This window comes from Sphingopyxis sp. P1IMeth2 (assembly GCF_900185685.1).
In the GTDB taxonomy this organism is placed as follows: Bacteria; Pseudomonadota; Alphaproteobacteria; order Sphingomonadales; family Sphingomonadaceae; genus Sphingopyxis; species Sphingopyxis terrae_A.
Window position 1 is genome coordinate 337,740 of sequence record NZ_FYAT01000001.1, and the last position, 229,507, is coordinate 567,246.

The window sequence follows — 229,507 nt, forward strand, 5'->3', positions numbered from 1 at the left end:
TGCCGCTGACGAGGCGGGGCATGATGCTCGCATCGGCAACCCAAAGACCCTCGACGCCATTCAGCTTCAGCGTCGGGTCGACAACCGCGTCGGCGTCGCTGCCCATGCGGCAGGTGCCCACCGGGTGATAGACGGTGTCGGCGCGGCTGCGGATCAGCGCGTCGAGCGCGGCGTCATCGTCGATATTCACCGGATGGCGATCGACCCCGGCATAGTCGGACAGCGGCGGCGCAGCGACGATGCGGTGCATCATCCGTACCCCGGCGCGCAGCGTTGCCATGTCGCGGTCGTCGGTCAGGAAGCCGGGATCAATCAAGGGCGCCGCCGCTGCATCGGGCGAGGCGAGCGTCACGCTGCCCCGGCTTTCGGGGCGCAGGACGCAGGCGTGGCACGAAAAGCCATGCCCCTTCACCTTGGTACGACCATGATCCTCCAGCATCGCGGGAACGAAGTGGAACTGGATATCGGGCGCGGCGACGTCGGGCCGCGACTTCCAGAAGCCGCCCGCCTCGGCGAAGGGCGTGGTCATGATGCCGGTACGCCCGGTGCGATGTTCAAAGATCGCCTTCAGCATTCGCCAGCTGCCCGCCAGACTATCGCCGAAGGGGTCGCCCGAGCGCGTTTCCCAGCTCGACACATAGTCGATATGATCCTGCAGATCGGCCCCCACCGCCGCACGGTCGGCGACCGGATCGATCCCCATCGCCTTCAGATGGGCGGCGGGTCCGATGCCCGACAGCATCAGCAGCTGCGGCGACCCGAAAGCACCGGCGGACAGGATCACCCCGCCCGCGGCGCGCAGCGTCTCGCGCGCTTTGCCGCGGCGGATCGCCACACCCGTCGCGCGGCCGTTTTCGACGATGATTTTTTCGACCAGCGCGCCGGTGCGAATGGCGAAATTGGCGCGCCCGCGCAGCGGTTCGACATAGGCGCGCGCCGCCGACCAGCGCTCGCCGCCCTTCTGCGTCACCTGATACAGGCCAAAGCCTTCCTGCTGCGCGCCGTTGAAATCGGGGGTGCGCGGCAATTGCAGCGCCGCCGCGCTCTCGACGAAGCGGCGGCTCGTCACATTGGGCCAGCGCTGGTCCATCACGTTGAGCGGGCCGTCGCCGCCGTGCCATTGGTCGGCGCCGCGTTCATTGCCCTCGCTGCGCTTGAAATAGGGCAGCACGTCGGCATAGCTCCACCCGCTCGCGCCAAGCGCCGCCCATTGGTCGTAATCGAAAGCGTGCCCGCGAATATAGATCATCGCGTTGATCGCGCTCGATCCGCCCAGCCCGCGCCCGCGCGGCTGATATCCTGTGCGGCCGTTCAGCCCCTTTTGCGGGAGCGTATCATATTGATAATTCGACTTCTTGGGGATGAAGGGCATGAAACCGGGCGTCTTCACCCACATATTGTCGTTCGATCCGCCGGCCTCGATCAGGCAGATACGCCGCGTGCCGTCCTCGGCAAGCCGCCCCGCCGCCGCGCTTCCGGCGCTGCCGCCGCCGATGACGATGATGTCGAACTGATCCATAAAGCCGCTCCCCTCGCCACCCGATCGGTGGTCAATTGCGACTTACATGAATGTCATTAGCCCGCGAGGCAAGCGCGTTGTCGCGGCGGGCGAGGACTATTCCGCAGCCGGCTCCTCGGCGGGGCGCCCCCCTGCCCATCGCTCCTTGATCATGGCGCTGGTCATCCGGCTGCCGTCGTGGCTCCAGCCGGGTTCGCGCCAGATATAGGACAGCTTGTGCCGCCACGGCGCGCTCCACACGTCTTTGGCGATCCCGACCCATTCGTGGACCGCGGCCCACAAAAGGTTGAAGCTGCCGAGCTGTTTGACGATGCCATAGCGAACCGGATCGTCGTCGCGTTCGGGAACGAAGCTGCCGAACATCCTGTCCCACACGATGAAGACCCCGGCATAGTTGGCGTCGAGGTAGCGCGGGTTGACGCCGTGGTGGACGCGGTGGTGCGATGGCGTGTTCATCACCGCCTCGAACCAGCGCGGCATCCGCCCGATCGCCTCGGTGTGAATCCAGAACTGGTAGATCAGGTTAAGCCCGCCGCAGAAGAAGACCATCGCGGGTGGAAAACCGATCAGGAACAGCGGCAGACGGAACAGGAAAGCCAGGCTGAAAAAGCCGGTCCAGGTCTGCCGCAGCGCGGTCGACAGATTATAATGCTGGCTCGAATGATGGATGACATGGCTCGCCCAGAACCAGCGGACGCGGTGCGCGCTGCGATGAAAGGCATAATAGGCCAGATCGTCGAGGACGAAGCAGAGGATCCACGCCCACCACCATTGTTTGAGCGCGATGCCGATGTCGAACAGGTGGAATTGATAGACCCACACCGCCATGCCGACGACCGCCGCGCCGACCGCCGCACCGGCCACTTGACTACCGGTACCAAGCAGAAGCGAGGTCAGCGTGTCGCGCGTTTCGTACCGGCTCTTGTCGCGGCGCAGCGACACGATCATCTCGGCGATCAGCAGCAGGATGAAGGCGGGCACCGCATAGGTCACCGGGTTGGGAAGATCATCCATGCGCCACATCCCGCATCCGCGCCGCCCAGACGCCCGCCTCTTTCCCGAGTTGCAGCGTCACCGACCCGAAGCTTCGCTCGGGCATCGTCAATGTCAGGAAATCCTTGTCGAGCCGCCCGACCACGGCGGCATCGACCGGCCGCGCCGCGAAATGATTGCCGTGCGCACGCACCAGCATCATCTGACCGGCGGCGTTGCGGACGATCGCCGCAAAGCCCGCGCGGTCGCGCGCGACCTCTACCCCTCCGAACCCCGTCTCGGCCTCGTCGGCAAGGCGGATCGCATGGGCGGCGTCGGCAATCCGCGGATCAGCGCCCAGACCCATGCGCTTGACCAGCCAGGCGACGAACAAGACCGCCACCAGCGATCCCGCGAGCTGGATGAGGTCGCTCACCGTCATGGCTAACCTGCGAGCGCGTCCATCATCGGCCGCAGCGCCGACAGATCATAGCCGCCGTTTGCGGCCGCATCGCACAGCATGTCGATATCGTCGCCGGCCCGCGCGCGCGTCAGCGCCCACAAATGCGTCGAGCGCGTGCCGGACCGGCAATAGGCGAGCACGGGCCCGGTTGCATCGCCCAGCAGCGTATCGAGCGCGTCGAGCTGCGGATGGCTGAACCCCGAATGGCCGATCGGGATGGCGGCATAGGCCATTCCCTCGGCGGCGCAGGCATGCGCGATGGCATCGCCCTGCGGCGCACCCGGGTCCTCGCCGTCGGGGCGGTTGTTGACGATCATCGCAAAGCCAGCCGCCTTCGCCGCGGCGACGTCCTCGATGCTGATTTGCGGCGCGACCGAATAGGTCGGGGTCAAGGCTCGAAAGTCGCTCATGCCGCGATCTATAAACCTGCGCCGATTGCTGACAAGCGTGAAGGTGGCAACAAGGTCGGGCGATAACGATCTTTCCTAGAACCGCCGGATCACCTCCAGAAAGGCATCGCCCCACGCTTCGAGCTTCTTGGCGCCGACGCCGGGAATTGACGCAAGGTCGCTGCGCGAGGCGGGACGCTCGCTCGCCATCGCGCGCAGCACCGCGTCGTGGAAGATCACATAGGGCGGCACGCCCGCCTCGCTCGCGAGATCGCGCCGCGTCGCACGCAGCGCATCGAACAGCGGGTCTCCGACCGGGTTCGCCGCCGCGCCGTCGCCGCGCCCGGCGCGCGACAGGCGGCGCGCGGGCGGCTCGGCCATCAGTACGGGCACCTCGCCCTTCATCACCGCGCGCCCGGCGGGGCCGAACATCAGCCCGCCATGTTCGGTCGCGGCCAGCGCCTCGCGCGCCATCAGGCTGCGCACCAGCGGTTTGATCAGCCGCGCATCCTCCCCCTCGACGATGCCGAACACCGACAATTTGTCATGGCCGCGCGCGGCGATGCGCTCGTCACGCCGCCCGGTGAGCACCGCCTCGACATGCCCCGCGCCATAGCTTTGCCCGGTTCGATAGACCGCCGACAAAAGCTTCTGCGCCAGCACCGTCGCATCGACCTGCTTCGGCGGGTCGATGCAATTGTCGCAATTGCCGCAGCGCAGCGGCGGGGTTTTGCCGAAGTGGCGCAGCAGCAGCGCGCGGCGGCACTCGACCGTCTCGACCAGCGCCGCGAGCGCATTGAGCCGGGCGCGCTCGCCCGCCAGCCGCTCTTCGGGCAGATCGCCCAGCCGCATCCGCGCCCGCGCGAAATCTTCGGCGCCCCACAGCATCAACGCCTCGGCGGGATCGCCGTCGCGCCCCGCGCGCCCGGTCTCCTGATAATAGCTCTCGATCGATTTCGGCAGCCCGGCATGCGCAACGAAGCGCACGTCGGGCTTGTCGATCCCCATGCCGAAGGCGACCGTCGCGGTGACGATGCCATCTTCCGAAGCGACGAAATCATGCTGCACCCGCGCGCGCCGTTCGGGATCGAGTCCGGCATGATAGGCCGCGACGCTGCGCCCGGTGGCGGCGGCGAGCTTCGCGGCCATCCGTTCGGTCCCGTCGCGCGTCGGACAATAGACGATCCCGGGTCCCGGATTGGCGGCGATGAATTCGGTAAGCTGTTTTGCCGGCGCGCCGCGCGGCGCGATGCGATAGCGAATGTTCGGTCGGTCGAACCCCGCGAGAATCAGCCCTTCGGCGGGGATGCCGAGCTGGACCAATATATCCTCGCGCGTGTGCTTGTCGGCCGTCGCGGTCAGCGCGAGCCGCGGCACCGCTGGAAAGGCGTCGAGCAGCGGGCGGAGCAGGCGATAGTCGGGGCGGAAATCATGCCCCCATTCCGAAACACAATGCGCTTCGTCGATCGCGAACAGCGCGGGCGCACGCGCCGCCACCAGCGACCGAAACCCCTCCCCCGTTGCCCGTTCGGGCGCGATGTAGAGGAGGTCGAGCTGTCCGTCGCGATAGGCCTGACGCGTGTCGGCGAAATCGGCATCGACGCTGGTGAGACTGGCGGCGCGAATCCCCGCCGCACGCGCACCGCGCAGCTGATCGTGCATCAGCGCGATCAGCGGCGATACGACGACGACACAGCCGTCGAGGGCCACAGCTGGAAGCTGGTAGGTCAGCGACTTGCCCGCGCCCGTCGGCATCACCGCCAGCGTATGCGCGCCCGCCATCACCCGCGCAACGACATCGGCCTGTCGCCCGCGAAAGGCGTCGAAACCGAATGTGGATTTGAGCAGGGGGAGAAGAGCGTCGGGAGACATCGCTCGGGGCGATAGGGAAGATCGGGATCGAGGGAAACCCCAACCGCGCCTTTGCCGGCGCTCAGGCTCTGGCCAGCATCGCGCGTTCGGCCATCCGCGTCGCGGTTTCGCGTTCCGCCATCACCACATGGTCGGCGCCGCGGCGGACGAGATCGCCCACCTCCTCGTCCGAATGGGCTCGCGCTACGATGACCAGCTGGGGGTTGATCGCCCGCGCGCGCCGCACGATCGCGCCCGCCTCGACGCCTTCAGGGATGGCGATCAGCAGCGTCGCGGCGGTGTCGATCTTCGCTTGGCGCAGAACGCTTTCCTTGGTCGCGTCGCCGACGATCACCGTCGCCCCCGCGGCGCGGGCGGCGGCGGCCATATCCTTCTGATCTTCTATCACCACCAGCGCCTCGCCGCGCGAACAGAGCAGGGAACCGATATGGCTGCCGACGCGGCCGAAGCCGATCAGCACGGTGCGTGACGGCTCAGCCGCGGGCAACGCGGCCGCTTCTTCGGCAATATCGGGAAAATGCTCGGCGCGCACACGGCGAACGACGAGCGTGAAGAAGATCGGGTTGAACAGGATCGACAGAATCGACCCCGCCAGGATTAGGTCGCGCGCCATGTCGGGCATGACCTTGAGCCCCACCCCCAGCCCGGCGAGGATGAAGGAGAATTCGCCGATCTGCGCCAGGCTGACCGAGATCGTCAGCGCGGTCTGCGTCGAATGACCGAAGGCGCGCACGATGGCAAAGGCCGCGAGCGATTTGCCCACGATGATGATCGCAACGGTCGCGAGCACCGGTACCGGATGCTCGATCAGCACCCAAGGGTCGAACAACATGCCGACTGAGACGAAGAAGAGGACCGCAAAGGCGTCGCGCAGCGGCAGCGTTTCCTCGGCAGCGCGCCGCGAAAGCTGCGTCTCGCCCAGAATCATTCCGGCAAAAAAGGCGCCCAGCGCAAAGCTGACATCGAAGATCACCGCAGCACCGAAGGCGACCCCGAGCGCGGTCGCCAGTACCGCGAGCCGGAACAGCTCGCGCGAGCCAGAATGGGCGACCCAGTGCAGTACCCACGGCAGGATACGGCGCCCGAGGACGAGCATCATCGCGACAAAACCCGCAACCTTCAGAAAGACGATCCCTGCCGACTGAAGCAAGGCGGCGCTGTCCCCCGCGCCGCCCTCGTCGCCGCGCGCGCCGAACATCGCGGGAAGCAGGACGAGCGCCAGCACCATTGCCAGATCCTCGACGATCAGCCAGCCGACCGCGATCCGCCCCTTTTCGGTCTCGACCATGTCGCGCGCCTGGAGGGCGCGCAGCAGAACAACGGTACTCGCCACCGACAGCGCCAGACCGAAGATCAGGCTGCCGGCGAACGACCAGCCGAGCCACAGACCCAGCGCGGTCCCGAGCGCGGTCGCAGCAGCAATCTGCACGATCGCTCCGGGCACCGCGATCCGGCGCACCGACAAGAGATCCTTGAGCGAGAAATGAAGGCCCACCCCGAACATGAGCAGGATCACGCCAATCTCCGCAAGCTGGAGCGCCAGCCCAGTGTCGGCGACGAAACCCGGCGTGAACGGCCCGACAAGAACGCCCGCCAGCAGATAGCCCGCAATTGGCGAAATGCGCAGCCGATGCGCCAGCGCACCCATCAGAAATGCGACCACAAGGCCCGCGACGACGGTTCCGATCAAGCTTGTGTCATGCGGCATAGGGCAGCGTAAAAGCCGCGAATGCGCATGGTCAAGCAACTCAAGCGATTCTGTTGCATTTTAGGGCTTGGTCGCGTGCAGGGAAGGCCGCTTTGGGATGGGGAGCGGACGTTTCGATTGCGAAGCCAATGCCCTCCGCATAGGGTTTCCCAATGTGGCGGAATCTTATTGGGATAGTGGTCCTGCCTTGGCTGGCTGGTTGCGGCCCCGCACTTGTTTGGGGTGGAAATGACGCCACAAGGGAAAGATTGCTCAAGATTGTCCCAATCGGTTCGTCTGCCAAGAAGCTAGACGAGGCCGCGAAAACCAATGGCTGGAGGCTTAAGGTGCACGATAACCGCACCTTTGCGAAAGGTAAGCCTCATTATTCTGGTAACGGATGCCAGACCGCAGGCGGCATAACGCGAGATTCTGTTGTGGCGGAATACGGGGTCCTCACGACATCGGTCCAAGCGGCATGGCTTTTCGATGAAAAGGAACATTTGCGTCGGGTGTGTGTGCGCAGAACGACAGACGCGCTGTAGGACGCGATGTCCACAATCGGTCGCTAGCCGTTGAACCTATTATCGCGTTCGTGGCGAGCGAAGCCGAGACACCCATCGGCGCGACGCCTGGCCCGAGGAGCATCTCGACCTCGGCCAAAGGCCGTAGTTGGTCCTGAGCCCTGCCAAGGCCCTCGAAGAGCTCGATGCGAACCGATCAGGATAGACCAGAAATTCCCCTTCCGTTCGAAAGCATGCGCCCGACTTCCATCCTCCCAGCCTAAACCGTGCCCTCTTCCTTTTCGGCCTGCTGACGCGCCCACATGTCGGCGTAGAGGCCGCGCATCGCGAGCAGTTGGTCGTGAGTCCCCGTTTCGGCGACGCGGCCGCGATCGAGAACGATGATGCGGTCGGCGCTCGTGACGGTCGACAGGCGATGCGCGATCACCAGCGTCGTGCGCCGTTCGGCGATCCGTTCGAGCGTGTCCTGAATCGCCGCCTCGGTCCGGCTGTCGAGAGCGCTCGTCGCTTCGTCGAGGATCAGGACCGGGGGATTCTTGAGCAGGGTGCGCGCGATCGCGACGCGCTGCTTCTCGCCGCCCGACAATTTGAGCCCGCGCTCGCCGACTTCGGTCTCATAGCCCTGCGGCAGCATAGCGATAAAGCCGTCGATTGCCGCGCCCTTCGCGGCCTCGGCGATCTCTTCGACGCGCGCATCGGCGCGACCATAGGCGATATTATATCCGATGCTGTCGTTGAACAGCACCGTATCCTGCGGGACGATCCCGATTGCGGCGCGCAGGCTCTGCTGCGTTACCGCGCGGATGTCCTGCCCGTCGATCAGGATGCGGCCGCCCTGCGGATCGTAGAAGCGGAAGAGCAGCCGCGCGATGGTCGATTTGCCCGCGCCCGAAGGGCCGACAATAGCCAGCGTCTCGCCTGCGCCCACCGCAAAGCTGACGCCGTTCAAAATGGTGCGGTCGGCCTCATAGCCGAAGACGACATTCTCGAACGCCACGGCACCGCCCGCGACGAGCAGCGCGGGGGCGCCCGGCGCGTCGGTGATCTCGCTCGGCGTGTCGATCAGGCGGAACATCGCCTCCATGTCGATCAGCCCCTGGCGGATCGTGCGATAGACCATGCCGAGCATGTCGAGCGGGCGGAAAAGTTGCGCGAGCAGCGTGTTGACGAGCACCACGTCGCCGACCGCGAAGATGCCGCGCGACCAGCCCCACACCGTGTAGCCCATCGCCCCCGCCATGGCGGCATTGGTGATGAAGCTCTGCCCGATATTGAGCCAGGCGAGACTGTTCTCGCTTTTGACCGCGGCGCTCGCATATTGGCCTGCAACCTCGCGGTAGCGCGCCGTCTCGCGCCCCTCGGCGCCGAAATATTTGACCGTCTCGTAATTGAGCAGGCTGTCGACGCTGCGCCCGACGGTCAGCGTGTCGAGGTCGTTCATTCGCATCCTGAGCGCGGTGCGCCAGTCGGTCACCTTGCGCGTGAAGGCGATGTAGACAACGACCATCAGCGCAGTCGCCGCGGCAAGGCCGAGACTGAATTTGGTCCAGAAGATGACGATGACCGCTGTCAGTTCGATGATCGTCGGCGCGATATTGAACAGCAGGAAATAGAGCATGGTGTCGATGCTTTTGGTTCCGCGCTCGATCACCTTGGTCACCTCGCCCGTCCGCCGCGCGAGGTGGAAACGCAGCGACAGTGCATGCAGGTGAGTGAAGGTGGCGATCGCGAGTTCGCGCGTCGCATCCTGCCCGACGCGTTCGAAAACAACATTGCGCAGATTGTCGAACAGCACCCCGGCAAAGCGCGCGCCGGCATAGGCGACGACCAGCCCGATGGTCAGCGCGATGCCTTCCTGCATCCCCGGCGCCATACGGTTGATCGCTGCGCCATAGACGAAGCCCATCGACAGTTGCACCGCCTTTGACGCCAGCACCAGCAGCCCGGCCCCGATAATGCGCAACTTGTGCTCGCGATGCCCCGCCGGCCAAAGATAGGGCAGGAAGCGCCGCAGCGTCGCCAGGATCGGCGGCTCGCTGCGCGGGCTGGCGGAAGAAGCGGTGTCAGGCGGCATGAGCGCTCCATGTAGGGCGCCGGTCCCGCTTCGCCAAGCATGGGCGAAGACAATGCTCCCTTTTGCGTGAAAGGCGCGTGATTCCGGTCCGCCGCCGCCCGATCACGGGAATCGGGCGAGCGGGCATCCTGTCAGCCGCCGTTGGCGCGAATCCATTTTTCGACGACCGGTGCAATCTCTTCCCGCCACTTGCGGCCGTTGAAGATGCCGTAGTGGCCGACGCCTTTTGCCATCAGATATTTCTTCTTGGCGGTCGGCAGTTCGGTGGCGAGGGTCAGCGCCGCCTTGGTCTGGCCGATCCCCGAAATATCGTCACGCTCGCCTTCGATCGCGAGCAGCGCAATATCGTCGATCTTGCCAAGGTCGACGATCTTGCCGCGATGCTCGAATTCGCGCTTGGGCAACAGATGGCGCTGGAAAACCGCATCGACCGTCTGGAGATAGAATTCGGCGGTCATGTCGCAGACGGCGCGATATTCGTCATAGAATTCCTTGGTCTTGTCCGCACTCTCGCCATCACCGTCGACCAGATGCTTGAACATTTCCCAATGGCTCATCATGTGATTGCCAAGGTTCATCGACATGAAGCCGGCAAGCTGCAGGAAGCCAGGATAGACGCGGCGCCCGGCGCCCGGATACCAGGCCGGAACCGTTGCGATCACATTTTCCTGGAACCATGCATAAGGCCGCGTCGTCGCATGCTGGTTCACCGCGGTCGGCGCCTTGCGCGTGTCGATCGGCCCGCCCATCATCGTCAGCGTGCGCGGGCGGCACTTGTGCTTGTCGGCCGCCATGACAGCTGCGGCGGCGAGGCTCGGAACCGAAGGCTGGCACACCGCGAGCATATGCGCACCCGGCCCGATATGCTCGAGCCAGCCGATCAGATAGTCGATATAGTCATCGAGATCGAATTTGCCCGCTTCGAGCGGGACATTGCGGGCATCGCGCCAGTCGGTGATCCACACATCATGGTCGGGGATCATCCGCTCGACCGTGCCGCGAAGCAGCGTCGCATAATGGCCCGACATCGGCGCGACGATCAGCAGCTTGGGCTTGCCGGCGCTTGCCGCGTGCCGGAAATGCTTGAGCTGGCCGAAGGGCTTGCGCGCCTCGATCGCTTCATCGACGCGCAGCGTCTCGCCATCGACGAGCGTCTCGTACAGTTCGAACCCCGGTTTGCCGCGCGGCGCCGAGGCGTGTGCAAAGACCTCGAGCGCCGAGGCGAACATCGGGCTCGCGCTGAAATAGCCGAGCGGATTGGCGGGATGCTGGATGACCTGCGCGCCCGCGGTCGCCAATGCGCTCGCGCCCGCGAGCCAGCTGCGCTGCATGTCAAAAGCGTGGTACAGCATAATCTGAATTCCTTGCGTCCGGTCGGGCGCTCTTCCGGCATCCCTGTTGGAGCACAGTCTAGGGCAACATCGCCATTGTGCAATGCATCAAAATCATTGCGCGGCGCCTGATGGATAATATTCCGGGACAGCGGCGGCCTCGGCCTGTTCGAGCACCTTCCGCCGCCGCGGCTTCATCGCTTCGCGCAGCGGCATGCCCTATCGCATCACGCAGGCGGGCCTGCGTGCGGTGCCGGCGCGCAACTCGACAATCACTGAGCCGCAGGGCACGCGGGCAATCCGGCCCCGCGCTCCCTTTACGCAGCCTGGCTTCATGGTCCTTGAAGCAGATCGCCATTCTGCATCGTTGAGCGGCATCGGCGCGGCTGCTAGGGCGATGATCAATGGCGACCAAATCCGATAAACCGAACCCACCCCGCAAGCTATCGAGCCTGCGCATGGTCTGGCATCATGCCAGCCGCTATCCGCTCCAGCTGCTGATCGCGGCGATCGCGCTCGGCATCGCGGCGATCGCAACGCTCGCGATCCCCTATCAATTCAAGGAGATGATCGATTCGGGCTTCGTCGCCGGCGGCGGCGATGTCAGCCCGCATTTCCGGTTCTTCTACGTGATCGTTCTCATCCTCGCGATTGCGACGGCGCTCCGCTTCTATTTCGTGAGCTGGCTCGGCGAACGCACCGTCGCCGATATCCGCGAGGCGGTGCAGCGTAACCTTCTGCGCCTGGCCCCCGGCTTCTTCGAAGAAAACCGCCCGTCAGAAATCGCCTCGCGCATGACGGCGGACACTGCGATCATCGAACAGACCGTCGGAACCACGGTTTCGGTCGCACTGCGCAATACCGTTATGGGGATCGGCGGGATTGCCTATCTCTTCTCGCTCTCGCCGAAACTTACGGGCGGGATTCTGCTCGGCATCCCGATCATCATCATGCCGATCGTGCTGCTCGGGCGCCGCCTGCAAAACGTCTCGCGCTCAAGTCAGGATCGCGTCGCCGACATCGGTGCGACCACGGCCGAACAGCTCGGCGCGATGAAGATCGTCCAGGCCTTCGGGCAGGAAACGCGCGAGGCCGAACGCTTCACCAGCGCCGTCGAAGCCAATTTCGCCACCGCCAAGCGCCGCATCCGGCTCCGCGCCACGATGACCGCGATTGTTATCGGGCTGCTGTTCGGAGCCATCACCACTTTGCTCTGGTACGGGGCCGAAGGCGTGGCCGCGGGCACGATCACGGGCGGCACCATTGCCGCCTTCGTCCTGACCGGCGGCCTTGTCGCGGGTGCGTTCGGCGCGCTGACCGAAGTCTATGGCGATCTGCTTCGCGCGGCCGGTGCCGCCGAACGCCTCAATGAACTGCTGATCGCCGAGCCGAGCATTGCCCCGCCGCCGGCCCCTCGCGCTCTGCCGGAGACCGCGACCGGTACGCTCGAATTTGATCATGTCGAATTCCGCTACCCGACGCGCCCCGACGCGCCCGCGCTGCACGATTTCAGCCTATCCATTCGCGCGCGCGAAACGGTCGCGATCGTGGGCCCCTCGGGTGCCGGCAAATCGACGCTCTTCCAGCTCGCCGAGCGCTTCTACGATCCGCAAGGCGGCGAAATCCGCCTCGACGGCGTCGCGCTGCCCGAGCTCGACCCCGCCGACCTGCGCGCCCGGATCGCGATGGTGCCGCAGGAAACGGTGATATTCGCGGCGTCGGCGCGCGACAATCTGCGCTATGGCAACTGGCTGGCCACCGACGACGAGCTATGGGCCGCCGCGCGCGCGGCCAATGCGGAAGAATTTCTGCGCAAGCTTCCCGATGGCCTTGATACTTTCATGGGCGAAGGGGGCGCCCGCCTGTCGGGCGGCCAGCGTCAGCGTGTTGCAATCGCCCGCGCGCTGCTCCGCCGCGCGCCGCTACTGCTACTCGACGAGGCCACCTCGGCGCTTGACGCCGAGTCCGAAAAACTCGTTCAGGATGCGCTCGAGGCGCTGATGCACGATCGCACCACCGTCGTCATCGCGCACCGCCTCGCGACCGTCCGCGCCGCCGATCGCATCATCGTGATGGACGAAGGCCGTATCGTCGAGGAAGGTCGCCACGACGATCTCGTCGCCGCCGACGGGCTCTATGCACGGCTCGCGCGCCTGCAGTTCCAGGATAATCTTGCCGCCGATCAGGCAGCCGTGATGGAGAAATAGCGATGTCGCTCTATGATCTGACCGTTCCCGCCTACGTCAATGCGCTCGGCGCGCTCTCGGCGCAGCTTGCAAAGGCGCAAACATGGGGTGCCGACAATGCCGTGGGTGAGCTGCAATTCGCCGCCGGCCGGCTGGCCCCCGACATGTTTCCCTTGCCGACGCAGATCCGTTTCGCCTGCGGCCAGGCCGTCAGCGGGCTTGCCCGGCTCGGCGCATCGGGCGGCCCCGATTTCCCCGATGACGCCGCGGACTTTGCGGAAATGCAGGATCAGATCGCGCGCACGCTGACTTTTCTCGATACGATCGACCCCGCGTCGCTCGGCGAGGACGATGATCGACCGGTCAGCTTCGATCTGCCCAACGGCATGGTCTTCGACCTTACCGCCGCGACCTATGTTCGCGACTGGGCGCTGCCGCAATTCTACTTCCACGTCGTCGCGGCCTATGCCGTCATGCGTCATCTTGGGGTACCGCTCGGCAAGGCCGATTATGCCGGCTATATGATGCAACATCTGCGCCCCGGCACAGCGCCGGCCGCCTGACCGGCGCGCCCGACATCGGATACCCGCGCAGGGGGCTGTAAGTCAGACCAGACCGCCGTACCGCTGAATGCCGGGAAACGCGATCTTGCTGCCCCCGTTGCGACGGATCGCGCCGATGGCCTGATCGACCCGCAGATAGCGCGCCTGCGCGTCGGGTTCGAACAGCAGCGTTGCCGGAACCGCCCGCTCGGACGCTGCCTTCACCAGTTGGCCCAGTTCGGCGAGGTCGACGGCGTTGCCGTTCCAGCGAATGATGTCGCTGGTGTCGATGCTGACGCGATTTTGGTCGCGAACTTCGAAAGGCGCCGGGCCGGAGGGCAGCGTGACATCGACCTTGTGCGTCGGCGGCGGAATGGTGATGACGAACATCACCAGCATCACGAGCATGACGTCGATCAGCGGCGTGGTGTTGATGTCGGGGCTGCCGTTCGGATCGGCGCGAAAGATGCTGCGGCGTCGACGCATTCTGTCTCTCCCTGTCCATCGGGAGCGCCAACATTTCATCCTCGCGTGCCAGCGCGCCCGCCTTGTCCGAGGCAAACCCGCTCATCGAGGCGCCTCACAGATATGATATATCATTTATCCTGAGGAGCAAGGCTCAAATTCTGCGTCGTCGCCCCGGCAAGCCCCGCCATCAGCCGCAGGTGTCATCGAAGAGCCCAAATAAAGAAAGGGCGGCACCTTGCGGTACCGCCCTTCTTTTTCGTCCAATCCCCGTCGGGGATGGAAACCGGTCTTACATGCCCGAGTTCGGACCGTAAGTGATTTCCACGCGACGGTTCTGGTCGTTGCGGACGCCATCGGCGGTTGCAACGGCCGGGCGGGTTTCGCCGAACGCCTGCGTCGTGATCGAGCCATCGGCGACACCACGAGCCGTCATGTACGACTTCACGGCATCGGCGCGACGCTGCGACAGACCGACGTTGTACTTGGCCGAACCCGAACGGTCGGCGTGACCGGCGAGCATGACCTGCTGGCCACTGCAGCCACGGTTGTAAGCGCTGATCGCGTTGTCCAGCGTTGCAGCCGCTTCCGGCGTGATCGCCGACTGATCCCAGTCGAAGTACACGATATACGGTCCGGGTTCGCAAACCGGCGGCGGCGGCGGCGGCGGCGGGGGAGCCGGCGGCGGCGGCGGCGGCGGCGGCGGCGGCGGAGCTTCTGCGCCACCGAAGTTGTAGGTCAGCGTTCCGAGCAGCGAGTGCGAACGGAAACGACCCGAAACGTCGCGGCCAAGCTGGTCGACCATCTTCAGATCGCTGACATTGAAGAAGCGATACTTCAGACCGGCATCCCAATGCTTGGTCAGCGGCGCGCGAACACCGGCGATTGCCTGCCACGCGAAGCGCGTGTCGGAATCGTCGAGGAAGTTGGTTGCGAAGACCGGCTGAACCGAAACGCGCGCAACACCGGCACCACCGCCGACGAAGCCCTGCAGACCATCGTCGTCACCGAAGTCGAACATACCGTTAGCCATGAAGCTCAACGCGTTCGAGTCGCCATTCAGCGGCGTATTGCCGGTGAAGAGCCCGCCCGTCGAGCTCGCCGGAATCCCGGGAGTCGAAAAACGACCACCGGTGATGTCGGCTTCACGATAGCCGACTTCGACTTCAGCGCGGAAACCGCCGAAGTCATAACCGACAGTGCCTTCGAAATCATAACCGGTACGATGATCGAGCGTTCCCGCATTAGCGACGGTGCCGATATCGAGGTCGATGTCCTCGACGATCATAACACCACCACCGACACCAACATACCACGAGTTGTCGCGCGCCACAGCAGGCGACGCAAGGGCAGTGGAGGCCAACGCCACAGCGACGGCAAGCTTCCTCATAATGGATTCCCCTTTCAATTGAGATTACGTCTCGACAGACGTCCTACTCGTGCCTTTGGTTCCACGCAAGTAAACAAATCGACAATCTGTTGCCAAAAAGTCGCACTTTCTGCGCGAACAGAAGCAAAATCAGTCAGCGATCATAATACCATGCGCCACCATAAGCGCAAGCAGCGCGTCTATTGCCGCACGCGCTTCCAGGTCGATCGTCGTGCCCCCATCGGGATTCGCAATAGCGATGGGTAGAGTCCATTTGGAGCCGCCGAAACGTAACGCGGCACCGTCGCTGATCCGTCTGACACGCATCCCGGACAAGGGCGCGACAATTCGCCATCCGCCCGCGGTCCAGAGCGCCAGCCGACCCGCCTCGCTGGCCCATGCACCGGTCGCGGCTCCATCCACGATCCAGCAATTGCCCGCGGCAGGGGCTTCGGGCGGGGTTGCCAGCGGCCCATCAACGGCGGCGGGGAAAGGCGGAAATCGCCGACCTGTTGAACGGAAAGCGCGCTTCCCGCCGGTATTGCTGCCAGCAGCGCGGCATCCAGGACCAGCTGGGATCCAGTGCAATCCCACGGGCCGAGCCCCGGCATCAAGGGCACCAGCATCGTCTGCCACAGCTCGCGGCCCTCGCCGGGCAGATCGACCTGGCCGCGCCAGCCGTTACTGGCGCGGCTACGCCGCACCCTATGCGCCTCGATCGCGCCATCGGCAGCCGCGCACACATCTCCATGCAGCGGCGACAGCGGCCGCAGCGCTCGCGCCGCCGATGGCACCGGCACATCGACCAGTTCGATGCCACCTTGCGCCGTTGCCGATCTGCAGCAGAAAGGCGCTCCCATTTTTAATAGCCATCGTCTACATCTCTTCGCACATAATCATCCGCAAACTGGGGAGTCGCAGGATGCTTGTTTTTTCCATTCTTCTCGCTGCCATGGCGCCGTCGCCCGCCGCCGCCGTCGACAATTCGCGTGCGGTCTTCACCAAATGCCTGCGCGATCACATGAAGAAGTCGCTCGAGGCAAAGATGGGCGAAGCCGAATATGAACTCGCGCTCAAGGAAACCTGCGGCACCGAACGCGATGCGTTCCGCAGCGCAATAGTCGCGCTCGATCGCGCCGATGGCGACACTGCCGCCGAAGCGGCCGAAGACGCCGATTCGCAGGTCGAGGATTACCACGCGACCTTCATCGACAAGTTCAAGGATTATACCGAAACCAAGACAATGCCCGCCGACTAGACGCGGGACGAGGCGGGCGGACCAATTCGGACCGTCCGGCCATCACCCGCCATGCGGTGGCGAACGACCCGACGGGTCTCGGCCGGTTGCGGAATTTCTGCCACCCTCCCGCAGGGGGGAGCGGTTGGCGGTGGGCTTGCGACTTTGAATATACCCACTGCGCTGCGGCTAGCGAGCAAGCTCGCAACGCTCACTGCCGCTCCCCTTTGCGGGAGGGGAGGACAGCGGACGCTTCAAGGCTCCGCTTCCCATCCCATCCCCGCCGCACTTGATTATTCCCTACCCTAACCATCCCCAAACAGGCAGCGGCATCGCAGCGCCATCTCGTGCCACCAGCCGCCGTCGCGCCCGAAGCGCGTTCGCGTCCGTTCGACCCGCGCCCCCGCCATCGCCCGGCCGTCGGCACCGCCGCGCAGCGCCCCCGCGATCGCCCCGCCGCGCCGGCAATCGTATAAGGGAAACATCTAGCGACAGGCTCGGCGCCCGCGAACCGGCGTTGGCCGGGCACCGCGCCGCTCGGCGTCAGCGAGCCGGTCCCGCCCTCGTTGCACAGCGCGCGCACCATATCGGCGAAAAAGGGGGTCGGCATGGCAGGACCATCCTGTCGAATATTGACCTAATTTTGGAGTGGAATGCCGGCCGGTAGGCGCCCGGCCCGTCCCGAAAGGGAAGGGAGCCGGGACCGGGCGCCCTCGCGCACCAGCCGCTTTAGCTGGCGGCGAACTTAAACAGCTTGATGGCGTTCGAATCGATGATCGCACCGCCCACCCTTTTGGTTGCATAGAAATGCACGAAAGGCTTGTTGCTTAACGGATCGCGCAAGATTCCCGTCACCCGCGCCGACGCCGCGACATTCGACGATTCTGCCAGCGATGCCAGAAAAATGTCCATCTGACTGCGAGCCGGACGTGGCCTGCCACCCGTCTCCCAAAACAAAGGGCCGGAACGCCCCTCCCGCATCGAAGGGTGCCAGCCCCAAACGCAGTTCTTCATGATGTGGCCTCGTGCCATAAGAGCGTGGTAATATCAATAGAAAATAACCTATATGGCTATTAGCTTGTCCGACCAGAAGATGGCGCCAAGGTCGCGCGCTGATTTCCCCTCCTGCAGGCGGGAGGGGAGGAGAAAATCACAACCCACCATCCCTTTCCCACCCGCTCGATTGACGCGCCGCGCCAGATGGTTACACCCTCAACCATCCACCGGAAAAAGGGGCACCCATATTATGCGCAAACTCGCCTTGCTCGGCGCGAGCCTTCTCACCCTCGCAGCGCAGCCGCTTCACGCGCAGCAAGGCGCCGTTTCCGAGCACGCGAGCGCTCCCGCCGCAACCGCCTCCGCGCCGGATGACGCAACCGGCAGCGCACAGACCGGGCCGCAGCGCCGGTTCACCGGTGAGGATCTTTTCGGCCTCGCCGCCGCATCGGACCCGCAGATCAGCCCGGACGGGCGCCACATCGCCTATGTCCGCCGCGCGAACGACATCATGTCCGACCGCGCGGTCAGCACGATCTGGCTGGTCGACACCCAGACCGGCGCCGAAGTCCCCGCTGCGGGACGCGGCGGTGATGCCTTTTCGCCGCGCTGGTCGCCCGACGGCAAGCGGCTTGCCTATGCATCGACCGAGGGCGGCAGCGTCCAGCTCTGGGTGCGCTGGATGGACGGAGGCGAGGCGGTAAAGCTCACCGGCCTGCCGACCAGCCCGTCGAGCATCACCTGGTCGCCCGATGGCCGGTCGATCGCCTATACGATGCTCGTCAAGGACGATGCGCCGCGGTTCGGCAAGGCCCCCGCGAACAAGCCCGAAGGCGCCAAATGGGCCGCGCCGCTGGAGGTCCACGACCTGCTCACCTACCGCGCCGACGGCCAGGGCTATATCGAACCGGGGTTCGAAAAGATCTTCCTTGTCTCGGCGACCGGCGGCGCGCCGCGCCAGCTGACCTTCGGCCCCTATCATGACGGCGGTCCGCTCAGCTGGTCGCGCGACGGCGCGATGCTCTATTTCAGCGCCGACCGCCGCCCCGACTGGGAAAGCGATCCGCTCGAAAGCAACATCTATGCGCTCGACGTCGCAAGCGGCTCGATCACCCAGCTCACGACGCGCAAGGGCCCCGATGCCAATCCGCTGGTATCGCCCGACGGTCGGATGATCGCCTATCTCGGTTTCGACGACCGGCTGCGCGCCTATGAAAACACCGGCCTCTACGTGATGAACCGCGACGGATCGAACAGCCGCCGCATCGCCCCCGACTGGGATTTCAGCGTCGACGGCCTCGCGTGGGACGCCGACGGGCGGGGCCTCTATGCCCAATATGATGAGCATGGCGAAACCAAAGTGGCACGCATCGGCCTCGACGGATCGGTCCGCACCGTCGCCAGCGGATTGACGAGCAGCGGACTCGACCGGCCCTATTCGGGAGGCAGCTTTTCGGTCGCCGACAATGACGCGATCGCCTTCACCGGCGGCGGCCCGGCGCGGCCGGCCGAAGTCGAACTGGCGGCCGGCGGCAAAACGCGCGTCCTCACCGACCTCAACCGCACGCTGCGCGAGGTGAAGGCGCTGGGCGAGGTGCGCAAGATCACCGCCACGTCGAGCGTCGAGGGGCTGTCGATCGACGGCTGGCTCACCCTGCCGCCGGGCTATCGCGAGGGGCAGCGCGTACCGCTGATCCTCGAAATCCATGGCGGGCCGTTCGCCGCTTATGGGCCGCATTTTTCGACCGATAACCAGCTTTATGCCGCGGCGGGCTATGCCGTCCTCTCGGCAAACCCGCGCGGCTCGACCAGCTATGGCGCGGCCTTCGCCAATGCGATCGACAAAAATTATCCCGGCAATGATTATTTCGACCTGATGAGCATCGTCGATCGCGCGATCGACCTCGGCATCGCCGACCCCGACGCGCTCTTCGTCACCGGCGGGTCTGGGGGCGGCGTGCTGACGAGCTGGATCGTCGGCAAGACCGACCGCTTCAAGGCCGCGGTAGCCCAAAAGCCTGTGATCAACTGGACGACGCAGGCGCTCACTGCCGACGGTCCCGCCTTCTTCGGCCGTTACTGGATCGGCGCGATGCCGTGGGAGGATCAGACGCCGTTCTGGAGCCATTCGCCGCTGTCGCTGGTCGGCAACGTCAAGACCCCGACCATGGTCGTCGTCGGCAGCGAGGATTATCGCACCCCGGTCAGCGAGTCGGAGCAATATTATACCGCGCTGCGTCTGCGCGGCATCCCGACGGTGCTGGTCAAGGTGCCGGGCGCCAGCCACGGCGGCATCGCAGCCCGCCCGTCGCAGGCTGCCGCAAAGGCATCGGCGATCCTCGCCTGGTTCGAAAAATACAAGAAGGGGTGGACGCCGGCCGCCAAGGATTGAGCGCGGGCTGGCGCCCGCGCGAGACTTGCTTGGTCGGACAGGTGGGCGCCTCTCGCCCCCGCCGCTCTACGGCGGTTCCAATTGCCGCGCATCCTGCTAGGGTCGGCGCTTCCCCAACCAACGGAGCCCGCTCCCCTGATGTTTCTGCGCCCTCTCGCCGCCCTGCTCGCTGCCGCCTTTGCCGTCCCCGCGCTTGCGCAGGATATCAGCACCGCCAATCTGACCGAGACTGTCCGCACCCTCGCGTCGGACCAGTTTCAGGGCCGCGCCCCCGGAACGGTCGGCGAAGAGCGTACCGTCGGCTATCTGATCGGCCGGCTTCAGGCGCTCGGACTCGAACCCGCCGGCCCGAACGGCGAATGGACGCAGCCGGTGCCGCTGCTCCATACGCGCCTCGGCACCCCGACCGCGCTCGCCTTCGACCGGCAGGGCAGCGCCACCCCGCTCACCCTCGGCACCGACATCTATGTGTCGAGCCAGCAGGACAAGGATGTGGCGGCGATCGCCGATGCGCCGATGGTTTTCGTCGGCTATGGCGTCCACGCGCCCGAACGCGGCTGGGACGACTTCAAGGGCGTCGACCTCAAGGGCAAGGTCGCGGTCTTTCTGGTCAACGACCCCGATTTCGTCGCGACGAAGGGCGAAGACAGCTTCGGCAAATTCGGCGGCCGCACGATGACCTACTATGGCCGCTGGACCTACAAGTTCGAAGAAGCGGCCCGCCGCGGCGCCATCGCGGCGCTGATCGTCCACGACACCGACGGCGCAGGCTATGGCTGGAACGTCGTGAAAAGCCCCGGCGGCGAAAACTACAGCCTCGTCGTACCACCCGAAAAGGCGACCAGCCTTGCGCTTCAGGGCTGGATTTCGGGCGAGGCCTCGACCCGGCTGTTTGCATCAGCCGGTCAGGATCTCGCAAAGCTGCGCATTGCGGCCCGGCGCAAGGATTTTCGTCCCGTCGACCTCGGCACCGGCTTTCGGGCGTCGATTCCGGTCACGCATGAGGTCGTGCGCAGTCAGAATGTTCTCGCCAAAATCTCGGGCACCGACCGTGCTGACGAGGTCGTGATGTATGGCGCGCATTGGGATGCCTATGGCGAGGGCAAGCCCGACGAAAAGGGCCGCATCTACCGCGCCGGTGCGAACGACGACGCGCTCGGCGTTGCGGCGCTGATCGAAATCGCACGCGGTTTCAAGGCCGCACCGCCCACCGATCGCACGCTGCTTTTCGCCTTCTGGACCGCCGAAGAGCGCGGCCTTCTCGGGTCTGAGGCCTATGCACAGGCGCCCGTCTATCCGGTTGAAAAGACGGTCGCGAACCTTGGCATCGACATTCTTCAGACGGCAGGCAAGTCAAAGGACGTCATTCTCGTCGGCAAGGGCCAGGGCACGCTCGAGGATGATCTCGCCCGCGTCGCCGCGATGCAGGGCCGCACCGTATCGCCCGAAAGCCTTCCCGAACGCGGCCTCTTCTTCCGCGCCGATCATTTCAGCATGGCCAAGCGCGGCGTCCCCGTGTTGCTGCTCATGGGCATCGCCGGCGTGTCCGACCTTGTCGAAGGCGGCAAGGAAGCAGGGCAGAAATGGGTCGATGACTATACCGGCCGCTGTTACCATCAAGCTTGCGACGCATGGGATGAAAGCTGGAACTTGGCAGGCGCCGCGCAGGATATCGCGCTCTTCTACACGATCGGCGACGAGCTCGCGCGCTCGGGCAAATGGCCCGGCTGGAAGAGCGGCAGCGAGTTCAAGGCGCTGCGCGACCAGACCGCCGCTACCCGCAAATAGCATCTTGGCTGCGAGGCGGCCGGGCGGTCGGTAGAGAGAGAAGACGCCCCGTCGCCGCGCCTTGCCCGGCGCTTCGCCTGCGTATAACTCCGGCCCATGACCACCGACAAGATCTACATCAGCGCCAACGACCTTCTTGCCGATTCGTTGCGGCTCGGGATGCAGGTGATCGACAGCGGTTTTGCGCCGACACATCTCGTCGGCATCTGGCGCGGCGGGGCGCCCGTCGGCATCGCGGTCCAGGAATTGCTGGAATATCACGGCGTTCACAGCGACCATATCGCGATCCGCACCTCATCCTATCACGGCATCGACCGCCAGGACACGCAGGTGAAGGTCTTCGCGCTCGGCTATCTGATCGATACACTCGATCCCGAGGACCGGCTGCTCATCATCGACGATGTTTTCGATAGCGGTCGCAGCATTCGAGCCTTTCTCGCCGAACTCAGGGCGCGATGCCGCCACAATATGCCGCGCGATATCCGGATCGCGACCGTCTATTACAAACCGCGCCGCAACGTCACCGATCTCAAACCCGATTTCTTCGTCCATGAAACCGACCAATGGCTGATCTTCCCGCACGAAATCGACGGGCTGACGATCGACGAAATACGCCGCCACAAACCCGAGGCGGCGATCATCCTGCGCGAAGAAACGGAGACGCCGCATGGCTGACGATTTTGCCACCCCCGCAGACCGGGCGGCCTTCATCGCCGCGCTCCCGAAGGCGGAGTTGCACCTGCATATCGAAGGATCGCTCGAACCCGAACTGATGTTCGAACTCGCGCGGCGCAACGGCATCGCCATCCCGTTTGCGACGATCGATGATGTCCGCGCGGCCTATGCCTTTTCGAACCTGCAGGATTTTCTCGACATCTATTATCAGGGGATGGGCGTCCTGCAGACCGAACAGGATTTCTATGACCTGACGGCCGCCTATCTCGCGCGCGCGCATGCCGATGGCGTTCGCCACAGCGAGATCTTCTTCGATCCCCAGGGCCACACTGCGCGCGGCATCCCCTTCGCGACCGTCATCGGCGGTATCACCCGCGCGCTCGACGATGCGCAGGCCCGTTATGACATGAGCTCGCGGCTCATCATGTGCTTTCTGCGCCATCTCAGCGAGGAGGAGGCCGAGGCGACGCTCGACGAAGCGCGCCCATGGCTCGACCGGATCGACGGAGTCGGTCTCGATTCGTCCGAAGTCGGCCACCCGCCCGCCAAGTTCCAGCGCGTCTTCGCCCGCGCCCGCAACCTCGGCCTGCGCCTCGTCGCCCATGCGGGCGAGGAGGGGCCGCCTGAATATGTGCACGAAGCGCTCGATCTGCTGGGCGTCGATCGCATCGACCACGGCAATCGCAGCCTCGAGGACGAAGCCCTTGTCGCGCGGCTCGCCGATGACGCGATGTGCCTGACCGTGTGCCCGCTTTCCAATCTCAAGCTTTGCGTCGTCGACGACATGACCGCGCATCCCCTCAAGACGATGCTGGATGCCGGGCTTCTTGCTACCGTGAACAGCGACGACCCAAGCTATTTCGGCGGCTATGTGAACGCCAACTACACCGTCGTCGCCGATGCGCTCGATCTGTCGCGGGACGAGCTTGTCACGCTCGCCCGCAACAGTTTTCTCGGCGCCTTCCTCGATGACGACGCCAAGGCGCGTCATCTCGCCGCGATCGACGCCTACGCGGCCTAGAATTTCCCGCGAACCGAGAAAGCGAAGATCGGCCCGATCAACCGGTCGCGCTTTTCGACGAAGGCAATCGGGCTTTCGCCGCGCAATCCCGTCCATACCGTGCGGTCGCGCTTCGACCTTGCATTGAGGATGTTCGCCACCGTCGCACGGACCGTCAGACCGAACACATCCTTGTTCTCGACAAAGATGTTGGCGAACACAGGCCCTTCCCACGCGGTGTCGATCTGGTTGCGGCGATAGACCGGCTGGTAATGCGAATGGTTGGCGCTTGCGCCCCAGGCCCAGTCGCTACCGGGAATATCGTGGCGCAGACTCAGCTCGACGACCCGGTCGGTGAAGCCGTTCCACTGGCGCGTCTCGCCGGTGAAGGGGTCGCGCAGCGAGCTTTTCTGAAGTAGCAGCCGGGTTTCGATCTTCATGCCCTTGATGCCGGCCGGATCGAGATTGATCGTCGAGGTCCAGTCGATCGCGCCGGCGCGCGCCTTGGCAATATTGCCGACGCCTTCGCCATCGCCGATCGGGATCACGTCGACCCGGTCTTCGACATCGCGGTACACGAAGAACAGCTTTGTCGATCCCCACGCCCCGAACCGCTTGTTGACTTCCAGTTCATAGCTCCAGTCCTGCTGCGGCCGCAGATCGGTGTTGCTGCCATTCTGGTTGTCGTCGTTCAGGAAGGCGCGCGCGAGGAAATCGTAGAAGCTCAACTGCAGCACGCGGCGCCGGATCTTGAGCGACATGTCGAAATCGGGCGCCGGTGCCCAGGCGATCGACAGCGATCCCTTCGGTCGGAAGAAGCTGCGGGTCAGGCCGTTCGCGCCGCTTTGCGTGATCGTTGATCGCTCGGCGCCCGCAACGATCTGCACGTTCAGCTTGTCGGTGATCTTGCGGCCAAAGCTCAACAGGCTTTCGTAGCGATCCTCCTTCACGCCGCCGGTACCGCCCGGGAACGGAAGCTCGACGAAAGCCCCCGTCGGATCGAGCGTATAAAGCGCCGCAACATTGTCGAGCGTGTTGAACGCCGCCTCCCCCGACAACTCCCAATCGCCCCCCAGCATCTTCCACTGATATTCGCCGCGCGCGATCGTCTCGCCGATATCGCCCGTCTGGGTGAAGCGATCGCCGACCGCGGGCGATCCGTCCGAAAAGCTGGTAATTACTTCCTGCGAATAGGGTTCGTGGCTGAAGCGGCGCAGCCCGATCAGCTTCAGCTTTCCGGGGCCAACCCCGAACTGATAATCGCCGTTGACTTCGTAATTCCAGCTGTTCGGATTTTCGCGAACGGTGCGATATTCGTCGGGGGCGCCATCGCGCGTCCGGCGTCCGAATTCGACATAGGGATTGTAGATGCGCTGATAATGGGCGCCCAGATGGCCTACCGTATCGGCGGGGCCGTCCCAGGTCAGCCGCCCTGAAAGCTTGGGCGTGTCATAGGGACTGCGCCAGACATCGTGGCGGCGCTCGATGATGTTGCCGTCGCCGTCGGTGATGATCGTCGGCCCACCCGCGGAACTGCGCGCCGAATCATTGTTATAGAGACCCAGTTCATATTCGATCGCTCCCTTGCGGCCGCGGACCGAAATGTCGCCGCGCGTGTAGAGCGGATGCGCATAATGAGCGCGAAACTCGGGCTTCCACGCAAATTGACCCGAAAAATCGTCGGCGCGATAAACGATATTGGCCACCTGACCCGATAGACCGGGGATATCGAGCGAGGCGCCGTCGACGATTTCGATGCGTTCGACATTCCCGGCGGGAATGCGCGACAGCAATGTCACCATATCGTCCGACTTCGTCGAGGGACGCTCGCCGTTGAACAGGACATTGCCTGTCGCCTGCCCGAGCCCGCGGAGCTGTTCATTGTCGCGGATCGAAAAGCCCGGAACCTGATTGAGCATGTCATAGGCGTTCTTGGGCGCGTAGCGGACGAAGTCGGCGGGGGTGAAGACCTGCCGCGCGCTGCCGCCACTCGCCGGAGCGGCGGCCGGAGCCGGGACCGGCGGCGGGGCTGCGCTGTCGACCGCCGCATCCTGCGCGCACGCAGTCGTCGCCGACATCGATGCGGCAAGGGCGGCCGCCAGCGCCATTGCGCTCGTCATCCGCATCACTGCGTGCCTCCGGCTGCCGCATTCATCGAGCGCGCATAGTCGGGGGTAATTCCCAACGCCTTCATGCTGATCACCTGGTCGGAGGTCAGCTTTGCATATCCGGCCGCTGCCAGCCCGCGCACATAGTCGCGGTCGACGCCCAGCGCCTTGCACGCGATCGCATCGTTGATCGAGGTGAGCCGAAGCGCGCCCGATTGGAGGTCGCGGACATAGGCGGGCGTCACCTTCAACGCTGCCGCCGCGACAAGTTCGCCGGTGTGCGGACGAAGCCCCGCGTCGATCAGGCCGTCGGCCAGTTCCACCGTCGCATCGACCATCAACATGGCGAGTTGTTCCTTGCGCGTCGGCGTGCCGACACCGCGGCTCTCCAGCGCGGTCGCGAAGCCGGCATCGGGCGCAAAGCGGCATTGTCCCTCGCCCTCATAGGCTGCGTGCAGACTGCCCGTGCAATCGAGGCGGCCCGCCGCGTGCACCACGCTGAAGCTGACCGGGCCGCGCCCGCCGCCCAGCGTGTCCCGCGCCGCGGAAAATTCCGCGCGGGCACCGTCGAGAGCGACACTGCTGGTTGATTGCTTGGCGCGAAGCTGCAGGCGCGGATCGCCGTCGCCGTCGTCGGGCTGCGAGACATCCCAGCGGATCGCGCTGCTCTCCTGGGCCGAGGCCGCGGTCGGCTGCGCAGGGGCGGCGCAGGCGATCAAGGTCAACAGCACGCTGCCGGCGGCGACGAACAATGTCTTCGATTGCGGTTTCATTGGGGGCACTCCTCCTCCGTGCGCCGGGCGAGCATCATCGCTCGCCGCCGCAGCGGCGTTTCAAAATCAGGCTTCGATGAGCGGCGGCTTGGCTTCGGCCAGTGGCCGAAGGGTCAGTCCTGCGGCGCCGCGGGATTTTCGGGCGGCGCTGGCGGGCGCGGCGGACTTATCCGCGTGACCTTGCCGTCGGCGCTGCGCGCCTCGAGCGTTCCGTCCGAGCCGATGCGCGCGGTCGCGCCCGAACTGGACCGGACTTCGCTATAGGCCCCGCCCCAATTGCCCAGCGCGCGCGCCTCGATCGCGTCGTCGGGGTCGCGCATCGCGCGGCCCGCGGCACGCATCTGGCGGACATAGTCGCCGGTGACGCCCATGGCCCGCATCGCCGTCAGATCGTCGAGATTCACATCGGGGAAATAGCGGCGCATGTCGCGGGCATAGGCCGGGTCGATGCCCACCGCTTTCGCGCCAACCAGATCGCCGACGTCGGCGTTCGGAAAGACACGGCGCATCGCATTGATATAGGCCGGGTCGACGCCGGTCGCCTTGGCCGCGATAATGTCGTCGGCATCAGCATGGCCGCTTTCGCGCATCTTGCGGACATCGTCGGGTGTCACGCCGACCGCGCGCATGCCGACAAGATCGTCGGGCGACAGCGGCTTGCGGGCAGTAGCAGGGGCCGGCTTGTCGGTCCGCTCGCCCGCCGAACCCACGGCCGCGGCGGACTGCAATGCCGCGGCCGGGGCGGTTGCGACGGGGGTGTGGACAGGCCCCGACGCGGACGGTGTGGCAGTCGCGGAAAAGGCGGCGAGCGGCGCCGATACGCCGGCGAGCAGCACCAGGCTCATCAGAACCCAGCTCGCGCTGGCGGGTCCGCGCTTCAGGCTGCCGTCGAGGACGCGGGTGATCCGGCGCTTCAGGCTGTTCTGCGCCGGCGCGACCCCATGGGCGGCAAGCAGCGCGCCCTGATTGTCGTGACGCGCCGCGCCGACGAGCAGCGAGGCATAGTCGGGACCGTCGATGTCGGCGAGCAGCACGGCATCATCGGCCGCTTCCTCGCGCAATTGATGGCTCTCGCGCGCCAGCATCCAGACGAGCGGATTGAACCAGAACAGCGCGCAGGCAAGGCGCGCCGCGAGCAGCTTCGCCCAGTCGAGCCGCGCGACATGCGCCAGTTCGTGCGCGATGATCGCCTCGGCCTCGGCCACGGCATCGACGGCGGCCGGGTTAAGCACGATCGTCGGGCGGACCACGCCCCAACTGATCGGCGAGCGCAGTTCGTTGCTGACCAGCAGCGCTGTCCCATGCTTGAAGCCCATCCGCCGCTGCGCTTCGGCGAGCGCCGACAGCCACGAAGGCTGAACCAGCACATCGGCTCGGCCGCGCATCGCGAACAGCCGCACCACGGCAACCGTCATCAAAAGGGCAAGCAGGAACAGGGGAAAGCTGTACACCCAGATGGCGAGGTCGGCCATCGCGGGCAGCGTCCAACCGGCATCGGCTTTGCTATCCGCAGCCATGGCCGGCGCCGCAGCGCCGGGCTGAGCCGCCGCCGCGGGAGGCGCCTCGACAACCGCCGGTGGCGCCGACATTGCAGGCGCAGATGCTTCGACCCAGTCGGCGGGCAGCGGGGCCCATTCGGGAAGCGCCAGCGTCGCCACCGGCAGCAGCAGCAGCGCCGCCAGCCCGGCATGCGCGATAAGCGAACGCTCGCCTGCCGAACGCGACCGCGCGAGGCGCAGCAACAGCAGCGTCAGCCCGGCGATGATCGCCGATTTCCAGGCAAGACCCAGCAGGGTCGCGGCGGTGATCATCATTTTGTCCTCCCTTCGCGCGCTTCGGCGATCAGCTTTTCCAGCTCATCGAGATCGCCCGCACTCATCTTGTCCTGCATGCCGAGCAGCGCCGCGGCGGCGCTGGTCGCCGATCCGTTGAAAAAGACGCGCACCACCTGGGTCAGCGCCGATTTGCTCGCCGTCTTCTCCTCGACGCTCGGCGCATAGAGAAAGCCGCGATCCGATGCCTCGCGCACAACGAAGCCCTTGGCCTCGAGCCGCTTGAGCATCGCGCGGATCGCCGATCCGGACAGTTCGGCGGGCAAAGCCTCGCCGATTTCAGTCACGGTCGACGCGCCACGTTCGTAAAGAATATCGATAATTTCGCGTTCCCGCGGGGGCAAGCTCGACAACATGCGAATCACCTTTCGCGCTACATTTGTAGCGTGCTACATTTGTAGCGCATGCTTGGCAAGGGGTTTTATTCGACCAACACACATGCTTGCGGCAAAGCCCCCGAAACCATAGGGTCGCGGCATGATAGGAGAACAACCATGATCGATTTCGCACTGGATCGCCGGACGCTGCTGGCGGGCATGGGCATGGCATCGGCGGGGCTTGCGATGCCGGCATGGGGTGCGGACAGCGCCGACGCGCGCCTCGATGCACTGCTCACCCGCCAGTTCGATCAGGCGCTGATCGACGACCCGACCCGCGCCGCGAGCCTGGGCCTCGATATCGGTGCGCGCGCCGGGCTGCGAGCGCGATTTCCCGACTGGTCGGCCGCCGCGCGGACCGCACGCGACCGCCGGATCGACACCGACCTTGCCGCACTACGCGCGATCGATCGCGGTGCGCTCGGCGATAATGCGCGGGTGGCCTATGACAGCGCCGAATTCGATCTTGTGGCCCGCCAGCGACTGGCCCGCTTCCCCTATCACACCGGCGGCTTTGCGCACCGCGCCGGTCCCTATGCAGTCACGCAGCTCGGCGGCTTCTATACCGGCGTCAGCACCTTTCTCGACAGCCAGCATCCGGTGAAGACCAAGGCCGACGCCGATGCCTATATCGCGCGAATGGAGGCAACGCCGGCGCTCCTCGACGATGATAGCGCGATCGTGCGCGCCAATGCCGCGATGGGCGTCGTCGCGCCGCGCTTCATCATCGAACAGGCCCTGCAGCAGCTCGGCCGTTTGCGTGACGGCGATGCGGCGTCGAAGACGATCGTCGCCTCGCTCGCCCGCCGCGCCAACGCCATCGGCCTCACCGGCTATGATGCGCGCGCGCAGGTGATATTCGAAGGTCCGATCCGCGCTGCTCTGACGCGTCAGATCGAGGTGCTGACGGCGCTGCTGCCTAAGGCCGGTGACGAGGCGGGCGTATCGCGCCTTCCGGACGGTCCCGCCTATTATGCGGCGACGCTGGCGCAGCACACGACCACCGACATGACCGCCGAGCAGATCCATCAATTGGGGCTCGACCAGCTTGCCGATCTGCACGCGCGCATGGACAAGCTGCTCACCGCGCAGGGCTTCAAAGAGGGCAGCCTACGCCAGCGGCTCGACGCGCTGACCGCAACCGACGGCCAGTTGTTCGCCAATGACGATACGGGGCGCGCGGCGCTGCTCGCCTATCTCAACGATCGGCTCACCACCATTCGCGCCCGCCTGCCGCAAGTGTTCAGCCGGATGCCGCGCGCGCCCTATGAAATCCGCCGCGTCCCGCCCGAGATCGAGATCGGCGCTCCTGGCGGTTCGGCGCAGGCCGGCACCCCCGACGGGTCGCGCCCGGGCATTTTCTTCATCAACCTGCGCGATACGCACGAGTGGCCGCGCTACACGCTGCCGACGCTCGCCTTTCACGAGGGAGCGCCGGGGCATCTGTTCGAAAATGCCCTGAAGTTCGAGGACGCGGCATTGCCGCTTTACCGCCAATCCTCTTACGTCACGGCCTATGGCGAAGGCTGGGGGCTGTATGCCGAGCAGGTTGCCGCCGAGCTCGGGATGTACGGCGACGATCCGCTCGGCGAGATCGGCTATCTGGCGTCCTATGCGTTTCGCGCCTCACGCCTCGTCGTCGATACCGGGCTGCACGCCAAGGGCTGGAATCGCCAGCAGGCGATCGAATTCATGGTCGAAAACTCGTCCGAAACGCCAAGTTCGGCGCGAACCGAGATCGACCGCTACATCGTCTATCCGGGGCAAGCCTGTTCATACAAGGTCGGTCAGACCGCGATCAGCCGGCTGCGTGATGAGGTTTCGTCGCACCGGGATTATGACATCAAGCGCTTCCACGACGTCGTGCTCGGGGCCGGACGCATCCCGCTTGCGGTGCTCGAACGCCGCGTACGCGACGCCTTTCCGGCCTGAGTTATTTCCCTCGGCCGCCCGTGCCGCTATCTGCAGCGGGCAGTCGAGGGAGTTTGACGATGCCGATCAAGGCCGCCCGTCTCTATAATGATGGCAAGCTCGTGCGTGAGCTGGGCCCGAACGAGGCCATTCCCGATCATTGCGATCCGGGCGACTTTTTCTGGCTCGGCCTGTTCGAGCCGACCCCCGGCGAGCTGGAGGGGATCGCCAGGCGCTTCGGCCTGCATCCGCTGGCGGTCGAGGACGCGCTGAAGGCCAACCAGCTGCCAAAGGTCGAAGCCTATGGCGAGCAATTGTTCGTCGTCGCCAGCACCGGCAATCGCGATGGCGACACGATCCAGTCGGGCGAAACCGCCTTCTTCCTTGGTCGCCATTTCATCGTAAGTGTCCGTCACGGGTCGGCGCGGACGCACAGCGAGGTGCGCGCGCGGCTCGAATCCTTGCCGGCGAAACTGGCGCACGGCCCCGATTATGTACTTTATGCGATTCTCGATTTCATCGTCGACGGCTATTTCCCGGTGATCGACGCGATCGAGGACCGGCTGCTTACGGTCGAGGAAAGCGTCATGGACACGCCGCTCGACGCCGACGACATCCGGCATCTTTACGGCCAGCGGCACGAGATCATCCGCTTTCAACGCCTGGTCGGATTGATGAAGGATGTCGCATCACGCCTGACCAGCGATGCCGACCTGCCGTGCATCGACGATGCCGTGCGCCCCTTTTTCCGCGACATCTGGGACCATGTGCAGCGCGCCGAATTCCGCCTCGTCGGATTGCGTGATGTCGCGGCGTCGGTCGTCGACACCAACAATCTGCTCGAACAGCAGCGGCAGGGCGCGATCACGCGCCAGCTTGCGGCCTGGGCCGCCATTCTGGCCGTACCCACCGCGATCGCCGGCATTTACGGCATGAATTTCGAGCATATGCCCGAACTCGGCTGGACCTTCGGCTACCCCTTCGCGCTTGCCTTGATGGGCAGCGTGTGCGCGCTCCTCTATTGGCGCTTCAAGCGGATCGGCTGGCTCTAACGTCGGCCCGCTCTTGCCCGGTCGCCACCGGGACGTTATCTGTCATCCGTCATCTTTTTAAGGAGTCGGAGGATCATGGACCGCAACTGAACGCATCGCCCCTAGCCTTGCCTTCAGGAAAGCCTTTTCCATGTCTACGATCACCCTCTCCCGCCTCGGCTGGTCGACCCCCGACGGTCGCCGCATATTTTCCGATCTCGACCTTCAGTTTCGCCCGGAACGCACGGGTATCGTCGGTCGCAATGGCGTCGGCAAGTCGACCCTGTTGCGCCTGATCGCGGGTGAGGCAACGCCGACAAACGGCGCGATCAGCCGCGGCGCGCGCATCGCCATGCTGCACCAGACGGTGCAGGTTGCCGCCGATGCGACAATTGCCGACCTGTTCGGCGCGCGCCCGGCGCTGGCCCTGCTCGCGCGCGCCGAAGCGGGGACGGCGTCGCTCGACGACATCGCAGAGGCCGACTGGACGCTGGCTTCGCGGATCGACGAGGCGCTGGCCGGTGTCGACCTGCCGCTCGATGTCGCGACGCCGCTTGTGCATCTTTCGGGTGGACAACGCACGCGCGCCGCGCTCGCCGGCGCGATATTCGAGCAGCCCGATTTTCTGCTGCTTGACGAACCGACCAACAATCTCGACCGGCAGGGCCGGGAGGCGGTGCGCGCGATCCTGCGCGACTGGCAGGGCGGCGCGATCGTCGTCAGTCACGACCGCCAACTGCTCGAGGAGATGGATGCGATCGTCGAACTGACCGCGACGGGCGCCGCGCGCTATGGCGGCGGCTGGAGCGCCTATTCCGCGCGCAAGGCGGTCGAACAGGCGGCCCTTGAGGCCGAGCTTGCCACCGCAGAGAAGCGCGTCGATCAGGCCCAGCGCCAAGCGCAGGCCGCCGCCGAGCGGCAGGATCGCCGCGATTCGCGGGGCCGGAAAAATGCGGCGCGCGGCGACATGCCGCGCATTGTGATGGGGGCAATGCAGCGCCGCGCCGAAGAATCACGCGCTGCCGCCGGGCGGCTGGCCGAACGCCAGCAGGGACAGGCCGAGCAGGCGCTCGCCGCGGCGCGCAGCCGGATCGAGATCGTCGATCCGCTGGCGATCGCGCTGCCGTCGACGGGTCTCCCGGCTTCGCGGACGGTCGTTGCGTTGGAGCATGTCCGCGCGGGCTATGACGGCGGCGCACCCGTCATCGATGATTTGTCGTTCACGATCACGGGACCCGAGCGATTGGCAATCACCGGCCCGAACGGATCGGGCAAATCGACGCTGCTCGCGCTGATCGCCGGAACACTGACGCCCTGGTCGGGGAGCGTGCGCGTCGGTGTGCCGTTCGCGCTGTTCGATCAGCGCGTCGCGCTGCTCGATCCGCTACTTTCGATCGCCGACAATTTCCTGCGGCGCAACCCCGGGGTCGGCAACAATGCCTGCCGCGCCGCGCTCGCACGCTTCCGCTTTCGCGCCGACGCCGCCGATCGCATCGTCGGCACGCTCAGCGGCGGGCAGGTGCTTCGCGCCGGGCTCGCCTGCGTCCTCGGCGCGCCGCAGCCACCGCAGATGCTGATCCTCGATGAACCCGGCAATCATCTCGATCTCGATTCGCTCGCCGCGATCGAAACCGGGCTCGCGGCCTATGACGGCGCGCTCATCGTCGTCAGCCACGATCCGGCCTTTCTGGATGCGATCGGGGTGAACCGCGAGCTGGCGCTGGGCGACGACTGCGGCCTGCCCTCACCCGGCTGACACGCCAGCGACTTGCCAGCGACGTCTGGCTGTGGCAGGGGCGCCGCTCCCACGGCGTGGGGCGCTTAGCTCAGTTGGTAGAGCATCTCGTTTACACCGAGAGGGTCGGCGGTTCGAGCCCGTCAGCGCCCACCATCCCCGGCCGGACCCGAATGGGGCGGGCCGCGTCTCTTGATCCAGCGCAATGACCGCGCGCCGCGCGCGCGTCAGAACTTCGGTGTCGCACATGCAATCGGGAGTCTGGAGATGTTTGCACGCAATGTTGGCACAATCGACCGCCTGCTGCGGATCGTCATTGGCGTAATGCTGATCGTTCTCGCCGCGTACGAGCGTATCGGCCCGTGGGGCTATATCGGGGTGGTGCCGCTGCTCACCGGCCTGTCGAGCCGCTGTCCCGCCTATTCGCTGCTCGGGGTCAGCACCTGTCCGCGCGGCTGAGGCGGCGCACGTTCCACAGCGTGAAAAGGCCGATCGCGGCCCAGATGATGTTGAGGCCGGCGGACGGCAGGGCACCGTTATAGCCCGAATTGATGACGAAGCCGGTGGCGCCGACGACGTTCATCCATTGATAGGCCGCGCCGCGCGGTTCGAGCTTGCCGAGCGAGAGCAGCACATAGCTTGCCAGAATGATCGCGGCCGCGGTCCAGCCGATCACCTCGATCATGATCTGAAGCAGGTTCATCGCCCTATTCCCAAAGAAAACGCCCGCCCCGGTAAGGGGGCGGGCGCGTGTTGCCGATTATCCTGCGGCAATCAGGCCGCGAGCTTGCGCAGCACATAGTGCAGGATGCCGCCGTTCATATAATATTCGACCTCGTTCGCGGTGTCGATGCGGCACAGCGTATCGAAGCTGAAGGTCGAGCCGTCGGGGCGCGTGACCTCGACCGTCACCGTCTGGCGCGGCTTGATGTCGGCGATACCCGTGATGGTGAAGCTGTCGTCGCCGGTCAGGCCCAGCGTCTCGCGGGTCTGCCCCTCGAGGAACTGGAGCGGCAGCACGCCCATGCCGACAAGGTTCGAGCGGTGGATGCGCTCGAAGCTTTCGACGATGACGGCGCGGACGCCGAGCAGGTTAGTGCCCTTCGCCGCCCAGTCGCGCGACGAGCCGGTGCCATATTCCTTGCCGGCGATCACCACGAGCGGGGTGCCATCGGCCTTGTGGCGCATCGCGGCGTCGTAGATCGGCATGACTTCCTGGCCATAACGCGACATGCCGCCTTCGATGCCCGGGACCATTTCATTCTTGATGCGGATGTTGGCGAAGGTGCCGCGCATCATCACTTCGTGGTGGCCGCGGCGTGCGCCATAGCTGTTGAAGTCGGCCTTGCTGACCTGATGTTCCATCAGCCATTTTCCGGCCGGCGAGTCCGCCTTGATGCTGCCCGCCGGAGAAATATGGTCGGTGGTGATGCTGTCGCCGAGGATCGCAAGCGGCTTTGCGCCGACGATGTCGCTGACCGGTGCCGGCGTCATCGACATGCCCTCGAAATAGGGCGGGTTGGCGACATAGGTCGAGCCAGCGCGCCACTGATAGGTGTCGCTGCCCTCGACCTCGATCTTCTGCCAGTGCGCGTCGCCCTTGTAGACGTGCGCGTAGCGCGCCTCGAACATGTCGCGGTCGACCGCGCCGGCGACCATGTCGGCGACTTCCTGGTTGGTCGGCCAGATGTCCTTGAGGAAAACGTCCTGCCCGTCCTTGCCGGTGCCGATCGGGGTGGTGGTGAAATCCTCGATCACCGTGCCCTTGAGCGCATAGGCGACAACGAGCGGCGGAGAGGCGAGGAAGTTGGCGCGCACGTCAGGCGACACGCGGCCTTCGAAGTTGCGGTTGCCCGAAATGACCGCCGCGGCGACGAGGCCATTCTCGTTGATCGCCTTCGAAATCGGCTCGGCAAGCGGACCCGAGTTGCCGATGCACGTCGTGCAGCCATAGCCCACGAGGTTGAAGCCGATATTGTCGAGATGCTTCTGCAGCCCGGCCTTTTCGAGATAGTCGGTTACGACCTGCGATCCCGGCGCGAGGCTGGTCTTGACCCACGGCTTGGGCTTCAGGCCCAGCTCGTCGGCCTTTTTGGCGACGAGCCCCGCGGCAACGAGAACGCCGGGGTTCGAGGTGTTGGTGCAGCTGGTGATCGCGGCGATGGTGACGTCGCCGTCGCCGATGTCGAAATCCTTGCCCTCGACCGGCACGCGCGTCTGCGCCTTGTTATAGACCTTTGCCATGTCGGCATTGAACACATCGTCGACATCGGGAAGCGAGACCCGGTCCTGCGGCCGCTTCGGCCCGGCGAGCGACGGGACGACGGTCGACAGGTCGAGTTCGAGCGTGTCGGTGAAAACCGGGTCCGCCGCGCCGTCGACGATCCACAGCCCCTGCGCCTTCGCATAGGCTTCGACCAGCGCGATATTTTCTTCGCTGCGGCCGGTCAGGCGCATGTAATCGATCGTCTTGTCGTCGATGCCGAAGAAGCCGCACGTCGCGCCATATTCGGGCGCCATATTGGCGAGCGTCGCGCGGTCGGCGAGGCTCAGCGAGGCGAGGCCGGGGCCGAAATATTCCACGAAGCGGCCGACGACGCCCTTGGCGCGCAGCATCTGCGTCGCGGTGAGCACGAGGTCGGTCGCGGTGACGCCTTCCTTCAGCTTGCCGGTGAATTTGAAGCCAACGACTTCGGGGATCAGCATCGACACGGGCTGGCCGAGCATCGCGGCTTCCGCTTCAATCCCGCCGACACCCCAGCCGAGGACGCCGAGGCCGTTGATCATCGTCGTGTGACTGTCGGTGCCGACGCAGGTGTCGGGATAGGCGACGGTGGTGCCGTCGGCATCCTCGCTCGACCACACCGCCTGCGCGATATGCTCGAGGTTGACCTGGTGGCAGATGCCGGTGCCGGGAGGCACCGCCTTGAAGTTCGACAGCGACTTCGACCCCCATTTCAGGAAGTCATAGCGTTCGCCGTTGCGATAATATTCAATCTCGACATTCTGCTCGAACGCCTTGGGCGTGCCGAATTCGTCGACCATGACCGAGTGGTCGATGACGAGGTGGACGGGGACGAGCGGGTTGATCTTGGTCGTGTCGCCGCCGAGCTTGGCAATCGCATCACGCATCGCGGCAAGGTCAACGACGCAGGGAACGCCGGTGAAATCCTGCAGCAGCACGCGCGCCGGGCGATACTGGATTTCGCGGTTCGAATGGGGATCCTTCTGCCAGTCGACCAGCGCCTGGACGTCATCGGTCGAAACGGTGAAGCCGCCGTCCTCGAAGCGCAGCAGATTTTCGAGCAGCACCTTCATGCTGAACGGCAGGCGCGAAACGTCGCCCAGCTTTGCTGCCGCCTTTTCGAGCGAATAATAGGCGTAACTCTTGCCGCCGACATTCAGCGTCGAGCGGGTTCCGAGCGTGTCGTGGCCGGTGGTGGTCATAGGTCAGCAGTCCCCATGTTGGCGCGGCGGGGAATGACGGCCGGCCGCCCAAGCCAGGAGAGCGGGGCAAGCGGAGTCGCACGCGCGGGTTTATGTCCGCGCCGCCTTACGCCGGAAGGCAGGAATTGCAAGGGGGTGGCGGTGGACGATGCACGCGAACCCGGCCTTTCGTCCACGGGCGGCGCCCGAAATTTCCCCGGACCAGGACACAAAGCGCCGCGGTCCCGAAGCTTTGTTATTCGGGATGACGATCCCGCCCGAACAATCGCGTCAGGCAGTACCGCGCACCGCGAGGCGGACGGGTATGCGGGTGCCGTCGCGGGCGTGGGCATCATCCTCCAGCGCCATGGCGACGAGCGCCTCACCCGCGGCGTCGAGATCGGGCTCGATCGTGGTGAGCGCTGGGTCGGCGAGCGTGCCGGCGCGAATGCCGTCGAAGCCGATCAGCGCGACGTCGCCGGGCACGCTGCGCCCCATATCCTTGATCCCCTGTAGCACCCCCAGCGCGAGCATGTCGCTGGCAGCGAAAATACCGTCGATGTCGGGATGCGCGGCGAGCAGAGCACGCGCGGCGGCGATGCCCTCTGCATGGCGATCTTCCGCCGGCGGCGGCTCGGCGAGGATGGGGGCGAGGCCTTGCGCGGCGAGCGCTGCGGTGAAGCCGTCGCGGCGCTCGTCGAACTGGCGCTGCGGCGAGCGCTGCGGGCCGACGAAGGCGAGGCGGCGACGGCCTGAGGCGACGAGATGATCGGCGGCGAGGCGCCCGCCCACCTCATTATCGCTGCGCATCCAGTGGAAGTCCCCGCCGGGGCTGCCCCAGCAGGTGAAATCATGCCCCGATGCCTGCGCCGCGGCGAAATAATCCCACGCGGCGCGGTTGCTGGTCGTGCCGATGACGATCATCGCGTCGGCGAGCCCCGAGCGAACGAAATCGGCGCGGAAATTGGCTTCGCTCTCCTGAAAGGAAACGAGCAGGTTGAAGCCGCGTGCCGAGGTGGCGGCGGCGATGCTGCCGAGCAGCGCAAAGTAGAAAGGGTTGATCGCGCTGCGGTCTTCGCCTGGGCGGCAGATAGTAACGAGCGCGATCGTCTCGCTGCTTTTGAGGCGGAGCGACGAGGCGTGGCGATCGACAACATAGCCAAGCTCGGCCGCCGCCTGCGCGACGCGGGCGCGCGTTTCGGCGTTGACGCCGGGGCTGCTGCGCAGCGCGCGCGAGACGGTCGACTGCGACACGCCCGCGCGCTCGGCGACGTCGAACGATGTCGGGCGCAGGGTTTTCATGTGCAGTCCGTCTCCCCTCTTACGCCGTCTCTTGCGTCCACGCCGGGGCTTGTCAATCGGCGAGGCCGTCCAATGCCAGGAGCGCGAAGCTCGCGAGCCAATGTTCGCCCATATAGTCGCCGGTGACGTGCGGGAGCGCGGCGGCGAGGTGCTGCTCGGCGGCAGCTTCGGCGACGGGGGCAACGGGGTGCGCCGCGCCGAGCTTGGCGGCGATCGCACGCCAGCACCAGGCGCGGCTGAGATTGAGGCCGTCGAGATGCGCGATCTTGCCGTCGCTGCGGTCCGACACGGTGGCGGGGGTGAAAAGCGTTGCGGGTTGATGCGCAGCGGCGCGGGGCAGGAAGACCTCGAACCACACCGGGAAGGCGTCGCCGAGCACGACCGCCATCAGATGCGCCTCGGTCAACGCCGAGGAGAGAAATTCGTCGCCGCCGGGTTCCCATGCCTGACAATCGCGGTCGCCGGCGAACCAGTCGCGCGCGCGGGCATCGATAAGCGCGACGAGCGCGGGGTCGCGGAGCGCGGCCCAGTGGCGCGCGAGGAGCAGCGCGAAAGCGATGTTGAAATGGGTGCCGACGCGCAAGGGATAGGTGAGCTTGGGCAGGAAGGCGTGGAAACGCGCCGCAAAGGCGAGCGCGAGCGGTTCGAGCGCGACGGCCCAGGGGGCGTTGTGCTGTTCGGCCTCTGCATGGAGCGCGAGGAGCCACGCCCAGCCATAGGGACGTTCGAAACCCGCCGACATCGGCCGGTCCAGAAAGGCAAGCTCGCCCGCGACCTTGCCCGGCACGAGCATCGCATCGGCGCGCGCGCGGATCTCGGCCGCAACGGGAAGATCGGGATAGAGGCGCGCAAGGCGAAGGATCTGCCACCAGCCATGGACGCAGCTATGCCAGTCGAAACTGCCGTGAAAGATCGGGTGATGCTCGCGCGGGGGCCGTGCGTCCTCCGGCCCGTTCAGCACCAGGTCCATCTTGTAGGGATATTCGCGGCCGAGATGCGACAGGGTCGCGGTGGCAAAGCGGACGGCGTGGTCGGGGGTGAGGTCGGTCATTACCGGAATTTCTCTATCCGTTTGTGCTGAGCTTGTCGAAGCACCGTTCTTCTCTTTCGACGCTGCAGAATGAAGAATGGCCCTTCGACGAGCTCAGGGCGAACGGAAATTTGAAAGCGGCGCTAAAACGCAAACAGCCAGATGAAGAGGATATTGACCGCGAGCAGCGGGATCGCGGTGCCGATCTGCACCTTGATGACGCCATAGGGGTTTTTCAGCTCGAGCAGCGCGGCGGGGACCAGGTTGAAGTTCGCCGCCATCGGGGTCATCAGCGTGCCGCAGAAGCCCGCAAGCATGCCGATCGCGGCGACGACCGCGGGGTTGCCGTCATATTGCTTGATGAGCAGCGGCATGCCGACCGCCGCGATCATCACCGGAAAGGCGGCGAAGGCGTTGCCCATCACCATGGTGAAGAGCGCCATGCCGAGCCCGAAGGCGACGACGGCGCCGAACAGGCTGCCTTGCGGGATCGCGGCGCCGATCAGGTCGCCGACGACTTCGCCGACCCCGGCGAGCGCGAACACCGCGCCGAGGCTGGCGAGCATCTGCGGCAGGATCGCCGCCCAGCCGACCGCGTCGAGCAGCCGCCGCCCCTGCTGCGCCGGGAGCAAGAGCGCGGGCCGCAGCTGCGCCATGCCTACGGCGAGCGCGATCACCACGCCGATGCCGAGCGAGATCAGCGTCGCCTGCTTCGGATCGGCGAGCCCCGGCACCCATTTGAAGAGGAAGGTGCCGGCGAGTGCGACCGCCGGGATGATGAGCGCGACGACAAGCAGGAAATTGCCGTATTTCGCTGCGCGTTCGGCCTGCACGCCCGCCGCCACGTCGCCGCCCGGCGCGCGGCCGATCTGGCCCGCCCCGGCGATCGCGACGAGTGCAAGCACGAGCAGCCCGTTGCCGAAATCGCCGAGCCGGTCGCCCGCGAGCATCGACAGTGCGAGCAGCCCCCAGAAGGCGGCGTTGCCAAAGCGTTTGGGATTGCTGCGATCACCGAGGCCGAGCGCGGCGAAGATCGCGAAGGTCAGTCCGGCGAGGACATAGACGAAACCGAGCGTGATCATGCGCCGATCCCTTGCCCCGGCGCGCGCAGCATCCGCTTTTCGAGCAGCCGCAGCCGGAAGCCGTGGATCAGGAAGGCCGCGATCGCGGTCGGGATCGCCCAGACCGAGAAATGCAGCGGTTCGATGACATAGCCATAGCCTTCGAGCAGCCCCTTCATCAGCAGGATCGACCCGATGGCGAGGAAGATATCTTCGCCGAAAAACAGTCCGACATTGTCGGTCGCGGCCGCATAGGCCCGGATCTCGTCGCGCTGGGCATCGCTCAGCGCGACGCCCTGCGCCTCCGCGGCGGCTTCGGCCATCGGCGCGACGAGCGGACGCACCGTCTGCGGATGCCCGGCCACCGACGTCAGCCCGACCGCCGACATCGCCTGGCGCAGCAGCAGATAGGAGGCGAGCAGCCGGGCGAGCGTCGCGCCCTTGATCCGCCCGATCAGCGAGCGCGCATGCTGCTGAAGCCCATAGGCTTCGAGCAGGCCGATGACGGGGAGCACGATCCAGACGATGCTGACATAGCGTGTGTCGTTAAACGCCTTGCCGAAGGCGGCGATGATCGCGGTGACGTCAAGCCCGGCGGCCAGACCCGTCGCGAGCGCCGACGCCATGATGACGAGCAGCGGATTGAAGCGGAGCAGGAAGCCCGCGATGATGATGGCAATCCCGATCAGGACAAGCATCTAATCCCCCTCCGCTTCGCCATAACCGCCGCCGCCGGGGGTTTCGATGACGAAGGCGTCGCCCGCGCTCAGGTCCGCGCTGGCAGTCGCGCCCAGTTCTTCGGTCGTCCCGTCCGCGCGCTCGATCCAGTTGCGGCCCGGTGCGCCGTCGGCCCCGCCCGCAAGGCCGCACGGCGCGATCCGACGACGATTAGCGAGAATATTCGCAGCCATCGGTTCGCGAAACCGGATGCGGCGCGTAGCGCCGTCGCCGCCGTGCCAGCGGCCCGCACCGCCCGAACCTTTGCGGATCGAGAATTCCTCGACGATCACCGGGAAGCGCGCCTCCATCACTTCGGGATCGGTCATCCGGCTGTTGGTCATGTGCGTCTGGATCACCGCGGTGCCGTCGAAGCCGAGGCCAGCGCCCGATCCGCCGGCGATCGTTTCATAATATTGGTAGGCCTCGTTGCCGAAGGTGAAATTGTTCATCGTCCCCTGCGCTCCCGCCATCGCGCCGAAGGCGGCGAACAGCGCGTCGGTGATGACCTGGCTGGTCTCGACATTGCCCGCGACAACCGCGGCTGGAAAGCGCGGCGAGAGCATTGAATCGTCGGGAACAATCAATGTCACCGGCGCCAGGCAGCCCTCGTTCATCGGTATCGGGTCGTCGAGCATCGTGCGCAGCACATAGAGCACCGCCGCGCGCACGACCGGCAGCGGCGCGTTGAAATTATCGGGGAGCGTCGCCGACGAGCCGGTAAAGTCGATGGTGACGTGGCGCGCCGCGCGATCGACTGACACGGTGACGACGACTTCGGCGCCATTGTCCATCGCATAGCGGAAATGACCATCGCCCAGCCGCGCGACGAGCTGACGCACCGCCGCCTCCGCCTGACGCTGACCATGTGCCATATAGGCGGCGACGGTCGCGCTTCCGTGCGCGGCGGCGAGGTCGGCAAGGCCGCTGGCGCCGCGCTGGCAGGCGGCGACCTGCGCCTTCAGATCGGCGATGTTGAGCGCCGGGTTGCGCGCCGGCAGGTCGCCTGCGGTCAGATGCTCCTGCACGGCGGCGTCGCGGAAATGGCCGTCATCGACGATCAGCATATTGTCGAAGATGATGCCTTCTTCTGCGATATTGCGGCTGCCCGGCGGCATCGATCCGGGCGCTATCCCGCCGAGATCGGCGTGGTGGCCGCGCGCCGCGACGAAAAAGGCGGGGGTATCGGCACCCGTATCGACGAACACCGGCATGATGACGGTGATGTCGGGCAAATGGGTGCCGCCGTCATAGGGGGCGTTGAGCGCATAGGCATCGCCGCGCCGGATGCCGCGTCCGTCGCGCGGGCGACCGTCGGCGCCCGGACCGCGCTGGCGCAATATGGTCCGCACGCTTTCGCCCATCGACCCCAGATGCACCGGCATGTGCGGCGCATTGGCGACGAGCCGCCCTTCGCCGTCGAACAGCGCGCAGGAGAAATCGAGCCGTTCGCGAATATTGATCGACGAAGCGCTGTGCTGAAGCGCGCCGCCCATTTCCTCGGCAATCGCCATGAACAGGCTGTTGAAGATTTCGAGGCGCACGGGATCGGGTGCTGCAGGATCGTCACTGCCTCCTTGCGATGGCAAGGCGACGGGACGAATGGCCGATGGCTTTGCGAGCCGCAGCGTCCCATCGGGCTCGACCGTTGCCGTCCAGCCGGGTTCGACGACGGTCGTCGACAGCGGATCGACGATGATCGCCGGGCCAGTGATGCTGCGGCCGGGAGCAAGCGCGCTGCGCTGATGAAGTGGGACGGCGCAGGGTCCGCCCGCGAGCCAGGCGGTGACGGTTTCCGCCTCGACCTCGGCCGCTGGCGCGGGCGCGGGAAGAGCCGCGGGCGCGCCGCCCGCTTCGGTCAGTTCGACACGGATGCGATCGACGACCAGATCGTCATGCGGCGCATAGCCGAAACGCCCGCGGAAGGCGTCGATGAAGGCAGCGCGCACCGTGGCGGGATCTCCGGTCGGCAGCTCGATCGCATTGTCGCTGTCGGCAAGACGCACGAACAGCAGGGTTTCGTGCGTCACCGTTACGTCGGGTGCAAGATCGCCGCGCGCCTGAGCGACGAGTTCGGCCTCCGCGCGGTACAGCGGTTCGACGCAGCTCGCGCCGAGCGGCAGCGCAAGCGTGCGCTCGCGGATCGTCGAGGGCCGTGCGAGGCCCATACCATAGGCTGACAACACCCCGGCGAGCGGGTGGAGCAGGATCCGGTCGATCCCCAATGCGTCGGCCACGAGGCACACATGCTGCCCCGCGGCGCCCCCGAAGCCGACGAGATGGTAGCCCTGTGTCACATCATGTCCGCGCGCGATGGTGATACGTTTGATCGCGTTCGCCATCTGCTGAACCGCAATCGCTAGCAGCCCCTCCGCAAGCGCCTCGGGCGTGATGTCGCCGACTTCGGCCGCCAGCGCAGCGAATTTTTCGGCGACGATGGCGCGATCGAGCGGCTGGTCGCCGGCCGGTCCGAAGAGCCTGGGGAAATGTTCGGGCTGAATCTTGCCGAGCAGCACGTTGCAGTCGGTGACGGTCAGCGGCCCGCCGCGGCCATAGGCGGCGGGGCCGGGATTGGCGCCCGCGCTTTCGGGTCCGACGAGCAGGCGCGCACCGTCCCAGCGGCAAATCGAACCGCCCCCGGCGGCGACGGTGTGGATACGCAGCATCGGCGCCCGGATGCGCGTGCCCGCGACGATGCTTTCGTTATCGCGTTCGAGCCGCCCGGCATAATGGCTGACGTCGGTCGAGGTGCCGCCCATGTCGAAGCCGATGAGGCGATCCTCGCCCAGCGGCGCGGCGCTGCCGACCATGCCGACGATGCCGCCCGCCGGACCCGAGAGAATCGCATCGCGGCCATGGAACGCCGCGGCCGATGCGAGCCCTCCCGAGCTTTTCATGAACTGCGGACGGCTATCGTCGCCAAGCTGGGCGCAGAACTGGCCGACATAGTGCCGCAGCACCGGCGACAGATAGGCGTCGGCAAGCGTCGTGTCGCCGCGCCCGACCAACTTGATCAGGGCGCTCACCTCATGGCTGACCGAAATCTGCGCGAAGCCGAGTTCGGCGGCAATCTCTGCCAGGCGCCGTTCGTGCGCGGGATAGCGATAGCCGTGCATCAATATGATCGCGATGCTGTCGATTCCCGCCGCACGCGCCTTTTGCAGCGCGGTGCGCGCGGCGTCTTCGTCGAGCGGGATCAGCAATTCGCCGTCGGGACCGACGCGCTCGGCGATTTCGGCAACTTGGGCGTGCGGCGGAGGTGTGCGGTCGAGCCGGCGCGCGAACAGGTCGGGGCGATCCTGATAGCCGATGGTCAGCGCATCGCCGAAGCCGCGCGTGATCGCGAGGAGGGTCGGCGCGCCCTTGCGTTCGAGCAGCGCGTTGGTCGCGACGGTCGACCCCATGCGCACCGCGAGCGGCGGCAGCGCGCCTGTCCCGGCGCCGGTCAGGTCGCGGATCGCACCCACCGCCGCGTCGCCAGGGCGCGCCGGGTCTTCGGAGAGATATTTGGCAGTGACGACCGCGCCCGCCGGCGAGCGCGCGACGACATCGGTGAAGGTGCCGCCGCGATCGATCCAGATATGCCAGCGCGGATCAGGCGGTGGCGACACGATCGGGCCAGCGAATGACGATGGACAGGCCGTGATCGGCGGCGGCGCGGGTCCATTGCCCCTTGAGCTGGCGTTCGATCAGCGAGCGGATGAACTGGGTGCCAAAGCTTTCGCTTTCGATGTGCGGGGTTTCGGGCAGGCCGCTTTCGATCCACGACAGCTCGACATCGCCGCCGTCGCGGCGCCAGCCGACCGCAAGATCGCCCTTCCCGCCGAGCGCGCCATATTTGACGCTGTTGGTCACCAGTTCGTGCACGGCAAGCGCAATAGCCTGCGCGCCCTCTTCGTCAAGCCGCACGTCCGGGCCTTCGACCGCGGCAAGCCGCTGTGCGTCCCAGCCCGCAATGTCGAGCTCGCGGCGGACGATACGGCCTAGGTCGACCGTATCGACCGCGCCGGTAACCAGCATCTGCTTCGAATCGGACAATGCGCGCAGTCGCCCGTCGAATTTCGTCTCGAACGCCTCGAGGCTGTCGACCTCGCGCAGCGTGATCCGCGCGAGCGCGCCGATGCGGGCGAAGGCGTTTTTCATGCGGTGCGCCATTTCGCCGATCATCAACTCACGATCTTCGGCATGACGCTCCTTCTCCTCCGCCAGCGCCTGCGCCGCGCCGAGGCGGCGATGCTGCAAGCGGTGCAACTGCACCGCGAGCCAGGCGAGCGCAGCGCCGAACAGCAGGATCGCGAGCGGACGGCCCAGCCGGTCGATGAAGCGGCCGTAGGACAGCCGCATCGTCCAGCGGCGATCGGCGACGCGCAGCGTCTCCTCATGCGCGTCCCAGCCAACCTTGCCATGACGGAAGACGAGCGGCGCCGACGGGCCTTCGCCGGCATAAACTTCGATCCCGTCGACCGTATCGAGCTGGTTTCCCAGCACCGCGCGCATCAGATTCTCGATGCGGAACGGCGCGTAGACAAAGGCCTCGATCGGTTGCCCGGCCGAGGGCGGCGGCACCGCCGAAGGCGCGGCGTCTGCAGCCACGGGCGGGTTGGCGTAGACGGGCACATAGATCAGGAAGCCCGGCTGCTTATGCTGCGCACTACGTTCCTGGATCAGTTCGACGATCCCGCTCGCTGCCGGCTGACCGGTCTGCCAGGCGCGGCGCATCGCCTCGCGCCGGATCGATTCGCTGTACATGTCGTAGCCGAGCGCCCCGCGGTTGCGAGCATTGTCGGGTTCGACAAGGACGATGGGAAAGCCGATCGGCTCACTTGTCCGCGGCCAGACCTTGATCTCCCTGCCGTAATTTTCGAGCAGCTGCGCTTCGGCCGCGGCGGGAGTATCCTGCTGGATCGCGACGGCGATGCCGACCCCCTGCATCCCCGGCGCGCGCACCTGCGGCCGCAGCGCCGCGAGGAAGGCGCGAACTCCCGGCCCGCTCGCCGCCGTGTCGGACTGATAGAGCGCGCGCACCCCTTCGAGCACCGCGAGCTGATCGCGCAGCCGGACGTTGACCTGCATCGCGACGCGGGTCGCCTGCTCATCCTCCTGCGCCTTGTTGTAGAAGAAGCTGGCGACCGCCGCGGCTAGGGCCGCTGCCAGGATGCCGAGCCCGACGAAGCGGACCGAAAGGGCCATCAGCCGATCTGCCCAGAGCGAAGGGCGCATTACACATATCCTGATGATTGCTGCCGTAGCAGCGCCCCCCTCTGTCACAAATAGGAGCATGCCAAGCGACCGATAGCAAGCAGCATTTCTTGCGCATCGCTGCAATCATCGAACAGGTTGCAGTGAGCAACCGACCGCCTATGCTCGGGCTGGAATCAGGAGGATGTCATGATGATAGTCTATGGGTCGATCGTATCGCCGTTCGTACGAAAATTGCTGGGGTTTCTGGGCGAAAAGGGCCTCGATTTCGAGCTCAAGGGCGTCGGCATCGGCGATCCTGATCCCGGCTTTCGTGCCGCTTCGCCGCTCGGCAAGATGCCGGCGATCGACGACGACGGCTTCCTGCTCGCCGATTCGAGCGCGATCATCCACTATCTCGAAGCGAAATATCCCGAACCGGCGCTGATCCCCGCCGACCCCGAAGCGCGCGGCCGCACCGTGTGGTGGGACGAGTTCGGCGACACCGTGTTCGCGGCCTGCGGCGGCAAGATGTTCTTCAATCGCATCGTCGCCCCCAAATTCCTGGGCCGCGAAGGCGACCTCGCCGCCGCCGCCGAAGCCGAAGCCGACGAACTGCCAAAATTGCTCGCCTATCTGGAAAGCGCGATCCCGGCGTCAGGTTATCTGGTCGGCGACCGGCTGACCCTCGCCGATCTGGCGGCGGTGTCACCGCTGGTCAACGTCCGTCACTGCGGCGTAACGATCGATGCCGCAACCTATCCCAAAATCGCCGCGTGGAGCGAGGCGATCCTGTCGCGCCCGAGCATGGCGCCCTGGATCGCCAAGGAAGAGCGGATGATGGCGAAGGTGCTGGCGGGTTGATCCGGACCGGCGCGGCGATCGCGGGCGCGCTGGCGCTCGCATCCCCGGCGGCCGCGCAACCGTCGATGCCGGTGGCTCGTGCCACCGACGCCGACCGGTTGCTCGTCGGCCTCGCGGACGAAGCGGCGGGCGAAGCGATCGTAACGCTGCGCCATGACGAAGCGAGCAACGCGCCGACGTGCAAGGCTGGCAGCGTGCGAGGCGGGCCGGCGATCGCCGATGCGTCCTGCGCGCTCGCGCTCAAAAAGCTCGGCTGGGCAGCGGCGGGGGTCGATCGCAACGGTAAACGGCAAGCATTGCCGCGCCTACGCATCGCCTGGACCAAGCCCGACAAGGCAGGCGCCGAGCCCGACGCCACCGACGACGATGGCCTGACGCCAATAAGCCCCGAGCGCTGGGTCCTGCCTGCCGATTATCCCGGTACACGGGCGCAAGGTGCCAGCGAGTTCATACTGGATGTTGCACCTTCGGGCCGCCCGACCGCTTGCCACATCACAAAATCGGCCGGCAGCGACATCCTTGATCGCAAGACCTGCGAGGTCCTGATGCGAAGCGGGCTGTTCCTGCCCGCCCTCGACGCGCAGGGAAAGCCGCGCCCCGCGCAGTTCCGCTCGCGGCTGAGTTGGGCCATCGAATAGCGGGGGGGGGGGCGGCCAGCGAGACGCAGCGTGTGCCGCTCTCGTCATCCCATGCGCTATCCAGGAAAGCGAAGCGGCAAAGGAATTGCGTTCGGCCAAACTTCGCCTTGAAATCCCTTGCATTTGCGAATCAGTCGCACTAGCGGCCTCCTCAACAGGAGTTGAGAATGATTCGCAAAATTGTCACTGCGGCGCTTGCCTGCACCGCACTTTCCTCCCCCGCGCTCGCGCAGTCCGCGGCGCCTGACACGAACGCCGAGGAACATATCGTCGTCACCGCGGCGCGCACGATCCTACCGCCCAACGCCCTGCCGCTGACGGTCGATGTCATCGGCAAGGACGCGCTCGATCAGCAGGTGCTGATTTCGGGATCGGTCACCGACGCGGTCGCAACGCTGACCCCCAGCTTTTCGCCGACGCGGCAGAAATTGTCGGGCGCGGGCGAGACGCTGCGCGGGCGCTCGCCGCTCTATGCCATCAACGGCATTCCCCAATCGACCCCGCTGCGCGACGGCAGCCGCGACGGCTTCACCATCGACGGCTTCTTCATCGACCGCGTCGAGGTCATTTATGGTTCGAACGCGCTGCAGGGGATCGGCGGCACCGGCGGCATCGTCAATCAGGTGACGGTCGGCGCGCCGAAGACCGAAGGCGTCAGCGGCCGGCTGCTGCTGCAGGGCACCGCCGACGACGAATTTTCCGAAGCCGGCATGGGCGGCAAGGCGGCGGGGCTGATCCAGTATCGGGCCGGTCGCTTCGACGCGTCGGTCGGCGCCGCCTATGAGGTGCGCGGGATCTTTCGTGACGGCGAGGGCCGCCCGGTCGGGATCAATCTGACGCAGGGCGAGACGCAGGATTCCAAGACGCTCTCGCTGTTCGGACGCTTTGGCTACGAGGTCACGGACACGATGCGGCTCGACCTGATCGCCAGCCGTTACGAGTTGAAGGGCGACGGCGATTATGTCGCGGTGGCAGGCAATCGTGCGACCGGCCTGCCGACCAGCGCAGCGCGCGGCACCCCGCCCGGCGATCCCGCCGCGAGCCGCACCGAAAGCCTGGCGCTGTCGTTGACCGACAGCAACCTTGGCGGCGGGAATTTCGTCGGCCAGATTTTCTGGAACCGTACCCGCGACACCTTCGGCGGCGAACCCAATCCGATCGCGACCTTCCAGGACGTCCAGATCGCGCCGGTCGGAACGCTGTTCGATCAATCGCAGAACCGCAGCCGCAAATATGGCGCCAAGCTGAGCTATGAGCGTGCGGTGCCCGGTTTCGAGGCACTGACGCTGATCGCCGGTTTCGACGCGCTGTGGGATTCGACCGAGCAGCGGCTGATCGCCACCGACCGCGTCTGGGTGCCGCCGACCGATTTCCGCAGCTTCGCGCCGTTCGGACAGGCCAATCTCAAATTGTTCGACGGGCTCGTCCGCGTCGCCGGCGGCGCGCGCTACGAGAATGTGAAGATCAGCATCGACGATTATACCACGCTCGCGAGCGCCGGCCGCACCTTCGTCAAGGGTGGCAGCCCGAGTTTCGACGACGTGCTGCTGAACGGCGGGGTTATCGTCGAGCCGATCCCCGGCATCCGCGCCTATGCGAGCTATGCCGAGGGCTATACCGCCCCCGACGTCGGCCGCATCACCCGCGCGGTGAGCACGCCGGGGGTCGAGATCGACAATTTCCTCAACATCCGTCCGATCGTTTCGAACAACCGCGAGATCGGTGTCGAGGTGAAGCGCGGCCCGCTCGATGCGAGCGCGACCTATTTCTGGTCGTCGAGCAAGGAGGGGCAATTGCTCGTCGCCCGGCCCGACGGCATTTTCGACGTGCTGCGCCAGCGCGTCGCGATCGAGGGACTGGAAATCAATCTGGCGGTCAAATTGCCGATCGACGGTCTGACCGTCTCGGCCGGCTATGCCCATCTCGACGGCAAATATGATGCCGACGGCGACGATGTGGTCGAAACCGACCTTGACGGTGCGAATATCTCGCCCGACCGGCTGAACCTCGCCGCCAGCTACGGCAAGGGGCCGCTGTCGGCGCGCGTCCAGACGCAATTCTATCTGGCGCGCAGTTTCACTGGCCCGACGCGCGACCCGCGCAACGATTTCGAGGGCTATAATCTGACCGACGCCTTCCTGCGCTACCAGACGCGGATCGGCGGCATCAGCCTGGCGGTGCAGAATCTGTTCGACCGGCAATATATCGCCTATGCGAGCGACACCCAGCGCCCGACCGACAATTTCTTCAACTTCGCCGGGCGCGGACGCACCTTCACGCTGGGCTGGGATTATCGCTTCTGATGCAGTTGCTCGACACGCTGCACCGCTGGACCGGCGGGCTGATCGGACTGGTGCTTGGCCTGCTCGGCCTCACCGGCGCGATCCTCGTCCACAAGGATGCGTGGATCGGGCTGCCGCATAGCGGCGATCCGCTGCGCAGCGACCTTGGCAGCGTGACGCGGGCGACCGAGGCGATCATGGCGCAGCCGGGCGCGCAGGGCATCATCTATGCCCGCGACGGCTTCGGTCTCCACCAGACCCGCTTCGACGAAGGCGCCGGCGCCTATGCCGACCAGTCCGGACAGATCGTCACCCGCTGGGCGAGCCAGTGGGAGCGGCCCGAGCTGTGGATCTTCGATTTCCATCATCATCTCTTCGCCGGCGACAGCGGCGAGTGGGTGATCGGCATCGCCGGCCTGTGCGGGCTGTTCTTCATCGTGTCGGGCATCATCCTGTGGTGGCGGACGCGCCGGACCTTCCGCCTGCGCCTGTGGCCCAAGCGGATGAGCCGGCCGGCGATCGTCACGCATCACCGCGACCTGGGGATCGTGATGGCACCGCTGTTGCTGCTTTCGGTCGTCACCGGGACGATGATGATCTTTCGCCCCTTCGCGATGGCTGTCGTCGCGCCCTTCGGTTCGATTGCCGCGGCAGAGAAGTCGATGGCGCCTCCCCAATATAAGGGCGGCCCGCTGGCTGCGAAGCCCGACTATGCGGCGATGCTCGCCGAGGCGCGCCGCCGCTTTCCGGGCGGCGAGTTCCGCATCCTCAGCCTGCCGCGCAAGGCGGGCGACCCGATCATGCTGCGGATGCGCCAGCAGGCCGAATGGCTTCCCAACGGCCGGTCGACGCTTTGGTTCGATGCGCAGACGGGCGAGTTGCTCGGCGCGCGCGACGCGCTCGCCATGGCGCCCGCCGCACAGGCGTTCAACAAGGCCTATCCGCTGCACGCCGCCAAGGTCGGGGGGCTCGGCTACCGTATCGTCATGACCCTGTCGGGGCTGACGATGGCGATGCTCGGCAGCTTTGCAGTGTGGACCTTCTGGTTCCGGCGACCGAAGCCCGTCCGCTCCCTTCCGCGCCGCACCGTCACCGCCTGATCTCCCGATCCGCCAGCGAAATCGCACCGCGCGGTGCCTGTCTCAATAGTTAGGCATTGACCTAAGTATTGGACCGAGCTAGGAGGGCGGGCGAAAGGAATGCGCCATGTCGACCATCCGGCCCGACGCCCCGATTGCGCCCGAACCGGCGATGATCGACGGCATCTTCCGCGCCCTCGCCGACCCGACACGGCGGCAGGTCCTCGAACGGCTGGGCGAACGACCGGCCTCGGTCAGTGAACTTGCGGCGCACCACCCCATGGCGCTCCCCTCCTTTCTCGCGCACCTCAAGGTGCTCGAAGGCTGCGGCCTCGTCCATTCGCGCAAGCTTGGCCGGGTCCGCACCTACAGCCTTGCCCCCGACCGGCTGCGGCTGGCCGAGGACTGGCTCGCGACCCAGCGCCGCCTGTGGGAAGGCCGGCTCGACCGCATGGATGCCTATCTGCTCTCGCTCAAGAACAAGAAGGAGACCTTCGAATGACCTTTCCGCTCAGCCCGGTCGACCCCGACCTCGACCTTGTCCTCGAACGCGTGATCGACGTGCCCGCCGACCTTGTATGGAAGGTCTGGACCACGCCCGAGCATCTGGTGCACTGGTTCGTGCCCAAGCCCTGGACGGTCACCGCTTGCGAGATGGACCCGCGCCCCGGCGGCGTCTTCAGCACGACGATGCGCTCGCCCGAGGGTGAGGAGTTTCCCAACAGCGGCTGTTATCTGGAAGTCGTGCCGGGCGAACGGCTGATCTTCACCGACACGCTGCTCCCCGGCTTCCGGCCGGCGCCGGCGCCCTTCTTCACCGCCGGCCTGTTCCTGACCCCGCAGGGCGACAGCACCCTCTATCGCGCCGTCGCGGTCCACGGCGACAGCGCCGCGCGCCAGAAGCATGAGGAAATGGGCTTCCACGACGGCTGGGGAACCGTGGTCGGCCAGATGGTCGACTATATCAAGGCGATGTGATCCGCCGGCGCACGTCGGCAGCGGACATCGGGTATCGGCTCGGCGAGGCATAGCGCGCTTTCCTATTTTCGCCGCGCTCCTATATCGTCATCGCTTCCATGACCCGCGCCCGCGTCCTCCTTCTGACCGCCGCCCTCGGCCCGCTCGACTATCGCGTCCCGCACGGCAGCGACGCGCCGCTCGGCAGCGTCGTCGTCGCGCCGCTCGGCCCGCGGCGGCTGGGCGGCGTGGTGTGGGAGGATGAAAGCTTCGGCGCCCCCGAACCCGTCGGCGACAACCGCCTGCGCAATCTGTTCGAGGTCGTGCCGGTGCCGCCGATCCGCGCCCCGCTGCGCCGCCTCGTCGAATGGACGAGCGACTATTATCTCGCACCCCCGGGATCGGTGCTGCGCATGGTTCTGCCCGGCGCCGCCTTTGCCGACGCGCGGCGCCCCATCGTCGAATATCGCGCCACGGGAGAGCTGCCGGCACGGATGACGCCGCAGCGCACCGTGGCGCTCGAAAAGATCGGCGCGCGCCAAGGCATTGTGCGCGAACTCGCGGCGCTGGGCGAAGTCAGCGAGGCGGTGATCCGCGGCCTCGTCCAGACGGGCGCGCTCGAGGCGGTGAGCGTGTCGGCCGATCAGCCCTACCCGGAGCCCAACCCCGGTTTCGCGCCGCCCGACCTCTCGGACGAGCAAGCGGCCGCCGCCGGGCAATTGCGCGACGCCGTCGCCGCCCGCGGGTTCGAGACGCTGCTGCTCGACGGCGTCACGGGATCGGGCAAGACCGAAGTGTATATGGAGGCGATTGCCGCCGCCATCGAAGCGGGCAGGCAGGCGCTGGTCCTGCTCCCAGAAATCGCGCTTACCGAACCGATGCTGACGCGCTTCGCGGCGCGCTTCGGCTGCGAGCCGGTGGCATGGCACAGCGGGCTGCGGTCGGTCGAGCGGCGGCGCGCCTGGCACGCGATCGCAAGCGGCGAGGCGAAGATCGTCGTCGGCGCGCGCTCGGCGCTGTTCCTGCCCTATGCCGATCTGGGCGTGATCGTCGTCGACGAGGCGCATGAAACCAGCTTCAAGCAGGAGGATGGCGTCCATTATCACGCGCGCGACGTCGCGGTGATGCGCGGCCATTTCGAGGGGCTGCCGGTGATCCTTGCGAGCGCGACTCCGGCGCTCGAAAGCCTCGCGCAGGTCGAGGCAGGGCGTTACCGCCATATCGTGCTGCCCGCCCGATATGGCGGCGCGACACTACCCGACCTGGCAGCAATCGACATGCGGCAGGATCCGCCAGATCGCGGCCGCTGGCTCGCCCCGCCGCTCGTTGAGGCACTCGCCGACCGGTTGCAAAAGGGCGAGCAGAGCCTGCTTTTCCTCAACCGCCGCGGCTTCGCGCCGCTGACGCTGTGCCGTACCTGCGGCCACCGCATCCAATGCCCTAACTGCACCGCGTGGATGGTCGAGCACCGGCTAGTCCATCGCCTCGCCTGCCACCATTGCGGCCATGTGATGCCGCCGCCGCGCCTATGCCCCGAATGCGAGGACGAGGACAGCCTCGTCGCCTGCGGCCCCGGCGTCGAGCGCGTCGCCGACGAGGTGAGCTTACGTTTTCCCGAGGCGCGCACCGCGATTGTCACCAGCGACACCTTATGGTCGCCCGCGAAGGCGGCCGAGTTTGTCGAGGCGGTCGAGGGCGGACTCGTCGACATCATCATCGGCACCCAGCTCGTGACCAAGGGCTATCATTTCCCCAATCTTACGCTCGTCGGGGTGGTCGACGCCGACCTCGGCCTCGACGGCGGCGATCTGCGCGCCGCGGAGCGGACCTTCCAGCAGATCGCACAGGTTGCGGGACGCGCGGGGCGCGGGGTGAAGCCCGGCGAGGTGCTGATCCAGACACGCGTGCCCGACGCGCCGGTGATGGCGGCGCTGGTCGCCAACGACCGCGAAGGCTTTTATGCCGCCGAAACGGCGGCGAGAAAGTTCGCCGGGGCGCCGCCCTATGGCCGCTTCGCCGCGCTCGTCATTTCGTCCGAGGATATCGAAGTCGCGCGCGGCGTCGCGCAGCGGCTGGGCGAAAAGGCGCCTGTCGCCGATGGTCTCGCTATCTATGGCCCCGCGCCCGCGCCGCTTGCGATGCTGCGCGGCCGCCACCGCTTCCGCCTCCTCCTCCACGCGCCGCGCAGTTTCGACCTGCAGGGCGCGATCCGCGACTGGATCGGTCGGATAGATTGGCCGGCAAAGGTGCGCCTCGCGATCGACGTCGATCCCTATAGTTTCGTTTAAGGCGAATCGGCATTTACAGGGCCGACATTGGGGCTAGACCTTTGTCATGTCCCGCTTGACCCTGCGCCTTGCGCTCGCCCTCGCCACCGGCCTCGTTGCCGTCAGCGCCACGCCGCTTCTTGCCGAGCCAATCGCGGTTCCGGTCGTCACGCCAAAGGATCTCGGCGATGAGGGCAGCGGGCGCCTGATCGTCTTCGCTCAAAAGGTCGAACCCGGCGCAAAGCCCCAGGACGCGGTCGACACGTCGCCGTTCGAGCCGACCGGCACCGCGATCGCGGCGATCGAAGTGAGCAGCCTCAAGCCGGGCCGGACCGCAATCGTCGGCACCGACGTCGATGCCTTTCCGGCCGCCTGGTCGACACTGGCGCCGGGCACCTATCGCATCCAGGCGGTGTTCGACCGCAACCATGATTATAATTATGGCGGGCGCGGCGCCGGCGATCTGGTGTCGCCCGTCGTCGAAGCCCGTCTGCCAGGGCCGGTGCCGACCTTGTCCCTCGATCGCGAGATCGCGGGCCAGGATTTTGCAGCCTGGCTTGCCGCGCTATCGCCCGAGGCGCGGGCGGGTATCGAACCCGGGCTGACGTCGGTCGAGCCGCTGTCCGTCCACAGCGCCGCCCTGTCGCGCTTCTGGGGTCGCGACACAGCGATCGAGGGATGGGTCGCCTTGCCGCCGGGCTATGCCAAGGGCGGCGACACCTACCCCACCGTCTATTCGGACGGCGGCTTCGGCAGCACGAGCGACAGCGCGCACGCAAGCGCTGCGCGCACAGCGGCGATGATGGCGAAGGGCGACCTTCCTCCGATGATCTGGGTCTTCCTCGACCATCATATCGCGACCGGAACGCACGAATTTGCCGATTCGGCCAACAACGGCCCGTGGGGAACGGCACTGACGACCGAGGCGATCCCCGCGCTGGAAATGAAATATCGCATGGACGCCCGTCCGTCGGGCCGCTTCCTGACCGGGCACAGTTCGGGCGGCTGGTCGACGTTGTGGTTGCAGGTCGCCTATCCGAAGCTGTTCGGCGGAAGCTGGCCGACCGCGCCCGACCCGAGCGATTTTCACGATTTCACGAATATCGACCTCTATGCGCCTGCCGCCAACGCCTATGCAGGCAGCGACGGAAACGACCGGCCGCTCGTTCGCGAGGACGGCAAGGTCGTCGCGACCTTTCGCCAGTTCGCCCAACTCGAGGCGGTACTCGGTCCCTATGGCGGCCAGCTTGCAAGCTTCGACTGGGTCTTTTCGCCCAAATGCCCCGATGGACGTCCCTGCCCGATGTTCAATCGCGTGACCGGCAAGATCGATCCCGCCGTCGTCACCTATTGGCGCGATCATTATGACATAGCGCATATCATCGCGCGTGACTGGGCACGGCTCAAACCCGATCTCGACGGCAAGATCCATCTTACCGTCGGCACCGCGGACACTTTTTATCTCAACCAGTCAGCCGAGCGGCTGAAGGCCGTCCTCGACGGCCTCGGCGCAAAGGCGAGCTTCCGCTTCGTTCCCGGCCGCACCCACTTCGATCTCTACAAGGAAGGCGACGATCGCTGGGCGCTCACCAAGACGATGGCAAAGGAAATGTACGCCGTGGCGCGGCCCGCAACGGCCACTCAATAATCGGGTTCGCCGCCGCCCAGCACCTGCTGCGCCTGACCGGTCAGCCACGCCATCGCCGCCGCCCACGGCTGATGCCCATGACTGATCCGCGCGACGCCGAGCGCCGCCAGTTCGGCATGGGTCGGCCCCGCCTTGGCGCGCAGGATATTGACCGGTAGCGGCGACGCCGCGCAAATCGCGCCAATGCAGCGCGCATCGCCGAGGAAGGGGACGAACAGCGAGCCTGCGCCGGCATCGGCATAGGCGCGGGCGCGCTCAAGCACGGCGGCGACGAGCCGGTCGCCCTCCTTCGCCGCATCGGCGCCGCGAAAGACATCGCAGCGGGCGTTGACGAAAATTCCGGTATCGGCCGCGGCACGGTAGCGCGCCTGCGCCTCCGCGATCGGCAACAGATCGTTCCGGCCGGGCATCCGGTCCTCCATATTGATCCCCGCCGCTCCCGCCGCCCTTGCCCGCGCGACCGAGGCGCCAACGCTGGCGGGATCGGCGCCATAGCCCGATTCCATGTCGATCGTGACCGGCAAGTCGGTGACCGACAGGATGCGCGCGAGATTCTCGAACACATCGGCGAGCGGAAAATCCTCGCCATCGGCGCGGCCCTGCGCGCCGGCGACGCCATAGCTTCCGGTCGCGATCGCCTTGACCCCCGCGGCGGCGACCGCCTTCGCGCTGCCGGCATCCCAGATATTGACCAGAATCAGCGGGTCACCGGGAATGTGAAGCGCACGGAAGGTCGCGATTTTGTCGGTCATTTAATTTCCCTTTTCAGAAGTTCGCGCTTGATCGGCAGGCCATAGGCATAGCCGCCGAGCGAGCCGTCGCTGCGCACGACGCGGTGGCACGGGATGAGGACCGCGACGTTGTTCGCACCATTGGCGCTGCCCGCGGCGCGCACCGCCTTGGGCTTGCCGACCGCGGCCGCGATGTCGGCGTAGCTGCGCGTCTCGCCCGCCGGTATCTTGCGCAGTTCGCGCCAGACCGCTTCCTGAAAGGCGGTGCCCTTCACATCGAGCGGAATATGGTCAAAACCGGCCGCCGGCGCCTCTACCGCATCGACCACCTGCTGCAGCAGCGCGGTGAAATCGGCGCCGCCCTCGACCAGTTCGGCGGCCGGGAAGCGCGCCTCAAGCGCATCGCGCCCTTCCGCAAAGCTGAGGCGGCACACGCCCTTTGCGGTCGCCGCGACGAGCATGTCGCCAAGGCTCGTCGATACCACCGCCCAGTGAATCGTCGCGCCCTTGCCGCCATTCACCCATGCCGAAGCGGTCATTCCCATGCGTCCCTCCATCGTGTCGTAAAAGCGCGACGGCCCCGAAAAGCCCGCGTCATAGATGGCGTCGGTCACGCGCCCCGCCTCGCTCAACGCCGCCCGGGCGCGCTCCTCGCGCAGCGCCCTTGCATAGGCAGCTGGCGAAAGGCCGGTGTGACGGGTGAAGACGCGCTGAAAATGGGTCGCCGAATAGCCGGTACGCGCCGCAAGATCGGCGAGCGCGAGCGGCTCCTCGCTGTCCTTGATCGCGGCGATGGCGGCGATCACGGCGCCTTCGTCGCGCGCGACATCGTCTGGCAGGCAACGCTTGCACGGGCGCAGTCCGGCGGCGCGTGCTGCGGCTCCGTCGGCGAAGAAGCGGACATTCGCGCGCGCCGGATGCCGCGCCGCGCAGCTCGGCCTGCAATAGATGCCCGTCGTCAGCACACCGGTGACGAAGCGTCCGTCGAGCGCACGGTCGCGGCGCTGCACCGCCGCCCAGCGATCGGAATCGGTCATGCTGTCGGCGCTCATGGCTCGGCTCCCTCGCTCGCATCCCGCTCGATCCGCGCGGCAAAGCATCCGTACGCGGCATTATGGGCGTCGATATAGGCGATGCCGGCGTCCGCGAACAGGTCGCGGATTGCGGCATCGGCTTCGCCCGGCCCTGCGACCCGCGCGGTTCGCAGCATGCCGTCGGCACCAAAGGCACGCATCGCGAGCGGGCGCCCCTCGAACACCGGCGGCGTCCGGTCGCGCCACATCGTGCGCGCCGCGCCGCGCCGGACATAAATGGCATAGGCGCTGCGATAGGGCGTGGCGACGTCGTGGCTGAGGTGATGCAGCAGTACTAGTTCCTCGCCCGCCCTTGCGTCCTCCAGGCTGACCCGGCAGGGAAAGCCGCGGTCGGCGGTGGCAATGACGCGGCGGGCGTTCCGCGCGCTCAGCGCCTCATCGTCGAGCGCGAAAAGCGGGGCGAAGGGCGCGGGGTCCAGCCCCTGAATTCGATAGCGCATTCGATCAGTCATATGCGGCTCCTTTGTCTGCTCGCCGATTTGTCATGCCAGGCGCGGCGATGCGTCCCGATGCTTGCGCTCAAAGCCGGACGATGCGCTCGCCTCTGATTTTTTCCACCAAACCAACAGTTTCGATGCCCGGCATCGACGGATGACATCGGAGACTATCGAATGACGACCATCGACGTATCGCAGACCGGCGGAAAGCGGGCGGCGCCGCGCGACTGGCTCCGGCTTTCCGCTACCCTCTGCTTCCTGTCGATCGCGGCGGGCCAGTTGCTCTTCACCGCCTTCATCCTGCTTTTCTACTACCCGTCCTCCTTGTCGGGTGACTTCGCCGCGTGGAATGCCAAACCGCTGATCAAGGGCTTCGTGCCCGGCGATGTGGGCGGCAATCTCTTCTTTGCGGCACATGTGCTGATGGCGGCGGTCATCACCTTCGGCGGACTGGTGCAGTTGGTGCCCGCGATCCGGGGACGCTGGCCCGCCATCCACCGCTGGAACGGCCGGCTCTATCTGCTCAGCGCGCTGGTGCTCGCGCTCGGCGGGCTCTGGCTGACCTGGGTGCGCGGCACTTGGCTGCACTGGGCGGGCGCGGTGGGAATCAGCCTCGATGCGCTGCTCATTCTTCTCTTCGGCGCGCTTGCATGGCGGGATGCCCGGGCGCGCCGGTTTGCGGCGCACCGGCGCTGGACGCTACGCCTGTTCGCGGTGGCGAGCGCAGTCTGGTTCATGCGCGTCGGCTATATGACCTGGGGCATCGCGGCCGGCGGCGCGGGGATCGGCACGGCGATGGACGGCCCGTTCGACATCTTCCTGGCTTTCGCCAACTCGCTGCTGCCGCTCGGCGTGACCGAACTCTATTTGCGCACCGGCGCGCGGGGCAGGCCCGCGGTGCGATCCGCCGTGACCGTAGTGCTGGCGACGAGCGCGATCGCCATTCTGGTCGGCAGCGCCGGGGCATGGCTGATCATGTGGCGCCCCTACCTCTAACTTGCCTTCGCGCGCGCAGCGACTAGGTTCGCGGCCATGACCCGTCTTCTCGCATTCTTCTTCGCCCCCCTGCTTGCCCTCGTCGCCTTCGCGGTTCCGGCCCGCGCTGCCGACGATATCAGCGCGGTTTCGCGCAGCGTCGTCCGCGTCGTCACCGTAGCGATGGTCGATGGCGAAGTCGTCGGCTTCGGGCATGGCAGCGGCATCGCCATTTCGCCGACCCGCATCCTCACCAACGCCCATGTCGTCGAATCGGCGGCCAAATATCCGAACAATGTCGCGCTCGGCGTCGTCCCCTCCGAAGGGAAGAAAAGCTATGCCGGCAAGCTGATCGCGATCGATACCAAGCGCGACCTGGCGCTCATCGAAATGACCGAGGGGCACGTGCCCGCCGCGGTCATCTATTCGGGGCCGTTCGAGGCGGGGGCAGAGGTCGTCGCGCTCGGCTATCCGGGCAATGTCGACCTTGCGACCGCGCAGAGCGCGACCGATTATATCACCCCGCGCAGCCCGGTGCGAAGCGAGGGCAATCTGTCGAACACCCAAGCGATCGAGGGCATCGCCACCTATGTCCACACGGCGAAGATCGCGCGCGGCAATTCGGGCGGACCGCTCGTCGACAGTTGCGGGCGCATCGTCGGCATCAACACCTTCATCACCCGCGCCGACGACGGCGATTCGCCCTTCGCCTTCGCGATCGCGGGCCGCGAGGTGACGCGCTTCCTTGGCGACGCCGGACAGAGTTTCGCGAGCGTCGGAACGCCGTGCCTGACGATGGCCGAGGCCGACGCCCGCGACCGCGCCGCGCTGGAAGCCGATGCCCGCGCGCTGGCGCAGGCCAATGCCGCGCGCGACGAAGCGGCGAAGCTCGACCATGACCTCAAGGCCGCGCGCGCCGAGGAAGCGGCGATGACCGCGCGTGAGAACCGCATGGCGCTCGCCGGGGTGCTGTTCGTGATCGGCGCGCTCGGCGCCGGGGCGGCGCTGATCTTCTACAATCAGAAGAATATGCGCCGCGCCAAGATCGCGGGGAGCGCCGGGGCCGCGCTGATGCTGTTCGCGGCGCTGCTCTTTGCGACGCGGCCCGATGCGCATGCGGCGCTCGACGCGGTCGAAGGCGATACGGCCGATACGGCGAAGCCCGAAGGGGCCAAGCTTGCCGAAGGCAATTATCTCTGCACGATCCGCCCTGACCGCAGCCGCATTACCGTGTCGTCGACCACCGACGTGCCGGTCGCGATCGCCGCGAACGGCTGCGTCAACGACCGCACCCAATATGCGATGGGCGCCGATGGCCGTTGGCAGCGTATCCTGGTGCCCAATGAGGAGGCGACCGTGACCGTCGCGTCGATCGATCCGGGGGCGAAGGATTATCGCGTCGACCGCTATCTGCTCGATGCCGACACCATGAAGCTCGCGCGCGAGGCGCGGGCGGGGATCACGCTCAAGGCCTGCACCACCGACCCCGACGCGCTTGCCGGGCTCGCGACGCAGCAGGATGCAATTCGCGCCGTACTGCCCGCCAGCCCGAACGAGCGGCTCGTCTACCAGTGCCAGAAGGCGGCGGCAGGGGCGGGAGCAAAGCCAGCGCCCTGATGCTGCGCGGGGTCGCGGCAGCGTCTGCTATCCCCCGCACGCCTTGAACAGCATGAGTGTGCGGTCCCTCGCGAGGTCGGCGCTCGGTTCGTGATAATCCTTGCGGCGGTCGCTGTTGAAGCCGTGGCCCGCCTCATAGACGAAGATTTGCGCGGTCGGATGATCGCGCGCGATCAGCGTCTCGACGCCGTCCATCGGAATGCCGCCGTCGAAGCGGCCGAAATGGGCGATGGCGGCGCACCCCGGCGCCTCATCCTTGAACATTGTCGGGACGAGGCTGCCGTAATAGGAGGAAGCGGCGGCCAGATCGGGGCTGATCTGCGCCATTCGCCACGCGACCGACCCGCCGTAGCAATAGCCGGTGATGAAGACCGGCCCCTTCGCCTTCAGGGCATCGATACAGGTCTGCGCGTCCTTCAGACTCTGTTCGAACGGATGGAGTTCGCGCGCCAGCTGCACCGCGCGCTCGAACTGCGGCCCCGAATAGTCGCTTTCGAACCCCGGATGCTCGCGGTCGAACAGCGCGGGCGACAGCACCTCATAGCCGTCGGCCGCATATTCGTCGCACAGCTCGCGAATATGATCGGTGACCCCGAAGATTTCCTGGATCAGGACGAGCCCGCCGCGGCGTTCGCCGACTGGCTGGGCGTGATAGACCGCGATTTCCGCGCCGTCGTCCATTGTCATACGGATCATTTCGCCCATCGGCCTTGCCCTCTTCCGTGCTTGCCGCGCCAGTCGTGGCGCGATCCGACTTTCGCGCCTGTTTGGAGAAAGTCGGCCGCTTCGACAAGCGCGACGCAAAGGGGGGCGGAAGGTGAAGCGGATTCCTCCCACCCCCACCTTGCATTGCAACAGAATCGTTGCTAGGCGCGCCGCGACTTCGCGCGGGGGTGGTTCGTCGAATTTCCCCGAAAACCGCGCGACCAAATCCCCCACGGGATCGTAGAGAAGGACTTTCGCGCGTGGAGAATTCCGGCGGCATTCAGGGCAACATCACGGCGGGCCTCGCGGGCCGCTATGCCAGCGCGCTGTTCGATCTGGCGAGCGAATCGAAGGCAATCGACGGCGTTCAGGCGAGCCTTGCAACGCTGCAGACCGCGCTGACCGATTCGGCCGATCTGGCGACCCTGATCTCTAGCCCCGTCGTTACCCGCGGCGATGCCGAAAAGGCAATCGAGGCGGTGGCCAAGGCGTTGAAGCTCGATTCGCTGACCGCCAAATTCCTGGGCGTGCTCGCCGAAAATCGCCGCCTTGCCGATCTGCCCGCGATGATCGACGCCTATCATGCGATCGTCGCGGCGCACCGCGGCGAAGTGACCGCCAAGGTCACCAGCGCCCACCCGCTGAGCGCCGAGCAATTGAAGGCGCTCGCCGCCAACCTCAAGACCCGTGTCGGCCGCGACGTGAAGATCGCGACCACCGTCGACCCCGCCATTCTCGGCGGCCTCGTCGTCCAGCTGGGCAGCCAGCTGATCGACGGCAGCATCCGTACCCGTCTCAACAGTTTCGCCCAGGCGATGAAGGGCTGAAAAGCCCGACGCCAAATTGCCCGATGAAAGGCTGAATAATGGAAATCCGCGCCGCTGAAATCAGCAAGGTCATCAAGGACCAGATCGCCAATTTCGGGACCGACGCCACGGTCAGCGAAATTGGTTCGGTGCTCTCCGTCGGTGACGGCATCGCCCGCGTCTATGGCCTCGACAATGTCCAGGCCGGCGAAATGGTCGAATTCGCCAATGGCGTGAAGGGCATGGCGCTCAACCTCGAAGCCGACAACGTCGGCATCGTGATCTTCGGCTCGGACAGCGAGATCAAGGAAGGCGACACCGTCAAGCGCACCGGCACGATCGTCGACGTCCCCGTCGGCAAGGGTCTGCTCGGCCGCGTCGTCGATGGCCTCGGCAACCCGATCGATGGCAAGGGCCCGATCAAGGCCGACAAGCGCATGCGCGTCGAAGTCAAGGCGCCGGGCATCATCCCGCGCACCTCGGTTCACGAACCGGTCCAGACCGGCCTCAAGGCGCTCGACGCGCTCGTTCCCGTCGGCCGCGGCCAGCGCGAACTGATCATCGGTGACCGTCAGACCGGCAAGACCGCCGTCGCGATCGACACATTCATCAACCAGAAGGACGTCAACAAGGGCGACGACGAATCGAAGAAGCTCTACTGCATCTACGTCGCCGTCGGTCAGAAGCGTTCGACCGTCGCGCAGATCGTTCGCCAGCTCGAAGAAAATGGCGCGATGGAATATTCGATCGTCGTCGCCGCGACTGCGTCGGAACCCGCGCCGCTCCAGTATCTCGCCCCCTATGCCGGCGTGACGATGGGCGAGTTCTTCCGCGACAACGGCATGCACGCCGTGATCGTCTATGACGATCTGTCGAAGCAGGCCGTCGCCTACCGCCAGATGTCGCTGCTGCTCCGCCGCCCGCCGGGCCGCGAAGCCTATCCGGGCGACGTTTTCTATCTGCACAGCCGCCTGCTCGAGCGCGCTGCGAAGATGAACAGCGACAATGGTTCGGGCTCGCTCACCGCGCTGCCGATCATCGAAACGCAGGCGGGTGACGTTTCGGCGTACATCCCGACCAACGTGATTTCGATCACCGACGGCCAGATCTTCCTTGAAACCAACCTGTTCAACGCGGGTATCCGTCCGGCGATCAACGTCGGCCTGTCGGTGAGCCGCGTCGGCTCGGCCGCGCAGACCAAGGCGATGAAGAAGGTGTCGGGCTCGATCAAGCTCGAGCTTGCACAGTATCGCGAAATGGAAGCCTTCGCGCAGTTCGGTTCGGACCTCGACGCCTCGACGCAAAAGCTGCTCAACCGCGGCGCGCGCCTGACGCAGCTCTTGAAGCAGCCGCAGTTCCAGCCGATGCCGTTCGAAGAGCAGACCGCATCGATCTTTGCCGGCACCAACGGTTATCTCGACGCTGTCGCGACGACCGACGTGTCGCGCTACGAAGCGGCGATGCTCGCCTATCTGCGCAGCGACCATGCCGATGTGCTGAAGGCGATCCGCGACACCAAGGATCTTGGCGACGACACCAAGAAGAGCCTGGTCGCGGCGCTCGACGCCTTCGCCAAGATTTTCGCGTAAGCCAAGTTACCGTGAGCCCGGCCTCCTGCGCCGGGCTGACGAACAAGAGGGGCCGTAATGGCATCGCTTAAGGAACTCAAAGGGCGGATCGTCTCGGTCAAATCGACCCAGAAGATCACCAAGGCCAAGAAGATGGTTGCCGCCGCCAAGCTGCGCAAGGCGCAGGCCGCGGCCGAAGCTGCGCGGCCCTATGCCGAGCGGCTCGAAGGCGTCGTCGCCAGCCTCGCCTCCAAGGTCGGCGCGTCGGATTCGGCGCCCAAGCTGCTGTCGGGTACCGGCAAGAGCGACACCCACCTGCTGGTCGTGCTCAACAGCGACCGCGGCCTTGCCGGCGCGTTCAACTCGAACATCGTCAAGGCGGCACGCGACAAGGCTCTGGCGCTGCAGGCCGAAGGCAAGACGGTTCGCTTCTTCCTCGTCGGCCGCAAGGGCCGGCCGGTGATCGCCCGCCTCTTCCCCGGCCAGATCATCGAGAATTACGAAACGACCGGCATCCGCGATATCGGCTTCGATCAGGCGAACGAGATTTCGGCGAAGGTGATGGAGCTTTACGAAGCCGGCGCCTTCGACGTCGCGCACCTCTTCTATTCGAAGTTCCGCTCGGCACTGCTTCAGATCGCAACCGGCCAGCAGATGATCCCGGTTCCGCCGCCCGCTGACGTTCCGGCGTCGAGCGGCGCTGCGGTCGAATATGAACCGGGCGAGGAAGAAATCCTTGCTGACCTCTTGCCGCGCAACGTCACCATCCAGATCTTCAAGGGCCTCCTTGAAAACGCCGCGTCCGAACAGGGCGCGTCGATGACTGCGATGGACAATGCGACGCGCAACGCGGGCGAGCTGATCAACAAGCTGACCATCGTTTACAACCGCACGCGTCAGGCGGCGATCACCACCGAACTTATCGAGATTATCGCGGGCGCCGAAGCGCTCTAACCGATCAACCCAAGGAAGAAGACCATGGCTACCGCTCCCGCTGAAAAGAAGGCTCCCGCCAAGAAGGCCGCCGCGCCCAAGGCTGCTGCGCCGAAGAAGGCCGCAGCGCCGAAGGCTGCTGCGACCGGCACCGCGACCGGCCGCGTTGCACAGGTCATCGGCGCCGTCGTCGACGTCCAGTTCACCGGCCCGCTGCCCGCCATTCTGAACGCGCTCGAAACCGACAACAATGGCAACCGCCTCGTCCTCGAAGTTGCGCAGCACCTTGGCGAGAACACCGTCCGCACGATCGCGATGGATGCGACCGACGGCCTGACCCGCGGCCAGCCCGTCACCGACACCGGTGCGCAGATTTCGGTTCCCGTCGGCCCGCAGACGCTCGGCCGCATCCTCAACGTCATCGGTGACCCGATCGACGAGCGCGGCCCGGTGAACAGCGACATGACCGCACCGATCCATGCCAAGGCTCCCGAATTCGTCGACCAGTCGACCGAAGCGGCGATCCTGGTCACCGGCATCAAGGTCATCGACCTGATCGCGCCCTACGCCAAGGGCGGCAAGATCGGCCTGTTCGGCGGCGCCGGCGTCGGCAAGACCGTTCTCATTCAGGAACTGATCAACAACATCGCCAAGGGCCACGGCGGCGTGTCGGTGTTCGCGGGCGTCGGTGAACGCACCCGCGAAGGCAACGACCTCTATCACGAATTCCTCGACGCCGGCGTTATCGCCAAGGACGCCGACGGCAACCCGACCCCCGAGGGGTCGAAGGTGGCGCTGGTGTTCGGCCAGATGAACGAACCCCCGGGTGCGCGTGCTCGCGTCGCGCTCTCGGGCCTGACCATGGCCGAATATTTCCGCGACCAGGAAGGCCAGGACGTTCTGTTCTTCGTCGACAACATCTTCCGCTTCACGCAGGCGGGTTCGGAAGTGTCGGCGCTGCTCGGCCGTATTCCTTCCGCCGTGGGTTACCAGCCGACCCTGTCGACCGACATGGGCGCGCTTCAGGAACGCATCACCTCGACCACCAAGGGCTCGATCACGTCGGTGCAGGCCATTTACGTCCCCGCGGACGACTTGACCGACCCGGCTCCCGCCACCTCCTTCGCTCACTTGGACGCGACCACGACGCTGAGCCGCGCGATTTCGGAACTCGGCATCTATCCCGCGGTCGACCCGCTCGATTCGACCAGCCGCGTGCTGACCGCCGCGACGGTCGGCCAGGAGCATTACGAAACCGCCCGCCGCGTTCAGGAAACGCTGCAGAAGTACAAGTCGCTGCAGGACATCATCGCGATCCTGGGCATGGACGAGCTTTCGGAAGAAGATAAGCTGGTCGTCGCCCGCGCGCGCAAGATCCAGCGCTTCCTGTCGCAGCCGTTCCACGTCGCCGAAGTCTTCACCGGCATCCCCGGCAAGTTCGTGCCGATCGAGGAAACGGTGAAGTCGTTCAAGGCCGTCGTCGACGGCGAATATGACCATCTGCCCGAAGCAGCCTTCTATATGGTCGGCGGCATCGACGAAGCGGTCGCCAAGGCCGCGAAGCTCGCCGAAGACGCGGCCTGAGGATAACGGCCCCTCCCTTTCGGGGGAGGGGTTGTAGGAATAGAGATATGGCTCTGAAGTTCGAACTCGTTACCCCCGCCCGCCTCGAGCGGTCGAGCGACGTCTATATGGTCACCGTGCCGGGCAGCGAAGGCGATTTCTCGGTGCTCGAAGGCCATGCGCCCTTCATGGCGACGCTGCGCAACGGCCCGCTGACCATCTATGCGACGAACGGCGCCCAGCCCGAAACGATCGAGGTCGAAGGCGGCTTTGCCGAAGTGAACGAAGCCGGCCTCACCGTCCTCGCCGAACATATCGCCGGCTGACGCCGCGCGTCGCTTGCCGGATCGAAAAGGGGCCTTGCGGCCCCTTTTTTTGTCGGCGGTGCCGGGGCGGGTCGCCTAATCGCGCTGCGCCGCGAGGCGATCGAGCGCCGCAGGGTCGCGGATGGTAATGCGGTTGTAATCGATGGCGATCAGCCCCGCCTCCTCGAACCCGCGCAACAGCTTGTTCACGCTCTGGCGCGTGACGCCAAGCATCGCGCCCAATTGCTCCTGAGGCAATCGCAAACCCAAGTCGGTCCCCTGTTCGCCCGCGATGCCGTGGATGCGCGCGAGGTCAGCGAGCGTCCACGCCATGCGCTGGTCGAGCGATCCGAGCTGCTGGTCGTTGAGCAGCCGCAGGCTGTCACCCTGCCGCGCGCACATGAGCAGCGCGATGTCACGCCACAGGATCGGATCGGTGTCGAGGATCGCGCGCAGCCCGGCCACCGGCAGATGCACCAGTGTCGTATCCTTATGCGCGCGGTAAGCGAAACGGATCGGCGGATTGTCGAGCAGACGAACGAGCGCGAGCACTTCGAACGGTCCCGACAGGCTGAGCACGAACTTGCGTCCGGCGGCGCTGCCCCGGCTGACCTCGACCCCGCCTGCCGCGATCACGAAAATGTCGCGTTGTTCGGGATCGCGCGCGAAGATTTCGGCGCCGCGCGGATAGTCGGCGCTGCGCGCGATGCGGGCGAGGTCGGCAAGCCGCGCCTCCGGCCAGGCAGCGAAGAGCGGACAGCGGCGCAGCACGGCCAGCCGGTCGCCGTGCGTCGGCGCTGTGTCTTCCCCCACGCTTTCCCGCGACCGCGACGCCATCACCCGTCCTCCCGGCGCCCATAGTAGGATGCGGCGGCAATTTTCCCAACGAGATTGTCGGCCCGATGACAGACTGCGCCCGCCTGCCCCGCTACGGCGCCAATGCAAAGGTGGATAGAGGAGTGAGGTCCTATGAAATATCTGTTGGCGCTGCTGGCGATGCTCGCGGGCACGCTGTCGGGCCCGGCCGTGCAGGCGGCCCCCGCGAGCGAGGAGGAGGCCTATGAGATCGGCCTCGACGCCTATACCTATGGCTATCCGATGGTGCTGATGGACACGACCCGGCTCGTATCGACCAATGCCGGTGCGCCCGGACGGCTGCGCGCGCCGATGAACGATTTCTCGCATATGCGAACCTATCCCGACGCGACCTTCAAGGATGTCGTGCGCCCCAACGCCGACACGCTTTATTCCTCGCTATGGTATGACGTCGGCAAGGACCCGCTCGTCCTGACGCTGCCGAAGACCGCCGGCCGCTATCATGTGGTGCCGATCATGGACATGTGGACCGAGGTGTTCGCGACGCTGGGCACGCGCACCACGGGCAACGACGGTGGTACCGTCGCGCTGGTCGGTCCGCATTGGCAGGGCAGGCTGCCCCAGGGGATGCGGATGGTGCGCAGCCCGACCGACATGGGGTGGATCATCGGGCGCATCCAGACCAACGGCCCCGCCGATTACGACCATGTCCACAGCCTGCAGGCAGGCTATGATGCTGCGCCGCTGTCGCAATGGGGCAAACCGCGCGCCGTCACAATGCCGAAGGTCGACAGCAGCGTCGACATGAAGACCCCGCCGGTGATCCAGGTCGCACAGATGACGCCCGGCGCCTTTTTCGCGCGCTTCGCTGAGGTGATGAAGCGCAATCCGCCGCACGCGACCGATTACGCGATCCTGCTGCGCATGGAGCGCGTGGGTCTGGTTCCGGGACAGGATTTCGACCTCGCAAAGGCCGATCCGGCGGTCCAGCGCGGCCTGACGCGCGCCGCGGCCGACGCCTATCAGCGGATGCTCGATCGCCGTAAACGGCTGGCGCTGACGCGCAACAATTGGGTTGCGCTGGGCAATGCGCTGGGCGTCTATGGCAATGACTATCTGCAACGCGCCTTCGTTGCCTATGCCGGGCTGGGTGCGCTGCCGCCCGAGGAAGCCATCTACCCGATGGCGCCGCTCGACAGCGAGGGCAAGCCGCTGACCGGTGCCGCACGCTATGTGCTGCATTTCGACAAGGACCAGCTTCCGCCCGCCGACGCCTTCTGGTCGCTGACCATGTATGGCGAAGATCAGTTCTTCGTCGACAATCCGATCGGCCGCTATGCGATCGGCGATCGCGACAAGCTGGCGTTCAATGCCGACGGATCGCTCGACCTCTATATCCAGAAGGACGACCCCGGCGCCGACAAACAGGCCAACTGGCTGCCCGCCCCCGCCGGGTCCTTTTCGATGAACCTGCGCCTCTACCTGCCCGAGCGCGCGGCCCGCGAAGGCCGCTGGACGCCGCCCGCAATCAAGCGGCTGCCCTGAAGCGGATTGAGGTAAGGCGAAGCGGGCCTGCCGCGCCGACGGCTATTTGTCGACGACGAGGCAGGCCTGTCCGCTCTTCTGGAGCGTAGCGCAAAAGCCCTGGGCATCGGCGCGGGTGGCAAAGCCAGTGGCGTGAAGCCGCGTGACCGACCCCGCCTTGACATAGGCGGGGGTCTGGGCCGCGACGGCGGGATATTTGCGCGCCAGCGTCGCCCACAATTTCTTCGCATTGCCATCGACCGCAAAGGCGCCGAGCTGTGCGCGCCACGGGCCGGAGGTTGCGGCGCGCACCGGCGCGGGCTTGGCCGCGGCATCGGGCGTCGCCGCCGGTTCGACGCGGATACGTTTGGGCGCCGGAGCCGCGGCCGGGGTTGCCGGCAGCGGGCCCGCCAGCGGCGGCGCAGCATAGCTGGTCCCTGGCTTGGCGGCGGCCGTCGCGGCGACGCCATCGGCTCTCGCTTCGCTCGCGGCGGTGGCGGCGTCGCGCGACTTGGCGGGCTTCGCGGCGGAGGGCTGCGGTTCGATCAGCGGCGGCGGCGTATAGCTCGCGCCCGGTTGGGAGGCCGGCAGGCTGGCCGTGCGGATCGTCGGCGCGGGCGCTGCGTCGGGCGCCGGGGCGCCCGCACTGACCGCCGCGAGACGCGCACGCGCTTCGTCCTTTTCCATCTGCGGCAGCATGGCGAGCCCGCGCTGACGCTGGTCGAGCGGCACGAGCTGGTCGAGCTGGACCAGCCGCGCCGAGGCGACAGTCAGCCCGGCATCGCTGGCGCGTTTCGTCAGCGCATAGCTGCGCGGCCAGTCCTTGGCGATGAGGTCGCCGTTGAACAGCGCGGTGCCGAGTACATATTGCGCGCGCGGCTCGCCGCGTTCGGCCGAGCGGATGATATAGGGCATCGCCTCCTTCTGCCGCCCGGCGGTGAAGATGACGAGGCCAAGATTATCCTCAGCCTGGAGATGGCCCTGTTTTGCGGCGCGGCGATACCAGCTTTCGGCCTGCACCAGATCGACCGCCACACCGCGCCCTAGCTTGTACGCCTGGCCCAGATTGAACTGCGCATCGGCATCGCCGGCGAGCGCCAGCGGCCGCCATTCGGCCACCGCCTTCGCAAAATCGCCGGCCTGCCATGCGTCGACGCCATCCTTGACGTCCGCGTGAGCGGGCAGCGCGAAAGCGAGGGCCGAAGCGATCGGGAGCGCGAGGCGCAGCGCGGTGCGAAATGAACGCATCTTATTCTCCAATGACTTGCGCCGCACCGGGCGGGCGGCCGTCGCGGCAGCCGGTCCTAACCCCAAATGGCTAACAGCCCCTTAGCATAGAGGCCGGGCGCAGCGAAGTTGCCCCGCTTCGGCACATGTCGTTACTGACGCCTTGTTAACCAGATTCCTGCGCAATTCGTTCACCTTCTTTTTATCATCGTTAACCCAATTTTAGCTCCCTGCATGGCATTCCCCCGCCAATTCGTTGATTTTTTCAGGGGGACAGCAGTGCGCGTTCTGGCATTGGCTTCACAAAAGGGCGGGTCGGGCAAGACGACCCTGTCGGGGCATCTGGCGGTGCAGGCCCAGCTTGCAGGCGCCGGTCCGGTCGTCCTGATCGACATCGATCCGCAGGGTTCGCTTGCCGACTGGTGGAATGAACGCGAGACCGATCTGCCGGCCTTTGCGCAGACGACCGTCGCGCGGCTGGCGTCCGACCTCGAGATATTGCGCCAGCAGGGCTTCAAGCTCGCGGTCATCGACACACCGCCCGCGATCACCATGGCGATCCAGAGCGTGATTTCGGTCGCCGAGCTGATCGTCGTCCCGACGCGTCCGAGCCCGCACGACCTGCGCGCCGTCGGCGCCACCGTCGACCTGTGCGAACGAGCGGGCAAGCCGCTGGTGTTCGTCGTCAACGCGGCAACCCCGAAAGCCAAGATCACAAGCGAAGCGGCGGTTGCGCTGTCGCAGCACGGCACCGTCGCGCCGGTAACGCTGCACCATCGCACCGATTATGCGGCTTCGATGATCGATGGCCGCACGGTGATGGAGGTCGATCCGAACAGCCGTTCGGCCGACGAGATCCGCCAGCTTTGGACCTATATAAACGACCGGCTGGAAAAGAATTTCCGCCGCACCGTCTTCTCCGCCCCGATGCCGGCACAGCCCGGCTACGGCACCGTCCGCCCGATGGGCGGCGGTTTCGGCCGCCGCATGGCCGGCCAGTGAACGGGGGAGTAGAAAAAATGGGCGAACCCAAACCCCTCGCATCGCTGAGCGCCGGACTGCTGGCCCGCAAGGGCGCTGCACGGCCTGCCATGCGCCGCCAGCCACTCGGCAGCGGCCCCGCCGCGACCTTCGGCCAGCAGGGCTATGACGATCTGGGCTGGAACGACATGGGCTATGATGTCGATCCGCAGCAGTCGACGGAACCGGCACGCATGGTCGATCTGAAGCCGCTGCTCGCCGGATCGGTGCTCGATCACAATGCCGCTGCCGAACATGCGGTCGACGCCAGCACCGGCCACGAGCTGATCGCCGAAGAAACGGCCGACCTGACGCCCGCCGACATGGCGCCGCTCGATCCGACGCCGGTCGATCTGACTGGCGCGCCGGCGGCCGACTTTGCTCCCGAAGCAGTCGAAGTTCCCGAAATCGTTCGCCAGCAGGAATCGCTGATCGAGCGCGTCGCGGCCGTCGCCCGCAAGGTCGAGGCGCGGCCCGAGCCCAAGGCGAAGAAGGACAAGGCGCCGCGAACGCAGCGCGCTCGCGAAAAAGCGGCGTTCACGCTCCGCCTCGATGCCGAACGCCATTTGCGCCTGCGCCTTGCGAGTGCGGTGACCAACCGGTCGGCGCAGACGATCCTGACCGAACTGCTCGACGATTATCTGTCGGCCTTGCCCGAAATCGACGCGATGGCGAGCCGCCTGCCCGCCGCGCGCCCGCTGCGCAAGTCGGCCTGATCCGGACCAGATAAAGGGGGACCTGACATGAACCGCAACATGCTGATGAAGCTCGCCGTTTCGGGCTTTGTCCTGGGCGTTACCACGACCGGGTGCGCCGCACCCGGCAAGGTCGCCGCGGGGCCGAACGATGCCGCGGGCAAGCCCGAGGTTGCCGCCGCGTCGGCCGAAAAGGCGCGCGCCGCCCTTGAGGATGGCAAGGTCAGCAAGGCGGTCGGTCTTGCCGAAGCCGCGGTCGCGGCGAGCCCACGCGACGGCCATTACCGCGCGCTGCTCGGTCAGGCCTATCTGAACGACGGACGCTTCGCCTCGGCGACCGACGCCCTGTCGGAAGCGATGGAGCTGGGCGTCAAGGACAGCAACACGGTGCTCGCAATGACGCTGGCGCATATCGCACAGGGCAAGACATCGCAGGCGGTGTCGCTGCTCAAGGAAAATTTCGATACCGTTCCGGCCCCCGACCTCGGCCTCGCGCTCGCGCTGGCCGGAGACACCGAATCGGCAATCTATATCCTGACCGAAGCCGCGCGCGCCGAAGGCGCGACCGCGCGCACGCGGCAGAATCTGGCGCTGGCGCTTGCCCTGTCGGGCCGCTGGGCGCAGGCGCGCATCGTCGCGTCGCAGGATCTGTCGCTCGCGAAGGTGGAAACGCGCATGGCCGAATGGTCGAAACTGGCCGAACAACCCAATTCGCAGCTTCGCGTCGCGAGCCTGATCGGCACGACGCCGCAACAGGATGCCGGTATGCCGGTGCGCCTTGCGCTCAGCAACTTCGCCGGTACGCAGATGGCCGCCGCCGATACCGCGCCGGCCGCCGACGCCCCGGTTCTGGCGAGCGCCGATCCCGCGCCGGTCGGTCAGTTTGCGCCGCCGCCGCCGCTGCTCGCCAGTGCCGACAGCGCGATCCGCACGGTCGAACTGCCGATGCCGCAGCGCGACGCCAATGGCGTCGTGCCGGTCACCGATCTGCCGCAGCCCAAGGCCGCGCCCGTCATCATGGCCGACGCCAAGCCCTATCGCGCCGCGCCGCGCGTCGCGGGCGATTATGTTCGCAAGCCGTCGCCCGAAGCGAAGGAACTGGCCGCGAAGGTCATGCCGCGCGTCGCCGCCTTCGATGCCGCCAGGCCGCAGGGCTGGGCCGTCCAGCTCGGCGCCTATGACAGCCTGGGCATCGCCAAGGAAAAGTGGGGCGTGTTGAAAAAGCGCAACGGCGTGCTGGCCGCTTATCCGGCTTCGAGCCATTCAGCGGTCGTCGATGGCCGCACCTTCTTCCGCTTGACCGTCAACGGTCTCGGCTCGCGCGCCGACGCCGTGAAGCTGTGCCGCAGCCTCAAGGCCCAGGGCCAGAGCTGCTTCGTCCGCGAAATGGGCGGCAGCGAGGCGATCCAGTGGGCATCGGCGGGCAAGCCGGTGCGCATGGCCGCGCGCTGAACAAAGTTATCCCCTTCCACCAGAGGAAGGGGTTTAGGGGGGAAAGGGGCGTAGCCGGGGGGCCGCGCCCCTTTCGCGTCTGCAGGCGCTCTCCCTGGCGCGCCAGCACCTATTCGCCGAGCGCCGACAGGCGGTAAGAAGGTCCGATCGGAACTTGTTTTGTTCTCATCGCCGTGCCCCCTTGGCGACGATCCCTGTCGCCGACAGGCAGCGATGCGATCAACAACGGGCGATCGCCGGCTTTGCGCCACGCGCTTTTACGGCTAGGGCGAGCGGATGAACGGACTTTTCCCTGTCATGGTCGGCGGTGCGATCGGCGCGGGTGCGCGGCACCTGGTCGGCCAGATCCTGCTCGCGCGGCTTGGCCCCGGCTTTCCCTGGTGGACCTTGTCGGTCAATATCGCCGGCAGCCTGATGATGGGGCTGCTGATCGGCTGGCTCGCGCGTAGCGGCGGCAGCGATCAGGCCCGACTGTTCTTGGGCGTCGGGGTGCTGGGCGGCTTCACCACCTTCTCGTCGTTCAGCATGGAGTTTTGGACGCTGTTCGAACGGGGCCAGATGGCGCAGGCGGCGGCCTATGTCGGCGCGTCGGTCATCATCGGTATTGCGGCGTGCGGCGTCGGAATGGCCATGATGCGGCAGCTTCCCGCATGAGCGGCGACAGCGCCATTGTCGCCGAGGAGGATGACGGCATCCGCCTCGACCGCTGGTTCAAAAGGCACCGGCCGGGCACGCCCCACGCGCTGATCGCGCGCTGGGCCCGGTCGGGTGAACTGACCGTCGACGGGCGCAAGGCCGATGTCTCGGACCGGATCGAGGCGGGGCAGACAATCGCGATGCCGGTACCGCCCACGGCGCCAACCGGCCCCCGGCCGCGCAAGGAAAAGGCGCTGTCGCCCGCCGATATCGCGCTCGCCGAAGCGATGGTCATCCACCGCGACAAGAGCGCGCTGGTGCTCGACAAGCCGCCGGGCCTCGCGACGCAAGGCGGAACCAAGACCGACAGCCATGTCGACGGCCTGCTCGGCGCCCTGCAGGGCGATGCCGCCGTGCGTCCCAAGCTGGTCCACCGGCTCGACAAGGATACGTCGGGCGCGCTGCTCGTCGCGCGCACTCCGCGCGCCGCCGCATGGTTCGCCAAGGCCTTTTCGAACCGCAGCGCTCGCAAGACCTATTGGGCGATCGTTGTCGGCGTCCCCGACATCGCGCAGGGCGAGATCGACCTGCCGCTCGCCAAGCAACCCGGATCGGGCGGCGAGAAGATGCACGTCGACGAGAAAGGCCTGCCGTCGAAATCGCGCTATCGCGTCATCGAACGCGCGGGGAACAGTGCGGCGTGGGTCGAACTGCAGCCGCTGACCGGCCGCACGCATCAATTGCGCGTCCATATGGCGGCGATCGGCCATCCGATCGTCGGCGACGGCAAATATGGCGGCAAGGGCGCGTTCCTGACCGGAACCATCAGCCGCAAACTGCACCTGCACAGCCGCCGGCTGCGCATCGACCATCCCGACGGCGGCGCGATCGACATCAGCGCGCCGCTGCCGCCGCATTTCGCCGAAAGTCTGGAGGCGCTGGGCTTCGACCCGCTGCTCGGCGACCTGCTGACCGAAGAGGCGCCGCGCGTATCGACCAAGACGGTGCAGAAGGCGAAGGCCAAGGCGCATGCGAAGCAGGTGCGCAAGGCACGACGCGGTGAACGGCGCGGCCGTGCCGAGGCGAAGGTCCAATCGAAACAGGGGACGGCGAAAGCAGCGAAGTCGAAACCGGGGACGGCGAAATCCGGCGCACCGAAGCCGGGCGGCAAACCGTCCGCAAAGCGCGGCCCGGCGAAGCCCGGCGCCGCCAAGACGGGCGCCCGCGGTCCGGCGCCGCGGAAGCCGCGCTGATGCACCCCAATCCGGCGTTCCGGCCCCGACAGGACGATCTCGCCGCGCTGCTGGTGCGCGAGATCGGCTTTGCCGCCATTTTCGCGGCGACGCCCGACGGTCCGCGCGTCGCCCACGCGCCCGTCGTGCTCAGCGCCGACGCGACGACGCTGCAATTCCACCTCGCGCGCGGTAACGGGCTGACGAAGCATCTTGCCGGCGCGCCGGCGCTCGCGGTGGTGCAGGGCCCCGATGCCTATGTCAGCGCCAACTGGTACGCCGACGCCGCAACCGCGGTACCGACATGGAATTATGTCGCGGTCGAGATGGAAGGCGTGCCGCGCAAGCTGGGCGTTGCCGAACTGGTCGCGCAGCTCGACACGCTGTCGACGCTGCACGAGGCACGCGTTGGCGAAAATCCGCCGTGGACGCGCGCCAAGTTGGACGCCAGCCATTTCGCGCGGTTGACCAGCGCAATCACCGGCTTCGAGATGCGGATCAGCGCATGGCGGCCGACGGTGAAACTGTCGCAGAACAAGGATGCCGCCGAGCGCGAGCGCGTGGCAGCGGGAATCGAGCGGACGGGCCACGGCGCCCTGGCGCATTTGATGCGCCAGCTCGCAGGCGATAAGGCGGGGGCATGAGCAACGAACAGGACCGGCTGGCCAAGAAGCGCTTTTTCGCGCTGTCGGCGATGCGAATCGTCGGCGCGCTTTTCATCATGGCGGGCTTCGTGCTCATACGGGGCGGCTGGGCAATCGCCGGTCAGCCCACCGATCGCTGGATCGGTGTGATCGTTGTCCTGACCGGCGTGTTCGATTTCGCAATCATGCCGCGCATCCTGGCGCGCCGCTGGCGGACACCGCCCGCGCCATGAAACGCTTCTGGAAGAATGCCGCGACCGTCCCCCAGGACGGCGGCCGAGGCATCGCGCTCGACGGGCGCCCGGTGCGCACCCCCGCGCGCGCGCCGCTGGTGGTGCCGAGCGAGAGGCTCGCCGAAGCGATCGCCGCCGAATGGAATGCGCAGGGCAGCGACATCGACCCGGCGGCGATGCCGATGACCGGTATCGCCAACGCCGCGATCGATCTGGCGACGGGCGACCGCGCGGCCTTTGCCGAGACTATCGCCGCCTATGCCCAGACCGATCTACTCTGCTACCGCGACGACCGCGATGCCGCGCTGCAAGGCGAACAGGCTTCGGCGTGGAATCCGCTGCTCGCCTGGGCGGAGGCGCGGCACGGCATCGAATTCGCGCTGGCACAAGGCGTGCTGCCGATCGACCAGCCCGCCGCGACGGTCGCGGCGCTGCGCGAGGCGGTGCACGCGCTCGATCCCTTTCGCCTCGCGCCGCTGTCGCCTCTCGTCACCATCGGCGGGTCGCTCGTCGCCGGGCTCGCGCTCGTCGAGGACGCCTTCGCCGCCGACATGCTCTGGGAGGCGGTCAGCCTCGACGAACTGTATCAGGAACGCCGCTGGGGCGCCGACAGCGAAGCGCAAAAGGCGCGCGACCGCCGCGCCGCCGACTGGGGCAATGCGGCGCGGTTCTTGCGCTTACTCTGACGAATCCGATGCTCTGACGCCTCCGCTCAATCGGCGAAGTCGGGCTTGCGCTTCTGCATATGCGCCATCACCGCCTCCATCTGATTGGGGGTGCGGATGACCTTTATCTGTTCGTCGCTTTCGGCCTGCAGGATTTCGGCATCGCTCGCGTCGGCGAGCATGTTGCACAGCCGCTTGGCGCCGCGGATCGCATGTGGATTCTTGCCCGCGATCACCCCCGCAAGTTCCATCGCCTTGGCGAGCGGTTCTTCGGCGACATGCGTCGCAAAGCCCAGCGCCTTTGCCTCGACGCCGTTGAATTCGCGGTTGGTGTAGATCATCTCGCGCAGCACGTCGTCGGCGACCTGGGTGCGCCACAGCGCCATGCCGGCGACATCGGGGACAAGGCCCCAGCGCATTTCCATGATCGCGATCCGCGTATCGGGATGAACGATGCGAATATCGGCTGCGGCCATGATCTGGCTGCCCGCGCCAAAGGCGACGCCGTGCACCGCCGCGATCACCGGCACCGGCAGTTCGCGCCAGCCCCAGGCGGCATATTGCGCGTTGTTGGCAAGGCCGCGCGTCCGTTCGGCGAGCCCGCCGCCGGCGCTGCTCGCGCCCGGATCGCGCTCGCCGCCGAGGCTGGAGAGATCGAGCCCGGCGCAAAAGGCGCGCCCCTCGCCCGACAGGACGACGACGCGCAGCCCCGCGGTCGCCTTGAGCTGGTCGACCGCCGCTGCAAGCGCCTCCCACATCGCGCCGTCGAGCGCGTTCATCTTGTCGGTGCGGATCAGGCGGACGTCGGCGATGCCGTCGTCGAGCATGGTGATCGAAATACGGTCCTGCATGGAGAGTCCTCTCAGGCTTTCAAAAGCGCCGCTTCGACGAGCGGCAGTTGGTCGTTGCCGAAATACATATCATCGCCGTCGACGAACATCGACGGCGAACCATAGCCGCCGCGCGCGATCACCTCGTCGGTATTGGCGCGCAGCCGCGCCTTGACCGCATCGCTCGCCGCCGCGTCGCGGATCGCCGCGCCGTCGAGGCCCGCGCGCGTTGCTGCCGCTTCGAGCACCGCGGGGTCGTCGAGATTGTCCTGCGCGCCGAAATAGGATTCGAACGCCGCCCGGGCGAAGGCGATCAGCGCCGGCTGATCGGGCTCGAGCGCGGTGGCGAAGCGCATCGCCGCGACGCTCTTTGCCGGATGCCAGCGGGAGGGGAAATTCATCTCCACCCCCGCAAGCCGCGCCCAGTCCCCCAGCACCTTCCAGCTATGTTTCAGCTTGCGATTGCCGCTCTGTTCGCGCGCCGCGTAGACCGATTGGTTCACAGCGTTGAACACCCCGCCGACCAGGATCGGCCGAAAGGTCGCGCTGGCGCCGGTGCGCGCGATCAGCGGCTGGACGTTGGTGAACGCCAGATAAGTCCAGGGCGACGATAGGTCGAAAAAGAATTCCAGCTGGCGCGGCATGATCGGTCCTTCGGAAATGGAGGGGCGCGTCAGGCCTGCAGGTCGGCCTGTTCGATCGCGCGGTGGAAGCGGCGCGCCGCAGCGGGATCGAGCCGGTCCTCGAACAAGGTCAGATGCCGTTCGACCGTCCAGCGCGCGCTATCGAGGTCGCCGACCGCCGCCGGGTCCATCTCGCGCTGATATTCGAGGCCGAAGCGCAGGATCACCAGCGCATTGGTGCAAAGATCGCCGAGCCGCGCGCGCGACCAGTCGAGGTAGCCGCGATCGATCATCGCGCCGAGATAGAGCATCAGCTGGCCGTGCACGCGTTCGTACCAGCCGTCGATGTGGTCGAGAATGATCGGGCTAGATTCGCCATAATCGGCGCGGTCGCGATAGAGAAACCGGAAGGTATGGAGTTCGCGCTGCATGCAGGCGAGCAGTGCGACATATTCTTCGATCAGATCGCCGTCGTCGGACGGCTGCAGTTGTAGCCGCTCTTCGATCGCCTCGGCGAAATCGGCGCTGATCGCGTCGAGGAGTGCGCGCTTGCTGCGGAAATGATACCAGAGATTGCCCTCGGCGATGCCGACATCGGCGGCGATAGCCGCGGTGGATACGCTGCCGAAGCGCTGTTCGTTGAACAGGCGCAGCGCGGCAGCGAGAATGCGGTCGCGCGTCTTGACGCGGGGTGCGCTCACGCCTTCTTTTCCCAATATTGGTCGCGCAGCAGCCGCTTGTAGAGTTTGCCCGTATCGTGGCGCGGCAGCGCCTCCATGAAATCGATCCGGCGCGGCACCTTCACGCCCGACAGTTTCTGGCGCGCATAGGCGCCGAGCTCGTCGCGGAATTCATCGGTCGCGTCGGCCATGTCGGCGGGCTGAATCACCGCGATCACCTCCTCGCCCATTTCCTCGTGCGGGCCGCCGACGACCGCGACATCGGCAACCCTGGGATGGGTGACGAGATGGTTTTCGATCTCCTGCGGATAGATGTTTACCCCGCCCGAAATGATCATGAAGCTCTTGCGGTCGGTGAGATAAAGGAAGCCGTCGGCATCGAGCTTGCCGACGTCGCCGAGTGTCGACCAGCCCTTCGAATTGCGGCTCGACGCGGTCTTTTCGGGGTCGTCGTGATATTCGAAGACATTGTCGCTTTCGAAAAAGACCGCGCCCTCCTCGCCGACCGGCACTTCGGTTTCATTATCCTCGCCGACGATGTGGACGGTCCCCAGGATCGCGCGGCCGACGGTGCCCTTGTGCGCCAGCCAGTCCTGGCTGGTCGCAAAGGTCATGCCATTGCCCTCCGACCCCGCATAATATTCGAGCAGCACCGGCCCCCACCAGTCGATCATCGCCTGCTTGACCGGAACCGGGCACGGCGCCGCAGCGTGGATCGCGCTCTTCATCGACGACACATCATATTGCGCGCGCACCTCCGCGGGCAATTTGAGCATGCGGACGAAATGAGTGGGCACGAACTGCGCCGCATTGCAGCGATAATGCTGGATCGCCGCCAGCGCGGCTTCGGGGTCGAATTTCTTCATCAGCACGACGGTGCCGCCAAGCCGGTGGATCGTCATCGACCAGCGGAGTGGCGCCGCGTGATAGAGCGGCGCGGGCGAAAGATAGATGCTGTCGGCGTTGATGCCGAACGCCGCCGAAGCGAGCATCACCAGACTGTTCGGCGCGTCGATCTCCTCCTCTTCGGGGAGCGGCACCTTGACCCCCTTGGGCCGGCCGGTCGTCCCCGACGAATAGAGCATGTCGACCCCGGCGCGTTCGTCGGCGATACGCGTCGCGGGCATCGCGGCCAGCGCGTCCTCGATTCGGGGCCATCCGTCAATCGCGCCACCCATCGAATAGCGTTCGATCCGAGTTTCAAGCTGGAGTGCCGCGGATGCGAGGCTGGCCGAGACGACGAGCATCTTCGCGCCCGAATTTTCAAGGATATAGTCGGTCTCGTCCTGCGTCAGCCGCGACGAAATGCAGACATAGCGCAGCCCCGCGCGCTGTGCCCCCCAGGTCAGCCCATAATAATGCGGCGTGTTTTCCAGCATGAAAGCAACGACATCGTCATGCTTCAGCCCGTGGCTGCGAAACAGCTGCGCGGCGCGGTTCGACGCTGCGTCGAGTTCGGCATAGCTGATCGTCTCACCGGTTTCGGCGACGATTACTGCGGGTTTGTCGGGCGAGCTGGCAGCATGAACAGACGGGTGCATCGGGCATCTTCTCCAAGAGACTTTTGGTTTCTTTATGTCCCGCGATCAGTAGCAAGCTGAAACTTTCGGTCAAGCCGCCGTAGGGTGAAGACCCTAGGATATGCCGATGTCAAAATGGGCGCAGTTTCGCTACGGCCGAAGCGCCCGCCGATCCCGGCAAAAGTCCGGGGATAAGCCCGGTATAAGTCTGTGGATCAGTTGTTGAGGCTGCGCCGGATCGCGGCGATTTCGCCGTCGAGTTCGCTGTCGGTCACGCGCAGCGCCTCGACCGTGCGGACCGCGTGGATCACCGTCGAATGGTCGCGCCCGCCAAAGCGGCGGCCGATCTCGGGATAGGAGCGCGGCGTCAGTTCCTTGGCGAGATACATCGCGACCTGGCGCGGGCGCGCAACCGCGCGGACGCGGCGTTTCGACGCCATTTCGGCCTTGTCGAGCCGGTAATGGGCACAGACCGCACGCTGGATTTCCTCGATCGTGATCCGCGGGCGCGCGCTGCGGACATTTTCGGCAAGCCGATCTTCGGCGAGCGCCAGATCGACCTTGGCGCCGGTCAGCGCTGCATAGGCGAGCAGCTTGTTGAGCGCGCCTTCGAGTTCGCGGATGTTGCGCGTGAAATGGCGGACGAGATAGGCGACGACGTCGTCGGGCACTTCGACCATCGGCATGGCGGCAAGGCGCTGGCGGATGATGCGTTCGCGCAGATCGTCCTCGGGCGCCTCGATATCGGCGACAAGCCCGCCCGACAGGCGCGACAGCAGCCGCGCCTCGACCCCGTCGAGCATCGCGGGCGGCCGGTCGGCGGTGACGACGAGCCGCTTGCCCGCGGTCATCAGGTCGTCGATCGTATGGAGCAGCTCTTCCTGCGTCGAGTTCTTGCCGATCACGAACTGCAGATCGTCGAGGAGCAAGAGGTCGGCGGCGCGGAGCCGCGCCTTGAACGCCATCATGTCGCCGCCGCGCATCGCGCCGACGAATTCGAGCATGAATTTTTCCGCCGACATCAGGATGATGGTCGCGGTCGGGTGCGCGGCAGCATAGTCCTGCGCGATTGCCTGCAGGAGATGCGTCTTGCCCTGCCCGGTGCCCGAGCAGAGATAGAGCGGGTTGAACTGCGGCGTTTCCACCATCGCCATGCGGCGCGCCGCATTGGCAGCGAGGATGTTCGAGCGCGCGACGACGAAGCGATCGAAACAGAGCCGCGGATCGAAGCCGAGCAGCGCGGGATTGGCGGCGGGCACAGCAGCAGGCGCTGACGCCTCGAAGCTCGGCAGCGGCGCCGAGGCGAGCACGCTCGCCCGCTCGGCAGCGGCAACTCCGCCGCGCACCGACACGCTGCGCACCGCGGGCAGCAGCTGGCGCCACGCCAGTTCGAGGCGCTCGCCGAATCGTTCGTTGATCCAGTTGGCCGAAAAGCGGCTCGCGGTTTCCAGCGTCACGACGCCCGACAGGGTGCAATATTCGGCGAAACGGACGGGCTTCAGCCAATGATCGAAGGTGCGCGCACCCAGATCGCGGCGCAGCCCTTCGGCCACGCGCGGCCAAAGCGTCGCGGCATCGGCGTTCATCGTTTCCATGCCTGCCTTGCCGTCACGCCTGTCCCCGCTTTGCACCACAATCCATGCCCCCAATATGCCCCCACGGCGGCCCGATCGCCCCGCAGCCCACCACATGCCGATCCGGGCGCCCACGCCGGGGCGCAAGCATCCTGTCCCGGGCGCGCAGCCCGAAGCTTTCCGAATCATGTCGATGTGGCGGCCGCCGGCGAAGGCCAACGACGCCTTTTTCTAGGCAGGGGGAGACGAGTCGATCAAGGGTGCGGAGCGTAAAAAATCTGAAATAAAATTCTTGACTCGCAAGGGGACGCGGAAACGCGTTGCAGGGCAAAATTTCTTATATTTTTCAGATATTTAGTGCAGCGTAAAAACGTCATGGTAAACGAATCGCGATAAATCCGTCACTTACCGCGCTGCAACAGCTTTGCCATCGCGCTGTAACAAAAAAGGACCCGCGGGCGCTTGGCCGACGGGTCCTTTTTTGTGCCCTTTCGGGACGGTGCGGCGTGCGCGGATCAGGCGATCGCGTTCACGCTCTTGGTCAGGCGCGAATATTTGCGCGCAACCGTGTTCTTGTGGAGGACGCCCTTGGCAACGCCGCGCGCCATTTCGGGCTGCGCCGCTGCGAGCGCTGCAGTCGCGGCGGCCTTGTCGCCGGCGGCAACCGCGTTTTCGACCTTCTTCACGAGCGTGCGGATGCGCGACACGCGATTCTTGTTGATCAGCGTGCGCGCGCTGTTGCGACGGATGCGCTTTTTTGCCTGCGGCGTATTGGCCATAAGTTCCTCAAAATATCCAATCGGTTCAACGGTCGGAGCACAGCAGCAGCGGAGCAGCCGAATCGCGCGTGGACGGCGAATCAATGTCCGGATGCGGCCGGTTCCGGTTGACCGGACCCTGCTCGAAGGGTGGGCCCATAGCCAGCATGCCTCCGAAGGTCAACGCTTTTCGCTGGAAAAGCGGCATCCGATCACGCTCACCGCTGGCATTTGGGGCAATAGAAGGTGGACCGCCCCGACTGGACGATCCGCACGATCGTGCCGCCGCATTCGCAGCGCTCGCCCTCGCGGCCATAGACGCGCCAATCCTTGGCAAAATAGCCGAGGTCGCCTTCGGGACTGAGGAAATCGCGCAAGGTCGAACCGCCCGCAGCAATCGCCGCCGCCAGCACTGCCTTGATCGCCGGTACCAGCGTGCCGAGCTTTGCCCGCGAGACGTCGGCCGCAGGGCGGGTCGGCGCGATTCGCGCCATGTTGAGCGCCTCGCAAACATAGATGTTGCCGAGTCCCGCGACGATCGTCTGGTCAAGCAGCATCGCCTTGATCGGCGCGCGTCGGCCGGCGAGCGCGCGCACGAGATAGGCGGCGTCGAAATTGTCCGACAGCGGCTCCGGTCCCAGCGTTACGAACGCGGGAAAGATCGCGAGCGGATCGCCATTCACAAGATCGACCGACCCGAACCGCCGCGGATCATGGAGAAACAGGCGGTGTCCGGCGCCGGTTTCGAGCAGCAGATGATCGTGCTTGCCCGCCTCGCCGCCCTCGGTGCGCCACCGCCCCGACATGCCGAGATGGAAGATCATATGGTCGTCGCGGTCGGTCGAGACGATGCCATATTTGGCGCGCCGCGCGAGATGGGTGACCGTCGCCCCGGTCAGCCGCTGCGCAAGGTCAGCGGGAAAGGGACGCCGCAGATCGGGGCGGAAGGTGCTGACCGTGACGAGCCGCTGCCCCTCGAGAAAGGGCGCGAGGCCGCGCACGGTGGTTTCGACTTCGGGAAGCTCGGGCATTTCGCGCCAGCGGTATCTGGCATTTGCGCGCGCGGCAAGGCCCGGCTAAAGGCGCTGCTGAAAGAGGCTTTCCCCGCAAAGGCGCGCACCCGATGACCACCCCCGACACCGTCAGCTTCGGCTATGAACAGGTCCCCGCGACCGCGAAGACCGCGATGGTCGGCGAGGTGTTCAGCCGCGTTGCGCGCAAATATGACATCATGAACGACGCGATGTCGGGCGGGATGCACCGGCTGTGGAAGGACCGTTTTGTCCGGCGCGTCAAGCCGCGCGCAGGCGAGGCGATCCTCGACATGGCGGGCGGCACCGGCGACATCGCCTTTCGCATGGAGCCGTCGGGCGCGAGCATCACGGTCGCCGATATCAATCCCGACATGCTGGGCGTCGGCATGGAACGCGCGGCGGAGCGCGGCATCGACACGCTGGTATGGTCCGAACAAAATGCCGAAAAGCTGAGCTTTCCCGACCAGTTTTTCGACGCCTATACGATCGCCTTCGGCATCCGCAACGTGACCGACATTCCCGCCGCGCTGAAAGAGGCGCACCGCGTTCTGCGCTATGGCGGGCGCTTCTTCTGCCTCGAATTTTCGACCAACGAATGGCCCGGCTTTGCGCAGGTCTATGACGCCTATTCGCACCATCTGGTGCCCAAGCTCGGCAAGCTGATCGCCGACGATGAAGACAGCTATCGCTATCTGATCGAATCGATCCGCCGCTTCCCGCCGATGCCGCGCTTTGCGCAGATGATTCGCGATGCGGGCTTTACCGCGGTGAAGGTCGAACCGATTTTGGGCGGACTGGTCGCGATCCATAGCGGGTGGAAGGCTTGACCCGACCCGTCACCCATATTGCCCGCCTGCTGAAGTGGGGCCGCATCCTGGCGCGCCACGGTGCGCTGCGCGGGATCGAGACCGCGCCGCAGACGCCGCCAGGGGTCAAGCGGCTGTGCCGCATCGCGCGGCTCGGCACGGTCCAGCCCAAGGTGCCCGATTATGCCGCCGCCTTCCAGGCGATCGGACCGGCGGCGGTCAAGCTGGGACAGACGCTCGCGACGCGTCCCGATCTCGTCGGCGAAGAGGCGGCGCGCAACCTGCTGACCCTGCAGGACGCGCTCGCGCCCGTGACCTTTGCCCGCATCCGTGCCGAGATCGAGGCGACGTTCGAGGCACCGCTCGAAAGCCTGTACAGCGAATTTGATCCCGAACCTGTCGGTTCGGCCTCGATCGCGCAGGTTCACCGCGCGGTGACCACCGAGGGCCGGCAGGTCGCGGTCAAGGTTCGCCGACCCGGCATCGACAAGCAGTTCGCGCGCGACATCGAAACCTATGAATGGGCCGCCGCGCACCTCGAGGCACTGGGCGGCGAAGCCGCACGGCTGCGGCCGCGGCAGGTGATCGCCAATTTCCGCCGCTGGACGCTGCGCGAGCTCGACCTGCGCCGCGAAGCCGCGTCGGCATCCGAACTGCGCGAGGCAATGGCGGCCGAGCCAACCTACGAAGTGCCCGCGATCGACTGGGACCGCACCGCGTCGCGCGTCATGACGCTCGACTGGATCGACGGGATCAAGATTTCGCACCGCGAAGCGCTGGTCGCGGCGGGGCACGACATGGAAAAGCTGGCGACCAATCTGGTCCAGGCCTTTCTGCGCCAGGCGATCGCCGAGGGGTTCTTCCACGCCGACATGCACCAGGGCAATTTGTTCGTGAAGGCCGACGGGACGATCGCGGCGGTCGATTTCGGCATCATGGGGCGGATCAACCGACAGGCGCGCTACTGGCTCGCCGAGATCCTCTATGGGCTGACCACCGGCAATTACCGCCGCGTCGCCGAGATTCATTTCGAGGCGCAATATGTCCCCGACTATCACAGCGTCGAGGAATTCGCGACGGCGCTGCGCGCGGTCGGCGAGCCGATGCGCGGCAAACCGGTGAGCGAGCTGTCGGTCGGGCAGATGCTCGACGGACTGTTCGCGATCACCCGCGACTTCGACATGCAGACCCAGCCGCATCTGCTGCTGCTGCAAAAGACGATGGTGATGGTCGAGGGCGTGGCCACGATGCTCAACCCGCGGATCAACATGTGGGATGTATCGGGACCGTTCGTGCAAGGATGGATTCGTGACGAACTGGGCCCCGAAGCCGCGCTGGCCGATGGGCTGCGCGAACAGGGGCGGACGCTGGCGCTGATCCCCGACATCATCCGCCGCCTCGACGCGCAATTGCCGAAGCCGGGCGCTGCTCCGCCCGCGCCGCCGCTCCCCGATGTCCGGCTGATGTGGGAAAAGGGCGAAAAGCGGACAGCATGGCGCTATGCGCTGACCGCGCTCGCCGGGGCGGCCGCAGGCGCTGCGATCCTCCTTGCGCTGGGCGGTTGATCGCCGCCGCCAAGGCCGATTGTGATTACCAAAGATTTACCTTAATTCGCTAGCGTTTTTGAGGACCAACAGGGCGGTACCGCTCGATCGAACCGAGGCATCTTCACCCGATATGCACCACGAAACCGCCCTTGCCGACCCGATCGTGTCGGTTGACACCCTCCCGCTCGAAGTCGCGGTCGTCGTCCCGACGCTCAACGAGGCCGCCAATGTCGAGCGGCTGGTCGAGAAGCTGACGAACGTCCTTGCCGGTCGCGGCTGGGAAGTGCTGTTCGTCGACGATAATTCGCCCGACGGTACCAGCGACGTCGTGCGCCGCATTGCCCGCAACTCGCGCCACGTCCGCATCGTTCAGCGCGTCGGCCGCCGCGGCCTGTCGTCAGCGGTGATCGAAGGGGTGCTGGCGACGGCCGCTCCGGTGATCGCGGTGATGGACGGCGATCTTCAGCACAGCGAAGACGCGCTGCCGCGCCTGATCGACGCGGTGGCCTCGAACGACGCCGACATCGCCGTCGGCACCCGCTACGTCGATGGCGGCGGCGTCGGCGAATGGAGCGCGCTGCGCGTGTCGATGAGCCAGTTTGCGACAAAAATCGGCCAGATCGCGCTGCGCACCAAGGTGAGCGATCCGATGAGCGGCTTTTTCGCGATGCGCCGCGAAGCCTTCGACGCGGCGCTGCCACGCCTGTCGGCGATCGGCTTCAAGATACTGGCCGACATATTGGCGTCGTCGCCGACGCCGCTGCGCGTCGCCGAAATTCCCTATCAATTCCGCACCCGCGAAGCGGGCGAGAGCAAGATCGGCGCGCGCGTCATCGCCGAATATGCCGAACTGCTCGCCGAAAAGACGATCGGCCGCTTCGTGCCGGTCCGGCTGCTCAAATTCCTGATGGTCGGCGGACTGGGCGTCATCGTCCACCTGTCGGTGCTGTGGGCGCTGCTGACCGCCGGCAACAGTTTCATGATGGCGCAGACCGGAGCGGTCGTGACCGCGATCGCGTTCAATTTCTTCCTCAACAACAGCTTCACCTACGCCGACCGCAAGCTCAAGGGCTGGGCGGTGCTGGGCGGACTGGCGAGCTTCTATGCGATCTCGGCGGTCGGCGCGCTCGCCAATATCGGCATCGGCACCTGGCTCGCCGGGCAGAATGAGCGTTGGTGGGTCGCGGGCGTCGCCGGGGTCTTGGTAGGCGCGATCTGGAATTTCGCCATGTCTTCGGCGCTGACGTGGCGCAAATAGCGCCGACGGCCGCCACCGGCTGGAACCGCTTTTCGGCCATCCCGCGGCTTTGGGCCGCGGCCGTGCTGGTCCTGCTCGCCGCGCTGATGGTGGCCGGATGGAGCGGCGGCGTGGGCGGCAAGCGGGTACAGCCCGCCAAGCCCACATCGATGAAGTTCGAAGGCATGGTCGGCGATCATGCGCTGTACCTCAACATCCTGCGCAAGATGGAGGCGGGCCAATCCTATTATCCCGCCGCGACGGAAACGCAGCGCGCGCATCGCTATCCGCTGCATCCCTTCTTCACCGTACGCCTGCCCACCCAGGCCGAAATCATGGCGGTAATCGGCCTGCGCGGGTCGGTCGCGCTGCTGACGTTGACCGGTCTTGCGGCGTTTCTTCTGTGGCGAAAGCGGTTGATGGCCGGTGATCTGCCGCCTTATGCGCGCTTCGGTGCGTTCCTCATGGCGGTCAACATGTCGCAGATCGTATCGCGCCAATGGGTGCTGATGCACGAAGTGGTGGCGGGCGTGCTGATCGCGCTGGCGCTCGCCCTCTATCGCCCTGCCCGTCCCTGGCCGGCGATGGCGGTGATCGCGCTCGCGCTGGCGATGCGGGAAACGGTCCTGCCCGTGGCGATGTTGCTGGGCCTGTTCGCGCTGATCGACCGCGATTGGCGCGCCGCCACCGGCTGGCTTGGTATCGGACTGGGCTTCCTGGCCTTGATGGCATGGCATGCGACGACGCTGACCGCCTTCGTCCGTCCCGGCGATATGACCACCCCAGGCTGGAGCGGGATGGGGGGATGGCCCGCCTATCTGTCCTTCGTCCATGTATCATCGGTTTTCCGCTTTCTTCCGGCTTGGACGATGGTGCCGGTGGTGCCGCTGGCATTGCTCGGCTGGGCCGCATGGCGATCGCGGCTGGGCACGACGATGCTGATCGTCCAGCTCGGCTATGCGGCGATGCTGATGCTGTTCGCCCGCCCCAACAATTTTTACTGGGCGATGCTGATCGAACCGACATTGTTCGTGGGGCTGATCTTCGCGCCCGCCGCACTCCTTGCTCTGTACCGGTCGATCCGGGCGGTGCCGTCCCCAGTTTCCGTACCCGCGGTCTGAGCGGTCAGAATCTGCGTGGATCGCGGGCGCGGACATCCTATAGGATAGGGTCATGACCCATCGGCGTATCCTTCTGATCATCGGCGGCGGCATCGCCGCCTACAAGGCCATCGAGCTGGTGCGCCTGCTCCGCAAGGCCGGCCATAGCGTACGCTGCGTGCTGACGCGCGCGGGCGAGCAGTTCGTCACGCCGCTGACGCTCGCGGCCCTCTCTGAAAATAAAGTATATACATATCTTTTCGACCTGAAGGACGAGGTCGAGATGGGGCATATCCAGCTTTCACGCGAAGCCGACCTGGTCGTCGTTGCCCCCGCGACCGCTGACCTGCTGGCAAAGATGGCGGGGGGCATCGCCGACGATCTGGCGACAACCTTGCTGCTCGCGACCGACAAGCCAGTGCTCGCGGCGCCGGCTATGAACGTACGCATGTGGCTGCACCCCGCGACGCAGCGCAATGTCGCGACGCTGCGCGGCGACGGGGCGACGGTGATGGAGCCCGACGCGGGCGAAATGGCGTGCGGCGAATATGGCCCCGGCCGCTTGCCCGAGCCCGAAGCAATCAAGGCGGCGGTCGAGGCGGCGCTGGTACAAGGCACGGTTGTCCGACCGCTCGGCGGCCAGCCCGATTTCGCGCCGTCGCGCCACCGCCCGCTCTTTGGCCGACGCATCCTCGTCACCGCGGGACCGACCCACGAACCGATCGATCCCGTCCGCTACATCGCCAACCGGTCGAGCGGCAAGCAGGGCTTCGCGATCGCCGCAGCCGCCGCCGAAGCGGGCGCGGAGGTGCTGCTGGTCGCGGGACCGGTACCGCTGCCGACGCCGCCGGGCGTGATTCGCGTCGATGTCGAAACCGCGCGCGAAATGGCGGCCGAGGTCGAGGCGGGACTGCCCGTCGACGCCGCGATCATGGTCGCCGCAGTTGCCGACTGGCGCGCCGCCGACACATCGGCGCAGAAGATCAAGAAGGACGGCAGCGGCGAGGTGCCACCGCTCGCCCTGGCAGAAAATCCCGACATTCTGGCGAGCGTCGCGAAGAGCGCCAAGCGCCCGCCGCTGCTCGTCGGCTTCGCCGCCGAAACCAACGACGTGATCACCCATGCCCAGGCAAAGCTCGCCCGCAAGGGCTGCGACCTGATCGTCGCCAACGATGTGTCGGCGGACCCGATGGGCGGCGAGACGAACCGCGTTCATATCGTCAGCAAGGCTGGCGTCGAGAGTTGGGACCGGCTGCCCAAGGAAGCCGTCGCCCGCAAATTGATGGAAAAAATCGCCGATGAACTCGATACCCGCGTCCCGCTTGCCGATGATTGAGATCCGCCTCCAGCGCCTGCCCAACGGCGGCGGCCTGCCGGTTCCGGCCTATGCGAGCGACGGCGCCGCGGGGATGGACATCGTCGCGGCCGAGACGCTGACGCTGCGCCCCGGCGCGCGCCACGCGGTTGCGACCGGCTTCGCGATGGCCATTCCCGCAGGCTATGAGGTGCAGGTGCGCCCCCGCTCGGGCCTCGCACTCAAGCACGGCATCACCTGCCTCAACACGCCGGGGACGATCGACAGCGACTATCGCGGCGAGGTGAAGGTGATCCTCGCCAATCTCGGCGACGAGGTGTTCGAAATCAAACGCGGCGACCGCATCGCGCAGATCGTGCCCGCGCCCGTCCAGCGCGCGACCTTTGCCGAGGTGGAGACGCTCGACGAAACGGCGCGCGGCGCGGGCGGCTTCGGATCGACCGGGGTCGCGAGCGGCACGGCCGACGAACAGAGCGAAGGCGATCAGGATGCGCCCGCCAATGTCGGGTCGCTCACGGCGATGAAGATGCGGCGGCCGGGCGAATAGGTCTTGCTCAGCGCCGCCGAACTCGACCGCTATGCGCGCCAGATCATCCTGCCGCAGTTCGGCGGCGCGGGGCAGGCGAAGCTCAAGGCGGCGCATGTCGCGCTGATCGGCGCGGGCGGGATCGGCTGTCCGGCGATCACCTATCTGGCGGCAGCGGGGGTCGGCAGGCTGACGATCATCGACGATGATCGCGTCGAACTTTCCAATCTGCAGCGTCAGCCGCTGTTTACCGATGCCGACATCGGCCGTCCCAAGGCGGTCGTCGCGGCAGACGCCGCGCGGCGCATCAACCCCCATGTCGAAGCGGTGGCGGTCGAGGCGCGGCTCGATACGGGCAATGCCGAAGCGCTGCTGACCGATGCGAGGCTGATCCTAGACGGTTGCGACAATTTCGCCACCCGCCTCGCGGTCAACCGCGCGGCGGTCGCGCGCGAGATTCCGCTGCTCAGCGCCGCCATCGGCGCGTTCGAGGGACAGATCGCGCTCTATGAAGGCTGGCGCGGCGACAGCCCCTGCTACGCCTGTCTGGTCGGGGACGATCCCGACCGACCCGGCATCAACTGTGCCGAAGCGGGCGTGATGGGCGCGCTCGCCGGAATGGTCGGAACGATGGCCGCGCTCGAAGCGGTGCGCGCGCTGACCGGCTGGGGCCAGCCGCTGACCGGCCGCCTCGCCATCCTCGACATGCTCGATCGCCGCTGGCGCGAGGTCGGTGTCGCAAAGGAGCCGACATGTCCGATATGCAGCGCCTGAGCATCATCGTCGCGAGCTGTGACGGTGCGCGCTTCTATGCCGCGCTGGAGACAGGGATTGCTGCCGCGGCGCTCGGCCGCCCGGCCCGGCTGTTCCTGCAGGGCGAGGCGGCGGCGCTGCTGCGCACGCCCGTCACCTTTGCCGGCGACGGTGCGCGCGAGGCGGTTGGTCAGCCGGGGCTTGCCGCATTGATCGCCGAGGCGATGGCGATGGATGTTGACCTGTTCGTCTGTCAGTCGGGTATCGCGCTCGCGGGCATGACGGCGAACGACCTGGTGCCGCAGGTGCGCTCCGCCGGCCTCGTCAGCTTCCTTGCCGACGCGCGCGCCGACGACAGGCTGCTGGTCTATTAGGGGTTCTTGCAGACCTTGATGGCTGTAGGCGCTGGGCGCTGACCGTCGGGTACAAAGCGCGCGAGATAGCCGCCCGCATGTGCCTTGTCGTCATAGGACAGAAGCTTGAAACCCACCGCCTCGAATTCGCAGACGAGCAGGCGAAAGGGTGTCCCATGCTGGGCGATCGGACGATCGCCGTCGACGACGATCACCTGCCCGTCCTGGCGCAGCGCCGGGCGCAGGCGCCACAGAAAGGCATAGGGCTCGCCGATCTCGTGATACATATGGACCATGAACACGCGGTCGAAGCTGGCCGCGGGCAGGCGCGGATCGTCGACCGCACCAAGTTTGAGCGAGACATTGTCGAGCCGTTCGCGCGCGACACGGTCGGCGAGCCGCTCGATCACTTCGGGCTGGATATCCTGCGCCAGCACGCGGCCCGACTGGCCGACCCGCGGCGCGAGCCGCACGGTATAATAGCCGTCGCCGGCGCCGATATCGGCCACCGTCATGCCGGGGCGCACGTCGGCCGAATCCATGATGTCGTCAGCTTCGTTGACGCGGTCCCGCGCCTCTTCGGTCGACCATTTGGTCGAGGTGATCGGCGCGACCGGACGGTCAGCAGGCGGAAAGTCGCGCGCGGTTTCGGGGCGGTCGCTATTCTCGCTCCACGGCGCCTTGCATCCCCCGAGCAGCGACAGCGCGGCCAGCGCGGCGAACAGCGGCAGCGCCGCAGGCCGGGCCGCGCGGCGGCGCATCAGTCGATATCCTCCACCTCGACCTTTTCGCCTGTCACCTTCTGCGACAGCGCCGCTGCCATGAAGGGGTCGAGCGCGCCGTCGAGCACGTCGGAGGGCGCAGTCGAGGTCACGCCGGTGCGCAAATCCTTCACCAGCTGATAGGGCTGGAGGACATAGGAGCGGATCTGGTGACCCCAGCCGATTTCGGTCTTGGCCTGATATTCGCCCGAAGCCGCGGCTTCGCGCTTCTGGAGCTCCGCCTCGTACATTCGCGCCTTCAGCATCCCCATCGCGGTCGCGCGGTTCTTGTGCTGCGACCGGTCGTTCTGGCTGGCGACGACGATGCCGGTCGGGATGTGCGTGATACGCACCGCCGAATCGGTCGTGTTGACGTGCTGCCCGCCCGCGCCCGACGCACGATAGGTGTCGATCTTGAGGTCGCCTTCGTTGATCTCGATCTCGATATTGTCGTCGATCACCGGATAGACCCAGACGCTGGAAAAGCTGGTGTGGCGGCGCGCCGAGCTGTCGTAGGGCGAAATGCGGACGAGGCGGTGAACGCCGCTCTCGGTCTTGGCATAGCCATAGGCATTCTCGCCCTTGACCAGCATCGTCGCCGATTTGATGCCCGCCTGTTCGCCCGCCTGATATTCGATCAGTTCGACCTTCATGCCGCGCTTTTCGGCCCAGCGCATATACATACGCTGCAACATTTCGGCCCAGTCCTGGCTTTCGGTGCCGCCCGCGCCGGCGTGAACCTCGATATAGCAGTCATAGCTGTCGGCTTCGCCCGCGAGCAGCGCCTTGATCTTGTCCTCTTCGGCGCGCGCCGCCAGCGTGGCGAGCGACTGCACCGCGTCATCGACCAGCGCCTCGTCGCCCTCCATCTCGGCAAGTTCGATCAGTTCGACCGTATCGCCCATCTCCTTTTCGATCGACCGCGTCGCGGTGATCGCCTCGTCGAGACGGCGGCGCTCGCGCATGACATCCTGCGCCGCCTTGGGATTGTCCCAAAGCGTCGGGTCCTCGACCTTCGCATTAAGTTCGTCGAGGCGGCGCACCGCGCGGTCCCAGTCGAGGAAACGGCGCAAGAGCGCCAGCGCGGCGTTGATGGTATCGACATGATCCTGCGCTTCGGCGCGCATGGTCTTTGCTCCTGAAACTGTAGGCGACGGCCATAGTGGCTCCGCCGCGCGAGGCAAGCCGTCAGATGATACCGCCGCGGTCGTCGAGGAAGTCGGCGTCGCTGCGCCGGCCATTGCCTTCCTGCACCGGGGCATCGGGTCGCTTGGCGGAGGCGGCAGGCTTGATCTCTTCTTCGCGGATCGTCCGGCGCGGTTCGCTTTCGGGCTTAAAGGCTTCCCAGATGATCGCCGCCTTGGGATCGGTCCCCGGCCACGCGCCATAGACGCGGCGGCCCGACTGGCGGTCGATGCGCACCATGCGGATATTCTTCGGCGCAATGAACGGCACCGGCGGCCGGCCGGTCAGCGATTCGAGGAAGAATTGCTTGAATACCGGCGCGGCGAGGCTGCCGCCCTGCGCATAGCCGCCCATGCTGCGCGGCTGGTCATAGCCCATGTAGAGGCCGGCGACGACGTCGGGGGTGCCGCCGACGAACCAGACGTCGGTCGGGCCGGTGGTCGTCCCCGTCTTGCCGAACAGCGGCACGTTCAGATCGCGCAGCACCTGCGCGGTCCCGCGCTGAACGACGCCTTCGAGCATATGGACGACCTGATAGGCGGTCATCGGGTCCATCAGCTGCTTGCCCGACGGCGTGAAGCGCGGCATCGGCTTGCCATCCCAATCGTCGCTGTTGCACCCCTCGCAGGGCCTCCAGTTCTTGGGAAAGATCACCTTGCCGCGGCGATCCTGGACATAGTCGATCAGTCGCGGCTTGAGCTCGCGGCCGTGGTTGGCGAGCATCGAAAAGGCGTTGACCATCTTTTCGACCGTCGTCGACCCGGCGCCGAGCGCGGTCGACAGATAGGGTTCGTGCGTCCCGATCCCCATCGTCTTGATCGTTTCGACGATCGGTTCCATCCCGATCTGGCTCGCCGTCCTGACCGTCATCAGATTGCGCGACTGCTCAAGGCCCCAGCGCATCGTATGTTCGCCGCTGCCGCTCGCGCCGCCGAAGTTGCGGAAGCATTTGTTGCCGAAGCGCGCGCCCTGATAGACGCAGAAGGGGCCGTCGACGATCAGCGTCGCGGGGGTCATGCCATTGTCGAGTGCCGTCGCATAGACGAAGGGCTTGATCGTCGACCCCGGCTGGCGTTCGGCCTGGGTCGCCCGATTGAACGGCGACAGGCGAACGTCGAACCCGCCCTGCATCGCATAGATGCGGCCCGAATGGGGGCTTTCGACGACCATGCCGCCCGACACTTCGGGGATGTTCTTCAGCGTATAGACGCCGGGCCCGGTCGCCTTGACCGCGATCAGGTCACCCGGACGCATCGCCGAAAAGGCGCTGCCGCCCGTCTTGCGATAGCCCATGCTCGCGGCACCGGCGGGCAGGCGCCCCTCTTCGCCGTCGGCAAAGCCGATGCGCGCCTCGCCGACCGTTTTGGCGAGCACCGCGGCAACGCGCCAATTGTCGTAGTCGATGCCGATGAAGCTCGACGCGAGGCGGCTGCGCCATTTGTCGTCGGCCTCGATCCGCGCGATCGGTCCCGACCAGCCCTTGCCGGTGTCGTAGCGGACGAGGCCGCGGCGCAGCGCGCCGGTCGCGGCCTGCTGCATCTTGTCGTCATAAGGGGTGCGCACCCAAAGCCCGCCGCCATAAACGCTGAGCGGGCCGTCCTCGGGGGTCTCGCCGAACTGGTCGATCAGCTGGCGGCGCACCTCTTCCATATAATAGCCGCCGACCTGCGCGACCGCCTTGTTGCCCGTTTCAGAGAGGCCGAGCGGCATCGCCTGCGCGGCGTCGCGCTGCGCCGCGGTGATCCAGCCGTTGCGGAACATTTCGGAGAGCACGAAATTGCGCCGCGCGATCGCCTTGTCGGTATTGCGCGCGCGGCCATAGGTTTCGGGTGCCTTGGGCAAAATGGCGAGGAAGGCCATTTCGTGAAGCGCGAGCTGGTCGACATCCTTGTCGAAGTAGGCGCGCGCGGCCGCTTGGACGCCGAAGCTGCGGCGGCCGAGCGGAATTTCGTTCAGATACAGTTCGAGGATCTGCTGCTTCGTAAGCGCCGCCTCGATCCGCTTGGCGAGGATCGCCTCGCGAATCTTGCGGGTATAGCTGACCTCGCCCGTCAGCAGCAGATTCTTCGCCACCTGCTGCGTGATCGTCGAGGCACCGACCGGGCGGCCGTCGCGCTTCAGATTGGTCAGGATCGCGGTCGCGATGCCGGGATAGTCGATCCCGCCATGTTCGAAAAAGGTGCGATCCTCGGCCGCGAGAAAGGCGCGGACGAGAAGCTGGGGATATTCGGCATATTCCAGCTGGACGCGGCGCTCGCGTGCATAGCTGTGGACGGGCTTGCCCTCGCCGTCGCGCACCATCGTCGGCAGCGGCGGCTGATAGTCGCGAAGCTGGTCGACCGAAGGCAGGTTACGGGCGAAAATCGTCCACAGCAGCGCCAGTGCGGCCACGCCCGCCAGCGCCAGATAGCCGAGCCAGCGGAACCAGCGCCGCGTCCACATCTGCCGGAACCAGCCAATGACGGCGTTGCTGTCGCGACGCAGGCGGTAACGGAAGTGGGACGTGCTGTCGGCGACCATGATTGGCTTGCCTCTAAAGCCTGCTTCGCCGAAAGGGAAGCGGCTTGCGCCCGGACGGTCAGCCGTCCGTCGCGAGATCCTGGAGCGACGCCTTTAGCAGACGCGCAGCGTCGGCGAGCACCGCATCGGCGGCGACCCGATCTTCCTCATAGAGCATCTCGTCGGCGGCGAAGCCGATCTCGACCGCGAGGCGCAGCCGCCGCCAACAAGTCTCGCGCGGCACGCCGACGAGCCAGGGCAGACATGCATCGGTCAGCCGGTCGGTGACGTGGCGATGCGATTCGAGCCGGACATGGACGAGTCGCGGGGTCGCGTGGAGCGCGCGCAAGGTCCACACCGCGCCCGGCTCGGCGCGCGTTACCGTGGCGGTTTTGGCGAGCAGTTCGCCGATATGATCGGCCATTGCCGCGATGCCGCCGCTCCGGTGCCGCTCGATCCACGCCTCCAGCACTGCATTCTGCCGCTCCATCAGCCGGCGGCCCAACGCTTCGAGAACCGCATATTTGTCGCCGAAATAGCGATAGAGTGCGGGCGGGCTCAGCCCTGCCTCGGCGGCGATCCGGTTGGTCGAAATGCGTTCGATGCCCTCTTCGGCGAGGAGCAGGCCCGCGACATCGAGCAGCCTGTCATAGGTGGCGCGCGCGCGGTCCTGCTTCGGCGGCGCCTTCGCCGCGACGCTCATCGCGCGCGCCCGCGCGCACTGACCGGCCAGATGGCGACGAGCGTGTCGCCTGCGACGACATGATAATGGTCATAGAGATTGACGGTCGGGTCGCAGTGCGGGACGGTCAGCGTCACCGGATCGCCCGGCGCCATCCGTTCGCCGATGCCGGGCGCGACCAGCGCCGCATGTTCGTCGCCCATGAAGGCGAAGAAGCTGTCCGTGGGCGCGCCGCGCCGCACCACGGCGACCCCGCCGTCGGTCGACAGCGATTTGAACCCCGCGTCGATGGTGACAAGGCCGCTATGATTGGCGCTGACGACGCGCGCATCGACACCGAGCGCAACCTCGAACGGCGGCGCGCCGTCGCCGGTCAGATCGCAGTCGCAATATTGCTTGTCCATGAAGACGTAGGAGCCCGCCTGCAGCTCGGTAAAGACGCCGAGGTCGAGGTCGATATGGTGCGTTCCGGTCCCCGAGCCGCTGACGATTTCCGCCGCGAAGCCCGCGTCGGCAAGCGCGGCGAGGGCCGTCTTCAGATAATCGGTGCGCTCGGCGATCGCGGCGCGGCGCTCGGCATAATCCTCGATATGTTGCTGCGACCCGCAATAATATTGGACGCCGCGCCAGCGCAGCGTCGGCAGCGCGGCGATGGCGCGGGCAAGGTCGACGGCCTTTTCGGGCGAGGCGACCCCGGTGCGCGCGATACCGGGATCGATGTCGATCAACACGTCGAGCGTCGCGCCTTGGACCGCAAGCGCGGCATCGATCCGCTCCGCAACATCGGGATGATCGACCGTCGCCATCAGCAGGTCCGCGCGCGTGGCCAGCGCCGCAAGCCGCTCGATCGCGCGCGGCGCGGCGACCGGCGAGGTGATGAGGATGCCGGTGATGCCGCCGTCGGCGAGTGCCTCCGCTTCGCCGATCTTCGCGCAGCAGACCCCGGCGGCGCCCGCTGCAAGCTGGCGCTTCGCGATATCGACGCTCTTGTGGGTCTTGGCATGGGGCCTCAGGCCAATACCGCGCGCGGCGGCCAGCCCGGCCATCGCCGCAATATTGCGGTCGAGCGCCTCGATATCGAGGACGAGTACCGGCGTATTGAGGTCGGCGCGCGACCCCTGCCGACCGACAAGATGGGCGTGCAGGGTCAGATCGTCGCTCATGAAAACAGCGCCTCCAGATGCGGGTTCAGAAATTTGCCGTGGGGATCGGCAGCACGGCGGACCGCGCGATAGCGCTCGGCCATCGGAAAAAGCGCATCGACATCGGCGCGCGTCAATGTGTGGCGCTTCGCCCAATGCGGCCGCCCCCCATGCGCCCGAAAAATCGCTTCGGCGCCAGCAAAATGATCAGCCCATGGCATTTTTGCATATTGATGCATCGAGATCGCAGCGACCGGCCCCGCGTTCATCGGGCTCATCCAGATATCGTCGGCGGCGACGGTGCGATATTCAAAGGGAAAGGTCACGGGCAAACGCCGGGCGCGAATCCAGCCGATCACCGCGTCGAGCGCGGCGAGGCCGACGGCGCGCGGCAGTTCATATTCCATTTCCTCGAAGCGGATCGTGCGGTCGGACGGAAAGATGCTGTGCGCGGGCCCGCGACGCTCGCCATCGAAGCGCGTCTTCATCATCGCGCGCTGGAGCAGCGGGGTCAGAAAAGGCGCGAAGGCCGCGACGTCGAGCGCGCGGCGGAAAGCGCTTTCGTCGACATCGCTCGTCGAGCGGGGCGGATCGCACGGGTCGCACGGCGTCAACGTCTTCAGGATCACATGTTCGGCGTGCGGAAAGATCCAGAATTCGATGTGGCGGTGCTGCTCGGCAAGCTCGTCGTAGCTTTCGCGGATTTCATCCCAGCGCCTTTTCTCGATCTGTTCGACCAGATGAAAGGCGGGGACGACGGCGACCTCGATCTCGGTCGCGATGCCGAACAGCCCGAGCGACAGCCGCTGGGCCGCGAATAGATCGGAGTTTTCCTGCGCGTCGCACCAGCGCGCCGCGCCGTCGGCGCCGATCAGCCGGAAGCCGCGTGCAAAGGTTGACAGCGAGCCGAGATCGACGCCGGTCCCGTGCGTGCCCGTCGCCATCGCGCCCGCCAGCGCCTGCGGATTGACATCGCCCTGGTTGGCGAGCGCAAGGCCGTGCTGCCACAACGCCTCGGTCAGCCGCTTGATGCTCCATCCTGCCGGGATGCGCGCGGTCTGACGATCGGGGGCGATACTGAGCTCGCCCGCCATCGCGTCGAGGCTCACGATCAGTTCGTCCGACTGGCATAGCGGCATGAAACTGTGCCCGGCGCCGACCGCGCGCACCTTGGCGGCCTCGCGCACCAGCGCGGAAAGCGCCGCCTCGTCCGTCGGTCGCGCCACCGTTGCCGGGGCACGGACGCTACCCGACCAGTTGCTCCATCCTGCCTCCGCCGTCGCCATGTCGCTCTCCCGCCGCGAACCGGGCGAAAGCTGCGCGCACGCCAAAAGTTAGTCAAGACTAACTTTCTGGTTCAGCGGCCGACTGCGGCGATCTGCCGCGCAAAATGAAGCAGGATGGCATCGCGGACGCCCCGCGCAACCTTCTTCTGCCCCGCCGCCGAGGCGAGAAATTCCGCATCCTCCTTATTCGAGATGAAGCCGGTTTCGAACAGGATCGACGGCGTATCGGGGGCCTTCAGCACGACGAAGGATGCAAAACGGTGCGCGGTGGTGCGGAAGGTGACATCGTCCGCCGCCTCACGCTCGAGCAGACGGGCGAAGTCCGACGCGACATTCATCGTCTCGCGCTGCGTCAGGTCGAGCAGGATCGACGAGACTTCGCCGCTGTGCGCGCCCAGGTCGACGCCGTTGATGATATTCGCCTTGTTCTCGCGCGCCGCAAGCCGAGCCGCCTCGCGGTCGGAGGCGACTTCGGACAGCGTATAGACCGACGCGCCATGCGCCTCTTCATTCTCGGCCGCGTCGGCATGGATCGAAATGAACAGATCGGCCTTCAGCCGCCGCGCGATGCCATAGCGTTCCTCGAGCACCAGAAAGCGGTCGTCCGAGCGCGTGAGCGCAACGCGGACGCGGCCGCTGGCGACCAGATCGTCGCGAATCGCGCGCGCGATCCCCAGCGTGATATCCTTTTCGCGCTTGCCGCTGTGCGGCGAAATCGCGCCCGGATCGTGCCCGCCATGGCCGGCGTCGATGACGACAAGCGGCAGGCGCGGATTATTCGGCCCTTCGATCTTGGGCAGCGCCGGCGCCGGCTTGGGCGCGCCGATCGGCACGGTGACGCTGTAGCGCTTTTCGGGCGGCTTGGCGCGAAAGTTGAGCGGCGGCTGCCATTCGGTGCGCGGCGTCTTGGCGGCGCGTTCGAACTCGTCGGCCGAGACGGGACGCAGGCGCAGCGAAAGGCTGCGCCCGTCGGCGGCGAAGCGCGCGTCGGTGACCACCGCGGGCCGCGCCAGATCGAGCACGACGCGCGCCGTGTCGGCGGCCGGCCGCCCCTGGCGCACCGCGCTGACAAGCCCGCTGCCCTGCGGCGAACGGCCAGGATCGGCGCCCAGAATGTCGAGCGCGATGCGGTCGGGTCCGGCGAGGACGAAGGCCGACGCGCCCGCGACGACGTCGGCAAAGCGCAGCGTCACCTCGCGGTCGCCGATTTCGACCGCGCGAATATCGCCCGCGATCGCCGCCGGCATCGACAGGATCGTCGCGATCAGGACAAGGATCAGGCCCATCACCCGGTTATGCCGCCCCCGGCGCGCGATGGTCCAGCGCTTATTCGAAAACATGAGCGCTCCGGCCGCAAAAAAGGATGAACCAGCCATTAGCCATCGCCCGTCAAATCACGGTCAACCGGCACGGTTAACAGGCTATTCAGTATGAATTACGCGAAACGCCTTGTCGGCGCGCGCGAACATTCCCATGTGACTGCCGTGCTTTGGGTTGCCGTTGGTCCGTGCCGATGCTAGCACCCGACACACTGACGGTGTCCGACCCGATCCCGTCCGGCCTTTTGAGGGGAAAGGCTGACCCGCGCGATTCGCGGTTCATGGCCTCCCTGGCGCCGGACATGCGGGGAAAGGCATATCCGTCAGTCCACCCGGATGACCGGGCGGCGGCCGACCCCATTCCAGCGTCGCCTGCCATAACGGTCACCCCGTAACAGGTTGATGCCGTATGAGGCTTGCCATGCCCTCTTCCCATGCCGACGCAGTCGCATTTGCGCCGCGCGTCGACGTGACGGAAGACCGCATGCGCGTCCAGGACCGGACGCGGGCCACGCGCGGCAATAACGTCTTTTTCCGTTTGAACCCTATCGACCGCAGCCGCCCTCCACGGGCGGCGGCGGCCTTTTTGTTTGGCGCGCTGCGGCGCGCCTGGAGTAATAATAATGACCACGCGCATGTTGATCGACGCGCGGCACCGGGAAGAAACCCGGGTCGCCGTCACCAAGGGAAACCGCATCGAGGAGTTTGATTTCGAGTCCGCCGAGCACAAGCAGCTCAAGGGCAATATCTATCTGGCCAAGGTAACCCGCGTCGAACCGTCGCTGCAGGCGGCGTTCGTCGAATATGGTGGCAATCGCCACGGCTTCCTGGCCTTCAGCGAAATCCACCCCGACTATTACCAGATCCCGAAGGAAGACCGCGAAGCGTTGCTGCGCGAAGAGGCGGAGCATGCCGCCGAAGCCGCGATGCGCGCCGAGGAAGATCTCGACGAGCTGGAAGGCGATGTGGCCGATGTCGACGAGCCCGGCGACGATGACGCCGCCGTTGCCGCCCCCCAAACCATCGGCGAGGACAGCGACGATGATGGCCGCGAAGATTCCGCGGACGACGCCGACGGCGAAGATGGCGAAGAATCGCGCGACGATCGCGACGACAAGGGTCGCCGGGGCCGCGGGCGTGGCCGGGGGCGCAAGGGCGGCCGCGGACGCGGACGCCGCGACGAGGACGAAAATGGCGAAAGCCGCATGTCGCTGCGCCGCAAGTACAAGATTCAGGACGTCATCCGTCGCCGCCAGGTGATGCTGGTGCAGGTCGTCAAGGAAGAGCGCGGCAACAAGGGTGCGGCGCTGACCACCTATCTGTCGCTGGCCGGCCGCTACTGCGTGCTGATGCCCAACACGATGCACGGCGGCGGGATCAGCCGCAAGATTTCGAATGGCGCCGATCGCCGCAAATTGAAGGCGATGATCGACGAGCTCAACCTGCCGCCGTCGATGGGCTGCATCGTCCGCACCGCGGGGATGAGCCGCACCAAGACCGAGATCAAGCGCGACTTCGACTATCTCGCCCGGCTTTGGGACGAGATCCGCGAAAAGACGCTGGGGTCGAGCGCGCCGGCGCTGATCCATTCGGACAGCGACCTTGTGAAGCGTGCGATCCGCGACATCTATCACCGCGACATCGAGGAAGTGCTCGTCGAGGGCGAAGAGGGCTATAAGGCGGCGAAGCAGTTCATGAAGCTGCTGATGCCCAGCCACGCCCGGCGCGTGAAGCAATATGCCGACCCCGTTTCGCTGTATCAGCGCTATGGCGTCGAGGATCAGCTTGCGGGGATGCTCAATCCCGTCGTCCAGTTGAAATCGGGCGGCTATCTGGTCATCAACCCGACCGAGGCGCTGGTGTCGATCGACATCAACTCGGGGCGCTCGACGCGCGAGCATAATATCGAGCAGACCGCACTCAGCACCAACCTCGAGGCAGCGCACGAAATCGCCCGCCAGCTCCGCCTGCGCGACATGGCGGGCCTGATCGTCATCGACTTCATCGACATGGATCATGGCTCGAACGTCCGCAAGGTCGAGCGCGCGATGAAGGATGCGCTCAAGAATGACCGCGCGCGCATCCAGGTCGGCCGCATCTCGGGCTTCGGCCTGATGGAAATGAGCCGCCAGCGGCTGCGCACCGGCGTGCTCGAAGCGTCGACGCGACCCTGCCCGCATTGCGAAGGCACCGGCCTCGTCCGCACCGCATCGTCGGCGGGTCTCAGCGCGCTGCGCCTGATCGAAGAGGAAGCCGCACGTGGCAAGGGCAGCAAGATAATCCTGCGCGCGAGCCAGGAAGCAACCTTCTATCTACTCAACGAAAAGCGCCGCGAACTGCGCGACATCGAGGATCTGTACGGCGTCAGCGTCGAAATCCTGCCCGACGGAGAAACCGAAGGCGCGCGCATGGCGATCGAGGTCGGCGGCCCGCCGCCCGTTCAGCGCCGCAGCTTCGCCCCGATCGCGCCGATCGAGGATGATGATGACGACGATATCGTCGACGAAGAGGATATCGAAGAAGAGGAAGAAGAAGCCGAACGCCCCGCGCGCCGCGAACGCGAGCGTGACGAGGGCGATGCCGATGGCGAAGGCGGACGCAACAAGCGCCGCCGGCGTCGCCGCCGCGGTCGTCGCGGTCGCCGCGATGACGAGGGCAACGAAACCGCCGAGGGCGAAACGGCTTCCGAAGAGGCCGAGGACGGCGACGACGAAGTCGGCGCCGATGGTGCGGTCGAAACCGTAGCCGCCGAAGCGAGCGAGGAAGGCGAAGCCAAGCCGCGTCGTCGCCGCGGTGGCCGCGGTCGCAAGAAGGTCGAGGCCGAAGCCGAAGCAGGCGACGCGGACACGACCGCGCCCGAACCGGAAGCCGTCGAAGCTCCCGCCCCCGAAATGCCGCCGGCTGACGAAAAGCCGAAGCGAAAGCGCGCGCCGCGCAAGACCAAGGCGGCGATCGCTGCCGAAGCGGCCGCTGCCGAAGCGAGCAGCGAAGCGCCCGACGCTCCTGTCGCCGAAGTGCCGGTAGAGGAGGCGGAACCTGCCAAGCCTGCGCCGAAGAAGCGCGCCAGCCGCAGCAAGAAGGCGGCCGCCGCCGAGGCGCAGCCCGCCGAAGCGACGGCAAGCGCACCGCAGGGCGATGCGGCGGACGAAGCCGTCTCCGTCCCCGCCGAGGCCGATGCCGACGGCGACGCCCCAGCGGGCGAACCCCGCCGAGGCTGGTGGCAGCGCACCTTCGGCAACTGACGCGCCTGCATCGCGTAAAAAGATGGGCCCCCGTGCAAGCGGGGGCCCCTTTTTTGGACTGTCACCGCGGCGGCGACCATCTCTCGCCTTGCGCCCGCGCGGCTGGCGCCCCAATAAGTCTCCATGGCTTCAGTCGAGGTTCAGACGCGCGGCGCAAGACAGGCGGCGATGATCGCCCCGTCCCCGTCCCACATCCTGGCCCGGCTGGGCGCCTGGCGCGCCGCGCTGCGCCTGTTGATGACGCTCCTCGCCATGGTGGCCGTTGCCGCGCGGCCGGTGATGGCGCAGTCGATGCTGCGCGACGCCGAAACCGAGGCGCTGTTCCAGGACATGGTCGACCCGCTGCTCGTCGCGGCGGGGCTGCGTCCCGGACAGGTGCGCGTCCACCTGCTCGGCGACCGCAGCATCAACGCGTTCGTGGCGGGCAGTCAGGACATCTATGTCTTTAGCGGCCTGATCGAGACCGCCGACAGCGCCAACGAAGTGCAGGGCGTACTCGCCCACGAGCTCGGCCATATCATGGGCGGCCACGCAATCCGCGCCAGCGACGGCGCCAAGACCGCAACGGGCATCTCGCTGCTCAGTATGCTGCTCGGCGCCGCGGCGATCGCGGCGGGCGGCGGCGACGCTGGAATGGGCATCATGATGGCAGGGCAGCAGGCCGCACTCGGCAAATATCTGGCGTTCAGCCGGGTCCAGGAAGCGACCGCCGATGCCGCCGGCGCCCAATATCTGTCGAAGGCGGGGATCAGCGGCAGGGGCAGCCTCGATTTCTTCAAGAAGCTGCAGAACCTCGAATTTCGCTATGCCGTCAAACAGGATGATGATCAGGCCTACAGCCGCACGCACCCGCTGTCTGGCGATCGCATCCAGGCGCTTCGCGAAGTCTATGTCGTCGATCCGGCGTGGGACAAGCCGAGCGACCCCCAGCTCGAGGCCCGCTTCCAGCGCGTGAAGGCCAAGCTGCTCGGCTATATGGAAGAGCCCGAGCGGACGCTGCGCAAATATCCCGAAAGCGACAAGAGCGTGCCCGCGCGCTACGCCCGCGCTTACGCCTGGCACAAGAGCGCCTATCCGCAAAAGGCGCTGGACGAGGTCGATGCCCTGATCGCCACCAATCCCGAAGACCCTTATTTCCTCGAACTCGAAGGCCAGGTTCTGCTCGAATCCGGTCGGCCCAAGGAAGCGATCCCGCCGCTGCGCAAAGCGGTCGCCAACTCGAAATCGCAGCCGCTGATCGCCTCGACCCTCGGCCATGCGTTGATCGCGACCGAGGATCCGGCCAATTTTCCAGAGGCCGAGAAGGTGCTGAAGACCGCCGTCGCGCTCGATAACGAGAATCCGTTTGCCTGGTATCAGCTTGGAATTGTCTATGCGAACCGCGGCGATCAGGCGCGCGCCGCGCTCGCCTCGGCGGAACGCTACAGTCTCGAGGGTGGACAGCCGATGCTCGCGCTGCGTAATGCCGAAATGGCGATGCAGGGCCTGCCGCAAGGGTCGCCCGACTGGATTCGTGCACAGGATATTTCGATGGTTGCGCGCGCCGAGGTAGAACGGACGCGCAAACGGCGCTAGATTCACGACGAAATTCGGGGATGCATCGCAATTTCGCGAATGCACAAGGGCGACAAGTGACAGACAAGAAAGACGAATATTACCAGCCGTGGTTGCGCGACCCGACGCCGGCGCCCGATCCCCTGCCGCGCGCCGACGAGGGGCTGGCGAAGCCGAAGGACGCGCCCCCCGTCGGCATCGACGTCGGCCGCTATACGCCGCAGCCCGCTCCGGCGCGCGATCCGCGCGTCACGGGCGAGCAGCTGAAGGCGGGTGCGGCGCGGCTATGGAGTGCGATCCGGCACGGCGCTGCGGCCTTTGCCGACTGGACGATCGATGTCGGCGAACGCGCCGATATTCCCGCCCGCGTCGAGGCAATGGAGATACCGCGGCGGACGCGCGACCTTGCGCAGCGTTCGGGCCGCGGCGCCGCGCGCGCCGCGCGCGCCATCGGACGCGGATCGGCGAAGGCGGCGCGCAGCGCAGCAAGCGCGAGCGGCGAGGCGTGGGGCAAGATGGCGCTGGGCGACAAGGTCGCGAAAATTTCCAGCGAAGCCGGACGCGGGATCGGCGAAGTCGCGGGCAAGACGAAGGCCGGAATCGGCCAGGTCGCAGGTCAGGTTGCGCGCGCCGGCAAGGACGGCATCGGCGACGCCGCGAACAAGCTGCGTCCCGCCGCCGAAGAGCTTGCGCCGCCGCCTTCGGGGCTCGAACAATTGCTCGCGCGCGAAGAGGCAGAGGCGCGCGCCGCCGACGCCGGGAACGCGGGCGACCTGCCGCTCTTCGCCGGCGAAGCGATCCCCGCGACGCTGGCGGAAACGCCGGCCAAGGCAGCGGCAACAGCAATCGCGTCGGACGATGATCGCACCCCGCATGTCACGCCCCCGGCCAAGCCCAAGCCCGCGCGGACCAAGGCGATGACTGCGGGCCGCCTGCCGCAGCGCCAGGGAGGAATGATGGACGGCGTATCGACGCGAACCCTGCTGATCGGCGGCATCGCCGCGCTCGCGCTGCTCGGCGCGACCTTCTGGCTTGGCAGCCGCTTCGGCGGCGGCATGAGCAAGAGCGAGGTCGAGACGATCGTCGGCGACTATATTCGCGCCAATCCCGAAATCATCCCCGAGGCGCTGGAGGCGCAGCGCGACCGCGAAATGGCGAAGGCGATCGACGCGATCCGCCCCGCGCTCGAAAAGCCCTATGCCGGCGCCTGGGCGGGCAATGCCGACGGCGACGTCACGCTGGTCGTCTTCACCGATTATGCCTGCGGCTTCTGCCGGGCGAGCGTGCCCGATGTCGACCGGCTGGTCCGCGAGGACAAAAGGCTGAAGGTCGTGTTCCGCGAATTGCCGATCATCTCGCCGCAAAGCCGCGATGCCGCGCTGATGGCGCTCGCCGCCGCGCGGCAGGGTAAGTATGACGCCTTCCACCACGCGATGTTCGCAGCGAGTTCGCTCGACCCCTCGGCGATCGCCGCGGCGGCACAGCGCGCGGGCGTCGTTACCGACGGCAGCGCCGACGCGACCGCGAACGAGGCGCTGTTCCAGCGTGAACTCGACGCGAATCTGGCGATCGCGACCCAGCTCCAACTCAACGCGACTCCGACCTGGGTTATAGGCAACCAACTGCTCCAAGGCCAGGTCGGCTATGACACGCTGAAGCGCGCCATCGCCAAGGCCCGGTCCAAGAGCTGAGGCGCGCGGTTTTGGCGACCGTCACGCACGATCAGGCGCTCGCCAACGCCCGGCATCTGCTGGCGGGTCAGCCTGCCGCGGCGCTGGCGCAGGCACGGGCGATTATCGAGGTTGTTCCGACATCGGCCGCCGCCCACCGCCTTGCCGCGCACGCGCTGCGCGCGCTCGGACGCGAGGATGAGGCGCAGGCGGCATCGCTCGACGCCGTCGGCGCGGCGATCCACGATCCCGAAATGATCGCAGCGGCGCTCGCCCTTGCCGAAGATCGGCTGCCCGATGCCGAGGTCGCGCTACGCGGGCGCCTGCGCGACGACGCCACCGATGTCGCAGCGATCCGCATGTTGGCCGAGGTCGCCGGGCGTATCGGCCGTTATGGCGATGCCGAAAAGCTGCTGATGCGGGCGGTCGAACTCGCGCCGGGGTTCGGCGCCGCCCGCGCCAATCTGGCGACGGTCTATTACAAGCAGAATCGCTTTGCGGAAGCCGTCGCGGCGCTCGATTCCGTGCTCGGCGACGATCCCGACAATCCGGCCCACGCCAATCTGAAGGCCGCCGCCCTCGGCCGTATCGGCGGCTATGACGAAGCGATCGCGCTGTACGAAGAATTGACCCGCCGCTTTCCCGGCCACGCCAAATTGTGGATGAGCTATGGTCATATGCTCAAGACGGTCGGGCGGCAGGACGACAGCATCGCGGCCTACCGCCATGCGCTCGCTACCGATCCCGGGCTGGGCGAAATCTGGTGGAGCCTCGCCAATCTGAAGACCATTCGGTTCGACGCCGCCGACCGATCCGCCATGGAAGCTGCGCTCGCCGATGCGGCGCCAACGGACGAGGCGCGCGCGGATGACCGGCTCCATCTGCACTTCGCGCTTGGCAAGGCCTATGACGATGCCGGCGATCATGCCGCAGCCTTTCGTCACTACGCAGCAGGCAATGCGATCCGGTCGGCGCAACTCGGCTATGATCCGGCAGATACGCGCGCCACGGTCGATGCCATCATCGCCCATTTTCCGGCCGAACGCTTTGCGGCAATGGCCGGTGCGGGCGCGCCCGATCCCGATCCGATTTTCGTCCTCGGCCTGCCGCGCGCGGGTTCAACGCTGATCGAGCAAATTCTGGCAAGTCATAGTGCGATCGAAGGCACGATGGAATTGCCCGATATTCCGGCGCTGGCGCTTAGCCTCGGGCGCGATGCGAAGGGCGACCCGCGTCGCTGGGTCGAAGCACTGGCCGATCTGCGCTCCGATGCGCTGGCCGACCTCGGCCGGCAATTTCTGGCGCGCACTGCAGTCCAGCGCAAGACGGACAAACCCTTCTATATCGACAAGCTTCCGAACAACTGGCTTTACCTGCCCTTCATTCGCCTGACCCTGCCCGGCGCAAAGGTCATCGATGCTCGGCGCCACCCGCTCGATTGCTGCTGGTCGAACTTTCGCCAGCATTTCGCCAAGGGTCAGGCGTTCAGCTATGGGCTGGCGGATATCGGCGCCTATTATCGCGACTATGTCCGCCTGATGGCGCATATCGACGCGGTCCAGCCGGGCCGGGTTCACCGCGTGATTCACGAGGCGCTGCTCGACGATCCGGAGGGCGAGGTTCGCGCGATGCTTGCCTATCTGAACGTCCCGTTCGAGGAGGCCTGCCTGGCCTTTTACACCAATGATCGCGCCGTGCGTACCGCATCCAGCGAACAGGTGCGCCGCCCCATCAACCGCGACGGCGTCGATCAATGGCGCCCCTATGACGCATGGCTCGACCCGCTAAAGTCGGCGCTCGGTCCGGTGCTGGAGGCTTATCCAGGGGTTCCACCGCTCGCCGACTAGCCCGCCGCGCGCAAATTCGTTGCCTTTGAGCAACAGCAGCCGACATTTTCGACTAACGCGCGCGCCGTTGCGATGACAATGCTTGCGCTTGCGCTGCACCGCGTCATTCTCCGTCACATTGTTGTCATCGAGGGGGGTCTCTATGCGGAATGTTTCAGCAGTGTTGGCGAAAGGCAGCGCGCTGCTGCTCGGCAGCACGATCCTGTGCACGTCGGGAACGGCGCTCGCACAGCAAACGACGCCGGCCAATGGCGACGACATCGTCGTCACGGCTTCGAAGCGCGAGCAGAATCTGCAGGACGTGCCGATGGCGATCACCGCGATCGGCACCGAAAGACTGGCCGAGTTGCAGGTCAAGGAATTTCAGGACGTCGTCAAATTCCTGCCGTCGGTAACGATCCAGACGGCCGCCCCGGGTTTTGCCCAGGTCTATTTCCGCGGCGTGTCGTCGGGCGAGAATGCAAACCATTCGGCCTCACTGCCGACCGTCGGCACCTATCTCGACGAAATGCCGGTGACGACGATTCAGGGCGCGCTGGACATCCATGCCTATGACCTTTCGCGCGTCGAGGCACTCGCCGGGCCGCAGGGCACGCTGTATGGCGCAAGTTCGATGGCGGGCACGATCAAGCTTGTCACCAACAAGCCCGACGCCAGCGGCACCTATGGCGAGATCGGGGCCGAGATCAATTCGGTCGCGCACGGCAATTTCGGCGGTGTCGCCGAAGGCTTCATCAACGCGCCGCTCGGCGAGCGCGCGGCGCTGCGCCTCGTCGGCTGGTACCGGCACGATGCTGGCTATATCGACAATATTCCGGGCAGCCGCACCTATCCGACCAGCGGCATCGTCCAGAATAATTCGGCCTATGTCGAAAACAACTACAACGACGCCGACACCTATGGCGCGCGCCTCGCGCTCGGGATCGAGCTCGACGACAATTGGACGCTGCGTCCGACGATCATGGGCCAGATCCAGAAGACGAACGGTAGCTATTCGCAGGAACGGTCGAGCGCCGTTACCGGCCAGCTGCAGACCGTCCAGTACAATCCCGAATGGAGCAAGGACAAATGGCTGCAGGCGGCCCTGACGATCGAGGGCAAGCTCGGCAATTGGGATCTGACCGTCACCGGCGGTCACCTGCGCCGCCGCACCGACGTCGCGAGCGACTATTCGGATTATTCCTATTTCTATGACGCGCTCTACGGTTCGGGCTATTATCTGCGCGACAATGCGAACAATCTGATCAGCCCCAACCAATATATCAACGGCATCGACCGTTATAAGAAGAGCTTTGTCGAGGCGCGCATCGCATCGCCAGCCGACGCACCGATCCGCTTTATCGGCGGCGTGTTCTGGCAGCGCCAGAGCCATAATATCGAACAGAATTATATCATCGACAATCTGGCCGACGATCTGAAGGTGCCCGGCACGGCCAGCGACATCTGGCTGACTAAGCAGTTCCGCGTCGACCGCGACTATGCCGCGTTCGGCGAGCTCAGCTACGACATCACCGACAAGCTGACGCTGACCGGCGGCGGCCGTCTGTACAAGTTCGACAACAGCCTGGTCGGCTTCTTCGGCTATTCGGCGGGCGTATCGAGCCGAACCGGCGTCGCCGCCTGCTTCGGTCCGGCGATCGTTGCCGGATCGCCCTGTACCAACCTCGACAAACGGACCAAGGACACCGGCTTCATTCACAAGCTGAACCTGACGTACAAGCTCAGCGACAATGCCTTGATCTATGGCACCTGGTCGCGCGGCTTCCGTCCCGGCGGGATCAACCGCCGCGGCACCCTGCCGCCCTATGGTCCGGACACGCTCGACAATTATGAGTTCGGCTGGAAGACCAACTGGGGTCCGGTGCGCTTCAACGGCGCCATCTATCAGGAGGACTGGAAAGACATTCAGCTTTCCTTCCTCGGGCTCAACGGTCTGACCGAAATCCGCAACGCGGGCGTAGCGCGCATTCGCGGCATCGAACTCGACCTCGGCTATCGCGAGGGCGGCTTCTCGATCAACGCCGGGATGAGCTACAATGATGCACAGATTCGCCGGGATTTCTGCCTGATCGCAAACAGCAGTTTCGACTGCACCCTGCCCGGCAGTGACGGCGCGACCAATGCGCTGCTCGCCCCGTCGGGAACGCAGCTTCCGGTGACGCCGAAGTTCAAGGGCAATCTGGTCACGCGCTACGAATTTCCGATCGGCGGCCTGGGCGGGCATGTCCAGTTCGCGCTCAACCATATCGGCAAGCGGCGCAGCGACCTTCGCATCTTTGAAAATGCGCTCAAGGGAACGCTTAAATCCTATACCACCGCCGATATCAGCATCGGCGTGAAGGGAGAGGATTGGAAGGCCGAACTGTTCGCGACCAATTTGTTCGACAGCAACGGCATCATCAATACGGGTGTCCAGTGCCTCGAAACCACCTGCGGCGATCCCGACGGGCTGACCGGCACCGGCGGGGTATTCTACGACACGCCGATCAGGCCGCGACTGATCGGGATCAAGGTCAGCAAGGAATTCTGACCGGGTGACGAACCCCGCACAGCAACAGGGCGAGGCCGGGCAGAAGCTCGGTCTCGCCATGTGCGTCGCGCTCGTCATGGGCAATATGATCGGGTCGGGGGTGTTCCTCCTGCCCCGGGACCTGGCGCCGCTCGGCTTGAACGCGGTCATCGGCTGGGGCGTGACGATCACCGGCACCCTGTGCCTCGCCATCGTCTTTGCGCGGCTTGCGCGGCGATTGCCCGGCGGCAGCGCGACGTTCACCTATGCCAATGCAGCCTTCGGCCCCGGCACGGGATTCACCGTCGCCTGGAGCTACTGGATCAGTTGCTGGACGGCGAATGCGACGCTCGCCGTCGCGGCGGTCAGCAATCTTTCGATCGTCATCCCCAGGCTGGGCGACAAGGGGCAGCTGCCCGCGCTGGTCGCGATCGGCTTCCTGTGGCTGTTCACGCTCATCAACCTGTCGGGCATCCGCCGCGCGGGCGAGACGCAGATCATCACACTGCTGTTGAAGCTGGTGCCGGTGATCGGCGCGGTGCTGGTCGCGGCTTGGCTGCTCGGTACCGGCGAAAGCCATGCCGCAGGGATGGCGCATACCCAGCCGGTCAGCCTGTCGGCAGTGAGCGGCGCGGCGACGCTGACGCTGTTCGCGCTGCTCGGCTTCGAAAGCGCCGCCGTCGTTGGCGACCGGGTGCGCGATCCCGAGCGGATGATCCCGCGCGCCACACTGATCGGTGCCGCGGCGACCGGCCTCCTCTATCTCCTGTCCTGCACCGCGGTCACCATGCTGCTGCCCGTCGAAACGCTGCAACAGTCGAACGCCGCCTATGCGACCTTTTTCGGAACGCTGGTCAGCCCGCTGGCGGGTGATATCGTCGCGGTCTTTGCCGCGATCGCCGCGCTCGGCGCGCTCAACGGATTCGTGATGCTGCAGGGCGAGATTCCGCGCGACCTCGCCCATCGCGGCCTGCTCCCTTCCCTTTTCGGGCGCGACAATCGTTTCGGGTCGCCGCAAATGGCGCAGATCGCGTCGAGCCTGCTCGCGAGCATCGTCGTCTATGCCAATTATTCGCGTGGCCTCGCCGAACTTTTCACCTTCATGGTGCTCATCACCACTTCGACCGCGATCATTCTTTATGTCGTCGGCAGCCTGTCGGCGCTGCGGCTCGAACAGGCGGGCAGCCTGCGCGTCTCGCCGGGCTTTGCAGCGCTGACCCTCGTCGGCTTCGGCTACAGCTGCTGGGCCTTCTACGGCGCCGGGATCGAGGCGAGCCTGTGGAGCGTCGCGATGACCGCGGCGGGGCTACCCATCTATCTGCTGATGCGGCGCCGCGGGGGCGCGGCCTCAGCGCCAGCGGGGCGCGAATAGACCGCGGTCGCGCAGGATCACCTGCGCCGCATTATGCCCCGGCGCGCCGGTGACGCCGCCCCCCGGGTGCGTTCCCGCCCCGCACATGTAGAGCCCCTTCACCGGCCCGCGATAGCCGCCATTGCCAAGCACCGGCCGCGCCGACCAGAGTTGATCGAGGCTCATATTGCCGTGCATGATGTCGCCGCCGACCAGCCCGAACTTGCGTTCGAGACCCTTGGGGCTGAGGCGCGTCTGCCCGACGATGCTGGCGCGGAAGCCCGGCGCATGCTTTTCGACCGTGTCGATGATGCAATCGGCCGCGGCTTCCTCCTCATCGTCCCAGTCGCGCCCGTCCGGCAATTCGGGTGCGAACTGCTGGCAGAAGAGGCTGGCGACATGGCAGCCTTCAGGGGCAAGGCTGTCATCGACGGTCGAGGGGATGAGCATCTCAACGATCGGTTCCTTCGACCAGCCGTCGCGCTTCGCATCCAGAAAGGCGCGGTCCATATAGTCGAGCGTCGGCGCGAGGATGATCCCCGACTGGTGATGCTCGCCCGGTTCGGGGAGGCAGGTGAATCTGGGGAGTTCGGACAGCGCGACATTCATCCGGAAGGTGCCGCTGCCTGCCTTGAAACCCTTGATCCGGCGTTCGAAATCGGCAGGCAGGTCGCCCGCGTCCATCATCCGTTCGTAAAGCAGCTTGGGTCCGACATTGGCGATCACCCGCGCCGCTGCAATCTCCTCGCCGCCGACGAGCTTGACCCCCACGGCCTTGCCGCCGTCGACGAGCACTTTCGCTACCGGGCTTTCGAGGCTGATTTCGACGCCATGATCGCGGCAGACCTTGGCCATGATCTCGGTGATCTTGCCCATGCCGCCGACGCTGTGGCCCCACGCCCCCTTCTTGCCGTTCACCTCGCCGAAGACATGGTGGAGGAGGACATAGGCGCTGCCCGGCGTGTCGGGGCTGGCATAGTTGCCGACGACGGCATCGAAGCCGAAGGCGGCCTTGACCGCCTCGCTCTCGAACCAGCTGTCGAGCATTGTACGCGCCGACTTGGTGAACAGGTCGAGCACATCGCGCTGCTGTTCGAGGCTGAGCGTCGCGAAGCGCCGCCCCTGCCGCGCGCCGTCGAGCAGCGTGCGCATGCCTTCGCCGACATTGGGCGGGACGCGCAGCGCAAGATCGCGGAGCAGTTCGGCGACATTTTCGAGCGCGTCATAATATTGCGGCAGCACCTCGGCATCGCGGGCGCTGAACTTGCGGAACTCGGCCTGCGTGCGTTCGAGCCCGGCGCCGAGTTTGAGATAGCCCCCATCCTCCTGCGGCAGGAAATTGCTGATCGGCCGTTCGATCACGCGATAGCCATGATCGGCGAACTTCATGTCGGCGATCACCTTCGGCTGCAGTAGGCTGACCGTATAGCTCGCGACCGAATTGCGGAAGCCCGGCGCGAATTCCTCGGTCACAGCGGCGCCGCCGACGACGTCGCGCGCCTCCACGATACGGACCTTCAGCCCCGCCTTGGCAAGATAAAAGGCGCAGACAAGGCCGTTGTGGCCGGCGCCGATGATCAGCGCGTCATAGGCTTTGGTCATGAAAAATCTTTCGCAAGTGGGGACTGAACATGCTGCCGCCCGAAGCCGAGGCCGAGTATGCGGCCGGGAATCCGGCGCAGCAGCGGGATATGGTCGAGCAGGCGGATCGCGAGCGGTACATGATCGATCTTGCCGCGCAGCACAGGTTCGACGACGCGCCGGTGCGCAAAACGCTGCAGCGCCTGCATCTTTGTCGTGGGCTTCCATCGGCGGTCCTGCACCCGCGCGAGCAAGGGATCGGGGTCGGCGCCGGCGACGAGCGGCACCGCAAGGATGTTCGCGGCGGCCACTGCATCCTGCACCGCAAGGTTGATCCCGACGCCGCCGACGGGCGACATGGCGTGCGCGGCATCGCCGATCGCGAGCAATCCGGGCTGCCACCAGCGGGTCAGCCGATCGAGCGCGACCGACAGCAGCTTGACGTCTTCGAAGCCGCCGATCGCGTCGATCCCGGCGGCGAGGCCCGGCGCTATCGAAACGATTGTCTCACGAAAGGCCGCGATACCGCGCGCCTCGACCGCCGCGAAGCCGCCCTTTTCGATGATCTGCGCGCACTGCCAATAATCGCCGCGCGGTATCGCGACGACCATGCCGCCTTTGTCGATCGTACCGAGCGGGACTTCGGTCATGTCCAGATCCGCCGGCATCGGCACCCGGAACCATAGCACATCCATCGGTGCGCCAAGATCGTCGAGCGGCAGCCTGGCGGCATCGCGCAGCACCGAGCGGCGCCCGTCCGCGGCGATGACAAGGCGCGCGGGCAGCGTTTCACCGCTCGCCAGGGTGACGCCGTCGACGCGGCCGGCGGCATCGTGGCGCAATCCCGTCGCTTCGGTCGACATGCGCAGGTCGAAGGTGGGATATTTGCGGCCTTCGCGCGCGATGAAGTCGAGCAGATCCCATTGCGGCATCATCGCGACAAAGGGTGCGGCAACGGGCAGATGCTTGAGCGTCGCGATCGTGTAGCGGCGCCCGAGCAGGTCGAGCGTCATCGTGTCGATCGCGGCATGCGGAAGCGCGAGCAGCGCGCCAAGCAGGCCGATGTCGTCGAACAGATCGAGCGTCGAGGGGTGCACCGTGTCGCCGCGAAAATCGCGAAAAAAGTCGGCGTGCTTTTCGAGCACCGTCACCGCCACCCCGGCGCGCGCGAAGAGCAGCCCCGCGACCATCCCGGCGGGACCGCCGCCGACGATCACCACGGGCGCCGTGCCGGTCAAGCGCGGCTCCACCCCGCCGCCGGCGCCTGCTCCAGCCGCGCTTCGGGGATGATCGCGCGCATCCGGGCACAGAAATGCTTGAGGCAGACTTCCTTGTCGCTGAGCGGTCCCATCTGGAAACTTTGCGATTGCATGCCCTGCTGGACGCGGGTGATCAGCGCCGTATCTTCGGCATTGACCTGACGATTGATGCGCCAGTTCAAATAGCGCGCGGCCTTCATCTCGCGGCGGGCATCGGGAAGCACGTAACTGATTTCGCGGATCAGGCAGCTCGTCGGGCCGGTCGGCAGCCACTGCATGAAATCGACCTGATCGGGGTAGATGTCGAAGGCGACATTGGGCCACAGCTTGAAATAGAGCCAGTGCCGCTGGTTCGCTTGCGGCAGGTGCGGGACCGGCGGCAGCAACCGCTGATAGAGCCGCTCGGACCAGTTCGCCGACGGTCGGTCGGCGAGGTCGCCCCACATGCGATCGACGCGATCTTCGACTTCGACGCCATAGCTTTTTCCGAACAATCGCGTCAGGCCGGGGTGGGCGACGGGAATGTGCAGGCCGTCCGAATAATTGTCGCCGACATTCTTCCAGTTCACATCGCGCGGGCGCAGCGTGACGCGCCCCAATGCGCCGAGTTCCGCGAAACGATAGGGTTCGACCATCGCTTCATAGGGCGCCATCATCGCGGCGACCGACGGGCCGCCGTCCTCCTCCAGCCGCACGAACCAGAAGCCGCGCCATTGTTCGAGGCCGACGGGCGCGAGCCCCGCCTTTTCCTTGTCGAGCGTCGGATAGCTCGCCGAATCGGGAACGCCCGAGAGTCGCCCGTCGAGTTCGTAGGTCCAGGCGTGATAGGGGCAAACGAGCTTCTTCGCGCAGCCCGCCGCGCCGTCGACCAGCCGCGACCCGCGGTGGCGGCAGACGTTGGTGAAGGCGCGCACGACGCGGTCGGCGCCGCGCACGACGATCACGCTTTCGCCGCAATAATCGATGCTGTGCCAGTCGCCCGCCGCGGGAATGTCGCTGTCATGACAGACGACCTGCCAGCTCGGGCGGAAGATGCGCGCCATTTCGGCGGCGTAGAAATCGGGGTCGCTATAGGTCCAGGCCGGGAGCGACCAGCCGTCGAGCGGATCGGGATGCGAATCGCGAAGGGGTGCAGTTGCCATGGCTCGTTCCTTGTTATACACATGTATAACAATATGACCGCCGCTCGCCAAGCCTTTACGCGCGAAAGTGCCGACGCCCGCCGGGCCGACCTGATCGACGCGACCGCGGCATGTCTTGCCGAGCTTGGGCTGGCGGGAACGAGCGTCCGCGCGATCTGCGCGAAGGCGGGCGTGTCGCCCGGGTTGCTGCGCCATTATTTCGGCGGCATCGACGATCTGATCGCCGCAGCCTATCAGGCGACGAGCGACCGGATGGATGCGGTCTTCGCCGCCGCCACCGACGCGGCGGGCCCCGATCCGCACACGCGGCTGACCGCCTATCTGACTGCCAGCTTCCGCCCGCCGGTGACCGACCCGCAATTGCTCGGCGCGTGGACCGCGTTCTGGGCGCTCGCGCGCAGCGATGCGCGCATGGCGGCCATCCATGCCGATAGCTATGCCGGTTATCGCGCCCGGCTGCGCGACCTGCTCGCGCCGTGCGGCGCGCGCGACCCCGACCAGCTCGCGATCCTGCTTACCGCCATGGTCGACGGGCTGTGGCTCGAACTGTCGCTCGACGCGAGCAGCTTCGGCGCCGATGCGGCGGCGGCGATGGTCGAGCGGGCGGTGGCGGCGCTCATATAATCGTCGCCCCCGCGCGGGCGGGGGCGACGGCATAGGTTCGGACGATTATTTCGCCAGGTCGCGCAGCAGGCTGTCCCAATGCGCAAGCGCGCCGGGAATGGCGTTGACCGGCACCCTCTCGTTGAGCCCGTGCGCGTAGCTGTCGCTCGCCTTCGAAAACAGACCCGCGACGCCATAGCTCGGAACGCCCAGCATACGGAAATGATAGCTGTCGGTCGCCCCTGCGCTCATCGACGGTATGATCGGCAGGCCCGGGAAGCGCCCATGGACGGCCTTCGTCACCGCCGCCATGACATCGGGGCGCAGCGGCGAGGCGTCGCTCGCGCTCGCGTCGGGATCGGGCTTCACCGCCACCGCGGGGTCGGCGATCACGCGTTCGAGTTCGGCGCGCACCGCCTCGACAGGCACGCCAGGGAAGATGCGGCAGTTGATATTGGCGGTCGCCCGCTGCGGCAGGGCGTTTTCGGCGTGACCGCCGTTGACCAGCGTCGGGACGCAGGTGGTGCCGATCTGGCCGACATATTCAGGATCGGCGGTAATCGTCGCGATCGCCGCCGCGTCGGCGGGGTTTCCGGCAAAGGTCTTGAGCGCTGCGCCGATCGCACCGCCGACCTGATCGGCAACAATCGGCATACCGACCTTGGTCAGTTCGTTCTGCTGCGGCTTGAAATGATGGGCGCCCACCTTGGCGAGTGCATTCGACAATTGAACGATGGCATTGGTCGGCGACGGGCGCGAGCTGTGACCGCCGGGGTTCGTGACCTCCAGCGTGAAGTCGGCATAGGTTTTTTCGCCGGCCTGCAGAGCGTAATATTGCGCCTTGCCGTCTTCACCGATCAGGCCGCCGCCGCCGTCGCCGTTGAGCGCGAGTTCGGCGCCCTTATATTTGGCGGCGAGCGCACGCGTCGTCATCATCGACGTTTCCTCGTCGCCCGACAGCAGCAGGATGATCGAGCGCTTGGGCTTGAAGCCGTCCTTCCTGAGCTGCGCCATGGTGGCGACCATCATCGCGACGTCGAATTTATTGTCCTCCGACCCGCGCCCGAAAATATAGCCATTCTCCTCGACCGGCACGAACGGATCGCGCGTCCAGTCCTTCGCGTCGGCCTCGACGACATCCATATGGCCGAGCAGCAGGATCGGCTTTTCCTTCGTCGTTCCCTGCAGCGTGGCGGCGAAGGTCGCGGTTTCGCCCATCGGGGTGATGACGATGTCGCTGTCGGCATAGCCCGCCGCCTTCAGCACCTCGGCATAATAGGCCGCAAGTTCGGGCACCTTGCCGCGTCCCGCGACGGTCGGGATCGCGACGCTGTCGATCAGGATCTTTTTCGCGGTACCCGCATCGGCGGGTTTGGCATGGACGGGCGCGGCGGCCAGCAAGGCGGCGGCGAGGGCGAGCGGAGCGGTAAGGGTGCGCATGGTTCGCGACTATGGCGTCTGCGCGGGGGCGCGCAAGACCCGAAGTTGGGCAGATCCCCCCTGCCCCCCAATCGCCGCCCGCGGTCAAGCCGGCGCGAGTTCACTCGCAAGCTTGAGCACGCAGCGCCCGTCGAGCATTTCGATCAGATAGGCGGGATTCCCCGCGCTCCCGTTGCGCACGATCCGGCTACCCTTGATCGTGCGTTCGACGCGGCGGTCGAAGCGCTCGGCGATCACGCCGCGACCTTCGCCGCGGCCCCATTGCCAGCACACCATCGTGCCGACCGGAAAATCGCGGTCGGTCAGGCGCCGAACGAGGCCGGCTTTTCGCCGACGACTTCGAGCGCCGGAGGCGCCTTGGCCGCACCCGCGCGGCGGTGCGACAGCTTGCCGTCGACCTTGCCGCCATTTTCGATCGTGATCGTTTCGTAGGTCACGTCGCCGGTGATCCGCGCGCTGGCGTGGATGATCAGCGTCTTGGCCTCGATCGACCCGTCGACCAGACCCGCAAGCTTAGCGGTCTCGGCGACGACACCGCCCTTGATCTCGCTCGCCTCGCCCTGGACGAGGTTGGCGCATTTCAAGTCGCCCTCGATCTTGCCGTCGACGTGCAGGTCGACACTGGCCGACACATTGCCGGTGATGACCACATCCGACCCGATGATCGAGAAAGTGGTATGACGGGCGCCGGTCGCCATCTTAGCGGGCACCGGCGGAAGCGAGGGCGCCGACCCGCTGTCGGGCGTCGTCTTTGACTTTGAGAACATCGGCTTTGGCCTCCAGAAAACGCCGCGGATTGACCGCGACCCCGTTCAAACGGACTTCGAAATGCAAATGGCTGCCGGTCGAGCGGCCGGTGCTGCCCATGCGGGCGATCTGCTGCCCCGCGGTGACGCGGTCGCCCACTTTGGCGTTGAAACCCGACAAATGGGCGTAGCGGGTCAGGATACCCTGACCATGATCGACCTCGACGACATTGCCATAGCCCGACTTCTGGCCGACGAAGCTGACACGCCCGGGCGCGGCGGCGAGGATCGGCGCGCCGATCGGCCCCGGGAAATCGAGCCCCGCGTGCATCGCACCGGCGCCGGTGAAGGGATCGCTGCGATAGCCATAGCTCGATGAGAGCATCAGCACATGCGCCGGCTGACCCGAAGGAATCGCGACGAGGGTGCGTTCGAACACTTCCATACGGAACAGCGCGCCTTCGAGCGCGGCGAAGCTGGTGCCGAGCGCGCCCGCATTGCCGCCGCGGCGCTGGAAGGGGATGAGCGGACCACCACGACCCGACGAGGCGTCGCGAACGAGCGCGCGCGGATCGAGCCCGAGCTTGGCGACCGCGCTTTCGGCCTTGGCGGCGCGGGCGTTGACCGCGGCGAGCAGGCGCGACGAAAAGGCCTCCTGCCGCGCCTCGATGCGCGCGAGCGCCTGTGCTTCGGGGGGCAGGCGCGGATCGATGGCGCTGGTCTTGAGCGGCGTCGCGGCGTCGCCGTCGGCTTTTGCACCATCGGCCGCCTTCGCCGGCGCGGGCAGCGCTTCGTTGCCGAAATAATCCTGCTGCCACTGTTCGAGCTGCTTTTGCCGCTCGTCGAGGTCGGCGGCGATTTCGCCGACGCGGTCGCGATAGCGCGCGATGCGCTGCTCGGCAGCCGCGGCAGCCGCCTGCTTCTGCGCGACTTCGGCGCGCTCGTCGGCGGTGAGCAGCTGGTTGACGAACACGGCGAGCGTAATCGCAGCCCAAGCGAGCAGCACCGCGCCAGCGATCAGCGCAACGCGCTTTTGCCAAACGGCGCTGATACGCAGAAACCGGACATGGCCGTGCGTGCGAATGAAGATTTCATGGTCCTGGAACAGCGCATTAAAACGCTGGCGCCAATGGCGCAGACCCGTCGATTGGGAAGACAAGCTACGACCCCGTCTTGTTGTTCTGATGGAGCCCTCCGCCCCGACTTGGTGGGGCCTTTACCAGCGCCGGCGGGGCATCGCGACTCTTCAGCGGCCGAGTCGGGTTGAATCGAACCTGACTCGCGGTGAACGGTGTCAAACCGTCGCAACTATGATCGATCGGGCGGCATTTTCGCCGCGAATCGGGGATTATCGTTGACGGCTTGCTTACCATTTCGGCCTAGGACGAGGGGGTGACCCATATGCCCGATCTTGCCGTTCCGGCGGCCGCCGAGACGGCGGCTGACGCCATCGAAGCGCCCGCTTCGCGCCCCCGATCGGCGGTCAGCGCCGGGGTCGGGATCGTCGGTATCCTGGGCCTGTTTTCCTATCTGCTGATCGCGCGCTACGCGCCCGAAATCGCGGCCTATCTGGGCGTCGACTGGGGACAGCGCGGGCCGATGAACGGCCCCAATTCGGCGATCGCCAGCGTCCTTGCCTGCGGCGTTCCGATGGTGCTGTGGTCGCTGTTCGTCGACAAGGTGCACCGCAATCCGTCGACCGGCATCGACTGGTCGCTGCGCCGCCCGTGGCGCGAGACGGTCGACATCAGCCTGACCAAGATCGCCGGGCTGTGGACGACCTGGGCGCTGATCGCCGGATTCTATGCCGTGATGCGCTATTATTGGGAGGGCAATTACGCCTTCTCGATGGACCTGCTCGAACGGGTGGTGCCGTGGCTGCTGCTCGTATCGGTGCCCTATATGCTGTGGCTCGACCGCCGCATGGTCGAACCGCGCGACGGCTGTTACCAGTTCGGACGCTGGCTGATCGCGCCGCGCCAGTCGGGCCGCGCCCAGCCCGTCGATGGGCGCGCGATCGCGCATCATCTGCGCGCCTGGGCGGTGAAGGGGTTCTTCACCGCCTTCATGCTGTCGATCGTGCCGGGCAATTTCTCGTCACTGGCCAGCGTGCCGATGCGCGACGTCCTCGCCAATCCCTATATGACCGGCATCTGGACGATCAACCTGCTCTATCTGGTCGATGTCCATGTCGCGACCGTCGGCTATATCCTGACCCTCAAGCCGCTCGACGCGCATATCCGCACCGCCAATCCCTATGGCATGGCGTGGGTCGCGGCGCTCGTCTGCTACCCGCCCTTCATTCTGATGAACGGCGGGCCGCTCGATTATACGGTGAACGGGTCCGACTGGGGCTATTGGCTTCAGGGGCACGACACGCTGATGACATTGTGGGGCGTGGCGCTGGTATTTCTGGTCGGCATCTACGCCTGGGCGACGATGGCGTTCGGCATCCGCTTTTCGAACCTGACCCACCGCGGCGTCATCACCCACGGCCCCTATGCCTTCACGCGGCACCCCGCCTATGTGTCGAAGAATCTGAGCTGGTGGATCGGCTCGCTGCCCTTCCTCGTCACATCTGGCAGCGCCGCCGACGCGGTGCGCAACACCATCCTGCTCGCGGCGGTCAGCGGCGTCTATTACTGGCGCGCCAAGACCGAGGAAAAGCATCTGCTCGGCGATCCCGCCTATCAGGCCTATTGGGCCTGGGCGCAGCGCCACGCCCTCGTCCCGCGCCTGTTCGCGAAGCTGAGTGGCCGCGCATTGCCGCGGATACGGCTCGATCCCGATCCGCGCGTCGGGCCGGTCGCCTGACCGCCCGGCGGACGCGCTATCAGGGAGCCTGCCAGCCCTTCGGGGCGGGCGTCTTGGGCTTGTAACGGCACAGATCGGCAACGGGGCAGCGCCAGCATTCGGGGGTGCGCGCCTTGCAGATATAACGACCGTGCAGAATCAGCCAGTGGTGCGCGCCGACGCGAAAGGGCTGCGGCGTTTCCTTGTCGAGCTTTTTTTCGACCGCGAGAGGCGTCTTGCCGGGCGCAAGGCCGGTGCGGTTGCCGACGCGGAAAATGTGCGTGTCGACCGCAAAGGTTTCCGCCCCGAAGGCGCAGTTCATGACGACATTGGCGGTCTTGCGCCCCACGCCGGGCAATTCGACCAGCGTATCGCGGTCGGCGGGCACTTCGCCGCCATGGTCGCGGACGAGAATTTCGCTGAGCGCGATGACATTCTTCGCCTTCGCGTTGAACAGCCCGATCGTCTTGATGTGCTGTTTGAGGCCGTCTTCGCCAAGGTCGACCATCTGCTGCGGGGTCTTCACGTCCTGAAACAGTCGCCGCGTCGCCTTGTTCACCCCGACATCGGTCGCCTGCGCCGACAGCACCACCGCGACGAGCAGCTGGTACGTGTTGCCAAATTCCAGTTCGGTTTCCGGACTCGGGTTGAGTTCGGCAAGGCGGCGATAGAATTCGAAGATGTCGGCCTTCTTCATTCGGCCGCGGGCGGGTGCGCCGCCTTCCAGTCCATCGCGACGCGCACGCGCCGTTCGACCGAAGGATGGTCGTAAAAGATCGTCTCCTCGACCGCGCCGGGGCGCGGGTTGCGATATTCGGCGGTCTTGACGAGCGCGGTGGCAAGCGCATCGGGCCGGTTTTCGGTCTTGAGCGAATAAAGGTCGGCCTCGCTCTCGTCGATGCGGATGAGCGTGTTAGTGATCGGCAGGGTGACGAGGCCGAACAGCGACAGGAAGAAAATCAGCACAGGAAAGCCGCGCGGATCGCCGATCTCGGCATCGCTGCCGAACAGCCGTGCGAGGCGCGGAAAGAGCCGGTCGGCCAAAAAGAAAAGCAGCACCGCGAGCGCCGCAAAGACGAAAACCATGCGCCAGATATGGCCGAGCACATAATGGCCGATCTCGTGCCCCGTCACCGCGCGCACCTCGTCGAGCGAGGCCTTGCCGATCGCAACGTCCGAGATCGCGATGCGCGCCGAATGACCGATGCCCGAGACATTGGCGGTGAAATTGTTCGATTGGCGCGATCCATCGAACATATAGATACGGTCAGCGGGTATGTCGGCCTTTGCCGCCATCTCGACGAGCGCATCGCGCACCGGCCCATCGGGAACCGGTGTATATTTGTTGAACAAAGGCTCGATCGCGATCGGCGCGACGAGCAGAAACGCCGAAATGGCGATCGCCGCCAGCCCGCCCGACCAGATCCACCAGCGCTTGCCCGTGCGCCGGATCAGCGCATAGACGCCGAGGAAGAAGAGCCCGCCGAGCAGCGCGGTGATGACGGTCGAGATCGCCGCCTGACCGAGCCAGTCGCCGAGCGGCTGGCTGGTGCGATCATAGGCGGTCTCGCGAATCCAGCCGGTGTAAATGTCCCACGGCAGAGTGACGAGCGCCGAAAGCAGGAAGAAGACCGCGCACAGCACCCAGGTCCGCAGTGCCCAGCCGCGCCGCGCCAGACGCGTATCGATGCGATCGAGAACCCGCAGCCGCACGAAAAGCAGGGTCACGGCCGCCGCGACGAGCAAGCCCCACAAGAGCAGCCAGTGATTGCCGTGCGTATAGGCGGCCGCCTTCGCCAGCGCCTGCGGCCCGAGGCTGTCGATGTAGCCCGCGGTTTCTGCGGCTGGGTTCATCGCGATATCTCCCCTCAACTTTGGCAGCGATGCCGTATTAGGAGAGCAATACGCCGAAATCGGCGCGCCGCAAGCCCGTTCAGAGGCCGAGCACCTGCGGCATCGTGTAGCGACCCGGCGGCTGGTGGATCAGCCACAGCGCCGCCCGCACCGCGCCGCGCGCGAAGATCATGCGGTTTTCGGCGCGATGCGACAGAGTGATCATTTCCTCCGGCCCGGCGAAGATGACATCATGGTCGCCGGCGATGGTCCCGCCGCGCAGCGATGCGAAGCCGATCTTGCCATGGCCACGCGCCCCGGTGACGCCATCGCGGCCACGTTCGGAGCAGCGGTCGAGGCTGATGCCGCGCCCCTCGGCGGCTGCCTGACCAAGCAGCAGGGCGGTGCCGCTCGGCGAATCGACCTTCATCCGGTGATGCATTTCCAACACCTCGATATCCCAATCGGCGTCGAGCCGCGCCGCCGCCTCGCGCACCAGATGCGCAAGCAGCGTGACGCCAAGCGAAGTATTGCCCGTCTGGAGCACCGCGATATCCTTCGCGGCATCGTCGATCAGATAATGGTGACGCTCCTCAAGCCCCGTCGTGCCGATGACGATGGGCTTCCTTGCGGTAATGCAGGCGTCGAGCGTCGCCTCCAGCGCCCCCGGCGACGAGAAATCGACGAGCACATCGGCGGCGGCAACGAGCCGTGCGACATCGCCGCCCTTGTCGACGCCGCAGCTGCGCTGCCCCGCCTCCGAAATCGCGGCGGCGAGCGCGACGCCCATCCGTCCCTGACTGCCGATGATGCCGATGCTCGTCATGACGCGTCCCCTTACCCCATCCCCCTTAGCGCTTCCGATCGCGCAAAGTCGAGGCGCGGCTCGCCCGGCACGGGCCGGATTGATGAAAAAGGATGAAGCCGCCACTGCGTCTCGATAGAGAGGCCGCATGAGCGGCGTCCATAACATCGTGATCCTGACCGGCGCGGGCGTGTCGGCCGAAAGTGGTATCGACACCTTCCGTGACGGCGGCGGGCTTTGGGAACAGCATCGGGTCGAGGATGTGGCGACGCCCGAAGCTTTCGTCCGCGATCCCGATCTGGTCCACCGCTTTTACGATGCGCGCCGCGCCGCGATCCAGACCAAACAGCCCAACGCCGCCCATGTTGCGCTGGCACGGCTCGACGCGCATTGGCCCGGCGAGTTGCTGATCGTCACGCAAAATGTCGACGATCTGCACGAGCGCGCGGGCGCGAAGCGGTTGATTCACATGCACGGCGAACATCTGAACGCGTGGTGCACCGCGTGCGACCGACGCAGCCCATGGTCCGGCACGTTGATCGACCGGCCCGCCTGCCCGGCGTGCGGCCTGGTCGGCTATCTGCGCCCCGACGTCGTGTGGTTCGGCGAGATGCCCTATAGGATGGACGACATATATCGCGCCATCAACCGCGCCGACCTGTTCGTTTCGATCGGCACCTCCGGCGCGGTCTATCCCGCCGCGGGTTTCGTGCGCGAGGCGCGGCAGGCGGGTGCCCGCACGCTCGAGCTCAATATGGAGCCGAGCCAGGGCAGCTATTGGTTCGACGAGGCGCGGCAGGGACCGGCAACGCAGCTGGTACCGCAATGGGTCGATCAATTGCTGGGGCTCTGACGGTCAGCGACGCGCCGCGAAGAAATCGCGGAGCAACATCGCCGCTTCACCGGCACCGATCCCGTCGTAGATTTCGGGGCGATGATGGATCGTCGGCTGCGCGAAGACGCGCGGACCATGCGCGACCGCCCCGCCCTTCGGATCGTCGGCGCCATAATAGAGGCGCGCGATGCGAGCATGGGCGATGGCACCCGCGCACATCGCGCAGGGTTCCAGCGTGACATAGAGGTCGCAGCCGTCGAGCCGCTCGTTGCCGAGCTTCGCCGCGGCCGCCCGAATCGCCACAATCTCCGCATGCGCGGTGGGATCGTGCGATTCGCGCGGGCGGTTATGGCCTTCGGCCACGATCGCACCGTCCTTGACGACGACCGCACCGACCGGCACTTCGCCCCAATCTGCGGCGATCCGGGCAAGGTCGAGCGCGCGGCGCATGGGTTCGGGAAGGGGGAAAGAGGGCATTTCCTACCGCTAATCGCTTGACGAATCTCCGGCAAGCCGATAAGCGCGCGCCTTTCCCGGCCCACCCGGTCCCTTCGGCGCCTTTCGCGCCAACCGGCACGCCGCCCAGATTTTGTGAGGAAGAAGACGATGTCGCGCATTTGCGAACTGACCGGCAAGGGCCGCCAGGTTGGCCACAATGTCAGCCACGCCAACAACAAGACCAAGCGTACCTTCCTGCCCAACCTGCAGAATGTGACGCTGCTGTCGGACGCGCTCGGCAAGGGCGTGAAGCTGCGCGTGTCGACCCACGGCCTGCGTTCGGTTGAACATAATGGCGGCCTCGACAACTGGCTGATGAAGACCGGCGACAATCTGCTTTCGGACAACGCCCGCAAGATCAAGAAGGAAGTCGCGAAGAAGCTGGCCGAAAAGGCCGCCTGATTCGTCCTTCGACGTGCTGCGACAAAAGGCCGCCGGTTTACCGCGCGGCCTTTTTGCTGCCCGGCAGGTCGACGAGTTCGAATTCGACGAGCAGGCTGCGCTGCCAGGCGTTGAAATTATTGTCCGCGACGAGCCAGACGAACGTGCGGCCATCCCTCCGCATAACGGCCGCCCCTTCATAATTGTCGGCGAGCGGCGCCGGAACCTGACCGATCGCCATCGACCGGACGACAGCGTCCTTCGCAATATCGGCGGGGTCGACGATCGCGAGGATCGTCGTGAAGATCGGGGAGAGGCCCAGCCGCCGGTGAACGAGCAGAACTCGGCCGTCGGGTAGCGGCGCGGCATCGCTGACCAGCCCCTTTCCTTCTGCCTCATAGAAGAAGCGCAGCGGCGCCGGCCCCGGTGCGGCCGGGTCGCCCGTGTAGAGCAGCGCCTCTCGTCCCCGCGGATCGCGGTGCGCGTCTTCGGAAAAGATCAGGGTCCGGCCGTCGGCCAACCGTGCCATCGCCTCCGGCCCGCTGTTCGACGGCCAGGCCGGTTCGGGCAAGGCGCGGCGCGATTCGATCTTCGTCAGCGCCGGATCGAGCCGCCAGACCTGATTGAGCCCTTCGAGCGCCAGCCAGGTCCGGCCGCTTAGCGGGTCGACCAGCATCGATTCGACGTCGCGCTGCGATTTGTTGCGCTCGCCGCCGGTCGGGGACGGCCCGGCCGGTGACGGAATCGTGCCGATGTGCGCGGCGCGCGGCCGGCCGTCTTCGGTCAGGGTCATGCGGACCAGGACGCCGTTATCCCCGGCTAACTGAAACCGGTCGGGGCCGGTCAGCGCCAGCGCGGAAAAGCCGCCGAACATGGCATTGGGGCTGACGAGCTGCCAGCCGCGCACGAAGCGCAGCGTTCCGGTCTGCCCCGCCGGATAGACCAGGGGCCGCGCCTCGATCCGTTGCGAGGTGCGGTCCATGACACGCAGCCGCTGCTCGGTTCCGGGCAGCGGGCCAAGCAAAAGGAAGATGGCGGCGGCGGAGAGAAGGCGGCGCATCGCCGCGGCGATAGGCCCGAACCTTCCTCGCAGGCAAGCCCGGTGTCCGGCGCGCGAAGCTGAACAAATGCCAACAATGGCGTTCAGGCTTCCCTCAAGACGAATCGGGCAAAACCCTTTCATCGACCCACCGCCCGCACCGGGCAGACGCAAGAGATTGAAGGAGAAAGACGATGAAAAAGATGATGACGCTCTCCCTCGCCGCCCTGATGTCGACCGCGACGCTGGGCGTGGCGACGCCGGCCGCCGCCCAGCAGGGCTATTACGACGGCAGCTATGGCACCTATTACAGCGGCTATGGTCGCGACGACCGTCGCCACGACCGTTACGAGCGCCGCTATGACCGCCGCGACTATCGAGCCGACCGCCGCTACGATCGTCGCTACGACCGCCGCAATTATCGCCAGTGCGACAATGGCACCGGCGGCACCATCATCGGCGCGATCGCGGGCGGCCTCGCAGGCCATGAAATCGCCGGCCGTGGCGACCGCACCGTCGGCACGATCATCGGCGGCGCCGTCGGCGCCATCGCCGGCCGCGCCATCGACAAGGGCAATGACGGCTGCCGTCGCTAAGGCAGGCCCGAGCCCCAACAAAAAACAGTCTCCCTTGCCCCGTCCGGCCCCGCGCCGGGCGGGGTTTTGCTGCGCCATGCGCCTTGCCATCGCGGCGGGCCGCGCCTAGGTTCGGTCCCAAGTGCACACCCGCGGCTGATCGCGGGTGGGTGAGTTGAGACAGGTCATTTAAATCATGCGGCAAATGGCAGCGCCATCGGGCCGACCGCCGCGGTCAGGACAGGCGGCAAAAGGACGAAACAAGACGGCACCGCCCCCGCGGCCCGTGCCGGTCGTACGGCCGCGCAGCTATGCCGCCATCGACCTTGGCACCAATAATTGCCGTTTGCTGATCGCGCGCCCGCAGGAGGGCGAACTGGTCGTCATCGACGCTTTTTCGCGTATCGTGCGCCTCGGCGAAGGGCTGCACAGCACCGGCCGGATCAGCGAAGCCGCGATGGACCGCACCGTCGCCGCGCTCGCCATCTGTGCCGACAAGCTGCGCCGCCGCCATGTCACCCTATCGCGCGCGGTGGCGACCGAGGCATGCCGCCGCGCCGCCAACGGGGTCGAGCTGGCCGACCGGGTGCGCCGCGAAACCGGTATCGTACTCGACATCATCTCCGCCGCCGAGGAAGCGCGACTTGCCGCGCTGGGTTGCCACAATCTGATGGAACCCGGCGACGGTCCGGCGCTGATCTTCGACATCGGGGGCGGTTCGACCGAGCTGATGCACGTCGATATATCCGACCATGATGTTGCGATCCGCGACTGGATCAGCGTGCCGTGGGGCGTCGTCTCGCTGACCGAACATGCGCCGCCAGCTGAGGATAATCTCTCGGCCCGACAGGCGAGCTATGCCCATATGCGCGCGGTGACGCGCGAGGCCTTCGCCGGTTTCGCCGAACGGGTGAAGTGCTACGAAGGCCAGCCGCTGCGTTTGCTCGGCACGAGCGGCACGGTAACGACCCTGGCGAGCGTCTTTCTTGATCTGCCTCGGTACGATCGGCGCGCGGTCGACGGGCTGGTCGTTCCCACCGACGCAATGCGCGACATCAGCCGCCGGCTCGCCGAGGCGAGCCTCGACGACCGTGCCGAAATCGCGTGCATCGGCCGCGAACGCGCCGATCTGGTCGTCGCGGGCTGCGCGATCCTTGAAAGCATCATCGATCTGTGGCCCGCATTGCGCGTCGGCGTTGCCGATCGCGGTATTCGCGAAGGGATATTGCGCACGCTGGCGATGCAGGGGCGCGACATTCCAGTCACCCGGCGCGAGTATCGCAAATGAGCGGACGCAAGGGCGGAGGCGGGGGCGGAAGCGGGCGCGGCGGACTGCACGAGCGCGTCAAGACCGCGCGTCGGCGCACCGCATCCTCGACGCGCTGGTTGCAGCGTCAGCTCAACGACCCTTATGTGCGGCGCGCGCAGGCCGAAGGCTATCGGTCGCGCGCCGCGTACAAGCTGATCGAGCTCGACGACAAATTCGGCTTTCTCAAGAAGGCGCGTGCGGTTGTCGATCTGGGCATCACGCCTGGCGGCTGGTCGCAGGTGGTACGCAAGGCCAACCCCCGCGCGCGCGTCGCCGGTATCGACCTGCTCGCCTGCGAACCGATCGAAGGCGTTGTGATCCTCGAGATGGATTTCATGGACGATGCTGCCCCCGACGCGCTGATCGAGGCGCTCGGCAGTGCGCCCGACCTCGTGATATCGGACATGGCGGCCAACACCGTCGGCCACCCGCAGACCGACCATCTGCGTACTATCGCTCTCGCCGAGACGGCCGCCGATTTTGCGGTCCAGACGCTGTTGCCCGGCGGTGCCTTCGTCGCCAAGGTGTTCGCCGGAGGCGCCGACCGCGAATTGCTGATGCTGCTCAAGCAGAATTTCGCGAGCGTGAAACATGCCAAGCCGCCTGCAAGCCGCAAGGGGTCGCCCGAGCTATATGTGATCGCGCAAGGATTCAAAGGACGCGGCGATAGCGCGCCGGAGCATGACGAAGGGGAGTAGGGACATGGCGAAACCGAGGGTGCCGCTGACCGCATTGACGATGGCGGCGCTGATGCTTGCCTCGTGCGGCGGAGGAGGAGGTAGCAGCACGGCGGGGAGCGGGCCGGTAACGGTCACCCCGACACCCAGCCCGACCCCCACGCCCGCAAGCTGCGGTCTGTCGGCACAGCAGTCCTTTGCCAAGTCGGTGATCGACGAATGGTATCTCTTCCCGAACGATGTCGCGACGAACGTCAATCCGGCCAGCTATTCGACGGTGCAGGATTATATCGACGCGCTGGTGGCGCCTGCGCGAGCGCAGAGCAAGGATCGCTATTTCACTTACGTCACCTCGATCGCCGAAGAAGAGGCCTATTATAGCAGCGGGTCGAGCGCCGGTTTGGGCGTCCGCCTGACTTACGATCCCTCGACCCAGCGCGTGATTATCGCCGAAGCCTATGAAGGCGCCCCCGCCCTCGCCGCCGGGATCGATCGCGGCACGCAGATATTGGCGATCGGGACCAGCGCCGCCAATCTGCGCAGCGTCGCCGACATCGTCGCGAGCGAAGGGACCGCGGGCATCACCAATGCCCTGGGGCCAAGCGATCCGGGCGTTACGCGCCTGCTGCGGATCAGCGATGCTGGCGGCACCCGCGATGTCAGCGTCACCAAGGCCGACTATAATATCGACCCCGTGTCCGACCGCTATGGCGCCAAGGTGATCACCGAAGGCGGCCAGAGCTATGGCTATATCAATCTGCGGACCTTCATCAGCTCGGCCAATGATCAGTTGAAGGACGCTTTTCTGAATTTCCGCAGCCAAGGGATCACCAATGTCGTGGTCGATCTGCGCTACAATGGCGGCGGCCTTGTGGCGACCGCAGAGTTGTTCGGGGACCTGCTCGGCCGCAACCGCGCGGCAAGCGACGTCTTTTCGCGAACCAGCTTTCGCGCGTCGAAATCCGCGAACGATGAGACCCACAATTTCACGCCGACCACGCAGTCGATCGCGCCGACGCGCATCGCCTTCATCGGCACCGGATCGACTGCGTCGGCGAGCGAACTCGTCATCAACGGCATGCTGCCCTGGCTCGGCACCAATATGACGCTCGTCGGCAGCAACACCTATGGCAAGCCGGTGGGCCAGATCGCGCTCGACAAAAGTGAATGCGACGAGCGGATGCGCGTGATCGCCTTTTCGACGGGCAATGCGAGCGGGCCGAGCGACTATTTTACCGGGTTGGCGCCCAAGATAGCGAACAGCTGTGCGGCCGCGGACGATCTCGATTATCCGCTCGGCGACGTGCGCGAGGCATCGGTACGCGCCGCAATCGATTTCCTGTCGGGACAAAGCTGCGCGGCGCACATCGCAAGCGCATCCGCCGGCATCGCCGCGCGCAGCTTCGCCGCCGCACCGGCCGCGCCGGAGATGCTGATGCCGGCCGACCCCCGCGCCGCGCAGCGCGAATTGCCGGGCCTGTTTTGACGCTGCGGCGCGAAGGAGCATGACCATGGCCTCGATCTTCCTGCCGCGGTCGATCCGCATCGGCGGCGGCACGATCGCCGAGCTGCCGGCGGCGCTCGCCCAGTTCGGCCTCGCCGCTCCGGCGATCCTGACCGACCCCTTCCTGGCGCAAAACGGCACGCTCGAGCGGCTGCTCGCGATCCTTGACGACGCAGGGATTGCGGCGCGCGCCTATTGCGACGTCATCTCCGACCCCACGGTCGCATCGGTCGAGGCGGCGCACGGCTTTGTCGCCGAAGGCGCGCATGACTGTGTGATCGCGCTCGGCGGCGGCAGTCCCATCGATACAGCGAAGGCGGTGGCTGTGCTCGCCGTACGCGGCGGCACGATGCGCGCGCGCAAGGTGCCGCATCAGGAAGATGCCCCCGCCCTGCCCATCGTCGCGATCCCGACCACCGCCGGCACCGGATCCGAAGCGACCCGCGTGACGGTCATCACCGACGAGACCAATGACGAAAAGATGCTGTGCGCGGGCCTCGCCTATCTGCCGACCATCGCGATCGTCGACTATGAGCTCACCCTGACCAAGCCGCTGCGCCTCACCGCCGACACCGGGATCGACGCGCTGACGCACGCTATCGAGGCTTACGTGTCGCGGCTCGCCAATCCTTTCTCGGACGGCATGGCGCTCGCCGCGATGCGTGCGATCTGGCCCAATTTGCGTACCGCCTGCGCCGAACCCGGCAATCGCGCCGCGCGCGAGGCGATGATGGCGGGGTCGCTGCAGGCCGGAATCGCCTTTTCGAACGCCTCGGTCGCCTTGGTCCATGGCATGAGTCGCCCGATCGGCGCGCATTTCCATGTCGCGCACGGCCTGTCGAACGCGATGTTGCTCCCCGCCGTCACCGCCTGGTCGGCACCGGCGGCGCTGCCGCGCTATGCCGACTGCGCGCGCGCGATGGGGCTCGCGGCAGAGGGCGAAGGCGACCAGGCGGCCGTGGCGCGGCTGGTCGAAGCGCTACGAGACGTCAACCGCGACCTCGCGGTCCCCACCCCCAAAAGCTATGGCATCGACGAAGCGCGCTGGAGCGAATTGCTGCCCCTGATGGCCGAACAAGCGCTCGCATCGGGATCGCCGGGCAACAATCCCCGCATCCCCGACACCGCGACCATCGAGGCGCTGTACCGCGAAGCGTGGGCCTGACCGGCCCGCCGTTGAAATTCCGATGTCAGCGAAGAATGGAGCGGGCGAAGGGATTCGAACCCTCGACCCCAACCTTGGCAACTTGAACGCGATTCGCTTCGGCTTCTTCTTTTTCTACGCTATCGCCCTATAATTGCTTCTTTTCTTGATATCTATCCTACGACGCCCTATCCTCGCCTAGCCGCTGAAACACCGTACAGCGCTGACAATTTGCTGACAATGGCTCGATCCGAGATTTTGTCAGCAAGGGGATTAATAGCATGCCGACGAGCAAGTTGACAAAACGCACGATCGACGCGGTCATTTCGCCGGCCTCGAAACAGCTCATCTATTGGGACACCGAGATTAAAGGATTCGGACTTCGCGTTCTCCCATCGGGCCTGAAGACCTTCATCGTTCAATACCGCAATGCAGAGGGCATTCAGCGCCGGATGAACCTCGGCCGTTTCGGCGTTCTCACGGTTGAACAGGCGCGCGATCTGGCCCGGCTCAAACTGGCCGCCGTCATAGTCGGACAAGATCCGGCCGATGACGCTCGTCAGTCGCGCAATGCGATGACGGTCGCGGAGATGTGTGATTGGTATATCACGGAAGCCCGCGCCGGAAACATTCTCGGCCGGAAGAACCTTCCCATTAAGTCTTCATCGCTCGACATGGACGATAGTCGTATTCGGACCCACATCATTCCCTTGCTCGGAAAGCGCGTGGTCAAGCATCTGAAGATCGCAGATGTCGAGCAGATGCAGACAGACGTGAAGAACGGAAAGACCGCGAAGCCGCGAACCGGAGGACGTGGCGGCAAAGCGACCGGTGGCCCCGGTGTTGCCGGGCGGTGCGTTGGCACTCTTCAGGCGATTATCGCGCATGCCAAGCACAAGGGCCTGCTGGAGGTTCACCCGACGCATGGCGCAAGAAAGCTTGCCGGGAAAAAGAAGACGCGGCGGCTTAGCGTCACGGAACTCGAATTGCTCGGGAAGGCGATTGCCTACGCCGAGATCAATGGCGAGAATCCGGTTGCGCTCGGCGTGTTGCGAACCTTGCTGCTGACTGGATATCGCCGACAGGAAGCGCAGGCTATGCATCACGACTGGCTACATGCAGATCGTGGATATGTGGCCTTTCCGGACACGAAAGGCGGCGCGCAAATTCGCGCCATCGGGCCTGCCGCGATCCGAGTACTCGTCGCGCAAGCCGGCATTGCCGGCAATCCCCACATGTTTCCATCGGCAGTGGGAAGCGGGCCCTTCACCGCCGTTAGCGAATGCCTCAAACGGGTTTGCGGTCTTGCGGGAATAAAGGGCGTCACTCCGCATACGCTTCGGCACACGTTCGGCAGCGTCGCCGGCGATCTTGGTTTTTCCGAACTTACGATCCGCGCCATGCTCGGCCATGCGTCGCAGAATGTCACGCAAGACTATGTCCACATCGACGAAGCTCTGAAGTTGGCTGTGCAGCGGACGTCGAACGAAATCGATCGCCTGCTCCGTCGCGGCGCAGCAATGCTTCGAACCACTGATCTGGCAGCGTAAACGCCACGCTGAAAAGGAGCAGGTCCGCCGCCGACTCCTCGAATGAGATAAATGCCCTTACTCATTGGTCACCCCTCTCGTTGTAAACGAGATGCGCCAGGATCACAGCCATTGGCCACTAGCCATCCGTCAGTGTTCAGACTGGAATCCGGCAAGATCGGTCAGCATTTGGAAGAACTTCGCGGATCGAGAACTGGCCCACCAGGACGCGACTCGCGGTGAAGAATGATCGCCGAAAGGGAACAGAGTTCGGTCGTCCGGCATTCATTCCATAACCCGCAATCGGAATTGCTTTGCCGCATCATACGAAAGGAGCAAGAGCCATGAACGGCGACATGAAAAAGCATGGATCGAGCTACGGCCGGTTTGCGGCGATGATCGCGACGTCGACCATTGTCATGTTCGGCCTGATGTATCTGAACAGCTACGCACTCGATCATATTTACTACAGCCAGACGAGAACCTGGATGGCGGTCTATATGGGCGCCGTGATGGCCATCATCATGCTTGGCTTCATGTGGTCGATGTACAATAACCGCCGAATGAATGCGATCATCGTGGCCGCCAGCCTGATCGTCTTCGCAACCTCGTTATGGCTCGTTCGCAGCCAGCAAACCGTCGACGATGTTTCCTACATGAAGGCGATGATCCCGCATCATTCGATCGCCATCATGACCAGCGAACGGGCGAAGATTCGCGATCCCAGGGTCCGCAAGCTCGCCGATGGCATCATCGAGGCGCAGGTTCGGGAAATTGATAAGATGAAGGCATTGATAGTGGATCTCGAGCGGCATCCGATTGCCGCAGACGCGCCGTTGCTGCCCGATTACAGGGAGCGATAGATCCAGCGCAAAATCATCTGGTCCGGCGGCAAATCTCGCATCTTTTGCGAGACCGGATGATGCCGGCACAGCTGGGTAAAATGCCGAGCAGCCATCAACCGCCATTCGTACCGCAGGGATGCGCCATCCCCATTATTTCATCTCCGAGCTTGTTCGCGCCAGATTCGCGTCCGAGATTATGTATCGCAACTATATGACTGCAAGTGCCAGCGCGGCTCCAACGGTCCCAGCAACGAGCGCGAGCGGAGGGCAGCGAAATCGCAGCACAATCAGCAATCCGACGCGCACTATTAGAGCATCGGCGAAAGATTTTACGCCGGACGTCCAGAGCGGGTCATAAAGCGCGGCCGCCAGAATGCCGACGACGACCGCATTGACCCCCATGATCGCGGCCTGCGCGCGAGCATTTTTTGCGATCGCCGCGCGAAACGGCAACGCGCCCGCGACGAGCAACAGCCCTGGCAGAAAAATTGCGACGATGGCGATCAGTCCGCCTGCGAGTGGCGCATCCGGTGAGCCGACGGCTCCGAGATAGGCCGACAGTGCGAACAATGGTCCTGGCAGAGCCTGCGCCGCGCCATAACCGGTCAGGAAAGCCGTATCGTCCACGAAACCCGGGACCAGTTCAGCGTGGAGCAACGGCAGAACGACGTGACCGCCCCCAAATACGAGCGCCCCGGCGCGATAGAAAATACCCGCAAGCTCGAAGAGCGAGCCGCCCCGCCCGGCAACCGGGAGAAGGAGAAGAATAGTGGCAGCCCCCGTCAGCATCAGGAAACTGGCTCTGCGCGTCGGAATCCACCCGCCATTCCCTATGCTGGACCGGACTTTCGGCGTGCAAACAAGCAGCCCGGAAAGAGCGCCAAGCGCAATGAATCCGATCTGCGTCACAGGCGACGCCAGAACCAGCATCCCCGCCGCCGCGGCGGGGCCAGGAAGGAACTGACAGAGCGCCAGCAACTCGGCAAAACCGCTGTCGTCGATCCAGCGACGACGGATGACAAGCTCGTCACGAAAATAGCCCAGATGTGCAATCGGCCCACCAATCGACGTCACCCCGAGCTTCAGGAAGGCCGCAAATACTTCGCGGGCACTGCCAGCGCGAACAGATGGCCGCTCGTTGCCCGATATATCATCCATGCCTCCAACTAGTCTCACTGTCTTCTCAACTCAATTGGCCGGTACACAAACCGCTCCGCGGATTGGTGCTAGCGGCAATGTAAAGCGGCCCATCAAGCACCTCCATGCACCACAGGACGCGCAGCGTGCGATCCGCCTGGTCCGCTCGCGCGCCGACGAACTCAAGATCGGTCCCCATAAGATTGGTGTCATAGGCTTCTCAGCCGGCGGGTATGTGGTCGCCCAGACCAGCAATATATTAGAAGCAGCCTATGAGCCGGTCGACGAAACAGACACAGGGAGCAGCCGGCCTGATTTTGCCATCGCGATGTTCCCCGGCCACCTTTGCCGAGCCAGGTTTCTTTGAAAAAAAGGAGCACGCCGCTGCGCTCGACGAGCGGACAAGGACGCTCGTCATTTCGTTGCGACATCGACGATTGGCAGCCTTCTCTTTTAACTAGCTGGGAAACCGTGAAGTTGTATAGACGACCTATGAGTCCTTCGCCCACTCGGAAGCCCAAAGTTTCAATGCCCAAGCCCCGAGAGGCAATGCCTTCCCTCGACCATGCCGGTGATGAATCGACACCACGCTACGTTGTTATCAAGCAGAGTATTTCCGACGCCGTTCGCGATGGTCGCCTCCAACCAGGCGACCGTGTTCCCTCGGAAGCAGAACTAGTTCAACAATTCGACGTTTCGCGCATGACGGCGAATCGTGCTCTCCGCGAGCTACAGGCTGCCGGAGTTGTCGTGCGGCGCGCTGGAAGTGGCTCGTTCATCGCGGAGCCGAGGCCGATCGGCCAGATGATCGAAATCCGCAACATCGCCGAGGAAATCCGCGAGCGAGGTCATGCCTATCGTGCCCGCGTGATCCAGAACCGGGAAGAGCGCGCCAATGTCGACACGGCGGCGCTGCTCGAAGTTTCGGTAGGGACCAAATTATTCCATTCGATCATCGTCCATCACGAGGCCGAATTCCCGATTCAGATCGAGGAGCGTTTCGTCCTCGCGTCGATCGCGCCCGATTATGGCACGCTCGACTTCACACGGATGACACCGAACGAATATCTGACGTGCATCGCGCCGCTCGAACGGGTCGAGCACCGTGTCTGTGCGACGATGCCCGACGAACGAATGCGCGGCATGTTAGGGCTGTCCGCGAGCGAACCGGTACTCCAGATGACGCGCCGGACATGGAGCCGGTCGCGTCTCGTGTCGCATGCCTGGCTGACACACCCCGGCACCCGGTTCGAACTGTCGGCCGCCTTCTCGATCGACGATTGACGCCGATCAGCTGGTTCGAGCGACAACCACAGGTTTGCGACGGCGTAGCCAGCGGAAATCGGCGCGACTGAAGCTTTTGAACAGCAGGTAGAAGCCGGTTCCGGAAAGCCAGAGTACGCCGAAGGCGACGAAGATGATCAGCGGATGATTGAAGCTCTTCCGGTTGATATAATCCATATTGTGGAGCATCCAGAAGAAGTCCCATGTCCGCCAGGTATCGCCACGCATCACCAGGAAACGGGCGGTGTCGAGCGAAACATAGGCACTGCTGTTTTCGGCGTCCGCGAAATCGACGCGCCACATCGCGCCTTCATGGTCGCGCGATTCAAGATTGGGTTTGGCGAGCACACTTACGTTGCGGATCGGCGCCTCGTTCATCATCGCCGCGACATCGCGGGCGACCTGCTCGTCGACCCGAATATCCTCGCCGCTCGTCGCATCGACAAGGCGTGTGCCCCCGGCGGCGCGGACCTCATAGACCGGCCGCGCACCGAGATCGCGCAGAACCACGCCAGTGACGGGTTCGCCGCGCGGTAGGGCGGCGACATCGAAATATTCGCCGGCGGGCAGCGCGTGCGCGTGCGACATGCCGCCGCCGTGCCCTCCGACCTTGTCCTTGTCGAGCAGCGCCATCACCGAACCGCTGAGCGCCCAGAGCAGGAACTGCAGACCGAGGATCAGCCCCACCCATTTATGGATACGCCGGAAAAAGAGCGGGGTCAGCCGGATGCGTTTCATGCCTGCTTCCTTTTGCGGCGTTTGAAAGACCAGATCAGCAGCCAAGCGCCGGAGAGCGCCATCGCAAAGGCGCTCCAGGCCGCGACGCGGAGCAGCGGATTGTTGACGTCGGTCCGCTCGTCATAGTCCATAATATGCAGCATCCACGCGAAGTCGAAAACGCGCCACAGCGCGTGGCGGCGCGAGATGAGCTCACCCGTCGCCGGCGACAGATAGAGCGTCGGCCGGTTCCAGCCTTCGAACTCGACCTGCCAATATGGTGGCTTGCGCGCCTGCATTTCCTGAGGTGCCTCGGTCAAAAGTCGCACCGAGACGATCTTGCCGTCACCCGTGTAGATGCGCCGTGCCTGTTCGCGGACCTGGGACTCGGTCAGGGCAGGCAGCGGCGCACCCGAACGCGCGTCGAACAGGCGCGCGCCTTCAGGGGTCTCGGCGCGCCAGACCGGTTGGCCGAAAAAGCGCTGGAGACGGATTTCGGACACCCCCGGCGCGGCCGCGACGACCTTCGACGGCGCTGCGAGGCCATCGAGGTCGAAGGGCTGGGCCACCGGGGAGCGCACCAGATGATCGCCGTGGATGGTGTCGATGTGAACGACCACCATGTAGAAGCCGGTCAACGTCCAGAGCAAAGCCTGGACACCCACGACCAGCGCCAGCCATTTATGCGTTCGCCGAACGAGCAGCGGCCAACGTATCGCCATCTCCTGGTTCCTCAGAAGGCGGTGCGGAAACCGACATAGAAGCGCCGTCCGAGCAGATCGTAGGTCATCGTGTCGGTGTTCGCATCGGTGAAGCTCTGGATATAGGGCGCCTTGCGATCGAAGACATTGTCGACGCCGACCTGGAAGCGCGTCTTCTCGTCAATCTCGAAGGCGACCTGGAGATTGTGGTAGAAGACGTTCGGCGTGCTGTAGCCGATTTCGCCGGGCGCCGCATTGAAGTCGGTCGCCTTGCCGATCCATTGGGTCGACCAGGTGGCGCTGACGCCATCCTTCTCGGCGGTCAGCACGCCATAGCCGCGCCATTTGGGATAGCCGCCATTGCCGCCGCCGATGAAGCCGTCGAAATCGATCGGGTCGCCGCCGGGGAACGGCAGAACGACATATTTGTTGAGATAAGTCAGGTTGACGTCGAGCGAGATGTTCACGCTGCCGATGCCGCCCGCATAGACGAGCCCCAGATCGAGGCCATTCATCTCCTCGCGCCCTGTATTGATCGGCTGCGCGGATAGGAAGGTCACTTCGCCCGTCAGCGGGCTGCGCGTGAAATCGTCGCAGAAAGGGTGCGACAGATTCTGGCTCGCATAACATATCGACAGCTTGGTCGATCCGGGGATGGCGCGAATCGCATCCTTGATCTTGATGTCGAACCAGTCGGCCGTCAGCGACAGACCGGGAACCAGCCCTTTGGGCGAGATCACCGTGCCGACGGTCCAGGTCGTCGAGCTTTCGGGTTTCAGATTCTCGTTGCCGCCGACCGTGGTGAGGATCGTCGTGCCGAGCTGCACATAGTTGGCGGGAACACCCGACGCCTGGCAATTGGCGATCAGCGTCGCATTACCGCTCGTCGAATAGCGCGAACAGGGATCGGTGGTGGTCAGATTGCCTTCCGATACGCCGCCGTAAAGTTCGGGCACGTTGGGAATGCGGAAGCCGGTGCCATAGGTCCCGCGCAGGCGGAAGCTGTCGCTGATCATCCAGTCGAGGCTGGCCTTGTAATTCCAGTCGCTGCCGAACAGATTATAGTCCGAATAGCGCACCGCGCCGTCCAGCGTCAGCGCCTCGAAGAAAGGCTTGCCCGCGAGAATCGGCACGGACAGCTCGAGATAGGCTTCCTTCGCCGTGGTCGAACCCGAAATCGGATCCTGCTGGTTCGTGTTGGCAATACCGAGCACGGTCAGCGGATCGGGATCGCGCCAGCCCTTTTCCTTGCGATAGACGACCCCTGTCGCAAAGGAGACGGGGCCAGCTGGAAGGTTGAACAGGCTGCCGTTGAGATCGGCGGTGACCGTCGCCAGTTCGTTGCCGCCGCGATCGCGCGAGGTGAAAAGGATATAGTCGAGAACCTCGGGGGTCAGGTCGCCGGCGCCCAGATAGTCAGCGCAGGGGATCGCAGCTCCAACCGTCACGCTGCACTTGCTCGGGTCGATCGAGTTGCGAATGCGTTCGAGGTTGGCGATGTTGGTCGATCCGTCGATCGCCGTGTTGCGTCCGAATGCCCCCGCGACTTCCCACGCCCAATCGTTGGACAATTTTCCGCGCAGGCCGAACGTACCCTGCCAGGTATCAGTTTCCTGGAAGAATTGACGCGGCCCTGGTTCGGCAAGCCGGCGCTGGATGAGCACGATGTCCTGCCCGGTTGGGTTGGTCGGATTACTCGCCGAAATGGACAGGTTGCGGAGCGTGCCCGGCGTCGCAATCTGATTGGATTTGCGGAATGTATAGAGAAACTCGCCGAAAGCCTCGATGCTGTCGCTGAGGTCATAGTCGACGAAGAAGGCCGTGCTGATGCGTTCGACGGGGCTGACCGCGTTGAGGAAGGGCGCCGAATTGAAATTATGCTTCGCCGCGCTGTACGGCTCGAAGAAGTCGCCATCGCCGCCGGGAGTTTGATTGAAGTTGATTTGTTGCCCGTTGGGCAACACGGCGCGGCCGCCGATCGTCGAGGCACTGTTGACGCACGATAGCGAACCTGGCGTGACCTCAGCGAGCGAACAGGGCGCGCGCGTCGCCATATTGACCGCGCTGGTCTTCTGATACGTCGCGGCGATCATGACACCACCACGATCATTGCGGATGCCCCAGATCAGGTCGGCGGAAAAATCGGAACCGTCGCCCTCGCCCGTGATGCCATAGCGCGCGCTCAGGCCAAGACCTTCATAATCGGTCCGGGTGACCAGGTTGACAACACCCGCCATCGCGTCCGCGCCATAAATTGCCGACGCGCCGTCCTTCAGCACGTCGGTACGTGCCAGCGCTACGACCGGGATCATGTTCAGGTCCGGCGACGAGTTCGCGCCGGTGCCGCCTGCCACGAGACGGCGACCATTAAGCAGCACGAGCGTGCGCTTGATGCCAAGCCCGCGCAAGTTCACCTGCGCCGTGCCATAGCCGTTGCTTGTCCAATAGGCCGAGGTCTGGTTGCCCGCAAAGCCTGCATTGGCGGGAAGGCGCTGCAATACCGTTTCGATGTTGACGATCCCGGTATTCTCGATCTGCTCAGCCGAGACGACCGTGGCGGGTCCGACGCCCGCGAGGTCCTGGCGGCGGATGCGTGAACCCGTCACGACGATGTCCGAACCATTCGGCGCGTCGGTGGCCAGGGGCGGCTGCCCTGACGATTCGTCCTGCGCAAGTGCCGGCGTTGCCAAGACCGCGACTGCCGCGACGCTGGCGAGCAAAAATGTTCTGATCATCATAGCGAAACCCCCTGTTGGTTGGCCGATTTCCCTCAGAGAGCATTAAATGTATATACAGGTCAACAGGAATTTATCGAAATATATCAATTAGTTAAATGCCAAATTCGGCGCGCATCATACTTGTCTAATACGCATGCCGACGCCTCACCCCTCATCGATTTTGAAATTTTTTTGCAGGGTCCGGCCCATTCGCGCAAGGAGCCGACCGCCTTCCCCTTCGACTTGCTCATGAAATGACAGGGGACGCAGATCGAAGCCATTCGGGGCCGCTCACAAGCGACTGCTCAGTGCGAAAGTATCTGTTCAAGGAATGTCTGTGCGCGTTCGCTTTTGGGAGCCGCAAAAAAGTCGGACGGCCTCGCGTCCTCGACAATTTGCCCCTGGTCCATGAAAAGAATGCGATCGGCTGCCTCGCGCGCGAATCCCATCTCGTGCGTCACGCACACCATCGTCCGCCCCTCGCCGGCCAGCGCTGTCATCACATCGAGCACCTCCTTGATCATCTCGGGATCGAGCGCCGATGTCGGTTCGTCGAAGAGGAGAATCCGGGGTTCCATCGCCAGCGCACGCGCGATGGCTACTCGCTGCTGCTGCCCGCCCGAAAGCTGCCCGGGATATTTGCTCGCCTGATCTGCGATCCGGACCTTGTCCAGATAGGACATGGCCCGCGCCTCGGCATCCTCGACCGCGACGCCGCCGACGAGGACGGGCGCGAGGGTGCAATTTTCGAGCACCGTCTTGTGCGGAAACAGATTAAACTGCTGAAAAACCATGCCGACCGCACGGAGCGCCGCGGCAGCATCGCGGGACACCCGGTTTATCCTGACGCCCTCTATCAGCACCTCTCCGGCGTCCGGCGCTTCGAGCATGTTCATGCAGCGGATCAGGGTCGACTTACCGGAGCCCGAGGGACCGCAAATCACAACGCGTTGGCGCGGCGCGATATCGAGGTCGATCGAACGAAGCGCGTGATAGCCGCCGTAATATTTTTCGAGCTGCCGCAGACTGACAGCCGCCGGAATCGAAGCGTCCGTCATGACGCCCGCTTTCCGCTCCGCATCATCCGCACCCGCCCGAAGGCCGCATCGAGATCGGCGATTAGATCGTCGGGCGCCTCCAGCCCTGCATGAATACGAATCAGCGCACCTTCGGCCTCGCCATTCGGAAAGTCGCGGATCGGCGCCGGCCACGCGGGGACCGCAAGGCTTTCGAAACCGCCCCAGCTCGACCCAAGCTGGAATAGCGAGAACTTGTTGAAGAATGCGCTGGTCTCCGGCGGGGAGAGACGATCGAGCTGGACGCCGAACAATCCCGACGCCCCCGCAAAGTCCCGCTTCCAGATCGCGTGGCCCGGATCGGCGGGGTGAGCCGGATAGCGAACCGCGACCACCTCGGGCTGACACAGAAACCAGTCGATCAGGGTCGACGCGGTGCGCTGGTGGCGCTCGAGACGCGCGTCGAGCGTCCGGATGCCCCGGTGGACCAGATAGCAATTGTCGGGGCTCGCGCAATTGCCCCAGCGCGCCGCCGCATCCTTGAGGTGGCGATAGATGGCCTCGCTGCCCGCGGTCATCGTGCCGAGCAGGCAATCGGAGTGCCCCGAGAGATATTTGGTCGCCGACGCGAGCGAGACATCGACGCCATGAGCCAGCGGCTTGAAGAAGAGCGGCGTCGCCCAGGTGTTGTCGACCGCCGTCAAAATGCCACGGCCGCGCGCGACCGCCGCGATCGCCGGCACGTCGATCATGTCGAATGTCTGCGAGCCCGGGGTCTCCATATAGATGAGGCGGGTGTTGCTGCGGCACAGGTCAGCTATCTCCGCGCCGATATCGGGCCGGAAATATTCGACCTCGACCCCGAAACGCGCGAGCACATCGGTCAGGAATTTTCGGGTCGGCCCATAGACGCAGTCGGCGACGAGCAGATGATCGCCCGCGCCCGCAAACGCCGTGAGGGTGAGCGCGATCGCGCTTGTTCCCGAGGAGGTGATGACCGTCGCATAGCCGGCCTCGAGCTCGGCGACGGCCTCAGCGAGCGCAAAGGTCGTGCGCGTGCCATACAGGCCGTAGATGACCTCGTCATAAAGCCCCCGGTGGCGATCCATATAGGCTTCGACGCTGTCGTAGATGATCGTCGAGGCGCGATCGACGGGAGGATTGATGAGACCCCGCTGATCGCTCGCGCGCGGGCCGGCGTGAACGGCGCGGGTTGGATCCTGCCAGGCGCCCCCGGCGGGTTCAGCCCGCTCGCGGGGCGATGCTGGGTCTTGTTCATGCATAGGATAATTTCCGTTCGATCTTCATGCTGAGCCGGGACAGGGAGAAGCAGAGGAGGAAGAAGATGGTCCCGGTGAAAAGATAGGCTTCGGCGAAATAGGGTCGCCATTGCGCCTCGACGTAGGAAAGGCGCGTCGTCTGCAACACATCGAAGACGCCGACGATCAGGACGAGGGTGGTATTCTTCACCTCGCTGATCGAGGTGTTGACCAGACCCGGCACGCTGACCTTGAGCGCCTGCGGCAACAGGACGTGCCGCCGCGCCTGCCATTTGCTCAGGCCGAGCGCCTGCGCGGCCTCGCCCTGCCCGGCCGATACCGCGAGCAGGCCGCCCCGGATGACCTCGGCCATATAGGCGGCGGTGAAGAAGAGGAGCGCGATCTGGACACGCGGCAGGCTGTCGATCGAAAGATAGGCGGGAACGAACAGCGGGAACATCACCGCGGCGAGAAACAGCACGCCGATCAGCGGGGTTCCGCGAACGAGCTCGATGAAGGCGGTGCTCGCCCAGCGAAGCGTGCGCCGCGACGACCTGCGACCGAATGCGAGGACAATCGCCAGCGGAAATGCGCCGACCACCGCGATGCTGGCGAGCAGAAGCGTGACCGGAAGGCCGCTCCATTTTTCCATGGGCACATGCACGAGCCCCGCGAACCCGCCTCGCAACAAGAGCACAGCGACCAGAATAGCGCCGACCCAGACCAGCCCGAGGCGACGGCCCCAAAAGCGCGGGACGAAGGACAGCGCGAGGGACAGCAGCAGTACCGCCGCTGCTGCGGCGGCGCGCCACTGCTCGGCTTCGGGATAGGTGCCGAACAGGATGAGCCGCGCATTTTCCCGCAGGAAGGGCCAGCACGCGCCGCTGGCCAACCGGCATTCGATCGCCCCGCCGGCGAAGGTCGCATCGAGCAACAGCCACGACAGCCCCTTGCCGATGGCCAGAGCCGCCAGAACAAAAATGGCGAGCGTCAGGACAGACTGCCCTCCGCCCCCGAACAGATTGCGCCGCATCCATGCGGGCCAGTCGGCCATCCGGCGCAAGGGGAAGGGTTCAAGACGGGGTGCCTCGGCACTCCGGCCCGGCTGTCCGGCGACACTCCAGCCCAGACGGCGGGCATAGCGGCCGGTGACGAAGGACAAGGAAAGCGAAAGTAGGAGGAAGGTCGCCACAATCAGACCGACGCCCTCGATGGCCTGCCCCGTCTGGCTGATGACGGTATCGACGACCGAAACAAATTCGGGATATCCGATCGCCACCCCCAGCGAGCTGTTCTTGATCGTATTGAGATGCCAGCTCGTCATCGGCGGTATCGCGACGCGCAAGGCTTGCGGAAGGACGATCCGTCCCATCGTCTGCGCGGGCGACAGGCCGAGCGCCCTCGCCGCCTCGCGCTGCCCGGCGGGCACCGCGAGAATGGCGCCGCGGAATATCTCGGCCAGATAGGCCGAAGCGTAGACCGAAAGCCCGGCAACCAGCGTCAGAAATTCGGTCGAGAGCGAGAGGCCGCCGACCGTTCCGAAACGCCCCGCCCGCGGCAGATCGACCCCGCCCCACAGGATGAACGAAAGCGAGGCGATGCCAGCCAGCGCCAGCGCGGTGCGCACCCGAACGCGCTGGCGCCCGACGGCGCCGAAGAGGATCGCCACCGCGATGATCGCGGTCAGCAAGGCGAGCCTGCCGGGATCGGAGAGCACAAGTGCGGGGAGATGCAACCCCCGATTGTCGAGATCGAACGCACCGACGGATCCTGCGGCGGGACCCGGCAACCCGAACAGCAATATGGCGTACCAGACGAACATCTGGAGCAGCAGCGGGATGTTGCGGACCAGTTCGATATAGAGGCCGGAAAGCTTCGCAAACGGCCAGTTGGACGACAGGCGCGCCATACAGATTGCGAGGCCGAACAGGGTCGAGAAAATGATGCCGAGCGCCGAGATCAGGAGCGTGTTGAGCAGCCCCACCGACAACGCAGCGGCATAGGAGTCGCCCGGCGCGTATGCGATCAGCGTTTCGCCGATCGCAAAGCCCGCCCGGTCGAACAGGAAACCGAACCCCGTCCGGATATTCCGGTCGGCGAGATTGTCGGTGAGTGTCATGAACAAGGCGTAGCTTGCCGCCAGCCCTCCCGCCAAAAGCAGCCAGGGCAGCGCGGCGATGGCAGATCGTCGCCGAACGGGGGTCATCGCATCGGCAACGGGAAGATCAGCCCGCCGTCCCGGTATAGCCTGTTCTGCCCGCGTTCGACACCGAGCGGGGTGATGTGGCGGTCGAAGATTTCGCCATAATTGCCCGTCTCCCGGATCGCCCGATACGCCCAGTCATCGTCGAGGCCGAGCGACTTGCCGAATCCCGGCAGGCCGCCCAGCATCTTGCGGACCTCGGGATCGGGGGAGGTTGAACGCATCCGCGCCGCATTCTCCCGGGTGACTCCCATTTCCTCGGCGGCGAACAGCGCGTTCAGGACCCATTTGTTGATCTCGAACCATTGCTCGTCGTCGCTGCGCACGACAGGCCCGACCGGTTCCTTGGTGAGCCGTTCGGGCAGCACGACATAATCGCCCGGCGTTGCCGTATCGGCGAGGCGGATCACCGTCAGCGTGAAGGCATCGGTGGTCATCGCGTCGCATCGCCCCGCGAAGAAGGCGAGTTTCGCTTCCTCGGGATTCTCGAAGACGACCGATTGGAAGCGGAGCCCCTTGCGCTCGAAATATTCGGCGGTGTTGAGTTCGGATGTCGTCCCCTTGGTGATACAGATCGACGCGCCGTCGAGATCCGCCGGAAGCCGCACGCCCGAGCGTTTCGGCACAAGGAAGCTCTGCCCGTCATAATACATGATGCCGACGAAATTCACCCCGAGATCGGTGTCGCGCGTCAGCGTCCATGTGGTCGTCCGCGACAGGACGTCGGCTTCGCCCGTCTGCACGATCGTGAAGCGCTTGTTCGAGGCAACCGGCATGAAGCGGACCTTGCGCGCATCGCCCAGAACGGCGGCGGCGAGCGCCCGGCAGTAATCGACGAAGAACCCCTGCCAGCGTCCGCGCTGGTCGAGATAGGACATGCCGAGCTGTCCCGTGTGGACGGCACAATTGAGCGTTCCCCGCGCCCGGATTCGCGCGAGGGTCGAACCTTTCGCCGCAGCGGCGACCTCATGTTCGCCAGAGCCCGCAGGCTTGCCGCCGCAGCCGCCCAGTAGCAGGGCGCCCGCGGCGAGTAGGGCAGAAAGCAGAGAGCGCGGCGCGCGCGACCTATTCATAATGGAAGCTTTCAATGCTAATGCCATAAAGAATAGCTATAAGGAGCGATGTGCGATGAACCTGCGTCACCTCGAAGCATTCCGGGCGGTGATGGTCTCGGGATCGGTTACCCAGGCCGCGCAGTCGCTCAACCTGTCGCAGCCCGCGGTGAGCAAGATGCTCGCCGATCTCGAGCATCAACTCGGCTTTCAGCTCTTCCTGCGCTCGCGCGGCAGCGCGCTCACCGTGACCCCCGAGGCCGATGCCTTTTTTTACGAGGTCGAGCGTAGCTTTTCCGGCATCGCCGCGCTGAAGCGGGTGGCCGAGGACATCCGCAACATGGCGACCGGAACCTTGCGGATCGCAGCGCTCCCCGCCCTTGCCGTCAGCTTCCTGCCACGCGTGATCGCGGCGTTTCGCGAGACGCATCCCGGCGTCACCATTCAGCTGCAGACACGCAGTTCGTCCACGGTGCGGCAATGGATGGCGAACCAGCAGTTCGACATCGGGCTGGCGACGCCGGCGCGCGAGTTGCCTGGCATCCGGATGGAGCGCTTTCTGCGCTGCCCCGGTGCCTGCGTCCTTCCCGCCGGGCACCGCCTCGCCGCAAAGGACGTCATCCGGCCGGCGGACCTCGAGGGCGAGCCCTTCATCTCGCTCGCGCTCGAAGACGGCGTGCGCCACCGCATCGACCGCATTTTCGAGGACGCGGGCGTCCACCGCGAAATGGTCATCGAAACCCAATATGCAATGACGATCTGCGCGCTGGTCATGCAGGGCGTCGGATGTTCGATCCTCAACCCCGTAACCGCCGCGGATTATGCTGAGCGGGGGCTTACGGTCCGTGATTTCGCGCCGGAGGTTCATTTCGAATATATGCTCTTCACGCCGATGCTGCGGCCGATGTCGCAAGTTGCGGCCGCCTTCATCGCGATGCTCGAAGCCCACCGCGACGCGATGTTCGGCGCCGAAGCCGGCTGAAGACGAAAGTCGTCGCACGCCCGCCCAGCGCCACCGATCAGAAGGAAGCGGTCGCGCGGACGTACCAGAAGCCGCCGTTGAACCCCGTCGGCGCAAAGCGGAGATACTGGATCCCGTTGTTGATCTGCGATTGGCGCGCCTCGCGGTCGGGGTAGTTGTCGAAGATATTCTCGCCGCCGACCGCGAGTTTGAGCATGTCGTTGACCCGGTAGGAAAGCTCGAGATCGACCAGCAGTTCGGCGCCGCCGGTCTGGTCGGCCGCCGGGGTCGCGCCATAGTCGGTCCATTTGCCATAATAGTTCGCGCGCGTGAGGAAGCCGAAGCGCTCGCCTTCATAGCTGAAGGAGGCGTTGCCTTTCCACTTGGGGACGAAGCCTTCGAGTTCGAGCAGTCGCTCGCGGTCGGCGGTGATCACCGGCGAAGCCTTGATGACGTCTGTCTTCGTATAATTGCCGTTGAGGCCCAGTGTTGCCTTGCCTGCGCCGAGGTCGAAGCCGACGGTCAGTACGGCGTCGACCCCCTGGGTGCGGCTGTCGAAGGAGTTGGTAAAGAAGCTCACCTGCTGGAAGGAATCCCCGCCCGGAATGCCGAGCGCCGCAAGCTGCGCCCGCTGCGCCGGCGTGAGGTTGAAATTGCCCGATACCGCGATCCGGTCTTCGACCTTGATGTTGAAATAATCGAGCGTGAAGGTGACGCGATTGGACGGCTTCACGACGATGCCGCCCGCCAGGTTGAAGGATTTTTCCGGCCGGAGCGGCGTCGCCCCGAAGAATTGCGCCACCGGATTATTGGGGGCGATGATGCCCGCCGTCAGCGGCGCGCCCGTGACCGAGTCGATATTGGTCTGGACCTGCGAGGCATTCGACTGGCCGGGCGTGGGGGCGCGAAAGCCGGTATTGACCGAGCCGCGAACCGCGAACAGGTCGGAAAAATCATATCGTGCGTTCACCTTCCAGGTGAACTTCGAGCCGAAATCCGAATAATTCTCGTATCGACCGGCGAGGCCGAATTGCAGCGCCTCTGTGAGATTGCCTTCAAGCGACGTGTAGGCGGCCCAGTTGCGGCGCGCGAACTCGCCGGCCTGTATCGGGCTGAATCCGGGAAATCCGTTTGAGCCGACGGGGAGCCCCACTCTGTTCCCGGTATCGGGGTCGACGACCGAGGCGAAGGGGCCGACCTGCCACGACGCGATATCGCCCGCGGTAATCTCATATGTCTCGCGCCGATATTCGAGGCCGCCGGCGAGGGTCAGCGGATCGGCGGTGCCGATGGCAATCGGGTAGGTGAGATCGAGGTTGAAGGCGAGCTCGCGCTGTTCGAGTTGCCCCGGCTTGAACGACGTCGGCGAGCTTAGCCCAAGCGACGGATTGACCGTGTTGTCGATCCGGTAGGACGCATGGTTCTGCCCATAAGAGGCGCTGAGATCATAAGTCAGGCCCGACGAGAATTCGCCCTTGAGGCCGGCAGCGAGCGCGGCATCGGTGACCGTGGCCCCGAATTCCGGCGTAAAACCGCCCGGATAGAGCTGGCGAAAGCTGAAGCGTTGCCCCCCCGGAGTGCTGGTGAGCGGGATCGAGGTAGAAATGAAGCTCGTGTCGGGATGGCGGTAGAAGAAGGCCGTCGTCCCACGGCTCCAGCTGTAATTGCCGAAGGTATAGAATTCCATCTCGTCCGACAGGTCGATACCGGCATTGACGAAGATGCGGGCCGCTTCGGACTCGGGATTACCCCAGCGCTGCGCCGGGACCGGGACGCCCTCGACGCCCGCATCGATGAGCGCCTGCGCGTCGGGGCGCTGAACGCCGCGCGACGTCGTATTCGCGTTTACATATTCGCCGCTGATGTTGACGAAACCGGCATCGGTGAAGGGAAGCCCGACATTGCCCTGGATGAGGACATCCTCGCCGTCGCCCTTGTAGAATTGACCGTAGCGGGCGATCAGCAAGCCCCCCTCGCGGTCACGGCGCAGCCCGAAATTGAGCACGCCGGCGATGGCATCCGATCCGTAGAGCGCCGACGCGCCGTCGCGCAGCACCTCGAGCTGGCCGATCGCGATCGACGGGATCGCCGAAAGATCGGGTCCCTGCGATCCCCGGATATAGGGAACATTGGTGAACTGGACCGTCGCGCCGCGATGGCGCCGCTTGCCGTTCACGAGCACCAGCGTCTGGTCCGGCGGCAGACCGCGAAGCGAGAAGGGCCGGGTGAAGACGGCCCCGTCATTGCTGACGAGACGCTGGACGTTGAGCGATGGAACCTCGGTGCGAAGGAGGTCGTTCATGTCGGCCGTGCCCTTTTCGAGCAGTTCTGCGCCGGTAATGATATCGATCGGCTGAGCCGAGTCCGCAGCCTTTAGGTCGTTCCGCCGCGTACCGGTCACGATGATCTCGCCCTGCGATGCACCCGGCTTCGATGCCTCCTCGCCATTCTCTTGCGCGAAGGCGGCCATGGCCGACGAGGCGGCCAGGACAGCGGCGATCGAGCCACTCGTGCGAAAAAATTTTCTCATGGGTCCCCTCCATTTGCGAAAGCTCTCGGCTTCCTCAGCGGGCTATCGCTGCGCTTGGGTCATGGCCAGAAATAATCACGACTCATCGCCACAAACGAGAGGGTCATTCCATTAAGTTATATATCGCGCCCGCGTCCCTCTCTCCCGGCTCGCAAGCCCTTGCTTCGTCGCAAAGCGTGTCGCCGATCAGGCGCCGAACACCATCGACTTGCCATCCGGGCCAAAGGCAATGACTTCGAATCCATCCGCGCTTCCATCGGGCATCTCCATACCCGGCGAGCCGCGCGGCATGCCCGGAACTGCGATCCCATAAATGTCGCGGGGCCGGTCCCGGAGCAGCTGCGCGACATGCTGCATCGGCACATGACCTTCGATCGCATAGTCGCCGACGACCGCCGTGTGGCACGAGGCGAGCTGCTCGGGAACGTGGTGACGCGCCTTGACCTCGGTCATGTCCGACCGGTTTTCGACGGTCACCTCATACCCCGCCTTGCGCGCGATATCGGCCCAGGCCTCGCAGCATCCGCATTCGGGATCGCGATAGACGAGCATCCGCTTGGCGCTTGCAGCATCGGCACGGGGTTCACGAGCGGCCTCCGTCTCGCCGATCGGCACGGATCCCGGCGAAGCGTTACAGGCCGCCAGCGCCATGCCCGAGCCGGCCACCACCAAGCCGAGAAGATTGCGGCGCGTCATGGGACTTGTCATATCATTTCCTCGCGAGGATGGATTTCATCTGTTCGATTTCGGCCGCCTGTCCCGCGACGATGCCGCGGCACAGTTCGCGAATTTCTGGATCCTTGAGCGAAGCCTGCTCGCACATCAGGATCGCTCCCGAATGATGCGGGATCATTGAGCGCAAAAAGGCGGTGTCGCCGATCGTCGTCTGGGTCCGGATGAGCGCGAAGCTCCCGAAGAAGGCGACAGCCGATCCGAGCAGCAACAGTGTGTTGAAGCGCTTGGACGAAAACATGCCCGGCATTGCGACGATCATGATGACGACCATCGGCGACACCATCATCAGCGTCATATAGAACATGTTGAGGTTGTTGTAGAAGCTCGAGAGGCGGTCGATCATCACGAACATCACCAGATACATGATGATGCCACTGACAATGGTCTGCAGCGCAAGGCTGCGATAGGCTGGTTTCACGGCATATCTCCTCGACGTGTTGCCACTCCTCGATACTTCTAGAACCAGGTGCGCACGCCCATCACAAAGCTGACGCCACCCGGATCCTCACCGGCCGCGCGCGCGAAGCGCGCAGTATCGCCGAGCTTTCGCGCCCACTCGACGCCCAAATAGGGTGCGAACTCCTTCACGATCTCGTAGCGCAGGCGAAGACCCAGCTCGACGTCGGACAGGCCCGAGCCGACGCCGGTTTCAGGAACATCCTGCAGGGCGAAATTCAGCTCCGCCCTCGGCTGCAAAATCAGTTTCTGCGTGATACGCTGGTCGTAATATCCTTCGAGACGGCCGAGCAAATCCCCCTTGTTGGAGAGGAAAAGCGCGCCCTCGACCTCGAACCAATAGGGAGCAAGACCCTCGAAGCCGACCGTTGCATAGGTGCGATCGGGGCCAGGCCCAAGATCTTGTCTGATACCTGCCTGCGCATTGAAATAGGGTCCGATCGTTCGGCTGTAGAGCGCCTGAACCTCGGCACCCTCGATCCCTTCGCCGAAAACGGCCTCGCCTTCGCTCTTCAGCGTCAGCCGGTTGATATCGCCACCATACCAGGCCTCACCGTCCCATCGAAAGCCGTCACGGCCCTTGCGCGCCTGATATTCCGCGAGGTTGAAGCTGATGAACCCGACAGTCTGCCCCCCATTTTCCTTCATCATGTCATGCCGCGAATGTTCCATTTCGGCTTTCGGGTAGATGCGGTCGGCATACCAGTCGCCGGGGGGCGCCGGAGCGGTAGCATCGCCGGGCGGCAAGTCCGTTCCGCTCGCGCTGCCCATCCCAGGCATCGCTTCCATTCCCGGCATCGCCTCCATTCCCGGCATATTTTCCATCCCCGGCTGCGGGGACGTCGTATCGGCGGGGCCGGCTTGCGGGGTGCAGTGGCCCATTTTGGCATGTTCGGGGGGACAGTCGGCATCGGAAGGCGCCGCAGTGTCGGGCTCCATCGCGCCCATATCGGCAGCCAGCTTCTCGGAAGCCTTGTCGCCCGCCGTGCAATGACCCATCGCGGCATGTTCCGGTGGACAGGTCGAAGCTTCAGGCGCCATGTCCATGCCCTGCATGTTGCCATGGTCCATCGGCGCTTCAACTGGCGGCTCAGTCGCCGGCGCGGGAGCGGGTTTCGAAGCAGGCTTCGAACCGTGCATCGAATGGTCCATCGACTGCGCAGCAGCCGGAACGGCGACCGCAAAGGGTGCGATGCCGGCAAGGAGGAGCGCGACCCGGGTCATTCGCCGTCTCCCTTCGGACGGACGCTCACGACGCGCATCATTCCGGCATGCATGTGATAGAGAAGGTGGCAGTGGAACGCCCAGTCACCGAGCGCGTCGGCGGTGAAGTCGAAGCTCGCGATCCCGCCCGGCTGGACGAGCACCGTATGCTTGCGCGGCGCATGATCGCCTTTCCCCGTGACCAGTTCGAAGAAATGGCCATGCAGATGGATTGGGTGGCTCATCATCGAATCGTTGATGAGGTTGATCCGCACGCGCTCTCCCTCGATGAAGGGGATGGGCTCGTGATAGTCGGACATCTTGATGCCGTCGAACGACCACATGAAGCGTTCCATATTGCCGGTCAGATGGATGTCGAGCGAGCGCGAGGCGGCGCGGGTATCGGGGTTGCGCTCGAGCGCGACAAGGTCATGGTAGGTCAGCACCTTGTGCCCGACATTCTCCAGTCCCTGCCCCGGCTCGCCCATGCGATCCATCGGCATCGGCGAGATCGTCTGAACGCTGGGATCGCGCTTGACCTGCGGCGCGACACTGAAGTCGCGCATGCTGTGCTGCATGCCTCCGCCAGATCCATGATCCATGCCCGCCATCGCGCCGCTTTCCCCCGCTGGCGTACAATGGCCCATCTTGGCATGTTCGGGAGGACAAGAAGGGTCGCTCGCCGGCATGGGCATGGCGCCCATATCGCCGCCCGAATGGTCCATACCCGCCATCGCGCCGCCCGACATGTCGCCCATGCCCATGTCCTTCATGGTCGCGAGCGGCCGTTCGCGGAGCGGCGGCACCTCGGCGACCATGCCAGCGCGCGGTGCGAGCGTCGCGCGTCCCATGCCCGAGCGGTCATTGGCCTCGGCAACGAGCGTATAAGCACGGTCCTCGACCGGGGTCACGATGACGTCATAGGTTTCGGCGACCGCGATCTGGAACTCGTCGATTTCGGTCGGCACGACATTGAGCCCATCAGCCTGGACGACGGTCATCCTGAGGCCCGGGATACGGACGTTGAAGATCGTCATCGCCGACGCATTGACGATGCGCAGGCGTACCCGCTCGCCGGGGCTGAAGAGCGCGGTCCAGTTGTCGCGCGGACCATGGCCGTTGACGAGGAAGGTGTAGGTCGAACCATTGACGTCGGCGACGTCGGTCGGGTCCATCCGCATCTTGCCCCAATCGATCCGCTCCTTGAGCGGTTGATCCTTGCCGGCAAGCAGGCCCGCCAGCGTCTGGCGCTGCATGTTGAAATGGCCGGGATTGACCTTGAGCTTGCGGAAGATCGCCTCGGGCGACAATTGACTGTGGTCGGACAGGACGACGACATGCTCGCGGTCGTAGCCGATCGGGTCGGCGCCCGCGGGATCGATGACGATCGGGCCATAATGGCCGAGCTGTTCCTGAAGCCCCGAATGGCTGTGATACCAATAGGTCCCCGATTGAACGACCGGGAATTCATAGACAAACTTCGAGCGCGGCTTGATCCCGGGGAAGCTGACGCCGGGCACGCCGTCCATCTGGAACGGCAGGATCAGGCCGTGCCAGTGAATCGAGCTGTCCTCGTCGAGATCGTTGACGACGGTGAGGCGCGCGTTTTGTCCCTCCTTCAGCCGGACGAGCGGCGCGGGCACGGTGCCGTTGATCCCGATCGCGCGACTGACCTTGCCGTCGATGCGCATCGTCTGGCGCGCGATGCGCAGCGTTATGTCATTGCCGGATACGGTCGGAAGCGGCGCGGTGATGCCGGACGACACCGGCTGGGCCCAGGCCGGGAACCATGCGGCCATCGCCGCAGCAGCCCCTCCACCCAAAGCTCCACTGACGAACCGACGCCTTTCCATCTGCATATTCTTTCCGACCGTTACTGACTGTTCCTAAAGCTATACGCAGGCGGCACGCCTGCCCCTCAATAAAAATGCCGGACGATGAGGAGATGCCGCCTGAACGAGCGGTCGAACCCTCAACCCTCGGCGCTCGCAGATGTTCCCGCGAGCAATTCCCGGAGCCTGGTCCGCGCTCGATAGAGGCGCGTTTCGACTGTTTTCTCGCTGACCCGCAAAATGACCGCTGTTTCGGCCTGGCTGACCTCGTCGACACCGCGGAGGAGCAACACTTCGCGCAAATTCTGCGGCAGCTGATCGATCGCCCCGCGAACCCTGGCGAGCTCTCGCCTGTCGGTCGCCGCGGAATCGGGCCCAGGACCATCGCTTGCTACGTGATGCGCATTTTCGAGCGGGAGCGCGCGGGAGAAAAAGGCGCGCACCTTTCGCCGTCGTGCCCAGTCGCGACATTTGTTGAGCGCGATACGGGCGATCCATGTGCGGAAGGGGCGTTCGCCATCATAGCGATCGAGCGCCGAAAAGCCGGAGACGAACGTCTCCTGCGTCAAATCCATCGCCTCGTCGGCATCGCCGATCTGCTTTACGATGAGCCGGTAGACGCCCGTTTTGTAACGGCGCAGCAACTCGCGATAGGCGTCTTCGCGGTGCGCGCGCGCAAAGGCCGCCAGATCCTGGTCGCTACATTGCGATAGGTCGGCGCTCACCGCGCATCGGCGGTCAGCGCCTTGACCACGCTTTTGTCGAACATTTCCGCTTGATCGGGGTTGAGAACCCCGCGCATCGCGAAGAGATGCTGGAGCGTTTCCTTCTGCAATGTCCCCATCACCTCATGCGTCTCGTCGATCGCCTCGGTGACGCGCGGTCCATAGCCATGCTCGGCTTCGATCGCCTGCGCGAGCCGGACATTGGCGGCGCGCATCTCGAGTTCGAGCGCCTGGCGGCGACCGGCGAAGTCGGCTTCGATCCGCTCGAGTTTCTTTTCCTGCTCCGGGGTCAGGTCGAGTTGGCCGTGGAGAAGCGCATGAAGTTCGGTTTCGCTGGCTTTGGGCGCATCGGCTACCAGACGGCCGATGAACACGCCGGCAATCGCCGCGGCGAAGGCAATGAGCCCCAAGAGAAGAAGACGGCGCGACGGCATCGCTACTGTACATCCAGCAAGGTGGAAGGCACCAATGCGCTAGGCGGGCCGAATGGGGTCAGGGGGCTTGCCGCGACCGCCGGCTGGGAAATCGCACTCCCCGCAAAGACACCGCCGCCGAGCGAGACAAAGGCCGCGAGCGCCATCAGGCGGCGCATCGCTACCGCTTCGCGCCGGCGGATCGCCAATGCGCCCATGATGCGATCATCGAGCGCATCGAGCGCTGCGGGCAGATCGATCCTGTTCAAAATGCGAAGCTCCTTATCCATCGATCGTCTCTTCAAACCTTTCCATCATTGTACATACGCGCCGAAGCGCCTCACCCCTCACACCAGAATATTATTCCGGAATATTTGAGGGCCATGCCGATATCCTGCGTATTAGCAGGACAGACACGCATTTGGAGGTGTTCATGTTCAAGTCTCTTCTCCCCTCTGCAGCGGCGGCTTTCGCTCTGCTTCTCATGCCGGCCACGGCAAGCGCGCACACCAAGCTCGTCAGCTCGACGCCCGCCGCCAATTCGACCGTTTCGAAGGTCACGTCGGTCAATCTTCAGTTCAACGAAAAGATCGTCGCCTCGACCCTCAAGACCGAGCTGGTCATGACCGGCATGCCCGGCATGGCCAATCATGCCCCGATGAAGGTGCCTTACTCGTCGATGATGGGCAAAGAGGGCAAGTCGGCGATGCTGATGCTCAAGCGGCCGCTGACAGCCGGAACCTACAAGGTCACATGGTCGGCGGCGGGCGCTGATACCCACCGCATGGGCAGCGAATTCAGCTTCACCGTAAAGTAAAAGACGGTGGGGGACCCCGTTCTGATCGGCATCAGGTTCGCACTTTATGCGGACCTGATGCTCATCGCCGGCCTTGCTGCGTTCCCGCTTTTTGCGCTGACACGGAGCGAACGCCTTGCGCCGCAGTCGATGATGGCCTCGATCTGGCGCGCAGAGCGATGGCTCTGCGCCGCCGGACTGCTTCTCTCCATCTTGGGGATGGGCGTGCTCGCGGCTTCGATGCAGGGTGTGGGGCTCCTCTCCCTGGAACTCCAGCCTTTTTGGGACCTTGTTCGCGAGACCGAGGTCGGCACAGCCTGGGTCTACCGGAGCGCAGCGCTGCTGCTCGCGCTGGGAGTCGCGATCTGGATGGTCCGCTGGCCGACAACTTCGGCCGCCGTACTCGCGGCCGCGGGCTCGGTGGCCGTCGCGAGTCTGGTCTGGTCCGGCCACGCCGGCGCGACCGAAGGCGCCGCAGGCACCGTGCACCGGATCAGCGACATCTTGCACCTGATTGCAGCGGCGGTCTGGATCGGCGCGATCGGCGCCTTCCTGATCCTGATCTCACCACGTCGTGTCCGCGAATGGCCGGGCGGACTCCAAATTGCGGCGCGGAGCCTCGATCAATTCTCGCGCGTCGGTACGATCTGCGTCCTCGTCATCGCCGCCACCGGCCTCGTCAACAGCCAGATGATCGTCGGCGCCGAGAATCTCGGCCGTTCCCTCGGCTCGCCCTATGGACAATTGCTTCTCGCCAAGCTTGCGCTGTTCGGACTGATGCTGGCGCTCGCGGCGGCGAACCGCTGGCGGCTGACCCCGGCGCTCGCGGCCGCCGTCCCGGGGACCGATACCGACAATGTCGACGCCGACCCCGACCTCGCGATTGCAGCCATGCGCAGAAGCCTCATCATCGAAGCGTCGGCCGCGCTCGCCATACTCGCGCTGGTTGCCTGGTTCGGTACGCTCGAACCCTTCGTCACCGCCGATCCGGTTTGACCCCAAGCACCGCCTCTTGGTCGGGTTCGATCATGCTCGGGACCGGCTGGGCGCTCATTGACGCGCGCATCGGGAGCAGCCGTCCCCATAACCATGTGGCGCACCAGATCAGCCTCGCCATCGAACGCGACCTCGAAATTTCCGGTGATGCCGACCTGATAGTTCCCGCCGGACACGCCATTGCGATAGCGTCGCATGTCCGGCACCGCCTCGGGCCGCCGGGCGCCCTCGTGCGGTCATTTTATCTCGACCCGCTTTTTCGTGCCGGCACCCGGCTGTCCGCCGGATCGGCGCCTGTCCTGTTGACGCCGATAGAGACAGCCGGACTAGGTGACATCGCAAGCGGCGCGGACGCGAAGCGCTGGGCGTCCGACTATCTCGACCGCTCGCAGGCGCGTCCGGTGGATGCCCGCCTGTCCGAAGTGCTCGCGGCCCCTGACGATTTGTCGACCGCGCGCGCCTTGGCCGACGTCGCCTGCCTTTCGCCCTCGCGCCTCCGCGAAATCGTCAGCCGCGACTTCGGCGTGCCTCCGGCCAAATTGCTGCAATGGCTCCAGCTTCAACGCGCCGTGCGGACGCTGGTCGGCGGCGGAGGTCTTGCCGACGCCGCGGCGGCGGGAGGCTTCGCCGATCAGTCGCACTTCACGCGCCGCTGCGCTCAATGGCTAGGCGTGACGCCTTCGGCCGGCCTTAGTGCCTTCGCGTTCGAAATCGTGCCCTGAGCCGGATGCGCCTCGCACCGCGTCGCCCCGGCGAAACATTCAAGACTGCCGCGCCTGTTTGCCCTTAAGCGTCTCGTCGAGACCGGCGATTGCGGCCGCAATCCGGCGGCAAGCCAAAGCGTCGAAAGGAGACGGCCATGCCCGACCCGAAACCCGTAGCAAGATCCTACACGCCAGCGGCAGGATATCACTTCCTGACGCCCTTTTATGATTTCGGCGTCGCGGTGACAACGCGCGAGCGCGTGTGGCGCGACCGTCTCGTTCGCCATATGGCGCTCGGCGAGGGTGACGTCATTCTCGATATCGGCTCGGGTGCGGGAAATCTTGCGCTGGCGATCGCTCGCCATAGCCGGGACGTCCGCTATCTTGGTTTCGACCCCGACGAGGCAGCGACGCGAATTGCCCGAACGAAGACCGCGCAGATTGTTCCACCGCCGGAGTTTCGAGTTGGCTTTTTCGCGGCTTCGGCGATCGATGACTGGCCCCCGCCTGCCAAGATTGCGATCTGCCTCGTCCTTCATCAGGTCGGGCTTGAGGAAAAGGCACGTCTGCTACGCGAGGCCCGGCAGGTGCTCGCGCCGGGCGGCAAACTCTATGTCGCGGACTATGGGGAACAGCGCAGCCGCCTCATGCGGTTGCTGTTCCGCCTGACGATCCAGCAGCTCGACGGCGTCCAGGACACCCAACCCAACGCCGATGGATTGCTACCGGTGCTGATGAGAGAGGCCGGCTTTCGCGATGTTCGCGAACTTGAGACGTTTCGCACGCCAACCGGTGCGATCGCGATCATCGAGGCCAACAAACCCCGGATCTGATTGCACGGGGCAAAGAAAATCCGAGGGATAACCGCTCTTCTTGCGTATCGATAGGAGCGGCTTCATTCTGGAACCGTCAGGGAAAGCCGCCTACGACGAACACGGCCGGCGGCGTTCGGACGCCCCGCCACCAAGCGGGCATCCTACATGTACAGGAGCGGCGACGATGCACGATCATCAGGGCGCGGAAAAAGGCAGAGGGAGCACCACCGATCCGGTCTGCGGCATGACGGTCGATCCGGCCACCACGCCGCACATCGCGACGCACGACGGCGAACATCATCATTTTTGCAGCGCGGGCTGCCTCGCCAAATTCGAGGCCGATCCCGATCTTTACGCCGCAAAAAGCGAGCCGACCGCAGCCGACGCACCCGAGGGGGCCATCTGGACCTGCCCGATGCATCCCGAGATCCAACGCCCCGGCCCTGGAAGCTGCCCGATCTGCGGCATGGCACTCGAGCCCGTCATGCCAACCGCGTCGGACGGCCCCAGCGAAGAATATCACGACATGCGGCGTCGCTTCTGGGTCGGCCTCCTTCTCGCCCTTCCAGTCTTTGCACTTGAGATGGGCGGCCATCTGACAGGCCTCCACCAATATGTCGGCCGCCAGACGAACAACTGGGTCCAGATGCTGCTCGCGACCCCCGTCGTTCTATGGGCGGGCTGGCCCTTCTTCGAGCGCGCCTGGCTCTCGATCCGCAACAAGAGCCTCAACATGTTCACCCTCATTGCGATGGGGACGGGCGTTGCCTGGGGCTACAGCATGATCGCGGCGATTCTCCCGCAAATCTTCCCGGCAGCCTTCCGCGCCGCCGATGGCTCGGTCGCGGTCTATTTCGAGGCCGCCGCGGTCATCACGGTGCTGGTGCTACTCGGGCAGGTGCTCGAACTCAGGGCCCGCGAGACGACGAGCGGCGCGATCCGCGCGCTCCTTGACCTGACACCGAAGCTCGCCCGGCGCGTCCGCAGCGATGGAAGCGACGAGGAGGTAGCGCTCGAGGAAGTCGCGGTCGGCGACATGCTGCGCATCCGTCCGGGCGAAAAAGTCCCCGTCGATGGCATCGTCGTAGAAGGCCGCGGCACGGTCGACGAATCGATGGTCACGGGCGAATCGATGCCGGTGACCAAGGCGGCCGGCGCGGCGCTGATCGGCGGAACGATCAACCAGACGGGCGGCCTGCTCATGCGCAGCGAGAAGGTCGGGCGCGACACGATGCTCGCGCGGATCGTACAAATGGTCGCCGACGCGCAGCGCAGCCGGGCGCCGATCCAGCGTCTCGCCGATACCGTTTCGGGCTGGTTCGTGCCCGGCGTCATCGTCGTCGCCATTGTCGCTTTCGTTGTCTGGTCGCTTCTGGGCCCCGCGCCCGCCATGGCCTATGGCCTTATCGCCGCCGTCTCGGTGCTCATCATCGCCTGTCCCTGCGCGCTCGGCCTCGCGACGCCAATGTCGATCATGGTCGGCGTGGGGCGCGGCGCCGAAGCCGGCGTGCTGATCAAAAATGCCGAGGCGCTTGAGCGGATGGAGAAGGTCGACACGCTCGTCGTCGACAAGACGGGGACGCTGACCGAAGGCAGACCCTCGGTCGTCGCCATCGAAGTCGCCGAAGGGTTCGAGGAAAACGACCTCCTCCGGATTGCCGCGAGCCTCGAGCGCAGCAGCGAACATCCATTGGCCGCCGCAATCGTCAAAGCGGCGGAAGACCGCGGCCTCGCGCTCGTCGAGCCATCGGGAGTCGACCAGCCGGTCGGCAAGGGCATCGTCGGGGCGGTCGACGACAAGGCGATCGTCCTTGGCAATGCGAGCTTTCTCGAAGAATATGACGTCGATCTGGGCGCACTCGCCGCGGCGGCCGACCGCCTTCGCACTGACGGCGCGACGGCGATCTACATCGCGGTCAACGGCAAGGCGGCCGGCGTCATCGCTATCGCAGATCCGGTCAAGGAGACGACGAGCGACGCACTCGCGGCGCTGCGCGAAGCCGGAATCAAGGTCATCATGCTCACCGGCGACAATCGCGTCACCGCCGAGGCGATCGCACGGCGGCTCGGCATCGACAATGTCGAGGCCGACGTCCTCCCCGACCAGAAGAGCGCCGTCGTCCAGCGGCTGCGCGAAGAGGGCGGGATCGTCGCCATGGCCGGCGACGGGGTCAACGACGCCCCCGCGCTTGCCGCCGCCGATGTCGGCATCGCCATGGGTTCGGGAACCGACGTCGCCATCGAAAGCGCGGGCGTCACACTATTGCGCGGCGACCTCCTCGGCATCGTGCGGGCGCGGCATCTCAGCCATGCGACAATGGCGAATATCCGCCAGAATCTCTTCTTCGCCTTCGCCTATAATGCCGCGGGCATTCCGGTGGCGGCGGGCGTGCTATACCCGATCTTCGGGCTGCTCCTGTCGCCGATCATCGCCGCCGCGGCGATGGCGCTCTCGTCGGTCAGCGTGATCGCCAATTCGCTGCGGCTGCGGTTCGTGAAAATCTGATCGAAGCGTCGCCGCGCCGTTCGGCGGCGGGTATTGAGAAAGGGAGAATGGGGATGAGAGGTTTCATTGCAGCGGCGATCGGACTGGCGCTGGCCATGGCGATTCCCGCCCAAGCGGCCGCAACCCCGGATTATCAGGCGGCCGCCGCGACGCTGGCGCAATATAAGCAGGCGATCGAGAGCCGCGACCTGTCGGGCGTCGGAGCCCTGTTCGCGCCCGACGCCCAGATCTTCGAGTCGGGCGGCGTCGAAGGAAATTTCGCCCATTATCGCGACCATCATCTCGCGCCCGAGCTCAAGGCGTTCAGGTCCTTCGCCTTCAAGGACTATAAGGTTTCGGTGCGGGGCGAAGGCGAGGTTGCGATCGCCACCGAGACCTATTCCTACACGATCATACTCGCGAGCGGCGAAACGGTCGAACGTGATGGCGTTGCGACGAGCGTGCTTAAGTGGACGGACGGCAAATGGCGGATCATCAGCCTGCACAGTTCTTCGCGCAAGCCGAAGGCCTGATGGCGGCGGGCGGGGCAAGGATTATCTGGCCCGGGTGTAACCGCGGAGGGGCTGCTCACGAACAACGCAGCAGTCCAGGCGCCGCAATTTCAGTTTGACGCCAGGAGTGACAAGGAACATGCTTCGACCGTGAAACGTTGGCTTTCTCTGCTGCTTCTCTTCGGAGCTGTGCTGGGCCTTCTCGGCCAGGAAGCCGCGTTTGCGTCTGCTCCGGCAATCCCGATGTCCGATACGACAACCGCGGCGACGTCGATGAGCGACGAGTGCGCCGAAATGATGGGAATGGACAAATCCGAGGGCGACGCGCCCTGCAAGGGTCTGACGTTCGATTGCATTGCCAAGATGGGTTGCGCGCTCCCGCCCCTCGTCATTTCGTCGCCCATGCTGATCGTGGCGGCGACTCACATGACAGGGCTGCTCGACCCGCTACCGATCCAGCCGCTGGATGGCCGGACATTCGGGCCCGAACCCAATCCACCGCTAATTCTCGGCTGAATTGCACGATGCCCGCCGACCCGTTTCGGCGCTCATTTTCTTGCTTTCTCAACCGAGGAATTCAACATGAAACCGCTTTTTGCCGTTGCCGCGCTCGCGGCAGCGACGCTTGCCGCTCCCGTTTTTGCCCAAGTGCAATCGGGCGGCCGTTATGAATGGCAGACCCGCCAGGTTCCGGGACCGAACAAGTCCAATGCCACGTCGCGAGTCCGCGTCTGGGTGAAGGACAAACCGGCGCAAATGGCCGAGTGCGATTGCGACATGATGAAGGCCGATCCGGCCGGTTGCATGAAGAAAATGTCCCGCGGCTCCATGCCACACCCCGGCGCGTAAAGCTCTCCGCCCTCGGCACAGAGGCGTCGGGGGCGGTCTTGTCCGGTCCACAAAAGGGGACATCATGCGCAATTTTTTTGCGGCGACCATGCTGATCGCGCTGCCCGCGACGCTTCATGCCGAGCCGTTGACACTCGACGCCGCGCTGCGGCTGGCCGAAACCCAGGCGCCCGAACTGCGCGGACGCGAAGCGGGGATCGACGCCGCCGAGTCGGCGGCGATCGCGGCCGACCGGTTGCCCGATCCCAAACTCGATCTGGCCATCAAGGATTTCCCGGTCACCGGCCCCGACGCGGGCCGCCTCAACCGCGACAATTTCACGATGCAGGTGATCGGTATCAGCCAGGAATTCACCCATCCCGCCAAGCGCCGGGCGCGTGCGACGCGCGCGCTGGCCGAAATCGGGATCGCGCGCGCCGACGAAGCGGTCGCGGCGCAGGACGTCCGGCTGGCGACGGCGCTCGCCTGGATCGACCTTTTCTATGCCAAGAAACGGCTCAAGAAGCTCGAATTGCTCGATGCCGAGCTCGACGATTTGCAGGCGACGGTGACCGCGCGGTTGGCCAGCGGCGCGGCGCGGCCGGCGCAGGCGCTCGAACCCGAACAGCTCCGCGCCGAGATTCAGGATCGCCGCAGCGGGCTCGCCGCCGAGGTTGCGCGCGCCCGCGCGCAGCTCGCGCGCTTCACCGGCGACGCCGCCGCCGACACGGCAGGCGCGCCGCCGCCGCCGGTCGTCGATGAAAGCGCGCTGCGCTCCGGAATCGACGCGCTGCCGCGGCTGCGCGCGCTCGATGCGCGCGCGCTGGCGGCCGATGCCGAAACCGGGCTCGCACGCGCCGACAAGCGGCCCGACTGGAACGTCTCGGCGGCCTATGGGCGGCGCGAGCCCAATTATGGCGACCTCGTCACGCTCGGCGTCACCATCGACTTGCCGCTCTTCGCCAAGAAGCGGCAGGACCCGAAGATCTCCGCGCGGGCGAGCGAGGCGACGCGCGCGCGGCTCGATCGCGAAGCGGCAAAGCGCGACATCGCCGCGGCCCTCGACGCCGATCTCGCCGATCATCACATGCATCACGAACAGCTCGGCAATGCGCAGTCGCGGCTGGTGCCACTGGCGAAGAAGCGCGCCGAGCTTGACCTCGCCAGCTACGCCGCCGGCCAGCTCGACCTCGGGACCGCATTGCTCTCGACGCTCGCGCTGGCCGAAGCCGAAGTGGATGTACTGGCGCGCGAGGCCGAGGTCGCGCGCGACGCGATCCGGATCAATTATATCTATGGGGAGACAGGGCGATGACCGAAGCGACGACAGCGGTGCGGTGGCGCGCCGGGATTTTGGCCGCGGTGCTGATCGCGGGCGGCGGCGGTTACTGGATCGGGCAGCGCGGCGCGGACGACGTGCCGACGGGCGCCACAAGCGATGGGCGCAAGATCCTCTATTATTACGACCCGATGTTCCCGAACCAGAAGTTCGACAAGCCGGGCAAGTCGCCCTTCATGGATATGGAGCTGGAACCCAAATATGCCGACGAAGGCGGCGGGGCCGACGCCGCGCCGGGCTTTTCGATCGATCCGTCGGCGATGCAAAATCTCGGAATGCGCGTCGTCGCCGCCGAGATGGGCAGCCTCGCGGCGACCTTCGACGTCACCGGCGCGGTCGATTTCAACGAACGCGACGTCGCGATCGTCCAGGCGCGTTCGGACGGCTTTGTCGAGCGCGTCTATCGGCTGGCCCCGGGCGACGTCATCGGCGCCGGGACGCCGATCGCCGATGTTCAGTCGCCCGATTGGGGCGGCGCGCAGACCGAATATCTGAGCGTCAAGAAGCTCGGCCGGCCCGAGCTGACAGCGGCGGCGCGGCAGCGGCTGCGTCTGATCGGCATGTCCGACGCCGTTATCAACCGGGTCGATCGGACCGGGCGGACAAGCGGAACCGTTACGATCAGTTCGCCGATCGGCGGCGTCGTGCAGAGCCTCAGCGCGCGGGCGGGCGTTACGCTGGCGCAGGGCCAGACGCTCGCCGAAATCTCGGGGCTGGCCACCGTCTGGCTAAACGCCTCCTTGCCCGAGGCTCAGGCCGGGGCGGTGCGCGTCGGCCAGCGCGCGGTTGCGACGCTCACCGCCTTTCCCGGCGAAACATTTGGCGGGCGCGTCATCGCGATCCTGCCGACGACGCAGGTCGACAGCCGGACGCTGACCGTGCGCATCGAACTCGCCAATCGCGGCGGCCGGCTGCGCCCGGGCATGTTCGCCAATGTCACGCTCGGCGGCAACGCCAAACCCGCGCTGCTGGTGCCGAGCGAGGCGGTCATCCGCACCGGCACGCGCAGCATCGTCATGCTGGCGACGGGCGACGGGCGCTATCATCCCGCCGAAGTGCAAACAGGGCGCGAGGGCGGCGGCCAGACCGAAATCCTGCAGGGGCTGGCGGTGGGCGAGAGGGTCGTCGCATCGGGCCAGTTCCTGCTCGATTCCGAGGCGAGCCTGACCGGCATCGCCGTCCGCCCGCTCGGTGACGCGAAATGATCGAGCGGATCATTCGCGCCTCGGTCGCGGCACGCGGACTGGTCGTTGCCGCGGCACTGATCCTGACCCTCGTCGGTGTCGCCGCAGTGCGGACGACCCCAGTCGATGCGATTCCCGATCTGTCGGACGTTCAGGTCATCATCCGCACCACCTATCCGGGGCAGGCGCCGCGGATCGTCGAGGATCAGGTGACCTATCCGATCAGTTCGACGATGCTGTCGGTGCCGGGCGCGCGCGTCGTGCGCGGCTATAGCTTTGTCGGCGACAGTTTCGTCTATGTGCTGTTCGACGACGACACCGACCTGTATTGGGCGCGCAGCCGGGTGCTCGAATATCTGAGCCAGGTGCAGGGAAAATTGCCCGACGGCGCGACCGCGTCGATCGGACCCGATGCGACCGGCGTCGGCTGGATCTATGAATATGCGCTGGTCGACAAAAACGGACGGCATGATCTGGCCGAACTGCGCTCGATCCAGGACTGGTTCCTGCGTTACGAATTGAAAGCCGTCCCCGACGTCGCCGAGGTCGCGACCATCGGCGGGATGGTCAAACAATATCAGATCATCCTCGATCCCCAAAAACTGGCATCCTATGGCGTCACCGTGCGCGAAGTCAGCGACGCCCTGACCGCCGCCAATCAGGAAACCGGCGGCGCGACGGTCGAACTGGCCGAGGCCGAATATATAGTTCGCGCCAGCGGCTATCTGAAGACCCTCGACGATTTCCGCGCCGTGTCGATCCGCACCGCCGCGGGCGGAGTCCCGGTGACAGTGGGCGACATTGCGACGGTGCAAATCGGTCCCGAGATGCGGCGCGGAATCGCTGAACTTGATGGCGAAGGCGAAGTCACCGGCGGGGTGATCGTCATGCGGCAAGGCAAGAACGCCCGCGAGGTGATCGAGAATGTCCGGGCCAAGCTGAATTCGCTAAAGGCCAGCCTTCCGCCGGGGGTGGAGATCGTCACCACCTATGACCGCTCGGGGCTGATCGACCGCGCGGTCGATAATCTGACCTCGAAGCTCGTCGAGGAATTCATCGTCGTGGCGATCGTCTGTGCGCTGTTCCTGTGGCACGCGCGATCGGCCCTGGTGGCGATTCTGACGCTGCCGCTCGGCATCCTCATCGCCTTCATCGCGATGCGCGCACAAGGCCTGAACGCCAATATATTGTCGCTCGGCGGCATCGCGATCGCGATCGGAGCGATGGTCGATGCAGCGGTCGTGATGATCGAAAATGCGCACAAGCATATCGAACGCTGGGCGCACGAGAATCCCGACCGGAAATTGGAAGGGACCGAACGCTGGCGCGCGATCACCGGCGCGGCAGCCGAGGTCGGCCCGGCACTGTTCCTCAGCCTGCTCATCATCACTTTTTCCTTCATCCCGATTTTCGCGCTTCAAGGACAGGAGGGTCGGCTGTTCGCGCCGCTCGCCTTCACCAAAACCTATGCGATGGCGGCGGCGGCCCTGCTTTCGATCACGCTCGTCCCGGTGCTGATGGGCTGGCTCATTCGCGGCAAGATTCCCGGCGAGAATGCCAATCCGATCAATCGCTGGCTGACCCGCCTCTACCGCCCCGGGCTCGATTGGGTGCTCGCGCGTCCGAAACAGGCGTTGTTCATCGCCCTACTGGTCTTTGCGACCAGCCTGTGGCCGATGGCGCGGCTTGGCGGCGAGTTCATGCCGCAAATGAACGAAGGCGACCTCCTCTATATGCCCTCGGCGCTGCCCGGGCTTTCGGTGGCCGAAGCGGGCAAATTGCTCCAGCAGACCGACCGTCTGATCAAGACGGTCCCCGAGGTTAGCCGTGTGTTCGGCAAGGCGGGGCGCGCCGACACCGCGACCGATCCGGCGCCGATCGAAATGTTCGAAACGACGATCCAGTTCAAACCCAAGAGCGAATGGCGCGCGGGGATGACACCGGAAAAACTGATCGAGGAACTCGACGCGCGGGTGCGCGTGCCGGGGCTCGCCAATTTCTGGGTGCCGCCGATCCGCAACCGGATCGATATGCTGGCGACGGGGATCAAAAGCCCGATCGGGATCAAGGTCGCGGGATCCGACCTCAAGGCCATCGACGCCAGCGCCAAGCGGATCGAGGATGTCGTCAAGACGGTGCCCGGCGTCGCATCGGCGCTCGCCGAACGGCTCACCGGCGGGCGCTACATCGATGTCCAGATCGATCGCGGTGCAGCGGCGCGCTATGGAATGAACATCGCCGATGTTCAAGCCATCGTATCGGGCGCGATTGGCGGCGCGACGATCGGGCAGACGGTCGAGGGGCTGGCGCGCTATCCGATCAGCGTGCGCTATCCGCGCGAAATCCGCGACAGCCTCGATGAAATCATCAACCTGCCGGTGCTGACCCCGACGCGCCAGCAGATCACGCTCGGCACCGTCGCCGAAGTGCGGATCAGCGACGGTCCGCCGATGCTGCGCAGCGAGAATGGCCGCCCGGTGACCTGGATTTACGTCGATGGCCGCGGGCGCGATTTGCAAACGCTGGTCGCCGACATCCAGGCGGCGATCGCGCGCGAGGTCAAGCTGCCGCCGGGGGTCAGCGTCTCCTACACCGGCCAGTTCGAATTTCTGGTGCGCGCGACCGAGCGGATGAAGATAGTCGTCCCGGTGACGCTCGCGATCATCTTCGGGCTGCTCTATCTGACCTTCCGGCGGCTCGACGAGGCGTTGCTCATCATGGGGACCCTGCCGTTCGCGCTCACCGGCGGGTTGTGGCTGCTCTATCTGCTCGGCTACAACCAGTCGGTCGCGAGCGGCGTCGGCTTTATCGCGCTCGCCGGGGTGTCGGCCGAGTTCGGTGTGGTGATGCTGATCTACCTCAAGCAGGCGCTCGCTGCACGCAGCGACGGCGATGTCGCGGCGGGGGTGCGCGACGGTGCGCTGCTGCGCGTCCGGCCCAAGGCGATGACGGTCGCGGTCATCCTCGCAGGCCTGTTCCCGATCCTCGTTGGGACCGGAACCGGCTCCGAGGTGATGAGCCGGATCGCCGCACCGATGGTTGGCGGCATGCTCACCGCGCCGCTGCTGTCGATGTTCATCATTCCCGCCGCTTATCTGCTGATGCGCAGGCGAGCGGCAAAACCAGCTCAACCAAAAGGAGAAACGAAATGAAGAAACTGCCGATCATCGCGCTGGGCCTTGCGCTCGCCGCAGCGCTTGCCGGCTGCGACAAGCAAGGCGAAGCGCCGAAAGCCGAAGAGAAGGCAGCCATGGCCGATGATGTTGGAACCATGGCGACGCCGGCCGAAATCAAGCATGGCAAGGGCACGGCTACCGTCACCGCGATCGATAGCGCCAAAGGACAGGTCACGCTCGATCATGGTGCGATCGCCGAGCTCGAATGGCCGCCGATGACGATGGGCTTCGCCGCGAAAGGCGAACTGCTGAAGGATATCAAGGTCGGCGACAAGATCGCGTTCGAACTGGACTGGGACGGCAAGGCCGGGACGATCACCAAGCTCGACAAGGCGCCGTAACGCGCCGCCATTGCGCGCGGCGGCCCAACTGCCGCGCGCAATAGCTGCTTTGGGGTGTTGGCGGAAGACGGCTGCACTCAAACCTAGTCGGACAGCGCCTCCAGAAGCGGGCAGCCCCCGGCATCGCCGGCGCCGCACGCCTCGACAAGATCGCCCAAGACAGCGGCCATGCGGTCGAGGTCGGCGCGCTTGGCGAGGACTTCGGCAAGCTGGCCCTCGGCCATTTGACGCACCTGATCGCAGCTATGGCTGCCGCCTTCGGCCAGAAGGAGCAAAGTGCGGACCGTATCGAGGGGAAAACCCAGTTCGCGCGCGCGCCGCACAAATGCAAGGCGCCGCACACCAGCTGAATCATAACGGCGAAATCGCCCGTACCGGACCGGCGCGGGCAGAATGCCGATGCGCTCATAATAGCGGATCGTCTCGATATTGCAGCCGGTAAGCCGAGAAAGCTCGCCGATGGGGATGGTGCTTGAGGGGGCCATTGCGATTCCGCTTGCATCTGTAGTCACTACAGATGGTAGACTTGCCGATACCGCGAAACAAGGAGGTAGAATTTGGCTGGAGATGCAAGGCGTCCGAAAGGATTTGGGGCCATTTCGCTGGCGCTTGGCGGGATCGCATCGGGCTTTCTCGCAGCCACCTGCTGCGCGCTTCCCATGCTGCTTGCCTCGGCGGGGCTCGGGTCCGCCTGGCTCGTCGGCATAGCGGTCCCGGCCGCGCCCTACCGGCTCTGGTTCGTCGCATTCGGCGCAATTTCGCTCGTCGCCGGTGGCGTGCTGCTGGCGCGCCAGCAGATGCGCGCGGCGCGCTGCGGCGCCGATGGCCTATGCGTGCCGGCGACGCTGCGCGTCGTGACCTTCGTCGGCCTGCTCTTCGGCGCCGTCCTCCTATGGCTTGGCTATCGCTATGCTTGATCCCTCGCCGGTCCTGCAATCGACGCTGACGTGTCCGCTCTGCGGTCAAATCGCCGACGAAATCATGCCCACCGATGCGTGTCAGTATTTCTACGACTGCAAGGGATGCGGCGCGCTGCTCAAGCCGCTGCCAGGAGACTGCTGTGTCTTCTGTTCCTATGGCACGGTACCCTGCCCGCCAATACAGGTTGACGGCGGCAAGGGCAGTTGCTGCGGCTGAGCCGCAAGCCGCCGACAGTCCCGATAGCGCGGCGGCTAGGCATTTCCGGCGGCGATGGCCTCGATGACCCGGCAATCCGACACCGGCCCGCCATCGCAGAGCTGGACGATACGGGCAAGTTCAGCACGGAGCCGCGCCATCCGTTCCAGCTTTTCATCGACATCGAGCAGGTGACGCGCCGCAAGCGCGCGGATTTCGGCGCAGTCCTGCCCCGGCCCCAAGGCCAGCGCCGTCAACGACCGGATTTCATCGATCGAAAAGCCGAGGCCGCGGGCATTGCGGATGAATGCGAGGCGCCCGACATCCTCATCCCCGTAGGTGCGCCGGCCAGAGGCTGTGCGCGCTGCGCAAGGCAGCAATCCGATATCCTCATAGAAGCGGATCGTGTTTACCTTGGTGCCGGTGCGTTTCGCCAGGCCGCCGATCGGCAGCCGCGTGTCGCGCGCCATCTCCCTTCCTCTCAGTCTCGTTTCGATTTCAGCTTGCTTCTACAGTTACTGTAGAATGTAGAACAGGGGAATGAGCAACGACAGCAATTGCGGCTGCACGGGCGACACCGTCAGGGCCGAACGCGATCCCGCCTATCGAAGGGCCTTGTGGATCGTCGTAATTCTCAATCTCGGCTTCGGCGCGATCGAGATCGTCGGCGGGTTCATCGCCAACAGCCAGGCGCTGAAAGCCGACTCGCTCGACTTTATCGGCGACGGCACGATCACGTTGGCCGGCCTCGTCGCGATAGGCTGGACTGCGCTCGCCCGCACGCGTATCGCCTTAGCCCAAGGCCTGTTCCTGCTGTCGCTCGGCATAGGGGTCATCGGCGTCGCGCTGTGGCGTGCCCTGACCGCGGTTCCGCCCGAAGCCGAGCTGATGGGCGGCATCGGCGCCGCCGCCCTCCTCGTCAACCTCACCTCGGCCGCGGTCCTCTCGCGGTTCCGCGAAGGCGACGCCAATGTCCGGGCGGTGTGGCTGTTCAGCCGCAACGACGCGATCGCCAATGTGGCGGTGATCATCGCCGCCGGCCTCGTCGCATGGACCGGGCAAGCCTGGCCCGACCTTGCAGTCGCCGCCATCATTGCCACGCTTTTCCTGCATTCGGCCTATGAGATTCTACGCAGCGCGCGGACCGAATTGCGCGAACTGTCGACTGTGCCCGGACAATAGGGCCAATGCCCCCCGCCCGCCGCTTTCTCTCTCTGCTGATCGCGCTTGCTGCAATCGGCGGCCTCGTCGTGCCGACGGCACAGGCCCGCACTGATGCCGACGAAGTCCAGACCATATGGCGCCTGCTGGACTATGTTGCGGTCGACTATGGTGGAGCCGTCTCGAATGGCGTGGTGACGAGCACGGTCGAATATTCCGAGATGACCGAGTTTTCCGCCACCGTTCGCAAGGGGATCGAAGCGCTTCCGGTATCCCCGGCGCGGGCTCGCCTTGTCAGTGAAGCGGGACAACTCCAGACGGCGATCGCATCGAAGGCGAGCCCCGGCAAGGTGGCTGGCCAGGCGCGCGGACTCGCGGCGGACCTCCTCGCCGCCTACCCCGTGCCCCTCGCGCCGCGCAACGCTCCAGATCCCCGGCGCGGAGCCCAAGTCTATCTGGAAAATTGCGCCAGCTGTCATGGGGCGCGCGGCGATGGCAATGGACATCAGGCCAAGGGGCTCGACCCGGCACCTATCGATTTCACCGACGCCGGACGCGCTCGCAAGCGCAGTCTGTTCGCGCTCTATCAGGTCATAGGACAGGGGCTCGAAGGCACGTCCATGCCCAGTTTTGCCCATTTGCCCTCCGACGACCGCTGGGCGGTAGCAGCCTATGCCGGTGGATTTGCATTTCGCGACGTCGCAGCCGGCCGGCGTGTCTGGAACCAGACCCCTGCGGCGCGCGAACTGGTCCCCGACCTGCAAGCCTTCACGAGTCTCAGCCCGGAAGTGCTTGGTCGTGGGCTGGGATCGGAGCAGGCCGACGCGCTTACCGCCTATTTGCGTTCCGATCCCCAAGCATTGACAACCGCTTCGCCCGCGACGCTTGCGGTTGCGCGTGACAAATTGGCGCAAAGCCTTGCCGCATACCGCAAGGGAAACCGGAGCGAGGCAGAGCGTCTCGCGCTGTCCGCCTATCTCGACGGTTTCGAACCGATTGAGCCGATCCTGACGACGCGCGATTCCGCCCTTATGGCGCAAATCGAATCCGCGATGTCCGATTATCGCGTGTCCATCGCGCGAGGTGTGCCGGTCGATGCGGTCGCGGGTAAAGCCGCCGCAGTCGAAACCCTTTTCGCCGATGCCGAAGCTGCACTGTCTCCCGATGCAGCCAGCGACGCATCGACCTTTGTCGGGGCGCTTACCATCTTGCTGCGCGAGGGTCTCGAAGCGCTTCTGATCATCGTGGCGATGATCGCTTTCTTGCGAAAGGCCGAACGGCCTGAGGTCCTACCCTATGTCCATGGCGGCTGGATCGCAGCCTTGGCTGCCGGCGGCGCAACCTGGGCAGTCGCGACCTATGCAATCTCGATCAGCGGAGCGAACCGCGAGTTGACAGAGGGATTTGGCTCGCTTTTCGCCGCAGTCGTGCTCGTCTGGGTCGGCATCTGGATGCACGGAAAGTCGCACGCGGAGAGCTGGCAGCGCTATATCCGCGAAGCGATGGGCAAGGCGCTTTCGCGCCGCTCGGCCTGGTTCCTGTTCGGGCTCGCTTTCCTCGTGGTCTATCGGGAAGTCTTTGAGACCATCCTGTTTTTCGCAGCTCTCGCCGCGCAAGGGAGCCGCAGCGCGATCGCTGCCGGAGCCGGAACTGCAGTGGTGATCCTGGCAGCAATCGCATGGGTCATGCTTCGTTACAGCCGGGTCCTGCCGATCGGGAAATTTTTCGCCTACAGCTCCGCACTGATCGCCATCCTTGCGGTTGTCCTGGCCGGCAAGGGCGCGGGCGCGCTACAGGAAGCCGGCCTCCTCGGCATCACACCGCTCGCTCATTTTCCTCGCTTCCCGACGATGGGGATATTTCCTTCGCTCGAACCGTTGCTGCTCCAGCTTCTCGCGCTTGCAATCCTCTGGATCGGCTATCGTCACAACAGTCGGCAACATCGCCGGGTCGAGACAACGCAGGGTCAATGAGGGTAATCATCACGGGGTCGGCGCACTTCTCCTTGGCCGTGCGGCGGCTTCCGAAAAGAGCCTCCGAGCCAGACAGCTAACCCAGCGCCCGTTACGCACATGAGTTAGGCCTGCTATCGAGACCCGATGCCCGACACGTCCAACTGGAACGGCCGACTTAGCCTCGGCGACTATCATGCTCTCTGGTCGGGTTCGGTTGGCGATGCCGCCGCGCACCGTCATTTTGCGGCGCAGGCAGTATTCTGTGCTGAGCCGCTTACGGTGGTCACTGCTGATGGCGCGCGCCTGTCGGGGCGTTGCTTGCTCATCGAACCCGATACCGTGCACCGGCTGCTCCCCGCTCCCGCGGCCGAATTATGGTTCGTCGAGCCGACAGTGGGCTTCGGTCCGCCGGTAGAACTGAAAAACCGGCTGATCTGCTCCGATCCGATTCATGTCGAGATGCCGGGACAGCGTTCCTTCTGGAAAAACTGGCTCATGCGAGGCACCCGCCCCCCGCTCGATCCGCGCATCACCCGCGCCGCCGCCTCGATTGACCGCCTGATCCCCATGGGCTCTGTCCGCCTCGCGGATGTGGCGGAAGAGAGCCGCCTTTCGCTCGGCCGCTTCCGGCATCTCTTTGCCGCCGAGATCGGCATGCCCTTCCAGCGCTTTGTGCTCTGGCGACGGTTGATTATCGCCTTCGACGAATTGGGAATGCGCCGCAGCGCGACCGAGGCCGCACATATGGCCGGGTTCAGCGACAGCGCGCATTTCGCCCGCACGATCAAGGCGATGTTCGGTATTCGGGCAAGCGACCTTTTCATCGAATCATAGCCTCTCCGTTCAAGCCGGTGCGTGATGACGCCTAGTAGAGGGGCATCATGTCAGACGCACAAAGAGACTTCGTCCCGGCACTCGGCAAGAGCGGATCGCTCGACCGCTACGATGCCGCCATAGCCCTCATGACCAGAGAGAAAAGATGGCGAAGCGACTTGCTGCGCTTCGCCGAACCGCGGCCGGGCGAGCGGATCGTCGACATCGGGTGCGGCACGGGAACATTTGCAATCGCCCTCAAGCAGTCGGCGCCGGAAAGCATAGTTCTGGCGGTCGATCCCGACCCCGCCGTGCTGGAAATCGCGCGCGCCAAGGCTGAGGTTGCCGATACCGAGATTCGATGGTTCGAGGCCATGGGCGACGAGCTGGACGGCATCGACGCACTCCGGCAATGCGACAAGATCGTATCAAGCCTTGTCCTTCACCAGTGCCCGATGGCCGTCAAGGAAGCGATTGCCGCGCAGATGTTCAGGCTCCTGAGGCCGGGCGGGACTCTTTTCATAGCCGACTATGGCGAGCAGCGGTCGCTGCTGATGCGCATGCTTTTTCGCCAGATCCAGCTGCTCGACGGGTTCGAATATACTGAACCCAACGCGAAGGGCTGCGTCCCGGGAATCCTTAAAGCCGCGGGTTTCGAGGCGGTCGAAGAGATGAAAGTCATCCCGACGCCGACCGGCTCGATTTCGATCTACCGCGCGCGGCGATAGCGATCAGCCGGGTGTCGCGCCCGCCGTCAGCCGTTCGCCGGTGAAGGGCTCAACGCCTGCCTCCAGGCGAGAAAGAGAGCCCAGACCATCACGATCGCCGCGATCATGAGAGAGGCCGCGACGATCGGGAGGACGAAGGACGCCTCGCCGTTGACCGGCGCTGCGCCGCGCTCCAGCGCCTCCAATCTGCCAAAGGCGCTCCGCCACCCGAAGCCGAGATTATAGGTCCAGGCGGCGGCCAGCAGGCCGGCCGCACTACGCGGCCTGATGCGGAGCGATGTCACGGCCCCGAAAATCATCAGCGCCACGCTGATATAGTCGACGAGCAACGCCTGAAGCGGCTGCCCCCAGACCATATGATACCAGGTTTCGAGGGTGAAATGGATCGTCGTCGCGAAAAGCGAAAACCAGGCAAGCCATGTCTCGGATCGGTGCCGCATCATCTATCCCCCCATAGAAGCGGCCCTTCCTAGACGAGCACTATCCCGGCGCCAACGTCCCTGCCGGCTCACCCGCGCCAGTGACGCCCGCGATGGTGGTGGTGCATCCGGCGCTTCTGATAGCGCCGCTCGTAGCGGTCGCGGCGTTCGTAGCGGCGATCGTATCCGCGATAATAGGGGTCGTAGCCGCGATAGCCCCGGTCATTGCCATAATAGGGCTGGTCGTGCCGGTTCGAACGATAGTCGCGGTCGTGGCCACGCGGCGCATCATGGCCGCGGCTATATCCGCCGCGATCGCCATGATGCTGGGCAAGCGCCGTTCCGGGGACCGCGAAGGCGAGCATCGCAGCCGCGATCGTCATCAGTTTTCGCATGTCAGTCTCTCCTTTTCGTGGCGGTCAAAATCCCCCTTCATGCTTGAATGCGCTGTGAATATTTCCTCCACCGCCGCCGATCGGCCGGTGACCCGGCGTGTCCATGCGACAGGCCGATGGCGGGAGAGACAGCGTCGCGACGGATGGTGGGCACCCGCCCCGCGTGGACGAAGCGGGGCGGGTGCGGCCCTCATTTGCCCTTTGCCGCGACGGCGGCCTGGACTCGGGCCTCGACCTGTTCGGGGCTGGGCTGGACGAGCATCTCGCCATTGACAAAAAATGTCGGGGTGCCCTTGACGCCGACCGCGCGCGCGTCGGCAATGTCCTGTTCCATCCAGGACATCGCATCGGCGGTCGGCATCGCGCGCGCTTTCGCGACATTGAGGCCGGCCTTCTCGGCCGCGGCCCAGGCGCCGTCCATCTTCCCGTCATGCCAGTCGGGCTGCGCCTCGAGCAGCGCCGCCGTCACCGGCACAAGCTTGCCCTGCACGCGCGCGGCTTCGAGGATCACGATCGCCTCGGCCGAGCCGGGGTGCAGCGGCAGGTAGCGCATCACAAGACGCACATCCTTGGGATATTTGGCGACGATGCCCTTCACCGTCGGATAGAAGGCGCGGCAGGCCTCGCACGACGGGTCGAAGAATTCGACGATCGTGACCGGGGCATTCTTGGGGCCGATGATCGGCGAGTGCGGGCGAATGAGGCTGTCGACGGGCCCCGCCACGACCTTCTTCGTGGGTTCGCCCTCGGCGGTTCCGCTGTAGAGCATCGCGCCGCCGGTGAAGGCGAGTGCCGAAACGACAAGCGTGGCCACCACTCCGATACGTCTGTTCATGATTTCAGTCTCCTTTGGAAGTTGAGCAAGAGGATAAGGATGATCGCGAAAGCGGTGAGCGACAGGAGGGGCAGCGGCACGCCTCCGATCGCCATGCTCTCGCCCGAGCAGGAGGGACCGCCGGTGCAGGGGACGATCGGGGCCGGAATGACGCCGGCATAGAGCAGGCTATGATAGAGGGCGACGAGGCTGCCTCCCGCGGCCAGCGCCAGCCCGTAAGGAATGACGGCGCGGTCCGACTTGAACGCGGCGATGCCGAGAATGATCGCGAGCGGGAACATGAAGGCGCGCTGAAACCAGCAGAGATCGCACGGTGCCTGACCCATGACCTCGCCGACGAAGAGGACGGCGAGGCTCGACAAGAGGGCAATCGTCCAGGCCGCGCCGAGCGGACGCCATTTGTGCGGAGCGAGAAGCGGAAAGCTCGTCATCGCCGGCCACCTCTGAACTTCGGTTTGGTTCGCCGGGGCGGCGATTGCGGCTTGCTATACTTGGACTTGAGATAGCTGAGCAGGATGCCGTCGATCGACCCGATCATTCTCTGGAAGCTGGTCTTGATGCCGGGAAGCCGGAGCCAGGCAAAGGGCCCGCGGCAGCGGTAGCGGTGGACGAACTTCGTCCCGCTTGCCGTCGGCGTCACGATGTAGCTTTCCTCGAACTGGAGGATGAAGCTAGGCTTCACGTCGAGTATCAGTTCTTCCCCGGGGCGCGCTGACGTTACCGCAGCGGGAACCTCGAGAAACTTGGGCTTGTGGAGATCCATTCGCATCGAATAGCGGATCGCGATCGGGTCCTCGGTCAAACGCTCGATGCGGACATAGGGATTCCAGATCCGGTGGTTCTCGAAGTCGCCGAGAACCGCCCATATCTGCTCCGGACTATAGGGGAGATCATGCTCCCGCTCGAACTCCATCACGTCTCCTTTCCTCCTTCGCACGCGCGGTCCGGGCCGTCGGCGACCTGGTCACCGCTCAGTCCGCGACGCGGTCGCGATAGGCGAGCAGGCGCAGCGCGTTGGCGACAACAACGAGCGTCGAACCTTCATGCGCCGCGACTGCGGGACCGATACCGAGCCCGAAGATCGTCGCCGGCACGAGGACAACAACCACGCCGAGGCTCACGACCAGATTCTGGCGAATGATCCGCCGCGTCTGGCGACTAAGACCGATCGCGAAGGGCAGATGCGCGAGATCGTCTGCCATCAAAGCGACGTCGGCGGCTTCAAGAGCGACATCTGATCCAGCCGCCCCCATAGCGATGCCGACGGTAGCATTTGCCATAGCGGGAGCATCGTTGACGCCATCGCCGACCATCGCTACAGGTTGCCTGGCCTTCAGATCGCGTATGGCGTCAACTTTCTGATCAGGCATGAGGTCGCCCCATGCCTCGTCGATACCGACTTCACCAGCGACAGCCTCCGCGACCTGCTGGTTGTCGCCCGAAACCATGATCATGCGGCGAATCCCGAGGTGTCGTAGTTTAGAGATCGTGGAAGGCGCTGATTTTCGGGGCTGGTCCATTAGTCCGATCACCCCAAGGTCGCGCGTCCCCTTCCGAACGGCCATTGTGGTCCGACCGTTCAAGCGCAAGCGCTCAATCTCTGCTAGGAGTTCGGGACCTAGGGGGGGCGTACCATTACGCCCGAACATCTCGGATTTCCCGATCAGCACGTCTTCGCCGTCAACGGTCGCGGAGACACCCTCACCAGTGCGGCTTCTAAAATCCTGCGCTTCCGGAATATTCCCGGAAGCCAGCAGTTCTCGGCCATCACGAGCTATGGCGCGAGCCAGCGGATGATCGCTCAGCTGTTCAACCGAAATTGCAACCCGTAATAGTTCGTCGCCCGTTACATCGACTGAAGGGATTACGGACACAATCCGTGGCTCCCCCTCCGTAAGCGTGCCGGTCTTGTCAAATGCCAGTGCAGTGAGCGAACCGAGGCTTTCGAGCGGCCCACCTCCCTTTACGAGCACACCGCCACGGGCGGCGCGGGCTACCCCTGAAAGGACAGCACTCGGCGTGGCTATTGCGAGCGCGCAGGGACTAGCGGCAACCAAGACCGCCATTGCCCGATAGAAGCTGTCGCGAAATGGTTCGTCTATAATGACCCAGGAAAAGAGCAGTAGAAAAACCAACGCGAGCACGCTGGGAACAAAAATCCTTTCGAAGCGGTCGGTGAATCGCTGGGTCGGAGACTTTTGCGTTTCGGCTTCACTTACCATCTGAACGACTTTGGCGAGAGCAGAGTCGCCGGCAAGCCGTGTCACTGCAACGTGGATAACCCCATAGCCGTTGATCGTACCCGCGAAGACCCGATTTTTTGAATCGATAGCATCGGGACTTGCTGCGGCGATTGAGCGGCTCGGCACAGGCTCTTTGTCGACGGGAACGCTTTCTCCCGTCACGGGCGCCTGATCTACTGCCGTTCGCCCAGCGACGACAAAACCGTCAGCCGGGAGCCGCTCGTTGGGCTTGACCACGACCGTGTCGCCGATCTGCAGAAGCTCGACCGCCACTTCGCGCGTGCTGCCGTCGTCGTTCTTCACCACGGCGGTCTGAGGCGCCAGTTCGGCGAGCGCCTCGATCGCGCGCTTGGCGCGGCCCATGGCATAATGTTCTAGCGCATGGCCCAAGCTGAAGAGGAAGAGAAGCAGCGCGCCTTCGGCCCAAGCGCCCAGCGCTGCCGCGCCGGCTGCGGCGACGAGCATCAGCGTGTCGATCTCGAAGCGCTTGAGCTTCAGATTCTCGATCGCTTCACGGACGGTGAACCAGCCGCCGAAACCATAGGCAGCAAGATAGAGGCCGAAGCTCACCCACCCGGGAGCGACCTCGAACTTCTCGATCGCGAAACCGATGCCGAGGACGAGACCGCAAAGGAGGGCGAAAATCAGCTCGGTGCGTTCGCCGAATATCCCGCCATGGTCATGACCATGATCATGATCGTCCGGCCCCGTATGGCCATGCTTATGGTCGGGTCCGTGGGTGTGATCGGGGCCATGATCATGACCATCGTCACCATGCACATGTCCAGCTTGTGCCGGGACAGCCGCGGCGACGGCAGCCGATTTCCGGGTGACGCCCATATCCGACAATACCTTTCTGATCGCTTCGATGGAGGTTTCCGAGCGCTGGAACTCGGCGCGCAGCGTCCCCGCCGCGCCGACTTCGGCTTCGATCACGCCCGGCATTTCGCGAAGCCGAAGGCCGATCGTCCGCGCGCGCCGCGCGTGGCCGACGCCCTCGAGATCGTCCCAGAAGAGATGCTGATATTGGCCGGTGAGCTCCGCGCCGGCGCTTCGCGCGAGCTGCCGCACGCGTTCGAGCGGGAGAATGTCCGGACGGTAATGGATGCAGAGCTGCGGCGGCGAAGCGTCGCTCGACCGGACCACATGGACCTTGTCGACGCCTTCGCGTCCTTCGAGTTCGCTCATCAGGCGCGCGACGCAGCGGTCGGCGGTATCGGCGACTTCGGGGAGGAGCAGCGGAATATCGAGCCGCAACTGGTCACTCATGATGCGATCCTTTTCACTTGGCGATCGGCATTGCGGTCCGGGCGCATGTTAAACGCACGGCAGGATGAGGTGCGGGAACCTTCTCGGGATGCGACCCGGCTCCCGCACCTCCCTGACCGCCGGAGACCCCTGCCCGTGGTGAGGGGGGCGAATGAGAGGGGCCTCCGACGGCCAGGTTTCGAACTCAAAATCATGCGCGCCGTCCGCTCGGCCGCGCATAACGCGACTGGACGGTCGTGCGGCCGAAATGCTTTTCGAGCGCCGCGTTCGAGCGGCGCAGGAACACCGAGCAGGCGCGGCGCAGAAAGGGATAGCCGAGCCAGGAGAAGACGCCGCGGCAGTCGAGCCGGTGTGTGACCTCGACGCCCTGACCGAGCTTTTCGAGCCGGTAACTCTCCTCGATGACGAGCAGACCGCGCATACCGGTCCGCCATGAGAAACCCGAAAGCCAGTCGAGACCGGTGATCCGGCCCTCGGCCGACAGTTCGGGTCCACGCGCCCCGCGCGGCGAATAGACATAGTCGAGCCGCTCTTCATCACCGGGACGATCGGTGAAGCGGAGCGTCGGATGCCAGTCGCCGTATCGCTCGATATCGACGAGCAGGCGCCAGACACGCCCGATCGGGACCGGCAAGCGGAGCGAGGTACCTACCGAGAACATCGGCTGCCCCCTCGCTCGCGCAAGCTGGTCCGCGACGCAGGCCGGGGACCTGCGCCGCGGTGTAGACCGGCAAGGTGCCGGTCAGCTCTGGACATCAGGGGACTCCGCGGCGGATTTCCCGCCGAGGATATCCACCGCTTCGAGCGTGATGAGCCCGATGTCCGGTATTTCGGCGAGCTGCGCCGCGAAGTCGCGCAGCTTCTGCTCGTCGTCGATGATCTCGATCACGACCGCCCGGTCATTCTCCAGCGCATGCTTGCGGTGAAGATGCGCCGAGCGGCCGAAACCGAGAACCGCTTCAAGGACGGTTACCCCCGCCAGCTTTTGCTGGCGGGCGAGTTCGGAAATGAACTCGAAGACGCGCTGGTCACCGAAAAAGGCAGATTCGTCGGTGTAGACGCGCAAGAGCTTGGATGCTTTTTGCATGTTCCTCTCCTATTCCGTGACCGGCGCTTCGGCCGGTTCGGACTTGCGTTTCATGAAGCCGGGCTGCCAGTTCGATCCGAGCACCACCTTGGCGATGGCGGGAAGAACCAGAAGCGTCAGGATCGTCGCCGCGATGAGACCGCCGATGACGGTCGTCGCGAGCGGCTTCTGCACCTCGGCACCCGTCCCGGTCGCGAGCGCCATCGGCACGAAGCCGATCGCGGGCACGAAGCCGGTCATGATCACCGCACGCATCTTCTCGGTCATGCCCTCGCGGATCGCCTCGACGAGAGGCGTTCCATCCTCGAGCCGCTCGCGTATCGCCGTCATGACGACGAGACCGTTGAGGACCGCGACGCCGGCAAGGCAGATGAAGCCCACCGCCGCCGACACCGAGAAGTTGATGCCCGTTAGCGCCAGGGTGAACACCCCCCCCGCGAGACCGAGCGGCACCGCAAGGAACACGGCAGTTGCACGCCCGAAGGTACCAAGTGCCATGTAAAGCAGGATGAAGATGCCCGCGAAGCAGAGCGGCACCACGATCGAGAGCCGCTTCGACGCCGCCTGGAGGCTTTCGAACTGACCACCCCATTCAATGTAATAGCCCGCCGGTAGCTTCACATTGGCGATCTTCGCCTGCGCTTCGGCCACGAAGGAGCCCGCATCGCGGCCTTCGAGGTTCACCTGGACGACGACGCGCCGCTTGCCATTTTCGCGGCTGATCTGGTTGAGCCCTTCGGTCAGCCGGATCTGTGCCACCTGGGCGAGCGGAATCTGTCCGCGGTTGCCGCCCTCGGAAGGCAGAAGCACGGGCAGCGCGCGGATGTCGTCGAGATTGACCCGGGTCGCATCGGGGACGCGAACCGTGATGTCGAAGCGCCGGTCGCCTTCGTAGAGCAAGCCGGATTCGCGGCCGCCGAGCGCCGCCGACACCGTGTCGGCAACCTCCTGCACCGACAGCCCGTAGCGCGCGATCGCATTGCGATCGAGCTTCACATCGAGCGTCGGAGCGCCGCCCACCTGGTCGGCCTTGACGCTGCCCGCACCCGGAATGCCCTGAAGCACACGGACCATCTCGTTCGCGGCGAGCGACATCTTGTCGAGATCGTCACCATAGAGCTTGATGGCCACGTCGCCGCGGACACCCGCGATCAGCTCGTTGAAGCGGAGCTGGATCGGCTGGCTGACTTCGAACATCTGCCCGAGCTGACCGCCCGAGGCCTTCTCGATCCTCTCAACGACGTCGGCCTTGCTATCGACACCCGCCGGCCACTGATCCTGCGGCTTCAGGATGACGAAGCCGTCGGAAACGTTCGGCGGCATCGGGTCGGTCGCCACCTCGGCGGTACCCGTTTTTGAGAACATCAGCTCGACTTCGGGCAATTTGGAGATCGCGTTCTCGACATTGCGCTGCATCGTGAGCGACTGCTCAAGGCTGACCGATGGCACGCGCGTTGAGGCGAGCGCCATATTCTTCTCGTCGAGCTGCGGAATGAATTCCGAGCCAAGCAGACCGAAGGGCGGGATTGCCAGCAGGAAGAAGGCGAGACCGCCCGCAATGAAAGTCCATGGCTTCGCGATCGCCTTGTCGAGCAAGGGCAGATAGCGTTCCTTGGTCTTCCGGATGGCCCAGACTTCCTTCTCGGCCACCTTGCCGCGGATCATCAGCGCGACGAGCGCGGGAACGAGCGTGATCGCGAGGATGAAGGCGGCCACGAGCGCGAGCATGATGGTGATGGCCATCGGCGAAAAGGTCTTGCCCTCGACGCCCGTGAACATCAGCAGCGGCGCGAAGGCGAGCAGGATGATCGCCTGCCCGAAGACGGTCGGTTTGATCATCTCCTGGCTGGCGCGCATCGTCTCCTCGAGACGTTCGCGCAGATTGAGCAATCTCCCTTCATGTTCCTGCCTGTGCGCCAACCTCGCCAGACAGTTTTCAATGATGATCACCGCGCCGTCGACGATCAGGCCGAAGTCGAGCGCGCCGAGGCTCATCAGGTTACCGGGAACATGGAACGCGTTCATGCCCATCGCCATCATCAGGAAGGAGAAGGGAATGACGAGCACCGCGATGATCGCGGCGCGCCAGTTGCCGAGCAGGAAGAAGAGCGCGGCCGCCACGAGCAGCGCGCCCTCGGTGAGGTTCTTCTCGACGGTTCCGACCGTTGCGTTCACAAGCTTGGCGCGATCGAGCACCACCTTGACCTCGACGCCCGGCGGGAGGGTCTTCGAAATCTGGGCGATCTTCGCCGAGACATCCTCGGCCACGGTGCGGCTGTTCTGACCGATCAGCATGAGCACGGTGCCGATCACCGCCTCCTTGCCGTTCATGCTGCCCGCACCGGTGCGAAGGTCGCCGCCGATCCTCACATTGGCGAGCTGACCCACGGTCACCGGAACCCCGCCGCGCGTCGCAACGACCGCATTGCGGATTTCGTCGACCGAGCGCACGCGCGCATCGACGCGCACGAGATAGGCCTCGCCCGCCCGGTTGTAATAGTTGGCACCGACCGCGAGGTTGGCGCGTTCGAGCGCTTCACCAAGTTCGCTGTAGGAAATCCCGTAGCTGGTGAGCCGCGTCGGATCGGGCTCGACGACGAAGGTCTTGGCATAGCCGCCGATCGAGTCGACGCCGGCAACGCCGCCGACCGACTTCAATTGCGGGCTCACGATCCAGTCCTGGACCGTGCGCAGATAACCGGCCTTGGCGACCTCGTCGGTGAGGATGTCGCCTTCGGGGGTCAGATAGCTGCCATCGGGCTGCCATCCGGGCTGATTGGCGACCTTCTTGGCGCCTTTACCGTCGGGGTTCTTGTAGCCGACGGTGTACATGACGACTTCGCCGAGGCCCGTCGTCACCGGCCCGATCTGGGGCTGAACCCCGTCGGGCAGATTTTCACCCGCCTGCAGCAGGCGTTCACCCACTTGCTGGCGCGCGAAATAGAGGTCGGTTTCGTCGGTGAAGATCGCCGTCACCTGGCTGAAACCGTTACGCGAGATCGAGCGTGTCGTCTCGAGCCCCGGAATGCCTGCCAGCGAGATTTCGATCGGATAGGTAACGAGCTTTTCGATTTCGACCGGCGAGAGACGCGGGTCGATGGTGTTGATCTGGACCTGCTTGTTGGTGATGTCGGGCACGGCGTCGATCGGCAGCTTGGTGAGCTGCCAGACGCCGAGACCCGCGACGACGAGGAAGAGAAATAGCACCGCCCAGCGCGCGCGGACGGATAGCGCCATCAGTTTCGCGATCACGGTTTATTCCTCCTCGCCCGCGCCCTTGCCGAGTTCGGCCTTGAGCAGGAAAGCGTTCTTGGTCGCGACGATCTGGCCGGGCTTCAGACCCGAGAGGATCTCGATGCGGCCGGCGCTGCGCTGGCCGACGGTGACATTCTGGGCACGGAAACCATCCTTGGTCCGCACGAAGACCACGTCGCGGCCTTCGAGCGTTTGCAGCGCCTCGTCGGCGATGACGATCCGGGCAGGACCGCCGGCTTCGGCGCCCCGGCTCGGGAGCAGGCGAACGCGCACCGCGAGGCCCGGCTGCAGCGACCCCGGCACGTCGAGGACGGCGGTTGCCGAACGCGTGTCACCCGAAAGGCCCGGGGTAACGGCGCGCACGCGCGCATCGATCGTCCGGCCATCGGGCAGTTCGATGATCGCCCTGTCGCCGGGGCTCAGACGCTGCGCGTCGGCGGGACCGACGGCCGCCTCGATCTGGACCTGCGACGGGTCGGCCACCCGGAACAATTCGGTCTCGGGCTGCACGAAGGCCCCGAGGCTCGCGCTCTCGGCGGTGATGCGACCCGAGATCGGGCTCGCGACAATCACGCTGCTTCCATCGCGCGTCACCTGCGCGGCACTGGCTGCGGCGCGGGCGCGCTGCGCCTCCGCCGCGGCAGCTGCCGCCTCCGCCTGCGCCCGCTCATAATCGACCCGCGCCGAGACCTTCTGGTCGAGCAGGGTCTTCTCGCGGTGGAGATTCTTCTGCGCGAGGGTCGAGCGCGCATCGGCCGCGACCCGTTCGGCCGCGATCTGCGCGGCGTCACGGCTCTGAACGATCGCGATCGTTTCGCCCGCGCGAACCGGGTCGCCGAGCCGCTTGAACAGGCGCGTGACGGCACCGCCCGCCCGCGCGGTCACGATCGCCTCGCCGCTCGGTGCAGCGGTGACGGTCGCCTGCGAGATGATTTCCGAGCCCAGCCCGCCCGCGTTGATCGGTTCGACGCCGATCTCGGCGGCCTTGATCGCTTCGGGGGTGATGGCGAGGCTGCTCGGAAGGGCTTCGCTCGCCGCTTCCTCGCCGCCTTCGGCCGCGGGGGCCGGCGCCGGATCGGCGGTGCAGCGCGCGACGCCGAAGCCCGTGACGGCGGCGAGCGCCATCGCGCCCGCGACGGTGCCGAGAAGGCGCTTGTCCTTGGTGATCATATTCTATCTCCGCTGTTGATGCGGTTCGCGCGCCGACCGGCAGCGCACCCCTGTTGATTAAGAAGGAAGGCGGGGCGGACGGCCCCGCTGTTTGCTGGAACCGGCGCGCTCATGGCTGGTGATCCGCGTCGCCGTCGGCCGCAGCCTGGCGCGAGAGGATCGCGCGCGCCTCGGCGCGGGCCTGCCGGGCCGCGATCAGCTCGGCCTGCGTCGCGGCATAGGCTTGCTGCGCGTCGATATATTCGACGAGCGTCGACTTGCCGGCGCGGTAGCTGAGCTCGGCGAGCCGCACGCCTTCGCGCGCCTGTTCGATGCCGCTGCCTTCGAGCGCCGCGAGGCGGGCCTCGGCGGCTTCGAGTTCGGCCTTCGCGTTGGCGATCTGTGCCTCGGCATTGACGACCGCATTTTCCCGCCGCGCGATGGCGGCAGCGACGTCGGACTTGGCTGCCGAGATATTGCCGCGGTTGCGATCGAAGATCGGCAGCGGCACCGAGACATTGGCGATCAGAGCGCGATCGCCGGTGTCGCGAAGCTGCCGCACCCCGAAGCCGACCGAGGGGTCGAGACGACCGTCGGCACGCTGCCCCTGGAGGCGAGCTTCGGCGATCAGGCGATCGGTCTCGGCAAGCCTGACGTCGAGCGTGGCGAGCGAGTCGACCGTGGCGGGCATCGCCCACAGGTCGCCTTCGACCAGTTCGGCCGGTGCCACCGAGCTGCCGAGAAGCGCCGCGAGCGAACGGCGTGCCGTCCGTTCCTCGGCCTCGGCGGCGCGCAGTTCGGCGGTTGCCTGAACCAGCGCCGCATTGGCCCGGAAGGCGCGCAGCGGCGGCTCGTTGCCGGTGTCGACCATCGCCTGTGCGACGCGGACGAGCTCACGAGCGCGCGCTTCATTTTCGCGCGCGAGCGTCAGACTGTCGCGGGCGGCGAGCGCGGTTGCGAACTGGTTGCGAACCTCGAGCGCGAGATCGGCGCGGGCAATCTCTAGCCGATATTGGGCCGCGAGAAACTCGGCATCGGCGAGCGTCATACGCGCACGGCGCCGACCGCCGATATCGAGGCGCTGATTGACCGACACCGTCGTTTCGAGGCCGTTCAGGCCCGAATAGGGACCGGTGCCGGCGAAATTCTCGACATCGACGTTGAGGATGGGGTTGAAGCGATAGCCCGCCTGACGCTGGCGGCCGCGGGCGGCCTCCACTTCGGCCTGCGCGGCAACCACGCGCGGGGAGCGCGCATCGGCTTCCTCCATCGCCTGTGCGAGGGACAATCGGGCGGGAAGCGGGCCGGTACGCACCGCCTCGCTATCGGACGAAGGCGGTCCCACCAGCTCCGTCGCTGCCGACTGGGCAGCGGCGGGCACGGAATTTGCGCCTGCAACGAGCGCCGCGAGACTCGCGGCGACAACTATGGATTTCATGAAAAAGAGACTCCTGACGTTTCCAGGGAGAAGCGCACGCGGAGGGCGCGCGCAGACCTAGAGCGTCAGGCGATTGGAGGGCGGAACGTCCCGATATAGGCGACGGGCGGCAAGGCGGCCGTCAGGATGCGCGTATGCGCTTCAGGGGCAGGGGTTTCGGTCGCTGCTGAAAAGGTTTCCGCCGGCACGCCCGAATGGTGGCCATGGCAACCATGAGCGGCGGCTGGAACCTGCTGCTTTTCGCCGGGCGACGATTTTTCCTTGTCGGGCTCGGCGTTTTCGGCAGCCGGCGGACTCACGCAGCCCGCCTCGATCGCCGCGACAAAAAGGCTCGCCTCGGCCCGATCCTCGGTCGCATGCGCGAGCGACCCCGCAACCGTTCCGGATGCAAGGAGAAGGGTCAGGAGGAAGAGGATCACCCGTCGCATTGGAACCGGCCCCTAGCATCGAAACAGCGCGATGAAAAGTAGAAGATTTTCAATCAACTTCGGCAGCACTCTTCGAACCCTCGAAGGGATGCTGTAATGTTATCTCATTATCGCAGCGAAGCCATGTATCGGTCATAGGAATACTTATCGATCCGTCGGAAAGAAAAGGATATCGGTCGGACAATCCGGCATTAAGCACAATAGTTCTGCGATTTTCTTTCACATTTATTTGCTGCCTTACGCTATTGCCCTTGCCTTCCTTTGTACCGGGCCGAGCGCCGGCAGCGGGATTCGTCGTGGACAGGGCGGTAAATCGGGAGCCGCGCCCCGAGGCGCCGAGCGGTAACATGAGGGCTTGACCCTGTATCTACTACAGGGTGCAAAAGCTTGCCCTGGACAAAAAGGGGGACCCGGCATGACGACGTCGACTGCAAAACCGCCTAGCAGGGCCATCGCCGCGCCGCTCCTGCGCGACCAATATCGCCTGTTTCGCGAATCAAGCCGAATCGGCGATGAAGCCGCCGCGTGGCGGGCGCTGGAATGGGAACATATATTGAGCCAGCCCTTTATGGTCGCGCACCTGGCCTCGCACTGGCACATGCTGCGCTATGCGATCGAACTGGGTGATAGCCGGGAAGCCGCCGGTCAGGCGATGCGGCTCCTGCTCGTGCCGCTCGGCTCGCTGACCGGTCGGCTACCCGCCGGGAACAATGGCCGCGCGCGCGTGAGCGCCTTCGATCCGATGCCGATGCCGGAGGGCCTGGCGGTACTGATCGAGGCGGCCCGGTCGGCGGCAACGCGCGACGGCCGTCCAGGCTGAGCCGGTTTTGGGCTTTCGGAACAGGCTATTCGCTGTTAGGGGCGCGCGGATGTCCGGCGCTCCGCTCCGCCTCTTGATGCTGTTCGTCCTGCTGCTGAGCGGGCTTCATAATGCTGCGCCCGCGGCTGCCGGCATGTCGCACCACGCGACCGATTCCCATCTCGCCCACCATGCGGACGTGCCACAAGCGCCGGACAGCGACGCAGACGGCAAGCAGGACGCCGATCTGCACGGAAGCCACCACAATTGTCCGGTGGCGTCCGATCAAGCGCTTTCGGGGAACAGCGATCTGACCTGCTTTTCCGGCGGCCTGCACTTCGCGCTGCCCGCGACGCGCCTCGCGTCGCGCGCCCTCGCGCCTCCCCTGAACCCTCCCCTCGCCTGAACGACGCCTGCCGCGCGGCCCTTCCCGGCCTGCGCTCAGTCGAACCGTTCAGGAGTGATCATTTATGCATATCCATATGCGCGCCGCCCTGTTGGCCGGGGCTGCGCTGCTGGCCGGGCCCGTGTGGGCTCAGCCGCTAACGCTCGACCAGGCGGTCGAGCGGGCCATCGCTGCATCGCCCGAGCTCAGAGCGGGTGAAGCGGGGGTCGACGCCGCGCGTGCCGACCAGCTGCAAGCTCGCGTTCGTCCCAATCCGACCGTCTCGGTCGATCTGGAAAATGGCGTCGGAACGGGCGGCTATGGCCTGTTCCGACAGTCGGAACTGACCGTCACCTACTCGCAGCCGCTCGAACGCGGCGGAAAGCGGGAGGCGCGGATGGCACTTGCCGAGCGCGGCGTCGTTCTCGCCGAGGCGCAGTGGCGGCTCGTCCGGCTCGACATCGCCCAGGAAGTGCAGCGCGCCTATATCGACGTCCAGATCGCCGAGCAGATGGTCTGGGTCGCCGAGGACCGCGTCAAGCTCGAGAAGGAGATACGCAGCGAGGCGATCCGCCGCGTGCGGGGTTACAAGGATCCGCTGTTCGTCGAGACGCGCGCCGATGCCCGCATTCTCGAAGCCGAACTGGCCCTGAAAGAAGTCCAGGCGAAGCGCCAGTCGGCGCGCGCTCTGCTCGCTTCCTTCTGGGGCGGCACGCCCGACAGCCTCGTGATTGCCGAGGGGATCGAAAAGCCCGATCCGCGCGATCCACCGCTCGCCGAGGCCGATGCGGCCGTCTTCGACGCGGCCGTCGATCGCGCGCGGGCGCAAGTGGTCGTCGAGCAAAGCCGCGCGCACCAGGACTATACGGTGTCGGGCGGCACGCGTTTCCTTCGCGAGACCAATGATGTCGCCGTTCTCGGCGGCATCTCGATCCCGCTCGGACGCTTCGACCGCAACCAGGGCAATATCGCCCGGGCGCAGGCCGAACGGCGGCAGCTCGAGTTTCAGTCCGAGGCGAGCCGGCTCGAGCGGCTGCGGCGCCTCGCCACGCTTCGCGCCGACGCCGACGCCGCGCGGGTCCGGGCCGAGGGCATCATGAACGACGTCTATCCGAAGGCGGTGAAGACGCTCGCCCAGGTGCGCGAGGGCTATGCCCGCGGCGGGTTCCTGTTCGCAGACGTGCAGGATGCCGCCGACGTCATCATCCAGATCCAGGGTCAGTGGGCCGAGGCCATGACGCGCTACCGCGATTTGCTCGCGGAGATCGATCGCCTGACCGGCCGCTTCGATGCGGCTCCCCTTGCGGAGAATATTCCATGAAGAAGTTTCCATTTCCCGCCGCTGCCGCGGCGCTGTTTCTTGCCGTGCCTCTCGCTGCCTGCGGCGGCGGCGGCGCCGAGGGCGAAGACAAGCATGAAGAAGGCGAAAGCCACGCCGAGGGCGAAGGCGAGGAAGATGCCAAAGGCCCGAACGGCGGCAAATTGCTCAAGAATGGCGATTTCGCCGTCGAGGTGACGATCTTCGAGAATGGCACCGAACCGCAATTCCGCGTCTTCGCAACGCGGGGCGGGAAGCCGGTCGATCCCAAGGATGTCCAGCTCGCGATCACGCTCACCCGTCTAGGCGGCGACGTCGATCGCTTCACCTTCCGCCCGCAAGGCAAGTTCCTCGCAGGGCAGGGGGTCGTTACCGAACCGCACAGCTTCGATGTCGAAGTCGTCGCGGTGACGGGCGGTAAACGCCACGTCTGGAAATATGCGAACCCCGAGGGTCGCACCCGGATCGCGACGGACGCCGCCAAGGCCGGAGGCATCGAAACCGCTGTCGTCGGTCCGGCGACGGTGGGCGAGATGCGCGAACTCTACGGCACCGTCCAATTGTCTCCGACCGCCCGTTCCGAAATTCGCGGCCAGTTCCCCGGCCGCGTCGTGTCGGTGACCAAGGCGGTGGGCGACAGCGTCCGCCGCGGAGAGCTTCTCGCGCGGATCGAGTCGAGCGAGAGCCTCCAGGTCTATCCGGTCTATGCGACGGTCGGCGGCGTGGTCGCGGAGCGCAACGCAAATCCCGGTGACGTCACCGACGGGCGCGCACTCTATGTGGTTACCGACCCGGCGCAGACCACGGTCGTCTTCAACATCTTCCCCCGCGACCTCGCGATCATCCGACCGGGGATGCGGGTGACGGTGGAGACGCAGGATGGCGCCGCGATCGCGACCGCGCCGCTCGGACAGTTCCTGCCCGACGGCAATGTCGAGGCGGGCATCGCGCTCATTCGCGCGACGATCCCCAACCGCTCGGGGACGCTTCGGCCCGGCATGGCCTTGCGCGGCCGCGTAATGGTCAATCCCGTCACCGTGCCACTCGCGGTGCGCACCGAGGCGATCCAGCCCTTCCGCGACTTCAAGGTGGTCTATGCCAATTTCGGGCAGGACTATGAGGTCCGCATGCTGAAGCTCGGCCGTTCGTCGCCCGAATGGACCGAGGTCCTGTCGGGCATCAAGCCCGGCACCGCCTATGTCACCAAGGGCAGTTTCCTCGTTCGCGCCGACATCGAAAAGTCCGGCGCGGGCCACGACCATTGATCGGGGGGCAGGATAATATGCTAGCCAGAACCATAGGCTTTTCGATCCGGCAGCGGTGGCTCGTCCTCGCGGTCGTCGCGCTCCTTTGCGCGATCGGCGCATGGAGCGCGACCAAGCTGCCCATCGACGCCGTCCCCGACATCACCAACGTCCAGGTCCAGATCAACACCAAGGCGGAAGGCTATTCGCCGCTCGAATCCGAGCAGCGCATCACCTATCCGATCGAGACCGCGATCGCGGGCATCCCGAACCTCAGCTATACGAGGTCGATCTCGCGCTATGGCCTCAGCCAGGTCACCGTCGTCTTCGAGGACGGGACCGACATCTATTTCGCGCGCCAGCAGGTGGGCGAGCGCCTCCAGGCCGCGCGCGGCCAGCTTCCGCCCGGGATGGAGCCCGAAATGGGCCCGATCTCGACGGGTCTCGGCGAAATCTTCATGTTCTCGATCGAGGCCGAACCGGGCGCAAGAAAGCCCGACGGCACGCCTTATACGACCGAAGACCTCCGGACGATGTCCGACTGGGTTATCCGACCGCAGATGCGCACGATCCCGGGGGTCGCCGAGATCAACACGATCGGCGGCTATGCACGCCAATATCATGTAACCCCTAACCCGGCCTCGCTCGCTTCGCTCAACCTTTCGCTCAACGATGTCGTCACCGCATTGGAGGCCAATAACGCCAATCGCGGCGCCGGCTATGTCGAGCGCAGCGGCGAACAGATTCTGATCCGCGTGCCGGGTCAGGCCAATAACGAGCGCGACCTGTCGCAGATCATCGTCACCACCCGCGGCGGGGTTCCGATCCGGATCGCTGACGTCGCCGATGTCGCGATCGGCTCGGGGCTGCGCACGGGCGCCGCGACCGAGAATGGCAAGGAAGTCGTCCTCGCAACGGTCTCAATGCTGATCGGGGAAAATCCGCGCGTGGTGGCGCAGGCCTCGGCCGAACGTCTCGTCGAAGCCTCGCGCGCCCTGCCGAAGGGTGTCGTTGCCAAGCCGCTCTATGATCGCACCGCGCTCGTCGAGCGGACGATCTCGACGGTGCAGAAGAACCTCGCTGAAGGCGCGCTCCTCGTCATCGTGATCCTCTTCCTGCTGCTCGGCAATTTCCGGGCGGCGCTGATCACGGCGGCGGTCATTCCCGTTGCGATGCTGATGACGCTGACGGGCATGCTCCAGACGCGAACATCGGCCAACCTCATGAGCCTTGGCGCCCTCGACTTCGGCCTCATCGTCGACGGGGCCGTCATCATCGTCGAGAACTGCCTCCGCCGGCTCGGCGAGGCACAGCACAGGCTCGGACGCCTGCTCGACCGCGACGAACGCTTCGGCCTCGTCGCCTCGGCGAGTGCAGAGGTGATCAAGCCAAGCATCTTCGGCATCATCATCATTACCGCCGTCTACCTGCCGATCTTCGCGCTCGAAGGCGTCGAAGGAAAGACTTTCCATCCAATGGCGATCACCGTCGTCCTCGCGCTTACCGCCGCTCTGCTGCTGTCGCTCACTTTGGTTCCGGCCGCGGTGGCGCTCTTCGTCACCGGCAAAGTCGAAGAGAAGGAGAATTGGCTGATGCGCGGTCTCGGCAAGGGCTATCGCCCGATGCTCGACCGCGTCCTCAATTGGCCGAAGGCTGCGCTTTCGAGCGCGCTGCTACTCGTGGCGCTCAGCGGCGTGGCGGCATCCAGTCTGGGGTCCGAGTTCATCCCGGACCTCGACGAAGGCGATATCGCGATGCACGCGATGCGCATTCCGGGGACGAGCCTGACCCAGTCGATCGCGATGCAGGAGGCGCTGGAGAAGAGGATCAGGCAGTTCCCCGAAGTCGAACGGGTGTTCGCGAAGATCGGCACGCCCGAGGTCGCGACCGACCCGATGCCGCCATCGGTCGCGGACAATTTCATCATGCTCAAGGACCGGAAGGAATGGCCCGATCCGAGAAAGACGCGCGACCAGCTCGTTGCCGAACTCAACAAGGCGGTGAACGAGGTGCCGGGGAACAATTATGAGTTCACCCAGCCGGTGAAGATGCGCATGAACGAGCTGATCGCCGGCGTCCGCGCCGACGTTGCGATCAAGCTGTTCGGCGACGATCTCGATCAATTGCTCGAATCGGGGCAGGCGATCGAGGAAGTCGCCGGCGGGATTGCGGGCGCGCAGGACGTGAAGCTCGAGCAGGTCACCGGCCTGCCGATGCTCTCGGTCACGCCCGATCGCGACAAGCTCGCGCGCTACGGCGTCAGCATGGAGACGGTCCAGGACGCGGTTTCGACCGCAACCGGGGGCCGTCAGGCGGGCGAGCTCTTCGAGGGTGACCGCCGCTTCGACGTCATCGTCCGGCTTCCCGAGGCCATTCGCACCGATCTCGCGTCGCTCGGCAATCTCCCCGTTGCGCTTCCGGCGGGCGGCTTCGTGCCGCTTTCGGAACTGGCGGAGATATCGCTCGCGGCGGGGCCGAACCAGATCAGCCGCGAAAATGGCAAGCGCCGCGCGGTGATCACGGCGAATGTCCGTGGGCGCGATCTGGGTTCGTTCATCGACGAGCTCACGCAAAAGGTCGAAGCCGAGGTCGTGCTGCCCGATGGCTATTACATCGAATATGGCGGGACGTTCGAACAGCTTCAGTCCGCAACCGAGCGCCTCCAGATCGTTGTGCCGCTCGTGCTGCTGCTGATCTTCGGCCTGCTGTTCATGCTGTTCGGCACGGTGCGCGATGCGGCGATCGTCTTCTCGGGCGTGCCGCTGGCTCTGACGGGAGGGGTCGCGGCGCTGGCGCTGCGCGACATTCCGCTCTCGATCTCGGCGGGCGTCGGCTTCATTGCATTGTCCGGGGTCGCGGTGCTGAATGGCGTAGTGATGCTCTCCTTCATCAAGGATTTGCGCGAGCGCGGAAAAGGCCTCGTAGATGCGATCCGCGAGGGGGCGCTCACCCGACTCAGACCGGTGATGATGACCGCGCTGGTGGCGTCGCTAGGGTTCATACCGATGGCGCTCAATGTCGGAGCGGGATCCGAGGTGCAGCGGCCGCTGGCAACCGTCGTCATCGGCGGGATCATCTCGTCGACGATCCTGACGCTCCTGGTGCTACCTGCGCTCTACCTCCTGGTCCACCGACGGACCGCGAAGGCCGAAGAGGAAGAGTTGGCGCGTCCGAGCGGCGCGGCCAGCCCCGCAGGCTGAGACCCTCCCGGTCAGCCGCCATTCCCCCCTGTCGGCGGCAACCGGGAGTGCCGACTGAGGCGGAACCCAAGCGGGTTCCGCCTCCTTTTAGGGATGGTGAGGATTGAGGAGCTTGCAATGAATGAAAAAGCATCCGGGAGCGAACGCGAAAAGCGAACGCTCCAGATCGTTCTCGTCCTGAACGCGGCGATCGCGATCGCCTTCCTTTTAACCGGCGCACTCGGCGATTCGAGCGCGCTCATCGCCAACGGGCTCGACAATCTGTCCGACGCTGCGGTCTATGCCTTGAGCCTCGTTGCGCTCAGCCATGGCCTGAAATGGAAAACCCGTGCTGCCACGGCATCGGGCGTCATGCTGCTGGTCTTCGCGGCCGGCGTCCTGTTCGATGTCGGACGGCGCTATTTCGAAGGCAGCGAACCGATCGGTCCGACGATGATGATCATGTCGGCGGTCGCTGCGGTGGTGAACTATGCTTGCCTGAAGCTCTTGCAGCGCATTCAGGATCCGGACGTCAACCTCAGAGCCGCGACAACCTTCAGCTACAACGACTTCATCTCGAACGGCGGCATCCTGATCGCGGGCGTACTCGTCTGGTGGCTCGGGACGAACTGGCCGGATCTTCTGGTCGGGTTTGCGACTGCACTGATCGCGATCAAGGGCGGGATCGAAATCCTTCGCGACGCCCGGCAGGAAGCCAAACAGCAGCAAGGCTAGAGGCTGTGGGGCCTATCGGATCGGCGGAAGAATGTTCGGACCTGTTCGAACAGAGCCGCCGATCCTTGCCCAGAGGCACCCGACAGCTCGCCCCCATCATATTACGTCCTTATTACGCGAGGCAAAATTCGGGCTCGCGTAACAGGGCATATTACGCCGCTAATCGGCGTAAGTTATTGAAATTTTTTGGAAAACTGGAGCGGGCGAAGGGATTCGAACCCTCGACCCCAACCTTGGCAAGGTTGTGCTCTACCCCTGAGCTACGCCCGCTCTGGCGGCTGGCGACCGGTGGGTGCCAGCGGGTGAGGCGGGCGATTAGCACCGGCTTTTGGAGTCGGCAAGCCCCCCCTTGTACTTTTCTTAGAGGGGCCGGGCGAAGGGTTGGCATCCGGCGTATAATTCCCACATAACGCGGCGAAGAGATTCTTTTCGCGTCGGCACGGAGCCATTGCAGCCCGCCGCCATGGCGCGAAACAACCGGCAAGGAGCATGAGCGTGGCGACATTGGGGCTGAACCCGCAGGAAAAGGAAGCCGTCGAAGCCTTCCGCCGCGACGTCGTCGAACCGTCGATGACGAAGCTCGTCATCCTCGATTTCTGGGCCGAATGGTGCGGGCCGTGCAAGCAGCTCGCCCCCGTGCTCGAAAAGGTCGCCGCCGATTACGCCGACAAGGGCGTGGTGCTGGCGAAGGTCGACGTCGATACCAACGGTTTCATCGCGAGCCAGTTTCAGGTCCAGTCGATCCCGACCGTTTATGCGATCTTCCAAGGCCAGCCGGTCGCCAACCTGACAAACGCGCGCAGCGAAAGCCAGCTCAAGTCGATGCTCGACCAGCTGCTCGCTCAATTGCCGGTCGAAAGCGACGCCGGAGCACGCGCGGTCGAGATCGCCCCGCTGCTCGAAATGGGCGAATCGGTTCTGGCCGAAGGCGACGGCCCGCGCGCGGTCGGCATTTTTTCGCAGGTCGCCGAAATGGCGCCCGACAGCGCCGCCGCGCACGGCGGGCTGATCCGCGCGCTGCTCGCCGCAGGCGATAGCGAAGGTGCGGCGCTGGCGCTGGCCGCCGTCCCCGCCGACATTGTGGGCGATCCCGCGATCGCGCAGGCGAAAAGCGCGCTCGAACTCGCCGCAGATGCGCCCGACGCCGGCGAACTCGCGGCGCTGGAAGCCGCGACCGCCGCCCATCCCGACGACCATCAGGCGCGCTTTGATCTTGCCGTGGCGCAAATCGGCGCGGGACAGCGCGATGCCGCCGCCGACAATCTGCTCCACATCGTCGCCGCCGACCGCGAATGGAACGACGGGGCAGCGCGCGCGAAGCTGCTGTCGCTGTTCGAAGCGGTGGGGCTGGAAGATCCGTGGGTCGCCGCCCAGCGCCGCCGCCTGTCACTGATCCTGTTCGGCTGATGTCGACCGACGCGCCCCTGACCATTCAGCGGATCGCGATTTTTCCGCTGCCCGGGGCGGTGCTGTTTCCGGGACTGCACCTGCCGCTCCACATTTTCGAGCCGCGCTACAAGGCGATGGTGCAGGAAGTGCTGGCGCGCGACCGCCAGATCGGGATGATCCAGCCGCGCCAGATCCCGGGCGAGGAGGATCGCGAGCCCCCCGCGCTTTACGATGTCGGCTGCGTCGGGCGCATCATCGACGTCGAGGCGCTCGCCGAGGGTCGGTTCAACATCGTCCTGGAAGGCGTCGCGCGCTTTCGCGTCCGCCGCGAGCTCGACGTCACGACACCCTTTCGCCAGGTTGAGGCCGAAATAGAGGCCGAGGTCGAGGATGAAGCAGCGCTGTCGAGCATCGAGCGCGCGAGCCTTGAGCGCGAGGCGAAACGCTTTGCCCAGCGGCAGGGCTATGTCGTCGACTGGGCTTCGGTCGGTCAGCTCGACGACGAAACACTGGTGAACGGCATCGCGCAGGTCGCACCGTTCGACGCTGCGGCCAAGCAGGCGCTGCTTGAAACCTCTCCGCTCGAAACGCGCGCCGAACTGGTGATTCAGTTGATGCAGTTTTTCGGCCGCTTCGACGGCGACGACGGACGCGCGACGCTGCAGTAGAGCGTTAGTGCGGCGAGCGCCAGCGACGCGCAAAGGCACGATCGATCCGCGCCCGCGCACCCGGCGTCACCTCTGCCGCGGTGTGCGCCGTGCCTCGATCCTGTCCGACATCTTATGTCCCCTGTTCCCCGCGGCAAAATGGCCGCGCAGGATCAGGCTATGCCGCAATGGTTAGCGCGGTCGCACGGGGCGCCCAAGCAGGACTAGCTATATTTCGGTGCCAGCCAGCAGCCGCGGCAGATCGCCCGCTTCGCCGCGCGCTTCGTCCATGAAGAAGCGCTTGAGCGCCGGCATGCGCTGCACCGCGCCGAGCCCGGTACGGCGGACGAGGGAGGCGGTGCGCCCCGGAATGCCGAACAGCCGCGTCAGTCCGTCGGTCGCGAGGCTGACCATCAGATTGTCGAGCCCGCGCCAGCGCTGATAGCGCGCGAGCAGCGCCGCATCGCCAAGATCGAGTCCGATCCGCGCGCCGTCGACGAGGACCTCGGCCAGCGCCGCGGCATCGCGCAGCCCCAGGTTGAGACCCTGCCCCGCGATCGGATGGATGCCGTGCGCAGCGTCGCCGACCAGGACGATGCGGTCGCCGACGATCTGCGCGCTGTGATGGAAGCCGAGCGGATAGGTCATGCGCGGCGCGACGAGCTCCATCGTGCCGAGAATGTCGCCCGCGCGCTTGCCGAGTTCGGCGAGGAAGCCCCGGTCGCCAAGCTTGGCGAACCCCGGCCCGTCCTGTTCGGATACGGTCCACACGAAGGCCGAGCGATGCCGCCCCTCGCCATCGTCGACAAGCGGAAGCAGCGCGAAGGGTCCCGAGGGGAAAAAGATTTCGTGCGCAATCTGATCATGCGGACGCGAATGCGCCACCGCGCCGATCATCGCGTGATGATGATAGGACCAGTTGGCGATCGTGAAGCCGGCCGCATCGCGGGTCGGCGAACGGCGCCCTTCGGCGACGATGAGCAGTGGCGCCGCGAGCCGCGTGCCATCGGCGAGGGTCAGCGTGACACCATGCGCGTCGATATCGCGCGCGACCACCTTCCACGGCATGAACAGGCGCACCAGCGGCGCCTCGGCAAGCGCCGCCGCGAGCGCGACGCGAAGCTGGCGGTTTTCGACCATCGTACCGAGCGCGGGGGCGTCCGCATCGGCGACGAAATCGAGCTCGCCCGCCTGTCCCCCGTCGCTGACCTTGATCGCGCGGATCGGGCAGCCGTGGGGTGCGAGCCGGTCAGCAAGGCCGAGCACGCCGAACATCTGCCATACCGCGCTGGCGATCGCCGAGGCGCGGCCATCGAAGCCTGGCGCGATCGTCGCAACCGGATCGGCGGGGTCGACGATCTGCGACGACAGACCATGATGGGAAAGCGCGATCGCCAGAGCCTGGCCGACAAGCCCGCCGCCGGAGATCAGGACATCGCTGCGCAATATTTCGCTCATGCCGCCGCTCTACTCTGGCCCGGCGCGCTTGGGAAGCGGGCAGGCGCACCCGGATCGCCGGCGCGCCGGGCGCCGCTTGACGACGAGTCCGCCCCATGCGCATATCGCCGTGGTTAATCGATCGAGGACCGCATTCCGCATGGCAAGCCGCAAGCCCGCATCGGCGAAGGCCGACTGGCGCACCGTTTTCAGACAAAGCATCGCGCGATCGCTGGTGATTGCCGCGGCACTGGCGCTCGCCACCTTCACGCTGTTTTTCGCGCTCGCCCTGCTCACATACGACAGCACCGACGCAGCGCTCAACACCGCTGCGGGCGGCAGCGCCGCCAACTGGATGGGCCATGCGGGGGCCTGGTTCGCCGACCTTGGCCTGTCGGTCGGCGGCGCGCCGGTCGCGCTGCTCGTCCCGCTGTTCGGCATCATGGCCTGGCGGCTGTGGGCGGCCGAGCCGCAGCCCTATTGGCTGCGTCAGCTCACCTATTGCTTTGCCGGCATCCTGCTCGTCGGCATGGGCGCCGAGCTTTGGTCGCCGGCGTCGGGATCACCGATGCCCGCGGGTTGGGGCGGCCTGCTCGCTCTGCTCGCGGGGAGCGCGGTCACCCCGCTGTTTGCGCTGGCAGGCGACCCCGCCGCGGCGCTGATCCGCTTCGGCACGATCCTGCTCCTCATCCTTGTCGGCCTCTGGCTCGCGATGCGCTCGCTGCGGCTTGAAAAGGGCTGGCTCGGGCGGCTCAGACTGCCGGCGGCCGAAGGAAACCGGGTCGTCGAACCGGCGCGCGCGGCCCCGGCCGATGCGCCGCGCCCCGCCAATCTGGTCGAGCGCGTGATCCGGCCGCGCCCGCGCGCCGAACCGAGCGATCGCGCCCCGCCCGAGATTGCCGACCCGGCGCAGCGCTCGGCGCCATCGAAGCCGCGCGCCAAGCCGCAGACCGAGCTGTTCACCAATTACCGGCTTCCCTCGATCGACCTGCTTTCCCCGGCCCCCGACACGCCGGCGGGACAGATCGACAAGGCGGCGCTCGAACGCAATGCGCGCTTGCTCGAATCGGTGCTCGAGGATTTCCAGGTCAAGGGCGTGATCACTGCGGTCCGCCCCGGTCCGGTCGTCACCATGTACGAGCTTGAGCCCGCGCCCGGAACCAAGGCGAGTCGCGTGTCGAACCTCGCGGACGACATCGCGCGCAACATGTCGGCGCTGTCGGCGCGCATCGCGCCGATTCCGGGGCGCACCGTCATCGGCATCGAATTGCCCAATGCGCACCGCGAGGCCGTCGTGCTGCACGAAATCATCGGCAGCGGGCTGTTTCAGGAACATAGCGGCGCGCTGCCCATCATCCTCGGCAAGAATATCAGCGGCGACGCGGTGATCGCCGATCTTGCGCCAATGCCGCACCTGCTGATCGCCGGCACCACCGGGTCGGGTAAATCGGTCGGCCTCAATGCGATGATCCTGTCGCTGCTCTATCGCCTCGGTCCCGATCAGGTGAAGATGATCATGATCGATCCCAAGATGCTGGAACTCAGCGTCTATGACGACATCCCGCACCTGCTTGCCCCGGTGGTGACCGAACCCAAGAAGGCGGTGCGCGCGCTCAAATGGGCGGTCGAGCAGATGGAGGATCGCTACCGGATGATGTCGTCGCTCTCGGTGCGCAACCTCGCGTCCTACAATGACAAGGTGCGCGGCGCGCTCGCCAAGGGCAAGTCGCTCGGGCGGCGTGTCCAGACGGGCTATGATCCCGAGACCGGCCAGCCGGTCTATGAGGAAGAAACGCTTGATTATCAGCCGCTGCCGCAGATCGTCGTCGTCGTCGACGAGCTGGCCGACCTGATGATGACCGCGGGCAAGGAAGTCGAATTCCTCATCCAGCGCCTTGCGCAAAAGGCGCGCGCGGCGGGCATCCATCTGATCCTTGCGACGCAGCGTCCGTCGGTCGACGTCATCACCGGCGTCATCAAGGCGAACCTGCCGACCCGCATCAGCTTCAACGTGACGTCGAAAATCGACAGCCGTACCATTTTGGGCGAGGCCGGCGCCGAACAACTGCTGGGCAAGGGCGACATGCTCTACGTTCCCGGCGGCAAGCAGATCACGCGCATCCACGGTCCTTTCGTGTCCGACGACGAAGTCCGCGCGGTCGCCGACCATTGGCGCGGCCAGGGACGCCCCGACTATGTCGAGAGCGTCACCGAGGATCCCGAGGATGGCGGTTTCGCGATGGAAGGCGCGCCTGCGGGCGGCGACAGCGCCGAGGACCGCATGTATGCCAAGGCCTGCCAGATCGTGGTCGAAAGCCAGAAGGCATCGACCAGCTGGCTGCAGCGCCAGCTGCGCATCGGCTATAATAGCGCGGCGCGCCTGATCGAGCGGATGGAGGACGAAGGGCTGGTCAGCCCGCCGAACCATGTCGGCCGCCGCGACGTGCTGACCGACCAATATGGGCAGCCGCGATAGGGAACTTTCGCCACGCCAACGACTTGAACAGCGTCTAAAGGCCGGGTTCAGGGCGGGTTCAATGCCGCCCTGCAACAAGCCGGTATCGACCGAAACATACAAGAGAGCCCGATGACCCTGACGATCGACCGCCATATCCTGACCCGCGCCGCCGCGCTGGCGCTCGCGCCCGCCGCCGCGATCGGCCTGACGCTGACCGCGCCCGCCATCGCGCAATCGGCGAGCGCGCTCGCCGCGGTGCAATCGCACCTCAAGTCGACCAGTTCGATGACCGCCGACTTCGTGCAGACCGATCGCAACGGTCAGCGGCTGAGCGGACAGCTGACGCTGAAGCGTCCGGGCAAGATCCGCTTCCAGTATCAGAAGGGCGTCCCGCTGCTGATCGTCGGCGACGGCAGCCGCCTGACGATGATCGATTATGAGGTCAAGCAGGTCCAAAGCTGGCCGGTGAAAAATTCGCCGCTCGGCGCGCTGCTCGATCCCGATCGCGATCTCGCCAAATATGCGAAGGTCGTTCCGACCGGAAACAGCGATGTGCTGAGCGTCGAGGTCAAGGATCCCAAGCGCCCCGAATATGGGACGATCACCATGGTGTTCATCCGCGATGCGGGGGCGCCGGGCGGATTGCGGCTGCGCGGCTGGGTGGCGCTCGATTCGCAGAACAACCGGACGCGGATCGATCTGTCGAACCAGCGTTTCAACGTGCCGGTCGCCGATTCGGCCTTCCGCTGGACCGATCCCCGCCCCAAACAGCGCGGCCGCGTCTGACGCCAGCACGACTTTTATGAACAGGGCACCGTCTCCCCCATGGGATTCGGCGCGCTTTTTCCGTCCAACCGACGTTCGGCATCGACGAACTGCAAATGTCGCCGACAGCCGCCGATTTTCGTTCAGCTTGGGGACAGGGAAGAGGGGCTATTTCAACTCTCGAAGGCGCCGACACGGCCTCCGGATTTTGGGTTTCCCCCTGTTGCCCCAACCGGATTGCCAGGTGTCTTCATTCAAGAGCGTGACGAACGCTGACCTTGAACCCCCGTTCCACCGCCCCTGGAACGGGGGTTTATGTTTATGCGCGGCGTGTCTGGCGCGTCGCTGCAGGCGGCACCAGCCCGCAACGATTGCAGTGAAGGCTTCGCACCGATAGAGCCGGACCCCATGACCCAAACGAGCATTGCTTCCTGGAACATCAACAGCGTGCGTGCGCGCATTGGCATCGTCGAGAAATTCCTGCGCGAAGAGGCGCCTGACGTCCTCTGCCTTCAGGAAACGAAGGTCGAATGCGGACTGTTTCCGAAGCAGATGTTTGAGGATCTGGGCTATCGTCACATCGTCACCAACGGCCAGCGGATGCACCATGGGGTCGCGATCGTCAGCAAGCTGCCGCTCACCGATGTGCGCAAATATGATTGGCAGGCCAATGGCGAGGCACGCCATGTCGGCGTGACGCTGCCGTCGGGCGTGCGACTGGACAATGTCTATATCCCCGCCGGCGGCGATATCCCCGACCGCGCGCTAAACCCCAAATTCGGTCAGAAGCTCGACTTTCTGGAGCGCATGACCGAATGGGCGGGCGCGCTCGCCGATACGCCCACAGTGCTGACTGGCGACTTCAACGTCGCGCCGCTCGAAAGCGACGTATGGAACCATAAAGCGCTGCTCGACGTCGTCAGTCATACGCCGGTTGAGGTCGATACGCTCGCCCGCCTGCAGGCCGCGGCTGGCTGGATCGATCTCGGCCGCCAGTTCGTGGCGCCGCCGACGCCGCTCTACACCTGGTGGAGTTACCGCGCGAAGGACTGGGAAGCGTCGAACCGCGGTCGGCGGCTCGACCATATGTGGGTTACCCCGGACATCCGGAACGCGGCGCAGAGCCACCGCGTCGTCCAGCCGGCGCGGAGCTGGGAACGCCCGTCCGACCATATCCCCCTCGTCACGGAGTTCGCATTTTGAGCGACGCGGCGGGTAGCGACCGCGGCGCCCGCCGCGCCGCGCGCGCAATCGACGCGCTGCGCCGCGGGTGGCCCTTTCGGATCGAAGGCGCCGACGGGGCTCTTGATCTGCTCGCCGTCGAAAGCGCGCGCGATGCGGCGCTGGCCGAATTCGGCAGCGCCGACCTGCTGATCTCGGGCGAGCGCGCGGTCACGCTGAAGCTTACCAACCAGCGCGCCGCCGCAACGCCGGGGCCCGTGCGGCTCGCGGATGGCGCCGCGAGCATCGCCGCGGCGCTGGCGATCGCCGACCCGGCGCTCGACCTTGCCAATCCGCTCAAAGGACCGTTTCGCACGATCGCAAACGGCGGCGAGGCGGCGGCGGCGACTGCGATGACAATGGCGCGCCACGCGGGCCTGCTCCCCGCCTTTTTCGTGCACACGGCCGGAGGTGAAGCCGAAACCGTCTGTTCCGCCGCCGACGTCGCCGCCCTGCTCGACCCGGCGCGGCTCGAAATCGCGGCGCGCGCGCGCCTGCCTGTCGCGGCGAGCGAAACCGCCGAGATCGTCGCCTTTCGCAGCCCCGAGGAAGCGTCGGACCATGTCGCGCTGATTATCGGCAAGCGCGACGGCAATCCGCCCGTGGTGCGTCTGCACAGCGAATGCCTGACCGGCGACGTGCTCGGCAGTCTCAAATGCGATTGCGGACCGCAGCTGCATGCGGCGCTGCACGCGATGGCCGACGCGCCATGGGGGGTGTTGCTCTATCTGCGCCAGGAAGGCCGCGGCATCGGCCTCGTCAATAAGCTGCGCGCCTATGCGCTGCAGGATCAGGGCTATGATACAGTCGACGCCAATCTGCGGCTGGGTTTCCCCGTCGAGGCGCGCGATTTTGCGATCGCCGGCCAGATGCTCGCGCTGCTCAACATCCCGCGCATCCGCCTGATGACCAACAATCCCGAAAAGGTCGCGCGACTGGAAAAGGAGGGCGTCGACGTCGTTGAACGCATCCCGCTCGCGCTGCCGACGAACAAATATAACGCGCAATATCTCGCGACGAAGCGCGACCGCACGGGGCATCAATTGTAGAGCCTCGCCATTGCGAGCGCAGCGAAGCAGTCCAAAGCGGCTTACGCCTGCTCTGGATTGCAGCGTCGCTTCGCTCCTCGCAATGACGATATGTGTTGGCGCTTAGTGCACGAACCGCGCGACCACGTCGCGGTAGCTGCGGCTGACCTTCACCTGCGCGCCCGAGCCGAGCACGAGGAAACACTCGCCGTTGGTGTGGGGCTTGACCTGCTTCACCTGGCTGAGGTTGACGATGGTCGAGCGATGCACGCGCTGGAAATTGCGCGGGTCGAGCCGCTTTTCGAGATCCTTCATCGTTTCGCGCAGGATCAGCGAATTGTCGGCGGTGTAGATGCACATATAGTCGCCGGCAGCGTCGATGCGTTCGATGCTGTCGACATCGACGCGGAAAATCTGCCCGCGATCCTTGATGTTGATCATCTTTTCGTAGCGGTCAGCGGCAGGCGCATCGGCCGCCGTTTCGGCATCATATTCCTCGACCGCGTCGGGCGCGACTTCGGCAAGCACCGTCTTCAGCCGCTCAACCTCGGCCGCGCCACGCTTTTCAGTGAGGCGCTGGCGCACGCGGTCGAGCGCATCGGCGAGCCGCTCGGGTTCGACGGGCTTCACCAGATAATCGACCGCCTGCGCCTCGAAGGCGCGGATCGCATGATCCGAATAGGCGGTGACGAAGACGACGAGCGGCGGCTCGACTTCCATCAGCCCCTGGATCACCGAAAAACCGTCGAATCCGGGCATCTGGATATCGAGGAAGACGAGGTCGGGCTTGTGCGTCTTGATCTTGCGAATGGCCTCCCGGCCGTTCTGCGCGGTGTCGACGACTTCGACATCGCTATGCGCTTCAAGCCGCAGTTGCAGGCCCTGGGTCGCCAATTTCTCGTCATCCACCAGGATGGTTCTGATCGTCATGTGCGTTCGGTTCCAATCGTCGCTTGTCCATCGGGCTGAAACGGAATCTCGATAATCACTGTGAATCCGCCATCGGTGCCCGATTGCACCTCGAACCGTTGCTGGTCGCCATAGGCCTGGGCCAGCCGGTCCCTGATGTTGGCTAAACCCACACCGGTCGATTCCGTTGCAATCCCGGTGGTGGGGTCGACGCCATCGGCTGACAATCCCGTGCCGGTGTCGGACACGGTAATCCGAACATTTTGACCGGCAAGCTGAGCCGTCAGGGTAATGTCGGCTCCTTCTTCCTGCGGTGTCACCGCATATTTGATCGCATTTTCGATCAGCGGCTGGAGCAGCAACGAAGGCAGGCGGGCGCGCTGCGCCGCCGGATCAATCTGGAAATGCGGCCGCAGCCGGTCCTCGAAACGCATCTTCTCGATGTCGAGGTAGAGCTTCAGCGTCTCGACCTCCTGCGCCAGCGTCACCTGCGCGGTCGGTTCGTTGGCGAGCGTGTAGCGCAGAAAGGCCGACAGGCGCGACAGCATCGCATTGGCGGGCTCGGTCTGTTTCAGAAGGACAAGGGTCGAGATGCTGTTGAGCGTGTTGAAAAGGAAGTGCGGGTTGAGCTGGTAGCGCAGCATCGCGAGCTGCGCCGACGCGGCCTGCGCCTCGAGCCGCAGCACGCGGTCATTCTGTTCCTCGAGCTGCAGGAAATAGTTGATCGCGAAATAGAGCGCCGACCAGGCGGCGAGCGTCGTCGCGTCGATATAGATCGATACCAGCAGCAGGCCAGTAAAGCTCGTCTCGCTGTCGGGCTTCAATATCTGGAACAGCCAGGCGTCGATGAAGGCCCAGACCGCGGTGGCGAAGGCCAGGAGGCCGAAGCTTGCCCCCCACATCAGGATCGTGCGGCGGTTGATCAGCGCGCGATAGCAAACCGAAAGCAGCAGTGTCAGCGAAAAGCCCGTAACCGCGGAAACGACGACGAGGAAAAGGAAATCGAAGGATTGGCCGCCCGCCAGCCCCGACACGACGCGCAGCCCGAACCAGCCGAGCCAGCCGAGGATCTGGAGATTCCAGAAGGCGCGGATCTTGTTCCCGAAAAACGGCCCGGGCGAGGAAAAGCCGAACAACGGAATCGGGGAAGTCTGGCTTGCCATATCAGCCGCCGAAATCAGGGGACGAGCGCGTCGTCCGCAAAGTGGGGATCATTCGGCCGCGACCGGTGCCATCCGCACGCGCGCCTGGCCGAGCGGCTGGAGTTCCGAACGATGTTTCCAGACAAGCTCGCCATATTCCAGCGGCCGGCCGTCGTGCGCGGTGATCGTCACCGGGCCGATCGGCTGTTCGTCATGCGAATCGACGAGCACCGGGGTCGAGGGAACCCCCGCCCCCCATTTTTCGCCCCACTGGCGCAGCGCGATCATCGCGGGCAGCAGTTCGACGCCCTTCTGGGTAAGCTGATACAGAACCTTGCGACGATCCTCGGCCATCACTTCGCGCGCCATGATGCCATGATCGACCAGCTTCGACAGCCGGTTTGACAGGATGTTGCGCGCGATATTGAGCTCCTGCTGGAACTCTTCGAAATGATGGACACCGTTGAAGGCGGCGCGAAGGATCATGAAGGACCATCGTTCGCCCATCGCCTCGAGCGCGAGCGGCAGGGCGCAATTGCCCCCATCAAGATCGTTCAGTTTTTCGCGTAATTTTCCCATAGGCCATGCCCTAACGTAAAATCGCCGCCGTGCCAAAAAAATATAGGGCCTCGGTTGCATTTCGCAACGGACGCACCAGATCGCGAAGCGCAACCTTTCGGTTGTCAAAAAAAGGAGGCTCCCATGTTCCATTTCCGGCTTTCCCCCGGCACCCCGATGCTCGCCCTGGCGGGCGCGCTGTCGATCGGCGCCGCGGCGCTCCCCGCTGTTCCTGCCGCCGCCGCTGGCGGCCCTTTCTATCGCGCCGAACTGGCCGACGCGGCGAAGACCGCGCGCTTCGTCGCCCGCGATGTCGTCTGGGTCTGTGAGGGCACGACCTGCACGGCAGGCCGCGGCACCAGCCGTCCGCTGATGATGTGCGCCGCACTCGCCAAGAAGACGGGCCGGGTTACCAGCTTCACCGTCGATGGCAAGCCGCTCGAGAACGCCGACCTCGCGCGCTGCAACGGCGAAGGCTGACCCTTCGCCCGCAACAAGGGCCGCGCCGGCTCTCCCCCTGCACCGCGCGGCCCTTTTCTTGCCCTGGCGAAGCCTCGTGGCTTCGCTGCTCCACCGATACAAATATATTGCAATTGGCCTCGCATGAACGACATTGGATGCGATGCTGAGGCAGTATGAACTTGTCGAGCGCGTGCGCGCTTATGATCCCGACGTCGACGAGGCGCTGCTGAACCGCGCCTATGTCTTCACCGTACAGAAGCACGGGAGCCAGAAGCGCGCGTCGGGCGACCCTTATTTCAGCCATCCGGTCGAGGTCGCGGGCATTCTGACCGACCTGCATCTCGACAGCGAGACGATCGTCACCGCGCTGCTCCACGACACGCTGGAAGACACGCTGACCACACCCGAAGAGATCGAGCGGCTGTTCGGCGCCGACGTCGGGCGACTGGTCGATGGCGTCACCAAGCTCAGCAAGATCGAGGCGCAGACCGAGAATGAGCGCGCCGCCGAAAATCTGCGCAAATTCCTCCTCGCCATGTCCGACGATATCCGCGTGCTGCTCGTCAAGCTCGCCGACCGGCTGCACAATATGCGCACGCTGCATTTCATCAAGAATCCGGACAAAAGGCGCCGCATCGCCAAGGAGACGATGGACATCTATGCCCCGCTCGCCGAGCGGATCGGCATGTATGAATATATGCGCGAAATGCAGCTTCTGGCCTTTCGCGAGCTCGAGCCCGAGGCCTATGCGACGATCACCGGCCGGCTCGCCAAACTGACCGCGGGCGGCAAGGACAAGGTCGCCGGGATCAGCCGCGAGTTCAAGGAACTGCTCGCGAAAAGCGGGATCGAGGCGGACGTGTCGGGGCGCGAAAAGCATCCCTATTCGATCTGGCGCAAGATGCAGGAACGCCACGTCAGCTTCGAACAGGTCACCGACATCATCGCCTTTCGCGTCATCACGCGCAGCGATGCCGACTGCTATGCCGCGCTTGGCGTCTTTCACCGCAAGTGGAAGATGGTCCCCGGCCGCTTCAAGGATTATATCTCGACCCCCAAGCGCAACGGCTACAAATCGCTGCACACGACGATCATGCACAATGAAAATATGCGGATCGAAATCCAGATCCGCAGCGAAGCGATGCACCAGCAGTCCGAATTCGGCTTTGCCGCGCACTGGGCCTACAAGCAGGGCGGCGGCTCACCCGACGGACAGGCGGGATGGATTCGCGACCTGCTCGAAATCCTGGACCAGACGCACGATCCTGACGAACTGCTCGAGAATACGCGCATTGCGATGTATCAGGACCGCATCTTCGCCTTCACGCCGAAGGGCAGCCTGTTCCAGCTTCCCAAGGGCGCGACGCCGGTTGATTTTGCTTATGCCGTCCACACCGGGCTCGGCGACCGCACCGTCGGTGCCAAGGTCAACGGCCGGCTCGTGCCGCTGCGCACCCAGCTCGTCAACGGCGATACCGTCGAGATATTGTCGTCCGAAAAGCAGACGCCGCAGCCCGCGTGGCTGGGCTTTGCGGTGACGGGCAAGGCGCGCGCCGCCATCCGCCGCCACGTCCGCTCGAAGGAAAAGGTCGAACTCGCCGCCCTTGGCCGCAAGATGTACGACGAGATCGCCCGCCGCCTGCCCAACAAGGTCGGCGACAAGGCGCGCGCCGCCGCGCGCGAGCGGCTGAAGCTAGAGGATGACAGCGCGCTCTATGTCGCGATCGCGCGGCGGCGATTGTCCGACGACCAGATTCTCGAAGCGCTCGTCCCCGGCATCACCGCCGAGATGAAATCGAAGCCGGGCAAGCTGCGCCAGGGCGCTGCGGTGTCGATCGAGGGGCTGACCCCCGGCGTCGCCTACAAGCTTGCCGACTGCTGCCACCCCGTTCCCGGCGACCGCATCGTGGGCCTCGCACGGCCCGGCGAGGGGATCGAGGTTCATGTGATCGATTGCCCCAGCCTGGCCGACGGAATCGACGCCGACTGGATCGACCTGAGGTGGCAGGAGGACAGCGAGGGCGGCAATGCCCGGCTGTGCGTCGTAATCCTCAACGAAACCGGTACGCTCGCCGAAATGTCGGGCATCCTCGCCGCCAATTCGGCGAATATCACCAATCTGCGGCTGTCGAACCGGGAGGGCGATTTCCACACCTATGACGTGGTCGTCGAGGTGCGCGACGTTCAGCATGTCATGCGTATCCTGTCCGCCCTTCGCGCATCGGACAGCGTCGTGCAGGCCGAGCGGCTCTAGCGAAACGTCAGTTCGGGTATGCCAGGGGCGGTCGCCATGCCGCCTGATCGACGGTGTCGCTGACCTTGTAGACCAGCCCCTTGCTGTTCAGGAACAGCTTCTCCATTTCGGGCCGGGTGAAGGGGCGCGAACCGACGCGGCCGAACACCGCCATCTGCCCCCCCGTTTCGTCGACCGCCCGGTCGCGGTCGAGCCCCTTCGACAGCGCGAGCGCCGGCGACGGAGTTTTGGCCCAGGCGATCAGTTCGGGCGTCGGCGCGGGCGAGAAGCCATAGAGGCCAGGATTGTCCGGACTGGTAAGCTGGAGCACCTTGATGCCGTTCCGTCCGTCGGCAACATAGGCGAAGAGCGACGCGTTGGTCGATGCGACGATTACATCCTCGGCATCGTTGAGCGCCCCCCCGAAGGTCATCGCGGGCCAGACGGCCGGCGCCATCGGCCGCGTGACGTCGACGATCACCAGACCATCCTGCTTGGCCGCGACATACATGAAAGTGCGCGCGAGATAGATTTTGCGCGCGTTGGCGAGCCGCACCGTTCCCGCCGGAACCGGTTTCGGCCGGTCCATATGCGTGATGTCGAACAGCTTCACGCCCTCCGCGTCAGTGACCCACAGGTACCGGAACTGCACGGCACTCGCGCGCGCATCGGTCAGCGGCAGCTGCGCCGTCACCTTCGGTTCGAGCGGCGTCGACAGGTCGAGCACGACGAGCCCGGCATCGGTGGTGACATAGGCATAGTCGCCCGCAAGCGTCACGTGGCGGGCCCCGGCAAGCACATTGTCTGGATTCCACGTTAGCGCGCGGCTCAGCTTGTTATTACGGAATTCGCCGTCCGCCATCGTGTCAATGTCGACCAGAATCAGGCCTTCGACGCTGTCGGTGATGACGGCATAGCGGTAGAGCGGGTGCAGTGCCTGTTCGTGATTTTCAGGGAAATCCTTACGGATATGCTCGTTGCGGGCCATGCTGATCGGCTGGGTCGTGCCGATCGCCATGCAGGTCGCGTTCGTCGTTTTGACATGCGTATCGTGCCCCAGCGGCGAAAAAGGCGCGCGGGTGATGCGTTCGGAGAAGCCCTTGTTGCCGATCGATGCGACGTCATAGACGCGAAAGCCGCCCCTGCCTTCGGCGACAAACATATATTCGCCGCGCAGTTGCAGGCAGTTGACCCGGCCGCTCGTCCCCTGGACGATATTCGCGAATTCCTCGAGCGCATGGCTTTCGCCCGACCCCTTCTTGTCGAAGGTCTTGCCGCGCACCCAATTTTTGAGCTCGCGATGGTTCTGGTCGACGTGCAGGCGCCAATAGTCGGGATAGGCATATTTCTGCAGATAACTGCCGATCACCGCCTGCGGCTCGTCCCATTCGGTGACGCGGGTCGCCTGGAAGCCGTCCTCCAGCCCCGACCAGACATTGAGCCCGACGAAATTGACAAAATTGGTCCCCATCAGGAGCAGCTGCGACATGATCGCATTATTGTCATCCGCCTGCGACAGATGGCAGTCGGTGCACTGCTTCGTTTCCTGACGCCGGACCGTATGCGGGAAATGCGGCGCGAAGGCCTGGCTCGAGAAGCCTGCAGCAGAGATCGGCGGTTGCTGGATATAGATGCGTTCGCGGTTGAGGTTCGTCGAGGACAAGACCAGCGCCGATGTCGACCGGATCGGCGCGATGATCCCACGCGGATTGCCGTCGGCGTCGGGCTCGCCGGGCTTGGTCAGCATGTGCCGGCCGAGCTGGAACATTTCGTCGCGCGCGACCTGCGGGTTGTAGGTTGCGAAGTTGCGCGTCTCCTCCCCTTCGAAATGGTGCATGCTGGTCTTCCAGTTCGCCTCGATCGGCAAATGGCAACCGCCGCAGCTCGTCGTCCACGACAGGTGACAGGTGAAGCAGGCCATCTTGTCGTCGCCGTGCGCGCGATCTTCCCTTGCCACGCCCGGCCCCCACGCAAAGCTGCCATCGTCGGCGCCGCTGCGCGACATCAGTTTGGCGCGCGCCGCCTTCGCGTTGAAATGCGGTCCCGGCGTCACCGCCTGCTTGACGAGGCTGACCTGCCACTGGAGCTTCGGATCGACGATCGACCGCTGGATCAGCCCGGTGATTTCGCCATTGTCGTCATATTGGAATTCGAACCGGCGCCGGCCGTCCGAATTGCGGAGCAGCGCAAGATTGGTTCCCTGCGGCCGTGCCGCGACATTCGAGGTGAGCAGATTGGGATAGGCGTCGGCGGTGCCATGGCAATCCTTGCACCCGATCTCGACCGCGTTCGCGACCTCGCCCTGGATATAGCCATTGCCGTGCGCATCCTGCGCGAAGTGACAGTCGGCGCACTGCATCCCCTTTTCGGCGTGAATGTCCATCATATGGACCGCCTTGCCGGGGTTGATGCCGGGCGGCACGAATTTGCCCTCGACACCGGGTTTGGCGGGATCGGCGCTGGCGAGGCACAGGTCGCGCTGCGCCGGGTCGCTGTAGCTGGCGCAGCTCTTGCGCCATTTTTCGGGATCTTTGGGATCGACGATATGCGCCTTGTCGGTGCCATAGGTCGACATATTGCCGTCGGCGTCGAGCAGATTGCCGCTGCGGTCGCGTTTGAAGATGCCGCGGAAGTTCCAGCCATGGCCGTGATAGTCGGCGAACTGGGTGTCCTTGTTACTGTCGTTCACGTCATAGACGTCGCGCAGAAACTCGACGTCGGCCCAAAGGCCGCGCGGGCTCGCGCCTTCGGGATTGCGTTCGAGAACCTTGTGGACTTCGGCGGCGGTCGGATAGCGTTGTTGCTTGTATTTCTTCTGATATTCCTCGTCGCTCATCCCCGGCGGCCGCGGCGCGGTGTTGTCGGGGCCGGGCCATAGCTGCGGCGCATCCGATTCATAATCCCACATCGTGTAGCCGAGGTAGGAGTTCAGGAAGATATTGGGCTGGTGCATGTGGCAATTCATGCACTGCGCCGTCGGGATCGCGCGGGTGAAGGTATGGGTGATCGGATGCCCCGATTCGCGCCGTTCCTTCGCGGGAACCGCCTGCGGTCCGGCTTTCGCGGCTTCGGGATCGATCAGCGCGCCATGGCCGTCGGGCGACGGCGCATGCTTCGCCGTATCGCCAAGTGCGTCGCCAGCGCTCCCACCATGTCCGCCGTCATGTCCGCCGCCGTGCCCATCATCATCGGGTTTCCTTTTCTTCTCCGCGATCGTCGGATCGATCGTCGCGCTTTCGCCATCGCGGCCATATTGCGCATAAGTCAGACTGTGCCGCGGTTCGCGGTCGTTGGCATAGATGACATGGCAGCCGGCGCAGCCCGACTGGCGATAATCGCCCGGCTGGTCGTTGGTGCCCATGAACCACATGAAAGGATCGTTGAGGCGCGTCTTGTGGATGTTGAGCACCGGAATCGCGACACGCAGCCCGGTGCCGGGGCCGCGGTTCGACTGTTTGAGGTCGGGGCGTCCGGGTTCCTCGAGCCGCTGGATGCTGCCGGTCGGGTTCGGCAGGCCGATTTCGGCGAACTGGGTGTTGATGTTGCGGCCACCGCGTTCGAAGACGCGGAAGACGTCGCCGGGCGGGATCACGCTCCAGCGCGGCAGCGGGTACATTTTGGCAAGCGCGCCGCGTTTCTTTTCGGCGTCGGTCAAAATCTTGTCGAAGCCGAACTCCGGCTTGCACGCCTCGGCATATTCCTCTTTCGTCAGCCGCGACGAGGGCGACAGGATGCAGGCGGCCTTGCCGTCGCGCGTATAGGCCTCGCCGAAGATGTAATTCTTGTAGGGAACGATGCCGTTGTTGTACGCCGCCCCGCCCCACAGCATCGCGCCGGTCGACATCAGCGACCGCTCGGTCGCCTCGATGATCTCGAGATGGCACGACCCGCAAGCCTCGCGCGCCACGCGGTAGTCGCTCGGGTTGACGAAGCGGATATATTCGGGCGCCTCCTTGTTGAGCAGCGTGTAGCTGCGTTTCGGGTTCGCCGATGTGCCGCCCCACGCGCCGGGCAGCGTCGGCTGGGGGTGCGCAAGCTTCATCGCCGCCAGATTATAGGGATTGTCGTAGCCAAGTTCGGGGCGCCCGAACGCCGCGGGCGATTGCGAATCGCCGCCGTGGCAGTCGGTACAGCCGAGCCGCACCGCAGGCGTCGCGTGCATCGACGGCCGGTCGGTCTGGGTATGGCAGCTGTAACAGCCCTTCGACTTTGCCTCGACGTCGGCCTCGCTCTGTTCGCGCGGTGCGGGCGGGGTGAAGCGATAGGTGACGGCGACCGGCTTTTCGCCTTCCGACGCGCGCGCGCCCTGCATACCGGCGGTCATCGCCATCAACAGGAAGATCAGGAGGGCGAGGAGCCTGCGCATCATCGTCTAGAAACTCACGATCAGATTGGCGAGGACCGAGACATAAGCCCGGTCGCGCTCGCGATTCTCGAACAGATCCTTGAAACCGTCGCCGGGCAGCAGCACCGCGGCGCTGAGGCGGCCGACGATATTCTGCGTCGCCTTGGGCCGCCAGATGCCTGCCACCGACAGATCCCAGCCGATATCCTTGGGGATCGACCCTTCGCTGCGCAGCACCTGCAAACCCGCTGTATTGTCGAACCACAGATGATTGGCGTTCACGCTGACGCGCGTTTCGGGCGACAAGTCGAAATCGGCACCGGCGCCGACGAACACGGTGCCGGGGTTGTTGAAATTCGACTGCCCCTCTTCCTTCGAAGAGCGCAGCGAATTGAGAATGCCGTTGCGACCGCTCAACGAAATGACGCGCCCGCCGCCCGCAAAGGGAATCGTCTGACGAATCCAGTAGCTGGTGTCGGCGCCGCCGAAGATCGGATTTTCGAAGATAGCATCGAAACCGCCCTCGACATTGTTATAGGGATCGCTGTCGCCCGTGGCGTAAAGGCCCGACAGGCGAAAGCGCATCCAGTCGTGATCGTAGCTGAGTTCGGCAGCGCCGAAGCCCGCGCGGATCTTTGCCGGCTTGCTGGTGAAGAAACTGTTCCGGTCCTCACCCAGTGCTGCATAAAAGCTGGCGGTCAGATTGATCCGCCCGATACGCCCGTCGGCGCTGTAACCAAGATAGGTCACGTCATATTCGCGGCCGCGCAGATCGCCGAGCAGGGCCGGGCGCACCGGAAAGCCATTATGGTCGATCTGGATGTCGTTCTTTTCGCGGTTGCGATTGTAGGTGACGCTGAGCTGGCTCGTCAGCCCGACGAACGGGAAATCCTGGCGATAGAGGTTCGCGGTGAAGATGAAATCGTCGCGCGGGCTTTGCGTGATGTCGTTGAGCCCGCTGTTGGTGTCCTTTTCGAGCCGCCAGAAGGCCGCGACATTATATTGAAAACGGTTATTGTCGCGGTTGCCGAACAGGCGGATGCCGAGTTGGCTGTCGTTGAACAGGAAACCGCGAAAATCGCTCTGGAACGGCTGGATGCCGATGCGGATCGAATGGAAGTCGTAACGGTCGCTGTCGTTGCCCAGATGCTTGTCGACGAACAATTCCTGCACCCCCAGGAAATTGTCGTAACGATGGCTTGGCTGCGACGGGCGCACATCGAGCACGCGCCGTTCGGGCACGTCGACATAATTGAAATTATAGGCCAGCGTGACGCGATATTCGACGTCGGGCGGCTTGAAGGCGGTCGACCCCTTGATGAGCGCGGCGCCCGCGATCAGCGTCTGCGACAGCACGAAGCTGCGATTCTTGCCGAACACGTCGAGGCTGCCCGGCCGCTCGGTGGTCTGGACGCCGACCGGAATCGGAAAGGTGCGCGGTTCGAACACGGTATCTGACACCGCACTGGCGACGAAAAACCAGTCGTCGCCCCTGATGGGGAGCCACGGCACCTTCGACCGGTCGATCGGCCGGTCGCCCTTCAGCGTATTCTGATGATAGGGATCGAACCAGCGTTCCTTGACCACGCCGAGCGATTCGATGAGGCGCCAGCGGTCGGGCACGGGCAGTTGATCCTCGATCCCCGGAAAGGCCTGCGGCGGCGGCGGACGCAGCGCGCCAACATTGTCCTGCCGCATCTGGTCGGGCAGATCGGGCGTGTAGCCGGGACGGCGGCGCCCTTCGATAATCTGGGTGACCAGATCGTCTTTCAGCACATCCTTCCAGTCGACCGGCGGCGGCGGCGGGATCAGCGCTTCGCCGTCAGGCGCCGGGATCGCAGCCGGCGCCGCGCCCTGCGCAGCGCCATCGGGCGCGGGCGGTTCGGGCGGCGGCGGGGGCGGCGGCAACGCCTGCCCCGCCGCGGGTGCACCCTGCGCCGCGAGCGTCGCGATGATCGGCAGCAGGCTGCTTCCAAGCGCGCTCATCGCCTATAGCCCCTGGCAGACATTCTGCTGGCTGGTGTCGAGGAAGGGCGCGAAGGGGCAGCTGATGTAGCGCAGGCGCACCGTCTTTCCATCGGACAGGGTGACGACGATATTGTCGGCACGCTTGTCGATCGGGGCGTTGCCGATCGTGCCGACACGCGCGCCGCCGTTATGCGCTCCGAGGAAGCTGATCATATCGTCCTGGTCGATGCCGTCGCCCGACACGCCGATCGCGCCGACAAGCTGCGCCCCGCGATAGATGGGCACCGAACCCGGGAAAATCTGGATACCGTTCTGCAATCGGTTCTGTCCCGCGGCGACGTCGGGCAAGGTCGTGCAGCGCTGCGGCGTGTCGGTCGCGCTGGCGCCCGATACGAAGCCGAGGTGCGCGCCGATATTGCCGATGACGAGCGCCGATTGCAGCCCGGTCGAAAAGGGATTGAACTGCGCGATCGGGCGCGACAGCGGGCCATTGGGCCGCCCGACCTCGCCGTCGGGGAAATAGGGGCGGGAGAGATTGCCCCCCGACCGGTCGGCGAAGGCGAAGGTACCGGTCAGCGCGCTGGGATCGTTCAGAAAGCTGCGCACCGCGGGGACGAAATGCTGCACGTCGGCGCTGGCGTTGGCGCTGAGCTCCGCCCCGGCGTTGGCGCCCGAGAAAAAGGCCGCGGTGCGCGCCTTTTGCAGCGACACGTCGGTGCCGAAAATCGGCGCGTCGGGCGCGCGGACGATGCCGAGCACGGCGCCATGCGTATCGACGAGACTGATCGTCACCTGCGCCCGGCTGTCGAGCGGGCGGCGAATCTGCGCGCGCGCGCGGCTCATCACGGCAAAGGCGTCTTCGAGCACGGCGCGCACCTCGGCCTGGGTCAGCGGCGCGCTGTTGGTCGATGCATCGGTGCCGGCGCGGATCGGAAAGCGGTTGGTGCCGCTGCCATTGGTCAGGACAAAGGCGTCGCGGTTGGAAAATTCGGCCGCGGTCGAGGCGCGGATTCCCGACGCTTCACTGCCATAGGCGGTGCCCGCGACGATCGCCGCGGCGGCATAGCCGATGACCGCGACCAGATTGCCGGCCGTGCCGTTCAGGCTGGCGAAGCTCGCGCCGCCGCTCGTCTGCAAGCCGCCATAAGTGGCGTCCGAAAAGCGCAGCGTCGTCCCGTCGACGGTGATCTTGTCGGCGGTGATCGCCGCCGGCGCCTCGAACCCGCGCGTCCCGGCGAGCGCAATGAACTCCTCGGCATCATTGTCGATGTCGAGAATGTTGGAATCGCTGCCATAGACGCCGTCGCCCATCACCCCGATGCCGCCGACGAGCACGCCATTCTTGTAAAGCGGCAGGCCGCCCGGGTCGGCCGCGAGGCCGAGCGGCGAGCGCTTTGGCCCGATCAGCGCGCCGCCGCCCATGGCGCCGAAGCGCGCGGCAAGATCGCTGCACGGAAGCTGGCTGAACTGCACCCCGAACAGCGGCCCGCTCTCCAGCCCCGCAGTCGTCGGCGCGGGCGGGAAATGCTCCTGGACGATCTGGCTCGCGGTGCGCGTCGAAAAGGCGTTGCCGCCGCTCGACAGATAGGCGCCGGTGATCGCCTTCGCGATCGCACCCGCTTCTGCAGGGAAGGTGACGTTCTGCGCGTCGATATTGTCGCCGTTGGGCGCCGCCGAGGTTGTCGCGGTGGCGCGCGCGCCGTTCATGCGGAAGACACCGAGGACATTGCCGACGCGGTCGGTGACCGCGATTACCGACGGAAGGCCGCGCGCCTGCGCCTCGGCGATTGCGCCGGCCAGTACGGTCTGGACGTCGGCGACGCTGAGCGACTGGCTCGCGGGCGGCGTGTAGAGGCCGCCGGTCGGAGTGGGAGTCGGCGTCGGCGTGGGCGTTGGCGAGGGGGTCGGCGTGCCGCCGCCTCCACCGCCGCACGAGGCGAGGAGCAGTGCCGGGCCGGCGACAAGGGCGGCGGTACGAAAGAGGCGCGATCGGGTCCGCATCGGCTTACCGCAGCGCCTGAATCGCGCGCACCGCGCTGCCGAAGGAGGCTTGGAAGTCGCTGGGCTTGTAGGCGTTGGGATCCTTGACCGAGGCATAGGCGCGGTCGATGTCGGCGCGGATGCCCGCCGCAGCGCCGATGGTGATCCGCCCCGACGAAACCATCGCGTTGAGCAGCGTGTCGACCCCCATCACCGCCTGCGATGACCCCGCATAGTCGGTGAAGCGGTCATTGACCGCCTTGCCCGCAATCGCATCGACCATCGCGAAGGCGTCGGTGCCCGAAAAGGCGCGCGCTGCGAAGGCGCTTTTGAGCGCCGCGACCGTCTGCGCCAGATCAGCGGCGGCGCGAACCGCGGCCGGACGATCGGTCGCGATCGCGCGGTGGAAGGCGGCGCTGCGCGCGCCGAGCTGTTCGGCAAGCGCGGGCGAGGCCATGCGCGCGGCGGCCGAGAGCATGATCAGATTTTCGTCATTATAGGGCGGCATGCCTTCGGGAATGCCCGGCCGCGCCGGATTGTCGACGCTGGTCTTCACCGGCTTCGCCTGATCGTAGATCCGGCGGTGGCAACTGTGGCAGTCGAGGAAATAAAATTCGGGGAACATCCCCTCGGTCCCGCGTTTCGACTGGAACAGCGCGAGGCTGCGTTCGAGCGCGGTCGCCTGCCCCACCGCCCACATCTGCACATGGTCGGTGCGCGCGCCCGCCGCGCCGAACTTGCGCCAGCCATAATCGGCATCTTCCTGATGATGCGCCTGGAGCGAGGAGAAGAGGTCGAGCTCGAATGAAATGCGCGGATGCCCCGCCGCCATGATGCGGTGGGTGACGAACTGCCCCTCGCCCGCGGCCCCGAAATGGCAGTCGACGCACACGCCCGCGCGCACCACCGGATCCTCGAGCCGGCGCAAGCCGGCGCGCAGATTGGCGAGATGCTTCTCGCGCATTTCGCCGCCGGGGCTGGGGTTGGCGCCGACCCCGGCATAATGGCTCGCGATCCAGCTGCCTGCAGGACCGTGGCAGGATTCGCAGGTGACGCCGTCCTCGACCGGCGCGGCACCGCGGCTCGTTGCCGCATCGCTGTGGCACCCAAGGCACATCGAGGCGCGCGCCGGATCGCCGATGCCGAGGTTGCGGGCAATGAACTGGCTTCGGCTGGTGTTGAGCACGGCCCAGGCGCGGCTATGCGCGCCGCCGGGGGTCGAGGGTTCCTGCCAGCGCATCAACTCGTCCTGACGGACAACGACGCCGTCGCCCTCCATCCGGCCGTGGCAGGTCGATCCCGCGCAGGACGCAACACCCAGAAAACGCCCGCCGCTTTCGCCCTGCGAGCGCGCCGGAGGCGCCGAAAGCGTCGCGGCGATCGCAAGCATAGCAAGCAGCAGCGCCAGTGCCGCCACCGCCGCCCACGACCGATCGCCGCGCCCGATGCCAGCGTGCGTCGTCATTCCCACGAGTCCCCTTTTGCCCTGAGGGCCTTTTACCCTAAACGACCCCGAACGCCAGCATCGCGTCGGCGACTTTCTTGAAGCCGGCGATGTTCGCGCCCTTCACATAATCGATATAGCCGCCGCCCTGATCGCCATAGGTCAGGCAGCGTTCGTGGATGCCCGCCATGATATCCTTGAGCATCTGTTGCAGCTCGGCTTCGCTCCAGCTGCGCCGGCCGCTGTTCTGGCTCATTTCGAGGCCCGAAACCGCAACCCCGCCGGCGTTGGCCGCCTTGCCGGGCGCGAACATGATCTTTGCGTCCTTGAAGACATGAACACCGGCAAGGTCGGTCGGCATGTTCGCGCCCTCGCTCACCGCGATGCAACCGTTCGCCACCAGCATTTTCGCATCATCGCCATTCAGCTCGTTCTGCGTCGCGCACGGCAGCGCGACGTCGCACGGCACCGCCCACGGCGTTTCGCCCGCGGTAAAGGTGGCGCTCTTGAACTCGGCGCAATAATCCTCGATCCGGCCGCGCCGGTGCGTCTTGTGCGCCTTAACCCAGTCGATCTTTTCCTGGGTGATGCCGTCGGGATCGTGGATGAAGCCCCCCGAATCGGACAGGGTGAGCACCTTGCCGCCCAGCTGCACGATCTTTTCCGCCGCGTGCGTCGCGACATTGCCCGATCCCGAAATCACCGCGCTCTTGCCGACGAGATCCTGCCCCTTCGCCGCAAGCATGTTTGCGAGGAAATAGACAGCGCCATAGCCCGTCGCCTCGGTCCGGATCAGCGAGCCGCCCCATTCAAGGCCCTTGCCGGTGAGCACCCCGGTAAATTCGTTCGTAATGCGCTTGTACTGGCCGAACATGAAGCCGATTTCGCGTCCGCCGACGCCGATGTCGCCCGCCGGCACGTCGACGTCGGCGCCGATGTGGCGATAGAGCTCGGTCATGAAGCTCTGGCAGAAGCGCATGATCTCGCGCACGCTCTTGCCCTTCGGGTTGAAGTTCGACCCGCCCTTGCCGCCGCCCATCGGCAGGCCGGTGAGCGCATTCTTGAACGTTTGTTCGAACGCCAGGAATTTGAGGACGCTTTCGGTCACGCTCGGGTGAAAGCGGATGCCCCCCTTATAGGGGCCGATGGCATTGTTGTTCTGAACCCGCCAGCCGCGCTGGACGCGGATATTGCCGTTGTCGTCCTCCCAGCAGACGCGGAAGGACACGACCCGGTCGGGTTCGGCAATGCGCCGCAATATCTGCTGCGCGTGATATTCTTCCTTGTCGGCGATGAAGTCGAAAATATCCTCGGCGACTTCCTGCACCGCCTGGACGAACTCGGGCTGGCCCGGGTTGCGCCGCTTCACACCTTCCATGAACGTCGGAAAATCGACGTGATCCGCTACCGCCATGCACCCCTCCCACGCAAAGACTTGGGAAAACCGGTGCGACCCCCTGTTTTACGATTTTATCGTTGACCGACCTCGCCCGACAGAGGCTACACCTTTGCCCGCCAAAGGCAATATGGCGCGGCACCGTCGCGCGCGATTTCGCCGCGGCGAATATTCGGGGGATGGAATGAGCGAAACCAAGGCCATGTCGACGACGAACCGTGCGATCCTGATCGCCGCCTTCCTCCTGCTCGCCGGCGCGATCGGCTACGCGATCTGGCGCGATTCCGCCAATTATGCCGCGGCGCCCGCGCCGACGGCCGCAGCGTCACCCGATGCACAGCTTGCCGCAATCGAGGACCGGACGCGGCGCGAACCGCAAAGCGCCGACGCGTGGATGGCGCTCGGTGCCGCGCGTTTCGACCTTGGCGATTATCCCGGCGCCGCCGCAGCTTATGAAAAATCGGTCGCGATCGCGCCCGAGTCGGCTGGGCTATGGTCGGCGCTTGGCGAGGCGCGCGTGATGGCAAGTCCGCGCGATCCGATGCCCGCCGCCGCGGCCGAAGCCTTTGACAAGGCGATCGCGCTCAATCCCAGAGATCCGCGCGCACGCTATTTCATGGCAGTGAAGAAGGATATCGCTGGCGATCACAAGGGGGCGATCGACGAATGGTTCGCGCTGCTCGCCGACACGCCGCAGGGCGCTCCGTGGGAGGCCGACCTGCGCCGCACGATCGAGCAGGTCGGCGCGATCAACAAGATCGACGTCGCCCCGCGCCTCGCCGCGACGCAGCCGCGCGCGCTCAAGGCCGACGAGATGCCCGTCGCCGCGCGCGCAATCCCCGGCCCCAGCCGCGCCGACATGGAAGCCGCCTCGCAGCTTCCCAAGGGGCAGCAGGACGCGATGATCGTGGGGATGGTCGACGGGCTGGAGGCCAAGCTGAAAGCAAATCCGGCGGACGTCGACCGCTGGATCATGCTGATGCGCAGCCGGATGACGCTCGGCGAAACCGCAAAAGCGGCGCAGGCACTGAAAGACGCGCTCGCCGCCAATCCGGGTGCGGCACAAAGGCTGAAGGCGCAGGCGCAGATGCTCGGGGTGCCGGGGACCTGATTTTTTAGCAGGGGGAGAAAGTCGTGAAATCCGTGATGATATTGGCCGGTATAATGGCCATGGCCGCCGCCGCACCGACCGCAGCCGCACGCGAGAGCTTTGTGCTGGAAATCGGCGGCGAACAGCTGACGGGACTCGCGCCCGAAGGATATTGCGTTCCCAAGGGCAGGGACAAGGAAGCCAGCGATCTGCTTGCCACGGGTGACACGCAGAATTTCACCTTGATCATGCTGATCCGGTGCGATCGCCAAAACCATCCGCAAGGATTCGGCGCCGACTATTTCCTGATCAAGGCGGCGCGCGAGACGATAGACGTCGTTATGGAACGCGCCGAATTCCTCAAGCTGATGGAGGCCGAGATTGGCAAGGCCGAATGGCGATCGGGTGAAACTTCGGACGCGTTGCTGAAAAATGCGTCGAAGGACGTAAGCAGCGCGCTGGGGACGGATATCGCGATATCCGGCGCACTGCGCCCGCATGGCGTCGACACGAGCTGCGCCTATCTTGGCGGTTCGCTGAACGTGGCCACCGACGGAAAAACGCTCCCCATAGTCGCGGGGGCCTGCCTGACCTCGGTCGCAGGCAAGCTGCTGTCGGTTAACGCCTATGACGAGGCGAAGCCGCCCGTCGACGCGGCGGTCCAGATGCGCCGCGCGCGCGCTTTAGCGATGCAGTTGAAGGCCGCTCCCTGACCCGAAAGCTGTCCTAACCCGCCATCAGCGCCGCATTGCCGCCCGCGGCGGTGATGTCGGTCGAGATCGATTTTTCCTCGGCGAAACGGTGCAGATAATGGGGGCCACCGGCCTTCGGCCCCGTGCCTGATAGGCCGCGGCCGCCGAAGGGCTGCGATCCAACGATCGCGCCGATCTGGTTGCGGTTGACATAGACATTGCCGACCGCCGCGCGCGCCGCGACATGCGCCGCGACGCCGTCGATCCGCGTGTGGACGCCTAGCGTCAGGCCATAGCCCGAGGCGTTAATCGCGTCGATCAGCGCGTCGAGCTCGCCGCCTTTCCATGTCGCGACATGCAGCACCGGTCCGAAAATCTCGCGCCTGAGATCGGTGACATGATCGAGGCGGATCATCGTCGGCGGTACAAAGGTACCGCCCGCCGGCCAATCGGTGCGCGCCGCCTCTGCGATCACGCGGCCCGCGGCGCGTGCATCCGCGACATAAGCCGCGATGTTCGCTTGCGCCTCGGCATCGATTATCGGACCGACGTCGGTCGAGAGGATCGCCGGGTCGCCGATGTTGAGTTCGGCCATCGCGCCCGCGACCATGTCCATCATCGTTTCGGCGACATCCTCTTGCACGCAAAGCAGGCGAAGCGCCGAACAGCGCTGGCCCGCCGATTGGAACGCGCTGGCGACGGCGTCACGCGCGACCTGTTCGGGAAGCGCGGTCGAATCGACGATCATCGCGTTGGCACCGCCGGTTTCGGCGATCAGCGTCGCGATCGGACCGTCACGCCCCGCGAGGCTGCGGTTGATCGCGCGCGCAACCTCGGTCGATCCGGTGAATGCGACGCCGATGATATCGTCATGACCGGTCAGCGCTGCGCCCACCGTTTCGCCGCGACCGGGGAGAAATGCCAACACATCGGCGGGCACACCCGCCTCGAACAGCAATTCTATCGCGGCATGCGCGATCAGCGGCGTCTGTTCGGCGGGCTTCGCCAGCACGGCGTTGCCCGCGGCGAGCGCCGCCGAGACCTGCCCCAGAAAGATCGCCAGCGGGAAATTCCACGGGCTGATGGCAACGAAGACGCCCTTGCCTTCGAGGATCAGTTCGTTGCGCTCGCCGGTCGGGCCGGGCAGCGCGATGGGGTAGGAGAAATCGGCGCGCGCCTGGGCGGCATAATAGCGCAGGAAGTCGACCGCCTCGCGCACTTCGGCCACCGCATCGACGAGCGTCTTGCCCGCCTCGTCGATCGCCAGCCCCAGAAAGAGAGCATCGCGTTCCTCGAGCAGATCGGCCGCGCGTTCGAGCCGTTCGGCGCGGAAAGCGCCGCCGGCAAGACTCCAGTCGCCCTGCGCCGCGCGCGCGGCGGCGACGGCGGCATCGACCATATCGGCATCGGCCTCGATCATATGACCGACGACAGCGCCGGTTGCGGGATTGCGCACCGCTTCGGCGGTGCCCGCCGCTGCCGTGCCGCCGACGATCGGCGCCGCGATGCGCCCGCTGTCACGCGCCCCGGCAATCGCGGCCGCCAGCGCCTCGGGCACGCCGGGTTCGCCAAGGTCATAGCCGCGCGAATTGCGCCGGACGGGATCGAAAAGCTGGAGCCCGGTCGGGATCTTCGACGGCACGCTCGCGATGCTGCGCGGGTCGACCGCCAGCTCTTCGGCGGTCACGTCGGGGTCCGAAAACTGGTGCACGAAACTGCTGTTCGCGCCATTTTCGAGCAGGCGGCGGACGAGATAGGCGAGCAGGTCGCGGTGGGTGCCCACGGGCGCATAGACGCGTACCGGGCGCGGCGGCGGCGACAGCGCAACGATCGCATCATGCGCGCCTTCACCCATGCCGTGCAGCCGCTGCAGTTCGTAATCGGCGCCGTCGAACAGTTCGGCGATGAAGGCCAGCGTCATCGCATTATGCGTCGCAAAGGCCGGGAAGATGCAATCCTGATGCTCGCGCAATATCTGCGCGCACGCCATATAGTTGAGGTCGGTGTGGTTCTTTGCGGTGAAGACCGGAAAATCGCCGAGCCCCATCGTCTGCGCGCGCTTGATCTCGGTATCCCAATAGGCGCCCTTGACCAGCCGCATCGACAGCATCACGCCCCGCGCGCGCGCCTTGGCGGCAACCCAGCGGATCGCCTCGCTCGCGCGCTTCTGATAGGCCTGGATCACGATGCCGAGCCCGGTCCAGCCGTCGGCGAGCCCCGCGTCGATCAGCGCGCCATAAACGTCGAGATGCGGTTCGAGCCGGTCGCTTTCCTCGGCATCGATCATCAGCGGAATGTTGACGCCGCGCGCGGCGCGGGCGAGCGCGATAACATCGGGGATCAATTCTTCGCGAACGCGCTCGGCCTGCAGATATTCGTAACGCGGGTGGAGCGCCGACAGCTTGATCGAAATGCCGTGGTTGGCAAATGGGTCGCCCGGCTTCGCATCGCGGCCGATGCGCGCGATCGCCGCGGCATAGCTGTCATAATAGCGCCGCGCATCCTCTGCGGTGCGCGCCGCTTCGCCGAGCATGTCGAAGCTGGCGAGTTCGCCCTTGTCCTTGTCGGCACGCCGCACCGCGGCGTCGATCGTTTCGCCCATCACGAACTGCTGGCCGAGCAGCTTCATCGCCGCGAGTGCCGCCTGGCGGATCACCGGCTCGCCCGAGCGGCGGATCATCGACTTGAGCAGGGTGAGCGGGTTCGCCTTGCTGCCCATCGCGCCGAGCATCAGCGTCGCCGAGCCCAGCGACAGGCCGCGCGCCGACAGCGCGACAACCAGCGGGCTGTCCTCATCCTCGCCCTCGCGCCAATGGCGTCCGGCGATCTTGTCGCGGATCAGCGCATTGGCGGTCGCGCTGTCGGGAACGCGCAGCAGCGCTTCGGCAAGGCACATCAGCACGACGCCTTCCTCGGTCGACAGGCGGTAGCGATTCATGAGCTGCGCGACGAGCGTTTCGCGCGCGACCTCGGCCTTCGCCTTGCGGATGAGCGCGAGCCCCCGCCGCATCACTGCCTCGAGGGTGGCGGGCGAGCGGGCAAGCTGGGTCCGCAGATCGGCGACAAGGTCGGCTTCGGAACGGCGGGCGAGGGCGCGGATGGCGGCGCGGTCGGTCGGCTGGGTCATGGCGCATGATAGCATGCGGCGAAAAGGCAATCCGCCTTCAATCGCGCACCTACGATTATCTTTTGACCTATTATCGGCGTCATATTAGGCAATTGGTATGGTAAATTCGAAAATCATGGTCGATCTGGACGAATTCGATCGCAAGATCATCGCGATATTGGGCCGCGACGGGCGGATGACCTACACCGAACTGGCGCAGCGCGTCGGCCTGTCGAAGACGCCTTGCCAGCAACGCGTCAAGCGACTGGTCGACAGCGGGCTGATCACCGGCTTTCGCGCGATCGTTGACCCCGCCAAGCTGGGGCTCGACCATGTGGCCTTTACCGAGGTCAAGCTGTCCGACACGCGCGAGGAGGCGCTACGCCGCTTCAACGACGCAGTGCGGCGGATTCCCGAGGTCGAGGAATGCCACATGATCGCGAGCAGCTTCGACTATCTCCTGAAGGTGCGTACCCTCGACATCCGCCGCTATCGCATCGTGTTGGGCGAGAAAATCTCCAGCCTGCCGCATGTCGCGAGCACCTCGACCTTCGTCGCGATGGAAACGATCTGCGAATCGGCGCGCTGAGCCGCCGGTCTGCACCGCTGCCGCATCCCGGCCAGAATCTCTTTCTTATTTCACGTCGGTTCGCCCGGTAGACGGCAGGCGCGAATCGATTTTCGCCACGATCCGGCATTCGAGGGATTGTGCAGCGCAGTCTTTCGCGACGGCCTTTTCGAGATCGTTCGGCCAAGCCGTCCAGGTCACATGCGGGCCACCACCCGCATCGACCGATAGCGCCACCTTGCTGTTGGACGACCAGGACACCGCCTCGCATTCATCCTTGGCTTCGGCCCGGCAGGCCGCCAGTGCCGCCTTCTTCGCGCTGTCAAAATCCTTCGCGCCGGACACCGACCACACCGAATTGCGCCACGGCGCCTTGCCGCTCTTGGTCCAGCTTTGCGCGGTAAACCAGGGCTTGCCGAAAGCGTCGGGATCGTATCGCACGGCCTGTTCCGTAACCAGGTCGAAAAAGCCCGCCTCGCTGCATCGCTTGTGCCTCTTTCGGCAGAAATCGAGCGCGCGCTTCTGGGCAGCCGTGGCCGAGGATGCGCTCGCTGCGCCGCCCATCACGCCGCCGCCCATCGTCAGGGCAATATAGACGTCCGAACCAGCCAGTGTGACGCTACAAGTCTTACCGCTGTCGGCCTGGCACATCGCAACCACATCGGACGCCGCCTTGTCCGGCGAAGGTCGCCCGCCCACGATCCAGACCTCGCGCGGCGGAGTCCCCTCGGCGCCCGCATCAGGCCAGGCGAGAGCACCGTAGCGGCGATGCGGATCGTTCACCGGACCATAGATTCGCGGCGATTCGGAAATATTCTGCCCGGAGGGCGCGATCAACGCTGGCGCCGTCGCCCACTGGATTTCCTCGCACTCATCGTTTTCGTCCCTGCAATATTTGGCCATGGCCTTTTCTGCCTTGCCTTTATCCACCTCGGACACCGCATAAAGATCGCCCTCGACCCCGCGGGAGATGACAAGCGCGCCATTGGTGCCACCGGCCGCTGTCGTGCACCCGGATCCCATCGCTGCATTGCAGGCCGCCAGCGCCGCGCGATCGGCGCGCGTCCGATTCGAATAGCCGGTGACGAGCCAGGCCCAGCTAGAATCGCGATGCCAGGCGGCCGCATAATAATTGTCATAAGCGGACCTCGTCGGCTGTTGCGGCTCCTCCTCGCCGCCGCCATCGTCATAGCCGGGGTTTGGCGCACACCCTTGCCATCCGCCCGTCCCGCCGCCAATCGGGAAGAACCCGTCGGGACAGCCACCTTCCGCATGTGCTGCCGGAGACATGAAGCCGAAAAGGATCGCCGCGCATAGCGTAAGAAAAATCCGGCCGAGAAAAGGCTTCCAGTCCATGACGCGCGTCATCCCCACTGAATCTTTCATTCTGAAAATCAGCATTGGATAGCGGTTCGTGCCGGTAAGGCGACGGCTGCGGCGTACCAGTACAGATGCCGGTGATAGCGACATGGCCGATCGGGCGCGGCCTGACGGTTCGCCAATACCGATACAATCGATTCCGAGATTATCGTCGGCAGCAAGGTTAGATGGGATGAATGGAGGCCGAGCCGGAATCAAACAACTCAAAGTTTCTTATTTTATTACAATCACATATTCAGTTCTCGCGACGCGGATGCCCCCAATTAGGCCCCGAGAATTCTTTCCTTCAAAAGCAATCGAACCGATTCCAATTCTCAACAAGTAGATCGTTTCAGGGGCCCGAGCTTGGGATCTCTATGAGCTGACGCCTGATGCCGTATCGCGCACACGCCCGGATGGCCGATTTCGGACCGTCAGCTTTTAGACTTAGAATTCAAGGTACCCGACATTGAGCACGTCTCCGCAGCCACGACTTAAATCGACCGTTAGCGGTCAATCTTCAGTCCGTTCCAGCAATGGGATTGAGATCGTATACTTGGCAGCGGATGCCTCTATTCGAGAGCGGTGCCGGCGGCGACACCCGCTTGCACACTCAGGATCCCCTAGGCGACGTCTGAGACATACTTTGGCGCATCCCATTCGGGCGGATCGTAAATTTTCGATCGTTTGATTTCGCCCTGAAAGCCCGTCGCTGCGGCGATCATCGCCCGGTCGGCTTTCCAGCCTGCACGGTCGCGATTGGGGTCCGCCATGATTTGCGTGACCATGCCATGCGGTTCGACCTGGTAGCGATAAAGGCCATCATCACAATCCTTGGCATCGCCAAAATAGATCAGGCGAACCTCACTCTCATGAATAAAAGCACGTCGCTTGAGCAGCAGCGACTGCGCAAATTTGCGCGCGGAAATCTCAAGAGGGTGACCGTTCTGCAAATAGGCCTGGAGCTGCTTTTCGGTCTGATAATCAACCTTGCCGACAAAGCATCGATCTTGCGGCATGTCCGGGTGCGCCGCCACCAGCGCGGTCAGAAGCTTACGCGGCGTCGAGCGAATTCGTAGAAATCGCTGCCCCGGATCACTGGCGTAAATGCCCCACATCGCCTCCGACAGATACTCGCTGGTCCAGCACTGTCCGACGAAATCATCCTTGAACCCATAAGTGAAGGCTTCGCCATCGATGACGCCGCCCAGTTTTAGCTGAAAATTTTCGAACTTGTCCTTCCAGTTGCCAACCTGGCTCAACACATTCTGGCCCGACTGGAAGAGCGATAGGACAAAGGGCTCGGGCATTATGCGGTAGATATGCGCATCCAGCTGTGCCTCGGTCAGATTGATAAAATTCAGATCAGCCATCGCGTTTCCCCTCGCATCCTCGACGATGCCATAACTTGGTGGCGACGCGCAGGGCAAAATGCTTTTTCTGCGCTTCGGCGAAGGCGAGCGCGTCGAGGGCGAGCAGCGGCGAAGCGGCGGAACCGCCACAAAGTCAGGCATGGCCATGCGATATCTCCGCGGGAGCAAGTAACGATGCGCCCCTTCTCTCCCGATGCCGGGACGCATCCCCTTCCCGGCCCCTCTCGCGTTCTGGGTCAGTCGGAGACTGGCCGCGGACGGCAGCGCCGTCCGCCATGAAACTGCACCCTGAAAGGAGGCCCGATGCGGCAAGGTCGCGCCCCGCGGCAGGCGGGGTCTGCCAACTGCCAGGCGGGGCGCTTCGTCGATGGGGCTGGTTTCAGAGTGCGCGCGGGGCGGCGTTCAAGGGGCCGCACCCTGTCCGGATCCCATCCGGACAGGGTGCGTCATCAGCCCCGCTCGTCAGGTGCGGACGGGGGAAACGAGGGCATCGGCCACCTGTGAGCCAATTGCATGGCAGAGAATGGAAAAGGCCCGGAATGTCTTCCGGGCCTTAGATGGTTGCTGCTAGCGTGACCAACGCGGTGGGCATGAGATGCTTGATGAAGCTACGGATGTAGCGAACGGCAGTCAGTGCGGTATCAGAGATTTTCTTCATAGGCTTTCTCCATGATCTGGCTAGCAACCACATGGCTGCGTCATAGGTCGTGTGGAGCGCGCAATGGGCGAAAACATGATGAGCGATGGTGGTCCAGCTAGCAGGCCCTCCCAAGAGGAGCTCTGAAACTGTTAATCAGGTCATAGCCGAAAACGCCCGGATTGTCGAGAGGCAGCCATTGACATAGACCCATGAAATGGCTATATACCCATTTATGAGTATAAACCCGAACAGCCTCCCTGTAGGTCAGTTGATCATGATGCGCCGAGCCCTGATGGATGTGCAAGGCACGCTCAGTCTCGCACAACTCGTCGCGCTCATGACGATTGCGATCGAGCCGGGGTTGTCGGTGAACGAGCTGGCGGAGCAGCTCAAAATTCCGCAGCAAACAGCGA

Annotated in this window: 196 protein-coding genes, 2 tRNA genes and 2 pseudogenes (2 of these 200 only partly in view); 100 read left to right on the plus strand and 100 right to left on the minus strand. The window is 65.4% G+C overall.

The genetic code is table 11. The features are described from left to right. The 8 genes from P1IM2_RS01595 to P1IM2_RS01630 all read right to left on the minus strand — a co-directional run. On the minus strand, positions 1 to 1,519 hold the 5' portion of the coding sequence (locus P1IM2_RS01595) for a GMC family oxidoreductase (protein WP_186401230.1). It extends 68 nt beyond the left edge of the window; the window shows 1,519 of its 1,587 coding nt (coding positions 1-1,519); it begins with the start codon at positions 1,517 to 1,519; its stop codon lies beyond the left edge, outside the window. A gap of 96 nt (positions 1,520 to 1,615) precedes the next feature. After that, positions 1,616 to 2,533 (minus strand): sterol desaturase family protein, encoded by a 918-nt coding sequence (locus tag P1IM2_RS01600; RefSeq protein ID WP_062903030.1) that lies wholly within the window; start codon positions 2,531 to 2,533, stop codon positions 1,616 to 1,618. Then, positions 2,526 to 2,933 carry a hypothetical protein gene (locus P1IM2_RS01605; protein WP_062901100.1) on the minus strand — a complete coding sequence of 136 codons (408 nt, stop codon included), beginning with the start codon at positions 2,931 to 2,933 and terminating at the stop codon, positions 2,526 to 2,528. Before P1IM2_RS01605 ends, P1IM2_RS01600 begins: the two co-directional genes overlap by 8 nt. Before the next feature lie 2 nt (positions 2,934 to 2,935). Then, positions 2,936 to 3,364, minus strand: coding sequence for a TIGR01244 family sulfur transferase (locus P1IM2_RS01610; RefSeq protein ID WP_003043089.1), 429 nt, complete (start codon positions 3,362 to 3,364; stop codon positions 2,936 to 2,938). A gap of 75 nt (positions 3,365 to 3,439) precedes the next feature. Then, positions 3,440 to 5,215 carry a DNA helicase RecQ gene (gene recQ / locus P1IM2_RS01615; protein WP_186401231.1) on the minus strand — a complete coding sequence of 592 codons (1,776 nt, stop codon included), beginning with the start codon at positions 5,213 to 5,215 and terminating at the stop codon, positions 3,440 to 3,442. 61 nt (positions 5,216 to 5,276) lie between these two features. Beyond that, the gene (gene ybaL / locus P1IM2_RS01620) at positions 5,277 to 6,923 is read right to left on the minus strand and encodes a YbaL family putative K(+) efflux transporter (protein WP_186401232.1); all 1,647 of its coding nucleotides are present in this window, start codon (positions 6,921 to 6,923) and stop codon (positions 5,277 to 5,279) included. A 762-nt stretch (positions 6,924 to 7,685) separates the two neighbouring features. Further along, the gene (locus P1IM2_RS01625) at positions 7,686 to 9,500 is read right to left on the minus strand and encodes an ABCB family ABC transporter ATP-binding protein/permease (RefSeq protein WP_186401233.1); all 1,815 of its coding nucleotides are present in this window, start codon (positions 9,498 to 9,500) and stop codon (positions 7,686 to 7,688) included. Positions 9,501 to 9,631: 131 nt separating this feature from the next. Further along, positions 9,632 to 10,852, minus strand: coding sequence for a polyhydroxyalkanoate depolymerase (locus P1IM2_RS01630; protein WP_062901104.1), 1,221 nt, complete (start codon positions 10,850 to 10,852; stop codon positions 9,632 to 9,634). A gap of 383 nt (positions 10,853 to 11,235) precedes the next feature. On the opposite strand from P1IM2_RS01630, the gene P1IM2_RS01640 reads away from it, so the two are divergent. After that, a complete protein-coding gene (locus P1IM2_RS01640; RefSeq protein WP_062901105.1) occupies positions 11,236 to 13,038 on the plus strand; it encodes an ABC transporter transmembrane domain-containing protein in 1,803 nt (600 codons plus the stop codon). Positions 13,039 to 13,040: 2 nt separating this feature from the next. Beyond that, positions 13,041 to 13,580 carry a DUF1993 family protein gene (locus P1IM2_RS01645; RefSeq protein WP_186401235.1) on the plus strand — a complete coding sequence of 180 codons (540 nt, stop codon included), beginning with the start codon at positions 13,041 to 13,043 and terminating at the stop codon, positions 13,578 to 13,580. 42 nt (positions 13,581 to 13,622) lie between these two features. Here the strand turns inward: P1IM2_RS01645 and P1IM2_RS01650 are convergent, their stop codons facing one another. From P1IM2_RS01650 to P1IM2_RS01660, 3 genes are all read right to left on the minus strand, one after another. Then, the gene (locus tag P1IM2_RS01650; protein WP_186401236.1) at positions 13,623 to 14,045 is read right to left on the minus strand and encodes an ExbD/TolR family protein; all 423 of its coding nucleotides are present in this window, start codon (positions 14,043 to 14,045) and stop codon (positions 13,623 to 13,625) included. Positions 14,046 to 14,316: 271 nt separating this feature from the next. After that, complete coding sequence (locus tag P1IM2_RS01655; protein ID WP_186401237.1) at positions 14,317 to 15,414, minus strand: OmpA family protein; 1,098 nt, start codon at positions 15,412 to 15,414, stop codon at positions 14,317 to 14,319. A 129-nt stretch (positions 15,415 to 15,543) separates the two neighbouring features. Beyond that, complete coding sequence (locus P1IM2_RS01660; RefSeq protein ID WP_313906778.1) at positions 15,544 to 16,029, minus strand: DUF2793 domain-containing protein; 486 nt, start codon at positions 16,027 to 16,029, stop codon at positions 15,544 to 15,546. 286 nt (positions 16,030 to 16,315) lie between these two features. Between P1IM2_RS01660 and P1IM2_RS01665 the strand changes: the two genes are divergently transcribed. Next, on the plus strand, positions 16,316 to 16,651 hold the full coding sequence (locus tag P1IM2_RS01665) for a hypothetical protein (protein WP_062901109.1): 336 nt from the start codon (positions 16,316 to 16,318) through the stop codon (positions 16,649 to 16,651). Positions 16,652 to 16,935: 284 nt separating this feature from the next. Here the strand turns inward: P1IM2_RS01665 and P1IM2_RS01670 are convergent, their stop codons facing one another. Further along, a complete protein-coding gene (locus tag P1IM2_RS01670; protein WP_062901110.1) occupies positions 16,936 to 17,115 on the minus strand; it encodes a hypothetical protein in 180 nt (59 codons plus the stop codon). 244 nt (positions 17,116 to 17,359) lie between these two features. After that, positions 17,360 to 17,482 (minus strand): annotated as a pseudogene (locus tag P1IM2_RS01675) (phage major capsid protein); the annotation flags it as partial. Positions 17,483 to 17,876: 394 nt separating this feature from the next. On the opposite strand from P1IM2_RS01675, the gene P1IM2_RS01680 reads away from it, so the two are divergent. The 4 genes from P1IM2_RS01680 (at position 17,877) to P1IM2_RS01695 (ending at position 23,502) form a co-directional block, all read left to right on the plus strand. Beyond that, positions 17,877 to 20,018, plus strand: coding sequence for a S9 family peptidase (locus tag P1IM2_RS01680; RefSeq protein WP_186401238.1), 2,142 nt, complete (start codon positions 17,877 to 17,879; stop codon positions 20,016 to 20,018). A gap of 138 nt (positions 20,019 to 20,156) precedes the next feature. Continuing rightward, a complete protein-coding gene (locus P1IM2_RS01685; protein ID WP_186401239.1) occupies positions 20,157 to 21,806 on the plus strand; it encodes a M28 family metallopeptidase in 1,650 nt (549 codons plus the stop codon). Between the two features lie 96 nt (positions 21,807 to 21,902). Then, positions 21,903 to 22,481 carry a phosphoribosyltransferase gene (locus tag P1IM2_RS01690; RefSeq protein WP_186401240.1) on the plus strand — a complete coding sequence of 193 codons (579 nt, stop codon included), beginning with the start codon at positions 21,903 to 21,905 and terminating at the stop codon, positions 22,479 to 22,481. After that, positions 22,474 to 23,502: an adenosine deaminase gene (locus P1IM2_RS01695; RefSeq protein ID WP_186401241.1), complete on the plus strand. Its 1,029-nt coding sequence runs from the start codon at positions 22,474 to 22,476 to the stop codon at positions 23,500 to 23,502. Before P1IM2_RS01690 ends, P1IM2_RS01695 begins: the two co-directional genes overlap by 8 nt. Here P1IM2_RS01695 and P1IM2_RS01700 read toward each other — a convergent pair. The 4 genes from P1IM2_RS01700 to P1IM2_RS01715 all read right to left on the minus strand — a co-directional run bounded on the left by P1IM2_RS01700 (position 23,499) and on the right by P1IM2_RS01715 (position 28,550). Further along, positions 23,499 to 25,607 carry a TonB-dependent receptor plug domain-containing protein gene (locus tag P1IM2_RS01700; RefSeq protein WP_062901116.1) on the minus strand — a complete coding sequence of 703 codons (2,109 nt, stop codon included), beginning with the start codon at positions 25,605 to 25,607 and terminating at the stop codon, positions 23,499 to 23,501. The two genes, P1IM2_RS01695 and P1IM2_RS01700, sit on opposite strands and share 4 nt — an antisense overlap. Further along, positions 25,607 to 26,362: a hypothetical protein gene (locus tag P1IM2_RS01705; RefSeq protein ID WP_186401242.1), complete on the minus strand. Its 756-nt coding sequence runs from the start codon at positions 26,360 to 26,362 to the stop codon at positions 25,607 to 25,609. Before P1IM2_RS01705 ends, P1IM2_RS01700 begins: the two co-directional genes overlap by 1 nt. A gap of 113 nt (positions 26,363 to 26,475) precedes the next feature. Next, the gene (locus P1IM2_RS01710) at positions 26,476 to 28,176 is read right to left on the minus strand and encodes a M56 family metallopeptidase (protein WP_062901118.1); all 1,701 of its coding nucleotides are present in this window, start codon (positions 28,174 to 28,176) and stop codon (positions 26,476 to 26,478) included. Next, a complete protein-coding gene (locus P1IM2_RS01715; protein WP_186401243.1) occupies positions 28,173 to 28,550 on the minus strand; it encodes a BlaI/MecI/CopY family transcriptional regulator in 378 nt (125 codons plus the stop codon). The genes P1IM2_RS01710 and P1IM2_RS01715 overlap by 4 nt, the downstream gene beginning before the upstream one ends. A gap of 138 nt (positions 28,551 to 28,688) precedes the next feature. Between P1IM2_RS01715 and P1IM2_RS01720 the strand changes: the two genes are divergently transcribed. The 5 genes from P1IM2_RS01720 (at position 28,689) to P1IM2_RS01740 (ending at position 33,707) form a co-directional block, all read left to right on the plus strand. Further along, on the plus strand, positions 28,689 to 30,503 hold the full coding sequence (locus P1IM2_RS01720; RefSeq protein WP_062901119.1) for a DUF885 domain-containing protein: 1,815 nt from the start codon (positions 28,689 to 28,691) through the stop codon (positions 30,501 to 30,503). 59 nt (positions 30,504 to 30,562) lie between these two features. Continuing rightward, complete coding sequence (locus P1IM2_RS01725; RefSeq protein ID WP_062901120.1) at positions 30,563 to 31,534, plus strand: magnesium and cobalt transport protein CorA; 972 nt, start codon at positions 30,563 to 30,565, stop codon at positions 31,532 to 31,534. Positions 31,535 to 31,664: 130 nt separating this feature from the next. Beyond that, positions 31,665 to 33,269 carry an ABC-F family ATP-binding cassette domain-containing protein gene (locus P1IM2_RS01730; protein WP_062901121.1) on the plus strand — a complete coding sequence of 535 codons (1,605 nt, stop codon included), beginning with the start codon at positions 31,665 to 31,667 and terminating at the stop codon, positions 33,267 to 33,269. Between the two features lie 59 nt (positions 33,270 to 33,328). Then, positions 33,329 to 33,404, plus strand: a tRNA-Val gene (locus tag P1IM2_RS01735). A gap of 111 nt (positions 33,405 to 33,515) precedes the next feature. Next, positions 33,516 to 33,707, plus strand: a complete 192-nt coding sequence (locus tag P1IM2_RS01740; protein WP_062903031.1) for a DUF2892 domain-containing protein — start codon at positions 33,516 to 33,518, stop codon at positions 33,705 to 33,707. On the opposite strand, the gene P1IM2_RS01745 is transcribed toward P1IM2_RS01740, so the two are convergent. The 8 genes from P1IM2_RS01745 to P1IM2_RS01780 form a co-directional block, all read right to left on the minus strand. Further along, positions 33,685 to 33,951 carry a CBU_0592 family membrane protein gene (locus P1IM2_RS01745; RefSeq protein ID WP_003043326.1) on the minus strand — a complete coding sequence of 89 codons (267 nt, stop codon included), beginning with the start codon at positions 33,949 to 33,951 and terminating at the stop codon, positions 33,685 to 33,687. The two genes, P1IM2_RS01740 and P1IM2_RS01745, sit on opposite strands and share 23 nt — an antisense overlap. Positions 33,952 to 34,022: 71 nt before the next feature. Next, positions 34,023 to 36,695, minus strand: a complete 2,673-nt coding sequence (gene acnA, locus P1IM2_RS01750; protein ID WP_062901122.1) for an aconitate hydratase AcnA — start codon at positions 36,693 to 36,695, stop codon at positions 34,023 to 34,025. 270 nt (positions 36,696 to 36,965) lie between these two features. Continuing rightward, on the minus strand, positions 36,966 to 37,976 hold the full coding sequence (locus P1IM2_RS01755) for a LacI family DNA-binding transcriptional regulator (protein ID WP_062901123.1): 1,011 nt from the start codon (positions 37,974 to 37,976) through the stop codon (positions 36,966 to 36,968). A 52-nt stretch (positions 37,977 to 38,028) separates the two neighbouring features. After that, a complete protein-coding gene (locus tag P1IM2_RS01760) occupies positions 38,029 to 39,027 on the minus strand; it encodes a DUF2891 domain-containing protein (protein WP_186401244.1) in 999 nt (332 codons plus the stop codon). A 122-nt stretch (positions 39,028 to 39,149) separates the two neighbouring features. Then, positions 39,150 to 40,088, minus strand: a complete 939-nt coding sequence (locus tag P1IM2_RS01765) for a DUF979 domain-containing protein (protein WP_062901125.1) — start codon at positions 40,086 to 40,088, stop codon at positions 39,150 to 39,152. Then, positions 40,085 to 40,765 carry a DUF969 domain-containing protein gene (locus P1IM2_RS01770; RefSeq protein ID WP_062901126.1) on the minus strand — a complete coding sequence of 227 codons (681 nt, stop codon included), beginning with the start codon at positions 40,763 to 40,765 and terminating at the stop codon, positions 40,085 to 40,087. Before P1IM2_RS01770 ends, P1IM2_RS01765 begins: the two co-directional genes overlap by 4 nt. Beyond that, positions 40,766 to 44,395, minus strand: a complete 3,630-nt coding sequence (locus P1IM2_RS01775; protein ID WP_186401245.1) for a hydantoinase B/oxoprolinase family protein — start codon at positions 44,393 to 44,395, stop codon at positions 40,766 to 40,768. After that, positions 44,379 to 46,004 (minus strand): CHASE domain-containing protein, encoded by a 1,626-nt coding sequence (locus tag P1IM2_RS01780; RefSeq protein WP_186401246.1) that lies wholly within the window; start codon positions 46,002 to 46,004, stop codon positions 44,379 to 44,381. The genes P1IM2_RS01775 and P1IM2_RS01780 overlap by 17 nt, the downstream gene beginning before the upstream one ends. A 168-nt stretch (positions 46,005 to 46,172) precedes the next feature. Between P1IM2_RS01780 and P1IM2_RS01785 the strand changes: the two genes are divergently transcribed. The 8 genes from P1IM2_RS01785 (at position 46,173) to P1IM2_RS01820 (ending at position 55,697) form a co-directional block, all read left to right on the plus strand. Further along, entirely contained in the window at positions 46,173 to 46,826 is a 654-nt protein-coding gene (locus P1IM2_RS01785; protein ID WP_409574522.1) for a glutathione S-transferase family protein, read from the plus strand. Continuing rightward, positions 46,823 to 47,464: an energy transducer TonB gene (locus P1IM2_RS01790; RefSeq protein ID WP_062901129.1), complete on the plus strand. Its 642-nt coding sequence runs from the start codon at positions 46,823 to 46,825 to the stop codon at positions 47,462 to 47,464. The genes P1IM2_RS01785 and P1IM2_RS01790 overlap by 4 nt, the downstream gene beginning before the upstream one ends. Positions 47,465 to 47,631: 167 nt before the next feature. Next, the gene (locus P1IM2_RS01795) at positions 47,632 to 49,767 is read left to right on the plus strand and encodes a TonB-dependent receptor (RefSeq protein WP_186401247.1); all 2,136 of its coding nucleotides are present in this window, start codon (positions 47,632 to 47,634) and stop codon (positions 49,765 to 49,767) included. Beyond that, positions 49,767 to 50,846 (plus strand): PepSY-associated TM helix domain-containing protein, encoded by a 1,080-nt coding sequence (locus tag P1IM2_RS01800; RefSeq protein WP_186401248.1) that lies wholly within the window; start codon positions 49,767 to 49,769, stop codon positions 50,844 to 50,846. Before P1IM2_RS01795 ends, P1IM2_RS01800 begins: the two co-directional genes overlap by 1 nt. A 106-nt stretch (positions 50,847 to 50,952) precedes the next feature. Next, a complete protein-coding gene (locus P1IM2_RS01805; protein WP_062901132.1) occupies positions 50,953 to 51,327 on the plus strand; it encodes an ArsR/SmtB family transcription factor in 375 nt (124 codons plus the stop codon). Then, positions 51,324 to 51,803 (plus strand): SRPBCC family protein, encoded by a 480-nt coding sequence (locus P1IM2_RS01810; protein WP_186401249.1) that lies wholly within the window; start codon positions 51,324 to 51,326, stop codon positions 51,801 to 51,803. Before P1IM2_RS01805 ends, P1IM2_RS01810 begins: the two co-directional genes overlap by 4 nt. Before the next feature lie 98 nt (positions 51,804 to 51,901). Then, positions 51,902 to 54,070 carry a primosomal protein N' gene (locus P1IM2_RS01815; protein WP_062901133.1) on the plus strand — a complete coding sequence of 723 codons (2,169 nt, stop codon included), beginning with the start codon at positions 51,902 to 51,904 and terminating at the stop codon, positions 54,068 to 54,070. Positions 54,071 to 54,116: 46 nt separating this feature from the next. Then, entirely contained in the window at positions 54,117 to 55,697 is a 1,581-nt protein-coding gene (locus P1IM2_RS01820) for an esterase family protein (RefSeq protein ID WP_186401250.1), read from the plus strand. Here P1IM2_RS01820 and P1IM2_RS01825 read toward each other — a convergent pair. From P1IM2_RS01825 to P1IM2_RS01835, 3 genes are read right to left on the minus strand one after another with little or no spacing between them, the layout of a single operon-like run. Continuing rightward, on the minus strand, positions 55,691 to 56,449 hold the full coding sequence (locus P1IM2_RS01825; protein WP_062901135.1) for an isocitrate lyase/phosphoenolpyruvate mutase family protein: 759 nt from the start codon (positions 56,447 to 56,449) through the stop codon (positions 55,691 to 55,693). The two genes, P1IM2_RS01820 and P1IM2_RS01825, sit on opposite strands and share 7 nt — an antisense overlap. Then, a complete protein-coding gene (locus P1IM2_RS01830; RefSeq protein WP_186401251.1) occupies positions 56,446 to 57,480 on the minus strand; it encodes a bifunctional transcriptional activator/DNA repair enzyme AdaA in 1,035 nt (344 codons plus the stop codon). Before P1IM2_RS01830 ends, P1IM2_RS01825 begins: the two co-directional genes overlap by 4 nt. Continuing rightward, positions 57,477 to 57,974, minus strand: coding sequence for a DUF1203 domain-containing protein (locus tag P1IM2_RS01835; protein ID WP_082819838.1), 498 nt, complete (start codon positions 57,972 to 57,974; stop codon positions 57,477 to 57,479). Before P1IM2_RS01835 ends, P1IM2_RS01830 begins: the two co-directional genes overlap by 4 nt. 159 nt (positions 57,975 to 58,133) lie before the next feature. On the opposite strand from P1IM2_RS01835, the gene P1IM2_RS01840 reads away from it, so the two are divergent. Both P1IM2_RS01840 and P1IM2_RS01845 read left to right on the plus strand, forming a co-directional pair. Next, positions 58,134 to 58,955, plus strand: a complete 822-nt coding sequence (locus P1IM2_RS01840) for a DUF2306 domain-containing protein (protein ID WP_062901138.1) — start codon at positions 58,134 to 58,136, stop codon at positions 58,953 to 58,955. A gap of 36 nt (positions 58,956 to 58,991) precedes the next feature. After that, on the plus strand, positions 58,992 to 60,551 hold the full coding sequence (locus tag P1IM2_RS01845) for a S1C family serine protease (RefSeq protein ID WP_186401252.1): 1,560 nt from the start codon (positions 58,992 to 58,994) through the stop codon (positions 60,549 to 60,551). Between the two features lie 27 nt (positions 60,552 to 60,578). Here P1IM2_RS01845 and P1IM2_RS01850 read toward each other — a convergent pair whose 3' ends face one another. Continuing rightward, positions 60,579 to 61,256: a dienelactone hydrolase family protein gene (locus P1IM2_RS01850; RefSeq protein ID WP_186401253.1), complete on the minus strand. Its 678-nt coding sequence runs from the start codon at positions 61,254 to 61,256 to the stop codon at positions 60,579 to 60,581. A 260-nt stretch (positions 61,257 to 61,516) separates the two neighbouring features. Between P1IM2_RS01850 and P1IM2_RS01855 the strand changes: the two genes are divergently transcribed. The 5 genes from P1IM2_RS01855 to P1IM2_RS01875 are packed head-to-tail and all read left to right on the plus strand — an operon-like array spanning position 61,517 to position 66,452. Continuing rightward, a complete protein-coding gene (locus tag P1IM2_RS01855; protein ID WP_058811089.1) occupies positions 61,517 to 62,083 on the plus strand; it encodes a F0F1 ATP synthase subunit delta in 567 nt (188 codons plus the stop codon). A 38-nt stretch (positions 62,084 to 62,121) separates the two neighbouring features. After that, positions 62,122 to 63,651, plus strand: a complete 1,530-nt coding sequence (gene atpA, locus P1IM2_RS01860) for a F0F1 ATP synthase subunit alpha (protein ID WP_003043389.1) — start codon at positions 62,122 to 62,124, stop codon at positions 63,649 to 63,651. A 57-nt stretch (positions 63,652 to 63,708) separates the two neighbouring features. After that, positions 63,709 to 64,584, plus strand: coding sequence for a F0F1 ATP synthase subunit gamma (locus P1IM2_RS01865; RefSeq protein WP_062901142.1), 876 nt, complete (start codon positions 63,709 to 63,711; stop codon positions 64,582 to 64,584). A 24-nt stretch (positions 64,585 to 64,608) separates the two neighbouring features. Continuing rightward, complete coding sequence (gene atpD / locus P1IM2_RS01870; protein ID WP_082819839.1) at positions 64,609 to 66,147, plus strand: F0F1 ATP synthase subunit beta; 1,539 nt, start codon at positions 64,609 to 64,611, stop codon at positions 66,145 to 66,147. A 47-nt stretch (positions 66,148 to 66,194) separates the two neighbouring features. Next, positions 66,195 to 66,452 carry an ATP synthase F1 subunit epsilon gene (locus tag P1IM2_RS01875; RefSeq protein WP_003043394.1) on the plus strand — a complete coding sequence of 86 codons (258 nt, stop codon included), beginning with the start codon at positions 66,195 to 66,197 and terminating at the stop codon, positions 66,450 to 66,452. A 75-nt stretch (positions 66,453 to 66,527) separates the two neighbouring features. Here P1IM2_RS01875 and P1IM2_RS01880 read toward each other — a convergent pair whose 3' ends face one another. Next, positions 66,528 to 67,268: a Crp/Fnr family transcriptional regulator gene (locus P1IM2_RS01880; protein WP_062901143.1), complete on the minus strand. Its 741-nt coding sequence runs from the start codon at positions 67,266 to 67,268 to the stop codon at positions 66,528 to 66,530. Between the two features lie 132 nt (positions 67,269 to 67,400). On the opposite strand from P1IM2_RS01880, the gene P1IM2_RS01885 reads away from it, so the two are divergent. Next, on the plus strand, positions 67,401 to 68,792 hold the full coding sequence (locus P1IM2_RS01885) for a DUF1254 domain-containing protein (protein ID WP_062901144.1): 1,392 nt from the start codon (positions 67,401 to 67,403) through the stop codon (positions 68,790 to 68,792). Positions 68,793 to 68,834: 42 nt separating this feature from the next. Here the strand turns inward: P1IM2_RS01885 and P1IM2_RS01890 are convergent, their stop codons facing one another. Continuing rightward, entirely contained in the window at positions 68,835 to 70,019 is a 1,185-nt protein-coding gene (locus P1IM2_RS01890; RefSeq protein ID WP_186401254.1) for an SPOR domain-containing protein, read from the minus strand. Positions 70,020 to 70,277: 258 nt separating this feature from the next. On the opposite strand from P1IM2_RS01890, the gene P1IM2_RS01895 reads away from it, so the two are divergent. The 8 genes from P1IM2_RS01895 (at position 70,278) to P1IM2_RS01930 (ending at position 76,596) form a co-directional block, all read left to right on the plus strand. Further along, positions 70,278 to 71,000 (plus strand): ParA family protein, encoded by a 723-nt coding sequence (locus P1IM2_RS01895; RefSeq protein ID WP_003048766.1) that lies wholly within the window; start codon positions 70,278 to 70,280, stop codon positions 70,998 to 71,000. A 17-nt stretch (positions 71,001 to 71,017) separates the two neighbouring features. Beyond that, entirely contained in the window at positions 71,018 to 71,734 is a 717-nt protein-coding gene (locus P1IM2_RS01900) for a hypothetical protein (RefSeq protein ID WP_062901146.1), read from the plus strand. A 27-nt stretch (positions 71,735 to 71,761) separates the two neighbouring features. Then, a complete protein-coding gene (locus P1IM2_RS01905) occupies positions 71,762 to 73,165 on the plus strand; it encodes an SPOR domain-containing protein (protein WP_062901147.1) in 1,404 nt (467 codons plus the stop codon). A gap of 276 nt (positions 73,166 to 73,441) precedes the next feature. Beyond that, positions 73,442 to 73,819: a fluoride efflux transporter CrcB gene (crcB, locus tag P1IM2_RS01910; protein ID WP_062901148.1), complete on the plus strand. Its 378-nt coding sequence runs from the start codon at positions 73,442 to 73,444 to the stop codon at positions 73,817 to 73,819. After that, on the plus strand, positions 73,816 to 75,054 hold the full coding sequence (locus P1IM2_RS01915) for an RluA family pseudouridine synthase (protein ID WP_062901149.1): 1,239 nt from the start codon (positions 73,816 to 73,818) through the stop codon (positions 75,052 to 75,054). Before crcB ends, P1IM2_RS01915 begins: the two co-directional genes overlap by 4 nt. Beyond that, positions 75,054 to 75,677 (plus strand): FMN-binding negative transcriptional regulator, encoded by a 624-nt coding sequence (locus P1IM2_RS01920; protein WP_186401255.1) that lies wholly within the window; start codon positions 75,054 to 75,056, stop codon positions 75,675 to 75,677. The genes P1IM2_RS01915 and P1IM2_RS01920 overlap by 1 nt, the downstream gene beginning before the upstream one ends. Further along, entirely contained in the window at positions 75,674 to 75,910 is a 237-nt protein-coding gene (locus tag P1IM2_RS01925) for a hypothetical protein (RefSeq protein ID WP_003048754.1), read from the plus strand. The genes P1IM2_RS01920 and P1IM2_RS01925 overlap by 4 nt, the downstream gene beginning before the upstream one ends. Further along, positions 75,907 to 76,596, plus strand: a complete 690-nt coding sequence (locus tag P1IM2_RS01930) for an ATP12 family chaperone protein (protein ID WP_062901151.1) — start codon at positions 75,907 to 75,909, stop codon at positions 76,594 to 76,596. Before P1IM2_RS01925 ends, P1IM2_RS01930 begins: the two co-directional genes overlap by 4 nt. Before the next feature lie 26 nt (positions 76,597 to 76,622). Here the strand turns inward: P1IM2_RS01930 and P1IM2_RS01935 are convergent, their stop codons facing one another. The 7 genes from P1IM2_RS01935 to mutM all read right to left on the minus strand — a co-directional run bounded on the left by P1IM2_RS01935 (position 76,623) and on the right by mutM (position 83,591). Beyond that, entirely contained in the window at positions 76,623 to 77,426 is an 804-nt protein-coding gene (locus P1IM2_RS01935) for a crotonase/enoyl-CoA hydratase family protein (RefSeq protein ID WP_186401256.1), read from the minus strand. A gap of 11 nt (positions 77,427 to 77,437) precedes the next feature. Beyond that, positions 77,438 to 78,049 carry a 2-hydroxychromene-2-carboxylate isomerase gene (locus tag P1IM2_RS01940; RefSeq protein WP_186401257.1) on the minus strand — a complete coding sequence of 204 codons (612 nt, stop codon included), beginning with the start codon at positions 78,047 to 78,049 and terminating at the stop codon, positions 77,438 to 77,440. 29 nt (positions 78,050 to 78,078) lie between these two features. Further along, complete coding sequence (locus P1IM2_RS01945) at positions 78,079 to 78,729, minus strand: TetR/AcrR family transcriptional regulator (RefSeq protein WP_062901154.1); 651 nt, start codon at positions 78,727 to 78,729, stop codon at positions 78,079 to 78,081. Further along, the gene (locus P1IM2_RS01950; RefSeq protein ID WP_186401258.1) at positions 78,726 to 80,249 is read right to left on the minus strand and encodes an acyl-CoA synthetase; all 1,524 of its coding nucleotides are present in this window, start codon (positions 80,247 to 80,249) and stop codon (positions 78,726 to 78,728) included. The genes P1IM2_RS01945 and P1IM2_RS01950 overlap by 4 nt, the downstream gene beginning before the upstream one ends. A 194-nt stretch (positions 80,250 to 80,443) precedes the next feature. Then, on the minus strand, positions 80,444 to 81,814 hold the full coding sequence (dnaA, locus tag P1IM2_RS01955; protein WP_222102996.1) for a chromosomal replication initiator protein DnaA: 1,371 nt from the start codon (positions 81,812 to 81,814) through the stop codon (positions 80,444 to 80,446). 503 nt (positions 81,815 to 82,317) lie between these two features. Continuing rightward, positions 82,318 to 82,581: a 30S ribosomal protein S20 gene (rpsT, locus tag P1IM2_RS01960; protein WP_003048739.1), complete on the minus strand. Its 264-nt coding sequence runs from the start codon at positions 82,579 to 82,581 to the stop codon at positions 82,318 to 82,320. A 197-nt stretch (positions 82,582 to 82,778) separates the two neighbouring features. Beyond that, a complete protein-coding gene (gene mutM, locus P1IM2_RS01965; RefSeq protein ID WP_062901156.1) occupies positions 82,779 to 83,591 on the minus strand; it encodes a bifunctional DNA-formamidopyrimidine glycosylase/DNA-(apurinic or apyrimidinic site) lyase in 813 nt (270 codons plus the stop codon). A 92-nt stretch (positions 83,592 to 83,683) separates the two neighbouring features. Here mutM and P1IM2_RS01970 point away from each other — a divergent pair, with 92 nt between their 5' ends. The 8 genes and pseudogenes from P1IM2_RS01970 to P1IM2_RS02005 all read left to right on the plus strand — a co-directional run bounded on the left by P1IM2_RS01970 (position 83,684) and on the right by P1IM2_RS02005 (position 91,252). Further along, on the plus strand, positions 83,684 to 84,421 hold the full coding sequence (locus P1IM2_RS01970; RefSeq protein ID WP_062764412.1) for a class I SAM-dependent methyltransferase: 738 nt from the start codon (positions 83,684 to 83,686) through the stop codon (positions 84,419 to 84,421). Continuing rightward, positions 84,418 to 85,965, plus strand: coding sequence for a 2-polyprenylphenol 6-hydroxylase (ubiB, locus tag P1IM2_RS01975; RefSeq protein WP_186401260.1), 1,548 nt, complete (start codon positions 84,418 to 84,420; stop codon positions 85,963 to 85,965). The genes P1IM2_RS01970 and ubiB overlap by 4 nt, the downstream gene beginning before the upstream one ends. Before the next feature lie 112 nt (positions 85,966 to 86,077). Then, a complete protein-coding gene (locus tag P1IM2_RS01980; RefSeq protein ID WP_062901158.1) occupies positions 86,078 to 87,205 on the plus strand; it encodes a glycosyltransferase in 1,128 nt (375 codons plus the stop codon). Next, positions 87,193 to 88,305: a hypothetical protein gene (locus tag P1IM2_RS01985; protein WP_062901159.1), complete on the plus strand. Its 1,113-nt coding sequence runs from the start codon at positions 87,193 to 87,195 to the stop codon at positions 88,303 to 88,305. Before P1IM2_RS01980 ends, P1IM2_RS01985 begins: the two co-directional genes overlap by 13 nt. 52 nt (positions 88,306 to 88,357) lie before the next feature. Continuing rightward, entirely contained in the window at positions 88,358 to 89,620 is a 1,263-nt protein-coding gene (gene coaBC / locus P1IM2_RS01990; RefSeq protein ID WP_186401261.1) for a bifunctional phosphopantothenoylcysteine decarboxylase/phosphopantothenate--cysteine ligase CoaBC, read from the plus strand. Beyond that, a pseudogene (gene dut, locus P1IM2_RS01995) lies at positions 89,583 to 90,044 on the plus strand (dUTP diphosphatase); the annotation flags it as partial. The gene coaBC and the pseudogene dut, both read left to right, overlap by 38 nt. A gap of 105 nt (positions 90,045 to 90,149) precedes the next feature. Continuing rightward, the gene (locus tag P1IM2_RS02000) at positions 90,150 to 90,899 is read left to right on the plus strand and encodes a molybdopterin-synthase adenylyltransferase MoeB (protein ID WP_186401263.1); all 750 of its coding nucleotides are present in this window, start codon (positions 90,150 to 90,152) and stop codon (positions 90,897 to 90,899) included. Then, the gene (locus P1IM2_RS02005) at positions 90,878 to 91,252 is read left to right on the plus strand and encodes a DsrE family protein (RefSeq protein WP_234179251.1); all 375 of its coding nucleotides are present in this window, start codon (positions 90,878 to 90,880) and stop codon (positions 91,250 to 91,252) included. Before P1IM2_RS02000 ends, P1IM2_RS02005 begins: the two co-directional genes overlap by 22 nt. On the opposite strand, the gene P1IM2_RS02010 is transcribed toward P1IM2_RS02005, so the two are convergent. The 7 genes from P1IM2_RS02010 to P1IM2_RS02040 all read right to left on the minus strand — a co-directional run bounded on the left by P1IM2_RS02010 (position 91,249) and on the right by P1IM2_RS02040 (position 100,126). Continuing rightward, the gene (locus P1IM2_RS02010) at positions 91,249 to 91,992 is read right to left on the minus strand and encodes a class I SAM-dependent methyltransferase (RefSeq protein ID WP_186401264.1); all 744 of its coding nucleotides are present in this window, start codon (positions 91,990 to 91,992) and stop codon (positions 91,249 to 91,251) included. The genes P1IM2_RS02005 and P1IM2_RS02010 overlap by 4 nt on opposite strands. Next, positions 91,992 to 93,119: a peptide chain release factor 2 gene (gene prfB / locus P1IM2_RS02015; protein WP_040590389.1), complete on the minus strand. Its 1,128-nt coding sequence runs from the start codon at positions 93,117 to 93,119 to the stop codon at positions 91,992 to 91,994. Before prfB ends, P1IM2_RS02010 begins: the two co-directional genes overlap by 1 nt. A gap of 61 nt (positions 93,120 to 93,180) precedes the next feature. After that, positions 93,181 to 95,697: a penicillin-binding protein 1A gene (locus P1IM2_RS02020; RefSeq protein WP_186401265.1), complete on the minus strand. Its 2,517-nt coding sequence runs from the start codon at positions 95,695 to 95,697 to the stop codon at positions 93,181 to 93,183. A gap of 58 nt (positions 95,698 to 95,755) precedes the next feature. Beyond that, positions 95,756 to 96,379: a TetR/AcrR family transcriptional regulator gene (locus P1IM2_RS02025; RefSeq protein WP_186401266.1), complete on the minus strand. Its 624-nt coding sequence runs from the start codon at positions 96,377 to 96,379 to the stop codon at positions 95,756 to 95,758. Beyond that, the gene (locus P1IM2_RS02030; RefSeq protein ID WP_062901167.1) at positions 96,376 to 97,521 is read right to left on the minus strand and encodes a DSD1 family PLP-dependent enzyme; all 1,146 of its coding nucleotides are present in this window, start codon (positions 97,519 to 97,521) and stop codon (positions 96,376 to 96,378) included. Before P1IM2_RS02030 ends, P1IM2_RS02025 begins: the two co-directional genes overlap by 4 nt. Next, entirely contained in the window at positions 97,518 to 98,786 is a 1,269-nt protein-coding gene (locus P1IM2_RS02035) for a D-arabinono-1,4-lactone oxidase (RefSeq protein WP_186401267.1), read from the minus strand. The genes P1IM2_RS02030 and P1IM2_RS02035 overlap by 4 nt, the downstream gene beginning before the upstream one ends. Positions 98,787 to 98,857: 71 nt before the next feature. Then, complete coding sequence (locus P1IM2_RS02040; protein ID WP_186401268.1) at positions 98,858 to 100,126, minus strand: N-acetylmuramoyl-L-alanine amidase; 1,269 nt, start codon at positions 100,124 to 100,126, stop codon at positions 98,858 to 98,860. Between the two features lie 602 nt (positions 100,127 to 100,728). On the opposite strand from P1IM2_RS02040, the gene P1IM2_RS02045 reads away from it, so the two are divergent. The 6 genes from P1IM2_RS02045 (at position 100,729) to P1IM2_RS02070 (ending at position 112,299) form a co-directional block, all read left to right on the plus strand. Next, complete coding sequence (locus P1IM2_RS02045; protein ID WP_062901170.1) at positions 100,729 to 103,347, plus strand: ribonuclease E/G; 2,619 nt, start codon at positions 100,729 to 100,731, stop codon at positions 103,345 to 103,347. Between the two features lie 168 nt (positions 103,348 to 103,515). Next, entirely contained in the window at positions 103,516 to 104,922 is a 1,407-nt protein-coding gene (locus tag P1IM2_RS02050) for a M48 family metalloprotease (protein ID WP_409372291.1), read from the plus strand. A 56-nt stretch (positions 104,923 to 104,978) separates the two neighbouring features. Beyond that, positions 104,979 to 106,592, plus strand: coding sequence for a thioredoxin domain-containing protein (locus P1IM2_RS02055; RefSeq protein ID WP_260833890.1), 1,614 nt, complete (start codon positions 104,979 to 104,981; stop codon positions 106,590 to 106,592). Between the two features lie 11 nt (positions 106,593 to 106,603). Continuing rightward, positions 106,604 to 108,418: a tetratricopeptide repeat-containing sulfotransferase family protein gene (locus P1IM2_RS02060; RefSeq protein ID WP_186401270.1), complete on the plus strand. Its 1,815-nt coding sequence runs from the start codon at positions 106,604 to 106,606 to the stop codon at positions 108,416 to 108,418. Between the two features lie 142 nt (positions 108,419 to 108,560). Further along, positions 108,561 to 110,948: a TonB-dependent receptor gene (locus P1IM2_RS02065; RefSeq protein ID WP_186401271.1), complete on the plus strand. Its 2,388-nt coding sequence runs from the start codon at positions 108,561 to 108,563 to the stop codon at positions 110,946 to 110,948. Between the two features lie 4 nt (positions 110,949 to 110,952). Beyond that, positions 110,953 to 112,299 carry an amino acid permease gene (locus tag P1IM2_RS02070; RefSeq protein WP_062901174.1) on the plus strand — a complete coding sequence of 449 codons (1,347 nt, stop codon included), beginning with the start codon at positions 110,953 to 110,955 and terminating at the stop codon, positions 112,297 to 112,299. Here the strand turns inward: P1IM2_RS02070 and P1IM2_RS02075 are convergent. The 3 genes from P1IM2_RS02075 to P1IM2_RS02085 are packed head-to-tail and all read right to left on the minus strand — an operon-like array spanning position 112,276 to position 116,260. After that, positions 112,276 to 113,880, minus strand: a complete 1,605-nt coding sequence (locus P1IM2_RS02075; protein WP_186401272.1) for a phytoene desaturase family protein — start codon at positions 113,878 to 113,880, stop codon at positions 112,276 to 112,278. The two genes, P1IM2_RS02070 and P1IM2_RS02075, sit on opposite strands and share 24 nt — an antisense overlap. Continuing rightward, entirely contained in the window at positions 113,877 to 115,097 is a 1,221-nt protein-coding gene (locus P1IM2_RS02080; protein ID WP_260833891.1) for an FAD-dependent oxidoreductase, read from the minus strand. The genes P1IM2_RS02075 and P1IM2_RS02080 overlap by 4 nt, the downstream gene beginning before the upstream one ends. Continuing rightward, positions 115,094 to 116,260: an aromatic ring-hydroxylating oxygenase subunit alpha gene (locus tag P1IM2_RS02085; protein WP_186401274.1), complete on the minus strand. Its 1,167-nt coding sequence runs from the start codon at positions 116,258 to 116,260 to the stop codon at positions 115,094 to 115,096. Before P1IM2_RS02085 ends, P1IM2_RS02080 begins: the two co-directional genes overlap by 4 nt. 21 nt (positions 116,261 to 116,281) lie before the next feature. On the opposite strand from P1IM2_RS02085, the gene P1IM2_RS02090 reads away from it, so the two are divergent. After that, positions 116,282 to 116,884 carry a TetR/AcrR family transcriptional regulator gene (locus P1IM2_RS02090; protein ID WP_186401275.1) on the plus strand — a complete coding sequence of 201 codons (603 nt, stop codon included), beginning with the start codon at positions 116,282 to 116,284 and terminating at the stop codon, positions 116,882 to 116,884. Between the two features lie 45 nt (positions 116,885 to 116,929). Here the strand turns inward: P1IM2_RS02090 and P1IM2_RS02095 are convergent, their stop codons facing one another. The 4 genes from P1IM2_RS02095 to P1IM2_RS02110 all read right to left on the minus strand — a co-directional run bounded on the left by P1IM2_RS02095 (position 116,930) and on the right by P1IM2_RS02110 (position 120,208). Beyond that, positions 116,930 to 118,303, minus strand: coding sequence for a M20/M25/M40 family metallo-hydrolase (locus P1IM2_RS02095; RefSeq protein WP_186401276.1), 1,374 nt, complete (start codon positions 118,301 to 118,303; stop codon positions 116,930 to 116,932). A gap of 84 nt (positions 118,304 to 118,387) precedes the next feature. After that, the gene (locus P1IM2_RS02100) at positions 118,388 to 118,579 is read right to left on the minus strand and encodes a DUF2945 domain-containing protein (RefSeq protein WP_062901179.1); all 192 of its coding nucleotides are present in this window, start codon (positions 118,577 to 118,579) and stop codon (positions 118,388 to 118,390) included. 26 nt (positions 118,580 to 118,605) lie between these two features. Then, positions 118,606 to 119,001, minus strand: coding sequence for a polymer-forming cytoskeletal protein (locus tag P1IM2_RS02105; RefSeq protein WP_086457467.1), 396 nt, complete (start codon positions 118,999 to 119,001; stop codon positions 118,606 to 118,608). 1 nt (position 119,002) lies between these two features. Next, positions 119,003 to 120,208 (minus strand): M23 family metallopeptidase, encoded by a 1,206-nt coding sequence (locus P1IM2_RS02110; protein ID WP_062901181.1) that lies wholly within the window; start codon positions 120,206 to 120,208, stop codon positions 119,003 to 119,005. A gap of 242 nt (positions 120,209 to 120,450) precedes the next feature. Here P1IM2_RS02110 and P1IM2_RS02115 point away from each other — a divergent pair, with 242 nt between their 5' ends. Further along, a complete protein-coding gene (locus P1IM2_RS02115; protein WP_234179265.1) occupies positions 120,451 to 121,863 on the plus strand; it encodes a methyltransferase family protein in 1,413 nt (470 codons plus the stop codon). Positions 121,864 to 121,882: 19 nt separating this feature from the next. Here P1IM2_RS02115 and nth read toward each other — a convergent pair whose 3' ends face one another. The 3 genes from nth to dapB all read right to left on the minus strand — a co-directional run bounded on the left by nth (position 121,883) and on the right by dapB (position 124,501). Continuing rightward, positions 121,883 to 122,539, minus strand: coding sequence for an endonuclease III (nth, locus tag P1IM2_RS02120; RefSeq protein ID WP_062901182.1), 657 nt, complete (start codon positions 122,537 to 122,539; stop codon positions 121,883 to 121,885). Next, the gene (locus P1IM2_RS02125) at positions 122,536 to 123,696 is read right to left on the minus strand and encodes a M48 family metallopeptidase (RefSeq protein ID WP_062901183.1); all 1,161 of its coding nucleotides are present in this window, start codon (positions 123,694 to 123,696) and stop codon (positions 122,536 to 122,538) included. Before P1IM2_RS02125 ends, nth begins: the two co-directional genes overlap by 4 nt. Positions 123,697 to 123,775: 79 nt before the next feature. Then, complete coding sequence (gene dapB / locus P1IM2_RS02130; protein ID WP_062901184.1) at positions 123,776 to 124,501, minus strand: 4-hydroxy-tetrahydrodipicolinate reductase; 726 nt, start codon at positions 124,499 to 124,501, stop codon at positions 123,776 to 123,778. A 127-nt stretch (positions 124,502 to 124,628) separates the two neighbouring features. Between dapB and P1IM2_RS02135 the strand changes: the two genes are divergently transcribed. After that, positions 124,629 to 125,333 carry an NAD-dependent deacylase gene (locus P1IM2_RS02135; RefSeq protein ID WP_186401277.1) on the plus strand — a complete coding sequence of 235 codons (705 nt, stop codon included), beginning with the start codon at positions 124,629 to 124,631 and terminating at the stop codon, positions 125,331 to 125,333. A gap of 3 nt (positions 125,334 to 125,336) precedes the next feature. On the opposite strand, the gene tadA is transcribed toward P1IM2_RS02135, so the two are convergent. Further along, complete coding sequence (gene tadA, locus P1IM2_RS02140) at positions 125,337 to 125,792, minus strand: tRNA adenosine(34) deaminase TadA (protein ID WP_062901186.1); 456 nt, start codon at positions 125,790 to 125,792, stop codon at positions 125,337 to 125,339. Between the two features lie 129 nt (positions 125,793 to 125,921). Between tadA and rpmB the strand changes: the two genes are divergently transcribed. Next, positions 125,922 to 126,215: a 50S ribosomal protein L28 gene (gene rpmB, locus P1IM2_RS02145; RefSeq protein WP_003050690.1), complete on the plus strand. Its 294-nt coding sequence runs from the start codon at positions 125,922 to 125,924 to the stop codon at positions 126,213 to 126,215. Positions 126,216 to 126,252: 37 nt separating this feature from the next. Here the strand turns inward: rpmB and P1IM2_RS02150 are convergent, their stop codons facing one another. Beyond that, positions 126,253 to 127,254, minus strand: a complete 1,002-nt coding sequence (locus tag P1IM2_RS02150) for an esterase-like activity of phytase family protein (protein ID WP_186401278.1) — start codon at positions 127,252 to 127,254, stop codon at positions 126,253 to 126,255. 173 nt (positions 127,255 to 127,427) lie between these two features. Here P1IM2_RS02150 and P1IM2_RS02155 point away from each other — a divergent pair, with 173 nt between their 5' ends. From P1IM2_RS02155 to P1IM2_RS02185, 7 genes are all read left to right on the plus strand, one after another. Next, on the plus strand, positions 127,428 to 127,829 hold the full coding sequence (locus P1IM2_RS02155; RefSeq protein ID WP_062901188.1) for a glycine zipper 2TM domain-containing protein: 402 nt from the start codon (positions 127,428 to 127,430) through the stop codon (positions 127,827 to 127,829). Between the two features lie 175 nt (positions 127,830 to 128,004). Next, positions 128,005 to 129,096, plus strand: a complete 1,092-nt coding sequence (locus P1IM2_RS02160; protein WP_082819843.1) for a Ppx/GppA phosphatase family protein — start codon at positions 128,005 to 128,007, stop codon at positions 129,094 to 129,096. Next, complete coding sequence (locus P1IM2_RS02165) at positions 129,093 to 129,815, plus strand: RlmE family RNA methyltransferase (protein WP_062901190.1); 723 nt, start codon at positions 129,093 to 129,095, stop codon at positions 129,813 to 129,815. Before P1IM2_RS02160 ends, P1IM2_RS02165 begins: the two co-directional genes overlap by 4 nt. Positions 129,816 to 129,819: 4 nt before the next feature. Further along, positions 129,820 to 131,280, plus strand: coding sequence for a S41 family peptidase (locus tag P1IM2_RS02170; protein WP_062901191.1), 1,461 nt, complete (start codon positions 129,820 to 129,822; stop codon positions 131,278 to 131,280). Positions 131,281 to 131,299: 19 nt separating this feature from the next. Further along, positions 131,300 to 132,463, plus strand: a complete 1,164-nt coding sequence (locus P1IM2_RS02175) for an iron-containing alcohol dehydrogenase (RefSeq protein WP_238929737.1) — start codon at positions 131,300 to 131,302, stop codon at positions 132,461 to 132,463. A 260-nt stretch (positions 132,464 to 132,723) separates the two neighbouring features. Then, positions 132,724 to 133,992, plus strand: coding sequence for a site-specific integrase (locus tag P1IM2_RS02180; protein ID WP_186401279.1), 1,269 nt, complete (start codon positions 132,724 to 132,726; stop codon positions 133,990 to 133,992). A 323-nt stretch (positions 133,993 to 134,315) separates the two neighbouring features. Continuing rightward, positions 134,316 to 134,834, plus strand: coding sequence for a DUF305 domain-containing protein (locus P1IM2_RS02185; RefSeq protein ID WP_003046339.1), 519 nt, complete (start codon positions 134,316 to 134,318; stop codon positions 134,832 to 134,834). Between the two features lie 189 nt (positions 134,835 to 135,023). Here the strand turns inward: P1IM2_RS02185 and P1IM2_RS02190 are convergent, their stop codons facing one another. Continuing rightward, the gene (locus P1IM2_RS02190) at positions 135,024 to 135,974 is read right to left on the minus strand and encodes a chromate transporter (protein WP_186401280.1); all 951 of its coding nucleotides are present in this window, start codon (positions 135,972 to 135,974) and stop codon (positions 135,024 to 135,026) included. Between P1IM2_RS02190 and P1IM2_RS19030 the strand changes: the two genes are divergently transcribed. Together P1IM2_RS19030 and hutC are read left to right on the plus strand one after the other, a co-directional pair. Next, positions 135,973 to 136,320: an alpha/beta hydrolase gene (locus P1IM2_RS19030; protein ID WP_156001166.1), complete on the plus strand. Its 348-nt coding sequence runs from the start codon at positions 135,973 to 135,975 to the stop codon at positions 136,318 to 136,320. The genes P1IM2_RS02190 and P1IM2_RS19030 overlap by 2 nt on opposite strands. 182 nt (positions 136,321 to 136,502) lie before the next feature. Further along, the gene (gene hutC / locus P1IM2_RS02200; RefSeq protein ID WP_051066410.1) at positions 136,503 to 137,237 is read left to right on the plus strand and encodes a histidine utilization repressor; all 735 of its coding nucleotides are present in this window, start codon (positions 136,503 to 136,505) and stop codon (positions 137,235 to 137,237) included. A 6-nt stretch (positions 137,238 to 137,243) separates the two neighbouring features. Here hutC and P1IM2_RS02205 read toward each other — a convergent pair whose 3' ends face one another. The 7 genes from P1IM2_RS02205 to P1IM2_RS02235 all read right to left on the minus strand — a co-directional run bounded on the left by P1IM2_RS02205 (position 137,244) and on the right by P1IM2_RS02235 (position 146,923). Next, positions 137,244 to 137,975, minus strand: a complete 732-nt coding sequence (locus P1IM2_RS02205) for a PepSY domain-containing protein (protein ID WP_003046347.1) — start codon at positions 137,973 to 137,975, stop codon at positions 137,244 to 137,246. Beyond that, on the minus strand, positions 137,972 to 138,676 hold the full coding sequence (locus tag P1IM2_RS02210; protein WP_186401281.1) for a PepSY domain-containing protein: 705 nt from the start codon (positions 138,674 to 138,676) through the stop codon (positions 137,972 to 137,974). Before P1IM2_RS02210 ends, P1IM2_RS02205 begins: the two co-directional genes overlap by 4 nt. Before the next feature lie 11 nt (positions 138,677 to 138,687). Then, complete coding sequence (locus P1IM2_RS02215) at positions 138,688 to 141,393, minus strand: TonB-dependent receptor domain-containing protein (RefSeq protein ID WP_003046355.1); 2,706 nt, start codon at positions 141,391 to 141,393, stop codon at positions 138,688 to 138,690. Positions 141,394 to 141,677: 284 nt separating this feature from the next. Further along, positions 141,678 to 142,430 carry an amino acid ABC transporter ATP-binding protein gene (locus tag P1IM2_RS02220; protein WP_003046358.1) on the minus strand — a complete coding sequence of 251 codons (753 nt, stop codon included), beginning with the start codon at positions 142,428 to 142,430 and terminating at the stop codon, positions 141,678 to 141,680. After that, positions 142,427 to 143,671 carry a cystathionine beta-lyase gene (gene metC / locus P1IM2_RS02225; RefSeq protein ID WP_003046361.1) on the minus strand — a complete coding sequence of 415 codons (1,245 nt, stop codon included), beginning with the start codon at positions 143,669 to 143,671 and terminating at the stop codon, positions 142,427 to 142,429. The genes P1IM2_RS02220 and metC overlap by 4 nt, the downstream gene beginning before the upstream one ends. Then, positions 143,664 to 145,766, minus strand: a complete 2,103-nt coding sequence (locus tag P1IM2_RS02230; protein ID WP_260833892.1) for an ABC transporter permease subunit — start codon at positions 145,764 to 145,766, stop codon at positions 143,664 to 143,666. Before P1IM2_RS02230 ends, metC begins: the two co-directional genes overlap by 8 nt. A gap of 83 nt (positions 145,767 to 145,849) precedes the next feature. Next, positions 145,850 to 146,923: an amino acid ABC transporter substrate-binding protein gene (locus tag P1IM2_RS02235; RefSeq protein WP_260833893.1), complete on the minus strand. Its 1,074-nt coding sequence runs from the start codon at positions 146,921 to 146,923 to the stop codon at positions 145,850 to 145,852. A gap of 55 nt (positions 146,924 to 146,978) precedes the next feature. On the opposite strand from P1IM2_RS02235, the gene P1IM2_RS02240 reads away from it, so the two are divergent. Beyond that, a complete protein-coding gene (locus tag P1IM2_RS02240; RefSeq protein ID WP_186401284.1) occupies positions 146,979 to 147,884 on the plus strand; it encodes a LysR substrate-binding domain-containing protein in 906 nt (301 codons plus the stop codon). A gap of 37 nt (positions 147,885 to 147,921) precedes the next feature. On the opposite strand, the gene P1IM2_RS02245 is transcribed toward P1IM2_RS02240, so the two are convergent. The 8 genes from P1IM2_RS02245 to P1IM2_RS02280 all read right to left on the minus strand — a co-directional run bounded on the left by P1IM2_RS02245 (position 147,922) and on the right by P1IM2_RS02280 (position 156,026). Then, positions 147,922 to 150,393 carry a TonB-dependent receptor plug domain-containing protein gene (locus P1IM2_RS02245; RefSeq protein WP_186401285.1) on the minus strand — a complete coding sequence of 824 codons (2,472 nt, stop codon included), beginning with the start codon at positions 150,391 to 150,393 and terminating at the stop codon, positions 147,922 to 147,924. Between the two features lie 186 nt (positions 150,394 to 150,579). Next, positions 150,580 to 151,101 carry a DUF411 domain-containing protein gene (locus tag P1IM2_RS02250; RefSeq protein ID WP_186401286.1) on the minus strand — a complete coding sequence of 174 codons (522 nt, stop codon included), beginning with the start codon at positions 151,099 to 151,101 and terminating at the stop codon, positions 150,580 to 150,582. 1 nt (position 151,102) lies between these two features. Continuing rightward, positions 151,103 to 151,492 (minus strand): DUF305 domain-containing protein, encoded by a 390-nt coding sequence (locus tag P1IM2_RS02255; protein WP_260833915.1) that lies wholly within the window; start codon positions 151,490 to 151,492, stop codon positions 151,103 to 151,105. Between the two features lie 92 nt (positions 151,493 to 151,584). Further along, entirely contained in the window at positions 151,585 to 152,808 is a 1,224-nt protein-coding gene (locus P1IM2_RS02260) for a copper resistance protein B (protein WP_186401288.1), read from the minus strand. Continuing rightward, positions 152,805 to 154,640, minus strand: coding sequence for a copper resistance system multicopper oxidase (locus tag P1IM2_RS02265; protein ID WP_371830021.1), 1,836 nt, complete (start codon positions 154,638 to 154,640; stop codon positions 152,805 to 152,807). Before P1IM2_RS02265 ends, P1IM2_RS02260 begins: the two co-directional genes overlap by 4 nt. A gap of 119 nt (positions 154,641 to 154,759) precedes the next feature. Beyond that, positions 154,760 to 155,344, minus strand: a complete 585-nt coding sequence (locus tag P1IM2_RS02270; RefSeq protein WP_003046398.1) for an RNA polymerase sigma factor — start codon at positions 155,342 to 155,344, stop codon at positions 154,760 to 154,762. After that, positions 155,341 to 155,778 (minus strand): periplasmic heavy metal sensor, encoded by a 438-nt coding sequence (locus P1IM2_RS02275; protein WP_003046401.1) that lies wholly within the window; start codon positions 155,776 to 155,778, stop codon positions 155,341 to 155,343. Before P1IM2_RS02275 ends, P1IM2_RS02270 begins: the two co-directional genes overlap by 4 nt. A 2-nt stretch (positions 155,779 to 155,780) precedes the next feature. Next, positions 155,781 to 156,026 carry a hypothetical protein gene (locus P1IM2_RS02280; RefSeq protein WP_137870392.1) on the minus strand — a complete coding sequence of 82 codons (246 nt, stop codon included), beginning with the start codon at positions 156,024 to 156,026 and terminating at the stop codon, positions 155,781 to 155,783. A gap of 164 nt (positions 156,027 to 156,190) precedes the next feature. Between P1IM2_RS02280 and copC the strand changes: the two genes are divergently transcribed. The 12 genes from copC (at position 156,191) to P1IM2_RS02340 (ending at position 168,933) form a co-directional block, all read left to right on the plus strand. Further along, positions 156,191 to 156,574: a copper homeostasis periplasmic binding protein CopC gene (copC, locus tag P1IM2_RS02285; RefSeq protein ID WP_011542702.1), complete on the plus strand. Its 384-nt coding sequence runs from the start codon at positions 156,191 to 156,193 to the stop codon at positions 156,572 to 156,574. A gap of 6 nt (positions 156,575 to 156,580) precedes the next feature. Beyond that, positions 156,581 to 157,549, plus strand: a complete 969-nt coding sequence (gene copD, locus P1IM2_RS02290; protein ID WP_003046408.1) for a copper homeostasis membrane protein CopD — start codon at positions 156,581 to 156,583, stop codon at positions 157,547 to 157,549. 32 nt (positions 157,550 to 157,581) lie between these two features. Beyond that, positions 157,582 to 158,271: a helix-turn-helix domain-containing protein gene (locus tag P1IM2_RS02295; protein WP_003046411.1), complete on the plus strand. Its 690-nt coding sequence runs from the start codon at positions 157,582 to 157,584 to the stop codon at positions 158,269 to 158,271. Positions 158,272 to 158,408: 137 nt separating this feature from the next. Beyond that, the gene (locus P1IM2_RS02300; RefSeq protein WP_186401290.1) at positions 158,409 to 159,086 is read left to right on the plus strand and encodes a class I SAM-dependent methyltransferase; all 678 of its coding nucleotides are present in this window, start codon (positions 158,409 to 158,411) and stop codon (positions 159,084 to 159,086) included. 166 nt (positions 159,087 to 159,252) lie between these two features. After that, positions 159,253 to 161,574 carry a heavy metal translocating P-type ATPase gene (locus P1IM2_RS02305; protein WP_186401291.1) on the plus strand — a complete coding sequence of 774 codons (2,322 nt, stop codon included), beginning with the start codon at positions 159,253 to 159,255 and terminating at the stop codon, positions 161,572 to 161,574. Between the two features lie 53 nt (positions 161,575 to 161,627). Then, entirely contained in the window at positions 161,628 to 162,086 is a 459-nt protein-coding gene (locus P1IM2_RS02310; protein WP_186401292.1) for a nuclear transport factor 2 family protein, read from the plus strand. Positions 162,087 to 162,215: 129 nt separating this feature from the next. After that, on the plus strand, positions 162,216 to 162,581 hold the full coding sequence (locus tag P1IM2_RS02315; protein WP_186401293.1) for a hypothetical protein: 366 nt from the start codon (positions 162,216 to 162,218) through the stop codon (positions 162,579 to 162,581). 66 nt (positions 162,582 to 162,647) lie between these two features. Continuing rightward, positions 162,648 to 162,914 carry a hypothetical protein gene (locus P1IM2_RS02320; RefSeq protein WP_186401294.1) on the plus strand — a complete coding sequence of 89 codons (267 nt, stop codon included), beginning with the start codon at positions 162,648 to 162,650 and terminating at the stop codon, positions 162,912 to 162,914. Between the two features lie 64 nt (positions 162,915 to 162,978). Further along, entirely contained in the window at positions 162,979 to 164,208 is a 1,230-nt protein-coding gene (locus tag P1IM2_RS02325) for a TolC family protein (protein WP_186401295.1), read from the plus strand. Next, positions 164,205 to 165,437 carry an efflux RND transporter periplasmic adaptor subunit gene (locus tag P1IM2_RS02330; protein ID WP_186401296.1) on the plus strand — a complete coding sequence of 411 codons (1,233 nt, stop codon included), beginning with the start codon at positions 164,205 to 164,207 and terminating at the stop codon, positions 165,435 to 165,437. Before P1IM2_RS02325 ends, P1IM2_RS02330 begins: the two co-directional genes overlap by 4 nt. After that, complete coding sequence (locus P1IM2_RS02335; RefSeq protein ID WP_186401297.1) at positions 165,434 to 168,568, plus strand: efflux RND transporter permease subunit; 3,135 nt, start codon at positions 165,434 to 165,436, stop codon at positions 168,566 to 168,568. The genes P1IM2_RS02330 and P1IM2_RS02335 overlap by 4 nt, the downstream gene beginning before the upstream one ends. Beyond that, the gene (locus P1IM2_RS02340) at positions 168,565 to 168,933 is read left to right on the plus strand and encodes a copper-binding protein (RefSeq protein WP_186401298.1); all 369 of its coding nucleotides are present in this window, start codon (positions 168,565 to 168,567) and stop codon (positions 168,931 to 168,933) included. Before P1IM2_RS02335 ends, P1IM2_RS02340 begins: the two co-directional genes overlap by 4 nt. Positions 168,934 to 169,016: 83 nt before the next feature. Here P1IM2_RS02340 and P1IM2_RS02345 read toward each other — a convergent pair whose 3' ends face one another. Further along, positions 169,017 to 169,418, minus strand: coding sequence for a helix-turn-helix domain-containing protein (locus P1IM2_RS02345; protein ID WP_186401299.1), 402 nt, complete (start codon positions 169,416 to 169,418; stop codon positions 169,017 to 169,019). 72 nt (positions 169,419 to 169,490) lie between these two features. Here P1IM2_RS02345 and P1IM2_RS02350 point away from each other — a divergent pair, with 72 nt between their 5' ends. Together P1IM2_RS02350 and P1IM2_RS02355 are read left to right on the plus strand one after the other, a co-directional pair. Next, positions 169,491 to 169,850, plus strand: a complete 360-nt coding sequence (locus P1IM2_RS02350) for a mercuric ion transport protein, MerT (RefSeq protein ID WP_254535760.1) — start codon at positions 169,491 to 169,493, stop codon at positions 169,848 to 169,850. Continuing rightward, complete coding sequence (locus P1IM2_RS02355) at positions 169,843 to 170,070, plus strand: GDCCVxC domain-containing (seleno)protein (RefSeq protein ID WP_081611194.1); 228 nt, start codon at positions 169,843 to 169,845, stop codon at positions 170,068 to 170,070. The genes P1IM2_RS02350 and P1IM2_RS02355 overlap by 8 nt, the downstream gene beginning before the upstream one ends. 35 nt (positions 170,071 to 170,105) lie before the next feature. On the opposite strand, the gene P1IM2_RS02360 is transcribed toward P1IM2_RS02355, so the two are convergent. After that, complete coding sequence (locus P1IM2_RS02360; protein ID WP_186401300.1) at positions 170,106 to 170,519, minus strand: helix-turn-helix domain-containing protein; 414 nt, start codon at positions 170,517 to 170,519, stop codon at positions 170,106 to 170,108. Positions 170,520 to 170,589: 70 nt separating this feature from the next. On the opposite strand from P1IM2_RS02360, the gene P1IM2_RS02365 reads away from it, so the two are divergent. From P1IM2_RS02365 to P1IM2_RS02380, 4 genes are all read left to right on the plus strand, one after another. After that, positions 170,590 to 171,231, plus strand: coding sequence for a cation transporter (locus P1IM2_RS02365; RefSeq protein ID WP_037553278.1), 642 nt, complete (start codon positions 170,590 to 170,592; stop codon positions 171,229 to 171,231). A gap of 5 nt (positions 171,232 to 171,236) precedes the next feature. Then, positions 171,237 to 173,183, plus strand: coding sequence for a cytochrome c/FTR1 family iron permease (locus tag P1IM2_RS02370; protein ID WP_186401301.1), 1,947 nt, complete (start codon positions 171,237 to 171,239; stop codon positions 173,181 to 173,183). 126 nt (positions 173,184 to 173,309) lie between these two features. Continuing rightward, a complete protein-coding gene (locus P1IM2_RS02375) occupies positions 173,310 to 173,999 on the plus strand; it encodes an AraC family transcriptional regulator (protein WP_186401302.1) in 690 nt (229 codons plus the stop codon). Positions 174,000 to 174,046: 47 nt separating this feature from the next. Further along, a complete protein-coding gene (locus P1IM2_RS02380; RefSeq protein ID WP_186401303.1) occupies positions 174,047 to 174,706 on the plus strand; it encodes a class I SAM-dependent methyltransferase in 660 nt (219 codons plus the stop codon). 26 nt (positions 174,707 to 174,732) lie between these two features. On the opposite strand, the gene P1IM2_RS02385 is transcribed toward P1IM2_RS02380, so the two are convergent. The 12 genes from P1IM2_RS02385 to P1IM2_RS02440 all read right to left on the minus strand — a co-directional run bounded on the left by P1IM2_RS02385 (position 174,733) and on the right by P1IM2_RS02440 (position 187,224). Then, positions 174,733 to 175,149 carry a hypothetical protein gene (locus P1IM2_RS02385; protein WP_186401304.1) on the minus strand — a complete coding sequence of 139 codons (417 nt, stop codon included), beginning with the start codon at positions 175,147 to 175,149 and terminating at the stop codon, positions 174,733 to 174,735. A 65-nt stretch (positions 175,150 to 175,214) separates the two neighbouring features. Beyond that, a complete protein-coding gene (locus tag P1IM2_RS02390; protein ID WP_186401305.1) occupies positions 175,215 to 175,520 on the minus strand; it encodes a hypothetical protein in 306 nt (101 codons plus the stop codon). A 190-nt stretch (positions 175,521 to 175,710) separates the two neighbouring features. Then, a complete protein-coding gene (locus tag P1IM2_RS02395) occupies positions 175,711 to 176,355 on the minus strand; it encodes a thioredoxin domain-containing protein (RefSeq protein WP_186401306.1) in 645 nt (214 codons plus the stop codon). Then, the gene (locus P1IM2_RS02400) at positions 176,352 to 176,786 is read right to left on the minus strand and encodes a disulfide bond formation protein B (RefSeq protein WP_186401307.1); all 435 of its coding nucleotides are present in this window, start codon (positions 176,784 to 176,786) and stop codon (positions 176,352 to 176,354) included. The genes P1IM2_RS02395 and P1IM2_RS02400 overlap by 4 nt, the downstream gene beginning before the upstream one ends. Further along, a complete protein-coding gene (locus P1IM2_RS02405) occupies positions 176,783 to 177,268 on the minus strand; it encodes an SRPBCC family protein (RefSeq protein WP_186401308.1) in 486 nt (161 codons plus the stop codon). The genes P1IM2_RS02400 and P1IM2_RS02405 overlap by 4 nt, the downstream gene beginning before the upstream one ends. A 58-nt stretch (positions 177,269 to 177,326) precedes the next feature. Beyond that, positions 177,327 to 179,867, minus strand: a complete 2,541-nt coding sequence (locus P1IM2_RS02410; RefSeq protein ID WP_186401309.1) for a heavy metal translocating P-type ATPase — start codon at positions 179,865 to 179,867, stop codon at positions 177,327 to 177,329. 190 nt (positions 179,868 to 180,057) lie between these two features. Beyond that, positions 180,058 to 180,528: an SRPBCC family protein gene (locus tag P1IM2_RS02415; RefSeq protein WP_186401310.1), complete on the minus strand. Its 471-nt coding sequence runs from the start codon at positions 180,526 to 180,528 to the stop codon at positions 180,058 to 180,060. A gap of 81 nt (positions 180,529 to 180,609) precedes the next feature. Further along, positions 180,610 to 180,954, minus strand: coding sequence for a DUF190 domain-containing protein (locus tag P1IM2_RS02420; RefSeq protein WP_186401311.1), 345 nt, complete (start codon positions 180,952 to 180,954; stop codon positions 180,610 to 180,612). A 9-nt stretch (positions 180,955 to 180,963) separates the two neighbouring features. Then, on the minus strand, positions 180,964 to 184,206 hold the full coding sequence (locus P1IM2_RS02425; RefSeq protein WP_186401312.1) for an efflux RND transporter permease subunit: 3,243 nt from the start codon (positions 184,204 to 184,206) through the stop codon (positions 180,964 to 180,966). A 3-nt stretch (positions 184,207 to 184,209) separates the two neighbouring features. Next, a complete protein-coding gene (locus P1IM2_RS02430) occupies positions 184,210 to 185,379 on the minus strand; it encodes an efflux RND transporter periplasmic adaptor subunit (RefSeq protein ID WP_186401313.1) in 1,170 nt (389 codons plus the stop codon). A 109-nt stretch (positions 185,380 to 185,488) separates the two neighbouring features. Continuing rightward, the gene (locus P1IM2_RS02435; protein WP_186401314.1) at positions 185,489 to 186,796 is read right to left on the minus strand and encodes a TolC family protein; all 1,308 of its coding nucleotides are present in this window, start codon (positions 186,794 to 186,796) and stop codon (positions 185,489 to 185,491) included. Positions 186,797 to 186,861: 65 nt separating this feature from the next. Continuing rightward, positions 186,862 to 187,224, minus strand: a complete 363-nt coding sequence (locus P1IM2_RS02440; protein WP_186401315.1) for a hypothetical protein — start codon at positions 187,222 to 187,224, stop codon at positions 186,862 to 186,864. A 415-nt stretch (positions 187,225 to 187,639) separates the two neighbouring features. Between P1IM2_RS02440 and P1IM2_RS02445 the strand changes: the two genes are divergently transcribed. The 6 genes from P1IM2_RS02445 (at position 187,640) to P1IM2_RS02470 (ending at position 194,884) form a co-directional block, all read left to right on the plus strand. Beyond that, the gene (locus P1IM2_RS02445; protein WP_186401316.1) at positions 187,640 to 188,044 is read left to right on the plus strand and encodes a DUF3703 domain-containing protein; all 405 of its coding nucleotides are present in this window, start codon (positions 187,640 to 187,642) and stop codon (positions 188,042 to 188,044) included. Between the two features lie 49 nt (positions 188,045 to 188,093). Further along, positions 188,094 to 188,429, plus strand: a complete 336-nt coding sequence (locus P1IM2_RS02450; RefSeq protein WP_186401317.1) for a hypothetical protein — start codon at positions 188,094 to 188,096, stop codon at positions 188,427 to 188,429. A 64-nt stretch (positions 188,430 to 188,493) separates the two neighbouring features. Then, positions 188,494 to 189,729, plus strand: a complete 1,236-nt coding sequence (locus P1IM2_RS02455) for a TolC family protein (RefSeq protein ID WP_186401318.1) — start codon at positions 188,494 to 188,496, stop codon at positions 189,727 to 189,729. Further along, entirely contained in the window at positions 189,726 to 190,991 is a 1,266-nt protein-coding gene (locus P1IM2_RS02460; RefSeq protein WP_186401319.1) for an efflux RND transporter periplasmic adaptor subunit, read from the plus strand. Before P1IM2_RS02455 ends, P1IM2_RS02460 begins: the two co-directional genes overlap by 4 nt. Positions 190,992 to 191,008: 17 nt before the next feature. Then, complete coding sequence (locus P1IM2_RS02465; RefSeq protein WP_186401320.1) at positions 191,009 to 194,170, plus strand: efflux RND transporter permease subunit; 3,162 nt, start codon at positions 191,009 to 191,011, stop codon at positions 194,168 to 194,170. A 117-nt stretch (positions 194,171 to 194,287) separates the two neighbouring features. After that, the gene (locus P1IM2_RS02470; RefSeq protein WP_186401321.1) at positions 194,288 to 194,884 is read left to right on the plus strand and encodes a cation transporter; all 597 of its coding nucleotides are present in this window, start codon (positions 194,288 to 194,290) and stop codon (positions 194,882 to 194,884) included. 195 nt (positions 194,885 to 195,079) lie between these two features. Here the strand turns inward: P1IM2_RS02470 and P1IM2_RS02475 are convergent. After that, positions 195,080 to 195,154 (minus strand) — tRNA-Gly (locus P1IM2_RS02475). Positions 195,155 to 195,379: 225 nt separating this feature from the next. On the opposite strand from P1IM2_RS02475, the gene P1IM2_RS02480 reads away from it, so the two are divergent. Together P1IM2_RS02480 and P1IM2_RS02485 are read left to right on the plus strand one after the other, a co-directional pair. Beyond that, positions 195,380 to 196,291, plus strand: coding sequence for a tetratricopeptide repeat protein (locus P1IM2_RS02480; RefSeq protein ID WP_186401322.1), 912 nt, complete (start codon positions 195,380 to 195,382; stop codon positions 196,289 to 196,291). Then, the gene (locus P1IM2_RS02485; RefSeq protein WP_186401323.1) at positions 196,291 to 196,941 is read left to right on the plus strand and encodes an LON peptidase substrate-binding domain-containing protein; all 651 of its coding nucleotides are present in this window, start codon (positions 196,291 to 196,293) and stop codon (positions 196,939 to 196,941) included. The genes P1IM2_RS02480 and P1IM2_RS02485 overlap by 1 nt, the downstream gene beginning before the upstream one ends. A gap of 207 nt (positions 196,942 to 197,148) precedes the next feature. Here the strand turns inward: P1IM2_RS02485 and P1IM2_RS02490 are convergent, their stop codons facing one another. Beyond that, a complete protein-coding gene (locus P1IM2_RS02490) occupies positions 197,149 to 198,378 on the minus strand; it encodes an FAD-dependent monooxygenase (protein ID WP_186401324.1) in 1,230 nt (409 codons plus the stop codon). Between the two features lie 139 nt (positions 198,379 to 198,517). Between P1IM2_RS02490 and P1IM2_RS02495 the strand changes: the two genes are divergently transcribed. The 4 genes from P1IM2_RS02495 (at position 198,518) to ribA (ending at position 203,850) form a co-directional block, all read left to right on the plus strand. Beyond that, on the plus strand, positions 198,518 to 200,833 hold the full coding sequence (locus P1IM2_RS02495; RefSeq protein WP_186401325.1) for an FtsK/SpoIIIE family DNA translocase: 2,316 nt from the start codon (positions 198,518 to 198,520) through the stop codon (positions 200,831 to 200,833). Positions 200,834 to 200,944: 111 nt separating this feature from the next. Next, positions 200,945 to 201,601 carry a LolA family protein gene (locus P1IM2_RS02500; protein WP_062901211.1) on the plus strand — a complete coding sequence of 219 codons (657 nt, stop codon included), beginning with the start codon at positions 200,945 to 200,947 and terminating at the stop codon, positions 201,599 to 201,601. 387 nt (positions 201,602 to 201,988) lie between these two features. Then, positions 201,989 to 202,783, plus strand: a complete 795-nt coding sequence (locus tag P1IM2_RS02505; protein WP_062901212.1) for an exodeoxyribonuclease III — start codon at positions 201,989 to 201,991, stop codon at positions 202,781 to 202,783. Further along, positions 202,780 to 203,850 (plus strand): GTP cyclohydrolase II, encoded by a 1,071-nt coding sequence (ribA, locus tag P1IM2_RS02510; RefSeq protein WP_186401326.1) that lies wholly within the window; start codon positions 202,780 to 202,782, stop codon positions 203,848 to 203,850. Before P1IM2_RS02505 ends, ribA begins: the two co-directional genes overlap by 4 nt. Before the next feature lie 102 nt (positions 203,851 to 203,952). Here ribA and P1IM2_RS02515 read toward each other — a convergent pair whose 3' ends face one another. The 3 genes from P1IM2_RS02515 to P1IM2_RS02525 are packed head-to-tail and all read right to left on the minus strand — an operon-like array spanning position 203,953 to position 206,459. Further along, positions 203,953 to 204,759, minus strand: coding sequence for a LytR/AlgR family response regulator transcription factor (locus P1IM2_RS02515; RefSeq protein ID WP_186401327.1), 807 nt, complete (start codon positions 204,757 to 204,759; stop codon positions 203,953 to 203,955). Continuing rightward, positions 204,756 to 205,901: a sensor histidine kinase gene (locus P1IM2_RS02520; protein ID WP_186401328.1), complete on the minus strand. Its 1,146-nt coding sequence runs from the start codon at positions 205,899 to 205,901 to the stop codon at positions 204,756 to 204,758. The genes P1IM2_RS02515 and P1IM2_RS02520 overlap by 4 nt, the downstream gene beginning before the upstream one ends. A 48-nt stretch (positions 205,902 to 205,949) precedes the next feature. Continuing rightward, a complete protein-coding gene (locus tag P1IM2_RS02525; RefSeq protein ID WP_003046553.1) occupies positions 205,950 to 206,459 on the minus strand; it encodes a winged helix-turn-helix transcriptional regulator in 510 nt (169 codons plus the stop codon). Positions 206,460 to 206,582: 123 nt separating this feature from the next. On the opposite strand from P1IM2_RS02525, the gene P1IM2_RS02530 reads away from it, so the two are divergent. Beyond that, on the plus strand, positions 206,583 to 206,918 hold the full coding sequence (locus P1IM2_RS02530) for a CC_3452 family protein (RefSeq protein ID WP_186401329.1): 336 nt from the start codon (positions 206,583 to 206,585) through the stop codon (positions 206,916 to 206,918). Between the two features lie 142 nt (positions 206,919 to 207,060). Next, positions 207,061 to 209,154 carry a RelA/SpoT family protein gene (locus P1IM2_RS02535; RefSeq protein ID WP_058811283.1) on the plus strand — a complete coding sequence of 698 codons (2,094 nt, stop codon included), beginning with the start codon at positions 207,061 to 207,063 and terminating at the stop codon, positions 209,152 to 209,154. A gap of 7 nt (positions 209,155 to 209,161) precedes the next feature. Here P1IM2_RS02535 and P1IM2_RS02540 read toward each other — a convergent pair whose 3' ends face one another. The 5 genes from P1IM2_RS02540 to gdhA are packed head-to-tail and all read right to left on the minus strand — an operon-like array spanning position 209,162 to position 220,284. Beyond that, positions 209,162 to 213,502: a hypothetical protein gene (locus P1IM2_RS02540; RefSeq protein ID WP_409574523.1), complete on the minus strand. Its 4,341-nt coding sequence runs from the start codon at positions 213,500 to 213,502 to the stop codon at positions 209,162 to 209,164. A 3-nt stretch (positions 213,503 to 213,505) separates the two neighbouring features. Beyond that, positions 213,506 to 215,464 (minus strand): hypothetical protein, encoded by a 1,959-nt coding sequence (locus tag P1IM2_RS02545; RefSeq protein WP_260833895.1) that lies wholly within the window; start codon positions 215,462 to 215,464, stop codon positions 213,506 to 213,508. Between the two features lie 3 nt (positions 215,465 to 215,467). Next, positions 215,468 to 217,447 carry a heme-binding protein gene (locus tag P1IM2_RS02550; RefSeq protein WP_186401330.1) on the minus strand — a complete coding sequence of 660 codons (1,980 nt, stop codon included), beginning with the start codon at positions 217,445 to 217,447 and terminating at the stop codon, positions 215,468 to 215,470. A gap of 4 nt (positions 217,448 to 217,451) precedes the next feature. Further along, a complete protein-coding gene (locus P1IM2_RS02555) occupies positions 217,452 to 218,891 on the minus strand; it encodes a multiheme c-type cytochrome (protein ID WP_062901218.1) in 1,440 nt (479 codons plus the stop codon). Positions 218,892 to 218,928: 37 nt separating this feature from the next. Next, positions 218,929 to 220,284, minus strand: coding sequence for an NADP-specific glutamate dehydrogenase (gene gdhA / locus P1IM2_RS02560; RefSeq protein WP_186401331.1), 1,356 nt, complete (start codon positions 220,282 to 220,284; stop codon positions 218,929 to 218,931). Between the two features lie 166 nt (positions 220,285 to 220,450). Here gdhA and P1IM2_RS02565 point away from each other — a divergent pair, with 166 nt between their 5' ends. Together P1IM2_RS02565 and P1IM2_RS02570 are read left to right on the plus strand one after the other, a co-directional pair. Next, on the plus strand, positions 220,451 to 221,377 hold the full coding sequence (locus P1IM2_RS02565) for a tetratricopeptide repeat protein (RefSeq protein WP_234179314.1): 927 nt from the start codon (positions 220,451 to 220,453) through the stop codon (positions 221,375 to 221,377). 23 nt (positions 221,378 to 221,400) lie between these two features. Next, positions 221,401 to 222,069: a hypothetical protein gene (locus tag P1IM2_RS02570; RefSeq protein ID WP_186401333.1), complete on the plus strand. Its 669-nt coding sequence runs from the start codon at positions 221,401 to 221,403 to the stop codon at positions 222,067 to 222,069. Positions 222,070 to 222,082: 13 nt separating this feature from the next. Here the strand turns inward: P1IM2_RS02570 and putA are convergent, their stop codons facing one another. Continuing rightward, the gene (gene putA / locus P1IM2_RS02575) at positions 222,083 to 225,175 is read right to left on the minus strand and encodes a bifunctional proline dehydrogenase/L-glutamate gamma-semialdehyde dehydrogenase PutA (RefSeq protein WP_260833896.1); all 3,093 of its coding nucleotides are present in this window, start codon (positions 225,173 to 225,175) and stop codon (positions 222,083 to 222,085) included. A gap of 97 nt (positions 225,176 to 225,272) precedes the next feature. On the opposite strand from putA, the gene P1IM2_RS02580 reads away from it, so the two are divergent. Then, positions 225,273 to 225,743, plus strand: coding sequence for an Lrp/AsnC family transcriptional regulator (locus P1IM2_RS02580; RefSeq protein ID WP_186401335.1), 471 nt, complete (start codon positions 225,273 to 225,275; stop codon positions 225,741 to 225,743). A gap of 45 nt (positions 225,744 to 225,788) precedes the next feature. Here P1IM2_RS02580 and P1IM2_RS02585 read toward each other — a convergent pair whose 3' ends face one another. Both P1IM2_RS02585 and P1IM2_RS02590 read right to left on the minus strand, forming a co-directional pair. After that, on the minus strand, positions 225,789 to 227,309 hold the full coding sequence (locus tag P1IM2_RS02585; protein ID WP_186401336.1) for a DUF4189 domain-containing protein: 1,521 nt from the start codon (positions 227,307 to 227,309) through the stop codon (positions 225,789 to 225,791). A gap of 395 nt (positions 227,310 to 227,704) precedes the next feature. After that, a complete protein-coding gene (locus P1IM2_RS02590) occupies positions 227,705 to 228,601 on the minus strand; it encodes a DUF2971 domain-containing protein (RefSeq protein ID WP_186401337.1) in 897 nt (298 codons plus the stop codon). A 725-nt stretch (positions 228,602 to 229,326) separates the two neighbouring features. Between P1IM2_RS02590 and P1IM2_RS02595 the strand changes: the two genes are divergently transcribed. Beyond that, positions 229,327 to 229,507: the 5' end (the start) of a MarR family winged helix-turn-helix transcriptional regulator gene (locus P1IM2_RS02595; protein WP_186401338.1), read on the plus strand. The gene runs 182 nt beyond the window's last position; the window shows 181 of its 363 coding nt (coding positions 1-181); its start codon is at positions 229,327 to 229,329; its stop codon lies off the right edge, out of view.

Excerpts from the sequence above, each read along its gene's own strand:
- P1IM2_RS02495 (WP_186401325.1), top strand. The coding sequence starts at position 198,518 with ATGGCAAGCCGCAAGCCCGCATCGGCGAAGGCCGACTGGCGCACCGTT.
- copC (WP_011542702.1), top strand. The coding sequence starts at position 156,191 with ATGTTCAAGTCTCTTCTCCCCTCTGCAGCGGCGGCTTTCGCTCTGCTT.
- P1IM2_RS02085 (WP_186401274.1), bottom strand. The coding sequence starts at position 116,260 with ATGGCAACTGCACCCCTTCGCGATTCGCATCCCGATCCGCTCGACGGC.
- putA (WP_260833896.1), bottom strand. The coding sequence starts at position 225,175 with ATGACCCAGCCGACCGACCGCGCCGCCATCCGCGCCCTCGCCCGCCGT.
- P1IM2_RS01930 (WP_062901151.1), top strand. The coding sequence starts at position 75,907 with ATGAAACGCTTCTGGAAGAATGCCGCGACCGTCCCCCAGGACGGCGGC.
- rpmB (WP_003050690.1), top strand. The coding sequence starts at position 125,922 with ATGTCGCGCATTTGCGAACTGACCGGCAAGGGCCGCCAGGTTGGCCAC.
- P1IM2_RS01890 (WP_186401254.1), bottom strand. The coding sequence starts at position 70,019 with ATGCGTTCATTTCGCACCGCGCTGCGCCTCGCGCTCCCGATCGCTTCG.
- P1IM2_RS02500 (WP_062901211.1), top strand. The coding sequence starts at position 200,945 with ATGACCCTGACGATCGACCGCCATATCCTGACCCGCGCCGCCGCGCTG.
- P1IM2_RS02365 (WP_037553278.1), top strand. The coding sequence starts at position 170,590 with ATGAGCAACGACAGCAATTGCGGCTGCACGGGCGACACCGTCAGGGCC.
- P1IM2_RS02275 (WP_003046401.1), bottom strand. The coding sequence starts at position 155,778 with ATGCCGTCGCGCCGTCTTCTTCTCTTGGGGCTCATTGCCTTCGCCGCG.
- P1IM2_RS02175 (WP_238929737.1), top strand. The coding sequence starts at position 131,300 with ATGACCATGGCCTCGATCTTCCTGCCGCGGTCGATCCGCATCGGCGGC.
- P1IM2_RS02485 (WP_186401323.1), top strand. The coding sequence starts at position 196,291 with ATGTCGACCGACGCGCCCCTGACCATTCAGCGGATCGCGATTTTTCCG.
- P1IM2_RS02355 (WP_081611194.1), top strand. The coding sequence starts at position 169,843 with ATGCTTGATCCCTCGCCGGTCCTGCAATCGACGCTGACGTGTCCGCTC.
- P1IM2_RS02260 (WP_186401288.1), bottom strand. The coding sequence starts at position 152,808 with ATGACCCGGGTCGCGCTCCTCCTTGCCGGCATCGCACCCTTTGCGGTC.
- P1IM2_RS02020 (WP_186401265.1), bottom strand. The coding sequence starts at position 95,697 with ATGGTCGCCGACAGCACGTCCCACTTCCGTTACCGCCTGCGTCGCGAC.
- coaBC (WP_186401261.1), top strand. The coding sequence starts at position 88,358 with ATGACCCATCGGCGTATCCTTCTGATCATCGGCGGCGGCATCGCCGCC.
- P1IM2_RS02360 (WP_186401300.1), bottom strand. The coding sequence starts at position 170,519 with ATGGCGCGCGACACGCGGCTGCCGATCGGCGGCCTGGCGAAACGCACC.
- P1IM2_RS02010 (WP_186401264.1), bottom strand. The coding sequence starts at position 91,992 with ATGCGCCGCCGCGCGGCCCGGCCTGCGGCGCTGCCGCTGTTCGCCGCG.
- P1IM2_RS01705 (WP_186401242.1), bottom strand. The coding sequence starts at position 26,362 with ATGAAACCGCAATCGAAGACATTGTTCGTCGCCGCCGGCAGCGTGCTG.
- P1IM2_RS01845 (WP_186401252.1), top strand. The coding sequence starts at position 58,992 with ATGACCCGTCTTCTCGCATTCTTCTTCGCCCCCCTGCTTGCCCTCGTC.
- P1IM2_RS01690 (WP_186401240.1), top strand. The coding sequence starts at position 21,903 with ATGACCACCGACAAGATCTACATCAGCGCCAACGACCTTCTTGCCGAT.
- P1IM2_RS02395 (WP_186401306.1), bottom strand. The coding sequence starts at position 176,355 with ATGAACAGACGTATCGGAGTGGTGGCCACGCTTGTCGTTTCGGCACTC.
- P1IM2_RS01605 (WP_062901100.1), bottom strand. The coding sequence starts at position 2,933 with ATGACGGTGAGCGACCTCATCCAGCTCGCGGGATCGCTGGTGGCGGTC.
- P1IM2_RS02410 (WP_186401309.1), bottom strand. The coding sequence starts at position 179,867 with ATGAGTGACCAGTTGCGGCTCGATATTCCGCTGCTCCTCCCCGAAGTC.
- acnA (WP_062901122.1), bottom strand. The coding sequence starts at position 36,695 with ATGACCACCACCGGCCACGACACGCTCGGAACCCGCTCGACGCTGAAT.
- P1IM2_RS01645 (WP_186401235.1), top strand. The coding sequence starts at position 13,041 with ATGTCGCTCTATGATCTGACCGTTCCCGCCTACGTCAATGCGCTCGGC.
- P1IM2_RS02580 (WP_186401335.1), top strand. The coding sequence starts at position 225,273 with ATGGTAAATTCGAAAATCATGGTCGATCTGGACGAATTCGATCGCAAG.
- P1IM2_RS01900 (WP_062901146.1), top strand. The coding sequence starts at position 71,018 with ATGGGCGAACCCAAACCCCTCGCATCGCTGAGCGCCGGACTGCTGGCC.
- P1IM2_RS01925 (WP_003048754.1), top strand. The coding sequence starts at position 75,674 with ATGAGCAACGAACAGGACCGGCTGGCCAAGAAGCGCTTTTTCGCGCTG.
- P1IM2_RS02170 (WP_062901191.1), top strand. The coding sequence starts at position 129,820 with ATGGCGAAACCGAGGGTGCCGCTGACCGCATTGACGATGGCGGCGCTG.
- P1IM2_RS02165 (WP_062901190.1), top strand. The coding sequence starts at position 129,093 with ATGAGCGGACGCAAGGGCGGAGGCGGGGGCGGAAGCGGGCGCGGCGGA.
- P1IM2_RS02335 (WP_186401297.1), top strand. The coding sequence starts at position 165,434 with ATGATCGAGCGGATCATTCGCGCCTCGGTCGCGGCACGCGGACTGGTC.
- P1IM2_RS02125 (WP_062901183.1), bottom strand. The coding sequence starts at position 123,696 with ATGAACCCAGCCGCAGAAACCGCGGGCTACATCGACAGCCTCGGGCCG.
- P1IM2_RS02515 (WP_186401327.1), bottom strand. The coding sequence starts at position 204,759 with ATGACGATCAGAACCATCCTGGTGGATGACGAGAAATTGGCGACCCAG.
- P1IM2_RS01940 (WP_186401257.1), bottom strand. The coding sequence starts at position 78,049 with ATGCCGCGCCAGCTGGAATTCTTTTTCGACCTATCGTCGCCCTGGACT.
- P1IM2_RS01970 (WP_062764412.1), top strand. The coding sequence starts at position 83,684 with ATGACCACCCCCGACACCGTCAGCTTCGGCTATGAACAGGTCCCCGCG.
- P1IM2_RS01640 (WP_062901105.1), top strand. The coding sequence starts at position 11,236 with ATGGCGACCAAATCCGATAAACCGAACCCACCCCGCAAGCTATCGAGC.
- P1IM2_RS01830 (WP_186401251.1), bottom strand. The coding sequence starts at position 57,480 with ATGAGCGCCGACAGCATGACCGATTCCGATCGCTGGGCGGCGGTGCAG.
- P1IM2_RS01730 (WP_062901121.1), top strand. The coding sequence starts at position 31,665 with ATGTCTACGATCACCCTCTCCCGCCTCGGCTGGTCGACCCCCGACGGT.
- P1IM2_RS02460 (WP_186401319.1), top strand. The coding sequence starts at position 189,726 with ATGAAGAAGTTTCCATTTCCCGCCGCTGCCGCGGCGCTGTTTCTTGCC.
- P1IM2_RS02380 (WP_186401303.1), top strand. The coding sequence starts at position 174,047 with ATGTCAGACGCACAAAGAGACTTCGTCCCGGCACTCGGCAAGAGCGGA.
- P1IM2_RS19030 (WP_156001166.1), top strand. The coding sequence starts at position 135,973 with ATGCCTCCAACTAGTCTCACTGTCTTCTCAACTCAATTGGCCGGTACA.
- P1IM2_RS01980 (WP_062901158.1), top strand. The coding sequence starts at position 86,078 with ATGCACCACGAAACCGCCCTTGCCGACCCGATCGTGTCGGTTGACACC.
- P1IM2_RS02075 (WP_186401272.1), bottom strand. The coding sequence starts at position 113,880 with ATGACCAAAGCCTATGACGCGCTGATCATCGGCGCCGGCCACAACGGC.
- dapB (WP_062901184.1), bottom strand. The coding sequence starts at position 124,501 with ATGACGAGCATCGGCATCATCGGCAGTCAGGGACGGATGGGCGTCGCG.
- P1IM2_RS02375 (WP_186401302.1), top strand. The coding sequence starts at position 173,310 with ATGCCCGACACGTCCAACTGGAACGGCCGACTTAGCCTCGGCGACTAT.
- P1IM2_RS02530 (WP_186401329.1), top strand. The coding sequence starts at position 206,583 with ATGTTCCATTTCCGGCTTTCCCCCGGCACCCCGATGCTCGCCCTGGCG.
- P1IM2_RS02540 (WP_409574523.1), bottom strand. The coding sequence starts at position 213,502 with ATGATGCGCAGGCTCCTCGCCCTCCTGATCTTCCTGTTGATGGCGATG.
- P1IM2_RS02245 (WP_186401285.1), bottom strand. The coding sequence starts at position 150,393 with ATGAGAAAATTTTTTCGCACGAGTGGCTCGATCGCCGCTGTCCTGGCC.
- P1IM2_RS01915 (WP_062901149.1), top strand. The coding sequence starts at position 73,816 with ATGAGCGGCGACAGCGCCATTGTCGCCGAGGAGGATGACGGCATCCGC.
- recQ (WP_186401231.1), bottom strand. The coding sequence starts at position 5,215 with ATGTCTCCCGACGCTCTTCTCCCCCTGCTCAAATCCACATTCGGTTTC.
- P1IM2_RS02550 (WP_186401330.1), bottom strand. The coding sequence starts at position 217,447 with ATGCGGACCCGATCGCGCCTCTTTCGTACCGCCGCCCTTGTCGCCGGC.
- tadA (WP_062901186.1), bottom strand. The coding sequence starts at position 125,792 with ATGCCCTCTTTCCCCCTTCCCGAACCCATGCGCCGCGCGCTCGACCTT.
- P1IM2_RS02385 (WP_186401304.1), bottom strand. The coding sequence starts at position 175,149 with ATGATGCGGCACCGATCCGAGACATGGCTTGCCTGGTTTTCGCTTTTC.
- P1IM2_RS02040 (WP_186401268.1), bottom strand. The coding sequence starts at position 100,126 with ATGTTTTCGAATAAGCGCTGGACCATCGCGCGCCGGGGGCGGCATAAC.
- P1IM2_RS02345 (WP_186401299.1), bottom strand. The coding sequence starts at position 169,418 with ATGGCCCCCTCAAGCACCATCCCCATCGGCGAGCTTTCTCGGCTTACC.
- P1IM2_RS02240 (WP_186401284.1), top strand. The coding sequence starts at position 146,979 with ATGAACCTGCGTCACCTCGAAGCATTCCGGGCGGTGATGGTCTCGGGA.
- P1IM2_RS02255 (WP_260833915.1), bottom strand. The coding sequence starts at position 151,492 with ATGTATCTGGTGATGTTCGTGATGATCGACCGCCTCTCGAGCTTCTAC.
- dnaA (WP_222102996.1), bottom strand. The coding sequence starts at position 81,814 with ATGAACGCCGATGCCGCGACGCTTTGGCCGCGCGTGGCCGAAGGGCTG.
- P1IM2_RS01630 (WP_062901104.1), bottom strand. The coding sequence starts at position 10,852 with ATGCTGTACCACGCTTTTGACATGCAGCGCAGCTGGCTCGCGGGCGCG.
- prfB (WP_040590389.1), bottom strand. The coding sequence starts at position 93,119 with ATGCGCGCCGAAGCGCAGGATCATGTCGATACCATCAACGCCGCGCTG.
- P1IM2_RS02525 (WP_003046553.1), bottom strand. The coding sequence starts at position 206,459 with ATGGGAAAATTACGCGAAAAACTGAACGATCTTGATGGGGGCAATTGC.
- P1IM2_RS01745 (WP_003043326.1), bottom strand. The coding sequence starts at position 33,951 with ATGAACCTGCTTCAGATCATGATCGAGGTGATCGGCTGGACCGCGGCC.
- P1IM2_RS02305 (WP_186401291.1), top strand. The coding sequence starts at position 159,253 with ATGCACGATCATCAGGGCGCGGAAAAAGGCAGAGGGAGCACCACCGAT.
- P1IM2_RS02005 (WP_234179251.1), top strand. The coding sequence starts at position 90,878 with ATGTCCGATATGCAGCGCCTGAGCATCATCGTCGCGAGCTGTGACGGT.
- P1IM2_RS01695 (WP_186401241.1), top strand. The coding sequence starts at position 22,474 with ATGGCTGACGATTTTGCCACCCCCGCAGACCGGGCGGCCTTCATCGCC.
- P1IM2_RS02310 (WP_186401292.1), top strand. The coding sequence starts at position 161,628 with ATGAGAGGTTTCATTGCAGCGGCGATCGGACTGGCGCTGGCCATGGCG.
- rpsT (WP_003048739.1), bottom strand. The coding sequence starts at position 82,581 with ATGGCCAATACGCCGCAGGCAAAAAAGCGCATCCGTCGCAACAGCGCG.
- P1IM2_RS01920 (WP_186401255.1), top strand. The coding sequence starts at position 75,054 with ATGCACCCCAATCCGGCGTTCCGGCCCCGACAGGACGATCTCGCCGCG.
- hutC (WP_051066410.1), top strand. The coding sequence starts at position 136,503 with ATGCCTTCCCTCGACCATGCCGGTGATGAATCGACACCACGCTACGTT.
- P1IM2_RS01840 (WP_062901138.1), top strand. The coding sequence starts at position 58,134 with ATGACGACCATCGACGTATCGCAGACCGGCGGAAAGCGGGCGGCGCCG.
- P1IM2_RS02450 (WP_186401317.1), top strand. The coding sequence starts at position 188,094 with ATGTCCGGCGCTCCGCTCCGCCTCTTGATGCTGTTCGTCCTGCTGCTG.
- metC (WP_003046361.1), bottom strand. The coding sequence starts at position 143,671 with ATGCATGAACAAGACCCAGCATCGCCCCGCGAGCGGGCTGAACCCGCC.
- P1IM2_RS02100 (WP_062901179.1), bottom strand. The coding sequence starts at position 118,579 with ATGGTGTGCTGGCAATGGGGCCGCGGCGAAGGTCGCGGCGTGATCGCC.
- P1IM2_RS02235 (WP_260833893.1), bottom strand. The coding sequence starts at position 146,923 with ATGAATAGGTCGCGCGCGCCGCGCTCTCTGCTTTCTGCCCTACTCGCC.
- P1IM2_RS02230 (WP_260833892.1), bottom strand. The coding sequence starts at position 145,766 with ATGACACTCACCGACAATCTCGCCGACCGGAATATCCGGACGGGGTTC.
- P1IM2_RS02555 (WP_062901218.1), bottom strand. The coding sequence starts at position 218,891 with ATGACGACGCACGCTGGCATCGGGCGCGGCGATCGGTCGTGGGCGGCG.
- P1IM2_RS01740 (WP_062903031.1), top strand. The coding sequence starts at position 33,516 with ATGTTTGCACGCAATGTTGGCACAATCGACCGCCTGCTGCGGATCGTC.
- ybaL (WP_186401232.1), bottom strand. The coding sequence starts at position 6,923 with ATGCCGCATGACACAAGCTTGATCGGAACCGTCGTCGCGGGCCTTGTG.
- P1IM2_RS02180 (WP_186401279.1), top strand. The coding sequence starts at position 132,724 with ATGCCGACGAGCAAGTTGACAAAACGCACGATCGACGCGGTCATTTCG.
- P1IM2_RS02050 (WP_409372291.1), top strand. The coding sequence starts at position 103,516 with ATGATCGCCCCGTCCCCGTCCCACATCCTGGCCCGGCTGGGCGCCTGG.
- P1IM2_RS01715 (WP_186401243.1), bottom strand. The coding sequence starts at position 28,550 with ATGTTGTCGAGCTTGCCCCCGCGGGAACGCGAAATTATCGATATTCTT.
- P1IM2_RS01765 (WP_062901125.1), bottom strand. The coding sequence starts at position 40,088 with ATGATCACGCTCGGTTTCGTCTATGTCCTCGCCGGACTGACCTTCGCG.
- P1IM2_RS01720 (WP_062901119.1), top strand. The coding sequence starts at position 28,689 with ATGATCGATTTCGCACTGGATCGCCGGACGCTGCTGGCGGGCATGGGC.
- P1IM2_RS02045 (WP_062901170.1), top strand. The coding sequence starts at position 100,729 with ATGACCACGCGCATGTTGATCGACGCGCGGCACCGGGAAGAAACCCGG.
- P1IM2_RS02455 (WP_186401318.1), top strand. The coding sequence starts at position 188,494 with ATGCATATCCATATGCGCGCCGCCCTGTTGGCCGGGGCTGCGCTGCTG.
- P1IM2_RS02215 (WP_003046355.1), bottom strand. The coding sequence starts at position 141,393 with ATGATGATCAGAACATTTTTGCTCGCCAGCGTCGCGGCAGTCGCGGTC.
- P1IM2_RS02325 (WP_186401295.1), top strand. The coding sequence starts at position 162,979 with ATGCGCAATTTTTTTGCGGCGACCATGCTGATCGCGCTGCCCGCGACG.
- P1IM2_RS02535 (WP_058811283.1), top strand. The coding sequence starts at position 207,061 with ATGCTGAGGCAGTATGAACTTGTCGAGCGCGTGCGCGCTTATGATCCC.
- P1IM2_RS02415 (WP_186401310.1), bottom strand. The coding sequence starts at position 180,528 with ATGTTCTCGGTAGGTACCTCGCTCCGCTTGCCGGTCCCGATCGGGCGT.
- mutM (WP_062901156.1), bottom strand. The coding sequence starts at position 83,591 with ATGCCCGAGCTTCCCGAAGTCGAAACCACCGTGCGCGGCCTCGCGCCC.
- P1IM2_RS02115 (WP_234179265.1), top strand. The coding sequence starts at position 120,451 with ATGCCCGATCTTGCCGTTCCGGCGGCCGCCGAGACGGCGGCTGACGCC.
- P1IM2_RS02300 (WP_186401290.1), top strand. The coding sequence starts at position 158,409 with ATGCCCGACCCGAAACCCGTAGCAAGATCCTACACGCCAGCGGCAGGA.
- P1IM2_RS01835 (WP_082819838.1), bottom strand. The coding sequence starts at position 57,974 with ATGACTGATCGAATGCGCTATCGAATTCAGGGGCTGGACCCCGCGCCC.
- P1IM2_RS02430 (WP_186401313.1), bottom strand. The coding sequence starts at position 185,379 with ATGATCACCAAGGACAAGCGCCTTCTCGGCACCGTCGCGGGCGCGATG.
- P1IM2_RS01725 (WP_062901120.1), top strand. The coding sequence starts at position 30,563 with ATGCCGATCAAGGCCGCCCGTCTCTATAATGATGGCAAGCTCGTGCGT.
- P1IM2_RS02320 (WP_186401294.1), top strand. The coding sequence starts at position 162,648 with ATGAAACCGCTTTTTGCCGTTGCCGCGCTCGCGGCAGCGACGCTTGCC.
- P1IM2_RS01770 (WP_062901126.1), bottom strand. The coding sequence starts at position 40,765 with ATGCTTGTCCTGATCGGGATTGCCATCATCATCGCGGGCTTCCTGCTC.
- P1IM2_RS01865 (WP_062901142.1), top strand. The coding sequence starts at position 63,709 with ATGGCATCGCTTAAGGAACTCAAAGGGCGGATCGTCTCGGTCAAATCG.
- P1IM2_RS01875 (WP_003043394.1), top strand. The coding sequence starts at position 66,195 with ATGGCTCTGAAGTTCGAACTCGTTACCCCCGCCCGCCTCGAGCGGTCG.
- atpD (WP_082819839.1), top strand. The coding sequence starts at position 64,609 with ATGGCTACCGCTCCCGCTGAAAAGAAGGCTCCCGCCAAGAAGGCCGCC.
- P1IM2_RS02420 (WP_186401311.1), bottom strand. The coding sequence starts at position 180,954 with ATGCAAAAAGCATCCAAGCTCTTGCGCGTCTACACCGACGAATCTGCC.
- P1IM2_RS02030 (WP_062901167.1), bottom strand. The coding sequence starts at position 97,521 with ATGAGCGACGATCTGACCCTGCACGCCCATCTTGTCGGTCGGCAGGGG.
- P1IM2_RS02435 (WP_186401314.1), bottom strand. The coding sequence starts at position 186,796 with ATGAAATCCATAGTTGTCGCCGCGAGTCTCGCGGCGCTCGTTGCAGGC.
- P1IM2_RS01700 (WP_062901116.1), bottom strand. The coding sequence starts at position 25,607 with ATGCGGATGACGAGCGCAATGGCGCTGGCGGCCGCCCTTGCCGCATCG.
- P1IM2_RS02445 (WP_186401316.1), top strand. The coding sequence starts at position 187,640 with ATGACGACGTCGACTGCAAAACCGCCTAGCAGGGCCATCGCCGCGCCG.
- P1IM2_RS02490 (WP_186401324.1), bottom strand. The coding sequence starts at position 198,378 with ATGAGCGAAATATTGCGCAGCGATGTCCTGATCTCCGGCGGCGGGCTT.
- P1IM2_RS02405 (WP_186401308.1), bottom strand. The coding sequence starts at position 177,268 with ATGGAGTTCGAGCGGGAGCATGATCTCCCCTATAGTCCGGAGCAGATA.
- P1IM2_RS01780 (WP_186401246.1), bottom strand. The coding sequence starts at position 46,004 with ATGCGCCCTTCGCTCTGGGCAGATCGGCTGATGGCCCTTTCGGTCCGC.
- P1IM2_RS01935 (WP_186401256.1), bottom strand. The coding sequence starts at position 77,426 with ATGCAGGACCGTATTTCGATCACCATGCTCGACGACGGCATCGCCGAC.
- gdhA (WP_186401331.1), bottom strand. The coding sequence starts at position 220,284 with ATGGCGGTAGCGGATCACGTCGATTTTCCGACGTTCATGGAAGGTGTG.
- P1IM2_RS02265 (WP_371830021.1), bottom strand. The coding sequence starts at position 154,640 with ATGGAAAGGCGTCGGTTCGTCAGTGGAGCTTTGGGTGGAGGGGCTGCT.
- P1IM2_RS02465 (WP_186401320.1), top strand. The coding sequence starts at position 191,009 with ATGCTAGCCAGAACCATAGGCTTTTCGATCCGGCAGCGGTGGCTCGTC.
- P1IM2_RS01820 (WP_186401250.1), top strand. The coding sequence starts at position 54,117 with ATGTCCCGCTTGACCCTGCGCCTTGCGCTCGCCCTCGCCACCGGCCTC.
- crcB (WP_062901148.1), top strand. The coding sequence starts at position 73,442 with ATGAACGGACTTTTCCCTGTCATGGTCGGCGGTGCGATCGGCGCGGGT.
- P1IM2_RS02505 (WP_062901212.1), top strand. The coding sequence starts at position 201,989 with ATGACCCAAACGAGCATTGCTTCCTGGAACATCAACAGCGTGCGTGCG.
- P1IM2_RS02185 (WP_003046339.1), top strand. The coding sequence starts at position 134,316 with ATGAACGGCGACATGAAAAAGCATGGATCGAGCTACGGCCGGTTTGCG.
- P1IM2_RS01880 (WP_062901143.1), bottom strand. The coding sequence starts at position 67,268 with ATGGCGTCGCGGTCGCGGGAAAGCGTGGGGGAAGACACAGCGCCGACG.
- P1IM2_RS02250 (WP_186401286.1), bottom strand. The coding sequence starts at position 151,101 with ATGACAAGTCCCATGACGCGCCGCAATCTTCTCGGCTTGGTGGTGGCC.
- P1IM2_RS02160 (WP_082819843.1), top strand. The coding sequence starts at position 128,005 with ATGCGGCAAATGGCAGCGCCATCGGGCCGACCGCCGCGGTCAGGACAG.
- P1IM2_RS02565 (WP_234179314.1), top strand. The coding sequence starts at position 220,451 with ATGAGCGAAACCAAGGCCATGTCGACGACGAACCGTGCGATCCTGATC.
- P1IM2_RS02400 (WP_186401307.1), bottom strand. The coding sequence starts at position 176,786 with ATGACGAGCTTTCCGCTTCTCGCTCCGCACAAATGGCGTCCGCTCGGC.
- P1IM2_RS01610 (WP_003043089.1), bottom strand. The coding sequence starts at position 3,364 with ATGAGCGACTTTCGAGCCTTGACCCCGACCTATTCGGTCGCGCCGCAA.
- P1IM2_RS02210 (WP_186401281.1), bottom strand. The coding sequence starts at position 138,676 with ATGGCGATACGTTGGCCGCTGCTCGTTCGGCGAACGCATAAATGGCTG.
- P1IM2_RS02590 (WP_186401337.1), bottom strand. The coding sequence starts at position 228,601 with ATGGCCATGCCTGACTTTGTGGCGGTTCCGCCGCTTCGCCGCTGCTCG.
- P1IM2_RS01670 (WP_062901110.1), bottom strand. The coding sequence starts at position 17,115 with ATGTTTCCCTTATACGATTGCCGGCGCGGCGGGGCGATCGCGGGGGCG.
- P1IM2_RS01680 (WP_186401238.1), top strand. The coding sequence starts at position 17,877 with ATGCGCAAACTCGCCTTGCTCGGCGCGAGCCTTCTCACCCTCGCAGCG.
- nth (WP_062901182.1), bottom strand. The coding sequence starts at position 122,539 with ATGAAGAAGGCCGACATCTTCGAATTCTATCGCCGCCTTGCCGAACTC.
- P1IM2_RS01665 (WP_062901109.1), top strand. The coding sequence starts at position 16,316 with ATGCTTGTTTTTTCCATTCTTCTCGCTGCCATGGCGCCGTCGCCCGCC.
- P1IM2_RS02545 (WP_260833895.1), bottom strand. The coding sequence starts at position 215,464 with ATGAGCGCGCTTGGAAGCAGCCTGCTGCCGATCATCGCGACGCTCGCG.
- P1IM2_RS01810 (WP_186401249.1), top strand. The coding sequence starts at position 51,324 with ATGACCTTTCCGCTCAGCCCGGTCGACCCCGACCTCGACCTTGTCCTC.
- P1IM2_RS02390 (WP_186401305.1), bottom strand. The coding sequence starts at position 175,520 with ATGCGAAAACTGATGACGATCGCGGCTGCGATGCTCGCCTTCGCGGTC.
- P1IM2_RS02095 (WP_186401276.1), bottom strand. The coding sequence starts at position 118,303 with ATGCGCACCCTTACCGCTCCGCTCGCCCTCGCCGCCGCCTTGCTGGCC.
- P1IM2_RS01625 (WP_186401233.1), bottom strand. The coding sequence starts at position 9,500 with ATGCCGCCTGACACCGCTTCTTCCGCCAGCCCGCGCAGCGAGCCGCCG.
- P1IM2_RS01905 (WP_062901147.1), top strand. The coding sequence starts at position 71,762 with ATGAACCGCAACATGCTGATGAAGCTCGCCGTTTCGGGCTTTGTCCTG.
- P1IM2_RS02190 (WP_186401280.1), bottom strand. The coding sequence starts at position 135,974 with ATGGATGATATATCGGGCAACGAGCGGCCATCTGTTCGCGCTGGCAGT.
- P1IM2_RS02470 (WP_186401321.1), top strand. The coding sequence starts at position 194,288 with ATGAATGAAAAAGCATCCGGGAGCGAACGCGAAAAGCGAACGCTCCAG.
- P1IM2_RS02105 (WP_086457467.1), bottom strand. The coding sequence starts at position 119,001 with ATGGCGACCGGCGCCCGTCATACCACTTTCTCGATCATCGGGTCGGAT.
- P1IM2_RS01800 (WP_186401248.1), top strand. The coding sequence starts at position 49,767 with ATGCAGTTGCTCGACACGCTGCACCGCTGGACCGGCGGGCTGATCGGA.
- P1IM2_RS02065 (WP_186401271.1), top strand. The coding sequence starts at position 108,561 with ATGCGGAATGTTTCAGCAGTGTTGGCGAAAGGCAGCGCGCTGCTGCTC.
- P1IM2_RS02370 (WP_186401301.1), top strand. The coding sequence starts at position 171,237 with ATGCCCCCCGCCCGCCGCTTTCTCTCTCTGCTGATCGCGCTTGCTGCA.
- P1IM2_RS01655 (WP_186401237.1), bottom strand. The coding sequence starts at position 15,414 with ATGAGGAAGCTTGCCGTCGCTGTGGCGTTGGCCTCCACTGCCCTTGCG.
- P1IM2_RS02035 (WP_186401267.1), bottom strand. The coding sequence starts at position 98,786 with ATGGCGACGGCGGAGGCAGGATGGAGCAACTGGTCGGGTAGCGTCCGT.
- P1IM2_RS01685 (WP_186401239.1), top strand. The coding sequence starts at position 20,157 with ATGTTTCTGCGCCCTCTCGCCGCCCTGCTCGCTGCCGCCTTTGCCGTC.
- P1IM2_RS02205 (WP_003046347.1), bottom strand. The coding sequence starts at position 137,975 with ATGAAACGCATCCGGCTGACCCCGCTCTTTTTCCGGCGTATCCATAAA.
- P1IM2_RS02295 (WP_003046411.1), top strand. The coding sequence starts at position 157,582 with ATGCTCGGGACCGGCTGGGCGCTCATTGACGCGCGCATCGGGAGCAGC.
- P1IM2_RS02025 (WP_186401266.1), bottom strand. The coding sequence starts at position 96,379 with ATGAGCGTCGCGGCGAAGGCGCCGCCGAAGCAGGACCGCGCGCGCGCC.
- P1IM2_RS01950 (WP_186401258.1), bottom strand. The coding sequence starts at position 80,249 with ATGCACCCGTCTGTTCATGCTGCCAGCTCGCCCGACAAACCCGCAGTA.
- P1IM2_RS01815 (WP_062901133.1), top strand. The coding sequence starts at position 51,902 with ATGACCCGCGCCCGCGTCCTCCTTCTGACCGCCGCCCTCGGCCCGCTC.
- P1IM2_RS02440 (WP_186401315.1), bottom strand. The coding sequence starts at position 187,224 with ATGCGACGGGTGATCCTCTTCCTCCTGACCCTTCTCCTTGCATCCGGA.
- P1IM2_RS01760 (WP_186401244.1), bottom strand. The coding sequence starts at position 39,027 with ATGACCGACCTCACCCCCGACCACGCCGTCCGCTTTGCCACCGCGACC.
- P1IM2_RS01825 (WP_062901135.1), bottom strand. The coding sequence starts at position 56,449 with ATGACCGACAAAATCGCGACCTTCCGTGCGCTTCACATTCCCGGTGAC.
- P1IM2_RS01785 (WP_409574522.1), top strand. The coding sequence starts at position 46,173 with ATGATGATAGTCTATGGGTCGATCGTATCGCCGTTCGTACGAAAATTG.
- P1IM2_RS01650 (WP_186401236.1), bottom strand. The coding sequence starts at position 14,045 with ATGCGTCGACGCCGCAGCATCTTTCGCGCCGATCCGAACGGCAGCCCC.
- P1IM2_RS02150 (WP_186401278.1), bottom strand. The coding sequence starts at position 127,254 with ATGCGCCGCCTTCTCTCCGCCGCCGCCATCTTCCTTTTGCTTGGCCCG.
- atpA (WP_003043389.1), top strand. The coding sequence starts at position 62,122 with ATGGAAATCCGCGCCGCTGAAATCAGCAAGGTCATCAAGGACCAGATC.
- P1IM2_RS02220 (WP_003046358.1), bottom strand. The coding sequence starts at position 142,430 with ATGACGGACGCTTCGATTCCGGCGGCTGTCAGTCTGCGGCAGCTCGAA.
- P1IM2_RS01600 (WP_062903030.1), bottom strand. The coding sequence starts at position 2,533 with ATGGATGATCTTCCCAACCCGGTGACCTATGCGGTGCCCGCCTTCATC.
- P1IM2_RS02155 (WP_062901188.1), top strand. The coding sequence starts at position 127,428 with ATGAAAAAGATGATGACGCTCTCCCTCGCCGCCCTGATGTCGACCGCG.
- P1IM2_RS01710 (WP_062901118.1), bottom strand. The coding sequence starts at position 28,176 with ATGATGATCACCGCCGCGACCCTGCTGGGTCTTGCCTGGAAATCGGCG.
- P1IM2_RS02090 (WP_186401275.1), top strand. The coding sequence starts at position 116,282 with ATGTATAACAATATGACCGCCGCTCGCCAAGCCTTTACGCGCGAAAGT.
- P1IM2_RS01885 (WP_062901144.1), top strand. The coding sequence starts at position 67,401 with ATGAAATATCTGTTGGCGCTGCTGGCGATGCTCGCGGGCACGCTGTCG.
- P1IM2_RS01850 (WP_186401253.1), bottom strand. The coding sequence starts at position 61,256 with ATGGGCGAAATGATCCGTATGACAATGGACGACGGCGCGGAAATCGCG.
- P1IM2_RS02520 (WP_186401328.1), bottom strand. The coding sequence starts at position 205,901 with ATGGCAAGCCAGACTTCCCCGATTCCGTTGTTCGGCTTTTCCTCGCCC.
- P1IM2_RS02135 (WP_186401277.1), top strand. The coding sequence starts at position 124,629 with ATGAGCGGCGTCCATAACATCGTGATCCTGACCGGCGCGGGCGTGTCG.
- P1IM2_RS02340 (WP_186401298.1), top strand. The coding sequence starts at position 168,565 with ATGAAGAAACTGCCGATCATCGCGCTGGGCCTTGCGCTCGCCGCAGCG.
- P1IM2_RS01795 (WP_186401247.1), top strand. The coding sequence starts at position 47,632 with ATGATTCGCAAAATTGTCACTGCGGCGCTTGCCTGCACCGCACTTTCC.
- P1IM2_RS01755 (WP_062901123.1), bottom strand. The coding sequence starts at position 37,976 with ATGAAAACCCTGCGCCCGACATCGTTCGACGTCGCCGAGCGCGCGGGC.
- P1IM2_RS01805 (WP_062901132.1), top strand. The coding sequence starts at position 50,953 with ATGTCGACCATCCGGCCCGACGCCCCGATTGCGCCCGAACCGGCGATG.
- P1IM2_RS02330 (WP_186401296.1), top strand. The coding sequence starts at position 164,205 with ATGACCGAAGCGACGACAGCGGTGCGGTGGCGCGCCGGGATTTTGGCC.